Genomic DNA, 230686 nt, shown 5'->3' with positions numbered 1-230686 from the left:
CTGTTGCGAGAGGAGTCCTGCGATGAGCATTGTGGACAGCTTCGGTTCAAAAGGCAAACTTAATGTAGCCGGTACCGAATACGAAATTTTCCGGTTGAACTCCGTTGAAGGTGCAGAAAACCTTCCGTTCAGCCTCAAGGTATTGCTTGAAAACCTGTTGAGGACCGAGGACGGCGCCAACATCACGGCCGACCACGTCCGCGCACTGGCCGGTTGGAACCCCAACGCAGAGCCCGACACTGAAATCCAGTTCACGCCGGCGCGCGTGATCATGCAGGACTTCACTGGCGTGCCCTGCGTTGTGGACCTTGCCACCATGCGTGAAGCAGTCAAGGAGCTCGGTGGCGACCCGAAGAGGGTCAACCCGCTGGCACCCGCCGAAATGGTGATCGACCACTCCGTGCAGATCGACGCCTTCGGCAACTCCGGCGCACTGGAGCGCAACATGGAGATCGAATACCAGCGCAACGGGGAGCGTTACCAGTTCCTGCGCTGGGGCCAGACCGCGTTCGACGACTTCAAGGTCGTCCCGCCGGGAACCGGCATTGTCCACCAGGTCAACATCGAGTACCTGGCCCGCACTGTCATGACGCGGGAAGTTGACGGGACGCTCCGTGCCTACCCGGACACCTGTGTCGGCACCGACTCGCACACCACCATGGTCAACGGCCTGGGCGTGCTGGGCTGGGGCGTCGGCGGCATCGAAGCCGAGGCTGCCATGCTCGGCCAGCCCGTCTCCATGCTGATCCCGCGCGTGGTGGGCTTCAAGCTGACCGGATCCATTCCGGCCGGCGCGACCGCCACCGACGTCGTCCTGACCATCACCGAGCAGCTGCGCAAGCACGGTGTTGTCGGCAAATTCGTGGAGTTCTACGGCGAAGGCGTCGCGGCCGTGCCGCTGGCCAACCGCGCCACCATCGGCAACATGAGCCCGGAGTTCGGCTCCACGGCCGCCATGTTCCCGATCGACGACGTCACCCTCGACTACCTGCGCCTCACCGGCCGGTCCGAGCAGAACGTCGCCCTCGTCGAGGCCTATGCGAAGGAACAGGGCCTCTGGCACGATCCCTCGCACGAGATCAAGTTCTCCGAGTACCTCGAGCTGGACCTGTCCACGGTTGTTCCGTCGATCTCCGGCCCGAAGCGTCCCCAGGACCGCATCATCCTCACCGAATCGAAGGCCCAGTTCCGCGAGGACCTGCGCAACTACGTGAAGGAAGACCTGGCCGACGGAAGCCTGGACGAAGCGATCGACGAAAGCTTCCCGGCTTCCGACTCGCCGTCGTTCACCGCCTCGGCGACGCACCTGAGTGAGGTTGCCCCGCACGAGCACGGCCCGAAGTCCAACGGACGGCCGTCCAACAAGGTCAGCGTCAAGACCGCGGACGGCCGCGAGTTCGAGCTGGACCACGGTGCAGTCTCGATCGCCTCGATCACGTCCTGCACCAACACGTCCAACCCGTCCGTGATGCTGGCCGCCGCACTGCTGGCCCGCAACGCCGTCGACAAGGGCCTGACCTCGAAGCCGTGGGTCAAGACCTCCGTGGCTCCCGGTTCCAAGGTCGTCACCGACTACTACAACAAGTCGGGCCTGACCCCGTACTTGGAGAAGCTCGGTTTCTACATCGTCGGCTACGGCTGCGCGACCTGCATCGGCAACTCCGGACCGCTCGACGCCGAAATCTCCGAGGCCATCCAGGCCAACGACCTTTCCGTTACCGCGGTGCTCTCCGGCAACCGCAACTTCGAAGGCCGGATCAACCCGGACGTGAAGATGAACTACCTGGCCTCCCCGCCGCTGGTCATCGCCTACGCCCTGGCCGGTTCCATGGACTTCGACTTCGACAACGACGCCCTGGGCCAGGACGAGGCCGGCAACGACGTCTTCCTGAAGGACATCTGGCCGAACCCGGTCGAGGTCCAGCAGGTCATCGACTCCTCGATCGACAAGGAAATGTTCGCCCGCGGCTACGAGGGTGTCTTCGAAGGCGACGACCGCTGGAAGGCGCTGTCCACCCCGGCCGGCGACACCTTCGCCTGGGATCCCAAGTCCACCTACGTCCGGAAGCCCCCGTACTTCGAGGGCATGAAGGCCCAGCCGGATCCGGTCAAGGACATCACCGGCGCCCGCGTGCTGCTCAAGCTCGGCGATTCCGTCACAACGGACCACATCTCGCCGGCCGGCTCCTTCAAGTCGGACACCCCGGCCGGGCAGTACCTGCTGGCCAACGGTGTGGAGCGCAAGGACTTCAACTCCTACGGCTCACGCCGTGGCAACCACGAGGTCATGATCCGCGGCACCTTCGCCAACATCCGGATCAAGAACCAGCTCCTCGACGGCGTGGAGGGCGGCTTCACCCGCGACTTCACACAGGCGGACGGCCCGCAGGCCTACGTCTACGACGCCGCGCAGAACTACCAGGCCGCCGGCACTCCGCTCGTGGTCCTGGCAGGCAAGGAGTACGGCTCCGGCTCATCCCGTGACTGGGCTGCCAAGGGCACTGCGCTGCTGGGCGTCAAGGCTGTCGTGGCCGAGAGCTACGAGCGTATCCACCGCTCGAACCTGATCGGCATGGGCGTCCTGCCGCTGCAGTACCCGGCCGGCCAGAACGCCGCCAGCCTCGGGCTGACGGGCACGGAAACGTTCGCAGTTGAGGGCGTCACCGCCCTGAACGAGGGCACCACGCCGAAGACCCTCAAGGTCACCGCCACCGCCGAAGACGGTTCGGTCAAGTCCTTCGATGCGGTCTTGCGCATCGATACCCCGGGCGAAGCCGACTACTACCGCAACGGCGGCATCCTGCAGTACGTGCTGCGCCAGATCTCCGCGTAGGGACCCGAGGTAAAGGCGGCAACGCTTTTTCGCCGGGTTTACCGCGGGAGCGCGGAGATCGTTTCCGCCAACTAGCGGAGGTCCCTCCCGCGAGGGAGGTTGGTTACGCTTTGAAGGCCCCGGCCGGTCACTGACCGGCCGGGGCCTTTGCGTCCCCCGGATCAGCCCGGCACCCGGGCTTGTCCGGAGGCGTTAGAGTTAAAAGGCATGTCTACCACCCGAAGGAGGGGCCGTTGGGAATCTTGGAGACCATCCGGAGTCCGCAGGACCTGAGCAAGTTGTCCGGGGCACAGCTGGATCAGCTGGCAGCCGAAGTCAGGGATTTCCTGATCGGCAACGTCTCCCAGACGGGCGGCCATCTCGGACCGAACCTCGGCGTCGTCGAGCTGACGATGGCGGTGCACCGGATCTTCGATTCCCCCCGCGACAGTATCGTGTTCGACACCGGACACCAGTCGTACGTCCACAAGCTCCTGACCGGACGCCAGGACTTCAGCACCCTCCGCCAGCAGGGCGGCATGTCAGGCTACCCTGACCGCGCCGAATCCGAGCATGACATCGTCGAAAGCTCGCACGCCTCCTCCTCGCTGTCCTGGGCCGACGGGATCTCCCGTGCCCGGCAGCTGACCGGTGACGGGGACCGCTACGTCATCGCGGTCATCGGCGACGGCGCCCTGACCGGAGGAATGGCCTGGGAGGCCATCAACAACATTGCGGCGGACAAGAAGCGCCGCGTCGTGATTGTCGTCAACGACAACGGCCGCTCCTACGCCCCGACGGTGGGCGGCTTCGCCGACTACCTCGCGTCCCTGCGCCCCACGATCGATTCATTCCGCGCCGCCCCCGCCTACGAAGGCACGCTGGACTTGTGGAAGCGGAGGCTGCAGAACGGCGGTCCCGCCGGCCAGTTCACCTACAAGAGCCTGCATGCCATGAAGAAAGGCCTCAAGGACTGGTGGGCGCCGCAGGGCATGTTCGAGGACCTCGGCATGAAGTACATCGGCCCTGTGGACGGCCATAACCTCCAGGCCCTGGAGAATGCCCTTTCAGCCGCCAGGAACTACGCCGGACCCGTCATTGTCCATGCCATGACCGAGAAGGGCCATGGCTACGCGCCGGCCCGGGCCAACGAGGCGGACCAGTTCCACGCCGTCGGAATCATCGACCCGGAGACGGGCGAACCCACCGAGGCCGGCGGCGCGAAGTCCTGGACCTCCGTCTTTGCCGATGAGATCGCCGACATCGCGGATGAGCGCCAGGACATCGTCGGCATCACCGGCGCCATGCTGATCCCGGTGGGGCTGCACAAGTTCGCCGCCCGGCACCCGGAGCGGGTGTTCGACGTCGGGATCGCGGAACAGCACGCCCTCACCTCCGCGGCGGGCATGGCGTTCGGCGGGCTGCACCCCGTCGTCGCCGTCTACGCGACCTTCCTGAACCGCGCGTTCGACCAGTTGCTGATGGACGTGGCCCTGCACAAGGCCGGCGTGACCATCGTCCTGGACCGGGCCGGGGTCACCGGACCCGACGGTGCGAGCCACCACGGCATGTGGGACATGGCCATGGTCCAGATCGTCCCCGGGCTGCACCTTGCCGCGCCGCGCGATGCCACCAGGCTCCGCGAAGAACTGCGCGAAGCCGTGGCCATCGCGGACGCCCCCACCGTGATCCGCTACTCCAAGGGCAGCGTCGGGGCCGAAATGGAAGCCGTGGAGCGCCTGAGCGACGGCGTCGACGTGCTGGCCCGCCGCCCCGCAGGCTCGACCGAAAACGACGTGCTGATCGTCAGCGTCGGCGCGATGTCCGAACTCGCGCTTGACGTCTCCAACCGGCTCGGTGCCCAGGGCATCAGCTCCACCGTGGTGGACCCCCGCTGGGTCCTGCCCGTCCGGAAGTCCATCATCGCCCTCGCCTCGCACCACCGCCTCGTCATTTGTATCGAGGACGGCGTGCGCGCCGGCGGCGTCGGCTCCCGGATCCGCCAGGAAATGCGGGCCGCCGGTGTGGACACCGCGCTCAACGAGGTGGGCCTCCCGGTGGAATTCCTGGACCACGGAACGCGCAGCCAGGTGCTGGAGCGCGTCGGGCTGACCGCCCAGCAGGTCACCCACGACGTCGTCGCCCAGGTCCTGGGGACCAAGGTGCCTTTCGCGCGGCCCCTGCCCGGGCAGGAACACCCCAGCACCGGCAGCCTCCCGCTGCTCTGATGCCGCACTCTTGAAGCAACAAACACTGTAAGGAACTGGCACATGAGCGGAATTATCCGGGTCTACAAACGCAACGACGAAGGGGTCCTCGAATTCCGGGAGGCCTGGTATGACGAGGACTACACGCAGTTCGTGATGAACCACGGCGTCGTCGGGCACCAGAGCAGGACCGAGGAGACCGACGTCGCCGACGCCGCCGCCGCGGAGGGCCTGATGGACGCCTTCGCGGTACAGTGCGCCGAGGACGGCTACGCCGAAATCCCCGAGGAGGAACAGTTCTGGGTGGTCGCCCAGTACGCGCTGAAGACCAAGGACGGAACGGACCGCGACCGCTACCTCGAAGAAAAGGCCAAGGACGCCCTGATCAGCCACCTTGCCTGGCGGGGGCTGGGACTCGTGGACCGCTCCGAATTCTCCGACTCCAAGCTCAACATCTTCTGCCTCACCCCGGATGTCAACAAGGCCGTGAACGCGATCAAGGTCTGCATCCGCGGCGAAGACCTGGACTTCACCAAGCTCAGCATCGGCGCCGCACCGTACGGCGAGGCCACGTTCAGGCTCAAGCACTCGCCGAAGCCCGCCAACGGCTTCACCCTCTGACCACAGGCACCCCAAGCACCACCAGGCGTCACCCAGCGAAACAGTATCCATCGATCGGAAGGCATTCCTCATGGCGAAAAAAACTGTTGAACCCGGCCGCACCCCGCTTCCGGCCGGGATCGCGGCTCCGGCCCGGCGGGCCCTCGCCCACGCCGGGGTCGAGACCCTGGAGCAGGTGGTGGAGCTTGGACTGAGGCGGCTTTCCGCAATGCACGGAATGTGCACCCGGACGCTGGCCCAACTCCAGGACGCCCTGGACGATCACGGGCTGGTGCTGCCCGCGGGTTAGCACCATCCTGGCCGGCCGGCCCCGCGGGGTCCCGGCCTGCCCGGGGTGCCGTGCGGCCGTTATAGGCTGGCTTCATGACTGAATACCGCCGCGTAGGAAATTCCGGACTGTCCGTCTCTGCCGTAGGACTCGGCTGCAACAATCTTGGCCGGTCCGGCACTGCCACCGAGTCACAGGAGGGGACGGACGCCGTCGTGCATGCGGCCCTTGACGCCGGCATCACCTTCTTCGACGTCGCCGACAACTACGGCCGGGAGCCCGGCCTCAGCGAGACCATGCTCGGCAAAGCCCTCGCCGGACGCCGCGATGACGCCGTGATCGGCACCAAGTTCGGCATGGACATGCGCGGCGCCAACGGCAGCGACTTCGGCGCCCGCGGCTCCCGCCGCTATATCATCAAGGCCGCGGAAGCCTCGCTGCGGAGGCTCGGCACTGACTGGATCGACCTCTACCAGTTCCACACGCCCGATCCGCTGACCCCCATCGAGGAAACCCTCGCGGCGCTGGACGAACTCGTGACCAGCGGCAAGGTCCGCTATATCGGCCACTCCAACCGGGCCGGCTGGCAGATCGCCGAGGCCGAATTCGTGGCCCGGGCCCGCGGCGGAGCGCGTTTCATCTCCTCCCAGAACCACTACAACCTGCTGGACCGACGTGCCGAGCTGGAGGTCACTCCCGCCGCCGAGGCCTACGGGCTGGGCGTGCTGCCGTACTTCCCGCTCGCTAACGGCCTGCTGACCGGCAAATACGCGCCCGGCAAGGCGCCCGAAGGCTCGCGCCTGAGCCACACCCGCACCAGCCTCGTCAACGACGCGGACTGGGAACAGCTGGGTGCCTTCAGCGCCTTCGCTGAGGAACGTAACCTCAACGAGATCCAGGTGGCCTTCTCCTGGCTCGCCGCGCAGCCGTCCGTCAGCAGCGTCATCGCCGGCGCCACCCGGCCGGAACAGGTCCGGCAGAACGCCGCCGCCGTAGCGTGGAAGCCCGGCGCCGCGGACCTGGCCGAGCTGGATGACATCTTCCCCCGGACTCCGAAGGTCGCCCTGTTCTAAGGGGCCCGTACTGATGCAGCCCGTCCTGATGGACGTCGACACCGGAATCGACGATGCGCTGGCCCTGGTGTACCTGCTGTCCCGGCCCGAGGTGGAGGTGCGGGCCATCACCTGCACGGCCGGGAACGTCGGGGCGCGCCAGGTGGCACTGAACAACCTGGCCCTGCTGGAGCTGTGCGGCCGGCAGGGGATCGAAGTCGCCATCGGCGTCGGGAGGCCGCTGGCGATCCCGCTCGTCACAACGGAGGAGACCCACGGGCCGCAGGGGATCGGCTACGCCGAGCTGCCGCCGCCTGCCCAGCAGGTTTCGGCGCGGCACGCCGTCGACGTCTGGGTGCAGGAGGTGCGGGCGCACCCGGGGGAGCTCACCGGGCTGATCACCGGCCCGCTGACCAACTTCGCCCTCGCCCTGCGCCGCGAACCCGAACTGCCGCGGCTGCTCAAGGGCCTGGTCATCATGGGTGGCAGCTTCTACTACCAGGGCAACACCACGCCGACGGCGGAATGGAACGTCTCGGTGGATCCGCACGCCGCCAAGGAAGTCTTCGCGGCCTACCGTGGCCTGCCCGGGGACAAGCTTCCGGTCGTCTGCGCGCTGGAATCCACCGAGCGGATCGAGATGCGGCCCGGACACCTGCGCCGCCTGGGCGAAGCAGCCGGGGCCGGACCCGAACTCGTCCTGCCCGAACAGCCCGAGGGAAAGCGCAGCACCTCGGGCAACCCGCTGGTTGCCTGCCTGTCCGACGCCATCCGGTTCTACATGGAGTTCCACCGCCGCTACGGCCAGGGCTACGTGGCGCACATGCACGACGCCTTCGCTGCCTGCGCCGCGGTGCAGCGCACCCCGTTCAGCACCCGGCTGGCCACTGTCGACGTCGAGACGGACTCCCCGCTGCTGGCCGGTACCACGGTGGCCGACTTCCGCGGCCTCTGGGGACTGCCGCCGAACGCGCGCATTGTCTCCGCGAACGATCCGGAACAGTGCTTTGACGAGCTGATCTCTTCGGTCGGCGCCCTGGCCGGGCGGCTTGGCGGCGGGTAGCCGAAGCTGGGGGCCCGGTACCCGCCGGGCGGCACGTCAGGCCCGGGCCGGCTCCGATGCAACCCCGGCCGCCAGGAATTTCCGGCCGTTGACCCGCTCCGAGGCTCCCACCCGGTCAAGGTACGGGGTGATGCCGCCGAGGAACATCGGCCAGCCGGCACCCAGGATCATGCACAGGTCGATCTCCTCCGGCCCGGCCACCACGCCTTCGTTAAGCATCAGGCCGATTTCCTCCGCAAGGGCGTCCTGCGTGCGGCGCAGGACCTCCCCGGCGGTGGACGGGGTGGTGCCGAAGGACATCAGCGCCAGGGTCCCGGCCGGGATAACGGGCTTGCCTGCCTGCTGCGACGCGGGATCCCAGATGGACTTCACGCCGTTGTCGATCAGCTTCTGCAGGTTCTGCGAGATGGTGAAGCGGTCCCCGAAGGCGGTGTGCAGGGATTCCTGGACGTGCTGGGCCACGGGCAGCCCCACCATGGCGCCGAGGACAAACGGCGTCATCGGCAGGCCCATCGGCCGCAGCGCATTGTCCGCCACCTCGGCGGGGGTGCCCTCGTCGAAGGCGGCGGTGACTTCGCCCATGAGGCGCAGCAGGAGGCGGTTGACCACGAACGCCGGAGCATCCTTGACCAGAACGGCAGACTTCTTGAGCCCCTTGGCGAGCTCGAAGGCGGTGGCCAGCACGGCGTCGTCGGTCTTCGGGGCGCGGACGATCTCCAGCAGCGGCATCACGGCCACCGGGTTGAAGAAATGGAAGCCCACCAGGCGCTCCGGGTGTTCCAGGTCCTCAGCCATGGCCGTGACCGACAGCGAGGAGGTGTTGGTGGCGAGGATGCACTCTGGGGAAACGATGGCCTCCAGTTCCTTGAAGACCTGCTTCTTGACGCCGAGCTCTTCGAAGACGGCCTCGATTACGAAGTCGGCGTCGGCGAAGACCTCCTTGGAGACCGAGCCGGTGACCAGCGCCCGGGTCCGGTTGGCAGCGTCCGCGCTGATCCGCCCCTTCGCCAGCAGCTTGTCAACCTCGGCACGGACGTAGCCCACGCCTTTGTCCACCCGGGCCTGGTCGATGTCCGTCAGCACCACGGGCACCTTGAGCTGGCGGGCGAAGAGGAGAGCCAGCTGACCGGCCATCAGGCCGGCGCCGACGACGCCGACCTTGGTCACCGGGCGGGCGAGCTTGCGGTCCGGGGCGCCGGCCGGGCGCTTGGCGCGTCGCTGCACGAGGTCCAGGAAGGCGTAGACGGTGGAGCGGAACTCGTCGGTCTGCATGAGGTCTGCGAGGGTCTCGCATTCCAGCTCTGCGGACTCCGCCTGGCCCAGGGTGCGGTTTGCTTCCATCACGTCCAGGACCTTGGCGGGGGCCGGGGAGGCGTTGGAAGTCCTGGCCTCGACGAAGGCACGGCCCTTGGCGACGGCGGCCGTCCAGCGCACGGCGACCTCCGGCTCTGCGGGGTCGACGGCATTGGCACGCCCAGGCGTCACGGCGCCGGCGATGACCTTCGCGGCCCAGGCCACGGACTGTTCCACGAAGTCCGCCGGCTCTAAGATGGCGTCCGCCACGCCCAGCTCATACGCCTGCGGACCGGTGAGGGTTCGGTTGTTGCTCAGCGGGTTTTCGATCATGACCTTGACGGCGTTTTCCGGGCCGATCAGCCGGGGCAGGATGTAGACCCCGCCCCAGCCCGGAATCAGGCCGATGAAGGCTTCCGGCAGGGCCAGCGCCCCGGCTCCGGTGGACACGGTGCGGTAGGTGGATTGCAGTGCGATCTCCAGGCCGCCGCCCAGGGCCAGTCCGTTGATGAACGCGAAGCTCGGCACGCCCAGGTTGGCCAGGGTGGCGTAGACTTCGTGGCCGAGCTGGGCCATCCAGAGGCCCTGCTCGCGGCCGCTGACCGACTTGACCGTGGACAGGTCCGCGCCGGCCACCAGGAAGTACGGCTTGCCGGTGACGCCGACGCCGGCGATCTCGCCGCGGGCGGCGCGCTCTTTCAGCCCCTCCAGGACGGTCCCAAGTTCCACGAGCGTGTTGGGCCCGAGAGTGGTGGGCTTGGAGTGGTCCAGGCCGTTGTCGAGGGTGATCAGGGCGAAGGTGCCGGGGCTCTTGCCGTCCACGGCCGGTAGCTCAATGTCCTGGACGTAGGAATGGGTGACCGTCTCGTTCGGGAAAAGCTCGGCAAGCTTGCGGAAATCGGCGGCGCTCATGCGGTGGCTCCAGTCTCGGTGGTGGTGTATTCCGTGCCGTAATCAGTGTGGTGCGGGTTCTCCCAGATCACCGTGGCGCCCATGCCCAGACCGATGCACATGGTGGTCAGCCCGAAGCGGACACTGGGGTCCTCCTCGAACTGCCGGGCCAGCTGGTTCATCAGCCGCACCCCGGAGGAGGCGAGCGGGTGTCCGACGGCGATCGCTCCGCCGTAGCGGTTGACGCGGGGGTCGCCGTCGGCGATGCCGAAGTGGTCCAGGAAGCTCAGGACCTGGACGGCGAAAGCCTCGTTGATCTCGAACAGGCCGATGTCTTCGATGCCGAGCCCGGCGTTCTTCAGGGCCTTCTCGGTGGCAGGGACCGGCCCGATGCCCATGACCTCGGGTTCGACGCCGGCGAAGGCGTAGGCCACCAGGCGCATCCTGACCGGCAGACCAAGCTCCTCGGCGGCGTCGGCGGAGGCGAGCAGGGCCGCGGTGGCGCCGTCGTTCAGTCCGGCGGCGTTACCCGCGGTGACCCGGCCGTGGGCGCGGAACGGGGTCCGCAGTCCGGCCAGGTCCTCGACGGTGGTGCCCGGGCGCGGCGGCTCGTCCACGGTGTTGACCGTCCAGCCCTGGCCCGGCTTCATCGTGGCGACCGGGACCAGGTCGGGCTGGATCTGCCCCTTGGCGTAGGCCGCGGCCAGCTTTTCCTGCGAGGCGACGGCGTAGGCGTCGGCCCGGTCCCTGGTGATCGCGGGGAAGCGGTCGTGCAGGTTCTCGGCGGTGTTGCCCATATTCAGGGCGGCCGGATCCACGATCCGTTCGGACATAAAGCGCGGGTTGGGGTCCGCGCCGGCGCCCATCGGATGGTTGCCCATATGCTCGACGCCGCCGGCAATCACGACGTCGTAGGCGCCGAAGCCGATGCCGCTCGCCGTCGTGGTCACGGCGGTCATCGCGCCGGCGCACATGCGGTCTATCGCGAAGCCGGGCACGGTCCGGGGAAGTCCGGCGAGCAGGGCGGCGGTGCGGCCGATGGTCAGGCCTTGGTCACCGGTCTGTGTGGTGGCCGCGATGGCAACCTCGTCGATCCGCCCGGCGGGCAGCGAGGGGTTGCGGCGCATCAGTTCGCGGATGCATTTGACCACGAGGTCATCGGCACGGGTGCCGGCGTAAATGCCCTTTTCTCCCGCGCGGCCGAATGGGGTGCGGACACCATCGACAAAGACGATATCGCGGACGGCGCGGAGTCCCGCGGCGCGGGGACCTGCCGTACGGGAATTCGCGCTGCTGGGCTTTCCGCTGCTGTGTTCTCCGCTTGGGCGGGCTTGGCTCACGTGGTACTCCTCCTTGGGACAGGGGTGCCGGGACCGTGGCGGTGGTGGCCAATGGCAAGGGTGATCCGGGCAACATCAATCAACATGTTACTTGTGAGTAACATAGCTGGCAAGGAGGGGTGGGGCCGATTGTCAGGGGGTGGCGCCGGGGACTGCCTCGGCTGCCGCCTTGGGCTCTTTGGCCGGAAGCGGCTGCGGGTCGAGGAAGGCCCCGGTGATCAGCGGTGCGGTGATCTCGATCTGCCATTGGCGCGCCCCAAGGTTCTGGAGCTCCTCGGCCACGCCTTCCTCGCTGAGTTCCGCCGGCGGGCGCCAGGCCACGCGGCGAAGGTAGTCAGGCGTCAGCAGGTTCTCGACCGGCAGATTCAGTTCCTCGGCCTTGGCCTGCAGCATGGGACGGGCGGTGGCCAGCCGTGCGGCGGCTTCGGGGTCCCGGTCGGCCCAGACCCGCGGGGGCGGGGGAGCGTTGGTGGCCAGGTGCAGGGGAGGCAACTCCTCCAGGTTCCTGGCCGTGCTGATGCAGCGCAGCCACCGCGGTGCTTCGCGCTGTGCCGCGCGGCCGTGGAAACCCTTGGTACCGAGCAGCTGCGGCACGGTGGTGGGCATCGCCTTGGCAGCGGCCACGAGGGCCGAATCGGGGATGAGCCGGCCCGGGGCGACGTCGCGTTTCTGGGCCAGCGAGTCGCGCTCCAGCCAGAGTTCACGGACGGCGGCCAGCTGGCGGCGGTCGCGGATCTGGTGCAGTCCGGAGGTCTTCCGCCATGGGTCGACGCGGGGCGGCGCCTGGCCGGCCTCGAGGATGGCCGCGAATTCCTGCTCGGCGAATTCGAGTTTGCCGTCGGCCAGCAGGAGTTCAATGAGTTCCTCGCGCAGCTCGGTCAGGACCTCGACGTCGAGGGCCGCGTAGCGCAGCCACGGCTCCGGGAGCGGGCGGGTGGACCAATCGGCGGCGGAGTGCTCCTTTGCCAGTCCGAAGCCCAGGAGCTGCTCGATCACGGCCGCGAGTCCCACCCGCGGCAGCCCGGCAAGGCGGGCGGCGAGTTCGGTGTCAAAGAGTTTGTCAGGCCACATGCCGAGTTCGGAGAGGCAGGGGAGGTCCTGGCTCGCGGCGTGCAGGATCCATTCCACTCCCCGCAGGGCGTCGTTGACGATCCGCAGGTCCCCGAAGGGCTCTGGATCGATCAGCCAGGTACCGGAGCCTTCGCGGCGGATCTGGACCAGGAAGGCACGCTGGCCGTAGCGGAAGCCGGAGGCGCGTTCGGCATCAACTCCGGCCGGGCCGTGGCCTGCGGCGAGGGCAGCGGCGCAGCGTTCGAGGCCAGCCTGGGTTTCGATGACGAGCGGCACTCCGTCGCGGGGGGCATCGAGGTCGATGACCTCGGGCACCAGGCTGTCGAAGCCCTCCACCGTGATGTGGGCTGTGGTGTCAGCGGCCTCTGTCTTATTTGGTACGGCGCCGGCCGTGGTGATTTCCGGATTTTGAGGGGTCATGATGACAACAGTTTACCGACACCACGGGGTCAATGACCGCGCCGGCAGCGGAACAGGCCGCCTCATGCCTGGGCCGGGGCATGGCCGGGCCGCCGCCGGCGCAGGGCGGTGACGCCCTCGGGGAGCGGGGGGAGTCCGGCGAAAGTGCACACCATGTCCGACCATGCCTCCAGATGCGAGGTGATGTCCGGGCCGGCCGGGGTCCAGGAAGCCCGGAGTTCGATGTCGATCGAGTCGGGCCTGTCGGCGAGCGTGCCGAAGCTTTCGGAAAGCACCCGTGTGGCGGTGCCCCCGGCCGAACGGTAGGGCGCCTGATGGTTCTGCAGCGCCTCCACGAGCCAGTCCCAGGCAACGGAGCCGAGCATTTCGTCGTTGCCCATTTCGGGCTCGAGCTGGGCCCTGATGTAGGTGACGATCCTGAATTCGCCGTCCCAGACGGCCGAGCCCTCGGGATCGTGGAGCAGGATGAAACGGCCGGTGGCCAGCTCCACCTCGTCGCTGCCGGAAGCCGGTTCGAAGCCCGCACCCGCCGGCCCGTGGGCGGCGCCGGATCCGGCCGCATCCCCGGGCACAATGACTTCCGCCCCCAGTGCCACGGCAAAGGGTGCAAGCCGTGAGGGCGCCGGAATCTCGTCCAGGCGCAACTCAGGGCGGCATCTCGCGTGTCGAAGAGTTCCCAGGGCAAAAAGGAAATCTGCCGGAACCTGGTCGAGTGAGTTCACAATGGAAGGTTATGCAACGCTTGGCCCGGGGCCCGGCAGGCTCGCCGCCCGCCCGGGCCCGCACCTGCCGGAGCTAGGCTCCGAGTTCGCGCCTGATGGCGGCGATGAAGGAATCAACGTCTTCCTCGGTGGTGTCGAAGGAGCACATCCAGCGGACTTCCCGCGCGGCCTCGTTCCAGTCGTAGAAGCGGAAGGACTTGCGCAGCCGCTCCGCTGCCCCGGCCGGCAGGATGGCGAAGACGCCATTGGACTCCGTCTTCTGGGTCAGCTCGACGCCGGGAATCGACTCCACCCCGGCGCGCAGCCGGGCGGCCATCGCGTTCGCGTGCGAGGCCGAACGCAGCCACAGGTCACCGTCCAGCAGGGCGATGAACTGGGCGGACATAAACCGCATCTTGGAGGCCAGCTGCATGTTCATCTTGCGCAGGTAGACCAGCCCATGCGCGGCTTCCGGGTTCAGGGCCACAACGACTTCGCCGAAGAGCAGGCCGTTCTTGGTGCCGCCGAACGACAGGATGTCCACACCGGCGTCGCGCGTGAAGGCCCGCAGCGGCACGTCCAGGTGGGCGGCCGCGTTGGCCAGGCGGGCGCCGTCCATGTGCAGCTTCATGCCCTTGGAGTGGACATGCTCAGCGATCGCCCGGACCTCCTCCGGGGCGTAGCAGGTGCCCAGTTCCGTGGTCTGGGTGATGGAGACGGCAAGCGGCTGGGCGCGGTGCTCGTCGCCCCATCCCCAGGCTTCCTGGTCGATGAGTTCAGGGGTGAGCTTGCCGTCGCCGGTGTGGACCTGGAGCAGTTTGATCCCGCCGATCCGCTCCGGCGCGCCGTTCTCGTCCATGTTGATGTGGGCCGTGGAGGCGCAGATGACCGCGCCCCAGCGCGGCAGCAGGGACTGCAGCGACAGGACGTTGGCGCCGGTGCCGTTGAAGACCGGGAAGCACTCGATCCCTTCGCCGAAGTGCTCCTCCATGAGCTGCTGCAGCCGGGCCGTGTAGTCGTCCTCGCCGTAGGAGACCTGGTGGCCCTCGTTGGCGGCTGCCAGGGCCGCCAGCACCTCGGGGTGGACACCCGAGTAGTTGTCGGAGGCGAAGCCGCGGACAGCGGGATCGTGCAGCCGCACCGCAGCACCCGCAGGGCCAGTTTCAACGGTGCTTGTTTCAGCCGTGCTTGTTTGAACCGTGCTTGTCATCGATTTGCTCACGCTTTCAGTCTAGGGAGATCCGGGCTCAGCGGCTAAGCAGCAGCCGCCGGCCGTTCAGTTCCGCCGCGGGGCTGGCGAAGAGTCCAACGGCGGCGGCCGCGAGTTCCTCCACGTCGGTGAACCCGGGGAAGGTGCGTTCGGGGGACTTCGCGCGCATCCGCGCGTCGACGAGGGCCTTCACCACAAAGATCACCGCGGCGCTGTGCTGCACCGGGTTCTCGCGATTCGGGCCTTCCTGCTGGTGGCCGGACTGCCCGCGGTGGAAGCCGTCGGCGACGGCCAGGGTCCAGGCCTCGGCGGCGGCCTTGGCTGCCACGTAGCTGGCAACTGCCGCCGTCGGCTTGCCGACGGCGGTGGAGGAGACCATCGCGAAGCGCCCGGTGTCCGAGGCCTCGAGGTCGTCGTAGAAGACCCGCGTGACGTTCCGCAGCGTCGTGATGGCGCCGCGTTCCAGGAACTCCCAGTCCTCGTCGCTTTGGTCCGTGATGCCCTTGGCCCCGCGCCAGCCGCCCACCAGGTGGATGACGCCGTCGACGCTTCCGGCCATGCCGGCGACGCTCGCCCGCAAGGCGCGGACGTCGGCCAGGCTGGCGAGGTCGCAGACGAGCGGGGTGACGCCGCTGCCGGCCTCGGCGGCGGCGGCCTCGATGCGTGGCCCGTCCGAGCCGACGGTGAAGACCGTAAAGCCGGCCTGTTGCAGGGCCCGCGCGGCGGCGATCCCCGACGGCCCGCTGCCGCCGGTGACCAGCACGTTCAAAGTGCGTCCGGCGCTCATCCGGCGTTTATGGCTGTGCTTGCAGTGCCGGCTGCCGTGCCGGTATCAGACATGCCCGTGATGCCGGCCGTGGACTCGATGACCGGCCGCATCTTCTTCTCCAGGGCCTCGTAGAACATGGAGAGCGGGAACTCGTCGTCGAGCACCTGGTCGGTGAGGCCGCGCGGCGGACCGGCCAGCGGCAGGGCGCCGGGCCCCTTGGCCCAGGCGGAAGCCGGGTTGGGGGTGACGGTGCCGGAGATCAGCTCGTAGGCGGCCAGCCAGTGGGCGGTCTTCGGGCGGTCGATCGACCGCCAGTAGAGCTCCTCGATCCGGGCGCCAAGGTCAACCACGACGTCGGCAACCTCGTCCCAGTCGATGCTGAGCTTACTGTCGGTCCAGTGCAGGACATGGTGCTGGTGCATCCAGGCGAAGAGCAACTGGCCGCCAAGGCCGTCGTAGTTGCGGACGCGGCTACCGGTGATGGCGAAGCGGAAGATCCGGTCGAAGATGACGGCGTACTGGACCAGTTTGGCGTGCCGGCGTGCCTCCGGGTCCGCTTCTTCATCCTTCTCGATTTTCACGCATTCGCGGAAGGCGGTGAGGTCGCAGCGCAGTTCCTCGAGCGAGTACAGGAAGAACGGCATGCGTTGCTTGATCATGAAGGGGTCGAAGGGCAGGTCCCCGCGCATGTGGGTGCGGTCGTGGATGAGGTCCCACATGACAAATGTTTCCTGGGTCAGCTGCTGGTTCTCGAGCAGGGAAGCGGCGTCCTCGGGAAGCTGCAGGGAGGTGATGTCCGCGGCGGCGCGGACGACGCGCCGGAAGCGGGCGGCTTCGCGGTCGGCGAAGATGGCGCCCCAGGTGAAGCTGGGGGTTTCGCGGACGGCGACCGTCTCCGGGAACAGTACGGCGGAGTTGGTGTTGTAGCCGGGTGTGAAATCCAGGAAGCGGACCGGCACGAAGAGCTTGTTGGAGTACCCGCCCTCCTCGAGGCCGGCGACGAAATCGGGCCAGATCACCTCGATCAGCACAGCCTCGACGAGCCGGCTGGTGCTCCCGTTCTGGGTGTACATCGGGAAGACGACAAGGTGCTGCAGGCCATTGACCCGGTGCTGCTGCGGCTGGAAGGCCAGCAGCGAATCCAGGAAGTCCGGCACACCGAAGCCGCCGGCGGCCCACCGGGTGAAGTCGGTGGCGAGGAGTTCCAGGTAACGGGCGTCGTGCGGAAAGGCGGGCGCCAGGGCAGTGATCGCTGCCGTGATGGTCCCGACGTATCCGGCGGCAGACTCATGGAAGGCGGGCTCCGGCACGGATCCGTCCTTGACCTGGAGTGCCTGCAGGGCGGTGGCGGCAGCCTTGAGCTGCAGCCAGTCCGGTGAGCTGGCATTGATCGGGGCCGGTGCGGTGATAGCTGTCGTGGTCATCGTCGGCATGCGCCTTTCTGGTTGCTTGGAGCGTCTACGGCGAGCGTAGCAAGCAATCAGAATCTCTAATGCAAAATTGGGTTGAGCATAAGGAAGTCTGTGGCATGTGAGGCGGGAACCATGGTCCAGCTACAGCAAGCCGACGGCTGGCTGCCGGGTACCGCGGGTGCGGTACCCGGCAGCAGGCGTCACTTCCCGCCGTCGTCCGCCGTGACGAGCCGGAGCGAGACGGAGTTGATGCAATACCGCTGGTCCGTGGGCGTACCGTAGCCCTCACCTTCGAACACATGGCCAAGGTGGGAATCGCACGCGGCACAGCGGACCTCGACGCGTTCCATCCCCAGAGTGCGGTCGTGGATGTAGCGGACGGTTCCGTCGGCCAGCGGAGCCCAGAAGGAGGGCCAGCCGCAATGCGAGTCGAACTTTTCCTTGCTGGTGAAGAGTTCGGCGCCGCAGGCCCGGCACTGGTACACACCGGAGGTGTGGCTATCCCAGTACTCACCCGTGTACGGCCGCTCGGTGCCGGCCTGGCGCAACACCCGGTATTCCTCGGCAGTCAGTTCCTGGCGCCACTGCTCGTCCGTCTTCGCGGCGGCCTGGGACGCCGGGGGGACGGGGCCGCCGGCGGACGCCGCGGCTGCGGACGTGTTCTCTGACCTCTTGCTGAAAATGCTCATAGCCTGATAACGCTCAGGAGTCCCCGATAAATCCCGAACCGGCGTAAAGATGCAGCACTGGCAGGCCCAGCTGATCCTGGGCCTTGTTGGCCCAGTCGGTGTGGAAGGTGTCGGCGACGGCATGCGGGCGGGTGATAACGACTGCCTGTCCCGCGCCGATTTCCTTGACCTTGGCGACCAGGCCATCCACGGGCCGGCCCTCGACAACTTCACCGCTGACTCCTCCGCCCAGCCCGGCCAGCGCGGTGAGCGAGACGGCGAGGGTCTCGGCGGCTTCGGCCCGCTCGGCGGCGGGATCGGGGGACTCCGTCAGTTCACGGAAGGCCTTGGCGATTTCCAGCAGGGAGAGGTTCTCCAGGAAATCCACCAGCAGGTGGCGTTCGGTGTTGGCCGGGACGAGGACCACGAGCGGTGCATCACCGCCGGCGACCAGGGTTTCAATGTTGACGCGGTCATCCGCACCAAGGGGCTCTTCTGTCAAAATGACGATTGGATCACTCATGCCCCCAGCCTAGCCTCGCGCTCCGGCCCGGGCACGATTCGGTCCCCGTACGTCTGCTCCGTGTCCGGCCGGCGGCGTCCGTGGTTTCTTCCGGATGCCGTCATCGGCCCGGAGTTCAGTAAGAATGGTGCCATGGCATCCACTCTGCGCCTCCCGCCGGACCCGCACCGCTCACCGGCCCCCAGAACGGCCATGCGCGGAACGTCCGCTCAGCCCGGAGACGGGGCCGAGATTGAGGCAGTCCTGCCCGGCAGCGCCAAATGGGCCGTGGGCGGCATCATCGGCGGAAGCGCCGCCGCCGGGCTGCTCGCCGCCGGGTCTTCCGCGCTGGCCCTGTATTTTGCCCGCCGCGTGATCACTCCCGCCCGGGTCCGCGAGGAGGACCAGGAAGTCCTGGTAGTAATCCGCGAAGGGCGCGGCCTGCACGTCATTCTTGCCGCCACCCCCGAGGCCACGGTCGAGGGCGTCTATGGTTTGTTTTTCGACGGCGGCCGGGGCCATGCCCGGATCGGCAGGATCCTTTCCTATTCGCCGGCTGAACGCACCGTCATGCGGGAGGTCGAGGCCGTGTACAGTGGCGATCTTTCGGCGGCACGCCGGGCCTGGTGGAGCGGGGCGGCCTATCCGGATCCTGCCAGCATCGGTTTTCCGGCGGAGGAGGTCCTGGTCGAGGTCGACGGCGGCATGGCGCCGGCCTGGCTGGTGCGGGCCGCACCGGTGCCCGGCACGCCGGCGCCGGACGTCTGGGCGATCATGGTGCACGGCCGCGGGGCCACCCGGCAGGAGTGCGTCCGGGCCGTGCAGACCGCCCGGCAACTGGGCATGTCCAGCCTGCTGATCTCATACCGCAACGACGGGCTGGCGCCGTCGGCGCAGGACGGACGCTATGGCCTGGGCTCCACCGAATGGCGCGACGTGGAGGCCGCCATCAGTTTTGCGCTCGGACAGGGTGCCCGCGAAGTGGTGTTGTTCGGCTGGTCCATGGGCGGCGCAATCTGCCTCCAGACCGCGGACCTCTCCCGCTACCGCCACCTGATCCGGGCGATGGTGCTGGATGCGCCGGTGATCAACTGGGTCAACGTGCTGGCGCACCACGCGGAGCTGAACCGGATCCCGTCGGCCGTGGGGCGGTACGGGCAGCTGATGCTGAGCCACCGCCTTGGCCGCCGGCTGACGGGCCTGGCCGCCCCGGTGGACCTGAAGGCGATGGACTGGGTGTCGCGGGCCGTGGAACTCCGGACACCGACGTTGATCCTGCACAGCGTGGATGACGAATACGTGCCCTATGGGCCATCCGCGGCCCTCGCCGAGAAGAACCCGGAGATGGTCACCTTCGAACCCTTCAGCCGGGCCCGGCACACCAAGGAATGGAACGTGGATCCGGAGCGCTGGGAGCGGCTGGTCACAGCCTGGCTGCGGCAGCAACTGGCGCCCCGCGCGAATCCGGGCCAGACAGGTCATGTGCCGGCAGCAGAGCCGGATCCGGAACGGCCGCTTCCGTAGCAAGACCCAGGCGGGGAGTCCCCAATATTGGGGCAATGGCGCTAGGATTGTGCCGGAATAACAACCCTTGCAGCGGTGCTAAGCGGTTGTCGGGTGAGGTAGCCATGCATCTGTTTATCCACCGGTGGTGCCCGCCCCCTCTACACAGGAGGCTGTCTGCATGGCGGAATTATCACCGGATCTTTCCGGGGAATGGCGAATCGATCCGAACCATACGCGCATCGGGTTCTCCACCCGGCACGCTATGGTCACGAAGGTCCGCGGCGCATTTAACGACGTTGAGGGTGTAATCCACGCCGACGCCGGGAATCCCGCCAATTCTTCGGTGCGGGTGACCATCAAGGTCGCCAGCATCGATACCCGCAGTGCCCAGCGCGACGAACATCTTCGCACGAACGACTTCTTTGATGCCCCGACGTATCCCGAGATCACGTTCGTGAGTTCGCGGATCGACCAGATCGAAGACGTGAATTTCATCGTCATCGGCGATCTGACCATCCGCGGCGTCACCCAGGAAATCAGCCTGCCGATCGAGTTCCTCGGGGTCGAGCGGGACCCGACCGGGCTGCTGCGTGCGGGGTTCGAAGGATCCCGCCGCATTGACCGCCAGCAGTTCGGCGTCAAGTGGAACACCGCGCTTGATTCCGGTGGTGTGCTCGTCTCGGACAAGATCACGCTTGAGTTCGAGGTTTCAGCCGTCAAGGTCGAGAAGACCCCGGGCGCCTCCTGATTCGGTGAGCCGGCCCAGATGATGCCGCTATCCGGTGGAAACGCCGTCGGTCCGGCCGGTGCCGATCCGTGCAGTGCGCGCGCCGGTGAGCCGGATCAGCTCCTCGGGGCGCAGCTCGAGGTCCAGCCCGCGGCGGCCGCCCGAGACAAGCATCGTGTCCAGCGCCAGGGCGCTCTCATCCACGACGGTGGGGGAGGACTGCCGTTGCCCAAGCGGTGAGATGCCGCCGAGCACATAGCCGGTGCGGCGCTCCGCCGTGGCCGGATCCGCCATCGCGGCCTTCTTGCACCCCAGCGCCGCCGCCATCGCCTTCAGGTCCAGGTTTCCGCTCACCGGTACGACGCCGACGGCGAGCCGGCCGTCGACGTCGACCATCAGGGTCTTGAACACCCGGGCCGGATCGATGCCGAGCACCTGGGCGGCTTCCATGCCGTAGCCGGCCGCCGCCGGATCGTGGCTGTAGGGGTGCGCGACAAAGGGAACCCCGGCCGCCGCGAGTGCCGCGGTGGCCGGGGTTCCCACGGATGCCTGTTTACGGGCCATGACGTGGATGCCCGCGTCAGGAGTGCAGCGGAAGGGCGGCCACCTTGCGCTTGATCCGGCCCAGCATCGCCGTCATGCCGCGCATGCGCAGGGGAGTGATGGCACGGGTGAGGCCCAGCAGTTCGGGCATGTCATCCGGCACGGCCAGGATCTCCTGCGCGCTGAGACCGTCGAGTCCTTCGTGCAGGACGCTGGCGAAGCCTCGGGTGGTCGGGGCTTCCGGGGGTGCCTTGAAGAAGAGCCGCACCCGCCCGGTCGCATCGCCGCCCGGCTCCGTCTCGATGGTGAGGAACAGCGGTGACTGGCATTCCACCACCTGTTCCATCAGCTCGGGGTGGTCCTTGAGCCGGTCCGGGAGTTCCGGAAGTTCACGCGAGAACTCAAGGAGCAGCTGCAGCCGTTCGGGTTCGGTTACGGCCTGGAAGTCATCGACAATTTCCGCCAGGGCGGCGGGGAGGGCAGAAGTATTCATCAGTCCCAGCTTACGCATCCGGGGCGATTGTGTCCCGGTCCGCTCCCACGCCGCCTCGGGCGCCGGCCCTAAACCGCGGGCGCCGGCCCTAAACCTCGGGCGCCGGCCCTAAACCTCGGGCGCCGGCCCTAAACCTCGGGCGCCGGCCCTAAACCTCGGGCGCCGGCCCTAAACCGCGGGCGCCCCCTTATTTGGCGGCGGGGATCGTGCCGCGTTCGGTGCCCTTGGCGATGGGGACGCGGACGGCATTGCCCCACTCGGTCCAGGAGCCGTCGTAGTTGCGCACGGTCTCGAAGCCCAGGAGGTATTTGAGGGCAAACCAGGTGTGGCTGGAACGCTCGCCGATGCGGCAGTACGCCACGACGTCGTCGCCTTCCTTGAGCCCCGCCTCGCCCAGGTAGAGTGCCTCCAGTTCGGCACGGTTCCGGTAGGTTCCGTCCCCGGCCGCAGCGCGGGCCCACGGGATCGAGGCAGCCGTAGGGATGTGGCCGCCGCGCAGGGCGCCTTCCTCCGGGTAGGCCGGCATGTGGGTGCGCTGGCCGGTGTACTCCTCGGTGGAGCGGACGTCGATCAGCGGCTTGCCGAAGTGGGCGAGGACGTCGTCCTTGAAGGCGCGGATTGGGGCGTCATTGCGCTCCACGACCGGGTAGTTGCCGGGACTGGGCACGGGCTTGACCGTCGTGAGGGGACGGCCTTCGGCGATCCACTTGTCCCGGCCGCCGTCGAGCAGCCGGACGTCCTCGTGGCCGAAGAGCTCGAAGACCCAGAGGGCGTAGGCTGCCCACCAGTTTGATTTGTCGCCGTAGATGACCACGGTGCTGTCGCGGGAGATGCCCTTGGCTGCGGCGAGGGCGGCGAACGCTGCGCCGTCGATGTAGTCGCGGGTGACGTCATCATTGAGCTCCGTGTGCCAGTCGACCTTCACCGCACCGGGGATGTGGCCGGTCTCGTAGAGCAGCACGTCCTCGTCGGATTCGAGCACCACGAGCTTGCCGCCGTCGAGCGCGCCGGCCTCGATCGCTTCGGCGAGCCATTCGGTGGACACCAGCCGCTCCGGGTGGGCGTAGGCTGCATATTTTTCGTTCTGCTCAACGGGGTAGGGCATGGGACGGCCTTTCACGGAAACGGTCAGGGGGCCGGGCCAGGGAAGGATCGAACGCGGCGCCGGGCCTGCTACAACACTAGCCACGCGCCGTCGGGAATGTCCCGCGCGGTTAACACTGGGAAATGTGGCCTTGGTCACGGGAATTCGCGTGGCTCGCAAGCGGCATCGCTATTCCCGGTATCCTTTCTGGGGACAAGAGACCAGCAGAACGGACCACCTTGGTACAGATCGAACAGCTCGCCGCCCGCACCCCGGCAGTTTCAGTGGAGGAACTCCTCAACGGGTTTTATCCATCGGCCCGGTTCGGTGAGGTTTCGTTCGCCAGCTACCGGCCGGATCCGTCACAGCCCAGCCAGGCCGCCGCGGTCAAGGCCTTGGAAGGCTTCGCGGCCGGTGTCGGCGCACGCGACGGCGACGGCCTCTTCAAGCGCCTCTTCGGCAAGAAGGACACCTCGCGGGCCGGGATCTACCTCGACGGCGGCTTCGGTGTCGGCAAGACCCACCTGCTCGCCTCGCTCTGGCACGCCGCCCCGGGGCCCAAGGCCTTCGGTACGTTTGTGGAGTACACCAACCTGGTCGGGGCGTTGTCCTTCCGCAAGACGGTCGAGGCGCTGAGCCACTACAAGCTGGTCTGCATCGACGAATTCGAACTCGACGACCCGGGCGACACCGTGCTGATGTCCCGGCTGATGCGCGAACTCGCCGACGCCGGCGTCAAGCTGGCAGCCACCTCCAACACGCTGCCGGGTTCCCTCGGCGACGGCCGCTTTGCCGCCGTCGACTTCGCGCGCGAGATCCAGGTGCTGGCGGACCAGTTCGACGTCGTCCGGATCGATGGCGAGGACTTCCGCCACCGTGGCCTCCCCGCGGCCCCGCTGCCGCTGCGCAACGAGGAACTGACGCACCACATGCAGACCGAGTTCCGCGGCAAGACCGTGGCGCGCGATGAGTTCAGCACCCTCATCGACCACCTGGCCGGTGTCCACCCCAGCCGCTACCGCCAACTCCTGGACGGCATCGAAGCCGTCGTGTGGAAAAACGTCCACACCATCACCGAGCAGGCTGTCGCCCTGCGCTTCGTGGTGCTGGCGGACCGGCTGTATGACAAGGATGTGCCGATCCTCGCCAGCGGCGTGCCGTTCGATCAGCTCTTCACCCACGAGATGATGACCGGCGGCTACATGAAGAAGTACTTCCGGGCGGTTTCGCGACTGACAGCCCTGGCCCGCGAGGGCCAAAACCACGAACCTGCCTAGGCCTTAAAAGCAACGCGGGGTCACTCCGCGCCCATCCTGATGCCCGGGATGGGCCGGAAGTGACCCCGCGTTGCTTGTCCGGGCCGCGGTTAAACGCCGAAGGCGCCGGCGCCGCCTCTCGGCGGGACCGGCACCTCGCTGACGTACCTGGGTAAGAAGCCCTGCTACCGGGGTTCCCCGGTTACAGGAGGCTCACCGGCGACGGGAGTCCCGGCGTCAGGTGCCGTATCCGGCGCGCTGTCTGCCTTGTCCACGAGGTCGGAAGCGCCCTGCTGGAGGGCATCGATCTTGTCGGCGAACTTTCCGCCGGTCTTCGAGTCGACGAAATCACCGGCCTTCTCGATGCCGTCCTTGATGGCCTGTTCGTTGCCATCAATCAGATGCTGAGCCTTGCCCTTCAGATCGTCAAGAAGTCCCACGGACACCTCCCTTCAGTCGCGGAGCCAGATCGCTCCTAGCGCTTTCTACCCTAGTCACCGTCCCTGGGCCTGCCAAGGGCGCCGGCGCGTTCCTGTCAGGGGCCCTGCGGCCCGGGGCGGGAGAAACGGGGTGGCAGCCGGCCGGCAAAAGGGCAAGAAAAAAGCAGCTCCGGGGGAGCTGCTTAGGGTGGTGGGCGATACTGGGATCGAACCAGTGACCTCTTCCGTGTCAGGGAAGCGCGCTACCGCTGCGCCAATCGCCCGCAACCGGAAGGATCCGGAGTGGAACTGGGTGAATCTCTCTAAAGAACAAGAGAGCGGACGACGAGATTCGAACTCGCGACATCCACCTTGGCAAGGTGGTGCTCTACCAGCTGAGCTACGTCCGCATATGAAGTCCAACCGGTGGGCCGGTGGTACTGCATCAAGCAAGTTTCCTTGCTTTGGTGGGCGATACTGGGATCGAACCAGTGACCTCTTCCGTGTCAGGGAAGCGCGCTACCGCTGCGCCAATCGCCCCTTGCATCCGGCCGCAACCGGAAACCAGGGTTTTCACCGAGGTGGGTACGGGATTCGAACCCGTGTATACGGCTTTGCAGGCCGCTGCCTCGCCTCTCGGCCAACCCACCGTGTAGGCAGGATTCCGAAGAACCGTTGCCGTGACAGTGTCCTGCGAGCGGACGACGAGATTCGAACTCGCGACATCCACCTTGGCAAGGTGGTGCTCTACCAGCTGAGCTACGTCCGCAGATGAAGTGCAATTCCGTACCGCATGCGGCAATTCCTCGCGTTCCAACGAGTAAGAACTCTATAGGAGGTTCAGGGAATCCACAAATCGACAGCCCGGGGCCTGGGCCCGAGGGGTCTGCTTCCTTGCTTTCTAGGGGAATTTTCTAATTACATCGATGTAATTCGGTGGCCTGCTTCGGAGGGTTCCCGGAACATGCGCCGGGTGGCGCCGGAGCCGGCAGCAGGGATCAAATCGGCGCCTTGCCGGCGCATGACGGCCCGATTTCTAAAATCGGCGAGGGTGGGCTAGCATTCAATGGCATTGGGGCGATTGGCGCAGTGGTAGCGCGCTTCGTTCACACCGAAGAGGTCACTGGTTCGAACCCAGTATCGCCCACCAATGAAATCGCAGGTCAGAGGGACTTTCTTGAGTTTCTGACCTGCGGCGTGCAAGATGCGTGCGTTAGGCCCTGATGGCGGTAGTTCACTGAACAGCGAGCCAGGAGCTGATAATGAGCACCGAAACCACAGTGCACTCGATTACATTTCCAAGCCAGAAGCCAATCCCGCCGGCTGCCGGCTGCTGGCTGCAGACCAAAGACAGTCAGTTCCCGCGCCACGGGCCGAAGCCCATCAGCAGGTCGGCCTCGGAGGGCTCGGGCACGCCGAGACGCTGCGCTCCATCGAACTGCTGGCCACCGACGTGCTTCCGCCGGCCGGTGCAAACTCGGCTGGCGCAGCTTCACGTCCGGGCGCGCCCGCGGCGGGCGACCGCGTCGATCGTCACGGCCCCGACGAGAACCAGCGCGGTGACCACGTACTTCGCCGGCGCGCTGTAGCCCTGCAGGCCCATGCCGTTGTCAATCGCCGCGATCACGAGCCCGCCGAGGACCCCGTGCAGGACCTTGCCTCGCCCGCCGAACAGGCTGGTGCCGCCGATCACCGCCGCCGCCACGGCGTAGAGCACCAGCGTGCCCCCGTCGTACGACGGGGAGACCGAGCGGAGCCGGGACGCGTAGACGATTCCGGCGATGCCGGCGGTGAAGGAGGCGAGCATGAAGGCGATCGTGCGGATGCGTGCGAGGTTCACGCCGCCCCGTCGTGAGGCCTCGGCGTTGCCGCCAATAGCGTAGACGTAGCGGCCGAACCGGGTGCGGCCGAGCAGCAGCGTCCAGGTGGCGAGGACTCCGAGTACCACGAGCAGCACCCACGGCACGCCGCTGATTTCGACCAGGGTGCCGCGATTGGTGTTCCAGAGCCAGACGATGGCCACACCGGCGGCGAGCACCGCTGCAATCTGCAGGGCGCTCACGCTGGCCGGCGGCGCGACGAGTCCGCTCTTGCGCCGGCCGGCGTCTCGCAGCCTCTGGGTGCGGGGCCGGGGCGTATCCGGGCTTTCGTTTGTGACTTGACTTGCGGTTTCGGCTGCTGCGGAGGATCCGGACAGCGGAATCAGAGATCTTCTACGCTGCCCCGGCTGGCTGCTCAAGCCCAACGACAAGAAGCGGGCGCGGGTTTACGCCATGCGATTCTTCCTGGACTTACAACGACGTCGAGCGTGGTGGAGTCGTACTCCGCCACGCTCTGGCCCAGTTTTTGTTTTTCGGAAACGAATCAGGCAGGGCGAAGGATCGGTGCCTAACCTGTAGACGTCCTGGGCAAGCGTGTCAAAGCGCATCGGACCCATGACGCTAGCCAGCCGCGCGGCCCGGCAGGGATTTTCACTGAGCGGGGCGGACCATTTTGCTCCACTGTCAGTCCCCTGTGAAAGAGTCTTTCCATGACCGCTCCACTTCTTGCCCATGCCACCGACCACGGCCGGATGTACGCACGCTCCACCTCCGAGCAGTACACCGTGCCCTCCATCACCACCGTTATCGGGCAGCAGCCCCATGGCCTGGACGGCTGGTTCGGGTACATGGGAGCCAACAGCCTCGCCCAGGACCCTACGCTGCCCGGCATCCTGGGCAGCCCGGCCAAGGTGCGCCAGGCCGTCAGCCGGGCCGCCAAGGCCGCGGAAACCTATCGGGACAGCGCCGCCCAGCGCGGAGACCGCGTCCACAACTACTGCGAGCAGGTGGCCCTGCGTGCCCTCGGCCGGCCGCACCGGATGAAGGAAACCCGTGAGGCCCTCGCGGCCAACGGCGAGGAAGCCTTCGCCGCGCGCTTCGACGAGTGGTGGGAGCTGTTCCAGGTGGAGCCCATCGCGCCGGAAATCACGGTCTGGAACAGGACGGTCGGCTACGCCGGCACCCTGGACCTTGTCGCGAAGATCAACGGCCGGACCTGCCTGATCGACTACAAAACCAAGGGAACCAGCCGGGACGGCACCGTCAAGCCGCTCGATGACAAGGTGGTGATGCAGCTCGTGGCCGGCATGAAGGCCGAGGAGAGCCTGGTCGACCCGGTGGCGGGGGAGTGGGAGGCCTGGAAACATGGCGAATCCCCGATCCTGCTGGCCGTGGCGGTGGGCGAGACGGAGGTCCGTCCGCTGCGGGCCAACCCCGACGTCCTCAAACACCACTGGTGGAAGTTCTGCGCCCTGCGCCGCGTCTGGGAGATGTCGGCGGACACCGCCACCGCAGGGACGGCCCTGCTCCCGCTGGCGCCGCCCGTCAGCCGCTGAACCAGGGCTGCTGACCCCGAAGCGGGAAGGTGCAACTAAACTGGACTGGATCCCGTTACCGCCCACCGTGAGGACAGATTGCACATGGCCATTTTGAATATCCGCATCATCGGGGATCCTGTGCTGCGCACGGTGGCGGATCCCGTGACGGAATTCGGGCCGGAACTGGCGAAGCTCGTGGCCGACATGACGGAGACCATGGAGGATGTTGAGGGCGCCGGCCTGGCCGCCCCCCAGATCGGTGTCAGCAAACGTGTCTTCACCTACCGGATCGGCGGCGTGGAGGGACACGTTATCAACCCCGTGCTCGAAAACAGCGAGGACTTCCAGCCGGACCAGGCCGAAGGCTGCCTCTCCATCCCCGGGCTGGGGTTCCCGGTCCGGCGCCACCGCCACACCCGAGTCACGGGCGTTGACCTGCACGGCAACCCCGTCACGATCGAGGGAGAGGGCATGCTGGCCCGTTGCTTCCAGCACGAAACCGACCACCTGGACGGCATCCTGTTCACCGACCGGCTTGAGGGGGAGGACCGGAAGGCGGCCCTGCGCTCCATCCGGAACGCCAACTATGACGCCATCACGGAGCAGACGACGGCGAAGCGTGCCAAGAGGGTCGGCTCCAGTTTCGGCGGCGGCTCCCTCGGATCCACCCAGTGAGGGTTCTCTTCGCGGGGACGCCGGCCGTCGCCGTGCCGTCCCTGGACGCGCTCGTCGACGCCGGCTTCGACGTCGTCGCCGTCCTGACCCGCCCGGATGCGCCGCTGGGGCGCAAACGCGTCCTGACACCCTCCCCGGTCGCGGCCCGGGCCGCCGAGCTCGGCATCGACATCATCCACGCCGCCAAGGTCGACGCCGGCGTCACCGCGAAGCTCGCCGCCGCCGCCCCTGACGTCGCCGCGATCGTCGCCTACGGCGGTCTTATTCCCCGGGTCGCGCTGGATGTTCCCCGCCACGGCTGGATCAACCTGCACTTCTCCCTGCTGCCGGCCTGGCGCGGCGCCGCCCCCGTGCAGCGCGCCCTCATCGCCGGCGACGACGTCACCGGCGCCGCCACCTTCCGCCTGGAGGAAGGGCTGGATACCGGCCCGGTCTTCGGAAGGCTGACCGAGGCCGTGCACCCGGATGACACCGCGGGAGCGCTCCTGGAACGGCTGTCCCACAGCGGCGCGGTGCTGCTCACCCAGACGCTGTCCGCCGTCGCTGCCGGCAAGGCCGTGGCGGTGCCGCAGCACGGCGAGGTGAGCCTGGCACCGAAACTCAGCCTCGACGACGGCAGGCTCGACTGGCAGCAGCCGGCACTGGCGATCCGGCGGCGGGCGTCCGGCGTCACCCCCGAGCCCGGCGCCTGGACGACCCTGGACGGGCAGCGGATCAAACTGGAACCGGTGCTGCTGCGGCCCGAAGCGCCTGCCCTTCGGCCCGGGCAGCTGGCCCTGGATGGGAAAAGCGTGCTGGTGGGAACGGGGTCGCACCCGGTGGAGCTCTCCCGGGTCCAGCCTTCGGGCAAAAAAATGATGACCGCCGCTGATTGGGCGCGCGGACAGGCAACACTTGAAAGCGTGGTATTCGAATGAGCGAGTCCGGGACCAGCGGCCGCGGCAAAGGCCCCCAGCGCGGCGGAGCGGGAGCCGGCGGCCAGCGCGGCGCCGGCCAGGGCGGCCGGGGCCGGGACGGCAGCCAGCGGAACGCGCAGGGCCGCGAACGCAACCGCGGCCCGCAGCGCGGTTTCAGCGAAAATGCACCCTCGCAGCGAACCCGCCGGGCCGACCCGGCCCGGCTCGTGGCCTTTGAGGTGCTGCGCGCCGTCGCGGCCGAGGACGCCTACGCGAACCTCGTGCTGCCGGCCCGGATCCGGCACCACAGGCTGGACAAGCGCGACGCCGGGTTCGCCACCGAGCTGAGCTACGGCGCGCTTCGGGGCCAGGGCACCTACGATACGATCCTGGCCCGCTGCGTGGACCGGCCGCTGGACCAGCTGGATCCCGCCATCCTCGATGCGCTGCGGATCGGCGTCCACCAGCTCGTGGCCATGCGGGTCCCCGCCCACGCCGCCCTGGACCAGACCGTGGGCCTCGCCCGCGCCGTCATCGGCGCCGGACCCTCGGCCCTCATCAACGCCGTGCTCCGCAAGGTCTCCGCCCACACTCTCGAGGAGTGGCTGGAGCTGCTACTCAGCGACGAGACGGACGAAACCAGGATCGCTTCGATCCGCTACGCACACCCGGAATGGATTGTCCGTGCCCTCCGGCAGTCCCTCGTGGCCCATGGCCGTCCGGTCAGCGAAATCAACGATCTCCTCGAAGCGGATAACGCCGCCCCGGTGGTCAACCTCGTGGCACTTCCCGGGCTCGGAAGCCTGGACGAGGCCCTCGAAGGCGGCGCGACGCCCGGCGAACTCGTGGAAGGTTCCGCGCTCTCCAGCGGCGGCGACCTCGGCAGGCTCGCCTCCGTGCGCGAGGGCACCACCAGGGTCCAGGACGTCGGCTCACAACTGGTGGCCCGCGCCATGGCCGCCGTCGACCTCGGCACAGGAGGCTCGGGCAGCGCCGGCAACGCCGGGACCGGCGAACGCTGGCTTGACCTGTGCGCCGGCCCCGGCGGCAAGGCCGCACTGCTTGGCGCCCTTGCCCGACAGCAGGGCGCGACGCTGCTGGCCAACGAACCCGCGCCGCACCGGGCCCAGCTCGTCCGGCAGGCCCTCGCCGCGGTGCCCCACGAGGTCTGGCACGTGCGGACCGGCGACGGCCGCGAGGTCGGGACGGAAATGCCGGAAAGCTTCGACCGCGTCCTCGTCGATGCGCCCTGCACCGGACTGGGTGCCTTGCGCCGCCGTCCGGAGTCCCGCTGGCGCCGCACGCCCAAGGACCTGACAGACCTGGGCCCGCTGCAGCGCGAACTGCTCAAGTCGGCACTGGCTGCCGTGAAGCCAGGCGGCATAGTGGCCTATGTGACGTGTTCGCCGCATCCGGCCGAGACGACCGCCGTCGTGAGCGATGTGCTGCGCAAGCGGGACGATCTGGAACTGCTCGACGCCGGGGCCGTGCTGGACGGCGTCAGCCTCACCGGCCACCTCGAGGCCGGGCATGAGCTCACCGCCCAGCTCTGGCCGCATGTGCACCGCACGGACGCCATGTTCCTGGCGCTCATCCACAAAAAGGCCTGATCAACAGGCGATACTTGGGCACTAGAAGCCCACGCAGGACATTTCAGCAGAACGACAAGGAACCCCCACATGGCCCAGTGCTGCATCAATCCGAGTATTCTTTCGGCCGACTTCGCGAACCTCGAAGCCGAACTTCGCAGGATCAGCAACGCGGATGCGGTGCACGTGGATGTTATGGACAACCACTTCGTGCCCAACCTTTCGCTCGGGCTTCCCGTGGTGTCGCGCCTGCAGGAGATCAGCCCGGTGCCGTTGGATGCGCACCTCATGATCGAACATGCCGACCGCTGGGCGCCCGCCTACGCCGACGCCGGCGTGGCCTCGGTGACGTTCCACGCCGAGGCGTCGATTGCGCCGATCAAGCTGGCCCGCGAATTGCGGGCCCGCGGTGCCAAGGCGGGCCTGGCGCTCCGGCCGGGCAGTGCCGTGGAGCCGTTCCTGGACATGCTCGGCGAACTGGATCTGCTGCTGATCATGACGGTGGAGCCGGGATTCGGCGGCCAGGAGTTTCTGGACCTCACGTTGCCCAAAATCCGCCGGGCCCGCGCGGCGATCGACGCTTCCGGCCTTGACGTGGCGCTGCAGGTCGACGGCGGCATCACCGAGGACACGATCTGGCGTGCCGCGGAGGCCGGTGCCAACGTCTTCGTGGCAGGGTCCGCCGTCTACGGTGCCGATGATCCGGCGGCGGCCATTGAGCGGCTCCGGGCCGTCGGCCGCCGTTGAGGTTTTGGACCAACTTGCCTCCAACTGTGACGCGCGTCGTAATGTACGCCGCGGGAATAGTCTGGGCTGCCGCACAGTTGTGTCAGAATAGCAACACACATACGTGCTCCGGGGTCGGTGTAAGTCCGAACCGGCGGTTACAGTCCGCGACCCGCGAGCCGGTCCCTTCCCCGGAAGGATGCCGGCAGACGGTTGAACCGGTGGAATTCCGGTACCGACAGTTAAAGTCTGGATGAGAGAAGCACGTACGGCCGTTACTGCGGAGCCCTACCGGCGCCGCATGATTTTGCTGTCGTATACCCCCGGAGCCCCGCGGCTTTTTGAGGGAAGGAACGACACATCGTGGCATCAGGCGAAGCCTCCGCCGCAGTCTCCGGGTTTACCCCCGCCGAAGTGGCGGCGATGGACGCGGCACTGGCGGCAGCAGCCCAGGGCCCGCGGGGCGCGAACCCGCTGGTCGGCGCCGTCATCCTGGCTCCCGAGGGGGAGCAGCTCGTCACCGGCTACCACCGGGGAGCGGGCACGGCGCATGCGGAAGCCGACGCCATTGCCCAGGCGATAGCCGCCGGGCTTGAGCTCGGTGGCACCACGATGGTGGTCAGCCTGGAGCCCTGCAACCATTGCGGGCGCACCGGTCCCTGTGCGCAGGCGATCATCGACGCCGGTATCGCCGACGTCATCTACGCCATCGACGACCCCCACGATCCCGCGGCCGGCGGCGCCGCAACGCTGCGCGCCGCCGGCGTCCGCGTCCGTTCCGGCCTGGCTGCGGCCCCCGCACTGGAACTGAACCGCCGCTGGTTCGACGCCGTAGACGCCAGACGGCCCTTCGTAACCCTGCACATTGCGCAGACCCTCGACAGCCGGATCGCCGCCAGCGACGGCACCAGCCAGTGGATTTCCAGCCCGGAATCCCTCGCCGACAACCACGCCCTGCGCGGCCGCATCGACGCCATCCTGGTGGGGACCCAGACCGTGATCGTGGACAACCCGCGGCTCACCGCGCGGAACGCTGACGGCGAACCGGCCGGCAGGCAGCCGCTACGGGCGGTGATGGGGTACCGCGGAATCCCCCAGGGTGCCGCGATCAACGGCGACGACGGCAACGTCCTGCACCTCGCGACCCGGGACCCCCGCGAGGCGCTGGACCAACTGTTCGACGCCGGTGTCAGGCACCTCATGGTCGAGGGCGGCTCCCGGATCCTGAGCGCCTTCCTCTCCGCCGGCCTGGTGGACGAACTGATCATCTACCTGGCGCCGACGCTCCTCGGCGCCGGCACCCCGGCCCTGGACGACCTCGGCATCACTACCCTCGCGGACGCCCAGCTCTGGGACTGGGATCCGGCGTCGGGCGGAGCGGTCCAACTGTTCGGCCGCGACCTGCGGCTGCACCTTCGCCCGGCCACCACCGCCGGGGCGGCCACCGCCCCGGCGGCCCTCAGCACAACTTCATCCGATACGACCCCGCACCGCACTGGTGCGGCAACCGCAGCAGGAGGCAACTGATGTTCACCGGAATTATCGCCGAGCAGGGAAAGGTGTTGTCCGTTGAACGCAATGGCGACGTCAGCGCCACCGTCAGGCTTCACGCCCCCGGAACCACCGAGGGGCTGGCCCTGGGCGGTTCGATCGCCGTCAACGGCGTCTGCCTCACGGCCACGGAAATCGACGGCAAAGACTTCAGCGTCGACGTCATGGGCGAGACCCTCAGCCGCAGCACCATCGGAGAACTCGCCGCGGGTGACCCCGTCAACCTGGAGCGCTGCGTGCCGGCCGGCGGCCGGCTGGACGGCCACGTCGTCCAGGGCCACGTCGACGGTGTCGGCGGGCTGCTCGAGCGCGAGCCGCTGGGCAACTGGGACCGGCTCCGCTTCGGTGTGCCGGCCGGGCTGGCCCGGTACATCGCCGAAAAGGGATCCATCGCCGTCGACGGCGTCTCCCTGACCGTGACCGCGGTGAGCCCGGCCGCCGAGCAGGCACCGTGGTTCGAAGTGGGACTCATCCCCACCACCCTCGCGGACACCGGGCTGGGCGCGAAAGCCGTCGGCAGCCGGGTAAACATCGAAGTCGATGTACTCGCAAAGTACACGGAGCGGCTCCTCGCCTTTTCCAAGGGAACAACCGGGGCAGCAGCACACCGGGAGGGGGCGGCGCTGTGAACCACGTCAAGGACATTTCAGATCAGCAGCACGGCATGGCGCCCGCGGACAAGCCTGCCGCGCCCGCCGCGCCGGACACCGCCCGGGTGGGCCTGGATCCGATTGAGGACGCCATCCGCGCCATGGCCGCGGGCCGGCCGGTCCTTGTCGTCGACAACGAGGACCGTGAAAACGAAGGCGACATCATTTTCGCCGCCCAGCATGCCACCCCGGCCCTGATGGGCTGGACGGTGCGCTACAGCTCCGGCGTCATCTGCGTGCCGCTCTCCGCCGAGCGGGCAGACGCGCTGGCGCTGCCTCCGATGGTCGAAGTCAACGAGGATGCCAAGGGCACCGCCTATACCGTGTCCTGCGACGCGGCCGTGGGTGTCAGCACCGGAATTTCCGCCACGGACCGGGCCCTGACCGCCCGAGTCCTGGCCGATCCCGGGAGCCAGCCGGCGGCGCTTACCCGTCCCGGGCATGTTTTTCCCTTGCGCGCCGTTAAGGGGGGAGTGCGGGAACGTCCCGGCCACACCGAGGCCGCCGTGGAGCTGTGCCGGCTTGCCGGCCTGGAACCCGTGGGGGTGATCGCAGAATTGGTGTACGACAACGGAGAAATGATGCGGCTGGACGGACTTCGCGGCTTCGCCCTTGAACATGGCTGCCCCCTGATCTCGATTGCGGATCTGGTGGCCTACCTCGGGGCGGCACCGCAGGGCTGCCGCGTCGCGGATCCTGTCTGAATCACGTTTGATGGAGGAGAGACGATGACGACTACAGAAGCACGGGACGGGATGACCTCGGACCGCCGGCCGCACCCGGTCAGCGGGGGACCGGTCGTCCAGCTGCCCACGGCCTTCGGGGACTTTGTCGCGCAGGCCTGGACCGACCTGGCCACGGGGGCCGAGCACCTCGCGGTCAGCTCGCCCCTGCCGCCGGTCGACGGGCTTGCCCCGCTGGTCCGCCTGCACTCCGAGTGCCTCACGGGAGATGTGTTCGGTTCCTACCGCTGCGACTGCGGCGAACAGCTGGCCTATGCCCTTGAGATGATCAACGAATTCGGCGGCACGCTGCTCTACCTGCGCGGCCAGGAAGGCCGCGGCATCGGTCTGGCGAACAAGATCAAGGCCTATGCCCTGCAGGAAGCCGGCTTCGACACCGTCGAGGCCAATGAGCAGCTGGGCCTGCCCGTCGACGCCCGCTGCTACAAGGCCGCGGCCCAGATCCTCGCGGAAATGGGACTTCACGAGGTGCGCCTCTTGAGCAACAACCCGGACAAGCAGGACCGCCTGGCCCAGGCCGGCGTCCGGGTGGTGGAGATGGTTCCCACCGAGGTCCCCTCGCGGGAACAGAACATCCGCTACCTGCAGACCAAGAAGGACCGGATGGACCACCGGCTGGTCCTCGACGTCGAGCCGGCAGCGCCGGTCCCGGCCCAGGCCGGCTTCGAGCACAAACAAGACTGACTGCCCCTGCGCTACAGCACGCCTTGGCAGACCAAGACTTTTGCCGACCAGACTTTTTACCAACCAGACTTAGCAGAATAAGGATTTCCAGATGAGCGGACACGGCGCACCCGAGATTGACCTCAGCACCTTCAAGCCGGAAGAAACGTCCCGGCTGAAACTGGCCATCGTGGCCGCCAGCTGGCACACCCAGATCATGGACGGGCTGCTGGACGGTGCCCTTCGCGCGGCAAAGGACGCCGGCATCGGCGAACCGACGGTGCTGCGCGTTCCCGGCGCCTTCGAGCTCCCGGTCGCCGCTGCCCGACTGGCACCGCACTTCGACGCCGTCGTGGCACTGGGCGTCGTGATCCGTGGCGGGACCCCGCACTTCGAGTACGTCTGCGAGGCGGCCACCCTCGGCCTGACTGACGTCAGCGTCCGCACGGGCGTGCCCGTCGGCTTCGGCGTGCTGACCTGTGACACGGAACAGCAGGGCATCGACCGCGCCGGGCTGCCGGGCTCCGCCGAGGACAAGGGGCACGAGGCCGTCACCGCCGCCCTGGCCACCGCGGTGACGCTCCAGCAGTATCGCTAGCCGGCACCAGGACGGCGGCGAAAGTGCGGCCGGAAGCAGCGCGGCAAAACCGCGCCGCTTGTGTCTTCACTCACATCGTGCCCGTCATGCAAGGGCCCGGCAGGCGCGGTCCGGCCGCAAGCAAGTAGGCTGGAGGGTGTGAAGAATTTCGAGTCGCTGTTCGCAGAACTGAGTGAAAAGGCAGCCGCACGCCCCGAAGGCTCCCGCACCGTCGCTGAACTGGATTCCGGGGTCCACGGCATCGGTAAGAAAGTCGTGGAGGAAGCAGCCGAGGTCTGGATGGCTGCCGAGTATGAATCCGATGAGGCCGCCGCGGAGGAAATTTCGCAGCTGCTCTATCACCTGCAGGTTCTGATGCTGGCCAAAGGACTCAGCCTGGAAGACGTCTACAAGCATCTCTAGCCGCGTCCGCACCGGAACCAGCGTGGAATTTTTCCGCTGGGGCCGGTGCATTTGCGTGGCCCGCTTGCCTGTACAGAGACTTCCCAACCCAAGAGAGACCCCCAATGCTGAGAGTTGCCGTCCCGAACAAGGGATCCCTGTCCGAAGCCGCCTCCTCCATCCTTGCCGAGGCCGGTTACCGCCAGCGCCGCGACACCCGCGAGCTGGTCATGGTGGACCCGGATAACGACATCGAGTTCTTCTTCCTCCGTCCGCGCGACATCGCCGTCTACGTCGGCCAGGGCACGCTCGACGTCGGGATCACCGGCAGGGACCTGCTGCTGGACGCAGAGGTCGAGGCCGAGGAACTGCTGGCACTGGGGTTCGCGGCCTCCACCTTCCGCTTCGCGGGACCGGTCGGCGACTTCACCTCGATCGATCAGCTCGACGGCAAGCGCCTCGCCACCAGCTACGACGGGCTGCTCCGCGGCTACCTCGCCGCGCGCGGCATCCAGGCCAAGGTCGTCCGGCTCGACGGCGCCGTCGAATCCTCCGTGCGGCTCGGCGTCGCGGACGCGATCGCCGACGTCGTCGAAACCGGCACCACCCTCAAAGCCGCCGGAATGGAGATCTTCGGGGAACCGATCCTCAAGTCCGAAGCCGTGCTGATCCGCCGTACCGGCCAGGGCGGCGCCGCCAACGGCACCATCAAGGAGATCGAGGTGCTGATCCGCCGGCTCCAGGGTGTCCTCGTGGCACGGCAGTACGTGCTGATGGACTACGACATCCGCAAGGAGTTGGTGGAAGAGGCCGCCGCCCTGACGCCGGGCCTGGAATCGCCCACCGTCTCGCCGCTGCGCGACTCGGACTGGGTCGCCGTCCGGTCCATGGTCCCCAAGAAGGACACCAACCGGATCATGGACGAGCTCTACGACATGGGCGCCCGCGCCATCCTCGTCAGCAGCATCCACGCCTGCCGGATCTGATGCCGCGGTGAGTGATTACCCCATGAGCGAATACCAGGAGAAATCATGACTGTGGCCGTGCGCGTCATCCCGTGCCTGGACGTCGATGCCGGCCGCGTGGTCAAGGGCATCAACTTTGAAGGACTGCGCGACGCCGGAGACCCGGTGGAGCTGGCGCACCGTTACGACAACGGCGGCGCCGACGAGCTGACCTTCCTCGACGTCACGGCATCCTCGGGCAACCGGGAAACCACGTTCGACGTCGTCCGGCGCACTGCCGAGGAAGTCTTCATCCCGCTGACCGTGGGCGGCGGAGTCCGTGGCGTGGCAGAGGTGGACAAGCTCCTGCGCTACGGCGCGGACAAGGCGGCCATCAACACCGCGGCCGTGGCCCGTCCCGGCGTGATTGACGAAATCACCCGGCACTTCGGCTCCCAGGTCCTCGTGCTGTCCCTCGACGCACGGCGCACCCGCCCCGGATCCCAGCCCACCGCCTCCGGCTTTGAGGTGACCACTCACGGCGGACGCCAGGGCACGGGCATCGACGCCATCGCCTGGGCGCGCGAGGCGGCCGACCGTGGCGTGGGGGAGATCCTGCTCAACTCGATCGACGCGGACGGCACCAAGGACGGTTTCGACCTGGAGCTGATCCGGCTGGCGCGGGCAGCGGTCAAGGTCCCGCTTATCGCGTCCGGCGGCGCCGGCAGGCCCGAGCATTTCCCGCCTGCCGTGGCGGCGGGGGCGGACGCCGTTCTGGCGGCGTCGGTCTTCCACTTCGGGCCGCTGGACATGATTGCCCAGGTCAAGGCCGCGATCCGCGAAGCTGGCTTCGAAGTCCGCTAGTCCCCGACCGCCCCCTGCCAAAACCAATGCGGGGTCACGTACAGCCCATCCGGACCCGGATTATGGGCCGTAAGTGACCCCGCGTTGCTTGTTTAAGGGGGGTGGGTGTCAGAGACCGACTTCGGCGGACTGCAGGAGCGCGACGGCGTCCGGCTGGCCCTCGAAGGTCACGAGGGCATGGTGGGTCCGGCCGTGGGCGTGCATAAGCAGCTCGCCCGGCTCACCCACGATGGCCACCGAGACGGGGGCGCGCTTGGCCACGTGCCGCGGTCCGGACGGGCGCACCAGCACAATCCCCAGGTCGACCCCTCGGTAGAGAATCGCCGCACGCTTGATCAGATCGTCCCAGAGGGCGTCGGAGTATGCCTCGTCGAGGGCCCTGGGCGCCCAGCGGTCCACGGCACGGCGGACGTCCTCGGTGTGGACGAAGTACTCGATCAGGTTGGAGCTTTCATCCAGGGCCTTGATCTTCAACGGGGAGAGCGCCGGGGGGCCTGCCCGGAAAACATTGACCAGCCTGGTGTAGTCCTCCGGGGTCTTGAGCTTGGCGGCGAGCCTGGCCGTCGCCTCGTCGGAAGCCTTGGACAGCCGCTTGATCAGCAGCCCCAGTCCGACTCTGGCTTTCCGCTCGCGGAGGTAAAGATGGGCGGCAAGATCCCGGGTGCGCCACCCTTTGCAGAGCGTGGGGGAATCAGGGCCGGCTGCCAGCAGGGTCTCGGCCAGGACTTCTCGGGATGGATCGACGAAATGCATCACTTGTGAAACTAGCACGAGACGGGGGTGCGCGTGCACGGGAACCGCCGTCGTTTCTGATCCCCGTCGGCAAATCGCACGGATGTTAAGCGTGGGCCGTCAGGGGGCTGATGGCGGCCCCGCCGGGAGGCACTAGACTTGAGCTGATGTCTGAGCAGCCCGCCCCCGCCCCTGAGTTGAACCCCGAATCGACCCCTGAGCCGATCCCGGCGTCGCATTCGGCTGTCCCGCGTCCGGGTCCCCTTCCGTCCGGACTCGCGGCCGCGTTGAAGCGCGACAGTGCCGGCCTGGTGGCAGCGATCGTCCAGCAGTTCGATACCGAGGAGGTGCTGATGCTCGGCTGGATGGATGACGAGGCCCTGCACCGCACCATGACCACCGGACGCGTGACCTTTTACTCGCGTTCCCGCCAGGAATACTGGCGCAAGGGGGACACCTCCGGACACGTGCAGTGGGTGAAGTCCCTCGCGATGGACTGCGACGGCGACGCGCTGCTGGTCCGCGTCGACCAGGTCGGCGCCGCCTGCCACACCGGAACCAGGACCTGCTTCGACGGCCGCGGGCTCGACGTCGTCGTCGGCAAGGCGGACTAGCCGGCCGGGCGCAGCCCCCAGCATCCTCAAGCTCCACGTACCCACACTTCAGCAGACACTGAAGGACGCAGACAAGAACAGGCGGAAACAACAGCCATGCAGGACCTTGGAATCATCAGCCCGGGCCTGGAGGAGTTCCGTGAACTCGCAGGCCACAGCCGTGTTATCCCCGTCCGGCTGAAGGTGCTTGCTGACGCCGAAACTCCGATCGGTCTGTACCGCAAGCTGGCACAGGGCCAGCCGGGCACCTTCCTGATGGAATCCGCGGCCGTCGGCGGATCCTGGTCCCGCTACTCCTTCATCGGCGCACGGTCCCGGGCCACGCTCACCACGAAGGACGGCGAAGCGTACTGGCTCGGCGAGCCGCCGGCGGGTGTTCCCGTCTCCGGCAGCCCGGTGGACGCCATCCGCGACACCATCGAGGCCCTCAGCACCAAACGTTTCGAAGGCCTGCCGCCCTTTACCTCCGGGCTCGTCGGATTCCTCGGGTGGGAAAGCGTGCGGCACTGGGAGAAGCTCACCAGCCCGCCCGAAGACGATCTGGAACTCCCTGAGATGGCGCTGAACCTGGTCACGGACATGGCGGTGCACGACAACATGGACGGCACCGTGCTGCTGATCGCCAACGCCATCAACTTCGACAACAGCTCCGAGCGGGTCGACGAAGCGTGGCACGACGCCGTCGCCCGTGTGAAGACGCTGCTGGCCAAGGTCAGCACGCCCGTGGAACAGCCCGTCTCGGTGCTGGACACTGCCGCGCTGGATTTCGCCTCGAGCGTGCAGGAACGCTGGGACGAGTCGGACTACCTTGCCGCCTTGGACCGCGGCAAGGAAGCGATCGTTGACGGCGAAGTCTTCCAGGTGGTGATTTCCCGCCGCTTCGAAATGGAGTGCGGCGCCGACCCGCTGGACGTCTACCGGGTGCTCCGGAACATGAACCCCAGCCCCTACATGTATATCTTCAGCCTCGAGGACGCCGCCGGCCGGCAGTACTCGATCGTCGGATCCTCCCCGGAAGCGCTGGTGACGGTGACGGGCGAAGAGGTCATCACCCACCCGATCGCCGGGTCCAGGCCCCGCGGCAAGACCGTCGAGGCGGACAAGGCCCTGGCCGAGGAACTGCTGGCGGATGAGAAGGAACGCGCCGAGCACCTGATGCTCGTGGACCTCTCCCGCAACGACCTGTCCAAGGTCTGCGTGGCCGGGACGGTGGACGTCACCCAGTTCATGGAGGTGGAGCGCTTCAGCCACATCATGCACCTCGTCTCGACCGTCGTGGGAGAGTTGGCACCGGAGGCCAAAGCCTACGACGTGCTGAAGGCCACCTTCCCGGCCGGGACGCTCTCGGGAGCCCCGAAGCCGCGGGCACTGCGCCTCCTGGACGAACTCGAACCCCACCGCCGCGGCATCTACGGCGGCGTCGTGGGCTACCTGGACTTCGCCGGCGACATGGACATGGCGATCGCCATCCGTTCGGCCCTGCTCCGCGAGGGCCGCGCCTATGTGCAGGCCGGCGGCGGAATCGTGGCCGACTCGGTCAACGCCACCGAGGCCCAGGAAACAGTGAACAAGGCCGCCGCACCGATGCGCGCCGTGTACACGGCCGGGTCGCTGCGCAACATCACGGCCGATTCCATTCCCGGGGGCGCCCCGGAGACCGGAAGTACGGATACCGCGCGGCCCGCCGGGACGCAGCACTGATGGCTGCCCCGGAAACCAACCGGGACGAAGTCCCGGAGAGCACAGTCCCGGAGAACACAGTCCCGGAGAACACAGCACCGGGAAACACGGTGAAGTCCAGCAGCGGCGCCGCCGTTCCCCGCTGGGCCCGGAAGTCCACCCTGGTCCTGGTCATTGCGGCGCTGTCAATGGCCGTGTTTGGCACCACCACGCAGACCTGGCTCACGGTCCACCTGGATCCCGCCCAGTTGGGCCAGGCCGTCAGCAGCCAGGGCGGCCTGCCGGTCCAGGGCAGTAAGGCGGCCACCACAGTGACAGCCCTCGCCCTCGTCGCCCTTGCCGGCGGTCTCGCAGCCTCGATCGCCGGAAGGACCGCACGCTGGATCATTACGGCGATCATCCTGCTCGGGGCCGCCGGAATCGTCAGCGCAGCGGCGATCGTGCTCGCGGATCCGCTGGCCGCGGCGCAGGGATCCATCGCCGCGGCCACCGGAATCAGCGGAAGCAGCGTCCAGGTGGACGTCACCGTGTTCCCGGCCCTCGCCGTCGTCGCGGGTGCATTGCTGGGCCTCAGCGCATTGCTGATCGTGCCGGCGGGACGGTTCTGGAAGAGCCGCACCAAATATGACACCGCTGGAGCCGGCTCTGCCCGGGGCGGTGCCGCGGCTTCGGCGGGATCCCCTGATGAGCCGGCCGATGAGATCGACAGCTGGGACCGGTTGTCCCGTGGTGACGATCCCACGTGAGCCGATGCGGCGGCCGCGGCCAATAACGCCGCCAAAAAAATGGCAGAATGTAAGCAGTATTCATCCTGAGGAGATTTCAATGAGTAAAGCCACTGTTTCCGCATCGCAGTCCGCCGGGGCAGAAATCCACAACGGTGTCGACCACAGCGAACCGACCGGCCACGGCAACAGCCCGGCCGCGTGGACCTGCGTGATCATCATGCTGATCGGCGCCCTCATTGCGGCCATCGCCTTCGTCATCGCCAACACCTCGATCTTCATCGCGGGTTTGGTTGTCATGCTCGTGGGCCTGCTGGCCGGCCTGGTCATGCGCAAGGCCGGCTACGGCGTCGGCGGCAGCAAGCTGAAGAACTCCGGCCACTAAGGGTGACTGTTCTCGATGACATCAATGCCGGTGTCAGGGAGGATATGGAGGCGCGCCAGCGTCTCGTCACGCTGGCGGAGCTGAAGGAACGCGCCGCCGCGACCGCACCCGCGCGCGATGCCTGGGTGGCCCTCGGAGGCCCGTCTGCCCCCCGCGACCAGCTGAAGGTGATCGCGGAAATCAAGCGCCGCAGCCCCTCGAAGGGCCAGCTGGCGAGCATCGTGGATCCCGCTTCCCTGGCTGTGCAGTACGCCGACGGCGGAGCGTCCGTGATCAGCGTCCTGACCGAACAGCGCCGCTTCAACGGCTCGCTGGCCGACCTCGACGCCGTCCGGGCCGCCGTGGACATCCCGCTGCTGCGCAAGGACTTCATGCTCGACGAGTACCAGATCTGGGAAGCCCGGGCCCACGGGGCCGATCTGGTCCTGCTGATCGTTGCCTCGCTGTCCGACGCGCAGCTGCGCGAGTTCAGCGCCCTGAGCCGCGAACTCGGCATGAATGTGCTGGTGGAGACGCACACGGCCGGGGAAATCGAGCGCGCCGTCGCAGCGGAAGCGCGGATCATCGGCGTGAACGTGCGCAACCTCAAGACGCTCGACGTCGACCGCTCCGTGTTCGCGGGGCTCGCCGGCGGCATTCCGGCCGGTGCGCTCGTCGTCGCCGAATCCGGGGTGCGTGACGTCGGGGACGTCCGGCACTACGCGGCCAGCGGCGCCAACGCGGTCCTGGTCGGCGAGGCGCTGGTCAGCGACTCGACGCCGCGCGAGCGGATCGCCGAATTCACGGCCGCCGGAGCCGCAGCAATCGCCGCACGCGCCTGATCCGCACGCAGGCGTGGCAGGCCCGGCCCGGCTGCCGGCGCCCGGCCGCCAGTGCCAGGGCCCGGTGTGCCGTCAGGCCCGCGGAGACCTTAGATATTTTGCGGAGCAATTCCGCAGATCCTTATAGCTAGCAGTGGAACAGGATGGTGAGACTGATGGTCGATGCGCCAGCAGCCGGCTCAGACGACAGCGCCGTGGACGCGTTTCTGCACGGTGGACGGCCGGACGGTGAGCGTCCGGACGGCACGCCGTCCTTGCGGCATGCCCCTGGGCCCTACTTCGGCTCCTACGGCGGCCGATGGATGCCCGAGTCGCTGATCGCAGCCCTGGACGAACTCGAGGACACCTTCGAGAAGGCCAAGGCCGATCCTGAGTTCATCGCGCAGATCGCCGAGCTGAACAAGAACTACTCGGGCCGGCCCTCGCTGCTGACCGAGGCGAAGCGCTTCGCCCAGCACGCCGGGGGAGTGCGGATCTTCCTCAAGCGCGAGGATCTGAACCACACCGGATCGCACAAGATCAACAACGTGCTGGGCCAGGCCCTGCTCGCCAAGCGCATGGGCAAGACCCGCATCATCGCGGAAACCGGGGCCGGACAGCATGGTGTTGCCAGCGCGACCGCCGCCGCCCTGATGGGGCTGGAGTGCGTCGTCTACATGGGCGCCGAGGACTGCCGCCGGCAGGCACTGAACGTGGCCCGGATGGAGCTCCTCGGCGCCACCGTCATCCCGGTGACCAGCGGATCGCAGACGCTCAAGGACGCCATCAACGAGGCGCTCCGCGACTGGGTAGCCAACGTCGGCAACACCCACTACCTGCTCGGCACCGCCGCGGGGGCGCACCCCTTCCCGGCCATGGTCCGGTACTTCCACGAGGTGATCGGCGAGGAGGCCCGCACCCAGATCCTGGAGCAGACCGGCCGGCTGCCGGACGCCGTCTGCGCCTGCATCGGCGGCGGCTCGAATGCGATCGGCATCTTCCACGGCTTCCTCGACGATCCCTCGGTGAAGATCTACGGCTTCGAGGCCGGCGGCGACGGCGTCGAAACCGGACGCCACGCGGCCACCATCACCCTGGGCAAGCCCGGCGTGCTGCACGGCGCCCGCTCCTACCTCATGCAGGACGACGACGGCCAGACCATCGAATCGCACTCCATCTCGGCCGGCCTGGATTACCCCGGGGTCGGCCCCGAGCACTCCTACCTCGCCGACATCGGCCGCGTCAGCTATGAACCCATCACCGACAGCGAGGCCATGGAGGCGTTCCGCCTGCTCTGCCGGACCGAGGGCATCATCCCCGCCATCGAGTCCGCCCACGCCCTCGCCGGCGCCATCAAGGTCGGCCAGCGGCTGGCGGCCGCAGGCGACGCCGCAGGAAAAGCGTCAGAGAAGATCGTGATCGTGAACCTGTCCGGCCGCGGCGACAAGGACGTGGCCACGGCCGCGGAATGGTTCAACCTGCTGGAGAAGGATTCGCCCGAAGCCGAGATCGCCCAAGAGGGGGAACAGCTGTGAGCACCGTCCCGGACACCACCCGCCAGCCCGCCAGCAAGTCGGCAGCGGCCATTGACCGTGCCAAGGGACAGGGCCGGTCCGCGCTGATCGGCTACCTGCCCGCTGGCTACCCAAGCGTTGAAGACACCATCGCGGCAGGCATCGCCCTGGCCGAAAACGGCGCCGACCTGATCGAGATCGGCATCCCGTATTCCGATCCGGTGATGGACGGCCACGTCATCCAGGCGGCCACCACCGAGGCCCTTGCCAAGGGCTTCCACGTCCGCCAGGTCTTCGACGTCGTCGCCGGCATCACGAGCAAGACCGACGCAGCCGTGCTGGTCATGACGTACTGGAACCCCGTGGTCCGGATGGGCGTGGACGAGTTCTCCCGGCGCCTGGCCGAAGCCGGGGGAGCCGGGCTGATCACCCCGGACCTGATCCCGGACGAAGCCTCGGAGTGGATGGCGGCCTCGGACAAGTACGGACTGGACCGGGTGTTCCTCGTGGCGCCGTCGTCCTCGCCGGAACGGATGAAGCGCACGGTCGAGGCGAGCCGCGGCTTCGTCTATGCCGTGTCCATCATGGGTGTCACCGGCGCCCGCAGCTCGGTCAGCTCCGCGGCCAAGGACGTGGTGGCCGCCGCGCACGCGGCAGGCGCGGAGCGCGTCTGCGTGGGCCTCGGGGTTTCCAACGCGGACCAAGTCCGCGAAATCGCTGCCTACGCGGACGGGGTGATTGTGGGCACCGCCCTCGTCGCGGCCATCCGCGACGGCGGTGTGGATGCCGTAGCGTCCTTGACGAAAGACCTCAGCAGCGGCCTTCACAAGGAAGAAGCGTAAGCAATGCAGTCAGTCCTCCACGTGGCGGCGATGATTCCCGCGAGCATTCCGAGCCCGGTCTGGTCCGGATTCGACATCCCGCTTCCGTGGGGGTCCCTGCGTATCCATGCCTACGCGCTGTGCATCCTCGCCGGCATCATCGCCGGTCTTTGGCTCACGTCCGCCCGCTGGGCACGGCGCGGAGCCCCGGAGGGCAGCGTCTGGGACATCGCCATCTGGGCGGTCCCCTTCGGCATCGTCGGCGGACGTCTCTACCATGTGGTGTCCTCGCCGGACGCGTACTTCGGCCCCGGTTTTGACGGCACGGGCGACCTGTCGCTGATCCCGCAGATCCAACGTGGCGGACTGGGCATCTGGGGTGCCGTGCTGCTCGGGGCTGTGGGCGCCTGGATCGGCTGCCGCCGCGCGGGCGTCAAGCTGAGCGCCTTCATGGACGCCGCCGCGCCGGGACTGCTGCTGGCACAGGCGATCGGCCGCTGGGGGAACTACTTCAACCAGGAGCTCTTCGGCGGCCCCACCACGCTGCCGTGGGGGCTGCAGATTGACCCCAACAGCCCGAACTTCCCTGCCGGGATGCCGGCGGACACCCTCTTCCACCCGACGTTCCTCTACGAGTCCCTGTGGAACCTCGTGGGCGTGGTCATCCTGCTGGCGCTGGACCGGAAGTTCAATTTCCGCCGCAGCCGGCTGTTCTGGCTCTATGCCATCTACTACACGCTGGGCCGGGTCTGGATAGAGGCCATGCGGATCGACGACGCCGAGCAGATCACGCTCTTCGGCGTCACCACCAGGCTCAACGTCTGGACCAGCATCTTCGTCCTCGCGGCGGCACTCGTGTTCTTCGTCGTCCTCGGGCTGCGGAAGCGGACCGAACCGGATACCGTCTACCTGCCCGGCCGCGAACCCGCGGCTGCGGAGCCCGGATCAGAGGCTGCAGCGGAGTCGGACGCAGAGCCGGCGGGGCCAGCCGCGGGGCCGGCTGAGACCGGCGCCGCCACGGCCGACGTGGCGGATTCCGGCCTCGAAACCAGGGAGCCGGCAACGGTTCCGGCAGGGGCTGGAACTATCCGCGATGCGGACCCGGCTGTCTCAGATAGTGAATCCCGTGATAATCTCCGTGATAACAAGAGCGGTTCAGGGCACGCTTCCGCCCCAGCTGAAGCGTCCAGGGAATCCACTGGTGGCACTAAGCCCGCCGCCGGGTCCCCGGCAGCCGGACTCACCGGCCACCAGGCCACCGGAACCGCGCCGGACGCTGACCGCACCAAGTAATACAGCACCGGCACCCAGGCCCGCGGAGCTACCGCTCCCAGAGCCCGTTTCCACAACGTCGTGGCACCATGGCAAATCCCCTACTGCACACAGCTGCAAGCCGGGCAAGCCAAGGCCAGCGGCCCGCGTAACTGTTCGTGCAGCAGGCCGGGCTGGCCTACAATTCCAGTTAGAAACACTTTGTTGTGCCCGTCAAGCCGGCGCGCGGAGTGGGGCCAATGTTGTCCCTCCCATACGCACGATCAGGAGGAAGGACGTCTCCCATGACCCAAACCCTGCACAGCCCCAGTTGGTCCGAGCCTAACGAGCCAGCGGCCGCCATGTCACCCTTTAAGCGTTTCGCGGCGATGCCGGAAGCAGCGGGTCTCTACAACCCCGAGCAGGAGAAGGACGCCTGCGGCCTCGCCATCATCGCCACCCTCCGCGGCGAACCCGGCTATGACATTGTCGACGCCGCGCTGACGGCCCTACGCAACCTCGAACACCGTGGTGCCGTGGGCGCGGACGAAGGCACCGGCGATGGTGCCGGACTGCTGATGCAGGTGCCGGACGAGTTCTTCCGCGCGGTCACGGACTTCGAACTTCCCGCCCCCGGCCAGTACGTCGTCGGGACCGCCTTCCTGCCCGCCGAACAGCGGGAATCAGACGCGGCCAAGGCCGGAATCGAAAGCCTCGCAGCGAAAGAGGGCCTCACCGTCCTCGGCTGGCGCGAACTGCCCATCGTGGCCGACCTCGTCGGCGCCATGGCCCGGGCCTGCATGCCGCACTTCTCGCAGCCCTTCTTTGCCTCAAGCACCGGCGAGGTCCTCGAGCGCAACGAACTCGATTCCCGGGCCTGGCGGATCCGCAAGCGCGCCCAGAACAAGTTCGGCGTCTACTTCCCCTCGCTGTCCTCACGGACCATCGTCTACAAGGGCATGCTGACCACCGCCCAGCTGGAGCCGTTCTACCCGGATCTCTCGGACAAGCGCTTCAAGACCAAGCTCGCGATTGTCCACTCGCGCTTCTCCACCAACACCTTCCCGTCCTGGCCCCTGGCCCAGCCCTTCCGGACCATCGCGCACAACGGCGAGATCAACACGGTCAAGGGCAACCGCAACTGGATGCGCGCCCGCCAGTCACAGCTGGCCAACCCGCTGCTGGGGGAGTCACCGGAAGAGCTCTACCCGATCTGCACCCCGGGCGCGTCCGACTCGGCGTCGTTCGACGAGGTGGCGGAATTGCTCTGGCTCTCCGGCCGCCCCATCACGCACTCGATCATGATGATGATCCCCGAGGCCTGGGAAAACCACGCCACGATGGATCCGGCACGCCGCGCTTTCTACGAGTACCACTCCCTGCTGATGGAACCGTGGGACGGCCCTGCTGCCGTCTCCTTCACCGACGGCAACCTCGTCGGCGCCACCCTGGACCGCAACGGTCTGCGTCCCGGACGCTACTGGATCACCGAAGACGGACTGATCATCTTCGCCTCCGAGGTCGGTGTGATCGACGTCGAACCCTCCAAGGTGGTCAAGAAGGGCCGGGTTTCCCCGGGCAAGATGTTCCTCGTGGACACCGAGGCCGGCCGGATCATCGACGACGCCGAGGTCAAGGCCGAGATGGCCGCCGCCAACCCCTGGGCCGACTGGGTCAAGGACAACCTGATCGAGCTGGCGGACCTGCCGGAACGTGAGCACGTTGTGCACACCCCCGCGTCGGTCAACATCCGCCAGCGGACCTTCGGCTACACCACCGAGGAACTGAAGATCCTGCTCGGCCCGATGGCCCGGACCGGCGCCGAGCCGCTCGGCGCGATGGGCTCGGACACCCCCGTGGCTGTGCTCTCCAAGCGCCCGCGCCTGCTGTTCGACTACTTTGTGCAGTCCTTCGCGCAGGTCACCAACCCGCCGCTGGACGCCATCCGGGAGGAACTGGTCACGTCCCTGACGTGTGCCATCGGCCCCAACGGCAACCTGCTCGACACCAAGCAGGTCCGCCAGCCGCAGGTGTCGCTGCCGTTCCCCGTGATCAACAACGACCAGCTCGCCAAGATCGCGAACATCGAGAACGCCGACGGCGACAGGGTCGCGATGAAGGTCCGCGGCCTGTACCGCCCCGAAGGCGGCGAGAACGCCCTGCGTGCCCGGCTGACCGAAATCTGCGAACAGGTCTCCGGCGCCATCAACCGGGGCGTGCAGTACGTTGTGCTCTCGGACCGTGACTCGAACGCGCAGTGGGCGCCGATCCCGTCCCTGCTGCTCGTCAGCGCCGTGCACCACCACCTGCTCCGCAGCGCCAACCGCACCAAGACCGCGCTGGTGGTCGAGGCCGGCGACGTCCGCGAGACGCACCACGTGGCCGTGCTGATCGGCTACGGCGCGTCCGCCGTGAACCCGTACCTGGCCATGGAATCCGTGGAACAGCTCATCAGCACCGGCGACGTGGTCGGGGTGACTCCGCAGGACGGCGTCTACAACCTGATCAAGGGCCTCGGCAAGGGCGTCCTGAAGATCATGTCCAAGATGGGCATCTCCACCGTGGCCTCCTACACCGGAGCCCAGACCTTCGAAGCCCTGGGCCTTGGCCAGGAACTCGTGGACGAGTTCTTCGCCGGCACGCACTCCCAGCTCGGCGGCGTAGGCCTCGACGTGATCGCTGCCGAGGTGTCGGCACGCCACCAGATGGCCTACCCCGAAGGGGGCATCGAACAGCCGCACCGCCCCCTGCTGGGCGGCGGCGAGTACCAGTGGCGCCGCGACGGCGAGCCGCACCTGTTCAACCCGGAGACGATCTTCCGGCTGCAGCACGCCACGCGTGAGCGCCGCTATGACATCTTCAAGTCCTACACCCGGGGCGTGGACGACCAGTCCGAGAACCTCATGACCCTGCGCGGGCTGCTGAAGTTCAAGTCCGGGCTCCGCCCGGCGGTTCCGCTGGAGGAAGTGGAGCCGGTCTCCAGCATCGTCAAGCGGTTCTCCACCGGCGCCATGAGCTACGGCTCGATCTCCAAGGAGGCCCACGAGACCCTCGCGATCGCCATGAACCGGCTGGGCGGCAAGTCCAACACCGGCGAGGGCGGCGAGGACGTTGACCGGCTGCTGGATCCGGAGCGCCGCTCGGCGGTCAAGCAGATCGCCTCCGGACGCTTCGGCGTCACGAGCCTGTACCTGAGCAACGCCGACGACATCCAGATCAAGATGGCGCAGGGCGCCAAGCCCGGTGAAGGCGGCCAGTTGATGGCGCAGAAGGTCTACCCGTGGGTGGCCCGGACGCGGCACTCGACGCCCGGCGTCGGGCTGATCTCCCCGCCCCCGCACCACGACATCTACTCGATCGAGGACCTCGCGCAGCTGATTTACGATGCCAAGCGGGCCAACCCCTCGGCACGCGTGCACGTCAAGCTCGTCTCCGAGGTGGGGATCGGCACGGTCGCCGCCGGCGTCACGAAGGCCAAGGCCGACGTCGTCCTGGTGTCCGGGCACGACGGCGGCACCGGCGCCTCTCCGTTGAACTCGCTCAAGCACGCCGGCATCCCCTGGGAGCTGGGCCTCGCCGAGACGCAGCAGACCCTCATGCTCAACGGCCTGCGCGACCGCGTCGTGGTGCAGGTGGACGGCCAGCTCAAGACCGGCCGCGATGTCGTGATCGCCGCGCTGCTGGGCGGCGAGGAATTCGGTTTCGCCACGGCCCCGCTGGTGGTCTCGGGCTGCATCATGATGCGTGTCTGCCACCTGGACACCTGCCCGGTGGGCGTCGCGACGCAGAACCCGGAACTTCGGTCCCGCTTCAGCGGCAAGGCCGAGTACGTGGTCAACTTCTTCGAATTCCTCGCCGAGGAAGTCCGGGAGATCCTGGCCGAGCTGGGCTTCCGGACCATCGAGGAAGTGATCGGCCACGCCGAAATGCTCGATACCCGTGATGCGATCAACCACTGGAAGGCCGAAGGGCTGGACCTGGACCCGATCCTGCACGGACTCGAGTTCGACGACGACGCGCCGCTGCGCAACCTGACCACGCAGAACCACGAGCTGGACAAGCACTTCGACCAGCGCCTGATCGGGATGGCCGCCGAGGCCCTGAGCGACCGCACCCCGGTGAAGATCGCGGTGAACGTGATCAACACGGACCGCTCCGTCGGCACCATGCTGGGGCACGTGGTCACCAAGACCTTCAGCACGGACGTGCTGGCGGCGGACACGATCGACATCACCCTGACCGGCACCGCCGGGCAGTCGCTGGGTGCCTTCCTGCCGGCCGGCATCACGCTGCGCATGTTCGGCGACTCCAACGACTACGTGGGCAAGGGGCTCTCCGGCGGACGCATCATCGTCCGGCCGGACCGCACGAACGTCTTCCCTGCGGAGCGCAATGTGATCGCCGGAAACGTGATCGGCTACGGCGCCACGAGCGGCGAGATGTTCCTGCGCGGCCAGGTGGGCGAACGATTCCTGGTCCGCAACTCCGGCGCCACCGCGGTGGTCGAAGGAATCGGCGACCACGGCTGCGAGTACATGACCGGCGGCCAGACGCTCATCATCGGGCGCACCGGCCGTAACTTCGGCGCCGGCATGTCCGGAGGCACGGCCTATGTGCTGGACCTGCAGACCGCCCGCGTGAACAAGCAGGCCCTGGAGTCCGGTGAGCTGCAGTTGCGCGAACTGGACGCCGAGGACCGCGACATTGTCCACGGACTGCTCGTCAAGCACCTCGAAGAGACCGAGTCGCTGCTCGCGGCGCGGCTGCTCGAGAACTTCGACGACACCGCGGCCCGCATAACCAAGGTGCTGCCGCGCGACTACGCGGCCGTACTGCAAACCCGTCTTGACGCCATCGAAGAGGGCCTTGACCCCGACGGCGAAGAAGTTTGGTCTCGAATCCTGGAGGTGACCGGTGGCTGACCCACGCGGATTTCTGAAAGTACGCCAGCGTGAAACACAGCCACGCCGCCCCGTTCCGGTCCGCATCATGGACTGGAAGGAAGTCTATGAGGCCCAGGAAAAGGGCGTCCTGAAGAGCCAGGCCGGCCGCTGCATGGACTGCGGTGTGCCGTTCTGCCACCAGGGCTGCCCGCTGGGCAACCTCATTCCCGAATGGAATGACCTCATCTGGCGGGACAAGGGCGAGGAAGCCATGGAGCGGCTGCACGCCACCAACAACTTCCCCGAGTTCACCGGGCGGCTGTGCCCGGCCCCCTGCGAGGCGTCCTGCGTGCTGGGCATCAACCAGCCCGCCGTCACCATCAAGCAGGTCGAGGTCTCGATCGTCGACCAGGCCTTCGACAACGGCTGGGTCACCCCGCTGCCGCCGGCCCGCCTCACCGGCAAGACGGTCGCTGTCGTCGGATCCGGCCCGGCCGGGCTCGCCGTCGCACAGCAGCTGACCCGGGTGGGCCACACCGTCGCCGTGTACGAGCGCGACGACAAGATCGGCGGGCTCCTGCGCTACGGGATCCCCGACTTCAAGATGGAAAAAGAGCACGTGGACCGCCGGCTGGAGCAGATGAAGGCCGAAGGCACCCGCTTCCGGACCGGCGTCGCCGTCGGCACGGACGTGACTTGGGAGCAACTGCGCCGCCGTTACGACGCCGTCGTGGTCGCCACCGGCGCCACTGTCCCGCGTGACCTGGCCATCCCGGGACGCGAGCTCGAGGGCGTCGACTTCGCGATGGACTACCTCGTGCCGGCCAACCGTGCCGTGGCGGGGGAGACGGTGGAAAACCCGATCAATGCCGCCGGCAAGCACGTCGTGATCCTCGGCGGCGGCGATACCGGAGCAGACTGCCTCGGTACAGCCCACCGCCACGGTGCCGCCTCCGTGACCACGCTGGCTATCGGCAAGCAGCCGCCCGCGGAGCGCGCCGCCCACCAGCCGTGGCCGACGTTCCCCACCCTGTTCGAAGTTGCCAGCGCCCACGAGGAAGGCGGCGAACGCACCTACCTCGCCTCCACCGTGGAGTTCGTCGGCGAGAACGGCAAGCTCACCGGCGTGAAGGTTGCGGAAACCGAATTCGTTGACGGCAAACGCCTTCCGAAGGCCGGCACCGAGCGGATCATCCCGGCGGACCTGGTCCTCCTGTCCCTCGGCTTCACCGGGCCTGAGGCGGCCGGGATCACCGAGCAAGTCGGCGCCGACTTCGACGGCCGCGGGAACGTGGCACGCGACGGTTACTACATGACCAACACGGAAGGTGTCTTCGTCGCCGGAGACGCAGGCCGCGGCCAGTCACTCATTGTCTGGGCCATCGCCGAGGGACGCGCCTGCGCTGCTGCAGTCGACAAGTTCCTGATGGGCAGCACAATCCTTCCGGCTCCGGTCGCCCCGACCGATCGGGCGATGGCGGTCCTGTAGCCCGGGCCGAGACGGTCCTTCGGGGCCCCGGATGTTCACTCCTGCACCAACTTCAACAATGCACGAGACTACTAGGGTAGGTATATGAGACGCGCTAAGATAGTGGCCACCTTTGGACCGGCAATCGCGAGCTTCGAGAACACGCTCGCGGTGCTCGAAGCGGGTGTCGACGTGGCCCGCATGAACATGAGCCATGGCGATTACGCCGTGCATGACACCACGTACGAGAACGTCCGGAAGGCCGCGGGACAGCTCCGCAAGGCCGTCGCCATCATGGCCGATCTGCAAGGGCCCAAGATCCGTCTTGGCCGCTTCGTTGACGGTCCTCACCTGCTGGCTGTCGGCGACATCTTCACCATCACCACCGAAGACGTTCCGGGCACCAAGGACATCTGCTCCACGACGCTGAAGAGCCTCACCGACGACGTCAAGCCCGGCGATGCCCTGCTGATCGACGACGGAAAGGTCGCCCTGCGCGCCCTTGAAGTCGACGACATCAAGGTGGTCACCCAGGTGACGGTCGGGGGCATGGTCTCGAACAACAAGGGCATCAACCTGCCCGGCGTCGCCGTCAACGTTCCGGCGTTGAGCGAAAAAGATGAAGACGACCTGCGCTGGGCCATGCGCCGCGGCGTGGACATGGTTGCCCTCTCCTTCGTCCGCGATGCCTCGGACATCACGCGAGTCCACGAGATCATGGACGAAGAAGGCCGCCGCGTGCCGGTAATCGCCAAGATTGAAAAGCCGCAGGCCGTCGAGCAGCTGCACGAGATCATCGACGCCTTCGACGCGATCATGGTCGCCCGTGGCGACCTCGGCGTGGAACTTCCCCTGGAGGAAGTGCCGATCGTCCAGAAGCGCGCCATCGAACTGGCACGTCGCTGGGCCAAGCCCGTCATCGTGGCCACCCAGGTGCTTGAGTCCATGATCGAGAACCCGCGTCCGACGCGTGCCGAGGCGTCCGACTGCGCCAACGCCGTGCTCGACGGCGCCGACGCGGTGATGCTCTCCGGCGAGACCAGCGTGGGCAAGTACCCGATCGAGACGGTCAAGGTCATGGCCCGGATCATCGAATCCACCGAGGTCCACGGCCTTGAGCGCGTCCCTCCGCTGGGGACGAAGCCCAAGACCCGCGGCGGCGCCATCACCCGGGCCGCAGTCGAAATCGCCGACCAGCTGGACGCGAAGTACATCTGTACCTTCACCCAGTCCGGTGACTCCGCCCGCCGCCTCTCGCGGCTGCGTCCGATCAAGCCGGTGTTCGCCTTCACCCCGGTGGAGCACGTCTGGAACCAGCTCGCCCTGACCTGGGGCATCCAGCCGGTCCTGGTGCCCCAGGTCAACCACACCGATGAAATGACCGCCCAGGTTGACCGCAGCCTGCTGGAAATGGATCTGGTGGACGACGGCGACATGGTCGTCATCGCCGCCGGTTCCCCTCCCGGAAAGGCCGGTTCCACGAACATGCTCAAGGTCCACAAGGTCGGCGACCTGGCGGACGCCGGCAGTCACGGCGGGGCAGCCGTAACCAAGGACAAGCTCGGCCCGTGGCCGGAAAAGAAGAAGAAGAACGTGTCGGAGCTTCGGCTGCCCAGTGTCGAGGCCTGATTCAAGCCTGGCTTCACGCTGAAAAGGGAGGGTCCCCGCCGCTGGCGGGGACCCTCCCTTTTGCTGCTGGTGCCGGGTGCTAGTTGACCTGGTTGATGATGGTCTCCGCGACCTCGCGCATGCTCAGGCGGCGGTCCATCGAGGTTTTCTGGATCCAGCGGAAGGCTTCCGGCTCGGTCAGGCCCATCTTGGTGGTGAGCAGGCTCTTGGCGCGCTCCACGAGCTTCCGGGTGGCGAACTGCTCCTGCAGATCGGTGACTTCGCTTTCGAGGGCCTTGATTTCCTCGTGGCGGGACAACGCGATCTCGAGTGCCGGGATGAGGTCGGCGGGGGTGAACGGCTTGACGACGTAGGCCATGGCGCCGGCGTCGCGGGCACGCTCCACGAGTTCCTTCTGGCTGAAGGCGGTGAGCAGGACCACCGGGGCAATGCGGGCCTTGACGATCTTCTCGGCGGCCGAGATGCCGTCCATGACGGGCATCTTGACGTCCATCAGGACCAGGTCCGGCTTGAGTTCCTCGGCGAGCTGCACGGCCTTCTCGCCGTTGTCGGCCTCGCCGACGACGTCATAGCCCTCGCCCCGCAGGATTTCAATGATGTCCAGCCGGATGAGGGTTTCATCCTCGGCGACGACAACGCGGCGCGCCGGCTTGGACGTGGGGTTGGACTCCGTCTGATCTGACACGTGGAACTCCTTGTAAGGGTACGGCGGGACTAGACCATCATAGGTTTTGTCCGCTGGTGTACTTTGGCCGGTCTGGTTCGATGCGGCGTCACTGGCGCGATTCTGGAATTCAGCCTATCTGCATGTAGAGTAATTCCGCGCACTGGAAGCGATCGCGTTGCTCACAACACCGTGGCGCCGCGAATGTTACCGGTGTACTCCGCGCCCGAGTGGCGGAATTGGCAGACGCGCCGCACTCAAAATGCGGTATCGAAAGGTGTGTGGGTTCGAGTCCCACCTCGGGCACAGTGTTTCCGCAGGTCAACGCGGTTTTAGGCCTCAGCGTGTGCACAAAAACTCGAAATGTGTGCACACGAAGCCTGGAATCTTCGGTATGGCCAGCATTTGGGAACGAAAAAAATCAGATGGATCCACGTCCTATACGGTCCGCTGGCGGAACCCCGAGACGCGAAAGCAAGAGGGGATTACCCAAGCGACGTCGGCTGAGGCCCAGACGCTGAAGCGCCTCCTTGACGCCAACAACCAATCCTTTGAGATTGCCCAGCATGCGATGATCGCGAACCAGACCAAAGCACCCACCGTCGCGGCCGTGATCCAAGAGCACATCGACCTTCTGGTTCGGCCTTCAGTTGGCACAGTGCACTCATATCAGACCCTGCTGAAGCTGCACATCGCCGGTGTCATCGAGCACCCTCCCGTGGACAAGCTTGATTACCGGCACCTGACGTTTTGGATCAAGGCCATGCAGACCAAGGGCCGGTCCACTGACGCGAAAATTGTGGTGACGTGGGATGGGTGCGCCCGGGGCAGGTTGTTGACGGTGCGGGTATGGCCCTAACCGGTCCGTTGCAGAGGCTCGAGGATCACCTGATAGCCGAGGTTTTCGAGCTGTTGAACGGCTCTTTCTTTGCTGCGCAGCGGCTGGCGGCGGGTGTAATAGTCGGGGCCCGGGTCGACGTAGCACTCTCCGGTGGTGAGCATGTGCCAGATCGAGATGAGCATGGAATGCTCCACCGCGACGAGGGCTTTCATCAGCCCGCGGCGGGACTTGATGCGCCGGTACTTCGCCCCGAGATACGTGGTTTGGGAGCGGGAGACCGTCAGGGCCGCGGTGCCCAGCGCCCGTTTGAGGTAGCGGTTTCCGGGTCTTGTTTTGGTTGACTTGACCCGTCCTGCGGATTCGTTGGCCCCGGGCGCCGTCCCGCCCCAGGAGGCGAAGTGCCCGGCGGTGGGAAAGACGGTCATGTCGGCCCCGGTTTCGGCGATGATGACCTCGGCGGTGCGGGTGCTGATGCCCGGGACGGTCGCCAGCAGTTCCCGGGCGGCGCTAAAAGGCTTCATCTGTTCCTCGATGCGGGCATCGAGGCGTTGGAGGTCCTTGGTGTGGGCATCGACCCGGTCCAGGAACAGCCGGGCCATGAACGCGTGGTGTTCGTTGAACCGGCCGGTGAGGGCCTCCGTCAGTGCGGGGATCTTCCGGCGCATGCCCCTCTTCGCCAGATCGGCCAGCACGGCAGGGTCGTTCTGGCCCTCGATCAGGGCCTGGAGCATCGCCCTGCCGGAGACACCGGTGATGTCTGTTGCGATCGAGGAGAGCTTGATCCCGGAATCCTCCAGCATCTTCTCCAGCCGCTGGACTTCGCGGGAACGTTCATCGGTGATCGCGGTCCGGGCCCGGGTCAGATCACGCAGCCGGCGGATGTTCTCCGGCGGGACCAGGCAGGCGTGCAGTAGGCCGTGCGCGCCGAGCTGGGCGAGCCAGGCCGCGTCGGAAACGTCCGTCTTCCGGCCCGGGACGTTCCTTGCCTCTTTGGCATGAACCAGCTGAACGTTAAGCCCCTTGTCTTCGAGCAGAAAGTAGAACTGGCGCCAGTAATCCCCGGTCGCCTCAATCACCACCAGGCCCACATCCTGGGCCAGCAGGTAGTCGGCCAACCGGTTAACCTCGTTCGTCATCGCCCCCCATGTCGTGATCTCCTGGCTCGTTTTCCCGCGGTCGCCCGTGATCCGCACGCAGGCCTTCGCGTCCCGCTTGGACACATCCAGTCCCGCGCACCGTTGATACAGAACATCCATCGCTTCACCATCCGTTTCGCCGCCGTTGAGTAGGGAGCGTGTACCGGAAAGGAGAGCAAAAAACAGTAATCTGACGCTCGTGCTCATGGGCAACATTCCACGGTCCCCGCGGAAACAGGCTCTCCACCACCAGGCTGACATACAGGCTCACGGCACCACAGGGAGACCAGGGTCGTATCCGGAACACAGCAGCAGTATCAGCCCGCTTCGCATCCGGAACAAGACGGGCCGGCACGCACAACAGGACGACCGAGGAATTTTCCCGTTCCACGGCGGGACGAGCGAAGCCGGCCCTGAGCGGCTGATATGTAGATTCAGAGTCACAGACTCCCGGTTTCATGCTGCAACGGTCAGCTCTAGGGCTGATCAACGAACTCGACAGGTTTGATTACGAGGCCACCGAAGTGCCACTCGATGGCCTGGGGCCACGCCGTCAGCGATCCGGTGGAAGGATGCAGCGATGCTTGAGGGGAGACCGGACAAAGGGCTTTTCTGCCGCATGACGATGGTGGTGCCTCCAACGGGCCCATCGAAGCGATCAAGGGCGTCATTGAAACCACCAGACGGATCGCCAGAGGCTTCCGCAACTTCACCAACTATCGGCTCAGATGCCTACTCGCCGCCGGCGGACACCGTCCCTCCCGGGCAAGGCAAACCAACTATGCCTAAATGCGGAGGCCGACAAAACCGCAACGCAAGCCCTCCAGGCGCGAGCCAGAGTATCGAGCCAGGGCAGGTGCGCCTGTGAGCTCCATATTTTGGACGGTCATCCATCACCCGAGGCCTTCCTGGCTCGCTCTGTCACAACCATTGGTCTCCCCCAGATTCTTCTCAAGAGTGCATAAGTCGTCCCCTCATTAAGTATTGGACGGCTGGGGACCTGAATGGCACGCTGGTTCGACGGGGGACCTCGTCCTCAGAAATCCCCATGAGCCTCGCGCAATCCCTAGCGCGCCGCGTTCCGGCACAACCACTTTTCTGTGCCATCCGGGGACCTTACGAGACACTAGGAGTCGATCAGTGAGTTCTCTTTTTGAGCCATATCTCCTCAGGACTTTGGAGATACCCAATCGCGTGTGGATGTCGCCTATGTGCATGTACTCGGCGGAGAGCCGCGGGCCGGAAACAGGGTGCCCGACGGATTGGCATCTTGCCCATCTCGCCAGCAGAGCCGCGGGGGGAGCCGGTCTGATCATGGTGGAGGCCACGGCTGTTCGGCCCGATGGTCGCATTACGCCGTGGGATCTCGGGTTGTGGAACGCTGAGCAGGAAAAGGTGTTCGGCCGGATAGCCCGAGTGATCCGCGAACTTGGCTCCGTTCCGGCCATACAGCTTGCCCATGCTGGGCGCAAGGCTTCATCAGACCGGCCCTGGTTGACCGGGGCGCAGTTGCCCCCGGAAAACGGGGGGTGGGCGGTCAAGGGCCCCAGCGCGATACCGTATGGGCGCTGGCGCGCGCCGGCGGAATTGAGCCGGGAAGAGATCTTCGCCTTGGTGGAGGACTTTTCGGCGGCCGCCACCCGCGCCCGCAATGCCGGTTTCCAGGTTGCGGAGATCCATGGAGCACATGGCTACCTCATCGGCTCATTCCTCTCACCGCATACGAACGCTCGTATCGATGAATACGGCGGGTCGTTCGAGAACCGAACCCGCTTCGCACTGCAGGTAGTGGACGCCGTCAGGGCGGTTTGGCCTGCGGAATTCCCGCTCTTTTTCCGTCTTTCCGCCACGGATTGGTTGTCCGAAAACCCAAGCGATCCGCGGGAAGGATGGTCCGTAGCTGACAGCGTGCGCCTGGCGGTCATCCTCAGGGCGCATGGCGTCGACCTCCTCGATGTGTCGTCCGGCGGGCTGGTCCCCGATGCACGCATCACGGCAGGGCCGGGATACCAGGTGCCGTTTGCCGAGACGATCAGGGCTGGTGCGCGGATCCCTACAGCTGCCGTGGGGCTCATCAATGAGCCACGGCAGGCCCAGGACATCCTCGATGAGGGTAGGGCGGACGCCGTCTTTCTGGGGCGTGAAATGCTCCGCAACCCATATTGGCTCCGGCATGCCGCAGAGACACTTGGATACGAGCGCGAATGGCCGACCCAGTACGGTTATGCGATCAAGACCCGCCGCGGCGTCTTCCAGCGATCTGTTGATTGATTCCGCTATGTGAAACGTCCCCTCTAAGCGCGGTCGAGGATGTTCGCATGGATCCTTTGGACGCATTCCTTGACCAGCGCAGCTACCTCCGGCATCCCCTGGGGTGGCATGCGAAACGCCGGAGCGACCAGAGATACCGCGGCCACCCGATTGTTGTTCTGGTCTGTCACCAGCATCGCCAGTGCATTGACTCCGCGCTCGGCTCGACCAAGGGACACCGCGTAGGGCCGGTGGAGCTGAAGCGATGCATGAAATTCTTCGATGGTCTTCGCGCCGGAATCGCGCGGAGGACCATCGGAGTACATCGCGGCGAGTCTTTCTACGGGCATCCCGCTGAGGAAGAGCAGGCCCGCTGCAGCCGTATGGGCTGGAACCAGGACGCCAACACGGCTTCCCACGCGGAGCATTTGCGTCCCCTCAACGGTGTCAATGGCCCGAACCATCTGCCCTTCCGGCACTATAAGGTGCACACTTTCATTGGTCTTGCCCACTAGCCACTCAAGGTGTGGACGCGCAATCGGGACAAGTGATTCCGGTGTCAGCGCCCGGTGCCCATGCCGTTGGCGGGGGTCAAGGGAGTATGACCTGTCTCCGTCCTGGACAGCGAATCCATGCTCCTTCAGGCTCGCCAGCAGGCGATGCGCAGTCGAACGGGCCACCCCCAGTTCGCCGGCGGCGTCACTGACCCGGAGGACATCACGCTCCTGTAAGAGGCGAAGAAGTACCAGTGCATTACCCACAGACGATGAATTGTTCGACATAGAGGAATTCTATCCCAAAGGTGTTCCTGTGAAGCGAATTGCGGCATTACAGTCAGGGGAAGTCAAAAGCAACGCAGCAAAGGAGCTGAGCGTGTCTTTACAAGTTGAGCGACCCGCACCGTCCGTAACCGGCCGGCTTACGGGTGATGAGATCGTGGTGGATCGGGTGTCGCAGTCGTTCCAGTCGCCGGATGGTGGTTCGGTGTTGGCGTTGGATACGACGAGCCTGAGGGTTGCGCCGGGTGAGTTCGTGTGTCTGGTGGGTCCTTCGGGCTGTGGCAAGACGACGGTGCTGAATATGGTTGCCGGCCTGGTGCGTCCTACGGAGGGTGAGGTGTCCCTGGGCGGGGAGCCGATCCGGGAGGGGAACCATGATGTGGGGTATCTGCTGGCCCGGGATGGTTTGTTGCCGTGGCGTACTGCGGTGGCGAACGTGGCGTTGCCGTTGGAGTTGCGCGGAATCGCCAAGCGCGAGGCTCGGGACCGTGCTGCGGAGGTTCTCGATTCGGTCGGGCTCGGCAAATTCCTGAAGTCCTATCCCTCCCAGCTCTCACACGGGATGCGCCAGCGTACGGCGTTGGCGCGGACGCTGGTCAGCCATCCGGGCACGATCCTGATGGATGAGCCGTTCTCGGCGCTGGACGCGGAAACACGGATGCGGCTGCAGGGCGTGTTCCTGCAGCGGTGGGAAGAGCAGAAGAGTTCGGTCTTGTTCGTAACCCACGATCTCGCCGAGGCGATCGTGATGGCCGACCGGATCCTGGTTTTCTCGGCCCGTCCGGGCAAGATCATTGCCGAGTTCCGGATCGATCTGCCCCGGCCGCGCAACGTACTCGAGCTGCAGTCCAGCAGCACCTACCACAAGTACTACCAGGACATCTGGTCCGTGTTCCGCGAGGAGTTGGCATCATGACCGTCAAGAACGCACCCGGGCCCCAGACGATGACGCCGCTGAGCACTCGACCAGACCGGCCCCAGGCTGGACGGTCCGGGCAACGGCCCAAGTCCTCCGGGGCCTCGCTCCGGAAGATATTGGTTCCGCGCCGGCATTATGTGTGGGCCGTGCCGCTGGGGTGGATCGTCCTGGGCGTGCTGATGTTCGGCTCCTGGGAGCTGCTGGTGCTCAACGGCACCCTGAACCCGATCTATGTGGGCCAGCCCTCGGCCATCGTGAAAGCCTTGGGGGAGTCGCTGGGCACCGATCTGATCACGGTCCACGCCGTTTCGACGTTTACCGGGGCGATCGCCGGGTGGGCGCTGGCCTCCGTCGCCGGCGTGCTCGCGGCCCTGGCCCTGGCGGCCTCGCCGTTTATGCTCCGGGTGATCGAGCCTTACCTCACGGCGATCAACGCGCTGCCGCGTGTTGCCCTGGCTCCGATTTTCCTGCTCTGGTTCGGGATCGGCGTGGAATCCAAGATCGCCTTGGCCTTCAGCCTGGCGTTCTTCGTGGTGTTTTCCAACACCCTCGCCGGCGTGCAGAGCGCCGAGGAGGAACGGTTGCTGCTGGCCCGGGTACTGGGCGCGAAGAAGCACCAGACCTTCACCAAGTTCATCCTTCCCGGTGCCGTGCCGGGGATCTTCACAGGCCTGGAACTGGGCTTCATCTTCGGCATGCTCGCCACCGTGGCCGGGGAAATGATCGCAGGCCAGAGCGGCCTGGGTGTCCGGCTGCAATACTTCGCCGCGGCCTTCCGCATGGACCAGTACTTCGCGACCCTGATCATCCTCGTGGCCGGCACCATGCTCATCTCCTGGGGCCTGCGGACCATCCGCACCAAACTCCTCCGCTGGCAAAACAACTAAAACTTCCACCACATCCCCTCTACCCGGGCACCGCTGTGCCCGGAGAAGGAACGGCTATGACCATCCAAGCAAACTTCAAAGCCCTGTCTCACGAAGAGCTGCTGCGCAAGCTCTCACACACCGACCCAACTGCACTCCTTCTGGCACTCGTCGAGATGACTGGTGACCTCGGCCTGCTCCATGAATGCCGGGGCTACATCACCGGACCCACTTCGGCGGACGCGAAGTTTCCGGACCACGTCCTGAACCGTCTCCGCGAGCGTATGGCGGGTGTCCTCACCGAAACCGGTGGCGCGTACCCTGATGCCCCCGCTACTGGAGAAGTTTTTGATTCCCTCGCCAACACGGTTGCCGGACGGGAAATGGCAGACCACGAGAAACGGGTCATCCTGAAGGAGATGGGTCGGCTGGGCGACGCTTTCGTCGACTGGAGTTCGGTACGACCGGAGTCGGCCGCTGGCTTCTCGGTGGCCATCATCGGAGCCGGCATGTCCGGCATCGCGACGGCGATCCACCTCAAGCGCATGGGCATCCCCTTCCACATCTACGATTCCAACAACGAATCCGGCGGGACCTGGGCGGTCAATACCTACCCTGGTTGTGGCGTTGACATCGCAAGCCACTATTTTTCCTTTTCCTTTGCCCGCCGGCAGGACTGGAACCGGTACTACGCCAAGCAGCCCGAAATCCTCGCCTACATCCAGGAATGCGTCCGCATGTTCGGACTGGAGGAGCACATCAGCTTCGGTGTCCGGGTGGACTCCGCTTCCTTCGACGAGTCCACCGCGGAGTGGGTCCTCGATACCGTCACCGGGACCAGCCGACAGACCATCCGCACGAACGTTCTGGTCAGCGGAATCGGCCAGCTCAGCGTCCCGGCCGTTCCGGACCTCCCGGGCCGGGAAAACTTCCTCGGCAAAGCGTTCCATTCGGCAGAATGGGACCACTCCGCAGACCTGACCGGCAAAAAGGTGGTACTCGTAGGCAACGGTGCCAGCGCCAACCAGATCGGCCCCGCCATTGCCCCGATCGTAGACACACTCACCGTTCTGCAGCGGAGCCCGCAGTGGGTAGTCGGCGTGCCGGGCTACCTCGAAGACGTGCCGGAAGACGAGAAATGGGTCCTGGGCAATGTTCCCGCCTACGAACGCTGGTTCCGTGCGCGGACCATGCTCTCGATGAACGACGTGATGCGCCCGGCCGCCGTGGTGGACCCCACGTGGAACAACCCCGACGGCACGATCAGTCAAGCCAACCAGGCTCTTCGTGAACGCCTCCTGGGCTACATGTCAGATGAGCTGGGTGAACGCCAGGACCTCTTGGAGTCCCTGGTTCCCAGTTTCCCTCCGCTGATGAAGCGGATGCTGCGGGACAACGGCTGGGTCCGGATGTTCCAGCGCGAGAACGTCGAGCTCGTGAACTTCCGGGCACTGGAATTCACCGAGACAGGCGTGATTGACGGGGACGGGCGGGAACACGACGCCGACATCGTTGTCTTCGCTACCGGGTTCAAGGCGGCACGCATGCTCTCCTCCGTCGATTTCACCGGCAAGGGCGGCGTCACAATCCGCGACGTCTGGGGCGAGGAGGACCCCCGTGCCTACCTGGGTATTACCGTCCCGGATTTCCCGAACCTCTTCGTTCTGTACGGGCCCAATACAAACGTGGGAGTCGGCGGCAGCATCTTCTTCCAGGCCGAAGCCCAGAGTAGCTATATCGCGACCATTATTCGCGACATGATCGAACGCGGTATCGGCAGCGCAGAGGTGAAGCGCGACGTATTTGAGGACTACAACGCCCGGATGGATGCGGAGCTGGAGAAAATGATCTGGGCCGTGCCGACCGGGTCCACGTGGTACCGGAACTCGAAGGGACGCGTAACAGCGAACATGCCGTGGACGTCTGCAGACTACTGGCAGATGACGACGGAGGCCAGCCTCGAGACCTACGAAGTCCAGAAGTCGCTGATCGGACTGCCGTCCGTCCCGATCAGTGAGACGGCAGAGACAAATGCAGCCCATGTCTAACCCGGTGCTCAGCGGGAACTTCATCGAGACCAGCACGCCAAAACCGGGTGGTTGCCCTTCCACTGGCGTGGTCTTCATCCACGGGCTGGGCGGGAATTCCAACGTCTATTTTCCCCTGCGGAGCGCCATCCAGTCCGAATATCCCACAGTCTCGATCGACCTCACCGGCCTTGGCCGAAGCAACGGGACTGGGCCGCAGGGGTTCGGGGACTGGATTATCGACGTCGAAAACGCCATCGCGGAGCTTGGGGAATTCGAGAGTGTCATCCTCGTCGGGCACTCACTGGGAACGCTGGTGGCCCGACATGTGGCAGCCCAGGAGCCGCGGGTCAAGGGCATGGTGCTTTTCGCCCCGATCGCAGGTCCCGACGTCTCGCAGAGGCCAGCGTTCGCAGCCAGGGCAGCCACAGCACGTACCCACGGCATGGTGAGGGTCGCCCACGACTTTGGCCTTGCTGCCCTAAGTCAGCACACGCTCAATACCCGTCCACTGGCCGTGACACTCGTGCGCGAATTCCTCATGGGCCAGGACGCTGATCGCTACGCCGAGTGCTGCGTGGCGATCGGCGAAGCCGGCGAAGCCAATCCCCCGGAAGCCCCTGACTGTTCGGTGATCCTGGTCCGCGGAGCGGAGGACGCCATTTCTACGACCCAGGAAGTCGCTGCATGCGAGGCAGCACTGCGGCCGGCCCACACCGAGACAGTCGTTCTGAAGAACGTCGCCCACTGGCCGACGGTTGAGGATCCCGAATCCTCCATCGCGGTCTTACAGCGGTTCCTGGCAGAAACTGCAGCCAGAACCGCCACCTCCACTCATCACGTCACATCAGGATTGGAAAGACATTGAAACCTCTCGAGGGAAAAGTTGCCGTCGTCACCGGAGCAGCCCGTGGGCTGGGCCTCGACTACGCCAAGCGCCTGGCCCAGATGGGCGCCAACATCGCCATCAGTGACATCAACCTGGACTCTGCGTCGCAGTACGAGGCCGAAATGAGCCAGTTGGTGGACGGCAGCCTGGAAAAGACACTCTCCCAGTACGGTACGGAGGTCTTCATGAAGGAGGTCGACGCGACTGACGAAGAGGCGACGAAGGCATTCGCCGACGACGTCTACGCGAAGTGGGGGCGCATTGATGTCGCCGTCTGCAACGCCGGAGGAGGCGGCGATTTTTCAGCCTCTCAACCCACACAAATTGTGGACGAGTCGATGAAGGCAACGTTCGCCCGGAACTTCTACTCCACCGTTTACACAGCAGCCGCAGTGGCCCCCTACATGAAGAAGCAGCAGGCCGGGAAAATCATCACAATCTCCTCGTTCACCGGTGTGATGGCACTGGGCGAGGGCCACGGCGCCGACTACGCAGTGGCCAAGGGAGCGGTGGCACACTACACACGCTGTCTCGCCCAGGAACTTGGGCCCCACGGTGTCAATGCCAACGCCATTGCTCCCGGTTTCATCGCCACTGGCCAGTTCAAGGAGCGACTCGGCGCAGCTGACCCCGAACGCCTCAGGCAATGGACCCAGATGAGTGCTCTGCGCCGGCTGGGACGGCCCGAGGATTGCACCAACGTCGTCGAGTTCCTTGCTAGTCCACTGTCCGACTTCGTTTCCGGCCAGGTCATCTGCGTCGACGGCGGAATACTCCGCAGCGCGAGCTAGTCGCCCGTCCTAGTTATCTAACCATTTCCGAAAGGCACCATCATGTTCCGTGCAAAGAAGCACCATAGCCGCCGTATTGCCCTCATGACCGCTTCCGCCGCATCCGTAGTACTGGCCGTAACCGCCTGCGGCGGCGCCGCCACCTCGGCCAGCGCTCCGGCCAGCGACGTAGACCCTGGCTGTGAGAAGGCCTACCCGGCGAAGTACCAGTGGTACGACGGCAACATCATCAACATCCAGGCAGCCGTGGCTAAGGAGAAGGGGTTCTTCGCGAAAAACTGCATCGCCGGAACTCCGGTGAGTATCGCGTCCACGCCGGCGTCGATCACAGCCATGGTCGGCGGTCAGGTCGACTTCATCAACACCGGACCGGACAACGTCCCGCCCGCGCGCGCTCAAGGTATCGACCTGAAAGTGGTGACAAACATCCTCACCCGGCCCATTTACAGCCTGGTGGTCCTCAAGGACAAAGTTGGCGCCACGTATCAGGAAACGCTGAACAACATCAAGACGGTCGGAGTCGTGGCACTCGGGGGCAGCGCAGAATTCCACTCCCACACCAACTTTCAGGACGCGGGAATAGACCCCGGGACCAAGACCTTCGTCGCGCTCGGACAGACATCGACAATGCTGGCAGGGCTCGAAAACAAGAAAGTCGACGCCGTCTACTTCTACGGCACGGCCCAGGACGTCGCTGTCGCCAAGGGATTCGGCATCATGATCTCAGACTCGCGCAAACCAGCGACAAATGAGAACCCGGTCCCCAAGACGCTCCAGGGGGTCGGCAAAACCTCGCTGCTGTGGGCGGCACAGGGCAGCTTCCTTCAGAAGAACCCGGAAACCGGCAAGCGATTCCAGGCCGCCCTGGACGAGGCCAGCGTATGGATCAGGGATCCGAAGAACCGCGAGGAGCTCTACAAGATTCTGCGGAACCAGGTGTCAGTGCCCGCGGATCTGGCCAACGCCGACGAGGTGTACAAGGCCTCCGTCGACATTTACGCCCAGAACGTCGATACGAAAGTCGATCTGACCGCGCTCCAGGCTTATGTCGACTTCACGGTCAAGACCCGCGGCACCAAGATCACGGAGCAGGCCAAAGACATGGTCTGGTCCGAAACCGTCAAATGACCATGCCATTCACAGCCAGCACCGCCCAGAACGCCAGCCTTACGGGTGATGAGATCGTGGTGGATCGGGTGTCGCAGTCGTTCCAGTCGCCGGATGGTGGTTCGGTGTTGGCGTTGGATACGACGAGCCTGAGGGTTGCGCCGGGTGAGTTCGTGTGTCTGGTGGGTCCTTCGGGCTGTGGCAAGACGACGGTGCTGAATATGGTTGCCGGCCTGGTGCGTCCTACGGAGGGTGAGGTGTCCCTGGGCGGGGAGCCGATCCGGGAGGGGAACCATGATGTGGGGTATCTGCTGGCCCGGGATGGTTTGTTGCCGTGGCGTACTGCGGTGGCGAACGTGGCGTTGCCGTTGGAGTTGCGCGGAATCGCCAAGCGCGAGGCTCGGGACCGTGCTGCGGAGGTTCTCGATTCGGTCGGGCTCGGCAAATTCCTGAAGTCCTATCCCTCCCAGCTCTCACACGGGATGCGCCAGCGTACGGCGTTGGCGCGGACGCTGGTCAGCCATCCGGGCACGATCCTGATGGATGAGCCGTTCTCGGCGCTGGACGCGGAAACACGGATGCGGCTGCAGGGCGTGTTCCTGCAGCGGTGGGAAGAGCAGAAGAGTTCGGTCTTGTTCGTAACCCACGATCTCGCCGAGGCGATCGTGATGGCCGACCGGATCCTGGTTTTCTCGGCCCGTCCGGGCAAGATCATTGCCGAGTTCCGGATCGATCTGCCCCGGCCGCGCAACGTACTCGAGCTGCAGTCCAGCAGCACCTACCACAAGTACTACCAGGACATCTGGTCCGTGTTCCGCGAGGAGTTGGCATCATGACCGTCAAGAACGCACCCGGGCCCCAGACGATGACGCCGCTGAGCACTCGACCAGACCGGCCCCAGGCTGGACGGTCCGGGCAACGGCCCAAGTCCTCCGGGGCCTCGCTCCGGAAGATATTGGTTCCGCGCCGGCATTATGTGTGGGCCGTGCCGCTGGGGTGGATCGTCCTGGGCGTGCTGATGTTCGGCTCCTGGGAGCTGCTGGTGCTCAACGGCACCCTGAACCCGATCTATGTGGGCCAGCCCTCGGCCATCGTGAAAGCCTTGGGGGAGTCGCTGGGCACCGATCTGATCACGGTCCACGCCGTTTCGACGTTTACCGGGGCGATCGCCGGGTGGGCGCTGGCCTCCGTCGCCGGCGTGCTCGCGGCCCTGGCCCTGGCGGCCTCGCCGTTTATGCTCCGGGTGATCGAGCCTTACCTCACGGCGATCAACGCGCTGCCGCGTGTTGCCCTGGCTCCGATTTTCCTGCTCTGGTTCGGGATCGGCGTGGAATCCAAGATCGCCTTGGCCTTCAGCCTGGCGTTCTTCGTGGTGTTTTCCAACACCCTCGCCGGCGTGCAGAGCGCCGAGGAGGAACGGTTGCTGCTGGCCCGGGTACTGGGCGCGAAGAAGCACCAGACCTTCACCAAGTTCATCCTTCCCGGTGCCGTGCCGGGGATCTTCACAGGCCTGGAACTGGGCTTCATCTTCGGCATGCTCGCCACCGTGGCCGGGGAAATGATCGCAGGCCAGAGCGGCCTGGGTGTCCGGCTGCAATACTTCGCCGCGGCCTTCCGCATGGACCAGTACTTCGCGACCCTGATCATCCTCGTGGCCGGCACCATGCTCATCTCCTGGGGCCTGCGGACCATCCGCACCAAACTCCTCCGCTGGCAAGACAACTAAAACTGAATGGAGATTCTCATATGACCAAGCAACAGACCGTGACATTCATCGGCCTCGGGGCCATGGGCCAGCCCATTGCCCGCCACATCAGCGACGGCGGATACGCCGTGCGCGCGGTAGATGCTTTTCCGGCAGCACGGCTGAGGGCCGCCGAGGCGGGACTCGAGACTTTCGAGTCTGTCGAAGACGCCGTTCCGGGCGCTGACTTCATTCTCATGATGCTGCCCACCGTCGAGATCGCGCACAACGTGTTCGATTCCGTCGTGGCGTCTGCAGACCCCGCGTCGATGATCATCGAGATGGGCACCATCGGGCACGAATCGTCCGCCGCCCATGCCAGCGTCGCGCGGGAGCGGGGTTTCCGGTATCTGGATGCGCCAGTTATCGGCGGCGGCCGAGAGGCTGCCGAGGACAGCAGGCTCAAGATCCTCGCCGGTGGGGATGAGGAAACCGTGCAGTCCGCCGATCCGCTTCTCCGCTGTTTCAGCACCCTGACGTACCACGTCGGTGGCGATGGCGCCGGCCAGGTTATGAAAGTCATCCACAACCTCCTCTTGGCGGGGATCACTGCGGCGACGGCTGAAGCTCTGGTGTTGGCCGACCGGCTCGGCGTCGACCCGGACAAAGCCGTAGAGATCCTTGATTCATCATCGACCAGCACCTTCGCGCTCAATTGGCTTTTCCCGCCGGCGCTGCGTGATGACTACTCTGGCGGCGCGAAGGTCGACATCCTCCTCAAGGACCTCAGGCTCGCCATGGGAGATATCCGCTCGGTTGCGCCCGAGCAAAGCTGGACTGTCGCCGAACGCGTCCACACGCTCTACGAACGGTGCAAGGAAGCCGGCTACGGCGGGGACGACATGGCAGTCGTCTACCGGCTGCTGCAGAACGACGTCGTCTCCGTCCCGCCGGCTGTCTCTGGCACTGCTTCGGCGTAGATCTACGAAACGGGGCCCTCACTGTGCCAGGCAACGAACTACCGCCTACCGCGCCCATCCCGGTGTCGCGCGGGAAAATTACTGAACGTCTGCTTCCCGGCGGCAACGAACCGGATCCACGCTTCACCCTGGCCAACGAACGCACCTTCCTTGCCTGGATCCGCACCTCCCTGGCGCTCGTGGCCGGCGGAATCGCCATTGAGGCCTTCACCTCGGGACTCTTCGTGGAGCCAGCGCGCAAGGGACTCGCGGTCCTGCTCCTGCTCCTCGGAATGATGCTGAGCGCGGGCGCCGCGGTGCGCTGGATCCGGGTGGAGCGGAGCATGAGGAATAAGTCGCCGTTGCCGTTGCCGCTCATCGTGCCCCTTCTGGCAGCAACGGGGGCGCTGGCTGCCGTTGTCGTCGTCATTTTCATCCTCTGGCGCTGAGTGCCCGTGGTCCGAACTAGCCAGCCCCGCCGAAGCCTGCACGACGATCCGGGCCTTCAGCCCGAACGGACCACTCTGGCCTGGGGCCGGACCATGATGGCCCTCGTCACGGTCAGCGCCATCTTCCTTCGTTGGCTTCCTCATCACGGCCTGCCTATCCTGCTGCTCTGCGGCGTCTCAGTAACCGCTGCCGGCGCCATCTACCTCACTCAGCAGAGGCGGTACAGCGCCAGAGCCTGCGGGATCACTCGGGAATACATCGACGCCGACATCTCCGCGGTTCTGTGGACCTCTGTCGCGGGAATAGCACTGGGAGGACTGGGGGTTACCGTGGTCCTCGCCGGCTGAGGAGGCTCGGACGGATCCAGCACGAAGCCCGGATCAAACCTGCGGAATGGCCCGGAAATCCGGCATTCGCCGAGCACATTACGGAACGACACAAGGCAATGGGGGAGACCGCAGCGGACATCAATGACCTACGGCAAGGGGTCCGAAGCGGTTTGGATGACGGCGGGGTGCCGTATGGTTTTGTGAGACTCCTTGACAGGAACCATTCTTCGCATTGACCGACCGTAAGAGGTAGTACTAGGACGATGTCGCGGAGCTGGTGATTTCCTCGGGCCGTCCGATAGTCCAGTTCGCGCCGGAAATCGGCGTGAACGAGGGCACGCTGGGAGACGTGGGTGCGAAAATACCGCGAGGGTTATCCGGATCGGTTCCTGACCGAGGAGAGGCCCTCAGTGCCGTGGGACGAGCACCAGAAGGCGTTAGCGGAGAGCCACCAGGAGGGCGCGATTCTTGTTCAGATCCACTTCGGTGCTGCCGGAACCGCACCCTGGGCCGCGTCCGCGGCGGGTCCGGCGGCGGTTACGCCGCCGTTGCCCCGGCCGGCGGCCCATTCGACGACCGCGGGAAGCGGGCCGGAGACCACTGTCGGGGACTCGGCCGTCGTGTCGCCGAAGGTGAGTTCCTGATCCTGGCCGGTGACCTTGACCACGAGCCCGGTGTCGGTGCGGCGGGTTTTCCAGGCGCCGGTGATGTCTTTGAGCAGGCGTTCAAGGACCGGGGCGGGGATGTCGGCAAACCTCGCGCCGTTGTCCAGGTCCACGGCGTGCATCCAGACTTCCCGGCTGCGCATCCAGACGGTTTCGCTGGCGGGGACTTCGCGGCCCTGGATGGTGCGCACTTTGTGGTGCCAGGCGTCCTCGGGCAGGTCCCGCCATTCGACGTTCAGGTGCACGGCGGAGTGGTCGAAGAGGTGCCGGAGCGCGATCGGGGACAGGGTGGCGCCGAAGTTGATCTCGTGGTCCCGGACGTCCGTGGACGCGTACATCGGGGTTTCCACCCCGGTGGCTGCCCACTCGACCAGGCGCGCGATGGCCCGGGCGTTGTAGCCGATGTGCGCGGTGATGTGGCGGCGGGTCCAGCCCGGCAGCAGCGTATCGCCGTCGAGCTCCGCGTCGGTGAGTTCGTTGAGCTTGCGGGCGAAGAACGCGGTGCCCCGGCGTGCCTGCAGCAGGGCTGCGAGCAGTTCGGGGTCCGTCGTCTGGTCGTGGCGTGCAACCATCAGGCTTCCTTGACGACGCGGTTCTTCAGCTGGCCCAGTCCCTCGATGGTGGTGACCAGGAGCTGGCCTTCCTGGAGGTAGCGCTTGGGGTCCTGGGCGTGGCCCACGCCTCCGGGGGTGCCGGTGGCGATGACGTCGCCGGGGTTCAGGGTGATGATGGTGGAGATGTAGGAGACCAGGAATTCCGGGGTGAAGACGACGTCGTTGGTGGGGGTCTGCTGCTGGATCTCGCCGTCGACCGCGGTGGTCATCAGGCCGCCGCTGAATTCGTCCTTGGTGACCAGGGCGGGGCCGAACGGGGTGGACTTCTCCCAGGTCTTGCCCTGCAGCCACTGGATGGTGCGGAACTGGTAGTCGCGCATGGACACGTCGTTCAGGACGGCGTAGCCGGCGATGTGGTCCGCGGCGTCGGCTTCGGCGATCCGGCGGCCCTTCTTGCCGATCACGACGGCGAGTTCGGATTCCCAGTCGACCGTGGACGATTCCTGCGGCAGGGCCAGGTCATCGTTCGGGCCGATCAGGGATTCCTGGTACTTGGCGAACAGGGTGGGGTACTCCGGGACTTCCCGGCCCATTTCCTTGATGTGGTTGCGGTAGTTGTGCCCGACGCAGATGATCTTGCCCGGGAACGGGACGACGGCGTCCAGGTCCGCGCCCTCAAGCGGGTGCGTGGCACCGGCCGCGGCCTTCGCGGTGGCCTCCCAGCCGGCGGTGTTGAGCAGTTCCCCGACGTTGGCGAAGCCGTCGATCTCGGTCAGGGTGGTCCCGTCCTGGCGCACTGCCTTGGTTCCGTTCTTGGTGCGGAGGGTGAGGAGTCTCATTTGTTGTTGCGTCCTTCGATGTAGGTGCGGTTGAAGTTCAGGCGTTCGAAAATGGGGGCGTCGCTGAAGCGGAACAGGTCGAATTCCGTCCCGGCCTGAAGGTCCGCCTGAAGGGACCAGGCGGCCCAGGACGGGACGACGAACAGGTCACCCTTGGCCAGGTTCTTCGTTTCCCCGTTCAGGACCACCGTGCCGGTGCCTTCGAAGACCTGCCAGACACTGGAACCGACCTCACGGACGGTCTCGGTGCCGGCCCCGGCGCGGAGGCGGTGGAACTCGGCCCGGATGGTGGGCATCACGTCCCCGCCCGTGGTGGGGTTGGTGTAGCGGACCGCGGCGTGGCCCTGGGACACCGTGGCCGGGTGGCCCTCGTCCTCGAGCAGCAGCTGCTCGGCCAGGGCCCGGTCGGTGTATTCCCAGCGGTACGCCGCGATGGGGGAGCTCGTGGTGTCATCCAGGCCCGAGAGCGGGCGCAGGCCCGGGTGCGCCCAGAGCCGCTCGGAACGGGAGATGTCCGGGGTCGCCTCGTCGGTGACCCGCTCGGTGCCGAACTCGAAGAACCCGGCGTCGGCGTAGTGCACGAACGGGATGTCCAGGCCGTCGATCCACGCCATCGGCTCATCGGTGTCGTTGTGGTGGCCGTGGAAGTTCCAGCCCGGGGTCAGCAGGAAATCCCCGCGCGACATCCGCACCGGATCCCCGTTCACAACGGTCCAGACGCCCTCGCCCTCGACGACGAAGCGGAACGCGTTCTGGGAGTGGCGGTGCTCCGGGGCGGTCTCACGGGCACCGAGGTACTGGATCGCGGCCCACAGCGTGGGGGTCGCGTACGGGGTCTTGCCCAGGCCCGGATTCGCGAGGGCGATCGCACGGCGTTCCCCGCCGCGGCCCACGGGCACCAGGTCACCGGCGCGCGCGGCCAGCGGGTACAGATCGTTCCAGCGCCAGACGTGCGGAACGGCTTTGGGCGTGGGGACCATCGGCATCAGGTCCGCGATCTCGGTCCACAGCGGGATCAGGTTCTCGGACTCAAAGTCCTGGTACAGCTGCTCCAGCTGGGCAGCCTCCTCCGGCGTCGGCTCCGCAGCGATGTGCTGCGCGGCGACTGACTCATGCGTGGTGTTCTCGATCATGGCAATCCTTTACTGTGCGCGGGCGCTGGCGGCAGCCAGGCGTTCGGCGATGTCGGCGCGGAGGTCTTTTTTGTTGATCTTGCCGACCTTGGTGGTGGGCAGTTCGTCGACGACTACGAGGCGTTCCGGGATTTTGAAGGCGGCAACACCGGTCCGGCGCAGGAGCTCCTGGATTTGTTCAAGCGTCACTTCGCGTCCGGGTTTGACCGTGATGTAGAGGCACAGGCGTTCACCAAGCATCTGGTCCGGCATTGCGACCGCGGCTGCCATGGTCACGTCATCGATCCGGTAAACCAGGCTTTCGATTTCCTCGGCCGAGATTTTCTCTCCGCCGCGGTTGATCATGTCCTTGTCGCGGCCCTGGACGATCAGGTTTCCGTCGGGGCGCCGCTCGACAATGTCACCGCTGGCGTACCAGCCGTCGGCGGTGAAAGCCCGGGAGTTGGCTTCCGGGGCGCGGTAATAGCCCCTGGGTGTGTAGGGTCCGCGGGTCAGGATGGAGCCGGGGACTCCGTCCGGCAGGTCCTCGCCGGTCTCATCGACGATCCGGACCTCGTCGGCCTTGGATACGGGGCGGCCCTGCGTAGTACAGATGACCTCCTCGGGATCATCCAGCCGGGTGGTGTTGATGAGCCCCTCGGCCATGCCGAAGACCTGCTGCAGGGTCGCGCCCAGGACTGGCTTCACTTTCCGGGCAATCTCGTCCGGAAGGCGCGAGCCGCCGACCTGAAGCACCTCGAGGCTGGCCAGCTGCTTAGTACCGGTTTCCTGCTGGTACTCAATCCATCGCTGGGCCACTGCGGGGACGGCCGTTGACAGGGTGACTCTTTCGCGTTCAATGGTGGCGAATGCCTTGCGCGGTTCGGGGCTGGGGAGCATGACGGCCCGGCCGCCGGCGAACAGGATGCCGAGGATGCCGGGGCAGGCCAGCGGGAAGTTGTGGCTGGCCGGCAGGGTGCCGAGGTAAACAGTGTCCTCGGTGACTCCGGTGGGAATTGACGTGGCTTTGATGTTGTAGGCGTAGTCGTTGTGGGTCCTGGTAATCAGTTTGGGCAGCCCGGTGGTGCCGCCCGAGAGCAGAAAGAGGGCTGGCGAGTCAGGCGACGGTGCAGCGGCGTCCAGCCGGGCACGGGCGCCTGCCACGTCGGTTCCGGGGGCAAGGATGTCTTCGAGGCGTGTGTTGGCGGGTTTCGCGGCTCCCGAAACGAGGATATACTCCAGGGACGGAATGGTTGACGCCAGTCCTTCGGCGAGGGCCTGGTGATCAAAGTCCTTGATCACGTCCGGTACGGCGATGGCCCGTGATTCGGAGAGCTCTGTGAGGAACGATAGCTCGTATTGCCGGTGTGCCGGCAGAGCCATCACCGGGATGATGCCGGCACGGAAACACGCAAGGGTCAGCACCGTGAACTGCCAGCCGTTGGGCAACTGGACCATGATGCGGTCGTCCGCTTTCAGGCCCGACTGCAGGAGGCGTTCCGCGGCCGCATCCATTCTGTTGGCCAACTCGGCGTAGCTGAGCCGGACGTCACCGTCCACGATCGCGATTTTTTCCGGCAGCCGGTCGGCTGTTTCGAGGATGTAGGCGTCGAGGGGGCGGTCTTCCCAGTAGCCCTTGCTGCGGAATTCTGCCGCAAGGTCCGCGGGCCAGGGGACGGTGCCTTCACTGGTGTGGCTGGTCATTTCATGTCCTCCTCGACATTGATAACTACTGCATCAAGGGCCACGAGCCCGTCATGGGTCAGGCGCAGGGGGTTGATTTCGATTTCTGCGATTGCGTCATTGGAAACAAGTGCATCGCCGAGCCTGACCAGCAGGGCCGCCAGCTCCTCCGTCTTCAGCATCGGCCCGGAACGGAATCCGTACAAGAGTTCGCGCGCCTGGAGATCGCCGGGCATGCCCTCCGCCACACGGACGGAAAGGGGAGCGGAGCGGATGGAAATATCGGCGAAGACTTCTGCAGTGGTGCCACCCAGGCCCAGAACGGCGATCGGTCCGAAGACGGGATCACGGCGGACGCCGACCACGAGGTCGATACCGGATGGCGCCATTGCTTCGACCAGGAATTCGCGGGCACCGGCGGCTTCAAGTCCGTCCAGCGCCCGGTCCATGGCCCCGGGGGAGTTCACTCCCAGGTGCACGCCTCCGATCTCGGTTTTGTGCAGGATGGCGGCGTCGAGCAGCTTGACCGCGACAGGCCCGCCCAGTTCGGTCAGGGCCTCGTGGGCTGCGGCGCGGGTGCTGCAGCTTCGCCGGGCAGGGGTGGCGATGCCGAGTGCGCCAAGGAGTTCCTTGGCGCGGTTCTCGTCCCAGGGCCCTTCCAGTGCCGGCCAGGTGAAGGCTCCAGCGGGTGCTTCGGCGCGCTGGAATTGTCCGCGGGCGTCGTTGACCAGAGCCGTAATGCCGTGGGCCAGGGAGGTCGGTCCGCTGATCAGTGGCAGGTCGTGCTGGCGGGCTGACTTCCGGGCGCGTTCCAGGTCGCCGTCGGGGCCGTCCACGCCGATCAGGAACGGCATTGTGTCGGCTACACCGGAATTGGCGACGGCGAGAGGAAGGTCCGCGACGGGTTCGGTCAGCCCGTAGACGGCGACGACATCGATGGCCGGGTCGGAGGCCACTGCGGCCACGACTTTTTCGTACCCGGGGCCGGGCCGGCCGGTGTCCACGGGGTTGGCCTGGAAGGTCAGCGGCGGCAGCAGCGCACCGATTCTGTCCTGGCTCGCCTGGGCCAGGCGTGGCAGCGCCACCCCGGCGCCGTGGAGGGCATCGGCGATCAGCAGGCCGGGGCCGGCCTGCCCGGTGATGAGTCCGACGCCGGGGTTGGCCGCCGGTGCCAGGCGGCGTCCGGCCAGGGCGGTGACGGCGGCAACCAGCTGGTTCTCGTCGTCCACGAGCACCGCACCGGCCTGCTTGAGGACCGCGCGGGTGGTGCGCCAGGACGTGGCCAATGCCCCGGTGTGGGACTGGGCGAATTCGGATACGTCATTCCGGCCGACCACCAGGGCGACCACGGGCTTGACGGCACTCAGGCGTGAGACGGCGTCGACGAGGGCCGGGCCGTCGCTGACCGTTTCCAGGTGCAGGGCCACCGCCTTGGTTTGCCCGTCGGAGATCAGGTAGTCCAGGACATCGGGCGCGCTGATGTCCGTGCCCGCGCCGATGCCGACGGCGAGGCTGACGCCCACCCCGGCGCGCTGCAGGTGGAATGCCAGCACGTGGTTGACTCCGCCGCTGGCCGCCACGACGGCCACCGAGCCGGGCTCCAGCTCCGCCACCCCGGGGACGAAGCTGGCGCGCAGCTTGCGGTGGGGGACGAAGAAGCCGGAGGTATTCGGGCCGAGCAGCCGGATGCCGGTGTCCCGGACGGCTGCCTCGACCTGGCGCGCGAATTCGATGCCGGGACCGCCGGCTTCGGCGAAACCGCCGGCGCAGACCAGGGCGGCCCTGGCGCCGTTGGCCGCACTGTCGCGAAGCGCCTGGGCAGTGGCGGCAGCCGGCACGCAGAGCACGGCCAGATCAGGCCCTCCCGGAATTGCGGCGGCGGCCTCAGCGATGCCGGTGTGCATGCCGCTTTCGGTGCCGCGGCTGTTCACGAGTTCCACGGAGGCCGGGTAGGCGGACAGCGACTGTGCCATAACGGCGCCGAGCTTCTCCGGGCTGGAGGAGGCGCCGACGACGATGATGCCGCGGGGCGCGAACAGCGGGGCTAGGTTATGCATCGGTTGCCTCCGGGGTTGTTGCGGTGGCGACGGCGTCGGCCCGGCCGGAAAGGATCTGGGTGAGGGCTGAAATGGGGCCACGGTCATCGACGACGACGCTTCTCAGGCCGCGGCCGAGCCGGGCCTCCTCGGAGAGCAGGGTGCGGGTGAAGGGGTTGCCGCCCTGGATCACGATGGCTGCGGCCTGGGCGGGCAGCTGGCGGAAGGCCGCGGCGAGGCCCTCCTCGGTGTCCGGTGCGGTGAGCAGCAGGCCGGTCCCGGCGTCGGCGTCGGCCGGGTCGGTGACCAGGACAAGGCTGCCGCCGGGCCCGGTCAACTCAGGCTGACCGTCCTGGTGCGTGAGGGACAGCAGGCGCCCGCTGAACCGGGCGGATCCGGCGCTGAGCGGTGTTTCCAGCGGCGTGTGTCCGTGCCTGGCCAGCCAGTCCGCTTCAACGGACTCGACCAGGCCGGCGTCACGCTGGCGGATCTTGTCGATGTCGATGCTGCGGGAGAAGAAGTGGAAGGTGAACTGGGTCGGGTCGAAGGCGTCGTAGTACCGGGCGAAGTGTTCCCACCAGCTCAGGCCCCCGCGGGCCTGGTTCTGGATCTTGGCAACCTGTGGCTGGCGTTCAGCTTCGTAATTTGTGAAGGCCAGTTCGAGGTCGTCCTGGTGTGCCGCGATTTCGCGGACCAGGGCGATGGCGTCCTCCATAGCCATTTTGGTGCCCGAACCGACGGAGAAGTGCGCAGTGTGGACCGCGTCGCCGAGCAGGACGACGTTGCCCTTGTGCCAGGAGCGGGTGCGGCGGGTGCGGAAATTCGCCCACCGGGAGTTGTTGGCCACGAGCGGTTCACCGGCGATGTCCTCGGCGAAGAGCTTCTCGAGGAAGCGCTGGGTCTTGAGGTCGGAGGGTCCCGGAGGCTGGCTGGCATCAAATTCATCGAGGCCGGCCTTCCGCCAGGTGTCTTCGTCGGTTTCGACGATAAAGGTGCTCAGCTCATCGCTGATCGGGTAACCGTGGACCGCGAAGTTGCCGAATTCACTTTGCCGGTGGACGAAGGTGAGCCCATTGAACTTGTAGGTAGTGCCGAACCAGATGAACTTGGCAGTCGCGGTCTCGGCGGTGTGACCCAAGCTGTCGCCGAGCTGTTCGCGGGTGGAGGAGTTGGCGCCGTCAGCGCCGACAATCACATCGAAGTCATCGAGCTGCGACAGGTCGGGGACGTACTGGCCAAAGCGCATATCGACGCCGACTTCTGCCGCCCGGTCCTGCATGAGCTTCAGGAGGGTCTTGCGGTAGATGGCGGCCATGCCGTTGCCGGCAAAGGACTTCTGTTCGCCTTTGAGCCAGACCTCGATGTCGTCCCAGTGGGTGCCGAAGTCCCGGAGGCCGTTGCGGACAACGGGATCGGCGTCGTTGATCCGGTTCAGCGTTGCGTCGGAGAAGACCACGCCAAAGCCGAAGGCGTCAGTGGCCTGGTTGCGCTCAAAGAGCACGACGTCGGCGTCGGGAACGGTCTGCTTGAACAGGGTTGAGAAGAACAGTCCGCCGGGACCGCCGCCAATGCAGGCTACGCGAAGTGCCATCGATGCCACCTTTAGAGATTTGGGGGAGGACGTGTGCTACGTCTCCTCCCATTATGTAACGTTTCTCCGCTGATCGTCAAGTATCTGTTACATATAACCCTCGAGAACCGCTTTACGGACCTTGCGATGACTTCCTCAACGAACCACGACCAGCTTCCGCGCCCCGACCGGGTTACGCCACGACCTCCTGGCCCTGCCCGATGGGCTGGCCGATGATGCCGGAGACGAATTCCGTGGCGGCAGGCCCGAGCTGTCGGTGAATCGCACCAAACAGGTCGTACGCCTCGCTGCTCGGCCAGCCCTTGGGCTGCAACTCGAGCGGCAGGTGCGGGTCCCGGAAGGGGAAGCGACGAAAATCGCGGATAATACGCATCCGTTCGATGAGTGCCGTTCGCCCGTCCTTGCTGGCGTTGACTGCCTCGTCGTCCAAGGCGGCATAGGTGCGGATAAATTCCTGATAGTCCGCGCCGAGCTGCTCCAGGTCCCAGCATCGTGCGGCAAGATTCCTGTCCTCCTCGAGGTCGCCGGTCCCGCACCAGAGGGCATCAACTTTGGCCAGCGGATATTCGGCGGCAATTTCGCGGACCTCGGAGATGAGGTCGTGCGGGCTCAACCAGGTCGATGGTGACAGCTGGCCGAAACCATGCCACGCGAGCTGCTTGCGGAGCTGTTCACGGACGGCGCGTTCGGATTCGGGAACCTGGTAAATGGCCATGGTCCAGCGCCCCTCCCAGCTTTCGTCCCGCCGCCGGAAGATCCGTTCGCGCCCCTCGTTGAGGATCTCCAACAAATGGGGGGTGAGGGTGTAGACCGTTTCCCGCCCGACGCGCCGGGTGGTGAACCAGCCCTCCTTGCGCAGGCGTGAGAGGTTGACGCGAACCGTGGCCGCCTCAATGTCAAAGACCGCGAGGAGCTCCGTGATGTCGGCCAGCCTGACCTCGTTCCCGGCATACCGGAGGTAGTCCCCGAAAAGATCCAGGATCAGGGCTCTGGGTTTCCACTGCATAAGACTTCTCCAATACTCGCAAGCCCGGGCGGGCGTCATTCAGGAAACGTGCAACACACCTGTTGACGCACAACACATTTATGTTACATTTGGTTGTGGGTCAGATCACAGCCGAACGGCCCCTCATCTCTGGCACAGCCACAACGTCGTGTATATCACCTGGAGTCCCCAATGGCTTTTCAATCGCCTGCCTCACCTCCGGTTCGCCATCGCAAATCGGCAGCCGCTGTTATCTTCCTATGCTTCCTGGCCATCGTCTTCGACGGATACGATCTGGTCGTCTACGGAGCAATCGTCCCCAAACTCCTGGCCTACGAACCCTGGGGCCTGACCCCAGTGCAGACCGGCGCTATCGGCAGCTATGCGCTGGCCGGAATGTTCATGGGCGCCATCCTGATCGGATACCTGACGGACATCGTCGGGCGCCGGAAAGTCATGATGGTTTCCATCGCATCCTTCTCAGTGCTGATGCTCCTGACCGCCTGGGCCCCGACTCCCGAGCTCTTCGGTTTATTCCGTTTTCTCTCCGGACTCGGCCTGGGCGGCGTAATCCCGACGGCGATCGCTCTGACCGTGGAGTTCTCCAAGTCGAACCGCCGCAACTTTAACAACGCCCTAATGTTCTCCGGATACGCAGTCGGCGGGATCCTCGCCGCGCTTCTCGCCCTCGCCTTCCTGCCCGCGCTCGGGTTCCGCGGCATGCTGGCACTCGGTGGCGTTCCACTCATCGCCGTCGTGCCTCTGCTGTTCAAGTTCCTCCCGGAATCCCCGGCATTCCTCGCTGCCAAGGGGGACCGGTTACAGGCGGAACGCATCATCTCCGAATACGGGCTGGAACCGCTGCCCGAAGTACCGGCACAAGATGACGTACTCGTGCACGGCCGTTTCCGCACCCTGCTGACCGGGCGCCTGCTTACTGCAATGATCCTCTTCAGCCTGGCCGGCGTCTGTGGCCAGACCCTCGTGTACGGGCTTAACACCTGGCTGCCGCAACTCATGGTCATCGCCAAATACTCGCTGGCATCCTCCCTGACATTCCTCCTGACCGTCAACATCGGCGCCGTCGTCGGCGTGCTCGTTTCCTCCAGACTCGCGGACCGCTTCGGTCCCCGGCCGGTGACCGCAACGGCATTCGCAAGTTCCGGCCTGGCATTGGTTCTCATGGGTACCGGAGTCATGCCGCTTCCGGTTATGTACTTGCTCGTAGCAGTCGTCGGCTTCGGGTCAGTGGGCGCCCAGATCCTGGTCAACGGATTTGTCGCAACCTACTTCTCCGGCGCAACCCGGGCTACCGCCCTGGGCATCACGCTCGGCGTCGGACGGATCGGGGCTGTGCTGGCCATCTCGGGCGGCGGCGTGCTGGTGGCCGCCTCACTGGGCAACTTCATCAACTTCTCCATCTGGGCCATAGCAGCAGCAATCGGCGTAGTCGCCGTCCTGACCGTGCCGCGTTTCCCCGACAACGAATCGATGAGGACAGCTTCGGCAACGTCTCAGCTCCCCGTGTCCGTCAGCACCGTCAAACACTAAGAACGGCTTCGCACATTTAGCACCGCATCGCCCGCGTGAGCGTCGTCGTCCCCGGCAGCACCCCAACTAAGGAGTCCATTTTGGAAACGCAACTCATCATCAACAACCAGTCCCGAAGCGCCCGCGAAGGCAAGACGTTCGAGCGTCGAAACCCTGTGACGGGCGTACTCGTGACCGAAAGCGCGGCAGCCGGCGTCGACGACGCGCTCGACGCTGTTGAGTCGGCGTCACAGGCCTTTAGCACCTGGTCAACTACCGGCCCTACGGAACGACGGGCCGTCATGCTCAAAGCCGCAGACATCATGGAGCGGCGCGGACCGGAGTTCATCGAAACGATGATGTCAGAAGTGGGTGCAGCACAACTCTGGGCCGGATTCAACGTGTTCCTCACTGCGCAGCTCTTCCGCGAAGCTGCCGGGCTCGCCACTCAGATTCAGGGGGAGACTCTCCCGACGGACAAACCGGGCACACTCTCGATGACTGTCCGGCAGCCCGCCGGAGTTGTTCTCAGCATGGCCCCCTGGAATGGAGCGGGCGTGTTGGCGGCCCGGGCCATCGCCTACCCCATCGTTTGCGGCAACACGGTGGTCTTCCGGGCCTCGGAAACCAGCCCGAAGACCCACGCGATCATTGCAGAGGTCCTGCACGAGGCCGGACTTCCGGCCGGTGTGCTGAACTTCCTGACCAGCGCACCGGAGGACTCCGACCGGGTCGTGGAATCCATCATCGCCCACCCGGCGGTCCGCCGGATCAACTTCACCGGCTCAACGGCAGTCGGGCGCATCATCGCCGAAAAAGCCGCCCGCTACCTCAAGCCGGTGCTGCTCGAGCTCGGCGGCAAGGCACCGTTTGTCGTCCTCGACGACGCTGACATCGACGGCGCCGTCAATGCGGCCGTCTTCGGATCCTTCCTTTACCAGGGCCAGATCTGCATGTCGACTGAACGATTCGTGGTTGACGAGAGCGTGGCCGACCAGTTCGTCTCCAAGTTCGCAGCACGGGCAGCGCAGCTGGCCACCGGAGACCCACTGACTGACGAAGCCTGCATCGTCGGCCCCATGATCCGCGAAGAGTCGGGCCCCAGAATCAACGGCCTCATCGATGATGCCCTCGCCAAGGGAGCGGAACTCGTCGTCGGTGCCCATGCCGACGGTGCATCGATGCCAGCCACCATCATCGACAAAGTGCGGCCAGGGATGTTCATCTACGATCAGGAAACATTCGGGCCGATCACCACCGTTGTCCGCGTTTCCGGCGTCGAAGAGGCGGTTCAGGTGGCAAACGATACGGAGTACGGTCTCGCCGCGGCCGTATTCGGGGCCGACAGCACCCGGGCATTGCAGGTTGCGATGCGAATTCAGGCAGGACACGTGCACGTCAACGGCGCAACCGTTCAGAACGAAGCCCAGGCTCCCTATGGCGGCATGAAAAACAGTGGCTACGGCAGGTTTGACGGCAGGGCCGTCATCAACGAATTCACCGAGCTGAAGTGGATCACCGTGGAGCAGTCCGACCAGCAGTACCCGTTCTGAATCAAGAAGCCCGACCAATCCGAAAAGGGATGACACGACTATGCAGGTAACCGCAGCAGTGGCCCGCGAGCCACGGCAACCCCTCACAATTGAAGAACTTGAGCTGGATGATCTCCGCCCTAACGAGGTTCTCGTAAAGATGGTGGCCTCCGGTGTTTGCCACACGGACGCCATCGTGCGTGACCAAGTTTATCCCACACCGCTGCCGGCCGTCCTGGGACACGAGGGAGCCGGGATAGTGGAGCGGATCGGGGCTTCGGTCACCACGGTGCAGCCGGGCGACCATGTTCTGCTCGCGGCCGCCTATTGCGGTAAGTGCGACCACTGCCGGTCCGGCCAGATGGCGTATTGCGAGAACCTCTTCGCCGCTGACTTCGGGGGCCGGCGGCCTGACGGGACCACGGCATTGAGCAAGGACGGGGAAGTGATTTCGTCCCACTTCTTCGGCCAGTCGTCGTTCGCGACCTACGCCAACGTCGTCGAGGAAAGCGTGGTCCGGGTCGACTCCGACGTTCCCCTTGAGATCATGGCCCCGCTCGGCTGCGGCATCCAGACCGGAGCCGGCGCCGTCCTCAACGAACTTAAGCCCGCGCTGAACAACACGCTCGTGGTCATCGGTACCGGCGCCGTCGGATCGGGTGCCATCATGGCCGGCGGGATCGCGGGGTGCGCCCGGATCATCGCCGTCGACATCCATACTTCCCGGCTGGACCTCGCGAAAGAACTTGGAGCGACGGACGTGATCAACACGAAGGAAACCGACCTGACGGAGGAGATCCTCCGCCTGACCAACGGGCGCGGAGCTGACTACGTGGTGGATACGACCGCCCGGCCGGAGCTGCTCCGCAAAGCAGCCGACGCCCTGGCCCTCCGGGGCACGCTGGCGCTGGTCGGTGCCGCCGCACCCGGAACAGAGGTCTCGTTCGAGATCGGCCTGTCGCTGGTCAAAGGATGGACGTTCAAAACCGTGATCCAGGGAAGCTCCGTACCCCAGGTGTTCATTCCCAAGCTCATCCAGTTGTGGAAGGACGGCCGGTTCCCCATGGACAAGCTGATGCGCAACTACAGCCTGGGGGAGATCAACCAAGGCTTCGAAGACTCCGCCAACGGCACCGTCATCAAGCCCGTCATCGTGTACTAGCCAGCACCTGGTCTCGGTGGGAGGCCATGGCGCTCACTACTTCGTACGCAAGAGGACGACGGCGGGATGCTACCCGCCGCCGTCCTCTTGTGTTTGGTTTTTGATGCCTATCGGTGTCCGGGTTATTTGGTGATCTGAAGTCCGGTGTCCCAGTTGAAGTCGGCGAACTCCGGGTTGGCCTGCATGGTCATGAGGACGAACTGGAAGCCTTCGAGTTCCCGGGAGCGCTTGAGCGGCCCGACCACCAGCGGGCGCATGCCGCCGGCGCTGACCAGGCTGCTGACGGCTGCGGTGGCGTCGGCGTTGTCGCCGGCGATGAAGACGTCCAGGGGTTGTCCGCCGGACTCGCCGGCGACGAGGGTGCCGGCGAAGGTGGTGTTGAACGCCTTGACGACGTTGGCGCCGGCGGGGGCGAGCCGTGCGATTTCTTCGGCGGCGGAGGTGCCGGGGTCAACGACCAGGGAATCGAAGGTCTCGAAGTTCACCGGGTTGGTGATGTCCACGATGGTCTTGCCGGTCAGGGCCTCCCCGTAGGTGCTGACCACGGACTTGGCGGCGTCGAAGGGGACGGCCAGGACCACGATGGCGCCCTGGGGGGCATCGGCGGTGGTGCCGAAGGTGACGCCGGTGCCCAGTTCGGTGGCCAGTTCCTTGGCCTTGGTGGCATCCTGTCCGAGGATTTCGACGGTCAGGCCGCCGGCGAGGGCGCGGGTTGCGATGCCGCGGGCCATGTTGCCGTTGCCGATGATGGTGAGGTTCGTCATGGGAGTCTTCTTTCCGAATATGCGGGCCAGGAGGGTGTTCATCAGAGTCTGTTCTCTCGGGGGAGTGATGATTGAAGCTACAACTAAATATAGGCCGTTAAAGTTGAAGCGTCAAGTATTTTTCTGAGCGGAACGTGTACTTGCGTTTGATGGCCGCGGGGCGGGCGGGTGTGGCCGGCTGAGTTCCCCCGGGGTTTGGTGCGGGGGGTGGTAGCTGCGAAGGCCGGGTTGGCGCTTATGACGGCCGCTGGGCCACATCCACGGCATCTTGAGCGAGCAGTTCGCTGGTGCGCATGATGGATGCGCGTCTGCGTTCTTCGTCCGGCGTCCCGGTGATCACGAGGGGGACGTTCGGGCTCGATACCCAGGCGTGGCACAGCGTGACGATGGTCAGCAGGAGCTCCTCCGCCGCCGCCTCGCTCAATGCCGGAAGGGCATCCCGGATCTCGGTCACCTTGTTCGCCGAGCGGAGGGCGCGGGCCTCGGCTCCTACCGGATGTCCCTGCTCAAGCCCCTCCCAGAAGGTGAGGCGTGCGAGACTTGGGCGGCTCCTGGAAAAATCAAAGTACCGTCCCGCGAAATCTCCGATCGCAACCGGACCCGAACCGACGATCGGAAGGTCATCCAGGGCGGTGGCGAGTTCGCGGGTAAGCGCCGCTTCGAAGAGTCCGGCCTTGCCGCCAAAGTAGAAGTAAATCCGTTCGCGATTGCACCCTGAGATGCGCGAAATCTGATGGATGCGCGCACCGGAGAAGCCCCGTTCAGAGAACTCGGTGATTGCGGCATCCAGGATCTTCTTCTGCGTCGCGTCAGTGTCCCAGGCCATGGACCCCATCATATCTCCAACCGTTCGTTTGCTTTTGCGAAACGCAGCGCAGTAGCATCAATTCCAACCAGACGTTTGGAGATTGAGTGGAACACGAAGGCAAAGCGCTTGCAGCCGATGAAACGGATGCGCATCATCACCGAACCGTCGGTATGGCATCCGTCCATGTCAGGGCTGCTATCACTTGGGTGGCGATCTTTCCGCTTGCCGCAGTAGGGATGAGTATTTTGGCCGCATTGGCGCCGGGGTGGCCTCCGGTCCTGCGCGCTTTCACGCTCACTCTTGTGGTCGTTCCCATTGCTGTCTACTTCGCAGTTCCCCGCCTTCTCCTGCTCCAGACGCAGCTGGGCCAAGCTGCGACGCGCACCCAGGCGCGGCGCAGTGCGAAACGCAATACGCGGGTTCGCAAGCCACGCCGGGGTGCATGATCATCCCGGCCACGATGATGAGGAGTTTGCCATGCAGATAACTGCCGCTGTTGCGCGCGAGCACAACACGCCATTCACAATCGAACAGCTTGAACTGGATGCCCTGAGGCCCAATGAAGTCAGGGTCCGCATGGTTGCAACCGGGATCTGCCACACGGACGTGCTCGTCCGTGACGGGGTCTATCCGACGCCCCTGCCGGCCGTCCTGGGTCACGAGGGGGCCGGTGTTGTCGAAGCGGTCGGCGACTCGGTCGTCTCAGTGGTGCCTGGCGACCATGTTGTCCTCGCTGCCGCATACTGCGGTCACTGCAAGCGTTGCCGAAACGGCCAGATGGCGTACTGCGAGAACCTTATGGCGGCGGACTTCGGCGGCCGACGTCTGGACGGTCAAACCTCGCTAAGCAAGGAGGGAGAGGCCATCTCGTCCCACTTCTTCGGCCAGTCATCCTTCGCGACCTACGCAAACGTCGTCGAGGAGTCGGTCGTCCGTGTCGACAAGGACGTCCCGCTCGAGCACCTTGGCCCCCTGGGCTGCGGCATCAACACAGGGGCGGGAACCGTCCTCAATGAACTTAGGCCGGAAATCGGGTCCTCGCTGGTTGTCTTCGGCACCGGCGCCGTCGGGTGCGCCGCAGTCATGGCTGCGCGCATCGCAGACTGTGCCACCATCATCGCTGTTGACATCCACGACTCACGGTTGGAACTCGCCCGAGAGCTCGGCGCTACACACGTGATCAATTCAGAGACCGAAGACGTCGCGGGGCGGCTTCGTGAAATCACGGCTGATGCAGGCGTTGACTACGTCGTGGACACCACGGGCCTGCCCTCACTCCTTCGTCAGGCGGCCGATGCCTTGGGAGTGCGCGGTACACTCGCCCTCGTTGGTGCGGCCAAACCTGGCACGGAGGTCAGCTTCGAGATCGGCGCGTCCCTTGTGAAGGGCTGGACTTTCAAGACCGTGGTCCAAGGCAGCTCGGTGCCGCAGGTCTTCATCCCCCGGCTGATCCAGCTCTGGAAGGACGGCAGATTCCCCTTCGAAAAACTCGTCAGTGACTACGCTCTTGACGACATTAACCAGGGCTTTGAAGACTCCAAGAGCGGGAAGACGATCAAACCGGTCATCGTCTTCTGACGGATGCAAGGTCCGTGGGCCCAGGTCGCCATGGATTTCCCGTCTTGGGATCACCTGACCGCCGCTGCCGGGTGGTGGCTACTGTCCCCAGCGGTAGCGCACGGCTTCGAGCAAAGTCGCGAAGTCCGCCGCCATGACCGTGTAGACGGGGTCGGAGAGCCATTGGAGTTGCAGGCCATCCATGGCGGCCAGGAGACCGCGGGCAATAGACTCCGCCGGGGTGTCTCCCCTGAGGGCGTTGTCGTCGGCGGCCTCCGCCAGGGCCCGTCGTATGCGCTCGGCGGAGGCCTGGTGGTGGCCCCGCAACCATGCGTTGGCGGGATGCTCCGCATCCACTGATCCGCAGCGAGTGTGTTCGACGTCGACCCGCTGTCGGCACGCGGATCACCTGGCCGCCGCGCAGGCGCTGGCGACAGGCGTGGACATCGGCCGCAGCAATTGGCGGTGGCTCTGCAATATAGGCGGCGGCAGGCCCGCGACGGCGGTGGTTGAAGCGCCACGCGTCGCGGGCCTTAAGGGTTGCGGACCTGAGGCACCGCGGGCCAAAAGGGGTCAGCCCAACTGCCCCGTAACCCACTCGGCAAGGGCTGCGGCAGTGCCGGCATCAAGGCTGTGTCCGCCGACGGAGCGGACGGCCGTGGTCTCGGCGCCGGACTCCGCGCCGAGATAGCGCCACGTGGCATCCAGCAGTTTCGCCGGAATGACCGTGTCGGCGTCCCCCTGGGCGACGAACATCGGCACGCCCTGCAGCCGGTCCGGAGAGGTTGGAACTCCTGCGTCGAATGGCAGCGTTCCATAAAGGATTGCCGCACCCGCAAAGCGTCCCGGGTCGTCCAGGATGAGGCCTCCGGCGAAGGCGGCACCACCACTGAATCCGATGAGTATCACTTGCCGCCCGGCCGGGGCGACGCCTTCCAGCCACTCCCTGAACCAGGCCATGTTCTGAGCAAGGGAATCCGGCAACGGACGGCCGATGCCGCGGTTAGCGAACCAGGCGAACCCCCGGCCTTCGGCGATGGGGGCCCGGACGGCCGCGTAGCTTGCAACGGCGGGCAGGTAGTCTGCCAGTCCGATGATCTCAGTTTCGCGGGAGCCGCGGCCATGGAGCAGGACTACGAGCGGTTGCGTGGGATCGTCCGTGGAGTGCCACTGGACAAGGGGATCCGGGAGGTGGTTCACGCGTTTGCCCCGGTGAGTTCGTCCGTCGTCGTGAACTCGGCGATGTTGGTCAGGGCGTAAGTCAGCGCTGCGCCGTGCCAGTCGGCATTGATGCTCGATGTCGCATCCGTAACGATGATGGGCCGGTAGCCGTGGTCGGCTGCGTCCCGGAGTGTGTGTTCAACAGCCATGTTGGTCCAGACCCCTGCCACCACCATCGTGGTAACGCCCAGGTTCCGCAGCAGCAGATCGAGGCCGGTGCCGTTGAAGCCGCTCATTCGATTCCGGAGGAGAACCGGTTCTCCGTCGACAGCCTCCAGCCCTTCCAGTGCGTCGGCGCCCCATGAGCCGAGCTTGAGTGACTCGGGTCCTATCATCCGGAAGATGGGGGCGTTGCTGCCGCCGAAGTCACCCCCGGGGTAGAAAACAATGCGATTGTGAATGATAGGCATCGACTGGCTGCGCGCCCATTCGAGTAACTGCTTCACGTGCGGCACCAGTTCCTGCTGAACAGCATGGCCCGCGGAACCTGACGAGGCGAATGCGCCGTCAGAATGGACGTTGTCGTTCTGAAGGTCCACCAGCACTAGGGCAGTCTTGGTGAGGTCGAGTGGGGCGGTCTGCATGGAGTCTCCTGATTGGGGCCTTCGAATAATTACTTTAAGTTTCAACTAAGTCGGCTGTGTTTCTATTCCCCTCACCGTGGGGGAGTGCTCAGTGGGGAATGAGGACGAGGTTGGAGAAGTAGGCTTCGGTGCCGATATCCACGAAGAGACCGATATTGCCGGCGGCCTGCTTACCCTTAGTGTGGGCAGTTGCCAGGGCTTCAGTTCCTTTGATCGTCACCTTCACTTGAGTGTCGACGTCGATCTTCAGATGGATCCCTTCGTCGGGGCCGATGTCGGCGCCGGACTCGTTACGGCCGTCGGGATGCTTCTCGCGAAGCCGCTCATATTTCCACTCGGGGTAGGCGAAGTATTGAACGGCGCGCTGGTCGCGCGGGGGTGGCGGACTGGCCTTCGAACCGTTCAGCGGCACTAAGTACACGGCTTCCAAACGCTCATGATCGTCTGCGATGCGGTAGGCGATGCCGGCGAAGGCCCGGGCGTCGGGGGGCCTTTGCCGTTGAGGCGGCTGAGAATGTCCACCTCGGTGCCGTTTTCAAAAGGCGCGGGAAGCGCCACGAATGTTGGCATGTCGACGTAGTCGATGTGGGGCACCCCATGAAGCGTGACCGCATCGGTTAGTTCAGCACGCAGTGTCATTCTTCCGGACGCCTGTGCGGGTGTTGCGGTGACGGAGTGCAGCGTCGACCCTTCCGGGAGGAGTATTCCCCGCCGACGGAGAAGGCCATCAGGCATCGCAGGGCGAGGAAGGCAGCCCCGGCCGTGGGGCCCGCCTGTGCGTGCGTGGGGAGCAGGGTGGTGGCGAACATGGCCGCAGCCATGAGGGCCATGCTCGCCAGCAGTACGGGCCGTCGGCCGAAGCGGTCCCCGAAGCGACCGAACACCAGTGCGCCTGCAGGCCGCAAGAGGTAGGACACGGCGAACACCGCGAGCGTGGCCAGCAGGGATTCCGTGCCGCCGCCGAAAATGACCCGGGACAGGATGGTGGCCATCAAGAGGTACAGGGTGAAGTCGTACCATATCTACGATGGTGGAAAGGGCCGCGACGGCGATCGAGGTCCGCGGCAGGGAATCGCCGGCGGCGGTGCCACCTGCCGGGCGTTCTGCCTGGCGCGGTGGGCGGGGGAGGGCAGCGAAAAGGAGCATGGGTTCAACTCCTGGTTTGGAGGCAAGGCAGAGGCCGGCCCCATGAGGTTGAGCCGTGCCGGTTGGGGTTCTTTAGGTGATGACGCTTACGTGGTGACGACGAGTTTGCCGCTGGCGCGGCTTTCCTCCATGTCGGTGTGCGCCCGGACGATGTCATCCAGGGCATAGACCTTGCCGATGGGGACCACTGCGGTGCCGTCGCTGACGGCCTGCAGGAATTCCTGGAGCACGGTGCCGGGAAGGTCGGCAGCACCGCCGGTGTAGGAGGTGAGCCGGACGCCCCGCGGAATGAAGTCGATGGGATAGAAATCGGGGATTGTCCACTGGTTTGAGAGCATGCCGGTAAAGCAGGCAACGCCGTGGATCCGGGTGGCCCGCAACGTGTCACGAAGCGTCGGGGTGCCGACGAGCTCGAGGGCGGCGTCCACGCCGTCGGGAGCGATGCGGCGCACGGCGGCGGCGAGGTCGCCGGCGTCGATCAGGACATGGTCGACGCCGATCGCGAGGAGTGCTTCCCGTTTGGCCTCGTTGCGGGTTGAGGCCAGGACGGTGAGCCCGCGGCGTTTGGCAAGGATCGCGGCGGCCATGCCGACGGAGGAGGTTCCGCCGCGAATGAGCAGGCTTTGGCCGGGCCGGATGTCGAGGCCGATAGTGAGGGAGCCGTGTGCGGTCTGAAGCATCTCCGGGATGGCGCCGATGACGGACCAGGGCAGCTCTGATTCGAACGGTATGACCTGCCCGGCCGGCACGCATGTGTACTCGGCGTAGCCGCCGTCGAACACGCGGCCCATGCCGCCCATAAGGGTGGCGACCTTTTGTCCGGCGCGGAACTCGCCGCCGGGGGAGTCCGCCACTTCTCCTACGGCTTCGATCCCGGGCACGCGCGGGAACGTGACGCCCTCGGCCAGGCCCAGGCGTGTATGCAGTTCCGAGCGGTTGAGCCCGAAGGCCCGGACCCGGATGAGCACTTGGCCGGGCCGGGGCACCGGGATGGGCCGTTCTCGAATCACCAGTGCCTCGGCCGGCCCCGGACCGTCCAGCACAACGGCCCGCATGGTGCCGCCGCTCACTGCATGGCCTTCCGGGAGCTAGGCGCCGTGGAGTCCAGTGCCTTGGAGTCCAGCGAAAGCCGGGGTGTGCTGCGGACCCGAGCCAGAAGGTCCAGAAGCGTACCTGCCTCCTGCCTTGTCAGGGCCGGGGTGAACCAGCGCGCAAGTTCGTCCTCGACCACGTGGCGGCACTGCTCAACCACCGCGGTCCCCGCCGCCGAGAGTTCCAGGAGGGAGGAACGCCGGTCGCCCGGGTTCATCTTCCGCGAGCAGTACCCCGCCGCCTCCACGCGATCAATGAGCTTGCTGGCGCCGCCCACCGTAATGGACAGCGCCGCAGCAATATCGAACACCCTGCACGCGCCAAGGGATGCAAGCACGATCATCGCCTCGTACCTGCCGAGGGGGAGGCCGCATTCCTGGCGCAGGCGGGCGTCAACCGCGTCCCACATTTCCGTTTCCAGCCGGGTCAGCGCACTGAAAAGCGGATAGAAGTCAGCTTGGTGGTCTGTGGAGTTCATGGAACGAGACTAGCAGATAGATTCCATGGAAGATACTTCCCTGGATTCCACTCTTGTTGAGGCGATCAGCTCGAGGGGTCGACCAGCAGCTTCATCTTCTGGCCGGCCCGGAGCTTCTCGAACCCTTCCTGGACCACTCCGCTGAGGGGGATGTCCTCAACCCATCCCGTGGTCTTGTAGTGGCCTTTGGCCATGAGGTCGATCACCGCTGAATAGTCGGCGCCGGTGTAGCAGATGGTTCCTTGGATGCGCCGCTCCCGCAGCACGAGGTTGATGAGCGGCGTCGGGAGGGGCTTTTCATAAATCGCCACGCTGACCAGCGGCCGGCGCTCACCGAGGCATTCAAGGGCTGATTGGACGGCAGGTGCAACCCCGGCGGCGTCGAAAGCAGCGTCAACACCGTCGCCGTTGGTCCGGTCAGCGATGAGAGCAGTCACGTCCTGGCTCGTTGGATCCAGCGTCCGTGCGCCGAGTGTCTCGATTGACTTGCGGCGTGTCTCGGACGGTTCTACCACGTCGATTTCGGTCAGGCCCATGCCGCGGAGGGCGAACCACAGGCCGATTCCGATCGGCCCCGCGCCGTAGATCAGGGCGCGGCTCTGGTCATTGACTTCGCCCATAGTCGCGGCGTGATAGGCGACGGACATCGGCTCTACCAGCGCACCCATTTCGAGCGAGACATTGTCGGGGAGTTTGTGTACCTGGTTGCCCGGCACGACTGTGTATTCTGCCATTCCGCCGTCCGCCATCAGGCCGTGGAATCCGATCACGTTGCATAGGTTGTAGTGGCCGCTCCTGCATGGTCGGCACTCGCCGCACCGGTAAATGGGTTCCACCGTGACCCGGTCACCCTCACGGACATTGGTGACGTTCTTGCCGACTTCCGTCACCACGCCGGAGAATTCATGGCCCAGGGTCAGGGGCAGGCATCGGCCCGTGAGGGGGTGCGGATCGGTCGGCGGAATGAAGATCGGGCCATCGTAGTACTCATGAAGGTCGGTACCGCAGATCCCGTTGCGGCTGACTTTAATCTTCACTTGACCATCGCCGGGAGAAGGTTCCTGAACGTCCAGGATCTCAAGTTTGTTCTTGCCGTAGTAGACCGCTGCGCGCATGGCGCCTCCTAGTTGTATGGGGGCATCAGATGATGCGGATGAGAATCTCGTTTGCGAACTCGCAGGACAGCCCGGGACGGGCGGCGTGACCGCTGTCCGTCCCGGGCTGTCCCTGCGGTGCCGATTAAGCCGGCGTCAGTGCGTTGCTGTCGGTCATGAAATTGGGGTAATTGTTGGAGGCCTCCTCGGCGAGGATGGAACGGTACTGCTTGATGCCGCCGAGGTAGAACATCACAGTCCGCTTCTTGCCCGGAATGTTGGCCCCGAAGATCCACGAGGCGGCCTGGGGGAAGAGGGTCTGGTGGGCGATATCCGAGCAGGTCTCCGTCCAGTCGGCCTCAGTGTCGGCCTTGGCTTCGATCCAGCCGGTGCCGGAGGCCGACAGGTGGCCGATAGTTTCGCTGATCCACTCGACCTGGGCCTCGATCGACGGCGGAAGGTTGGTGAAGGGGCCGTTGGGGCCGAGAATCATGAACATGTTCGGGAAGCCGTTGGTTGCCATGCCGAGATAGCTGGTCGGACCGCCGGCCCAGTGCTCCTTCAGCGTTTCGCCACCCCTGCCGCGAATATTGACCCGGACGTAGTTGCCGTCCACAGCGTCGAAGCCGGTGGCGCAGATGAGTACGTCCAGTTCGTGCAGGGTTCCGTCGGCCGTAACGATGCCTTGCTCCGTCACCCGCTCGATCGGGTTCTCTTTGACGTTCACGAGGGAGACATTTGAACGGTTGAACGTTTCGTAAAAGCCCGAATCGCACAGCGGCCTGCGGGCGTACAGGTCCGTCGGCGTCAACTTTCGCCGGGTTTCCGGATCTTTCACGATTTCGGCGATCTTCCGGCGGATGAACTTCGCCGCCTCTTCGTTGGCGTCCGGGTCAGTGGCAATATCAGAGAAGGTCTCGAACATGAAGCGGAACCCTCCGCCTTCCTCCCAGGTCCGCTGGTAAATGCGCTCGCGTTCTTCCGGGGAGACGCTGAACGTCGGAACGGCGCTCTCCACAAAGCCCATGGCGACGGACGAGTTCCGGACCTGATCCCAGTTGGCCTCGAAGTTATCCCGGTGCCCCTGCTGTTCCTGCGAGGTAAGTACGCGGTTGCCGGCAGGCACGCTGTACTGCGGGGTGCGCTGGAACGAGGTCAGGTGAGCCGCGACGGGCGCGCTGGCCGTGATCACCTGGTTGCCGGTGGAACCATTGCCGATTACACCTACCCGCTTGCCAGACAGGTCCAGGTCTTCGGGCCAGGCGCCCGTGTGCACCAGCCGGCCCTTGAACGTTTCCATCCCGGGGAATTTGGGGAGGTTTGTTGCGGAGAGCAGGCCGAGACCGGTGACGAGGAACCGGGACTGGAACGTGACGCCCCGGTCGGTCCGCACTGTCCAGATGCCGGCGGTCTCGTCGAATTCAGCATCAGTCATGCCGGTTCCGAGTTGAATGTGTTCGCGGAGGCTGTAACGGTCCACAACGCCATTCAAGTAAGCCAGAATCTCGCGCTGGGGCACATATTTGGTGTTCCACGGAGTCTGCTGATAGAGATCGCGATCGAACGAGTACTGGTAGACGAAGCTCTCAGAGTCCGAGAGGGCACCGGGATACTTGTTCCAGTACCAGGTACCGCCGACTCCTCCTGCGCGGTCAATGGCGACGGCGTTGAGACCGAGTTCGTTGCGCAGCTTGTGCAGCATGTAGATGCCACCGAAGCCTGCTCCGACGACGAGTGCGTCGAGCTGGTAGATCTTCTCGGGGACGGCGTTGTCCATGATGTCTTTTCCTCCGACTAATAGGGCTCTGTGAGATAATTCACTTTGTAGTTACCAGTCTGTGGTGGCACAACAAGCACTCAGTGTCTCAATTTGGGACACTGCCGTAGAGCCCGAAAATCCGCGATTGATACCCTCTCAGCACTAATCGCGAGTGCTGATGAGTGTTGATTGGCCGACATCCGGGCTGGCGGACGAAATTGCAAAGGGGCAGATATGTCCGATCCGGTGCGGGAAGCGCGGGAGGAGCTGATTCGCGTTGGCCTCACTGGAGCCTATGGGGTCAACGATGCGGTGCCGGACCTGATTGTGCGGAGCTGGCGTCGATCGATCAGTAGCGCCGTCGAAAGCTCGGTCCCGTCCCAGCGTTTTCAGGACGTGGATACGGACTCACTGCTCTGCCGGGCCGCCGTTCCTGTGCTTGACCGTTGGCAACACCAGTTGGCTGATACCGGGACGACACTGTTCCTCAGCGACCGGGGCGGCAGCATCGTTGCCCGGCGCACGAGTGACAACAGTGAGCGACGGCGCCTCGACAGCATGCACGCGGCGGAGGGCTTCGACTACTCCGAGGAAGCTATCGGCACGAACGGCTTAGGCACGTCGATGGTCGAGAAGCGTCCGGTCTTCGTCAAGGGGAGCCAACACTACAATGACGCCCTGACCGCTCTGGCGTGTGCGGCTGCGCCCGTATATACGCCGGCCGGACTGGTCGTTGGCTCGGTCTCACTTGGCGGGCCCTTAGAGGCTGCCAGCCCGATCATGCTGTCGCTGACGCGCGAGATTAGCCAACAGATTGAGGAGAGGTTCCGGGCATCCTCCCGGCCCCAGGACCTCGCCCTTGCGATGTCCTTTATGCGTTTCAGCAGCTCACAGCGTCCTACGGTGGTGATGGATCAGGAGTCCATCCTGGCTAACACGCCGGGCCTGCCCTACGTCAGTGTTGCTTCGCATGTCATGCTCTGGGAAGTGCTCAAATCCCACGACTGGTCATCCACCAATACGCTGCGTCGTGAATTGGAGGCCACCTCCATCGAGGTCACGGCACGGAGGGTGGTGGATGGGCCGCGCGAGCACTACGTGGTGCACTTCTCCGATCTGAGCAAAGCTTCCGATATCCCGTCTGGGCTGGCCTTGCCATCTGGAGCACGGCTTGTGGGTACAGGCGCGCCGGCGCCAAGCATGACCGCTCCGGCCGTTGTCCTGGTTGATGGACCGCGTGGTTCCGGACGCGCGACAGTCGCCGGGAGGCGGCGCACAGAGCGTGGAAGTACGGCGCATTGTGAAGTATTTGTCCTATCCGCCGGGGCGGCTACACCGTGGAGGACCATTGAGGACCTCCTGGCAGGCGGTACCGATGTGCTGATCCGGCGGCTGGAGGACCTCGCCGAGAACGAAGTTGCGGATTTGGCCGCTGTCGTCGAGCGGCACCGGAAAGCCAGGTCCGATGGGCAGCGCGCCAGCAGCCTTCTACTGACGTCCTCTCGCGACCAGGCTGCGCCGGCCGTTCGGGCTTTTGTCGACACCACCGGAACCGAGGAGCGTACCGATGCACTGGCCCGGACCCCGGAAAGGATCCCCGGTCTGGTCAAGGCTATCCTCAACGTGGTTGACCCGGAATCGCGGCACACCATTTCGCCGGCTGCCCTGCAGTCCATGGTCCAGTGGAACTGGCCCGGCAATATCGCCGAACTTGCCGACACTGTAGCCGCCCTGATTGGGGATGCGAAAGGCTCGGTCATCGAACGTCGGCATTTGCCGAAACATCTGCAGCAGGCGCCCCCGCGACGTCACATGAGCATGATGGAGACGGCGGAGCGCGGGGCCATCATCAGGGCACTCGACGCGGCCGGGGGTAACAAATCGGAGGCCGCAGCCCTGCTGGGTATGGGGAGGTCCACGCTATATCGGCGGCTGCGCCAGCTTGGCCTCGACACTGGCGAGGGATCGATCTGATTCCGAAGGCGGCGGATATGTATCAGGCCGCGGTGGTGTTATCAAGGCTGATAACTTCTTCCAGCACAGCCTTTAGAGCCGGGCTTGTGTCGTCGCGGCGCCATACTGCCCTGAGATCGACATCGGCGGTGGAGTCCTCGAGCGGAACGAATACGACATGCGGATCTGTCGCATTCTGCGCAACAGACGTCAGTGTCAAATGGCACCCGACCTCGGCACTTACCAGTGCCAGGGCGGTCTGCGTGTCGGGCGCTACCTGAACGATGTCGGCGACGAAGCCATTGGCTTGGGCCAGCCGCCGGAGCCGGTCAGGCAAGACCGCGCCCTCGAAAGGCGTCAGCGAGATGAAGGCCTCAGCGGCAAGCTGCCCCATCGCCAGCCGACGTGCGCCAGCAAGCGGGTGAGTGTCGGGCATTGCCACAACAAGCGAGTCCCGCATGACCACAAGGGAGGACACCTCTGCCGGGATGATGTCCCATCGTCCGAGAGCGATGTCCGTCTCCCCTTGTACTAGTTTTTTCATCGCTGGCTGAGCGAAATTCTGGCTGGATAGCTCCAGCTGGATCCTCGGCCTGTTGGACTTCACCTGCCTGGCGAGTCGGGCCACCAATCGATGTGTAGACACGCCGGCGAAAGCAATTCTCACCAGCCCGGCCTCGCCGTTGTCGGCTGACCGGACGGCCTCTTCGGCTCGGCGAAGTGCCTCGAGCACTTCGGTAGCTGGGGCCACCAGCGCCTGCCCACTGGACGTGAGCTTCACGGAACGGGTATTGCGGTCCAGGAGACGCGTTCCGAGTTCAGTCTCGAGTTGTTTGATGATTCGGCTTAGGGGTGGCTGGGTCATGTGTAGGCGTTCGGCAGCACGCCCGAAATGGAGTTCCTGCGCCACTGCCAGGAATGCCCTCAGCTGGCCAACGTCCATGATCTCCTCGCCGTTTCATTATTGAGAAAAAAGGTATCACTGGAATCTGACCGGCACGTCGGACCTGCAACAATTACTGCCAGTTCAGATAGGGCTGGCGGACAGTTCCAGCCGCAGAAGCCCCACCGGGCGTGCACGAAATGACGCTGTGCAAGATTTGGACACTTCGTTCTTCAGCCAGCAAGCATCTTGCAGGATGAGGAAGTGCCGCAATCGCGGGACATCCACCAGCTCACTGACGAGCTGAGGGGTGATCACAGAAGAACGCCGGGAGGCAGGCGGTGCGTGGCTGACAAGGGGCGCCATGAAAGGGTCAAGGCTCCGGCCTTCGCCTTCCAAGCGCAGGGCCGCTCCGACGCGGCCCGGTCGGTCTCCGCACCTCTGCTCTAAGAACTCCCACTAGAGCCATAGGAGACAACATGTCACGTCGTGTAGAGGATCGCAGCATCCTCGTTACAGGTGCCGGCAGCGGCATGGGCCGCGTAATCGCCCTCGCGCTGGCAGATGAGGGAGCGAACGTCACGCTCCTCGATCTAAACCTCGACGCAGCTAACAGTGTCAAGGACGAGATCACCGCGGCCGGCGGTGCCGCCGTCGCGGGTTCCGGTAACGTCGTCAACCGAGCCGACGTCGCGATGGCCGTCAGGACCAGCGTGGAGTCGTTTGGCCGCCTGGACTGCATGTTCGCCATCGCGGGCATTATTAAGCCGACGCACTTCCTCGAGACCACTGAAGAGAACTTCCGCAGCACGCTCGACGTGAACGCCTTGGGAACCCTTATCTGCCAGCAGGAGGCTGCCAAGCAGATGATCAAGCAGGGCGACGGCGGCAAGCTCATCGTCACGTCGTCCATCGCAGGCCGTCAGGGCTACCCGAACTTCGCGTCTTACTGTGCGAGCAAGTTCGCGGTGACCGCTCTGAACCAGTCAGCCGCCCACGCACTCGCTAAGCACAAGATCACATCCAATGCCTTCGCCCCCGGTGTTGTGGACACCCCGCTGTGGAAGAAGCTGGACCTGGACCTCATGGACATGGGCGATTCATCCCGCCCTGGCGAGGCATTCGAATCGTTTTCCGGAGCGAACCTGATCGGTCGCAAAGGTGTGCCGGAGGACGTGGTGGGCACGGCGCTCTTCCTCGCTTCCTCGGACTCCGATTACATGACAGGCCAGACCATCATGATCGACGGCGGCATGGTCCTCGTGTAACCAACTGAGCGCATTGCCACCCGATGGTCCCGCGTTCGTGAGCCCCTCAGGCCAGGGCGCGTTAGGCCAGGGCACGGCGGGCCGCTCATCATTGGCCAACGGTGCCTGTGGCCCGGTCGCGGTTGCCCGCCACGACCGGGCCACAGGCCTGACGATCGGCGGACGGCACAGACTAGGAGGGTGCTGAACAATTTGCGTCGGTAATCTCGAAGGTTTAAGGCGTGCCTGCTGGACTTGCCGGCCCGGTGGTTAAGACTGGTCTTATGCAAGGACGTGAGCGGGAACAGCGGACGCTGTTGGACGTGGAGGCGCTGGCCGGGGAGCTGTTGGCCCCGGGCAGCGTTTTCGCGTTCCTGGCCGAACACCGGGGACGGTTGTTCCCTGATTCGATGATGGAGGACCTGTTCGGGTCGAAGCGGGGCAGGCCCTCGGTGCCGGCGCCGGTGATCGGCTCGGTGCTGGTGCTGCAGGCCCTGCAGGGGCTTTCGGACCGGGAGACCGCCGAGGCGTTGACGTATGACCTGCGGTGGAAGGCGGCCTGCGGGTACGCGCTGACGGATACCGCGTTCCACCCGACCACGCTCGTGTACTGGCGCAAGCGCCTGGCGGCAAGCGCGAACCCGCACCGGATCATGGACGCGGTCACCGAAGTCGTCACCGCCACCGGGATCCTCAAGGGCCGCAACCGCAGGGCACTTGACTCGACGGTCCTGGATGACGCGGTCGCACGGCAGGACACCGTCACGCAGCTGATCGCCGCCGTGCGCCGCTTCGGCCGCGATGTGCCCGGCGGCAAGGACCTGATCGCGGCCCACGCCACCGGGTACGACTACACCCGTGCCGGGAAACCGGACATCGCCTGGGACGACGCGCAGGCCAGGGACGAGCTGATCTCCGCCCTGGTCAACGACGCGCTGGCGCTGCTGGCGGCGGTGGACCCGCAGCAGTTCGACAAAAACCCCGGCGATCCTTCCGATGCAGGCGATCCGAAGGCCGCCGAAGCGTATGCGCTGCTGGCGCTGGTTGCCGGGCAGGACGTGGAACCGGCCGAGGACTCGGACGGCACGGACGGGCGGTGGAAGATCGCCCGGAAAACCGCCCCGGACCGGATGATCTCCATCGTGGACCCCGACGCGCGGCACGCCCACAAGACCCGCAAGGCGATGCGGGACGGATACAAGGCACACATCGTCAACGAGCCCGGGACCGGGATCGTGACTGCCGCCGCGGTAACGAAGGCCGCCGGCCCCGGTTCCTCGGATGCCGAGGCCGGGGCCGGGCTGCTGTCAGCGGACCCGACGGTGGAGGAAAACCAGCAGGTGGACGCCCTCGGTGATTCGGCCTACGGCACCGGGGACATGCTCAAGGCCCTCGCCGCGGCCGGACACCGGGCCCTGGTCAAACCCAAACCGCTGGCCGCCGCCATCGCCGGCGGATTCACGATCGATGACTTCGCCTACGACAAGGCCGCCGGGACGCTGACCTGCCCGAACGGGCTCAGCCGCAGGATCACGGCCAAGGGCCGCGTCACCTTCGGCGCCGCCTGCCGCGGGTGCCCGCTGAAAGACAGGTGCACGACCGCGGCAGGCGGCCGCAAGATCGAACTGCATCCCGACCACGAACTGATGCGCGCCCACCGCGCCGCAGCCCGGAACGAGGACTTCCAGTCCGACTACAAACAGCACCGGCCCATGGTCGAACGCTCCATCGCGTGGCTCACCGCCGGGAACAACCGGCGCCTGCGCTACCTCGGCGTGGCGAAAAACGATGCCTGGTTCCGGCTCCGGGCCGGCGCGGTGAACCTCAAACGCCTCCTCAGCCTCGGGCTGACCGTCCGGGAGGGCGCCTGGGCCATCGCATAGCCCCGGGGCGCCAGCCGCGCCCTCCGGGCACCGCCGGCGAAGGCACCCACGCCCCCGCCGCCGATACTCCAAACGGGCCGGCGACCGGAAAACGCCCGTCCCGCCCGAACCCCCGAAACGACGAAGGGGCCGCCCCGGACGCCCAGACACCGAACCGGCCCCTCAAACAGCCATTAGTTCAGCGCGCTCCTAGCCCCGCCGCCGGATTCAGTACTGCGGATCCCTAGATGCCCGCAACAACCGCGGTAGCCGTGGATGGCGGGATCCTGTTGATGTTTCGCGACGCAAGACTTGAGACTTCCTGACCGAAAAGACGCTGGACCCCTGGGACCCCTGCGGCCCTCTCCACCCGGGCCCAGCAAGCGCCGCGGTCCCTGGCATGTGTCGCGCGGCGGGGAACCACTCCATCTGCGTGCGCTTCGGCTAGCGAATGTACCTCTCCTCGAAGCCCTCAGGCAGCAGGTCCTGAGGCCGGGATGTGGCTCGCCTGGTTCAGGCTCGAAGCCCTCGGCCCCCAGCTTGCGGCCCCGGACCGACGACGGCGTCACCGGGGCGGTCTCAAAATCTTGAGCGCCGGCCTCGACGCGACATGCCGAAGATTTGAGCGGCGACAATACAGATCGCAGGGCGCCTTCCCCGACGTCACGGACACACAACCGGACTTCCATCCAAAGGTCTCTCGCCCAGGTCATTGCAATGACCCGGCGACGCCCCCTGCAGAATCGGAGGCGCCGCCGGAATCAACTGCCCATGGTCAGTTAAGTTCTCAGGCGACGGCCAGGTGAGGCAGGCGCCTCTGCATAGATACCCTATAGGCGACCGCCTTCGAGATGGCGAATTCCAAGAGGATCACGACCAGAAGCAGGACGCCCGTGAACAGTTCGGTCACGAAGGCCTTGACACCGAGGGAAGACATGCCCGCAGCGAGGACCGCGGTGATGGCGATGCCGAACGCGACGTTGATCATGCCGCCGCGCCCTCCAGTGAGGCTGATTCCGCCGATGAGGACTGCGGCCAAGGCCAGAAGGAGCATGTTTGCCAGACCATCCGGCGTCGCAGACCCGCCCCGGAAGGATGACAGCGCTCCGGCCAGGGCGCCGCATCCACCGGAAATGGCGAAGGCGAGCACAAGGCGCGACCTGAGTTTGACTCCCGAGGCGACGGCTTCCTGCCGGGCTCCGCCGATCGATGAGATCTCACGGCCCCACCGTGTCCGCGACAGGAAGATGCCAAGAACGGCGAGCACGGCGATCGTTGTGAGCGACAGAGGCGTGAAGACCCAGATGCGGACCATGAGCGCATCGCTCAGCTTGTAGTCGGTGAGGGTGACTGGGACGCCGCCGGTCGCCAACCAGGTGGCGCCGCGGAGCAGTATCAGCGTTCCAACCGTGAACACGAGCGAGCTGATACCCAGCCGTGCAATCACCCAGCCTTGGAGCGAACCGAGCAGCACTCCCACGACTGTGGCGATGAGGATGCTCGCTATCAGGCCGAGGCCTCCAAGTTGCACGGCGATCGCCCCCGCAAATGCGGCCATGGAGGCGACGGAGAGATCGAACTCGCCTGCGATCATCGTTACCGCCAGTCCGGCCGCGATGACACCGAGCGGGATGAGGCGTTCGAGGGACGAGAACAGGGCAGCTTCCCCGCGAAACCCGGGTGAGACCATCACCATGATGCCGATGACCAGCAGGAGGACGACTATTTGGAGCGAGTACTTAAGGAAGAATTCCTTGGCTGCATTCATCGTGTACTGACCTTTCTGAGAACGTGAAGGGCTACCACGAGCACCACGACGATGCCTCCAACGAGGAAGACGCGCCAGCCGTTGTCGAGGCCGTGCAGGAGCATAGTATTTCCCAGTGCCACGATAAGCAGCGCACCGAGCGCGGACCGGGTGGGGGATCCTTCGCCGCCGGAAACGGCGGTGCCGCCGACCAGAACCGCCGCGATAACGTCCATGGTGAGTCCGGCAAGGTCATTGGCCTGCATCTGATGCAGCTGGGAGGCGTTGAGGGCGCCGGCGACTCCGAGGCCAATCCCAAACGCGATGAAGGCCCAGATCGTGGTGGCTTGGGGAGAGATGCCACTGTTCCTGGCGGTGGCGCGGTTGGCGCCGAGGAGGTGGATGTTGCGCCCGATCAGCGTGTGTTCGGTGAGGAACCAGGCAACGGCCGTAAAGAGCACGAAGATGTAAACCGGCAGCGGGATTTCCAGGAAGTTCCACGTTGCCAGCCACGCCACGTCCACGCTGCCCGCGGTCACCACGGCGCCCTTGGTAGCGATCGCCACCAGGCCGTAGATGACCGAGCCCACGGCGAGGGTGGTGATGACGGGGTTGAGTCCGGCTCCGACGATGAGGCCCTGCATGATCCCCAACGTCACTGAGAGCACGATGGCGGCGCCGAGCCCAGCCAGCGCCGATCCGGTCAGGCCGGACACCGCCAGGAACACAATCCCGGCGAGAACGGTGGAGGACGCGATGCCGAGTGAGAAGAAATTGCCGGAGATCGTGATCGCGGTCATCGAGACAGCGATGATTCCGACGATGGAAGTATTGATGAGGATCGCGCGAATATTCGCGAAGGTGGCGAAATCGGGCGTGCTGATGGCGGACGCGATGAACACCGCCGCCAGGAGAAGCGGGAGCGTGTAGCTGTTGACGAAGCGGACGACGCTGCCTCTAGGTGGTCGGGCGGTGAAGTTGGCGGCAATGCTTGTTGTGCTAGTCATGATTCGCATCCTCACGGTGCATTACTTCGCGGACGAGGGCGGATTCTGTCCACTCGCCTGCGGGTCGGATAGATGTTTGTTCGCCGCGGAAGTAGGTAGCGATTGTGTCGGAGAGGCCCAGGATTTCGTTGGTGTCCGAGGAGCTGACGATCACGCCTACCCCCGAGTCGCTGAGTCGCCGAAGCTGGGCGTAGATATCGGCACGCGCGCCGATATCCACGCCGCGGGTGGGCTCCTCAACCAGCAGGACGCGCGGGTTGATTCCGAGCCATTTGCCAAGGGCCACCTTTTGTTGGTTTCCGCCCGAAAGCGTCCCCACGTTCGAGTTCATTCGTTTGACATCGATGGCGAAGTGCGAGGCGTAGCGGTTTGTCTCGTCGATTTCCCGCCGGGCGCTAACGAACCCTACGGCGGACAGCCGGTGCAGCCAGGGCGACGACAGGTTCCGGCGGATCGGGACTCTCGCGAAGATGCCGTCCTTTTTCCGGTCAGCGGAGCAGTACGCAACGCCGGCCGAGATTCCGTTTTGCCTGCCGCGGGTGTTAAGCGTCTGGCTGTCCACGAGAACCTCCCCGGAGACGATCTCTCCGACGCCGGCAAGTGCCTCCATCAGCTCCGCCGTTCCCGAGCCGAGCTGCCCGGTCAGGCCCAGGATCTCACCGCGCCGGAGGGTCAGGTTGATCTCGGAACGGAGCTCGGGAATCCGGAGCCCGCGCGTCTCCAGCACGACTTCACCGACCGCCGCGGATTTGCCCGGATAGAGGTGGCCCAGCTCCCGGCCGATCATCTTCGCGACGATCGTCCCGACGTCGAGCTCTTTGACCTCATATGGGGCCTCGCTCTTACCGTTGCGGAAAACGGTGACGCGGTCAGCAATCTCGAAAACCTCACCCAGCCTGTGGGTGACATAGACGACGCTCCGCCCCTCTGACGCGAGACGCTTGACGGCGTCGAGCACGCGGACGATCTCAGCGTCCGAGAGGGCTGCGGTCGGTTCGTCGAAGATGATGACCTTGGCGTCCCTGGCCAGCACGCGCGCGATCTCAAGAAGTTGCATCTCCGCAACGGAGAGTTCCTCGACCGGCATGGAAGGGTTCAGCCCGGCAAGCCCGACGCGCTCAAGGATCGCGACGGCGTTCTCGTTCAGTTTGCGGGGGCTCCACCACCAGGGCGTGCCCTGCTGGCCTAGCACGAGGTTCTGGGCCACGGTCATGGTTCCGACCGTGCTGAACTCCTGCTGGACGACGGCGATCCCGGCCGCCTGTGACAGCGATGCGCTGGAAATATTTGTCGGGGTTCCATCGATTTCGATGGAACCCTTGTCGGGTGAGACGAGGCCTGAGATGACCTTAACGATTGTGCTCTTGCCGGCGCCGTTTTCGCCCAAGAGGGCCATGACCTCGCCGGCCCGGAGTTCGAAATGTACGTCCGAGAGGGCGGTCACTGCCCCGTAAGACTTGAAGATGCCGCTCGCCTTAAGGCGAAGGGGAGTGCTTCCAGTCATTCGTTTCTCCTAGGTTTGCAATGTGCGGCGCAGCAGGGCGCGCACCAGATGGGTGCGGAGCCTCGGACAGCTCCGATGGTGGGAGGTATCCGAGGCTCCGCGGTTGGGGGCGGACTCCAGTTAGGGGGTCCTATTTGCCCATCAGCTTGTCGAACGAGAGGCCCCAGATGTCGAAGGAGGCATTGTTTTCGGCCGTCACCTGGGGATTCATCATGTACGTGGCCGTGTGCGGGGCCTCGACCTTGAGTTCAGGTTTGGTCGCCGACGATTCGATGGTGACGTCGCCGGACTGCACCTGGCCGGTGGCGATGTACTGCGCGGCGGTCCGGACCACGAGGGCTCCCTCGATCACCGGGGACTGCAGGGTGGCGGACCAGATCTTCCCGCTGCGCAGGTTGGTCATGTCGCCAGAGGAGGTTCCGGTGATCAGGATGACGTCCTTACCCGGCTTCAGCCCGTTCTGCTCCAGCGCCTGCACCACACCGTTTGCCACGTCGTTACTGTGTGCGTAGACGATGTCGATGCCCTGTCCGAGGAAGCGGGGGATGACCTGGCTGGCTGCCTTGAAGCCGCCCTGCGCGTCAACGGTCGGGGTGGGTTCGACGGCGAGCATGTTGAACGCACCCGGAGTGGCTTCCGCGAAGGCTTTCTCGCGGTCATCACCGGCTGCGTACCCGGCGGTGAACCGGATCTCGACGACGTTGGGCTTGCCGCCGGGGCCGTGGAACTTGACCCCTTCGGCCTTGAGCTTCTCGACGGCGGCGAGCGCGTTGGCTCCGGCTTCCTTGCCGATGCCTGTATCCGAGACCCCCGCGTAGGCGGTCACGTACTTGGACGCTTCCGGCGTGACCAGGTTGTTGAACTGGATCACAGGTGCCTGCGCCGAAAGCAGTCGAATCGAGTTCGTTGCAGCGGCGGCGCCTGCCGGCCACATCAGCACCGCGGCCGCACGCTCACCGGTGGCAAGCCATTCCTGGACCTGCTGGTCCTGCTCAGTCTGGTCCCAGTTGTTCTCGACGATGTTGACGGTGTAGTTCAGGGCTTTCGCCTCGTCCTTGATGGACTGCGAGGCAGCCGCCAGGTAGACGTTCGAGGTCGACGGCATAAAGACCTTGAGGAGAGCGCCGCCGCCATCCGTCGTGCCGGTCCCTTTGCCTTGGGACGCGGCCGGGGCGCCGGGGGCGGCGCTGCTGCTGGTGCTACATGCAGCGGTAGAGGTGAGAAGGCCGGTAGCGAGGACCGCAACGGCGATCTTTCGCCATGCGCGGGCATACGAAAAATGCATGTATCTATGCTCCTTTGAATAGAGTGAGTGAGCGGGCTTGAACGCCAGGAATAACGCAGAGCGTCAGGATTTTCCTCATCGGCGGTTCGTGGAGATGCTCCACGGAATCAGGTGCGGCCGAGCCGGACCCGTTGCTGACCTAGTCGCAGGACAAACCCGAGTTCTAGGATTCTTGCGCGGATTAGTACCTGAATCCGTGCCCTGTACAGAACTTGAACATGGGTCCGAGAGCCAGACTTCGCCGATTCCATCAGTCCTTTCGGCCCGTTCGTTCGGGCACCAAGGAGGGCTACCGACCGTGGGGTCTGTGCCTCTCAACTCCGCTACCTACCCGCCGGGGTGGGGCTTCAGCAAAGTGTCGGTGGGTCAAAGTGTCCAATGTTTGAACAATTTGCCCGTGGAGCTGAACCCGATTGTGGGTTATGTCACACTTGAAGGATGCCGCTCATGACGTCGACAGGGGACAGCCAAATTGAGCGGCACCAGTTCAGCTTGTGAAGCGCAGTTGCTCGCGCCCGGCTGGACGATTCCATCACACGCAATGACGCGGAGGAACAACAAGATGTCGAATTCGGCCGAGGAGCAGTTGTCTCTCCTGAAGGTAGCGCGAAGAGCCATCTCCTCGACGCAGGAGGCACTTGAAGGGACTACGACCTGGCTGGCCCTTACTGACGCCGATGGAAGGGTGACCTACGAATGGGCAGCTGCTCCGAGCCTGCGTCGGCATCTTGCGCGCGCAGATGTAACGGAGGGCGCCGACCTCGCCCAGGGTTCCGCGGGCACGAATGGAGTGGGTGTCGCGCTTGCGACCCGCGCCTCCACCATTGTTCAAGGCACCGATCACCTGGATGAGCGCATGCACAACCTCGTCTGCGCAGCGAGTCCGGTCCTGCACCCAATTACGCGAAAACTGCTCGGCGCCGTTAACATTACGTGCCTTGCCGGCGAGCCGAACCCGCATCTGAAGATTGCGCTCAACATGCTGCTGACCGGCATTCAGGATTCGCTGACCCGCCTGTCCCGCGCCCGCCATCAGCGGCTTCTTGATGCCCATTTGCGGGTGAAGGCGGGAACAGGCGCGGCCGTCATTACACTGGACCGGTACACCATGATCGCCGAGGATGGTCTCGGCGGCCTATCGTTTGACCGAGAACAGCTGTGGCACTATGTCGAAGAGGCAGGACCCTTCACCAGGGAGTTTGTCCTGCCGACCGGCGTTCGTGCGCAGATCGTGCCTGTGATGCCGCCCAGGACTGCGGAGGGCTGTTCCTTGGTGCTCAGCCGTCTGAGTGTCGCAAGCCTTGCTCGCTCGCACGTGAAAGGTTCCGACGCCCGGCCTCGGATGGTAGTCCTGCCCGAGCTGAGCCAGCTCGAGCTGGCCGAGCGGGAGATCATCGCATCGGTGCTAAGGGAGTGCCGCGGAAACAAATCGGACGCTGCAGAGCAACTGCGCATCGCACGCGGGACGCTCTACGAGAGAATCCGTCGATACGGACTGTAGGGTCCGACCGCCAGCTGCACGCCCTGATCGCAGGGCGTGCAGCCCGCGCCTAACGCCGTGTCAGGAATGTACTCGATTTCCGCCGCCCAGTCCCCATGCGAAAGCACGGCCACCCTGTCGGACGGCCGTGCTTCTTAGTGCAGCAGTTCCCTATGGAGGGCGGTGCCGGAACTGGTAACGAAACCCTGTCGGCGTCGGATTCGTCAGGAGAAGGCAGAAATGCCTGTAATCTCACGGCCCAGGATCAGGGATTGGATGGAATCCGTCCCTTCATAGGTGTGGACCACTTCCATGTCGGTCAGGTGGCGTGCCACGTGGTGTTCCAGCAGGATCCCGTTTCCGCCAAACATGTCACGCGCATCCCGGCACAGCGTCCGGGCCTTGTCCCCGGTGAACATCTTGGCCAGGGAAGCCTGTTCGTTGCTGAGCCGGCCCTCGTCCTGAAGCGCCGCGGTACGGAAGCAGATCAGCTGCATGGCGGTGAGGTCCGCAAGCATGTTGGCAAGCTTGTTCTGCACCAGCTGGTAGCTGGCAATCCGCTTTCCGAACTGCACACGTTCCCGGGCGTACTGGACCGCCATCTCATAGGCGGCGGTGGCATGGCCCAGCGATTCCCAGGCCACAGTGCTGCGGGTGGTGTTCAGCACCGCTCCGACGTCGCGGAAGGACTTCGACTTGGCCAGCAGGTTTCCGGCGGGGATCCGCAGGCCGTCGATCTCGATCTGTGCCTGCTGGATCGCTCGCTTGGCCATCTTTCCCGTGATGGCCTCGGCACTGTATCCGGCGGGGTAGCTGCCGTCATCGGTCTTTTCCAGGACGAAGGCCTTCACCTTTTGGTCGGTTGTGTCGCGGGCCCAGATGATGACGAGGTCCGCCACATGGCCCAGCCCGATCCAGCGCTTGGATCCGTTGAGGACGTAGTGCTCGCCGTCGACCCGCGCGGAGGTTTCCAGGGCCACGGAGTCAGAGCCATGATCCGGTTCGGTCAGTGCGAATGCGCCCAGCTTTTCCAGCCTGGCCATCGCCGGCAGCCAGCGCTGCTTCTGCTCGTCGCTGCCGAGCAGGTTGATTGTGCCCATCGCCAGCCCGGAGTGGACCGCGTTGAAGGTGTTGATGCTGCCGTCACCTCGCGAGAGTTCCATCGCGACGAGGCCGGTCTGCAGCCGGGTCAGCCCGGGGCAACCATAGCCCTGGATTGCCGTGCCGATGATTCCCAGCCCTGCGAACTTTGGCACCAACTGATAGGGGAAATCCGCTTTCTCCCAGTATTCGTTGATGATGGGCTTGACGTCCTGTTCGACGAAGGACCGGACACGGGCGATCAGCGCACGGTCGGTGTCATTGAGGTAGTCATCCAGTGCGTAGAAGTCGGAATTGACGGAAAGGTCCGTTGCGGTGGTCATCAGTGCTCCTCGGGGGATCGGGTAGGAGTGCCGGCAAAGACGCCGGCCAATTGGTTGTCGCCGTCGCCGAGCCAGGCGCGCACCAGCTCCGCGCCGCTGTCCAGATCGGGCGGCGTGAGGTCGTAGCTCACCGGGGTCTTGGACAGCCGGATGGGGTTGCGCACCCCGGGCTGAGCACTCTCTCCGTGCCCCACGGTCACCACAGGCTCCAGCCCGATCCGTTCGGCGAATTCGATCCCGGCACGCAGATCCTGGATCGGTGCGCAGGGGAGCTTCGCTTCGGTAAATATGTCGAACCACTCCGAAGCGGTCCGGGCCGAGAGGCACTCCACCAGGAGCGGCCGCAGTTCGGTGCGGTTGGCGCTGCGCAGCGGCGCCTTTTCGAAACGCGGATCTGTGGCAAGCGCTGGCCGGCCAATCGCGGCGCAAAGGGTGCGGAACTGGGAGTCGTTACCAATCGCGATCACCAGCTTCCCGTCGCCGGTGTCGAAAGGCTCATAAGGGTAAATGCTCGGATGTTCGTTCCCCAGCCGGACGGGAACGGTCCCGCCCAGCACCACGGCCGCCGTCTGGTTCACCATGCCGGAGAGGGCAGAGGACATCAGGTTCATTTCCACCAGCTGGCCTTCTCCGATGCGATCCCGGTGCCGGAGTGCGGCGAGGATACCGATGCAGGCGTGAAGGCCGGTGATGACGTCGAACACCGCAACTCCGGAACGGAACGGCCCTGTGTCCGGCGCCCCGGTGAGGTCCATCAGCCCGGACAGCGCCTGGATCAGCAGGTCGTAGCCTGGGAGCTGGGCACCCCCGGCCGTCCCGAAGCCCGTGATCGAGGCGTAGACAACGTCCTTGTTGGTGGCCGCGACGGTGTCATAGTCCAGGCCGTAGCGCACCAAGTCTCCCGGCTTGAAGTTTTCGACCAAGACGTCGGCCCGTTCCGCGATGCGCTGCGCCGTCCGGCGGTCGTCCGGATCGCGAAGATCGAGCTTGATGGAGGTCTTGTTGCGGTTGATCGACAGGAAATACGTTGAATCATCGCCGCGGGTGGGCGGTTTCCAGGCCCGGGTCTCGTCCCCGGCCGGGCTCTCAATCTTGATCACGGTCGCCCCGAGATCTGCCAGCAGCATGGTGCAGTACGGTCCGGCCAGCACCCTGCCGAAATCGGCGATCACGATGCCGCTGAGCGGGCCGCCTGCACTGCGGCCGAATGCCGACGTCTCAGGGGTGGCGGAGTGTTGGCTGTCCATCAAAAGGCTCCTCGCATAGTGTTCTCTCCCTCAACCATGACGGACTCCATTGCTATCCGTCCAATACTTATTGATGGCCTTTTTGTTGCGCCAGGTGCAATAATCACTTGCATGGAGATCCAACAGATCCGCGCCTTCCTGGCAGTGGCCGAAGAACTGCACTTTGGCCGCGCAGCGGAGAAGCTGCATATGGCACAGCCTCCGGTCAGCCGCAGCATCCAGCAGCTGGAACGGGAGCTGGGAACGCGTCTGTTCGACCGAAGTACCCGCAGCGTCAAGCTGACCGGTGCCGGAGAGGCGTTCATCGGGCCGGCAACTGACATCATCGATGCCACCCGCCGGGCGAGCATCGCGGTTCACGCGGCGGACAAGGGAGAAGTCGGGCGGGTTCGGGTTGCCTATGCCGGCGCCTCCACTCATACCTTGGTGGGCCGGCTCGCCAGGGAGGTCCGCCGCGACCACCCGGGCATCCAGATCGAGCTCTTCAGCCAGAACTTTGCCCAACCTGCCATGGACCGTGTGGTCAGTGGCGACGTGGACATCGCCCTTGGTCGTTGGGACTACATTGCTGCCGGGATTGAAACGCGCCTGCTTGCAGCGGAGGACCTCGTCATCGCCGTGCCCGCGAGCCACCGCCTGGCCGGAGCCGGTGAGGCCCGGATGGCCGACTTCCGCGGCGACACCTTCGTCTCACTGCCGCCTCATGCAGGGGCGGTGCTGAATGACAGGCTCCGGCGGCTGACGCACGCTGCCGGGTTCGAGCTGGACATCGTTCAGGTCGTCCCGGATTCCTGGACCGCTCTCTCCCTGGTCGGGGCGGAAGTGGGCTGCACGCTCACGCTGTCCTCGGTGGCCGAGGCGGTCACGGACCCCCACGTGCGTTTCGTGAAGGTTATGGACAAAACGATTCCGGTGGAGCTGCGGATGGCCTGGCGCCGGGACCATTCCAGCCCTGCCCTGCGGGCGGTACTGGAGCTGGCCGAGCGGATCCTGCCCGGCGCCGGCTGACACGAACCCGGACGCCGGGCGCCGGATCACGGCGGCGTCATGACGGGTATTTGACCGGTCAGGGTGCCATGAACTCCGGCGTCTCGATCGCCAGGGCGCGGAGTTTCCGGTAAAGGGTGGTTCGGCCCATCCCCAGGGCTTCCGCAGCGACGGAGCGGTTCCCCCCGCTCTGTTCCAAGGCGGCAACGATCGCGTCGCGCTCGAGGGATTCCAGTTTGGACAGCGTGCGCCTGCCGGTGTTCCTGAGATGTTCCGGGAGATCATTGGCCTGCAGCACGCGGCCGGGATGGGAGCGCCCCAGCGACTCGAGCGTGGCGCGCAGTTCAGCGACGTTGCCCGGCCACCGCCAGCGCATGAGCCCCTGCAGCGCGACCGCGGAGAGCGTGGATCTGTCGGCAGGCGCGGCCGCATCCAGGAAATGCGCAGCCAGCACGGGGATGCGTTCCTTGGTCTCGGACAGCGTCGGAACCGTCACACGCGCAGCGATTTGGGAAACGACGTCCGAGACGAAGTCCGGGCACCCCTCGGGATTCATGGTCAGAACCAGTCGGGCCGGAGAAGGAACAGCCGGGTCGCGGCCCGCCGGGGGGTGCGCCGGCTGCTGGCGCACCGCCGTATCCAGGGCTTTGAGCCTGTTCAGCTCGCTCCGGGGAAGATCCTCCAGATGCCGCAGGACAACGCTTCGGCCGTCTGCGATGGCTTCGCGGGCCGCAGAGAACCAGCGGGCATCCTTTTCTTCGGGAAGGAGGCATGCGTCGAGGATCAACGGACCCGGACCGGAGTCCCGTCCGTTGAGCCAGGCGAGCGTGTGGTGGAGCTTGCCTGAGCCGCCCTGCCCGCACACAGCGATCGCCCCGGGTCCCTGGCCGGCCCGGTCGAAGGTGCTGCGCATTACGTGCGGAAACGCTGCCCCTACGCCCGAAGAGTCGGTGCCGGGCAAACCGGCGTCGACCTTCCGCGGAGTACCCGCAGCATCAGGTATGCGGGAGAGCTCCAATGCGAAGGCAGAACTGCCGCCGGAATCATCGATCCGCTGGACGGTGGCGTCCACGTTCAGGGACGGTATCTCGATGGTTTGTTTGGCGCCGGTCCATTCAAGACCGCGCAGCTGCTCCCACAGTGTGGTGTGCAGTTCACTGCTTATGACCGCCAGGCCCGAAATGTTGGTCATCACAGCCTGGGCATCGAGCATGATGACCGGGGCTCTGGAGGAGCTCAGCCGCAGCTGCGACATCCCCAAAGCGAGTCCCGAGATCGAGCAAGCGCCGTTCGATCTGGCTGCTCGCTTCCCGTGACATGGCCAGCATGAGCGGGTTGTCCAAACCGGTGTCGCAGGCGAAGGAAATGGAACCGATCACACGGCGGGTAACGGGGTGCATGATCGGCGCCCCTGCGCAGGCCAGCGGGGACAGTGCCTCGTTGAAATGTTCCGCGCCGCGGACAAACACGGCCTGGCGTCCTTCGATGGGCGTGCCGAGCCCGTTGGTCCCGACCGTGCGCTCGGAAAAATTGAACCCTTCGGCGGCATAGGCCTCGTCGAAACGGTTGCCGTGCGTCCTGTCCCCAAGCCTGCGGGCAATAATCTGGCCGGACTGGTCACTGAGGAACAAAGAGATGCCCATACCGCTGAGGCTTTCCAGCCAGTGGTCCATCACACTCTTGGCCGCACGGATCAGGATCCCGTCCGGATCGAAATCGTTGACGAACAGAAACGCCTCCGGCCTTGCCGAAGCCTCGACGCCGATCGAGCGGCGCCAGCTGTGTTCGATGTCCGGTGGGACAACGTCCGTCAGCCGTGTCCCGTCCCGTAGGCCACGCCGGATGAGGTGTTCCCGGGCAGCGCGGAGGGCATCATCGGGAACGTTCCGGTGGTTGAGCATGGCAGGTCAGCCCTGGGCACCGACTGACGCACGCAGCACCACGCGTCCGGGAACGCCGCCGTGCGTCAACTTATCCAGGCTCTCTCCGACAGACTGGGCGGAGAGCTCCGCATCGATGATGGGGATATGGGGAATGGCATCCTGCTTGGCCAGGGCGACAAGCTGGTTCAGCTCCTCAGGATTGCCCACAAAACTGCCCCTGATGGTGAGCATCTTGAGGGCCATGAGTGCGGTGGGTACCGTGAGTTCCCCGCCGAAGAGCCCCACCTGGACCAGTTGGCCGCCCTTGCGCAGGGAGTCGAAGGCTACGGGAGCCGTCTGGCTGTTGTTGACGAAGTCGATGACGGCTGCCACCGGGCCTCCGTTTGCCGCGATGATCTTGGCGCTGAGGCCTTGATCCGTGGACTGGACGGTGGTGGTTGCGCCGACGTCCCGTGCAAGCTGCAGATTCCGCTCGGAAATGTCGACGGCGCAAATGGCCTGATGCCCCAGGGCACTCAGGGTCGCGATCGCAGTGAGTCCCACTCCGCCGGCGCCGATCACCACAACGGGTTCGTCCGGTCCCAGCGGCAGGACCTTGTTCACCGCGCTGAAGGCCGTCAGCCCTGAGCAGGCCAGGGTGGCGGCCCAGCTGAGGTCCAGCCCCTCGATGTCCACCAGGTATTTTTCGTCGCGGACCAGGATCTGCTCCGCGTAGCCGCCGTGCTCCGAGACACCGAGGTTGCATCCGTTGGCGCAGACGTTGTCGCGGCCGGCGAGGCAATCCCGGCACTTGCCGCAGCCGATCCACGGGTAGACGAGCCTGACGTCGCCGGGTTTGGTCCCGTGCACCTGGTCGCCGACCTTCTCGACGATACCGACGACTTCGTGACCCATGACCAGCGGGTATGTGACGCCCCGGTCCACCAGCTTCAACGCCCCCCGGCTGCCCAGGTCGTAAGAACCTTCACGAAGGTGGGTGTCCGTGTGGCACACACCGGACCGGATGACCTTCAGAAGGACTTGGGTTCCTGTCGGCACCGGGTCCGGCAGCTCGATGGCCTGGATCTCGGGGCTGTCTTGGAAAACGGCAAAAGCGTGCATGGTGACCTCGCATCGTTGCGCAGACTGTATTGATTCAAGAATGACACCAGTTCTGATAGGTATCCAATACTAAATCGAAGCACCTTTGATGCGCGGAAAGCAACAATGACCGGCCTCCGAGCGGTTGCCTTCCGTCGGGCTAAGGCGGCTGTTTCGTGTTCCAAAGTGGAACACCGAGCCGGCACAAATGTGACCCACGCTATATACAGCGGCAACGCAGCCACGATGCCGATCCATCCGCACCCCCGGGCAACGCTCGGGACGCTCTCCATACGAAGGAGTATGAGATGACAATCTCGACCGAAGCAGCAGTGACAGAAACTTCCCAGGCGACCGATCCCCTCCGCGACCTCTACGCGGACTGGTCCAACATCATCGCAACCACCCCGGATCTGACGATGCGCCTGTTCCGCAGCATCTTCGACGAGTGGCACCAGCCCACCCGGGAACCCGAAGCAGTCACCTACAAGGAGGACGTTATCGGCGGAGTCCCGGGCATCTGGGCCTTCCCGGAAGGTGCCGACCGGACGAAAGTGCTGCTCTACACCCACGGCGGCGGCTTTGCCGTCGGCTCGGCATCAAGCCACCGCAAGCTTGCCGGCCACGTGGCCAAGGCAGTCGGCGTCGTCACCTTTGTCCTGGACTACCGCCGCGCACCCGAGCACCCGCACCCCGCCCAGGTTGAAGACGGCGTGGCTGCCTTCAAGGCCCTCGTCGAGAGCGGCATCCACCCGCACGACATCACCACCATTGGCGACTCCGCCGGCGGCAACCTTGCGGTCGCCATTTCCCTGGCGCTCAAGGAGCAGGGAGAGGCGCTCCCCGGCCAGGTCATCGCGTTCTCGCCGTGGCTGGACATGGAAAACAAGGGCGAAACCCTGATCACCAACGACGCCACGGACGCGCTCATCTCCGTGCCGCTGCTCGAGGGCATGATCGCCGGCGTGCTGGGCGATTCCGTCAGCCCGCAGAACCCGCTGGCCAACCCCCTCTACGCCGACTTCACCGGGTTCCCCCGCCTGTACATCACCGCAGGCTCGGTCGAATCCCTCCTGGACAACGCCACCCGCCTGGCCGCACTGGCCGAGGCCGCCGGCGTCGACGTGGCCCTCTCCATCGCCGAGGACCAGCAGCACGTGTTCCCGTTCCTCGCCGGCAACTCCGAGGTCGCCGACGCCGAACTCGCCCGCATCGCCGGCTGGTACAAGTACTGAGCCCCGGCCACCCCACAACACAAGACCTGAAATACAAAGGAGTATCCATCATGGCTGAAAACCACGGGCAAACTGCCCGCTCCGCCTCTCCCGCCGAACTCGACGCCGTCGTCGTCGGCGCCGGATTTGGCGGCATCTACATGCTGCACAAGCTGCGCAACGAACTCGGACTCAACGTCCGCGCCTTCGACCGCGCCGGCGGCGTCGGCGGCACCTGGTACTGGAACCGGTACCCGGGCGCCCTGTCGGACACCGAAAGCTATGTCTACCGCTACTCATTCGACGACGAACTGCTGAATGAGTGGGACTGGACCCACAAGTATGTGACCCAGCCGGAAATCCTTAAGTACCTCGAACATGTTGTGGACCGCTATGACCTGCGTAAGGACATTCAGCTCAACACGGGTATCACCTCCGCGCACTACGACGAGTCGGCCAACCGCTGGGTCATCGGTACGGACACCGGCGAAACCATCACGGCGAAGTACATTATCAACGGCCTCGGCCTGCTCTCGGCCACCAATATCCCCACCATTCCGGGCATCGATTCGTTCGAGGGCAAAATCTACCACTCCGGCGCCTGGCCCGAAGGCGTGGACCTGACGGGCAAGCGTGTCGGCGTGATGGGCACCGGCTCGACCGGCCTGCAGATCATCACCGCCATTGCCCCCAATGTCGGACACCTCACCGTCTTCCAGCGCTCACCGCAGTACAGCGTCCCGGTCGGCAACACCACTGTCACGCCGGAATACGTGGCATCCGTCAAGAAGGACTACAGCAGGATCTGGGAACAGGTCCGGGGTTCCGGCGTAGCTTTCGGGTTCGAGGAAAGCACCGTTCCTGCCATGAGCGTCTCCGCAACGGAGCGGCAGGCTGTCTTCCAGAAGGCCTGGGAGACCGGCGGCGGATTCCGCTTCATGTTCAACACCTTCGGCGACATTGCCACGGACCGGGACGCTAACGAGGCCGCCGCAGCGTTTGTCCGCGGCAAGATCGCCGAGATCGTCGAGGACCCGGAGACGGCCCGCAAGCTCACCCCGACCGACCTTTACGCCAAGCGCCCCCTGTGCGACAGCGGCTACTACGCCACCTTCAACCGGGACAACGTCGAGCTGGTGTCGGTCAAGGAGACACCGATCGTCGAGCTGACGCCCACGGGCATCAGGACCTCGGACGGCGTGGAGCACGAGCTCGATGTCCTGATCTTCGCCAACGGCTTCGACGCCGTGGACGGAAACTACACACGGATCGACATCCGTGGCCGCGGCGGCGAGACGATCCAGCAGCACTGGGAGCATGGGCCCACCAGCTACCTCGGCGTCACCACCGCCGGATTCCCGAACATGTTCATGATCCTTGGCCCCAACGGCCCCTTCACCAATCTGCCGCCGAGCATCGAGGCCCAGGTCGAGTGGATCTCACAGCTGATCAACGACGCCGAGACCGGACAGGTTGCCTCCGTGGAGCCGACGGCCGAGGCCGAGGAAGCCTGGACCCGGACCTGCCAGGAGATCGCCGACATGACGCTCTTCCCGAAGGCCGACTCCTGGATCTTCGGCGCCAACATCCCGGGAAAGACGAAGACCGTCATGTTCTACCTCGGAGGCCTCGGCAACTACCGGAACAAGCTCGCCGAAGTCCGCGAAGCCGGTTACGAAGGGTTCGAGCTGAAGGTGCTCGCTCCGGCGGAGTAGCAAGCGTCAAACGCCAGAACGGCGGCTGCCACCCCTTGGGGATGTGGCAGCCGCCGTTCCGCGTTGGCGGCAATCCGTACTTGGGCGCCCTCGCAGTGTCCCGTTGCACCGAAAAAGGGAGGCAAGCCATCGAACGCTTGCCTCCCACGCTCGGGCCCCGTAACTAGGAGTAGTCGTAGAAGCCTTTGCCCGACTTGCGTCCCAGTTCGCCGCGCGCCACCATGTCGCGGAGGATCTGGGGCGGGGCGAAGCGTTCGCCGAGCGTTTCATGCAGGTATTCGGCGATTCCGAGGCGGACGTCCAGTCCGACGATGTCCGTGGTGCGCAGGGGTCCGGATGCGTGCCGGTAGCCAAGTTCCATGGCGGCGTCGATGTCCTGCGCACTGGCCACGCCTTCTTCCAGCATCCGCATGGCCTCCAGTGCCAGTGCAACTCCCAGCCGCGAACTCGCGAAGCCAGGAGCGTCGTTCACCACGATGGGCGTCTTGCCGAGCCCGCGGACCCAGCCGGTGGCGGCGTTGGCTAGTTCCGGGGCGGACTGGGGGCCAAGGACGACTTCCACCAGCGTTGACGCCGGGACCGGATTGAAGAAGTGCAGCCCGCACAGCCGCTCCGGCCTGCCGAGGGTGGCGGCCAGCTTGGTGACCGACAGTGAGGACGTGTTGGTGGCGATCCAGGCATCCACGCCAAGGTGGCGCTCAACGTTGAGCAAAGCGGACTGCTTCAGATTGAAGTCCTCCGGGACGGCTTCGACAACAAGGCCCGCGCTGCCGAAGTCGACGGCGTCCGTCGAGACTGCGAACCGGGCGAGCAGCGAGTCCAGATCTTCGGTAACGGCAGCCTTCTCAATGGCCTTGGCCAGCGTCCCGGTGAGGCGTTCGCGGGCCGCTGCGGCGGCCGCCGCGTCCCGTTCGACGACGGTCACCTCCGCTCCGGAGACAAGGAAGGCGTGCGCGATGCCGGCGCCCATCCGGCCTCCGCCGAGAACACCTACCTTCTTCGGGATGCTCGGGGTTTCTGTTAGGGAGGTGGGGATGGTCATTTGCTGGTTCCTTTGTGGTTTTTCCGGTCAAGAAACGCCTGCATCCGCTCAAACTTTGCTTCCGATTCAAAGAGGATGCCTTGGGCGAGTTCGTCGATGGCCGGGTGTGCGGATCTCGGTGCCTGCAGGACACTCTTGGTGAGGCGGACCGCGAGGGGATCCTGGGTTTGGATCCGCGCTGCGAGGGCGAAGGCTGCGGGGATCAGCTGGTCTGGATCATGTAATTCGGTGACGAGCCGAAGAGCCATCGCTTCTGCACCGTCGAGCACTTTTCCGGTGAGCAGTATTTCCTTCGCCAGGGGCTCGCCCACGAGTTCCACGAGTCGCCAGCCTGCGCCGGCGGCAGCGAGAATACCGAGGCGTGTTTCGGGATTGCCGATTCTTGCCCGGGGTGTGGCGATCCGGAAGTCCGCTGCGTAGGCCAGTTCAGCCCCGCCGCCGAGCGCAAAGCCGTCGATCGCTGCGATCACAGGCATCGGCAGCCTGGCGAGTCGCTGGAAGAGGCCGGAATTGATGCCGGCCAGTGCGTCGTCACGGCGCCGTTCGCGGAGCTGGGCGATGTCAGCCCCGGAGGCAAAGATGCCGCCGGAGGGAAGCTGCGCCCCGGAGAGGATGAGGATTCTGGGATTCCGCTCCAAATCCGCGCATACGGAATGCAACTCATCGACCATGTGCTGGTCGATGGCGTTGCGGACTTCAGGTCTATTGAGCTCGACGTGGACGGTCGCGCCCGCATCGTGGATCTTGATGGTCTTCACCAGCCCACCTTCGCATCGTCAATTACCCAGAGTCCAATACCTAATGGATGCTGAATTATTGCAGAATCATAATAACCGGGACCGCGGCCACGCCATTGGTCATTGATTCAGAAGCAACATTGATCATGCTGCAAATAAGTATTGGACTGCATAGGCGGAAGCTGGGATCGTGATTGCTAAGACCCAAGGACGTACCAGCAGAAAGAGATTCGGCCATGAGCAACTACGCAACCATCAACCCGGCAACCGGAGAACGCGTTGCCGAGTTCCCGACCCTCACTAACGAGGAAGTCCAGGATGTGCTCAAGCGCTCCTTCACTGAATACCGTTCCTGGCGCTCCACTCCGCTGGCCGAACGCGCGGCGGTCCTGACCCGCATCGCCGAACTTCACCGCGAACGATCCGAGGAACTCGCAGCCCTGCTGACCCTTGAGGTGGGCAAGCCCATCGCCGAGGCCCGTGGCGAAGTTGCCCTCGTGGCCTCGATCTACGCCTACTACGCGGATAACGCCGAGCGCTTCCTCAGGGATGAACCCCTGGAGATCAGCGGCCCAGGTTCAGCCGTCGTCCGCACCGAACCCATCGGGCCGCTTGTCGGCATCATGCCCTGGAACTTCCCCTACTACCAGGTCGCCCGTTTCGCCGCCCCCAACATCGCGCTGGGCAACACCGTGATCCTCAAGCACTCACGCAACTGCCCGCAGTCGGCGCTGGCCATCGAAGCGGTGTTCCGCGATGCCGGGCTGCCCGCGGACGTCTACATCAATGCGTTCGTCACCAGCGGCCAGATCGCGACCATGATCGCAGACCCGCGGGTACAGGGCGTCTCCCTGACCGGCTCCGAAAAGGCCGGATCCGCCGTGGCGGAAGTCGCCGGACGCCATATGAAGAAGTATGTGCTGGAACTGGGCGGCTCCGACCCGTTCATCGTGCTGCCGGATGCCGACCTGGACAAGGCCGTCGCCGGCGCCGTGGCGGGCCGGATGTACAACGGCGGCCAGGCCTGCACGGCCTCCAAGCGCTTCATCATCGTCGGCGACATCTACGACGAATTCCTTCGCCGCTACACCGAGGCCATGGCCAAGATTGCGCCGGGCGATCCGACCGATGAGAAGACAACCTTCGGGCCGCTGTCTTCCCGGGCCTCCGTGGACGACATCGCGGAACTGGTCCAGGACGCCGTCTCCAAAGGCGCGACAGCTGTCACGGGTGGCGGCGCCCCCAACGAATCAGGCGCATACTACCCCGCAACGGTCCTGACCGGTGTGACGCCCGAAATGCGGGCATACTCGGAAGAGATCTTCGGCCCGGCAGCTGTGGTTTACCGGGTGGACTCTCCCCAAGCTGCCATTGACCTGGCCAACGACTCACCCTTCGGCCTCTCAAGCTCCATCTACACCGCCGACGTCGAGGCCGCACAGGAGCTTGCCGAACAGCTGGAAACCGGCGCCGTCTGGATCAACAGCATCAGCCGCAGCGCCCCGGACCTGCCGTTTGGCGGGGTGAAGCGTTCCGGCGTCGGACGTGAACTGGCGCAATACGGAATCAACGAATTCGCCAACAAGAAGCTCATCCGGATCCCGAAAGCGTAAAGCCGCTCAAGCGCGGCCGTCTCATCCAACTAGCTGGCAGCAGGTGTCGTTTTGAGCCCTCATAACGACATCGACTGCCAGCTAGATGGGTGCACAGAGAATTAGAGGAGCAAAATGAATCAGGCTTTTATTTACGATGCCGTGCGGACGCCGTTCGGTAAGTTCGGTTCCGGGCTGGCCGGGGTCCGCCCGGATGACCTCGCCGCGCACGTGATCAAAGAATCCGTGAAGCGCGCCCCGAAGCTCGACGTCGAACGCATCGACGAGGTCGTGTTCGGCAACGCCAACGGCGCCGGCGAGGAAAACCGCAACGTCGCCCGGATGGGCACCCTGCTGGCCGGCCTGCCGGTCTCCATCCCCGGCACCACGGTCAACCGGCTCTGCGGCTCCTCGCTGGACGCCGCGATCATCGCCTCCCGCCAGATCAACACCGGCGACGCGGACCTGATGCTGATCGGCGGCGTCGAATCGATGTCCCGGGCACCCTGGGTGCTGCCCAAGACCGAGAAGCCCTACCCGGCCGGGGACCTGAACCTGGCCTCCACCACACTGGGCTGGCGCCTGGTCAACCAGGCCATGGACCCGGACTGGACGATCTCCCTGGGCGAGGCCACCGAACGGCTGGCCGAGAAATACGGTGTCACCCGGCAGGCGCAGGACGAATTCGCCGCCGCCTCGCACAACCTCGCCGCCAAGGCGTGGGACGAGGGCTTCTACGACCACCTCGTCGCCCCGGTCCCGGGCACGGACCTGGTCCGCGACGAGACGATCCGGGCCGGGTCCTCCGCGGCGAAACTCGCCGGACTCAAGACCGTGTTCCGCACCGGCAACGGCACCGTCACCGCCGGGAACGCCTCCCCGCTCTCGGACGGCGCCTCCGCGGCCTGGCTCGGCTCCGAAAACGCCGCGGGGATCCTCGGGATGGACCCGCTGGCCAGGATCGCCGGACGCGGCGCGCACGCCAACGACCCCCAGTACTTCGGCTACGCCCCCGTTGAGGCCGCCAACAAGGCCCTCGCCAAGGCCGGCATCAGCTGGGATCAGGTCGGCGCCGTCGAACTCAACGAAGCCTTCGCCGCGCAGTCCCTGGCCTGCATCACCGCCTGGGACATCGACCCGGGAATCGTGAACCGGCACGGCGGCGCGATCGCCATGGGCCACCCCCTCGGCGCCTCCGGCGGCCGCCTCCTGGGCACCCTGGCCCGCACCCTGCAGGCCACCGGCCAACGCTGGGGCGTCGCCGCGATCTGCATCGGCGTCGGCCAGGGCCTCGCCATCGTCCTCGAAAACGTCACGGCTGGTGCGAAGAACTGAGCACTCGTATGTCGTGTTCAAGTTGCCGGCGGACGTTTGCTGGGGTCGTGCCACGGCGGCCGAATTCCCAGGGACCCTACTGCGAGGAAGCCCAGAGGATGCTCAGCGAAGCCATGAATGGCCGCACAGATCAATACGGGGGCTCGTTCGGGAACCGCAGCCGTTTCGCAACGCAATGGGGTGCCCAAATTGGGCTGCCGCAAGCCACTGGTTGTGTCAGGCCAACCCTGGATCCACCGTTATTCAGACACTCTCCAATCAGTGGGGGAGCGGTGGATTTTGTTGCGGTGGGGGACCGTTATACGAGCTACTTATCGAGGAGAAGCCGGAGCGCGCTCAAGGCAACGAGCCCCGTCATATCTCACGGGACAAAGGCGATGGAAGATCAATTCGTCAGTGCGCGGCCGGACTCAGCCCGTCCTGCCTGAGTCCGATACCTGCGTCCTCCGTGGCTGAAGCTGCAACGGTTGGTGGAAGCTGGGCGAAGATTTGGGTGACCATTGCCTCGATGCCTTCCGGCACCGACACCACAAGTCCTGCTTCATCTGCCTGCAGGGGTTCGAGTGCCTCCAGCTGTGATTTGAGGAGGGAGGGCGGCATGAAGTGTCCGGGGCGTTGGGCTACGCGGCCCTGCAGCACGGGTAGCTCGACGTTAAGTTGAACGAATGCAGTCCTTGGTGCTTTGGCCCTAATGGCGTCCCGGTAAACGCGCTTCAGCGCGGAACACGCCACGATGATCCCATCCGGGTGCGGTGACGCCAGCTCGGCACCCACGAGCCCGAGCCACGGCCACCGGTCCCCGTCAGTCAGCGGGTTGCCGGCAGCCATTTTCGCCACGTTTGCCTGCGGATGCAGTGAGTCAGAGTCGACAAAAGCGGCACCCAGGCGTTGTGCTAGGGCGGCCCCTACGGTTGACTTTCCTGCCCCGCACACGCCCATTACAACAATGACGGGTTTCATCAGAGGGTGCCCTGGTGCGCTGTTCCGGCGGGGAGGGGTGAGAGCCGCATGACTTCGACGGGTCCCTGCAGGAGCCCGTCGAGCGAGGCGTTCAGTCGTTTTACTGCCTCGCCGGCGCCATGGGCGTCGAGCAGTTCTGCAGTGTCCCACTTCTCGATCATGATGATTTGGCCGTTGGGTGCTTCGTGGATGGCGTAGAGCTGGCATCCGGGCTCGTCGTGCACAGCGGCGATGGCGGGAGAGAGGGCGGCGGCAACTTGGTTGAACGCGCCGTCTTTGGGGGTGAACACGGCGGTAACAATGACTGTCATGGATTTCCTTATCGGGCGGGGGCGGGGGCGGGTACGAGGGGTGCGCAGCTGCTGCGTGGGACAAAGTCCGCTTGGACTTCAATCGTGCGGGGGGTAGCGGGAAGTCTGCCCTGCATCCGTCCCAATACCAGCTCCAGGGAGTGAACGGCGAGCATGTCGATGGGCTGGCGGATCACGCTCAGCGGCGGGCTTGTCAGCTCCGTCCAGGGATTATCGTCAAAGACTATGACCGATAGATCGTCAGGTATCCGCGTTCCGATCTGGACGAGGCGTCGAACCGAGCTCTGGACCTGGGCTGTATTTGCAACAATCAGGGCCGTTGGTCGGTCGGGCAGGGCGAGGAGAGACCCGACGGCGTCGCCGCCGCCGTCTCCCCGGAACGGTACGTCCCGGATCAGTTGCGGGTCGATACTGGCGGAGTAGTTGCCGTGCGCGGCCTGGTAGCCCTGGATTCTTGATCGACCTGTTGAGGTGCTTAGTGGACCGGATATGAGGCCGATCCGCCTGTGCCCGAGACCAAGCAGATACTCAGTAGCCCGCCGGGCTGAATCCACGTTTTCGATGCTAACGACGTCGACATCTGCCAGTTCCGGGATGGTGCGGTCGACGAAGACGACGTTTACACCAAGGGACTGCAGGCGTGCCCACTTTTCTATGTTCGCTCCGGTGGGAGTGGCAATGACTCCTCCGACGGAGCGGTCAAGGAGTGTGTCCAGGGAATCGGCTTCGAGGTGCGGGTCTTCCTGGGTGGTCATGACCACCACCTGCACGCCGTGGCTGCGGGCTTCCCAGACGACGCGGTCAGCAAGCTGGGCGAAGAAAGGGTTGGCAAGATCTGCTACCACCAGTCCAACCGTGGGGGCGTGGCCGACGCTTAGCTCACGGGCGGCGGCGCGTGGCCGGTAACCGAGTTCCTCTATGACCCTCAACACCGTTTCGCGCTTGGATGACGCCACGGGGCCCGAGTCCGGGTTCAAAACGCGGGATACCACGGAGACGGAAACCTCCGCAGCAGCCGCGACATCGCGGATCGTTGGCACCTTGTTCACTGTTCCTCCTCTTTGAGGTCCTCTGTCGGCGGTCGGTCACCGCGGCTGTTATCTGCCCCATGATCCGTGTCCGAGAAACCTTCGGTGGTCTTCCGTTGTGACTGTTGACACAGCCTAACATCGACTGGTACAAAAGTGGAACCGGTTCCACTCCGGTCCTTGAATTTCAGATCGCGACGAAGAAGTTGCTCCACCTGTGCGGTGGGGACTCTTCCGGCCGCGGAACGCCAATCAGAGAGATCCCCATGAACCTCCATAAGCTCCTTAGCGACCGCGAGCAAGAAGGCCGCCCCGTTCGAGTCGGACTCATCGGAGCCGGCCGCTACGGCACCATGTACCTGGCCCAAGCGAACAACATTCCCGGGATCCATGTGGTTGCCATCGCGGATATTAACGTCAAGCGCGCCGAAGGCGCCTTCGAGCTCGTGGGCTGGCCCAAAGGCCAGATCGCCCCGGACATCGCCACCGCCCTGAAGAACCGTTCCACGACCATCGTGGCAAACGCGGACGAACTCTTCGATGTCGACATCGACGTCATCGTGGAAGCAACAGGCAACCCCATCGTGGGTGTGAAGCACGCGCTGCGCGCCATCGAGACAAAGAAACACATCATCATGGTCACCGTCGAGGCCGACGCCCTGGCAGGGCCCGCCCTCGCCAAGCGTGCGGAAGCCGCCGGTGTTGTCTACTCGATGGCCTACGGCGACCAGCCGGCCCTCATCATGGAACTCGTCGACTGGGCCCGCACCAGCGGCTTCGACGTCGTCTGCGCCGGCAAGGGCGCCAAGTACCTTGAGCACTATCACGAGATGAACCCGGACAATGTCTGGGAGAACTGGGAGTTCTCCAAGGAGCTCACCGACTCCGGGCAGCTGAACCCGAACATGCACACCTCGTTCCGTGACGGCACGAAGGCTTCCATCGAGATGGCCGCCGTTGCCAACGGCGCCGGACTGGTACCTTCTGACACCGGGCTGAGCTTCACGCCGGGCGACGTCGAGGAAATCGCCACGATCTGCCGCCCCGCCGACGTCGGGGGAGCCCTCGCCCACGAAGGCAGCGTCGATGTGATGTCCAGCGTCAACCGCGACGGCACCTGGATCCCTCACAACACCCAGGAAGGCGTCTTCGTCGTCGTCAAGGCCACGAACGACTACGTCTCCGGCTGCTTCACCGAATACCCGTGGCACCCGGACCCCACCGGCCAGTACGCCGCCCTGTACCGCCCGTACCACTACGTGGGCCTGGAACTGAACATGTCCATCGCCAACGCCGCCCTCCGCGGGATCGCCACGGGTTCGCCCATCGGGTTCTTCGGCGACGTCGTCGCAACAGCCAAGAAAGACCTCAAAGCCGGCGAATTCCTTGACGGCGAAGGCGGCTTCACGGTCTGGGGCAAGCTGGTTTCGGCCAGGCACTCGGTCGCAACCGGCGCCCTCCCGGTAGCGCTGGCCCACCACGTGGAACTGCGTAACGACATTGCCAAGGGCGAGATTGTTGGCTGGGACGATGTCATCATTGACGACTCCCTGTCCCAGGCCATCGAGCTCCGCCGCGAAACCGAAGCCCTCGTTGCGGCAGCTCCCGTGAACACCTGATCACGCTTCCTCTCATCATCAACCGGGGCCGCGCGGATTCCTTCGATACCGATTCCCGCCTCCGGAACCAGACTCCTTCCAAAGAAGAAAGGCTTCACATGAAATCCAAGACTCGCGCCCTCACCGGAGTGCTGGCCTGCACGCTGGCCGCCTCGGTCCTCGCCGGCTGCGCCTCCGGAGCGCCCGGCGCCTCCGGCGGCGCACCGGCGAAAATCCAGCTGTCCATCCCGGATCCCATCGATTCCTCCGTAGGCGTTTCCGCCCAGCACTTCGCCGACCAGGTCAAGAAGACCTCCAACGGATCAGTCCAGGTCACCGTAGTTCCGAACGGAACGAGCTTCAGCGGGGACCAGAACGCCGCCGTCACACGCCTGCAGGGCGGCTCGCTCGACGCCCTCATCCTCTCGACTTCCGTCTACGCCTCGGTGGTGCCGGAAATGAACGGCATCAGCATCCCCTACCTCTTCAAGGACACAACGGAGGAAGCCGCGTTCCTGGCAGGAAAGCCGGGCCAGATGCTGAAGGACAAGCTCGCGGCCAAAGACACCGTCGCGTTGTCCTTCCTCACCCGGACCGGCCGCGAGATCACCAACTCCGTGCGCCCCATCGCACAGCCCTCGGACCTGAAGGGCCTGAAAATCCGCGTTCCCGGCAACCCGCTCTGGACCGACTTCTTCAGCAAGCTGGGTGCAAGCCCCACCACCATGGCCTTCTCCGAGGTCTTCACGGGCCTACAGACGGGAACGATCAACGGCCAGGAAAACCCGATCGAAGTGCCGTGGACCAATAAGTTCTCCGAAGTCCAGAAGTACGTGTCGCTGACCAACCACATCAACGACGCCTGGGTGCTCGCCCTGTCATCCAAAAAGTGGGGCACTCTCTCCGATGACCAAAAGAAATCCCTCACGGACGCCTCGACCGAGACAGCGACGTTCAAGACCGGTTACGACGCCGAACAGTCCAGGAAGCAGCTGGACGAACTCACGGCCAAGGGAATGACGGTCAACGAGCTCAGCGCCTCGGGCCTTGAAGAATTCAAGGCCACCTCCAAGAGCCTGTACCCGCAGTTCTCCGAGCTGATCGGCAAGGACTTCTTCGACCAGGCAATCGCTTTCACAGCCTCCAAGTAAACCCGCAAGGGGCCGGGGCGCCCACGGCGCCCCGGCCCTCCCGCCAACATCCCGCTCTCAATGTCGACAGTCTGGAAGAACATGAAACGCACGCTCGCTCCCGAGGAACTCGAGGAGGCCATTCCCTCTGACGCGGAAGAGATTCTGCATCACGATCACGTCCGGCCAGGCTGGAGCGGCGCCGTCTGGCTCGACAAGGTCCTTGAATGGATCGTGGGAGCGGCGATCCTCGCCGAACTTGTCGTCATCCTGCTGAACATCATGGTCAGGCTCATCACCGGTGATTCGGTGCTGTGGACCCAGGAAGTGTCAGAAATCGCGCTCCTGACCATTGCCTTCCTCGGCGGAGCCATCGCGTACCCCAAGGGCGCGCACATGTCGGTGCAGGCCCTGATCATGCGGCTGCCCCCGGCGTGGAAGCCCTATCTGGCCGCCCTGGTCGACTGGCTCGTCTTTGTCATGAGCGCGGGGGCATTCGCGCTCTTCGTGCCCACCCTGGCCCAGCAGATCGACGAGAGGACGCCCATCCTGCAGCTGCCCGTGTTCTGGGTTTCCCTGCCGTTCTCCGCCGGCATGGTGCTCATCGCGTGGTTTGCCCTCATCAAACTCTGGCGCCAGGAACGCCGGGCCGTCCTGACCGCCGCCGTGATCGCCGCGGCAATGGTCGCCGTCGTCGTGCTGGCTCCGCCGCTGTTCTACTACGCATCGCCGAATGTCCTCCTGGGCGTGGTGCTCGCGGTCCTGTTCCTGCTGCTCTTCCTTGGCCTGCCGATCGCGTTCGTCCTGGCACTGGCCTCGGGGATCTACCTGTACCTCGGCGGCATTTCCGATGTCAGCGCCATTCCGATCGGCATGGCTTCCGGGGCAAAGGGCTTCGTGCTTCTGGCGATCCCGTTCTTCATCCTCGCCGGAACGATCATGAACTCCGCCGGCCTGACCCTGCCGCTGGCCAAGCTCGTCGATGCCCTCATCGGGCACCTGCGCGGCGGCCTGCTGCAGGTGGTCGTGGTCACCATGTATATCTTCTCCGGCATCTCCGGATCCAAAGTCGCCGACGTCGCCGCCGTCGGCACCACCATGCGCGGCATGCTGGAGGAGCGCAAATATCCGCGCGGCGAGGTGGTCGCGGTCCTGTCCGCTTCGGCCATCATGGGCGAAACCATCCCGCCCAGCATCGTGCTGCTCGTCCTCGGCTCCATCACCACCATCTCGACCACAACCCTGTTCCTTGCAGGATTCCTTCCCGCGGCCTTCCTCGCCCTCGTCGTCATGGCCCTCGTTTTCCTGCGGGCCCGCAAGCAGGGCGGCGTCGCCAGCCCCAAGGCCACCTGGCGGGCGCGCGGTTCAGCAACCTTTTTCGCCCTGCCCACCCTCCTTCTGCCGGTCGGCATGGTGGGGGGAATCCTCAGCGGCTTCGCGACCCCTACGGAGGTCTCCTCCGTAGCCGTGGCTTACGCATTCGTCCTGGTCGCCGCATACCGGCGTGGCAGCAAGAAACTCCTCGGGGACACCCTGCGCGAAACGACGACGACAGCGGGCATGGTGCTCTTCATCATCGCCGCCGCGTCGCCCCTCGCCCAGACCCTCGCCCTCGCCGGCGTCTCCCAGCAGATCCACGACCTCATGTCCGGACTAGGGGATTCCCCGGTCCTGTTCATGCTCTTCACCGTAATCCTGCTCACCATCATGGGCCAGCTGCTCGAGGGCCTGCCGGCGGTCCTCATCTTTGCCCCGCTCCTGCTGCCGATTGCGACCGAGTTCGGCGTCAGCCCGGTGCAGTATGCCATGGTGCTCATCATCTCCATGGGCATAGGCTCCTTCGCGCCCCCGGCGGGCGTCGGCTTCTACGTCGCCTGCGCCACCGCCCGCGAAACCGTGGAAAACAGCCTCAAACATTTCTGGCCATACCTGATCGCCCTGTTCATCGGGCTCCTCGTACTTGCCGCCGTTCCCTGGTTCAGCACCTTCCTCCCCGCCCTCGCCGGGCTCATCCCCTTCTAACCCAGGAGCCAGACAGCAATGGACGTTTCTTCCTCCGGACTGCCCGCCTCCGTGGCCCTGTTGGGAACAGGCCCCATGGGCGCCCCCATCGCCCGGAACATCATCGCCGCGGGGGTGCCACTGGCGCTCTGGAACCGCACACCAGAAAAAGCCCAGGCGATTGGCGGGGGCACCGTTGTGGCCCGTCCGGCAGATGCGGCCAGCGAGATCGTGCTGACCGTATTACCAGACCTGCCACAGGTTGCAGCCCTCCTTTACGGTGAAGAAGGACTGCTGGCAGGGTGGAAGACTGCCGGCATAGAGCATCCAATCCTCGTGATCCACGGGACGGTATCCCCGGTGGCGGTTGCGGAGTTCGCCGACGACTGCCGGCGCAACTGGGGCCTAACCGTCGTGGACGCACCCCTCAGCGGCGGCACCATCGGCGCGGCGGAGGGCCGGCTGAGCATCATGGTTGGCGGCCCCCACGACGCAGTGGAAAGTGTTGGACCGCTGTTCGCGCTGTACGGCTCGACGGTTTTGTGGTTCGGCGAGACGGGTGCCGGGTCAACCGTGAAGGCCTGCAACCAGATCGTCGTTGCCGCCACCGTCACGGCCCTGGCGGAGGCGATGGCCTTGGCAAGCTCTGCCGGGCTGGACCTTGAAAATGTGCACTCCGTGCTCTCCGGCGGCCTCGCCAACTCGGAAGTGCTGGCGCAAAAGGGACGTCGGTGGATCGACCAGGACTTCGGGGGAGGCGGATCAGCCAAGAACCAGCTCAAAGACCTCAGGTTCATCACCGAGATTGCCGGGCACAAAGGACTGAAACTTCCCTTAGCCGCGTGCCTCGAAAGCTCGTTCGAGGACATGATCGCAGCCGGCGACGGTGACCTGGACCATACAGGGATCTACCGGACCATCCTCACCTAGTCTGGAACCGGAAGACCAGGCTGCTGATGTTGATAGGCCTCTTCTTCGAGGGCAAACGACGCACTGGGTTGAGCTGGCACTCTTGATTTAGTCCATGTCGCCCCCTTCTGAGCGACAGCCCTACGTAATATCCGCTATCGAGGTTCGTTGATGCACCATCGCGCAGCGCCGGGACCCAGGCCTCAGCTTGTGGATGCGGGTGATGTCAGCATTCCGCGCTCTCGGCAGCAAACTCGCCGCTCCCTGGAGATGTCCGACGTGGACCTTTCCCAGGAGTCCCAACCTTATCGTCGCCCGGTGCGGCTTCCAGGCCAACGCCCGCATCCTCACCACCTCCGACCAGGTGCTGCAGGAACTCGGGGATCTCAAGCACTGACCTTGGGTGTTTACCCTTAGTTGTCACCATGAAAAGAAGGTCCCGGAACGGCTGCGTTCCGGGACCCCTTTGCAACCCGGCGCCAGACCTTGCCTCGGCGTACGTCGGCGGGCGAAACCCGGTTTCGTACTTAGACGCGGGACCTGCCACGGATGAAGTGGAAGACCAGCACGACTACGGCAATGACCAAAAGCAAGTGAATCAGCCCGCCGCCAATGCCGGTGAGCAAGCCGAGAAGCCAGAGAACAGCGATAATGATGGCTATCCAAAGCAACATGAGAATCTCCTTTGTTTGTCTGTGGATTAAAATGCTCATCCAGCAGGAATTGATCCCCGCCCAACGGACGGCTCTTCAAGAAATACTAAGCGTGCTGTCAAATTTCATCATCAGATCTAGTTGTACTGCCCTGGAAATTTCTTGCGTGCTCACCAACGCCCGAGGTTTGGAGGTAGACGCGCCCCGCTGGAGGCCCTCTTCGGCCACTTCCCCTGGCGTTTCGAATCGCCGATAATAGACCTTCCGTCGTTCTGGGGACTCGATGGGTTCGGCCGTGCTCCCGTGCAGAGGGGGGAGTGTCCGTTCAACGGTGGATCTACGGTTGGCATTTAGTTGATTCTTCCGTCGAAGCTGATGGCGATGGCGTTGGTGCTGCAGATGACCCGCCGGATCTCCACGTCGTAGTCCAGGAACGGCACGAACTCGCTCCAGCAAGTGGGGAGGCCGCGTTTGCGGCCCCCGCTAGCTGTTTTCCGGGAATGCCGTTTCAGGCCTTAGCCACTGCCGGTAGTGTGGCTGCCTCAGCTCCGGTTGCAGGACCGGGCTCCTCGAGTGAGAAGGCGGCGGCTTCGTCGAGTCCGAGCCGGCGGCGGTCGCGCTGCTGGTTGACGAATACCAGGGCCAGGACGCCGAATGTCAGCATGAGCCCTCCGGCCAGGGCGAACGCAGCCGTCCAGGCTGCGGTCCTTGAAGCGCCCCATGGGCGACGGCGTGATCGCGTTCTTCCACTCGGCGGAGACACTCCGCCGGAGCCTGGTGACAATGGGGATCTGAACGGCCGCGGGTTAGGCCGGCTGTGAGGCCGTTGGCGCCGATTCCTGCCCGTATTGAACGCAAGAACCACCAAGGACCGCCTGGGCGATGGCGGCCAGCTGGGCGACCTGATCCCGGTCAAGCCGATCGAATACGACTGAACGGACCGCCTCCACATGCCCGGGCGCCGCTGCAACGATCTTTGCCATCCCTGCGTCGGTGAGGTGTGCCAGTACCGCGCGGCGGTCTTCCGCCGCCATCGCGCGCGTCACCAGCCCCTGTTGTTCGAGACGGGACACAATGCGGGAGAGGCGTGACTGGGAGGTGCTGGCCGCCGCCGCCAGCTCCGTCATCCGCATCTGCTTCTCCGCGGATTCAGACAACATGGCGAGCACCATATAGCCGGCCAAGGTCAGATCCTCATCCCGCTGCAGCTGGGAGTCCAGGGCCGCTGGAAGCGTGAACATCATCGCTGCCAGCGCCATCCATGCCTCGCGCTCTTGCCTATCGAGCCACCTGGGTTCCGTCATAAACGAAGTCTACCCGCGATTACTTGACGCCGCATTTCTTTCGGGCGCATTATTTGCAGTGTCAAATAAATATTTGTTCGTGCGACGACAGCACGCACCCGAACCGAAGGAACCAACATCATGAACATCGCTCTGTGGATCGTCACTGGACTTCTAGCCCTGGCCTTCCTGGCAGCCGGCCTCATGAAGATGGCCCAGCCGCAGCAGAAGCTGGCGGCCTCAGGAATGGCCTGGGCTGGCGACTTCACCGCGGGCTCGGTCAAGGCAATTGGCGCCGTGGAAGTGCTGGGAGCCCTCGGGCTGATCCTCCCGGCCATCACGGGCATCTCCACCGCCCTCGTACCGCTCGCGGCGACCGGCCTCGCCGTCGTCATGATCGGCGCGGCCGTCACGCATGCCAAACGCGGCGAGAAACAGGCGATCGGCATCAACCTCGTGCTAGCCGTCCTGGCGCTCTTCGTCGCCGTCGGACGCTTCGGAGCCTGGCCCCTCTAGTACTACAGCCGCGTTTATGGGGTGTATCCGCGGTTTTGTAGTGACAATATCGGGCGCGGTGCTGGTGCGTTCGTCGCCGGGTTGAGAGTTCCAAGGCTAGTTCCGGATCGGTGGTCCGGTGCCGGACGGCAGGACGGGGGTCTAGGGTCCCAGTCTGACACTCGTCGGTGGGAAGGCTTCGCCAACCACCGATACGTCGAATTAACGGGGACCTGCTCTATCCACCAGGCTCCAACCTCAGAGAAGTGCGGCCGATCGCACATTACTGTAAATGAAAGGCACCCCGCCATGAAAGCTGTCCAGTTCGCCGCCCCCGGCGCATCCCTCCAGACCGTCGATCGCGATGTTCCGCAGCTCCCTCGCGGGCACGTCCTGGTCAAGGTCGCTGCCAGCGGCATCTGTCACAGCGACTCGTTGGCCGCCGCAGGCATGGCCTCTTCCTACCCCCGCATTCCAGGCCACGAGATCGCCGGAACCATTGAGACCCTGGGGGAGGGTGTCACACGGTGGACCCCGGGCAAGCGCGTGGGGGTCGGATGGTTCGGCGGAGCATGCTTTGAGTGTGAGCCGTGCCGGCGCGGGGACTTCGTCTCATGCCAGGTCGGGAAGATCACCGGACTGACCTCGGACGGGGGCTACGCCGAGTACCTCGTAGCCCCGGCCGATGCCCTCGCTTCGATCCCCGACGCACTCAGCTTCGCCGAGGCCGCCCCGCTGATGTGCGCGGGCGTCACGACATTCAACGGACTGCGCCACAGTGGCGCCCGCCCCGGAGAGCTCGTTGCTGTCCTTGGACTGGGGGGACTGGGCCACCTCGGGGTGCAGTTCGCCGCCAGGATGGGCTTCGAAACCGTTGCCATCGCACGCGGTGCCGAAAAGGAATCGTTCGCCCGAGAGCTCGGCGCGCATCACTACATCGACAGCACCGCCACTGATGTCGCCGCGGAGCTGAAGCGGCTTGGGGGTGCCAGCGTCGTACTGGCGACCGTCACGGACGCCAAGGCCATGTCGGTCACTATTGCCGGACTGGCATCGCGCGGGCGGCTCGTAGTCCTGGGCGTCCCGCATGAGCCCCTCGCCGTGAGCGCGGCCGACCTCGTCATGCGCAGCAGTTCCGTCGCCGGGCACTCTTCGGGCACCGCGAAAGATTCGGAGGACGCCCTCCGCTTCGCGGCCCTGACCGGCGTGCGCCCCATGATCGAGACCTACCCGCTGGAGGAGGCCAGGGAAGGCTTCGGCCGCATGATGTCAGGGAGTGCACGCTTCCGCGTCGTCCTCATCAACGACTGACGGTAGCCCCCGGTCGTTGCCGCCTGTGCCTCCACGAGGCCCCCGCGCCTCCGCCGGCGGCGGGCTCATCGCGCTCGGCCCGTACCCGAGCTCGGATCCGGGAGCCGGGTTGATAGGGATCTCCACCTCGTGCAGGGATGCCGAGCGCTTCATCGCCGGCGATCCGTTCACCACTGAAGGACTCGCCGGCCCGCGAATCCTCGAGTGGAAGGCCGTGCATTCCACTAAAAACCAGCCTGAGGGACGCATGCGCTGTCACCGGCGTCCCGGCTTCCGGGTGGATCAAGCCAATGGGGCGCTATGCCATCATTTTAGTGCTGGGAAGCTCGTGATACGCCCGCTAAGGTATCGGGGTCCCGGATGGCTTCTGTGTCTTAACCTTGCTGTCGGGTCGACGTCGCGGCGACGCTGATGCCGCCGCGGTCACCGCGGTTTGCGAAACCGGCCTCGGCAATCGCCACGGTCGCACCCGGCCTGCAGGCGAGTGATCACGGTGCGTCAGTGAATACCTTCCGCTACCTGGTGCAGCCCGTGCGCGACGTCTGTCAGCGCCTGATCGAGGTCTGTTTCGTCGCTCGATTGCAGAGATACGAAGAGACCGTCGAAGAAAGCCAGCGCCAGCGGGGCCACGCGCTCCGCGATCCGATCAGCACGTTCCTGCCCATAGGTGGCGTAGCTGGCGGCCAAGTGAGCCCGGATCGTTTCCATGGCCTGCCGGCGCACCCCCGCCACCTGGGCCTGAATCGTCGGCTCCTCCTCAAGGTGCAGCAGGAAATTCATGTAAAGAGCCAGGAAGCTTGGGTTGTCCGCGACAGCGACGGCGCTCTGGCGCAGCATGTGCTCCAGTGCCGCGCGGGGGTCCTGCTGGTTGGGGCCGGGATTCGCCGCAGCGATGCTGGCGAAGAACGCTGAAGCCCCCCGCTCCATCACCGCAGCGAGCACGCCCGACTTTGATGTGAAGTGCCAGTAGATGCTGCTCGAGGGAACACCGGACTCGCGAATCAGGTCCACCATGCTCGTGGACCAGTAGCCCCGGGTGGCCATCAGGGCCTCAGCAACGCGGAGCACCTCTTCGCGAGTGTGTTCCCCACGGGGGGTGGCTGCGGGGCGTCGTGCGGGCATGGGTTTGAGTATACGGTCCCTCCGGAGGGAAAGCTTTTCGAGCTGGGCCCTTGTCAAATATGCAGTCGACTGGAATGATCAATCTAGTTAGATTGGATTGATCAATCCAGAATGCCAGAATTTTTCTATCACAATGAGGTGGCTGCATGACCCGCACGGAATCCAGTCCGGACAAGTACGACGCCGATGTCGCGATAATCGGCTACGGCCCGAGCGGCGTCGTCGCAGCGAGTTACCTGGGCATGGCTGGTATATCCACCGTCGTGCTGGAGAAGGACAAGGATCTGTATGTCCGGGCTCGGGCGGTCACGGTCAACGACTGGACGCTGCGGATCTTCCAGGACTTCGGTATCGACAAGCGGGTCAAGGCTGACATGGATCCGTGTCGGAGCATCACCTGGAAGACCTACGCGAACAAGTTGGTGTTCCGAATCCACCCCAAGCCAGATGTGCTCGGCCAGCCCTCGGCGATGATGATTTACCAGCCGGAGCTGGAAGCCGAAATCCGGCGAAATGCGGAGCAGTACGATTCACTCGATGTGCGCTTCGGCCACCGCTTCACAGGATTAGCCCCGACCGCCGAGGGCGTGACGGTGAGCGCCACGGACGCGGACGGCGGCGAATACACCCTTCGGGCGCGCTACGTGCTGGGTGCCGATGGCGGCAGCAGTCTCGTTCGCCAGGAAACCGGCCTCGAGCTGGTCGGCGAGACCCGACCCCGGCGCTGGTTGGTCATCGATGGCGAGGTCCTGAACTGGTGGCCGGAGTGCAATGAGCTCGTCTTCTGGGCCGACCCGGAACGTCCGGTGGTCGATATCCCGTTAGCGAAGGGCAATCACCGGTGGGAGATTCCCCTGAGCGCGGAGGAGACCGACAAGGACTATGACACCGAGGAAAGCATCTGGCCACTGTTGAAGATGCTCGGCATTGACGAGCGCAATGCACGCATCACAGGCTGGGCGTTCTACAGCCACCATCTGCGTCATCTCGAGGAGTGGCGCAACGGTCGCACCGTCCTGATCGGAGATGCGTCGCACCTCATGCCGCCGTGGGCAGGCCAGGGTATGCAATCGGGAATCCGTGACGCGCAGAACGCTGCATGGAAGCTCGAGGCGCTGAGTAAAGGCCTCATCGGGGACGGTCTGTTGGATACCGTCCAGGCCGAGCGTTGGCCCCACGTGAAGATGCTGACCGAGATGTCCGCGCGGCTCGGCCAGCTCGTTGAGGCCGACAAGCCCGCCGTCGTCAAGCTGCGCAATGCCGTGGGTCCGTTGGTCATGCGCCTTCCTGGTGTGAACCGCGTGCTCCAGCCGAACAGCGAGCAGAACCGCTTCGAACGTGGGTGGGTCACGGGGACACCCAGCCGGAAGAACGCGCTGGGCCGGATGATTCCGCAACCGGAAGTGTACGACTCGCGTGGGAGGGTGATGCCACTCGACAACCTCATTGGACAAGGATTCGTCGTGCTCGGCCTGGACAAGGACCCACGCGCGGCGATGACGCAGAGGCAGCGCGAGGACTGGACGCGGCTGGGTGCACGATTTATGACGGTGCAGCGGTCCTCGGCGACGTCCGACGAGGGGGACATCGTCGTCGACCACACCGGATCCCTCCGCGCCTGGTTGTCCCGATTCCGCACCAGTGTGGTGGTACTCAGGCCCGACCGGTTCGTGGCCGCGGCCGACCCGTCCGGCCTGGATGTGCCGCCACCGCGCGGAAACCTCGACCCGCCGACCCGCCCCGCTGTCACTGCGGTGCCGACCCGCATCCACGCCTAAAAGGGAGAGACATGACCGACATCACCACAACTGACATTCAGGTTGGCGACTGGCACCTTCACACCCACCAGGCCGGGAATCCAGAGGATCCGACGGTGCTGTGGCTGCACGGCTCCGGTCCGGGTGTGAGTGCGCGATCCAACTGGGAAGCCTTGATTACCAGCATGCCGGGTTATCGGCACATCGCCCCGGATCTCTTGGGCTTCGGTGACTCCTCGCACCCCGAGGACCTACCGGAGGGCGTGGGCGCCTCGGCGCGCCTGCGTGCCCAGGCCATCCTGCAATTGCTTGACGTGCTTGGTGTCGACCGCACCCACGTGGTGGGGAATTCGATGGGTGGCATGGTCACGCTTCTCATGCTTAAGGATCGCCCGGAACTCTTCGATCGAGTGATCCTGATGGGGAGCGGTGGTGCACCCATCCCGCCGACACCGGACCTCATTCGTATGGTCCGGTATTACGAGGAGCCCACAGCCGATGCCATGCTCGAGCTGCTGGGACGCTTCGTGTATGACACGAGCGGCTTCGGAGACTCCATTCGCCAGATTGCAGAGGACCGCGCGGTTTTCGCCGGCAGGGCAGACATTCAACGGTCGCACGAGCGCACGTTCACGCCCGAGGCCGAACCTCTTTGGTTCCCCGGCGAGGCTCTTGCCGGCATTAAGCACGAAGTTCTGGTGGTGCACGGCCGCGAAGACCGGATCATTCCGGTCGAGGCCTCCTACCATCTGGCGCGTCACCTGCCCAATGCGCAGCTGCACGTTCTGCCGCACGCCGGACACTGGGTGCAGATTGAGCAGGTTAGTCGGTTCCGGGACCTGGCCCGGTTGTTCCTCAATGAAGAGTCACGAACGAAGGGAATCTAATAATGAGCGACGTATTCGGGTCGGTGCACCTGGGCTACATCGTCATCGAGACCAACAAGCTGGCCGACTGGAAGCGCTTCGGACTCGATGCCATCGGAATGCACGTCGACGAGCTCACTCCCGATGTGACCAGGTTCCGGATCGATGATCGGGAGTGTCGGTTCCTCCTGCAGCGCGGACCAAAAGAGGACGTCACCGCGTTCGGATGGCACGTCGACGATCATGAGACGTTCGACATCATTCTGGGCCGGGTCGCGGCGAGCGGGCTGCCTGTCATCGAGGGCACCCCGGAGGAGTGCGCGCTGCGCGGCGTGGAGCGACTGTGGCGCATCGCGGGGCCGAAGGGAGTGGCCACGGAAATTTTCACCACGGCGCTCATCACGCCCGCTCCTCTGCACATGAAGAACCGGGAATTCGTGACCGGGGACAGCGGAATGGGGCACGTCGCGATCGCCGCCAAGGACGCACTGAGCCTGCACGGCTACTACAACACGCTCTTCGACGCGCGGCTCTCCGACTACATCCTGGAAAAGGTCGGCCCGCTTGACCTCATGATCCGGTTTCTGCGCGTCAACGAGCGCCACCACTCGGTGGCACTGGCAAACGTTCAGCAATTCCCCGTCAACCCGATCCAGTCGGCCGTGCAGCACATCAACATCCAGGTCGCCGACCTGGATGACATGGTGGCAGCGTTCGAGCGGGTCAAGGCGTTGGGATTCAAGATGGTCTGGTCCGTCGGCCAGCACACCAACGATCGCGAGCTCTCGTTCTATTGCCAGACGCCGTCCGGCTTCGAGCTGGAAGTCGGCTGGAACCCGGTCCTGGTCACGCCGGAACTGGAGGCCACCTGGGAGCCGACCACTTACCAGGGCATCTCCATCTGGGGACACACCCATGTGGGAGAAACCATCATCGACAAAATGAATGCGTTCCGCAATATGGTCGGATCGCTCCGCGAAAAAGAGCAACTGGTTCCGGAGCTGAGCTCCACGGAGAAGATCAAAGCCTTGCTCTAAGGCAGCCAAAATGACCACGGAGGGCTCCACGAGCGAACGCGGGGACCGCTTGGGGCTCCCCACGGTTTGCCTCTATACGGATGCCGGGATGGCACCCGCGACGAAAACCCCTGTGCAGCCAGCTGTTCTGTCGAAAATTTGCCACATCAATACTGCCGAGAATGACGGCAGAGAATGGAGCCGGCGTGAACCCCACCCGTCCAAGAGTCTTCCTCCTGCAGTTTGCCGATGAGCTGCTGACCGCTACGGAGGCCCGGGAGCCGGTGGCACCGCTGCGGGACAGGCTGGAAGCTATGACGCTGCAGGATGCCTATGACATTCAGGATCTGCAGTTCCAGCATCACATCGCCGGTGGGCGGGTGCTGGCCGGCCGCAAGGTGGGCTTGACCTCGCTGGCGATGCAGCGGCAGTTGGGCGTTGATTCGCCTGACTTCGGCTTCTTCTTCGAGGACATGGTGCACCATGACGGCGCCCGGATCCGGGTGAATCAGTTCGTTCAGCCCAAGGTGGAACCCGAGTTCGGCTTCGTCCTCAAGCACTCGCTGCACGGTCCCGGCGTCACGCTGGATCAGGCAGCGGCCGCGATCGGTGCGGTTTACCCGGCGATCGAGATCATCGATTCGCGGATCAGTGACTGGGATATCAGACTCGTGGACACTGTGGCAGACAACGCCTCCTGCGGTGCCGTCGCCGTCGGGTCGACGGCGCTCGACGTCGATCCGGCTGACCTGCTCGATGTCATCTGCTCACTGGTCATTGACGGCGAAGTCACCGGTTCCGGTACCGGGCGGGACGTGATGGGGAACCCGGTAGCGCCGCTGGCCTGGCTCGCGAACGTCCTGGGCGAACAGGGCGTCGCGCTGGAGGCCGGCCAGTTGATTCTTCCCGGATCCTTCACGGTAGCCATGCCAGTCGTCGCTGACAGTACGGCGACGGCGGACTTTGGCCCGCTGGGCTCACTGACCATTCACTTCACAGACTAAGGACACCCACCATGGCCAAGAAAACCGCCGCGATCGTCGGCTCGGGCAATATCGGCACCGACCTGATGTTCAAACTGATGCGCCGCAGCAAGAACATCGAGGTCAAGTACATGATCGGTGTTGATCCGGCCTCGGACGGGCTCGCCCGCGCCGCCCGCCTCGGCATCACCACCTCCGCCGAGGGCGTGGACTGGCTCCTGGCCCAGGACGAACTCCCGGACTTCGTGTTCGAATGCACCTCGGCGAAGGCCCACCAGGTCAACGCCCCGAAGTACAAGGCCGCCGGGATCCACGCGATCGACCTGACCCCGGCCGCCGTCGGGCCGTACCTGTGCCCGGTCGTGAACCTGGACTCCCTACAGGATGTCCTGAACGTCAACATGATCACCTGCGCAGGCCAAGCGACCACCCCGGTCGTCGCCGCGGTGTCCTCCGTGGTCCCGGTGGAGTACGCCGAGATCGTTGCCTCCATTGCCTCGAAGTCCGCCGGCCCGGGCACCCGTGCCAACGTCGATGAGTTCACCGAGACCACGGCCAAGGCCCTGGAAGTCGTCGGTGGGGCCCGGCGCGGCAAGGCCATCATCATCATCAACCCGGTGGAACCGCCGATGATCATGCGCAACACCGTCTACTGCTCCATCCCCGCCGCCGCCGCCGAACCCGGGGAACTCCAGGACAGGATCCGCGCCGCCATCGACGCCGCCGTCGTGAAGATCCAGGACTACGTGCCCGGGTATTCGCTGCGCGTGGAGCCCCAGTTCGACGCCGCCCGGGAGGACTGGAACGGCAACGGCCGGGTCGGGATCTGGATCCAGGTCAAGGGCGCCGCGGACTACCTGCCCGAATACGCCGGCAACCTGGACATCATCACCGCCGCCGCCACCCGGACAGCTGACCTGCTCGCCGAACGTATGGACGCCGTCCTTCCTTCCACTCCCGTAGGAGCCTGACCATGACCGCCACCCCCGACACCACAGCACAGAACCTCAGCGTCCGCCTCACGGACACCACGCTGCGCGACGGCTCCCACGCCATGAGCCACCGGTTCACCGAAGACCACGTCCGCTCCATCGTCCGGGCCCTCGACGACGCCAAGGTCGAGATCATCGAAGTCACCCACGGCGACGGCCTCGGCGGCTCCTCCTTCAACTACGGCTTCTCCCTCACCCCCGAACTGGACCTGATCCGCGCCGCCGTCGACGAAGCCCGCAACGCGAAAATAGCGGTGCTCTTGCTGCCGGGCCTGGGCACCATCCACGACCTGAACCAGGCCCACGAGGCCGGCGCCTCCGTGGCCCGCATCGCGACCCACTGCACCGAGGCCGACGTCTCCATCCAGCACTTCGGCCACGCCCGCAAGCTCGGCATGGAAACCGTGGGCTTCCTGATGCTCTCGCACCGGGCCACCCCGGAAAAGCTCGCCGAACAGGCCCGCATCATGGCCGACGCCGGCTGCCAGTGCGTCTACGTCGTGGACTCCGCCGGAGCCCTCATCCTCGAGGACGTCTCCGACCGGGTCTCCGCCCTCGTCGCCGAGCTCGGCACCGACGCGCAGGTCGGGTTCCACGGCCACCAGAACCTGTCCTTCGGCGTCGCGAACTCCGTCTTCGCCGCCCGGGCCGGGGCCAAGCAGATCGACGGGACCCTTCTGGCGCTGGGCGCCGGGGCGGGGAACTCGCCCACCGAGGTCCTCGCAGCCGCCTTCGAACGCCTCGGCATCCACACCGGCGTCGACGTTCACGGCGTCATGGCTGCGGCGGATGACATCGTCAAGCCCATCATCACCCGGATGCCCGTCATGGACCGCGCCTCCATCATGCAGGGCTACGCCGGGGTCTACTCCTCGTTCCTGATCCACGCCGAACGCGCGGCCGAACGCTACGGTGTCCCGGCCTGGCAGATCCTCGAGGAAATCGGCCGGGCAGGCTACGTCGGCGGACAGGAAGACATGATCGTCGACGTCGCCGTCCAGCTCGCCTCCGGAGTACGCGTCGCCTGAGTACCAGATTCGAAAGCAGGGGGCGTCGGGCGCAGTGAGTCCGACGCCCCCTGCTTCCCGACACACGTGAGGCACCCATGAAATTCATCAGATTCGACGACTGGCCAAGACTCCGCGGAGCCGAGGTGGAGATCTGGCTCAACGGCACTCTGCAACGAACCGGCGTCATCGACGAAGCGACAGAAGACTGCGCAATCGCATGGGTGGCAGCCGAGGCGAATGAACCCCGCCGTCTCCTTGAGCGTGCCAGCGGATTCGAGCTAAGGATCTGCCCCGAACAACTAGTATTCAGGGCGGCGCCACCGACGCCCGGAAGACAGTTCGGACCTTAGAAATACTGTCAATGCAAGCAAAGACTGCATTACAGCCGACGTCGTGCCGCCTTCCAGCCCTGAGCATGTTGGGAATGCCGAGCATTCTCAACTGCTGGGTTTCAGTCTGGGGGAGGGCCCCGACAAGGAGTTTTCTGCGCCGGACTGCATCAGATGCATGATCGGCCGCGCACGGGTTGTACCCGATGGTGGACTGGGCCTCCACTCTTTCTGCCTTATCGCCAAGCCGGCAGCGGCCTGAAACCGAAAACAAGGACTCCGGAGAGCAAGGTCTCCGGAGTCCTTGTCGTATTCAGCTAGCAGCGGGTGGATCGTCCACCGGTGGCCGCCCAGACGAACCAGGGCATCCCCGCATCCGGTGTTGATAGCCGAGCTGGAGATACCGCGGCCGCACGCAGACGAGGGAGCACATAGAGGCCCCAGCAACTCTGCGGCGAGGAATCATCGGGAGACGGACCAGTGCCATCGACACCGGGCCTGAGCAAGCCACCCCCGACCTGGATGCCTGGGCCGAGTACACGTGCAACGCCACCGCACTGGTCGAGCCTGATGCCCTCCCTCGCGGGAACCGCGATGCTGTTCCTGGCCGCAGCGAGTAAGGACAAAACCGCGGCGCAGGCCGCGCTCATGGTGCAGCTGATCAACACCGCCTTCGCCGTGTAGGAGATGCATGCCCAGTCCGGCCGCACCTAGGGGATCCCGGTTTGATCATTGCTCAAGTCGGAAGGCCCCAACCCGGTGAGGGTCGGGGCCTTCCGACTGTTTCAGGCCGGCTACCGCACGGAGAAGTAGAGGTCGGAGTACTGGCTCTCCGTACCCGAGACCGGCTCGGAGACTCCGTGGCGCAGTGCCCACATGCGGCTACACACGCTGCCGAGGGCACGGACGTTCTGGTCGACTAGCAGGATCCCGATCCTTCGGTGAATGGCCTCTTCCATCAGCGAGCTCAGCAGTTGCGTTACGATCTTCGGGGCGAGGCCGAGGCTCAGCTCGTCGATCATGAGGATGCTCGGGCGTGCGGCAAGACCGCGCGCGATCGCAACCATCTGCTGCTCGCCGCCGCTCAACGTGCCGGTGCGACGCTTAGCGAGCTCTGGGAGCCGCGGAAAGAGGGTGTAAAGACCCTCAAGCTCCCCCTCTGAGAGCGGCTTGCCGTTTGCTATGGCGCCGACCTGGATGTTCTCGAGCGTCGTGAGACCCGCCATCATCCCGCGCCCTTCGGGCACGTGCGCGATACCGAGAGCGACCGCGGCCTCGGGACGCGCCGGAACGTCGTGGCCACCGATGGTGAGAGCGGTCGCCTGCCGGCGTACCAAGCCGGAGATCGCGCGCAGTGTGGTCGACTTGCCGGCGCCGTTCGGGCCGACCAGACCGACGACCTCGCCCGGTGCAACGCTCAAATTGACGTCGCGGAGCACCGGGGTGATGCCGTAGGCGACCTTTAGTCCGGTGACGATTAGGGTTGCTTCGGTCATGAGACACTCACTCCCAGGAAGGCGTCGACCACGACCGGATCGGAGAAGACGGAGTCGAATGAGCCGGACGCGATCGACTTGCCAAAATCGAGCACTGTGACATCGTCGGCGAGTCGCTGGAGGAACCCCACGTGGTGGGAGATGACAAGGACGGTCGTGCCGCGGGTGACTGCGGCCTCTAAAATCCCCGCCATCACAGCCATCTCGTCGCTCTCCAGGCCGGCGGTGGGCTCGTCGAGCAGGAGCAGACGCGGCTTTGAGGCCAAGGCCCGTGCGACGTCAACGACCTTGAGCTCGGCGAGGCTCAGCTGGCTCGCCGGGACATCCCAGAGTGATTCCGGGATTCGGGCGAGCGTGAGCAGTTCTGCTACGAGATCAGCCGATCGCTCAACGTCCACGGCGTACATGCCAAGCTCGACATTTTCTTTCGCGGTGAGCGATTTGGCCAGTGCGGGGTGCTGGAAGGTGCGCGCGATCCCAAGGCGGCGCAAGCGGGAAGGATGCAGCCGGGAGAGTTCGTGGGTGCCGTCGAACGTGATAGTTCCGTCGTAGCGGATGTAACCGCAGATGGAGTTGAGCAGCGTGGTCTTGCCGGCACCGTTCGGGCCGACGATGCCGTGGATTGTTCCTTCCCGGATGGCGATGTCGACGTCCTGGAGCGCGTGGACGCCACCGAAGGACACCCGAAGCGCCTCCACTGTGAGGATCTCCTTCGACCCGCCGCGGCGGGGAAGCACGGTGGTGAGGGTCTCCTTCGACCCGCCGCGGTGGGGAAGCACGGTGAGGTTCGCGTCTGCGCTCCCGGTCGCTGCGAGCGTCCCCGCTGGAATCGGGGGCTTACTGGAGGCCGCCTTGCGGACGGTGCGTATCGCGGCCAATAGTAAGCCGCGTAGACCAGTCGGCATCAGCACCAGGACCAGAAGGATGACGAGGGCGAGCACGATGCCGCTCGTCGAGCCAGCCCCGAACGATAGCTCGGTGACGATGGCGTAGAAGAGAGCGCCGAGGATCGGACCGTACACCGATCCGAGACCGCCGAGAACCACAATCATCGCCAGGTAGATCGATTGGTACGGGGAGAATGCGTCCGGAATCAGGGTGCCGAGCGACTGCCCGAAGAGGAATCCGGAGACGGCGCACCACGCAGCGGAGTAGACGAAGGCGACAAGCTTGGCGCGGTCAACCCGAGTCCCCAACGATGTGGCGACCGTAGGGTTGTGCCGGATAAGGCGCAGCATTTTTCCGAAACGGGAGCTGACGTAGATCGACGTCGTCAGCGTGGCGAGCCCCAGGGCCGCCAGCGCGGTGTAGTAAAGGCCTTCGCCCTGGTTCAGATCGATGCCGCCGAGTGTTGCAGGGGTGACCATGATCCCGGTCGACCCGTGGGTGATGTCGATGAGCAGGTTGCCGGTGAGCAGCACGACGACGATGAAGGCGAAGAAGAAGCTGACGAGCGAGGAGCCGATCTCGGGCAGGCGCACCATGGGGATGCCGATGAGCGTGGCAATGAGCATGGTGCCAAGGACCGCGAGGACGAGAGCGAGCCACGGGTTCAGCGACCACTGGTCCCCGGCGATCGCGGAGATGTAGGCGCCGCAGGCCACGAAGCCGAAGTGCCCGAAGCTCAACTGCCCGGCGTATCCCATAAATACGTCCAGGCCAACGGCAGCGATGGCGTAGATGAGGCCGAGCGAGAGAGCCGTCTCGATGTTGAAGGTGATGCCGGAGTAGGGGAGTCCGACGAGGAGCGCCGCGGCGACAGCCCACGGGCCGTATTTCGCCAGCATCGGGCGGTTTATGGTCATGTTTACCTCACACGCGTTGCAGGTTGGGCCGGCCGAGGATTCCCCGCGGGCGGTAGAGCAGGGTGAGCAGGAATACGAAGAAGACGAGCAGGGTCGCTACGTCCTTGCCGAAGTAGACGGTTCCGATGCTGTCGATCACGCCCACGAGCATCCCACCGAGCATCGCTCCCTCCATGCTGTCCAATCCGCCGAGAACCGCTGCGGCGAGGGCGAAGAGCAGGTACGGATCGGTGAGACTAACCGAGAGCAAGGTGCTTGACGCCACGAGCACGCCGACGAGCACAGCGACGAGGCCCGAGACCCCCCACGCCATCGCGCTGAGCTTGCGCACCGGAACACCGACGACGGTTGCGGCATCGGCATTGTCGGCGAGTGCGAGGAAGAGCAGCCCCCAGCGGGTCTTCTTGAAGAAGACCCAGGCGACCACTGCGCAGAGAAGGCCGAGCAGGATCGTGGTGACCGACAACCAGGTGATCGTCGCCCCGCCGACCTGGAACGCGGATCCGCTGGGCAATAGCTTCGGGAAGGTGTACGGGCTGTTGGCTCCCCACTCGTGGTCGAGCGCTGCGGAGATGAGCAGGAACAGCGCGAGAGTCCGCATGAGCATGTTCTCGCTGGGGGCGCCGTCGTTGATCCTGATCACTAGCAGGTAGCAGAGGATGCCGGTGACCGCCCCGGCGGCCAGCGCGCAGAGCACCGCTAGCCAGCCGGGGAGGCCGTGCTCCGAAACGAGGTTCCAGACGAGGAAGGCCGAGAGGGTGGCCATCGCGCCTTGCGCGAAGTTCACCACGCCCGTGCACTTGTAGAGCCAGACGACGGCGAACGCGATCATGCCGTAGAGCACACCGCCACTGAGCCCGAGAGCCAGAGCACCGATTAGGAGCGACATAGCGAACCTGCTCCTCAGTTGCCGGAGTTAAGCGGGAAGGTGTCAAGCGTCTTCAGGGCGCCGCCCTGGTTGGTGACGACGTACATCTTCTGCAGGCCGGTGTGCTGCGTCGACGAGAACGTCACGGGCGCGAGTAACTGGGAGAACTGCTTGTCCTTGTATCCCTCGAGCGTCTTGATCACGCCCTCGCGGGTGAGATCCTTGCCGGTGTCCTTGAGGGTTTGGACCAGCAGTTGCGCCGACGCGCAGGCGAAGAGACTGAAGCCGGTGGACTGGACCTTCGGGGAGGCCGCGTTGAAGGCGTCCTCGCACTCCTTGGCTGCGGGGTCACCCCACGGCACCGTCGGGAGGCTGATGACGAGCCGTTCGTCGGCGTTTGTAGTCTTTGAGATGAAGTCGGCGTAGGCCAGCGGAGCCGTCATGAGGATTTTCTTCGCGGGAAAGGCGTCCTGCGCAGAGATCGTGGTGAAGAGCTTGGTGCCGTCGTCCGGCGTGCCGTTGAAGACGAGGTAGTCGGGGCGTTGCTGCTTGAGCTTGAGCACCAGCGGCCCGAAGTCGGGCTCGCCGACCGAAACCGTCTCGGTGCCGAGGAAGGTGCCGCCCGAGTCCTTCACGGCGTTCTCGACGGCGGTCGCCGTTGCGGCAGAGTCGGGCAGCTTGGTGTTGACCAGCAATACCGAGCCGGTGCCGCCGTTCTTGAGTGCCCACGGTACGAGGCCCGAGAGCTGGGCGGCATAGGACGGCATCATGGTGAAGAAGTTCGGCCCCTCGTTCGACGCCGTCCTACCGACGGCAGGCAGAAGGAAGGGGATGTTGTCCGGCTTGGCGACCTGCTGGATGGACGTTGGCGCGATGCTGCCGCAGCCGTTGAAGAACGCAAAGGCCGGCTTCTGCGCCAGCTCCCGTGCGTTGCTGAGTGCCTTCGGTGCCTGGTAGGCGTCGTCGAGGGCCTCGATCTTGATCTGGCGACCGTTCACGCCGCCCTCGGCGTTGACCTTGTCGATCCACGCCTGCGCACCGCGCACGATCGGAACGCACGAGGCCGACACGACACCCGTCAGCGGGTAGGACGCACCCAGGGTGATCGCGTCGTCGGTGACTCCGGCGCTGGAAGATCCGGTGGAGCCGGAGGGGCCGGCGGAGCCCGAGGAGGAGGCTGCGCCGCAGCCGGTTAGGGTGGCCACTGCCAAGGCTGCAGCGGTGAGGGATGCAGCGTACGTGTGCTTCATTGCTCACGCCTTTCTGGGATGGGGGGTGGGACCGCTGGAGCGATGCCGGTCGTTGGTGTCGTGACGGGGGGCCCGTTTCGGCCGGTGGCTCTGTGAGCCAGGACACCATCCCTGAAGTGTGACACTGGTAGCATTCAGTGGAAAAGGACAGGAATCTTTTGAATAACATAAGCAAATCTAATATTTGGTTTTGCGGCGTCTTGGAGTTTTATAGGCGCAGGGGATGTTCCACAGGAGGAACACTGTCGTTTTCTACTGAACCCGAGGTTGAGACAATGGCCGCATGACCGGACGCACTGACATTGGCCCCAGGCGCACCCGCACTTGGACGAACCCGCCAGGCCACCTGAGGCGGATCGAGCCTCGTGGTCGAAGGGCTGCCTCGGTCGCCCCGAGGCGACGGCATGGCGAGGAGGTCAAGGCGTTTGTGATCCTCAAGGAAGGCTCGACTCTCACGGCCGAAGAGTTGCGCTCATGGAGCGAGATCCAGATGGCGGCGTACAAGTATCCACGCGTCATCGAGATCGTGACCTCGCTGCCCATGACAGCAACCGGCAAGATCCTCAAGCGACAGCTGACGGCTGAATCCGGCGCTTCAGATCGCCCGGTATTCGAGGAAAGGACGAATCAATGAAGACAGGCAAATCAATGAAGATTATCGTACTCGTCAAGCAGGTCCCCGACACGTGGGGCGAGCGTTATGTCGGTTAGACGCCGGGCCGCCCGGTTGGCGGCCAGGCACCGAACCTGGCTCCATGACTACAATCACCGAGGCCACACCTCAAGGGGCAGCCACCAGTAATCCGCGTCATTAATTCCCGTGGGTAATACAGCTAGCCTTCTTTAGGTAAATGCGGCCTTGGATTTGATCATCCATCAAATCCAAGGCCGCATTTGAAGAGCCAGCCTTAGACCACAGGAAAAGTCGAATCATCGTCGCTATGCACGACAGCTTCGACGACCTCAGTATTCACGTACACCGGGCGCTTGGCTAGAACCACGACCCCTGCCGCCCCCACCAATCCCCAGAATGCCACCCAGGAACTGATCAGAATGGTAGAGCCAGTCCATCCAAACAGAAGAGTAGCAAGGAATGGCGTCGAGCCGCTGAGGACACTCACGGACAGAGTCTGGCTCACCGCGACCCCAGTGAACCTGACGCGGGGATCAAAGCGGCTTGCGAGCAACGCGGGCTGAGGGGCGATCAGGGCGGCGTGAGCTCCTGCGAGGGCCACAGTCATGACTATGAAAGTCAATGTGGAGGATTTGGAGTCCACGGCGGTGAAGAGCAAGAAGCAGGAGGGGACAGTAATTGCGCACCCAACGAGAATGATCGCCTTCAGGGAGAACACATCGCTGAGCCACCCGAACAGCGGGATGGCGAAAAGGTAAATGGTCGCGGCCAGTAGCAGAGAGTTGAGCAAGGAGCTGCTCGAGATCGATGCGACTGTCGTTCCGTACGATATCGCGTACGTGCTCACTACGTAGAAGAGCACTGATGCAGGCGCAACCACGCCGATGGCGAGCAGGATGTCGCGCCATTGCGTCTTGAACAGTCTGCCAATCGGAGCGCGTTCCCTACTGTCGCCCTTGGCCAGGGCGGCGAAGACTGGGCTCTCTTCAAGACTTAGACGTATGAACACAGTGACGATAAAAAGTACCGAACTCGCGAGGAACGGAAGTCTCCAGCCCCAGGCGGTGAAGGCGTCTCCCGAGATGGCGGTGCTGATGTTCACGGCCGCCGTTGCCAGCAGAAGCCCACCCGGTGCGCCGATGTAGACAAGGCTTCCATAAAAACCCCGTCTGTTGTCCGGAGCATGCTCGACGAGCATAAGGGCGGCTCCGCCATACTCCCCGCCGAGGGCGATACCTTGGGCAAACCGGAGAAATACCAGCAGGGCGGGAGCGAGCCATCCTATTTGCGCCTCGGTTGGAAGGCAACCGATCAACACGGTTGCACCTCCCATCAGGGCCAAGGACCAAATGAGAGTAGTCCGTCGGCCGAGTCGGTCTCCCAGATGGCCGAAAATGACGGCGCCGACGGGTCTGGCGAAAAAGCCCACTGCAAATGTAGCAAAAGCAGCCAAGGTCCCAGCGAGGGGGCTATAACTGGGGAAGAAGAGCTTGCCGAACACGAGTGCGGCGGACGTCCCGTAGATGAAGAAGTCATAGTACTCGAGCGTGGTGCCAGCGACTGTGGCGGCTCCCAGCTTGAAATGATTATTGCGCTTTATGGTTTGTGAAGACATCGGATACTTCCTTTCGAAGCTGACGAGGAGTTGGTAAGCAGGCCATATCTGCCAGGTCGCCTCGTTCTAATGAGCCCTGCTTGCGTTGAACTTCGAGTGTGATGGGCTGCGAAGGGCATGCCGGCGTCCTCATCACGACGTTTTATTTGCCCTTTTGAACTCAGGAGCTCGGTGTGAACGCCTCTGTCAAATCCGAAGGGACCCACGCACGGTTGGCGTCTGGCCGGCGATTCTTCCCCGGACCACAGCCTGGTACACCGATTCCGTTAATTCCTGACGGAGATGCGTCCTCGCACTCCTTAGCGGCGGGTTCACCCCACAGCACGAGCGAATCCGGTCCTTGCTGTTGTGACGGTGGGGCAGTCTAGGTCGGGAACCATGTAAGTCAGACGCCATTCCTGAAGTGTGGCCCGGCCACATTCAAATGGAAAAGGACAAGAATCTTCTAAAGAAAATAAGCGTGACTAATGTTTGGTTTCGCGGCGTCTTGCAGTTTTATAGGAGCAGAGGTTGTTCTATAGAGGAAATCTGTCGTTTTCTACTGAACGCCGAGGTTGAGGGAAGGGCCGCATGACCGGACACACTGATCGCCCGTACGGCGCTTCTGTCGGCCGGTTGGCCTGAGCATGTCCCGGGGATCGCTGTCGACAGGCAGTGCGTGTCGTCGCAAACAGGCGGTGAACTTTGCAGCGGCGAGCGTCCCTGCCGGGCATTGTGACATCGCCGTCGCCGGTGGTGTCGAATCCAAGTCGCGGATCCCGATCTCGTCGGCGGCTTCGACCCTCGGTATTGAGCGGGTCGCGATTCCCCAGATGGTCAGATCTGACAAAGAAGGAACCCGGATGCCGGGGTAGGCAGGGTTCTCCTGCAGCACGGCGCCGGCCCCCGTGACCCTGAACCGTCTAGACTCCTTGCCAACAGCGCGAGAGTCCGCATGAGCATGTTCTCGCTGGGGGCGCCGTCGTTGATCCTGATCACTAGCAGGTAGCAGAGGATGCCGGTGACCGCCCCGGCGGCCAGCGCGCAGAGCACCGCTAGCCAGCCGGGGAGGCCGTGCTCCGAAACGAGGTTCCAGACGAGGAAGGCCGAGAGGGTGGCCATCGCGCCTTGCGCGAAGTTCACCACGCCCGTGCACTTGTAGAGCCAGACGACGGCGAACGCGATCATGCCGTAGAGCACGCCGCCACTGAGCCCGAGAGCCAGAGCACCGATTAGGAGCGACATAGCGAACCTGCTCCTCAGTTGCCGGAGTTAAGCGGGAAGGTGTCAAGCGTCTTCAGGGCGCCGCCCTGGTTGTAGACACCATCAAAATTCTAATCTAATCTAAATTAAACTTGGCGAACGTTTGGGTGCAATGGTGCACCGGAAGGGATCTGCGACGGACCGGTGCCCTTGAAGCCTGAAACGCCTTGCAGATTCTGGATACGGGACAGCAGTCCCTTATCCATGCTGAATCGATTGATAGAGAGAAGAACCGTATGACCGGACGCAACGACATCGACTCGCAAGCGCGCCCTGCGGGGCCGAACCTCCCGGACCTTCCGACGCGGATCGAGCCTCGGTTTTCCAACGCCAGCGACCTTTTTGAGCACGCCTACCGGCAGGCTCCGGACAGCCCAGGCGTCTACTATTTCGACACCATGCTGACCTTTGGGGAGTTGGGCCGGCGGGCGCATGCTTTCGCAGCTGCCCTCCGCAGCCGGTACGGCATTCAGCCGGGCGACCGCTTGGCAATCATGTTGCAGAATGTGCCCGCCGTGCCGGTTGTCATGCATGGCGCCTTCCTCGCCGGCGCCATCGTCGTACCCGTGAGCGCGATGCTGAAAGGCGCCGAGCTCGCCTCCCACCTTGCCGACACCGGTGCACGACTGGTGATCTGCCTCGAGTCGTTGCACGCGACTGTCGCCGAAGTCCTGCCCGGCACCGCCGTTGAGCATCTTGTCGTCACCAGCGAGCTCGAGGATCTTGCCGTGATACCGCAGTCGCTCCGGGGCAGCTCACGCGTCGAGTGCGCAGGGGCCGTCCAGCTGGCGGACCTCGTCGCGGCCCACCGGGGCACCGATACCGTGCCGCATCGCGCCGCCGGTTCCGACCCGGCACTCCTCGCCTACACATCGGGCACGACGGGCTTCGCGAAGGCCGCTGTCGTCGATCACTCCTCGTTCGTCTACGCCGCCGAGTCATTGGGATCGTGGGCCGGCATCGATGAGCGCGATACCACTGTCGCCGTGGCGCCCATGTTCCATATCACCGGGCTCACGGGTCACCTGGCAACCAGCCGGTCCGCCAAGTCACCGCTGCTCTTGATGTATCGCTTTGAGCCAGGGGAGATGCTGCGCCTCATCGAGCGGTGGCGGGGCAGCTGGATGCTTGGTCCTGCGACCGCATTCATCTCTCTGATGCGCCACCCTGACTTCGCTTCCCGCGACCTCGCGTCATTGACCAAGTTGCACAGCGGCGGAGCTCCACTCCCACACGCTGTACTCGAGAATTTCGAGCGAGCGACGGGACAGTATTTGCACAACGTCTACGGCCTGACCGAGACAGCAACCCCCTCCCATGGAATCCCCTACGGCAGTCGGTCCCCAGTCGACGCCGAGAGTGGGGCCGTCTCGATTGGCGTCCCGCTACCGGGCGTCCACGCGAGGATCCTGTCCCTGGACTGGCAGGGTGACGCGCCCGTCGGAGAGGTCGGTGAGCTCGCTTTGGCCTCTCCCACGTTGGCGGCCGGCTACTGGAACCGTCCAGAAGAAACCGCACACGCCTTCCAGGACGGCTGGTTCCACACCGGAGATCTCGCCAAGCGAGACGCGGAGGGCTACTACTACATCGTCGACCGCATCAAGGACATGATCATCGTGTCCGGCTTCAAAGTCTCGCCGCGGGACGTCGAGGAAGTCCTTGGCGATCATCCCGGAATATTGGAAGCGGCGGTCGTCGGCATGCTTGACGACTATCGAGGTGAGGCCGTCCGGGCCTTCGTCGTTCCTCGCGCCGGTCATGTTCTCGATGCGGCCGAGATCGGCGCATTCTGCAGGACGCGCCTTGCTTCCTATAAGGTGCCGACGCGCGTCGAGTTCGTTACTGAAATTCCACGTAACCCCGCTGGCAAGATCATCAAGCGCATCCTGCGCGACCAGCCAGTCAGTCCAATCGAAGCCAGGAGCACCACGTGACCAGCGCCAGTCTGCCCGTCATAGTCATCGGGAACGGCCCAGTAGGCCAAACCACCGCCCTTCTGCTGGCTCGGTGGCACATCCCCGTCGTGCGGTTGGACTCGCGCCCTGCCCGCGACAATGTCGGATCGAAGGCCATCGCCCAACAACGCGACGTGCTCGATATCTGGGAAACCGTCGGCGTGGGTACACGGCTCGCCGAGGAGGGCGTTACCTTTCGTATCGGACGGACGTATTTCAAGGACAAGGAGCTCTTCAGCGTCGAACTGCAGGACGGTCCAGGCGCCTCACCGTTCCCCCCGTTTGTGAACATTTCCCAGCAACGGACCGAAGAACTCATGGACGGGCAGATCGCCGAGCAGCCGCTCATCGATGTCCGATGGGGTCACCGCGTCACCGCGATCAACCAGGACGACAGCGGAGTGACCGTCACGTGCGAAACGGCCGACGGTTCCGTCGATTTGGCGGGCGCCTACGCTGTCGCCTGTCCGGGAGCCCGCGGCGAGGAACTGCGCCAGATGCTCGGCGTCACGCTCGATGGCCACACCTTCGGCGATCGGTTCCTCATCACGGACCTTCGCGTCAACATGCCTGACTGGGCCAACGAACGCCGCTTCTACTTCGACCCCCCGTGGAACCCCGGCCGTCAAGTCCTCATCCACGAGTGCCCCGACTCAACGTACCGTGTCGACTGGCAGGTGCCGGAGGGCTACGACATCGAAGAACAGGAGCGCACCGGAGGCCTCGACGCGCTCATCCGTCAGGTCGTCGATGACCGCGACTACGAAATAGCCTGGAAGTCGGTCTACCGCTTTCATGCCCGTGTCGTCGACCGGATGCGTGTAGGCAAGGTGCTCATCGCCGGGGATGGCGCGCACCTCGTCGCACCGTTTGGCGGTCGAGGTCTGAATTCAGGGGTGCCGGACGCAGAGAACGCGGCCTGGAAGCTTGCCTACGTGTTGCATGGCTGGGCTCCCGAGGCGCTGCTTGAGACCTACCACGAGGAGCGCCGTGCTGCCGCGTTGGAGAACTTGGCGGTCGTCGGCGAGACGATGAAATTCCTGGTGCCGCAGACCGCCGACGATCGTGACTTCCGCACAGCGACCCTTGAGCGCGCTATGACGGACACCTCAGTGGTCCGCGACATCAACTCGGGCCGCATGTCCGAGCCGTTCTGGTACGTCGACTCGCCGCTTACCACTCAGGATGGGCAGCGTCCGTTCCCCGGGCGGCCGGAGATGGGCAAGACGCCGGCGCCGGCACCGGGGATCCTTGTGCCTGACTGCGCGATCACCTTCAACAAGCCCGGTGTCACCCGACTCCGCCAGATCGTCCGCGACGGGTTCACCGTGCTCACCGGCGCAGCTGTCGATGCGGTTGCGCTTGCTGCCGATGTCACGTCTGCGGCGGGACCTGTCCGGGTGCTCCAGATCGAGGCACTCTCGCCGGACCTGGCACACCTGCTGGCTGCAAGGCCGGACGAGGTCTGGGTGGTCCGGCCCGACGGGTACGTCGCGGCAGTGCTCGTCGCTCCAGCGGCATCGGACGTTAATGCCGCCATCGACCGCGCTGTTGCGCGCCCGACGGCAAGTCTTGTCCTGACCCACCTGGGGGGAGGAGACCAGCGTGCCTGATTCATTCGCCTCTTCTCCCGAGATGGAGCTGGTTCACTTCATCCGGGGCGCGAACCTCTCGCAGGTTCCCGAACCCACCCTGACCGTCGTCAAGCAGGTGCTGCTCACCGTGTGCGGCACGGCGCTTGCCGGCGCCGACCAAGACGGTATCGCCGAACTGCGCGATGTACTCGTTGAGCGGGCAGGCCGCCCGGAGGCGCATCTGATCGTATTCGGCGACGCGCTGCCGGCGCTCAGCGTCGCGCTGCTCAACGGCGCGATGGCGCGCGCGCTCGACTACTGCGATGCCATGGTCCCCGGGCTACACCTGGGCTCAGGTGTTGTGCCGGCGGCTCTCGCGGCAGCGGAGCTCAACGGCGGCTGCAGTGGCGAAGAGTTCCTCGCGGCCCTCGTTGTGGGTATGGAAACCGGCTCGCGCCTGAACCTCACCGAGGAACTCTACGACGGCTTCGATCCGACCGGCGTGGCCGGGGTGATGGGTGCGACAGCCGCGGCGGCACGCGTCTGCGGTCTCGACGAGACGCAGACGGTGCATGCTCTGGCGCTTGCCTTCAACCGGTGCGGCGGAAGCTTTCAAAGCAACATCGACGGCTCCCTCGCCGTCCGCCTCATTAACGGCTGGATCGCCTCGGTGGCCATCGAATGCGTGCAGTATGCCGCGGCAGGTCTCACCGGGCCGATGCATTTCCTCAGCGGCACCTACGGCTATGCCCACTTGTTCGCCCGCGGCCAGATCCAGGCCGCGGAGTTCGTCCGGGGCCTCACCGAGGAGTGGCACCTGCTCAAGATGGTATTCAAGAAATATCCGAGCTGCGGCCTCACCCAGGGCGCCACGGAGCTTGCCCTGCAAGCCGTGCGGGATGAGGGCATCGGAGCGGATGAGGTGGATCATGTGGATGTCTTCGTGCCACCGTACTCCTGGCGCCTCGTCGGTCAGCCCTTCAAACTCGGGCCAAATCCCCGAGTGGACGCGCAGTTCAGCGCACAGTCCTGCGTTGCAAGCGCGTTCGAGCGGAAATCCGCGGTGCTGGGCCACTTCGAGCCCGACGCCATTGGTGACCTCATGGGCCTTGGCATCCTCGACAAGGTAGCAAGCTACGAAGACGAGACGCTCGACGAGATCGGTCATACGGCGTGCCGGCTGGTCGTACACACCATCGACGGCCGGGAGTGGACGGGGGAGTTGGCGGTCGCGCCCGGGTTCCCCGGCAACGAACTGGAGCCGCAAGCCCATGTCGACCGTTTCCTGGACTGCTGGGACTATGCAAAGACCGGGCTGCCGGGGATCGCGGCCACCGAACTTCAATCGGTGGTGGCGGACATTGAAACGCTGGACGACGCGCGCAGCCTCCTGAATCACCTTCTGGTGCGAGACAGGCCTCAGGCCTGAGAGGACGCACGCGGGTGAAGATACGGCGCCTGCCCTCGTTCCAGGCAAAAGTCGACGAAGGCCTGGGCGCGCCTGTTGAGGCGGACATGTTTGAGCCACGAGACGTGGACGTTGAGGTCACCAACCGGTTCTTCGATATCCATATTAACGACCGGGTTGCCCTCGTAGGTGCGGTCGTTGGCCGTGTGCTGAACGAAGAGTGCGTACCCCATGCCTCGGCCCACAAGGGATCGGGCCAGCTCCATCGTTCTTGGCCGGTAGCGCACATCGGGGCTCACCCCGAATTGCTCGAACATCCGCAAAGTGTTGTTCTCCCCTGGCGGCACAGACGGCAGGACCATGGGCTCGTCCTCGAGGTCGTGGAGCGAGATGGTGTGCCGTCCGGCGAGTCGATGGTCGGCGGGCAGCAGGATGTAGGGCCGCATGGAGTCGATGACCTCGTGTGCCATATCGGGTCGGACCGCCAAGTCATAGACGATCGCGAGGTCAATCTCGCCCCGGTGCAGTTTGTGCTCGAGCTCGTCCTGGTCGCCTTCGACGAAGTTGATGTTGACGTGCGGGTGCAACGCTGCGAATCCCTGGAGCAGGCCGGGCAAGATTGTGGGCGCCAGCGTCACATAACAGCCCAGGGACAGCACTCCGGTGAGCTCTTTCCGGCCCGAGGCGAGCTGCGACATCTCCTCGGTAATGCGCAGAATCTCCCGGGCCTGCCGCAACAGCTCCGCCCCGGCGGGGGTGAGCGTGACGCCTCGAGCCTTACGGCGGACTGTCAGTCGGGCGTCGAGTGCGTGTTCAAGGTCCGTCAGCGACTGGGACAGCCCGGGTTGTGACACGTGCAACTGGAGGGCTGCTTCGGTCAGCGTGCCGGCCTGCGCGATGGCGACAAAGTATTCCAGCTGGCGGAGAGTGAAATTGGGCCTATTCATAAGCTCATCTTATGTCATTCAAAATTTACTTGTCCTTTTCTTTGGAATGGACGGACAGGATGATTGTCCTATGCAAGATTCCCCCTATGAGGATGCCGTCGCAGTCGTTCTGGCGCTCATCCTGGCCAACGACGCGATGGATGCCGACGTCGTTTCCGCCGCTTTCGAATCCGACGGCATTCTGCGCTTCGGCAATGGCCGAGAGGCTCGTGGAGCTGCACGGGTGCGTCGTAGCCTCGAATCGTTCTTTGGCTCGCTCTCAGGCGTCTGTCACGAGGTACTCGGCGTGACGACCGGCACGTGGAGCGAGGGGACGGTCGTCAGCGTCCAAGCTGAGGTCACGTACACCCGCCTGGACGGCTCAACTGTCGGGCCACTGCCTGTCACCTCAACGGTGCACCTCACGGGGCAGCGCACCGTTGCTCGCTACCAGATCTATATCGATCCGTCGCCCCTGAGCGCGACTGCAGAACCCGCCGCTTCCACCGTCGAGGAGACCCGATGACTGCCCCACCTGTTGCCGAGACCGCCCCCCTTGTGGGGGCGGGTGCCCGAGGTGGACGCTACCTCGACCCAGTCCTGGAAACGATGTCGCGCGACCAGCTCGACGCCTACCGCACGTCCCGACTGCTCAACAGCCTCCAGGGCACCTACGAGCGCTCGCCACTGATCCGCTGGGCATGGGGGAAATCGGGCGTCAGGCCAGAAGACATCAAAACGCTCGCCGACTTCGAAACGTCGGTGCCCTTCATTAACAAGGACTCGCTGCGGGAGTACCGCGACGAGCGCGGCGACGCATACTCCGGCCTGGGCGCCGGACCTTCACCGTCCGTCTGGGGCGCCCAGTCGACCTCGGGGACGACGAGCGATCCGACGCTCCTGCCGTTCTTCGATCGTCACTCCGTTGAGACCCCCGGCTCCTACACGGAGAGCTTCGCCCGTGCGTACTGGGAGCTCGGCGTAAGGCCCGGCGACTTCGTCGCCATGACGCTCTTCACCTTCCGTGGCCCTGTCTGGGCCAATCCGCAGCGCATCGGTGCCACGCCGGTGTTCTTCAATCACGGTTCCGAACTGGGCCGCCTCCTCGACATCGGCCAGCGGCTGCGTCCGTCATGCCTGTTCCTGTTGAGTCAGGCCATGATCTTCGAACTCGCTGAGATGGCCGAGGCGAAGGATGCCGGGGTCCGTGAATGGCTCGCGAGCACTCCGTTCATCTACGGTGGTGAGCCGCTGGGTGCCCGGGCCGCCTTCATCGCCGGCGAGCTGGGCATGAAGCTCTACCAGCACACTGCTGTCGGCGATATTGCGGTCGCGACCGAGTGCCTCGAGCAGAACGGCTGCCACATTCCGGAGGACCAGGTCTTCCTCGAGCACCTGGCTCCGGAATCGTCCGCCAGGGTCGCTGGCGGTGAGGTCGGCGAGATGGTGGTCACCTCGATCGGGGACGGCATCCCGCTCGTGCGTTACCGCTCCGACGACCTGGTCCGTGTCGGTTGGGATTCCTGTGGCTGCGGTCGCTCCCACGCGCGCATCTGGCCGGTCGGCCGTGTAACTGACGGCGTTGTCGTCAAGGCTGTCCGGGTCATGCCGGCCGACGTCTGGCGCTGCGTGGAATCGGTACCTGAGACGCGCAACGGCCTCTTCCAGATCATCGCTTCAGGCAAATCGATGGAGTCATTGCGCCTTCGGGTCGGCAAGGGCGACGCGTCGACGCGTTCCAGCGATGACATCGTCTCCGCGCTCACGGGCTCGCTGGAGGCTGCTATTGGTGTCCCGGTCGAGATCGACCTCGTCAGCGAGGAGTCGCTACTGAGACTCGGTCCGCCACACAAGATCCCGCGAATCGTGAAGGCCTGAGGGGTAGCAGATGAAAACTTGGACGACTTCTCTAGGCGCCGCAGCCCTGTGGGGCGTGGGGTTCCTTGACAATGGACGAGAGGTGCCGGTGTCGTACCACGACATCGACAGTGATGCAGTCGCCGCTGGAGCCGCACTCAACGCGCTCGATGTGCCGGCCGACGCGAACATCCTGCTCATCTCGACGCTCCCTGGCATCGCGACGGTATGGCCATTCGCCGTTGCCAGCGCCCGGGGTTCGCGCGCCGTATATTTCGCCGACGCGACCGCCTTCGACGCGAACCGGACCGAGATGTTCACTCGCCGGATCGACATCGACACGATCGTCGGGGTCAACGCCGAAGTCATGAAGGGCCTCAGCGAGATGGGCGACGCGTACGGGGTGCTCAAACGCGCCCGGGTCGTGGCCGCCGAAGCTGATCTCGTGGACGATCTGCGCGAACACGGAGTCGCCGCGGTGCGCTGGCTGCCGCTTGGCCCGGCGATCGCTATCGACTGCAGCCAGGGAGCGTTGCACTACGACGACGCCCAGTGGTCGCTCGGCACAGATACACAGGGCCTCGTCGTCTTCGCCAGCCCGCAGCGTGCTGTTGCCGGAGCCGTATTCGAGACCGGCGTCGTCGGCGGGGTTAGTGACGCCGCGTGCGTTTGTGGGCGCCGTGCCCAGGTCGTGCTCGGCGGCGCGGGATGACGACATACGACCCGGCGATGCTCCCTGCGCCGACAGAACTCACGGCCCCATGGTGGTCTGCGTGTGACGGGCAGCGTCTCCTTGTCCAGGAGTGCGGTGCCTGCGGGCAGCGGTGGTTCACGCCTGAGGCGATCTGCATTCACTGCACCTCGCCGGTGTGGGCGTGGGTCGAGAGCCCGGGCGCCGGACACGTCTACAGCCTTACGGTCGTCCAGCGCGCACCGCGCCCGGAGTTCGAGGCGCCGTACGTCATTGCCGTGGTTGAACTCGATGACGGCTGGTCGATGCTCACCAACCTCGTCGGTAGGGACCCCGGGAAGTGGCAGAACGGAGATCGTGTGCAGGTCACGTTCCGACCGGTGGGCGCACGCCGCGTCCCGGCTTTTGAGTCGGCGGTGGCGGCATGAGCCTCAGGGACGTCGCCATCGTCGGCGTATACGCCACTAAGCAGGCAAAGCAGCTTCCCGATCGCACCTCGCTTGACCTCGCGCTCGAGGCGATCCACGGAGCCGTCGGCGACGCGGGGCTTGCCATCGACGACGTCGATGGCATCGCTGTCGAGTGGCCCGGCCCGGGCGGCCTCCAGCGTCACGACGGCGCTTCCTGGGCGCGCGTGCTCGGTCACCCGATGGCGTGGACCTCGGATGGACTTTTCGACAACAGTGGGCCGCGGGGCGTGCTGAAGGCGGCGGCAGCGATCTCCGCCGGGCTGTGCTCGGTCGCCGTAGTAGGTGGCGGACAGGTCGCCCGTCGAGTCGGGTCCGAACCCATCGGCTCCGGCGACGTGCTCGAGTTCACCGACTACGTCGGCGCCTACGTTATGACCCAGTTCGCTCTGGCCGCGCAGCGTCACATGCACGAGTTCGGGACCACCCCGGAACAGCTCGCGACGGTCTCGGCGACAATCCGGAACCACGGAAGCATTAATCCGGAGGCCGTGATGTACGGTCGCGGGCCATATACCGCGGACGATGTCCTCGCGTCCCGCGTGATCTCGACACCGCTCCACCTGCTCGACTGTTGTCTGGTGGCCGAAGGCGGCGCGGCCATCGTGCTCACCTCCGCCGAGCGTGCGACGGACCTGGACTGTAAGCCGGTCTACCTCCTCGGAGGCGGCATGGACGTCACCGACCCGCACTACACACAACCGCCGCGGCTCGACCGCACCGGGTGGCTAGGCCAGCCCGCGATCGATCGCGCCTTCAGGCTGGCCGGCTGCACAGCCGCCGAGATCGACGCCTTTATGCTCTACGACGCAACCTCGTTCGAGGTGATCCGCCAGGTCGAGATGCTCGGCCTGTGTGGCAAGGGTGAGGGCGGTGCATACTGCACGCCGGCGAACATCGGCCTCGGCGGCGCCACGCCGGTAAACCCCGACGGAGGCCTGCTCAGCTACACCTGGCTTGGTGCGCAGCAGATGACCCTCAAGGTCATCGAGGCAGTTCGACAACTCCGCGGCACGGCAGTTAACCAGATCCCGGACGTGAACCTGGCGTTGGCAACGTCGAGTGCGTCGGCAACCCATCACTATGAATGCGTGGTACTCGGCAATGACCGTTGATATCTCCCGTCTCCCCACACTCGCGGGTGTCCTTCATGGCATCGCGCAGAATCGCCCCGACGCACCGGCGCTCGTCTGCGCTGACGTCCGGCTGACATACGCCGAGCTCGCCGAGCGGACCGGCCAGCTCGCTGCCGTCTTCGAGAGCATGGGGGTGGGTCCGGGCGACCGCGTCGTCTGGCTGGGACAGAACTGCCACCTCCTCTTCGAAGCGCTGCTGGCGGCGTCGCAACTCGGTGCGCTGCTGGCCCCGCTCAACTGGCGCCAGTCGACGCAGGAGTTGGAATTCCTGCTCGCCGACCTCGCCCCGAAGGTCGTGCTCTGGCAGCCGCTCGACGGCGTTGATGTCGACTTCCTCATGGAGACCACGCCTGCGGACACTCACTGGGTGTTAGCGCACGACACCGAGCGCTACAAGGCGCAGCTGGAAATGCCGCTCGATCCTCCGAACGGGGTGGCGGAAGACGCGCACGCTCCAGCGCTCATCCTCTACACCGGCGCCTTCACCGGCCGTCCGAGTGGTGCCATGCTCACGAGTTCGAACCTGCTTACGCAGGGGATGCACCTTGGTCACCTGATGCAGATCGACCGCAGTTTCGTCTACCTGAACTCCGGGCCGCTCTGCCACATCGCCACGATGATGGTGGCCATCGCCACGTTGGAGTACGGCGGCCTCAACGTCGTGATCCCGCGGGCGGACCCCGACCTGATTTGCCGGGCCATCGAGACTGAGCACTGCACATCAGCCTTCCTGCTTCCCCAAGTCGCCGAGCAGGTGGCGGCCCGGGCGGGGGAGACCGGCGCGGACCTCTCGTCGTTCCGATCACCCCTGGACCTCCCGGGGTGGAGCGAACTGGTTCAGCGTGACGCGACGCCGTGGGGTCAGTCGCCGAACGGTTACGGCCAGACCGAGCTGTCCGGCAACGTAGCGCACGGTGCGCTGCTCGGCGAGGGCCCACTCCCGCTCGGCATGGGCCTGGCGGCTCCGCTGATGCAGCTCGCGATGCGGAGCGAAGACGGCATTAGTGGAGCTCCCGGTTCGGTCGGGGAGATACTCATCCGGGGCCCATTGGTCCACGCCGGATACTGGAATCGTGTTGAGGTAAACCGCGAGCGGTTCCGCGACGGCTGGTGGCACACCGGCGACCTCGGCCGAATCGGAGCCGACGGCCGGCTCATCTTTATCGGCCCGATGGCACGTCTCATCAAGTCCGGCCTCGAGAACATCTACCCGGTTGAGGTCGAGGCGGCGATTCGCGATCTTGACGCGGTCGCCGAGGTCGGCGTGATCGGTGTTCCCGACGAGAAATGGGGACAATCGGTGCGGGCGGTCGTCGTACGCACGCCAGGTTCCGCGGTGGCCGAGCACGACGTCATCGCGCACGTCGCCTCGAAGATCGCGTCGTATAAGAAGCCGCGCAGTGTCATCTTCGTGGATGGACCGCTGCCCCGGTCAGGCGGGTCGGTCGACTACGACCAGCTCGACCGCAATCATGGGGGCGGCGGCTACCCGGGCTCGATAGGAACAAGGAACTGACGAATGGAAGACTCAAGGATGGGTACGTCAACCGTTCCCTTGATCGACGGACTGCTTACGCCGTTCACGGTCGCAGGCATGACCCTGCGCAACCGCTTCGCGATGGCTCCGATGTCGCGGCGCAAGACGCCCGGTGGGGTGCCGACCCAGGAAAGCGCTGACTATTACTCTGCCCGGGCCCGGGGCGGTGCGGCGCTGATTATCACCGAAGGCACCTTCATCGACGACCCTGCGGCGGGATTTAGCGACCACATCCCTACGATCTACGGCGACGACGCTGAAGCGGGCTGGCGTCGCGTCGTCGACAGTGTTCACGCGGCCGGGAGCTCCATCATGGTGCAGCTTTGGCACGGCGGTGTCCTGCGCGGCACCGACCAGATCCCGAACCCGGGTGTCCCGGCGCGCAGCCCTTCGGGCATCGACCTCGATGGCAACCGGTTCGGTGAGGAGCTCACCACCAAGCAGATCGAGGCGATCATCGGGTCCTATGCCCGTGCAGCGGCGACCGCCCGGCGCATCGGATTCGATGGCGTCGAACTGCATGGCGCCCACGGCTATCTGCCAGACCAGTTTGTCTGGCGTCGCACCAACCACCGCACCGACAGGTACGGACTGAACGACGACCACGGCACAACATTCCCCGTCGAGGTGGTGCGTGCGGTGCGCGATGCCGTCGGCCCCGACATGGCGGTCGGCTACCGGTTCTCGCAGTGGAAGGTCAATCGCTATGACTCCCGCATCGCCGAGGACCCGAACGAACTCGAGGCGATCCTCCGCCCCATTACCGAGGCAGGCGTGGACATTGTGCATGCGTCCGGCCGGCGCCATTGGCGGCCGGAGTTCCCCGACCACGGTGAGTTGAGCCTCGCCGGATGGACGAAGAAGGTCACAGGCCTCCCCGTGATTACGGTCGGCTCGGTCGGCATTGACACACCGTTCGGCGCCGAGGCCCCTGCCGACGACTCGGACCAGGAACGACTGCGCATCCTGGTGCAGCAATTTGAGGACGGCGAATACGACGTGGTCGCGCTCGGCCGGGCACTGCTCGGGGATCCCGCCTGGGTCAACAAGAACGCCGGAATCGACCCCGATCCTGTCATCGCCTACGAGACGCCAGCCCGGCGCCCGAAGCCTGACGCACGCACATACTGAACTGGAGCACAAGAGATGACAGCCTACACAGACGAGCTCTCCACCGTTGCTGAGAGCGTCAGCCGGATCCTCACAGACGCGCCTAACGCGGACGTCGCTTGGGAAGCCCTCGCCGACAACGGATTCGCCTCCATCGGGACGGACGACTCCTTCGACATCCCCGCGGGACACCTCCTCACCGCGATCGCCCAAGAGACAGGTCGAGCACTGAGCCCGGCTCCCTACCTCTCGGGTGCCGTGGTGGGGGCGACCGTCATCTCGGGTCTCGACGACGAGGTTCGTTCCGAGCTCGGCGAACGCCTTGCTTCCGGCGAGGTCGGAGTGCTCGCCGTGCCCCTGAGCACGTCCGCGTGGGATCCGCTCGCTGGCTGCCCGGTGGCCACCCGGCGTGGAGAGCACTGGACGGTTTCGGGGTCGATCATCGGCGTCCTGAACGGCGCACAGGCGGCCTACTTCCTGGTGCCGGCAACAAATGGCCTGCTGCTCGTGGAAGCGAACGCCACGGGCGTCGCGGTGGCAGCAGTCGAGGGCGCCGACCCGTCACGGCCGATCGCGGACGTCGTTTTCGCCGACGCGGACGCACGCGTCCTGGCATCGGGCGAGATCGCGCTGTCTGCCGTTCGGCGGGGACTGACGGTCGGGCTGGTCAGTCTCTCGGCCGAACTGGTCGGCGCGGCTGACGAGTTTCTCGACCAGACCATCGCCTATCTCAAGCAGCGCTGGGCATTCGGCCGCCCGATCGGTCAGTTCCAAGCTGTTAAGCACACTGCCGCCGACCTTTACACCGAGATTGCGCATGCGAGGGCGCTGTTGCGGGATGCCGTCGAGGAGATCACCGCGAAGGACGCCGCATCGCCGGAGGTCCTGCTCAGTGCCTCGCTCGCCAAGATCCAGGCCAGCAAAGCGCTTGCGCTCGTCGCCATACGCGGCATCCAACTCCACGGTGCGATCGGCTTCACTTGGGAGCTCGGGGCTCACCGTTTCATGAGGCGCTCGATGACTGATCGGTTCCTCTTCGGCGATGACGATCTCCTCGTTCGTTCCGTGGCGAACGCGCTCTCGACCTCCGCGGCGGAAACAACGCAGCCCACGGCGCAGGACGCTGGCGCTGTGTGGCTCGCTGCCAACGCACCGGTGTTCGTCGGCCGTCGCGACCATGTCGGACACTTCGCTGTGCTCGCAGAGGATGAGGCTGCCGACCAACTGCGCCGGGCCCGCGAGTGGGAGCGATTGAAGTCAGAGTCCGGCTTTGCTGGCATCGCTGTGCCGAAGGAGCTTGGTGGACAGGGCAAGTTCCAGTTCGAGGCGCTCACCTTTCAAGCGCATGAGCACGTGTACGACTTGCCGCACTGGATCTTCGGAATCACATTCGGCATGATCATGCCGACGATCATCAGCTGGGGCACCGAGGAGCAGAAGAGCCGTTACGTCCCCCCGATGCTGAACGGCACCGGGTTGTGGTGCCAGCTCTTCTCCGAGCCCGGCGCCGGGTCCGACCTCGCGATGGCCTCGACGAAGGCCACCAAGGTCGATGGCGGCTGGCGCGTCCAGGGCCAGAAGGTATGGAACTCCGGTGCGGACAACGCTGACTTCGGCCTTTTGGTCGCCCGCACCGACCCGGACGCCCCGAAGCACAAGGGGCTGACGGTCTTTATCGTTCCGATGGACGCGCCGGGTGTGACCGTGCGCCCGATCGTGCAGGCCTCTGGCTCGACACTCTTCTCCGAGACCTTCTTGGACGACGTCTTCCTGCCCGACGAGGCGGTTGTCGGCGGGGTAGCAAACGGCTGGCGTGTCGCGATCACGACGCTGATGAACGAGCGGCTTGCCCTCACCGGTGACGGGGTTCCCTTCCAGCGCGCATTCCAGGCCGCCCGCCAGTACGACGGTCACCTGCCGGCCGACCTGGGCGTTCAGCTCGTCGATCTCTATTCGCTCTACCGAGCACTTCACTCGCTGTCCGAGCAGATCCTCGAAGGCGTCCGTGCGGGCGTGGAGCCCGGCCCCGAGGGCTCGATCAACAAGCTCCTCACGGGCCGCGCCGCCCTGGGAGTGGCAGACTTCGTGAGTCGATTGCTGGGTCCAGAGGTGCTCCGGGAGCCCGACTGGAACGAATACGTCATCGGCGCTGTCGGACTTCTCATCGGTGGTGGCACCGAAGAGATCCAGAAGAACGTGCTGTCCGAGCGGGTCTTGGGCCTCCCGCCGGAGCCACGCGGCAGATCCGGGCTGTCATGGGCCGAGGAAAAGGCCGCTTACGGTAGCGAGGCCACCGATGCGCGCTGACAGCCGCACCACCCCTGACATCGAGTTCCAGGCCGCGCTCACCGCCGGCCTGGTCGACGACGCCGCAGTGTTTCCGCCCGGTTCGGCGACGCTGCCCGATGCTGTCATGTGGCACGGCGAATATCGGAGCTCCTGGTATGCCGACATGGTCGGCCCGCTGGTGCTGCCCGGAACGGCAGCGGAGTCACTCAGGGCGCTGGTCAGTCCGGCCGGGAGGCCGCTCCCGGTCTGCTTCACGTTTCCGGCAGGGCCCGGCACGATCGCCGAGACTCTGGCGGTGACCCCTGCCCTCGTTGAAGTCGGCGCGGTCGAAGTGGCTGTGCCGCCAGGTGAGACCGTAGAGGGTCTTGTCTCGCGCATCACCTCGGCGCTCGGCGGGCGTGCGATCGAGACCGCGGTCGAGATCCCCCGCGACGAGCGTCGGGACGCAGTGCTCGCCGAGGTCGCTGCGGCGGGCGCACGCGCCAAGCTCCGCACCGGCGGTGATCGCCGGGAGCTCTATCCGACGGAGGTTGAGCTCGCTACCACCCTGCGCGCTGTTCTCGCCGCGGGCGTCAGTTTCAAGGCCACCGCCGGCCTGCATCGGGCCCTGCGCAACACCGACCCCGAGACCGGTTTCGAGCAGCACGGCTTTCTCAACCTTCTGCTCGCCGCCGAGGCAGGCGCCGGTGGGGCGAGCCGCGACGACCTTGTATCGCTCCTGGCCGAACGAAGCGCCGAGCGAATTGCTGCCCTCGTCCAGCAACTCGGCACCGCCGGTGTGGAACGCGCCAGACGACACTTCACGTCCTTCGGCAGCTGCAGCGTCATCGACCCGCTGAGCGACCTGATGGGGTTGGGCTTACTCGTGCCGATCGAAAGTGAGGACTCATGACACCCACAACAAGTGCCGGCCACCTATTCGGTCCGGACAACCTCCCGTACGGTGTCTTCTCGCCTCCGGGTGGATCGCCCCGGATCGGCGTACGGCTGGGCGATGATGTGCTTGATGTGGCCGCCCTACTTGGCGACGCGTCGCTCGCGACCAGCACCCTCAACCCCTTCATGGCCCAGGGGCCAGAGCGGTGGGCCGAGGTTCGTGCGGGTGTGATGGAGGCGGTCCGGGACGAGATCGATCCGGCTGTTTCCCATTCCCTCGCGGACGTGCGGCTCCACCTGCCATTCGATGTCGCCGACTACGTCGTCTTCTATGCCTCCGAGCATCACGCAACAAACCTCGGCCGACTTTTCCGACCAGACTCGGCGCCATTGCTGCCGAACTGGAAGCACCTCCCGGTGGGGTACCACGGGCGCGCCGGCACGGTCGTCGTCTCGGGCACCGACATCGCGCGCCCCAGCGGACAGCGCAAGCCTCCGGCCGACGCGACGCCGACCTTCGGTCCGTCCCGCCGACTGGACATCGAGGTCGAGCTCGGATTCGTCGTCGGCGTCGGAACACCCGCAGATGACCCCATTGCCCCCGACGAGTTCGACAAGCACGTCTTCGGCGTCGTCGTCGTCAACGACTGGTCGGCACGCGACATCCAGGCCTGGGAGTACGTGCCGCTGGGCCCCAACCTCGGCAAGAGCTTCGCTACGTCGATCAGTGCGTGGGTTGTGCCGTTCGCGGCGCTCCAGGCCGCCCGGATCCCCACAACGCTCCAGCAACCCCAGGTGCTGCCGCACCTCCGGGCGTCGCAGGACTGGGGCCTCGACATCGGCTTCACCGTCGAGTGGAACGGCGTCGCTGTCAGCTCGCCGAACTACCGGGACATGTACTGGTCGCCGGCCCAGATGCTCGCTCACATGACCAGCAACGGCGCCAGTGCCCGAACCGGCGACCTGTTCGCATCCGGCACCATCTCCGGGCCCGAACCCGACCAGCGTGGCTCCTTCATCGAGCTGTCGTGGAACGGTGCCCAGCCCGTGACGTTGAACGGTGAGAACAGGACGTTCCTTGAGGACGGCGACAACGTCACCATTACCGCTACGGCCCTCGGTGCTTCAGGTCGCCGGATTGGCCTCGGCGACGTCACAGGAACCGTGCGCCCCGCAAGGAGGCCCACCCATGAGTAGTCCACTGCAGAAAAGGAACATCATCGTGCCCACAACTTCCCGACTCGCTGGCCGAGTCGTCATCGTCACTGGTGCCGGATCAGGCCTCGGCCGGGAGTACGCGCTGCTCGCGGCGGCCCACGGTGCCCAGGTCGTCGTGAACGACCTCGGCACGGCCCTGGACGGCGAGGGCCGCAACGCAGGCGCCGCCCAACTGGTCGTCAATGAGATCGAGGAGGCTGGCGGCACGGCCGTCGCCAACACCGACGACATCTCCACGACCGACGGCGGGAAAGGCGTGGTCAGGAGCGCTGTCGATGCGTTCGGCGACGTGCACGTGCTCATCAACAATGCCGGTATCCTGCGCGACAAGATGCTCGTCACGATGGAGCCGGAACAATGGGACGCCGTCATCAACGTCCACCTGCGCGGCCACTTCTCGACGACACGCGCCGTGGCCGGTTTCTGGCGGGAGCGATCCAAGGCGGGCGACCTCCAAGACCGGGTTCTCATCTCCACGACCAGCATGTCGGGGATGCTGGGCATCCCGGGCCAGGCGAATTACGGCGCGGCAAAGGGCGGCCTCGCGACTTTCGCGCTGGTCGCGCACCGCGAACTCAATGAGCGCCTCAAGGTGCGCAGCTACGCGATCGCGCCGAGTGCGCGAACGCGTCTCACGATGGGCACGCCGGATGCCGCCGAAAACGTAGGCAAGCCGGTGGCAGAGGGCACCTTCGACTACTGGGATGCCGGTAACGTGGCGCCGTTCGTAACGTGGCTCGGCATCGAGAATTGCCCGGCCCCGTCCGGTTCGGTGTACGGCGTCGAGGGCGATCGAATCCAGTTCTTCGAGGTCTGGCCCCAAGTGGCCGAGCTCCGCGCCGGTCACCGGTGGAGCTTTGAGGAGCTCGATGACGCCGCGGAAAAGATCGTGGAACTGACCCCAGCACTGCGCGAGTTCGCCCCTTCGGAGCAGGCATGAGTGCGACGCAGACCGAACGACCCACGTTCGGCGGCCCGATCACTATTGAGCGCCTGGTCCGCTACGCCGGCTCGAGCGGCGATTTCAACCCACTGCACTACGAGCAGCAGGCCGCCCGGGCCGCCGGCTTCGACCGACCCGTCGTGGTGGGGTCAATGATGACGGCCTTGCTCCTGACGGAGCTGCACAGCGCCCATGACCTCACAGACCTGCGCCGCGTCGCGGTCCGGTTCAAGGCACCGGCCTTGGCTGGTGCGCAGCTCGCCGTCAGCTTCGACGATCCGATCGCCGACGCCGACGGCACCTCAACGATCGGGACCCGAGTGACCGAGGGGGATTCCGTGGTCATGGACGGTGCGGTGGTCCTCGGCGGACCTTTCCTGGAACTGGCGACCCTGCCGCCGGACTTCACCGCTCTGGGGAACCCGTTCCGCTGGCCGGTCGAAGAAGGAGCGGCCCGCCTGTTCGCCGTCGCGGTCGGGGACACCCGACGCGTCGCGGATGAAACGGAAATCCACCCGGCATTCCTGCCAACGGCGATGCGCTGGACGCCTTCGTCGCGTGACTTCGTGCAGCGGCTCGACTTCGATTTCACCAGGGTCGTCCATGGCAGCACCGAGCTCGAGTTCGGTGACCAGCCGATCCGGGTCGGGGAACGGCTCTGGGTGACCGAGGGCCACTCGGGACGTCGTGCCGTCGAGGGCCGGCAAGGATTGATGAACTTAGCGGATGCTCACCTGATCATCCGTGACGACGCCGGAGCCGTGCGGGCCCGGTTGACGTATCGAATCATAGAACGGCCAAAGCCATGACAGACGCGAGCACGTTCGCATTGACCGGGTCCAGGGACAAGCTCACGGGGGAAGTGTTCTTTCCGCCCCGGGCGTTCAGCGTCGACGGCGCCTTGCGCGCCCTGGAAGAAGTGCAGCTATCGACGACCGGCGTCCTCTACTCCTTCGCCGTGGTCGGCGACACCACATACGGGCTGATTGACCTGCCCGACGGCGTTCGCCTGCAGGCTGAGCTGGCGCCGGGTGATCCGGTGATCGGAAACGCCTACCGGCTCATTGGTGACGAGAATGGATGGAGCTTTCAAGGTGCGTGATGTCTTTGTGTCAGGAACGGGCCTGACTCCGTTCAAAAAATATGAGGCAGGCAGCGGTCGTATGCTCGGCCGGCACGCCGGCCGGGCGGCCCTCCTCGACGCGGGCATCGATTTCGCCGCCGTTGAGGCGGTATATGGCGGCTCGGCACTCCCCAACAGCCCGCGTGCGATCTACCTCGCCCGTGAGTTGGGCATGACCGGGGTGCCGGTGCACCATGTCACGAACGCCTCGGCCAGTGGCCTGGCCGCCATGCACGATGCCTGGTTGGCAATCGCATCGGGGCTCCACGAGGTCGTGTTGGTGATTGGCTACGACGCGCCGGAAGCGACCGGATCAGCAGAAATGGCCATTGCCGCCCAGGGCTTCGCACCGCCGGTGAGCCTGTTCTCCATGTGGGCGAACCGCCGCGCGCAGGAGGTCGGCACGACCGAGCGCCACCTGGCCCTCGTGGCTGCCAAGAACTGGAACTACGCGGCTGGCAATCCGAACGCGCTGCGGCAGCCGACCGAAACGGTAACGGTCGAGAAGGTGCTCGGCTCGCGCCTGATCGCCGCACCCATCACATCGATGATGTGCACCCCATGGGGCGATGGTGCCGGCGCTGCGGTGCTGATGTCGGCCGAGATGCTGGCACGTACCCGGGGCGCGAGCCCGTACGTCGCGAAGATCTCCGCGTCGGTTTCGAACACGGAGGTCTACGAAGATGGCCTCATCCTCGAAGGTGCGATCATCGGTTCGGCGACGATCACGGGCGCCGGTGCCCAGGCGGCCCTCACGATCGCCGGCGTCGGCCCGAAGGACCTTGACGTGGTGCAGGTCCACGACGCGTTCGCCGTCGAGGAAATCGTCTACTGCGAGCAGATTGGCCTGAGTGTTCCCGGCGAGACCGAGGAACTCCTCGAGCGGGGAGCATTCGGGCCCGGATCCCGTGAGAAGTTCGGCCTCGCCGAAGTTTCCACGGACGGCGGCTTGATTGCCCGCGGGCACGCGAGCGGCGGCACCGGGCTGGCCCAGGTCCACGAGACCCTGCGACGCTTCCGCAACCACGGAGACCAGGTCGGCCTGGTGCAGCTCGTGGGCGTCGGCGGAGTGTGCTACACGCAAATATTCACCAGAGGCAAGAGGAAGTAACGTGGTCCATTACCGCAGCATCGGCGAAGTGCCCCGCACACGCCATACCCAACACCGTGATTCTGATGGCAACCTCTACCGCGAGGAGCTGGTGGGTGAGGAAGGGTTCTCATCGAACTCCTCGTTGCTCTACCACCGGGGTATCCCGTCCGCGATCGTAGCAAGCGACGTGTGGGAGCTGCCGGATCAGACGCTCACACCAAACCACCCGCTCCGACCGTTGCACTTTCCGTTGCATACGCTCTTCGAGGGTGAGACCGCGGACGCCGTGACCGGCCGACGGTTGGTCCTCGGCAACAACGACGTGCGCATGGCCTATGTCGTCACGGGCACCGAGCCTTCGTCGATCTACCGCAACGCGATCGGCGACGAGTGTGTGTATGTGGAGTCGGGGGAGGGGATCGTGCGTACGGTGTTCGGGGTTGTGCCCTACCGCGCCGGCGATTACGTGATGATCCCTCGGGGCACCGATCACCAGTGGGTACCCAGCGTCAGTTCTCGACTCTTTCCGGTCGAAGCCAATTCCCACATTCATCCGCCGAAGAACTACCTGTCGAGGTTCGGGCAGCTCCTGGAGCACGCACCCTACTGCGAGCGGGATCTGCACGGACCCGTGGCACCCTTGCTGGTGGAGGGTGAGAACGTCGAAGTCCTCGTCAAACACCGGACCAGCGCTGGAGTCGTGGGGACGAGGCTGGTATACGCGACCCACGCCTTCGACGTCGTCGGATGGGACGGGTGCATCTACCCCTACACCTTTAACATCGAGGACTACATGCCGATCACGGGCAAAGTTCATCAGCCGCCGCCCGTGCATCAGGTCTTCGAGGGACACAACTTTGTGATCTGCAACTTCCTGCCCCGCAAGGTCGACTACCACCCGCTGGCGATCCCGGTTCCCTACTATCACTCCAACGTTGACTCGGACGAGGTGATGTTCTACGTCGCGGGCGACTACGAAGCCCGGAAGGGCTCCGGCATCAGTGCCGGTTCCATCAGCCTCCACCCGGGCGGGCACTCGCACGGGCCGCAGCCGGGCGCGGCCGAGGGGTCACTGGGCGCAGAGTTCTTCGACGAGACGGCGGTGATGGTTGACACGTTCGCCCCTCTCGAACTCGGTGAGGCCGGCCGGGCCAGCGATGATGGCGCCTATGCCTGGAGTTGGGCGAAGGCAGCGCAGGGCGGCCGCGCTCTCTGAGATTGTTGACGGCGGCGTAAAGCAGGTTCACGGCGAAGGCCCCACCCCAATGCGGGGTGGGGCCTTCTGGCGGTTCTGCCGGGTCAGTCGGGTCAGCCGGCGCGAATTGTCAGAGTCGTTCGAGGATCGTCACATTGGCGATGCCGCCGCCCTCGCACATCGTCTGCAATCCGTAGCGGGCACCTGTCCGCTCCATCTCGTTGAGCAGGGTGGTCATGATCCTTCCGCCCGAGGCGCCGGTGGGATGGCCCAGCGCGATCGCGCCACCGTTGACGTTGACCTTTTCGTGACTGACACCCAGCTCCTTCATCCAGGCGAGCACGACGGGGGCGAACGCCTCATTGCACTCGAAGAGATCGATGTCGTCCGCGGTCAACCCGGTGCGTTCGAAAGCCCGACGGGTGGCCGGAATTGGTGCGGTGAGGAGCATCAGTGCATCGGCGCCGAGCACCGTCATATGGTGGACCCGCGCACGTGGCTTGAGGTTGTGCGTCTTGAGAGCATCCCCGGAGGCGATGAGCAGCGCTGAGGCCGCATCCGAGATCTGGCTGGACGCGCCGGCGGTCGTAAGGCCACCTTCGAGGATCGGGTTGAGCCCGGCCAGCAGCTCCAGCGAGGTGTTGCGGCGAATTCCCTCGTCGTCCCTCATGTCACCGAAGGGCAGGATCTCGTTCGCGAAACGGTGTTCATCCGCCGCGACAGCGGCCCGGCGGTGACTCTCGAGCGCGAAGGTATCCAGCTCCTCCCGGGTCAGTCCCCACTGCGCGGCGACGCGATCGGCGGCGAGGAACTGTGAGACTTCGGCGTCACCAAAGCGGTTTGCCCAGCCCAGCGACCCGGTGAACGGATCGGAGGGGCCATAAGCGGCGCCAGCGGGGTAACTGCTCAAGATCGGGTACTGCGTCATCTTCTGCACTCCGCCGGCAATGACGAGATCCTGGCTGCCGCTCATGACGGCCTGCGCCGCGAAATGCACGGCCTGCTGGCTGGACCCGCACTGCCGATCGATCGTGACGCCCGGGACACTCTCGGGGAACCCCGCAGCCAGCGAGGCCGTGCGCGCAATGTTGCCAGCCTGGGAGCCAATCTGATCGAGGCAACCGAGGATGACGTCATCGATGGCCGCAGGATCGATGCCGGTGCGTCCGACCAGGCCCGACAGGACGTGGGCGGCTATGTCGGCGGGATGTGCGCCGGACAACCCGCCCTTGCGCTTGCCGACGGGGGTGCGCACCGCGTCAACGATGTAGGCGTCTGCCATGGGAACTTCCTTCCGATTGATGTCGCTGCCCCAATGCCAATGACGAGGCAGCGTGTGGCGGGGCGCGGAACTGTTTGACCCACCCCATCAGTTTAATCTAATCTAAATTAAATCACTAAAGAAGGGTTTTCCATGGTTCAGGACGAACGCGCAGAGCTGCGCACGGTGGTACGTGATTTCTTCGAGTCGGCATGGTCGAGGGACCAGTTGCGCGAGAGCCTCGACGGCAAAAGCCTGGATACCGGCGTCCTGTGGGACCGCTTCGCCGGGGAGCTGGGCCTCGCCGGATTGCTGATTCCGGAAGAGTTCGGCGGGGCGGGGGGATCGGTTGCCGACGCCGCCGTCGTTCTCGAGGAGCTGGGCCGCTCGCTTGCCCCGGTGCCGTTCCTCTCGAGCTCGGTCGTCGCCGCAGGCGCCCTCATCGCCGCGGGCGCGGAGGGGAGCCTGCTGGCCGGGATCGCGGACGGTACGAAAATTGCCGTCATGGCCGGTGTCTGGGCTGGCCCTGAGGCTCTGCTCTCTGCGACTGTCACCGGTGACGGCGTGCGCTTGTCGGGAGAGCTGCCGGTGGTGCCCGACGCTGAGGGGGCAGATCTCATTCTTGTCCCCGCAACGGTCAACGGTGCCATGGCGCTCATCAGCGTGGACGCCCACGGGGCCGGTGTCTCCGTCGAGTCGGTGAACAGCCTCGACGCGTCCGTTCCCCTCGGCACGGTTCGCTTCGACAACGCCGCCGGCACCGTGGTTGGCGGCGAGGCAGAAAACGTCGTGCGCCGTGGCCTCGCGCTCGCCCGGCTGGGCGTCGCGGCGACCCTGCTGGGTGTCGCACGCTTCTCGCTGGAGCAGACGGTGCAACACGCCAAGGAGCGTACCCAGTTCGGACGCACCATCGGCAGCTACCAGGCGATCAAGCACCGCCTCGCGGACATGATGGTCGATGTCGAGACCTTGGCCTCGGCCGTCTCGAGCGCGGTCGTTGCGGATGACGGCGACGACTTCGACACCGCCGCCGACCTTGCCTTGGCGTGGGCGGCCGATAAGGCCCGCAACCTTGTCGACGAGATGATCCAGCTGCACGGCGGCATGGGATACACCTGGGAGCACGACGCCCACCTCTACTACCGCCGTGTCTTTGCGGTCTCTGGCCTTCTCGACGCCGGGAACGCTGCGCTGGACCGGGCCTGGGGGACCATCGAGTCCGGCGGCGGGCTCGCCACGTCCGTCGACAAGGACTCGGCCGACGAGACCTCGGACGACGTCGTCCGGATCGTCAAGGAGTTCGTCTCGGAGCAGTGGCAGCCGGACCTTACCGTGCGCGAGTGGTGGCGGCGTATGTCGGCGGCCCGGCTCAACCTTCCCTCGCTTCCGGCGGAGCTGGGCGGCCGCGGGTGGACCTCAGCGGACGAGGGCGTTATTACCGACACCATGAACGCCGCCGGGGTAACGCTGGGAGCAGGCGGAATAGGTCGCGCCCTCGCTGCGCCAACCATCGCGGCCGCCGGCACGGACGCACAGAAGGCGCGCTTCCTGCCGGGTATCCTCGAGGGCACAGAAGCCTGGTGCCAGCTCTTCTCGGAGCCCGACGCAGGCTCCGACCTCGCCGGCTTGCGCACCCGCGCCGAGCGTGATGGCGACGGCTGGCGCATCACTGGCCAGAAGACCTGGACCTCCAACGCCCACGTCGCGGACTACGCAATCCTCCTGGCCCGCACCGACCCGGGTGTGCCCAAGCACCAAGGCATCACCTATTTCCTCTTCCCCATGCGCCAGGAAGGCGTTGATGTGCGCCCCATCAGGGAGATGAACGGCCACATGATGTTCAATGACGTCTTCCTGGATGGCGCCTACGTCTCTGACGACTGCCGGCTCGGCGAGCTTGGTCAGGGCTGGGCACTTGCCAATGTCACCTTGTCGGTGGAGCGCTCCAGCATCGCGGCCTCACCGACGATGACCCCGGCCATGCCAGGCATCCTCGCCGGCCACCTCGACCGTCCTGCCACAGAGTTCGTCGAGGCCTTCGACCCGCACTCGCTCGGCGTCGTGACCGACGAGACGGTGGCCCGCCTGGTGCGCCTCGTCACCGACCGCGGTGTGAGCGACGTGGCGATCCGGCGTGACCTCGTCCGGCTCGCCCACATGTCGAGTCTGCGCGTCGAGGGTATGCGGCGGCTCAAGAGCGGCCTGGACGTCACAGGCGCCGAGCCAAACATCGGCAAGATCCACTCCAACACCGCGCTTCGTCTGGCCCGGGATCTGATCGCACGGATCCTGGGCGTCGCGACGGGTACGACGCCGGTGACGGCCGACGAAGCGTGGGCCCGCGAGATTCTCCTGTACGAGCCGGCACCCTTCATCTACGGCGGCACCGACGAGATCCAGCGCAACATCATTGCGGAGCGTGCGCTCGGCCTGCCCCGCGAGCTCGACCCGTCGCGCTCCGTGGCTTTCCGTGACATCGCGTCGGCCGTTCGACCATGACCCCAATAACGAAGGAGAATCAATCATGTCTGAGGTAGGACTGAAGGGCCGCGTCGCCCTCGTCACCGGAGCTGGTGGCGGTCTGGGCGCTTCGCACGCCAAGCTGCTGGCCAGCTATGGAGTCAAAGTGGTCGTCAACGACCTGCGCAGCGCACAGGAAGTTGTCGACGCCATCACGGCGGCCGGCGGTGAGGCTGTTGCTGACGAGAACAGTGTCACCACGGCCGAGGGCGGCCTGGCGATGGTCGAGCGGGCCGTGGCCGAATTCGGTTCGATCGACATCGTGGTCAACAACGCCGGCGTTATCCGCGACAAATCTTTCGCGGGCATGACCGAGGAGATGATCGATCTGGTCCTGGCCGTGCACCTTAAGGGGGCCTTCAACGTCACGCAGCCGGCTTACCTGCGCATGAGGGAGCAGGGCTACGGACGCATCATCAACACCAGCTCGGGCGCCGGACTCTTCGGCAACTTCGGGCAAGCGAACTACGCCGCTGCCAAGGCCGGCCTCCTGGGGTTCACCCGCACGCTCGCCGTCGAGGGTGCGGGCAAGGGCATCAAGGCCAACGCGATCGCACCCATGGCCTACACTCCCATGACCGACGGCCTGCTGGACGAATCTGCCGCGACGTCCTCACGCCCTGAGCTGGTATCTCCCCTCGTGGCACTCCTGGCCAGCGAATCCTGCCCTGTCACGGGAGAAATCATCACCGCTGGAGCGGGTCGGGTGATGCGCACCTTCATCGCCACCACGCGTGGCTATACCAACCCCGAGCTCACTCTTGAGGACTTACGGGCACACTGGGACGAAGTCATGGCCTCCGACGAGTATGTGGTGCCCGCAAGTGCGCTTGAGGAGCAGCAGCTCCTGTACGCAACTAAGCTCACAGCACGCTGAGCCTCATCTGGCGGCGATGGCCGAACGCACCATTTCCTGGGTCATCGCCACCAGTTCGCTCACGGTCCCGTGGCGGGGGGTCCACCATTCCGAGGTGATATTAAGCGAACTGACGACACTCAGACGCATCATCGTCAGGTCGAGATCCTTGCGGATATAGCCACCAGCGGCCGCGGCCTGGAAGAGCTCGCGCCACAGCACGGCGAGCTTTGTCGCCTCCTGGGCCTGGCGTTCGCGGATGTCGGGTGGGAGTTGGGCATGATTGCGAAGGTAGGCCACTGCGTAGTCGCTGGTGGAGAACATGTAGGTCAAGTGAATTTCCACCGCCGACAGGAGCCGCTGAAACGGATCTGCATCCTCGGGCAGGGCGGCGAGTCTCTCCCGCATGACGACGTTCATCTGGGCGAGACCTGTCCACATGGTCTCCTCGATGAGCACTTCGCGCGAAGCAAAGTAGTGATAGATCGCGGGTGCCTGGAGCTGCGCGTGCTCCGCAATCGCCGAAAGCTTGGTGCCGGCGTACCCGTTCTCACTGAGCACCCGCGCCGTAGCGTCCAGGATGCGTTGCCGCGTATCGGGACCGGTTCGCCCCGTCTGCTTCGTTTTTTTGGCGACGCTTGTTGGCATGAAACGTATCTTACGGTACGTCAACACCTGGGAGTGGGACATAGCCATGAAGCCTGACACACCTTGACCGACAATTTATTTTAATTTAGATTAGATTTATCAAAAGGACTGCGAAAGGGAGTGTTACGGGTGGTAGACCAACAGCTGGTCGAGCAACGTTGGGGCGCGGCGCGGCGCTTCTTGGCCAAGGATCCGGCTTCATGTTCCCGCGGTGTCGAGATCGCCGCCGTAACCGAGGACGCCGTCGAGGTTGTCTTCGTGATCGGCGAGGACGACGCCAACGGTGTCGGGATCGCTCATGGTGGCCTTAGCTATTTCCTCGCCGACACTGCGGTCGGCATTGCCGCGAACCTTGGGAACGTTACCAACGTGACATCGTCGGCGACCATTACCTATCTCGCGGCCGGTCCGTTGGGTGATAAGTTGCGCGCCGTCTGCACGGGACCGATTGCCTCCGCCGGTCGTACCAGCGTCTACAGCACAACGGTGTCGCGCTCCGACGGTCAGCTGATCGTCGTCGTGCAGTCGACGATGATGGCACTGGGACGTCCCAGGCATGAAAGTGAGAGCTGATGCTAAACCTGTCGATGCTGCTCGAGGACAGTGCGCGCAGTTTCCCGGATCGCGATGCCGTCGCCTTCGGGGACCAGCGGCTGACGTACGCCGAGCTTGAGTCGCTCGCCAACCAGGTTGCGCACCTCCTTCTCGCGCGCGGGATCCAGCCGGGGGACAGGGTTGCTCTCACATGTCCGAACGTGCCGTGGTTCCCAGTGATATACAACGGAATCCTCAAGGCCGGGGGTGTGGTCGTGCCGCTCAACGTCTTGTTGCGCACACGCGAGGTGCGCTACCACTTGGAGGACAGTGGTGCCCGCGTGTACTTCTGCTTCGACGGTTCCGACCAACTGCCGACCGGGGAAACGGGGCGGGAGGCGTTTGGGGCCACCAGTACGTGCGAGAGCTTCTTTGCGATTCCGTCCGGGCCGGAGGGGGCAACATCGCTCGGCGGCGTGGAGACCGTGGCGCAGGCCATTGCCGGCCGGTCGAACACCTTTGAACCGGTAGCCACCAAGCCGGACGACACCGCGGTCATCCTCTACTCCTCGGGCACCACGGGGCAACCGAAGGGCGCTGAGGTCACCCACAGCAACATGGTCCTCAACGCGCTGGCAGCCAACCGGCTTTGCGGCTCCTCGCCGGATCGCCCCGACCGCTTTCTGGTCACGCTGCCGCTCTTCCACTCGTTCGGGCAGACGATGACGCAGAATGCCGGGTTCGCCACCGGCTCCACCCTCGTTATGCTCCCCAGGTTCGAGCCCAAGCGGGTGCTCGCCCTGATGGAGCGCGAGGAGATCACTTTCTTCTCCGGCGTCCCGACCATGTACTGGAGCCTGCTCAATTCCGTCACCGACGACGTCGACGTCGAGCGGATCGCAAAGAACCTCCGCCTGGCGCTGTCCGGAGGTTCGCCCCTGCCGGTCGACGTCCTGCACCGGTTCGAGAAGCGCTTCGGAATTCACGTGCTCGAGGGATACGGGCTTTCAGAAACTTCGCCGTCGGTGCTCTCCGAGCCGCCGGGCTCCGAGCCCAGGCCCGGCTCGGTGGGTCTCCCGATCTGGGGCATCGAGGTCCGGCTTATCGACTATGACTGGAACACCCTTGATGGTGCGGACGTCGTCGGCGAGATCGCGGTGCGCGGGCACAACGTCATGAAAGGCTACTTCGGCCGCCCCGAGGCGACGGCCGAGGTCATGAAGGATGGCTGGCTGCGAACCGGGGACCTGGCCAAACGCGACCAGGACGGCTGGTACTACATCGTCGACCGCGCCAAGGACATGGTCATCCGAGGCGGCTACAACGTCTATCCGCGTGAGATCGAAGAAGTACTCCTCACCAACCCCGAGGTATCCCTGGCTGCCGTTATCGGCGTGCCCCACGAGGTGCACGGCGAGGAGGTCAAGGCGTTTGTGATCCTCAAGGAGGGCTCGACTCTCACGGCCGAAGAGTTGCGCTCATGGAGCGAGATCCAGATGGCGGCGTACAAGTATCCACGCGTCATCGAGATCGTGACCTCGCTGCCCATGACAGCAACCGGCAAGATCCTCAAGCGACAGCTGACGGCTGAATCCGGCGCTTCAGATCGCCCGGTATTCGAGGAAAGGACGAATCAATGAAGACAGGCAAATCAATGAAGATTATCGTACTCGTCAAGCAGGTCCCCGATACGTGGGGCGAGCGTAAGCTCACCAAAGCAACGGGTCAGCTGGACCGCTCGGCGAGCGACGCCGTGATCGATGAGATCGACGAACGGGCTCTCGAAGTCGCCCTCCAATACAAGGATGCGCAGGACGCCGAGGTGATCGCTCTGTCGATGGGCCCATCGTCCGTGACCGAGATGCTGCGCAAGTCGCTCGCCATGGGCGCCGACTCCGCCCTGCACGTGCAGGATGATGCGCTTTCCGGCTCGGATCTCTCACGCACGGCCGCCGTGCTCGCCGCCGCGATCGCCAAGAGCGGCTTCGACATTGTGATAGCCGGGAACGAAGCGACGGACGGTCGCGGTGGCGTCATCCCGGCGATGATCGCCGAGCACCTCGGAACGCCGAGCATGACCTACCTCGACTCGGTGGCGATCACCAGCGACGGAGTCAGCGGCGTTCGGGCCGACGAGCACGGCACTGTTGCAGTGCACGCCGCCCTTCCCGCTGTCATCTCAATCACCGAAGCGTCCGCCGAACCACGTTTCCCCAATTTCCGGGGAATCATGAAGGCGAAGAAGAAGCCGCTGGATGTATGGTCCCTGGCTGATCTCGGGCTCGACGATTCCGGATTCGCCCCAAGCACAGTGGTCGTCAACACGACCGAGCGGCCGGCCCGCACCGCCGGCACAAAGAACATCGATGAGGGGAACGCGGGCAATGAGATCGCGGAGTTCCTGGCCGCCGGCCGCCTAATCTGAGCAGAGGAATCACCATGTCACTTGCACTAGCCTTTATCGAAACCTCCGCGAACGGCGAGGTCCGAAACACCGCGGCGATGCTCATCGCCGCCGCCGCGCAACTCGGCACTCCCGTCGCCGTCGTGGTTGCGGCCCCCGGCGCGGGCGATACGTTGTCTGCGCAACTCGGCGCGCTCGGAGCCGCCCAGGTCTTCGTGGCCGAGAGCGATCAGGTCGGGACACTTCTCGTCGCTCCCCAGCTCGAGGCGCTCGTGGCGGCTTCCGCGGCACTGCAGCCTTCCGCCATCGTGGTCGCCCATTCGATTGACGGACGGGAGATCGCGGGCCGGCTCGCGGTCCGGCTGAAGACCGGCTTGCTCGTGGATGTCGTCGACGTGCGGGCGGACGGCGATGCCGTCACGGGCATCCACTCCGTCTTCGGGGGCGCGTACACCGTCGAGGCGACAGTTCCCGGCGGCGGTCCCGCGATCGTGACGGTGCGACAGGGCGCGATCGACGCCAGGGCTGATGCCGCGTCGCCGACCCTCACGACCCAGCCGATCACGGTCGGCGCCGCCCCGGCTGCGGTCATCGACGCGGTTCATGAGGCCGCCGTTGCGTCCGACCGGCCCGAACTGCGGGGAGCCGCCCGCGTCGTCTCCGGAGGACGGGGACTCGGCTCACAAGAAAACTTCGCGCTTGTCGAAAAACTCGCAGACGCCCTGGGCGCCGCCGTCGGTGCCTCGCGCGCTGCCGTCGATGCGGGATACGTGCCCCAGACCAGCCAGGTCGGTCAGACCGGCATCACGGTCTCCCCGCAGCTCTACATCGCGCTCGGAATCTCCGGCGCGATCCAGCATCGAGCGGGCATGCAGACTGCCAAGACCATCGTCGCGATCAACAAGGACCCCGATGCGCCGATCTTCGGCATCGCAGACTTCGGGGTCGTCGGGGACGTCTTCACCGTGGTTCCTCAGCTCATCGACGCCCTCGGCAAACGAGCACAATGATGGCGTTCTCGGACACGATGACAGGCCTGCGCACGAGCCGGTGGTTCAAGCTGGTCTGGACCGCGCCCGCTGTGCTCGTGGTGCTCTTGCTTCTGGTTCTCGCCGCGAAGGGAATCCGTGCCAGTGACGGGGGCCAGTCCTTCCTGGAAACGTACCCGGGAGCCTCGGAACTGCCGTCGTTCACGCCGGTCGGATTTCCGGCCTGGCTCGCGTGGCAGCACGGCCTCAACGCATTCTTCCTGCTGTTCATCATCCGCAGTGGTTGGCTCGTTCGCACGATCCAACGCCCTGACGCCTTCTGGACACGCAACAACTCGGGCCCAATCAGGACAGCCGGTAAACCTGTGCGGATCAGCCTGAATCTGTGGATGCACATCTGCCTTGACACCCTATGGGTGGTCAACGGGGTGCTGTTCTATGTGCTCCTCTTTTCGACGGGGCAGTGGGCGCGCATCATCCCTACCCGTTGGGACATCTTCCCCAACGCCTTGTCCGCGGGGCTCCAGTACGCCTCGCTCAACTGGCCGGTCGAGAACGGCTGGGTCAACTACAACGCGCTGCAGGTGCTGAGCTATTTCCTCGTTGTGTTCGTCGCTGCCCCGCTCGCGCTTGTCACCGGAATCCGGATGTCGCCGGGGCTCGCCGTGCGCTTTACCCCGCTGGACAGAGTTTTTCCCCTCCCGGTGGCCCGCAAGGTCCACTTCCCGGTGATGGTGTTCTTCGTCGCCTTCATCGTCGTGCACGTAACCCTCGTGCTGGCGACCGGGGCGCTCAACAACCTCAACCACATGTATGCGGCGCGCAACGACAACGGCTGGGTCGGATTCTGGATCTTCGCCGCATCTGTCGTCGTTATGGTCGCCGCCTGGATCGCAGCCAAGCCCATCGTGCTGCGCTCGATCGCCGGCACGTTCGGACGTGTGGGGCGCTGAGATACCCCCTTCCCACCAACTTCAAACCGAAAGGCAGACATGCAGCGTGAAGCAGTCATCGTCGAAGCAGTCCGCACTCCCATCGGCAAGCGCAACGGGTCGCTTTCCGGCATCCACCCCGCGGACCTGTCCGCCACCGTCCTGCGGGCATTAGCGTCGCGCAGCGGGATCGACCCAGGCCTGGTCGAGGACGTTGTATGGGGCTGCGTGAGTCAGGTGGGGGAGCAAAGCTTCAATATCGCTCGCACGGCGGTCCTGTCGGCCGACTGGCCTGAGCATGTCCCGGGGACCACGGTCGACAGGCAGTGCGGATCGTCGCAGCAAGCGGTGAACTTTGCAGCGGCGAGCGTCACCGCCGGGCATTGTGACATCGCCGTGGCCGGCGGCGTCGAATCCATGTCGCGGATCCCGATGTGGTCGGCGGTACCCGAAGGCCAGTCGCCCTTTGGCCGGGGCTACATCGAACGCTACGGCGACGAATTCCCGAACCAGGGCATCGGAGCCGAACAGATCGCCCGGAAGTGGGGGCTGACCCGGCAGGAGTTGGATCAATTCGCGCTGACCTCCCATGCGAAAGCCGCGGCTGCCATCGACCGCGGTGCCTTCAAGACCCAGATTGTCCCGGTGAAGACTGACGCCGGTGTCTTTGACACCGATGAAGGCATCCGGCGCGGCGGCAGCCTGGACAGCCTGGCAGAAGTACGATCGGCCTTCACCGAAGGCGGTATGATCACGGCGGCGAACGCCTCACAGATCAGTGACGGTGCGGCCGCCTTGTTGATCATGACCGCCGAGCGGGCACACGAACTCGGGCTGACGCCCATCGCTGCCATCGACACGGTCGCGGTGGTGGGGTCGGAGCCGATGCCGATGCTCACCGGTCCCATCCCGGCTACTGAAAAGCTGCTGGCCCGGAAGGGGATCAAGATCGGAGACGTTGGGACCTTTGAAGTCAATGAGGCCTTCGCCTCGGTGGTCCTGGCGTGGCTTCGGGAGACAGGAGCCGACGAATCGCGGCTGAATCCGAACGGAGGCGCCATCGCCCTGGGCCATCCCCTCGGCGGGAGCGGCGCGCGTCTGATGACCACCATGCTCTACCACATGCGGGACAACGGAATTGAATACGGACTGCAGACGATGTGCGAGGGCGGCGGCCAGGCCAACGCCACGCTTCTGAGGCTGCTCTAGCGATTGTTAGTCTGAATTGACGGTCGAGGCCGGCCTCTATGCGTCGGTTTCGGCCCTTTACCCCGGGCACGGCCTCCTGCCCGTGGCATGGAGCGTCAAAGAGGGCAGCCACTCAGCACCAGCGTGATACCACTGCAGGACAAGGCCACTGAAGCGAGCCGGACACCCGGAACCGGATGCCGCCACCTAGCCAACCACACCACCGCCAATCTCCGAAACGACACAGCCATGAACTCATCTGCCCCATTTACCCTCGACGTCGCCGTTCATTCCGCCGAAAGCAGAGACGACCGACTCGGCGAGGCGGTGAATCACCTGATACCGGCTGCCCTGGAACACAGGCACGGCATCCTGATCACCAGACACGATGCGACCAGCTACACCGTGCAGGTAGACGCCAGCGTGCCCTGCGGAACTATCCACGAAAAGAGTCGCTAACAGCCTGGCCGTTTTCCGTGCGCCGTCGTCCACACTCATCAGCGGGAAACAAGGCCGCAGCCGCGCTGCATCGGCGACGGCCATGCCCTCGCTTCACTCTTCCGCCGTACCTCGTAAGAATATTGTCGCCGTTCGGCAACGAGGTGCTCGGGACCGTTCCGGAGCTGAGGTGGCACATAAGCGTTGCGGTGAGGTCTCCAGAGAGAACTGAACAGAGGCCGACCGGGCCCGGAGCGGAACCCCTTCCGGGCTAACCAGATGGATGAGAGAGAGCGCAAGTGACACGTATCGGGATCGTGGCCGAACTGGGCCGCGAGACAAGGGTGGCGGCGACGCCCACCACGGTCAGGCAACTGTTGGAGTTAGGCTACGACGTCGTGGTCGAGAAAGGTGCGGGGGAGTCAGCGTCCTTCCCTGACCCTGCTTATGCCGAAGCGGGTGCCCTGATTGTGGGCGCTGATGAGGCATGGGGCAGCGAGGTGGTGCTGCGGATTAACCCGCCGAGCGAGGATGAGATCGGACGTCTGGCTGACGGGGCGACGTTGATCGGGTCGCTGAGCCCGGGCCTGCGCCCTGAGCTGGTGGAGGCATTGGCTGCACGTCCCATCACGGCGCTTGCCCTGGATGCCGTGCCGCGGATCTCGCGGGCACAGTCGATGGACGTCCTAAGCTCGATGGCGAACATCGCCGGCTACCGGGCCGTGATCGAGGCAGCCCACGAATTCGGCAGGTTTTTCACCGGTCAGGTGACTGCTGCGGGCAAGGTTCCGCCGGCGAAGGTCCTGATCGCCGGTGCGGGTGTGGCGGGTCTGGCGGCGATCGGGGCGGCGAGCAGCCTGGGTGCGATCGTGCGCGCGACGGACCCGAGGCCCGAGGTCGCTGACCAGGTGAAGTCCATCGGTGGGACCTACCTCAAGGTTGAGGTCGCCGAAGAGATGCAGTCCTCGGACGGGTATGCGAATGTTACGTCCGAGGCGTACAACGCCCGCGCGGCGGAGATTTACTCGGAGCAGGCACGGGATGTGGACATCATCATCACCACGGCCCTGATCCCGGGGCGCCCGGCGCCGAAGCTGCTCACCGCCTCCGATGTGGCGGGCATGAAGGCCGGCAGCATCATCGTTGACATGGCTGCTGGGCAGGGCGGGAACGTCGAAGGCTCCGTGGCCGGGGAACGGGTGGTGACGGAGAACGGTGTGGTGATCCTGGGTTACACGGATCTCCCGGCCCGGTTGCCGGCCCAGGCCTCCCAGCTGTTCGGGACGAACATGCTGAACCTGATCAAGCTCCTGACCAAGGACAAGGATGGGGTCCTGCGGATCGACTTTGATGATGTGGTGCAGCGCTCGGTGACCGTGGTCCGGGACGGGGAGAAGACCTGGCCGCCACCCCCGGTCCAGGTCTCCGCCGCGCCGGCAGCCAAGACCCAGGCCCCGGCAGCGGAAAGCACGACACCGAAGAAGAAAGCGGGCCTGAGCGCCGCGGGCAAAGCGGGCTTGTTTGCTGCGGGCATTGCTGTGCTGTTCCTGGTGAATGCGGTGGCCCCGGCGCCGTTGCCGCAGCACTTCACGGTGCTGATGCTCTCCATCGTGGTCGGCTTCTACGTCATCGGCAAAGTCCACCACGCCCTGCATACCCCGCTGATGTCTGTGACGAACGCGATCTCGGGGATCATCGTGGTCGGTGCACTGCTGCAGGTCACCTCGGAGAACCCGGTCATGCAGGTCCTCGCCGCCGTCGCGGTCCTGCTGGCCAGTATAAACATCTTCGGCGGCTTCGCCGTCACCCGGCGGATGCTCGCAATGTTCTCCCGCGGTGAGAAGGCACGTTCATGAGCGCCGTACCCGAAGCAGCAGCAGCAACACTTATGAGGAGCCTTACCGTGTCTGACACCGTCTCCGGTCCGTTGACCGCCGACTCGATCGCGGGGGCGGCCTACATCGTCGCAGCCCTGCTGTTCATCCTCAGCCTCGCCGGTTTGAGCAAGCACGAGAAAGCCCGCACCGGGGTCATCTACGGCATCACCGGGATGGTCATCGCCCTGGCCGCGACCATCTGGCTGACCGTCCAGGGCGCCTGGGGCACCGGCCACGGCCTGACCGGGCTGGTGCTGCTGGTGGCCGCGGTGCTCATCGGCGGGGCCATCGGGCTCTGGCGTGCCCGCGTGGTGGAAATGACCGGGATGCCCGAACTGATCGCGCTGCTGCACAGCTTCGTTGGTCTCGCCGCGGTACTGGTCGGCTGGAACGGGCACCTCGAAGCCCCGGCCCTGTCCGCGGACCTGATGGCTGTCCACCACGCCGAGGTCTTCGTCGGCGTGTTCATCGGCGCGGTGACATTCACCGGCTCGATCGTGGCGTTCCTGAAACTCTCGGCCCGGATGAAGTCCTCACCGCTGATGCTGCCGGGCAAGAACGCGATCAACCTCGGCGCCCTCGCCGCCTTCATCACCCTCACGGTCTGGTACGTCAATGACTCCCAGCTGTGGCTGCTCGTTGTGGTCACCGTGCTGGCGCTGGGGTTGGGCTGGCACCTGGTGGCGTCCATCGGCGGTGGCGACATGCCCGTCGTCGTGTCCATGCTCAACAGCTACTCCGGCTGGGCCGCCGCCGCCGCGGGATTCCTCCTGAACAATGACCTGCTCATCATCACCGGCGCCCTGGTCGGCTCCTCCGGCGCGTACCTGTCCTACATCATGTGCAAGGCCATGAACCGGTCTTTCATCTCCGTGATCGCCGGCGGCTTCGGCATCGCCGCCCCCGCCGCAGCGGACAAAGAGTACGGCGAGCACCGCGAAATCACCGCCCAGGCCACCGCCGAACTGCTCACCAACGCCTCCAGCGTCGTCATCACCCCTGGCTACGGCATGGCAGTCGCCCAGGCCCAGTACCCCGTCGCCGAACTCGCCCACCAGCTCCGCGAACGCGGCGTCAACGTCAGGTTCGGCATCCACCCCGTCGCCGGACGCCTGCCCGGACACATGAACGTGCTACTCGCCGAAGCCAAAGTCCCCTACGACATCGTCTTGGAAATGGACGAAATCAACGAAGACCTGGACGGGACCTCGGTCGTCCTCGTCATCGGGGCCAACGACACCGTCAACCCCGCCGCGGCCGAGGACCCGTCCAGCCCCATCGCCGGCATGCCAGTCCTCAGGGTCTGGGAAGCCGACAACGTCGTCGTGTTCAAACGCTCGATGGCCGCCGGCTACGCCGGCGTCCAAAACCCACTGTTCTACCGAGACAACTCCCAGATGCTCTTCGGCGACGCCAAACAACGCGTCGAAGACATCCTCCGCGCCTTCTAACACGACAGACGAGAGAAGCGACCATGCACGGACGTCGGGTTCCTCCAAATGGCCCTGTTCAGAAGGCTTTCCGGTCACGTGTGCCGGATCGGACTCCTTCCGCAGAAGAAGCACCAGCACCTCGACAGGCTGTCAATATTGACGAACTGACTGCATCCCCCTGGATTGGACTTCACTACCGGCACGAGTTCTTGCTCCACTACAGGCACGAGCTGCTGGAGCAGCTTCTCAAGGACTGAAGCCGAGGCTGGACCCGGGAACCCTGGAAGTGAATCGGCCCAAAGCCGGAGCCGCGTGGCAATGCGATCTATCCCGACTTCTTGGATTGACTCACCTTTCCAGTGCCCGCCTAAAACCCGTTCAGGCACGCAATGCGAATGTTTGGCCGAGCATCCGGGGTCCAAAGGCCGGACTCAGCGGCCCACCGACGCTTCGGAGAACATTCGTCCAGAGCGGAGGGGAGTGTCGGAATAGCGGTAGATCCGGGGTTGGCCTGAGCCGCCGTGCGCTGGCTGTCGGTAGAAAGGAGCATGCGCGCCAACGTGCCGTTGCCGCCGCCTTTGATCGTGCCGCTGCTCGCCTTCGGGGTAACCCTCGTCGCAGCCTTATCATTTTTTCTGATACTGCAAAACTGACTGTGGCCCTGCACAGCGCTCCCGGGCTCCAGCCAGAACGAACCGAACTGGCTTGGGGCCGCACATTGGTGGCGCTTCTCGCCGCCAATGCCATCTCTTTGCGCTGGTTGCCAACTCACGGGCTGTTCTCCGGGGGCTGAAATAGGGAGAGGCTGCGGCCGCGGTGCGGCCGCAGCCTCGTGGTTTCGTTGGTTGCCCGGCGGGGTTAGTGCGTCACGGCTTCTTTGATTTGGGATCGGATCTGTCGTTCGATGTCTTCCTCGCCGGGCAGTGCCTGAACGGTTTCGTTGAGTTCGGACTGGGGGACGACGACGATTCCGTCTGCACCGCGGATGACGACGTCGCCGGGGTTGCAGACGACGTTGCCGCAGGCGACGGGCTTGCCGACGTAACCGGGGCCGTTCTTGGAGGGACCAGCCGGTACGGTGCCGCGGGCGAACACGGCCACGCCCATTTCGTTCATTTCTTCGATGTCGCGGACGGCGCCGTCGATGATGACTCCGGTGACGCCTTTGCTGAGGCAGATTTCGGCCAGTATGCCGCCGAAGACGGACCGGTTGGTGACGGCGTTGACAAGGACGTCGCCGGGTTTGGGCTCATCGAGGCCGCGGTGGATGGCGAGGTTGTCGCCTTCCCAGACCTGGATGGGCAGGACGCTGCCGGTAAGGCGGGCGCCGGGGTGAGGCAGCGGGTGTCGGCGGACATCATGTCCATGCGTTTGCGCACGTCACCGAGGGGGGCTGCGAGCAACCGTCGAAGGATGGCTCGCGACTATGACCTCGTAATACTCGTTCCGTTGGAAGGCAGGGACGGATATTTCGTAACGGCCGTCCCCGAAAGCTCACTTTCGCCTGGAGTGGATTATTCGGAGACCGGGGTTTCCGGCATGATGCGGGGCAGGAGCGCCTCGTGTGCCTTTTGCAGCGCGTCTGCCCGCGCCGCGGCCGCCTCGCTGCGGCCTTGTTCGGCTGTCCGCGCCTGTTCCAGCTGGGTCTCCGTTGCTGCGGTCCGCGGGGCCGCCGCAGGGCGGTTGGCCCCGGCCGATTCTTTGGCCCTGGTTACATGCAGTACTGGGGGAGTCGGCTACACACGGCCCGGACGCCCCTGCCGCCGCCGGAAGTAGTCTCCCACGAGGGCGCTGCCGGTGGCCCGTACGGGCGTTGTCCGGCCTTCAGGCAATGCTTCCTGCCTGGGTAGTACGGAGTGGACGGGTGGTCGATGACGGGGAGCGCCCCGGTTTGTAGGCGGAGACCGATGGTGCCTCGTCTACCCAGTATCTCCAGGGAAATACTGCTCCGTCGCCCCCGGGCCCGCTGAGACCGACCCGCGGACCCGTGATGTGGGGGACCATGGTGTGGTCGTCCGGGACGAGGAACTGCCACTGGCCGTCGAAGAGGTCGTCACCGTCATTGGTCAGGTCCGCGGCAAAACACTGGGCTACGCAGCCCGGACCGGACGCCAGCCGGCGCTCGGGAAGCGGTGCTTTGCGTGGTTTCGCTTCTCGGCGGGCGCGGGCCAGCTCCGCGCCCTCGATGACGTCGCCGGCACGGATGAGGCAACCGTAGGGCTGATCCGGCTGCGCGGTGACGAGATTGATAGCGTGGTGCATCCCGTAGGTGAAGTAGCAGTAGATGTGGCCCGCAGGGCCGAACATGGTTTTGTTCCGATTGGTCTTGCCACGGTAGGCATGCGCCCCTGGGTCCCGCTCGCCGGCATATGCTTCGACCTCGGTAATCCGGATGGAGACGGTTCCGTGACCATCCGTGCGTTGAAGGACGCAGCCAAGAAGCTCCGGTGCAACGTCGAGCACGTCGCGGGCGAAGAACGTCCGGTCCGCCGCATGGAAGCCGGGGAGAATACTCACGGAACGACTTTACCTGTCGGCCGCCCTGCCGAGGAATGGGGGAACTCGCCAGGTGGGCCGCGCGCCCAGGCCTGCTGAGCCGTCCGGTGCATCCTCATGGTGATGTGGCTCCTACACGGATTGGGAGAGCATAATGTCACCGAGGACGAAGACCCACAGGGGCTGTCGCCGCTTCGGGCGTCACTTTTCCCCGGGAGGTATCAGTGCCGTGCCGCAAGTCAGTGAGGAGGCTGGGGAATGTCGACTACAACGGATGTTCAGGTGCGCCGGGTCTATGATGCGACCAAGGACGACGACGGCATACGGGTTCTGGTAGACCACATCTGGCCCCGCGGGATGACCAAGGCCAAGGCAGCACTTGACGAGTGGTGCAAAGACGTCTCCCCGTCAACGGAGCTGCGCAAATGGTACGGCCACGACCCTGCCAAGTTCGACGAGTTTGCCAAGCGCTACAAGGCCGAGCTTAAAGACCCGGCCCGGGCGCAGGCGCTTGACCATCTGCGCGAACTCGCTAAGGGCCAACGGCTCACGTTGCTGACAGCAACCAAAGCCGCCTACATCAGTGAGGCCCATGTCCTGGCCGACCTGATAGGACGGTAGCCAGCTTACGTCCGGCGCGCCCAAGAGAAGGACTTCGGGAAGGACCCGATTAGTGACTGGGAACGGGATCCACTGACGCGGCCGGAACTGATCCCGACCATGCGGTGAGCAATGCGCATGGTGCGAGGATCGTGTAGGGGTGGACGGATCGTACGAATCCCTGGCCGCAATGCATTGGGCCGTCACAGAAGCGGGTTCCACGGCGTCGGCCTCTCCGCCGACCAGGAAACACGGGGGACGGTAGTTCTGGGAATCTTCGCGGATGCCACCGGATTTTTTGCTAGCGGATGAATCCAGCACATCGATGGCCCGGTACCTGTGGCGTGGTTTTGCGCCGAAACCCGGGGCGGGTCTTCCTGACCTTAGACCCCCAACAGGACGTGGTGCCGCGCAGCGCCTTACCAGGGTGGCGACAAGGCGCGGATCAGTGGGTTTTGTCACCGCGACACCAATCTGCGCGTCGACCCGCTGCATGCCGGCTCGGGCCCAGTCCGCTGGACCCCGGCGGCAGCTGCGCCGCCGCGTTGTTCTACCTCGCCCGCTCCTCTTGGCGGGTTTCGGGATTTCGTCGGGTATGCCGGGTGTGGGGCGTGTTGCTAGATGGATTGGCGGTAGCCGAAGAATTCGTGGTCGTTGTTGTATCCGCCTTCGCCGCCGCCGATGTGGGAGAAGTCTTTGACGAATTCGATGCCTTTGATCCATTTGACGAGTTTGAAGCCGAGCTGGACTTCGTTGCGCAGTCGCAGCGGTGCGCCGTGTCCGTAGGTCAGCGGCGCGTTGTTCATGTCGTAGGCGAGCATGGTGAGGTGGTAGCTCATCTGTTCGATCGGCTGCGCGTCGTAGTAGATGCCGCCGTCGGATCCTTCGGCGAAGGAGTAGAAGATCACCCACTTCGCCTCGGGGTCCGGCTGCACCAGGTCGATGATGGTTTGCATGGGGACGCCGCCCCATTTGGCCACGCTGGACCAGCCCTGGATGCAGAAGTGCTGGGTGATCTGCTCGTGGTGCGTCAGGTCGTGTAGCTGGGCAAGGTCGAGTTCCACCGGGTTCTTTACGAGGCCTGAGATACGGAGGCGGTAGTCGGCGAAGCCTGTGGCGAGGAGCGTTTTGTAGTCGGTGGATTCGGGGTACTTGCCGTTGTGCCACATATAGGGGGAAATGTCTTTTTCGGTGTACCGGCCGGGTTTTGAATCGAGGTGCTCGAACAGCCGTTGCGCCGGGCCGATGAGTGCAAACCCGATCCGCTGGACCATCCTCGGATGCCGGTAGGTGAGCGGGGTGACGCCCACCCAGATCACGATCATGATGGCCAGGGATGCGGCGAAGATCCAGAACCCGTACCAGTCGCCGGAGTTGCGGTCCGCGTACATGTAGTTGAAGTTCCGCAAGGCCTCTGTCGCGACGACGAGGCAGACGTGCATCACGATGAACAGCAGGAACCAGACCAGGACCAGGAAATGCAGCGACCGGGCGGCCTGGATGCTGAAGACCCTGCTGATCCACCTGAATTTTGTGGACAGTGCCGGGGACATGCCCAGGCCGGTGATGAACGCCAGCGGTGCGGCGATAAAGACCGTGATGAAGTAGGCCATGACCTGGAGACTGTTGTAGGCGACCCAGCTGTCGTCGGCTGGCCAGTTCAGGGAGGCGTACTGGATGGACATCGAGAGGGCATTGGGGATGACGTCCCAATTGGTGGGCACCAGGCGGAGCCACTGACCCGTGGTGAAGATGAGAAGGTAAAAGATCAGGCCGTTGAGCAGCCAGAGCGTGTCCATACCCAGGTGCCACCAGCGTGCCAGCCCGATCGAGTGCCGCCGGCCCGGCAAGCCCACGCCGTCGGGGAGGGTGATGGAGTCCTGCTTTGCCGTATACAGCGGGTCCGCGGGTACCGGCGTCTGCATCCGGAACCATTCCTTGCCCGGGGTTGAGTGCCGGGTCCAGTACAGCCGGGGATGATCGGCAAGGATGGCTAACCCTGCCCGGATGATGGGGATCAGGAGCAGCATGTTGAAGAAATGCTGCCAGCCGATCCAGGCAGGGAACCCGGCCCGGGCTTCGGCCCCGGGCGGAACAACCCGGCCCGGATATTCCCTGATGAACTCCGCCACGGCGGGGACACTGCGCAGTCCCTTGGCGACGGCCACGGCAGTGATCAGCAGCACGAAGCCGATCGGCAGCAACCACAGCAGGTTAAACCATTTGCTGTTCCCTATGCGCACCCGCGGCGCCACCCCGTATTGCGCAGGGGCAGACCCGGCCCAGGAGTCATCGACGACGGTGTTCGCTTCCGTTGAGAGTTCCTCCCGGAAGCTGGCCGGCGTTCTCGGACCCGTGGCGGGGACAGCAGACCGGGAACCGTCCGGGTTGTCCTGATTATCCTCACGTGCCACGATGTGCTTTCGATCATTGATGCCCGTGCGGCTTCCGGGATGCATGATGCCTGATCCCAGATTACGCTTCCGCCGCGGACTGGCAACGGAAGATCCGGGATGACGGACGCATGGTCCGCCGGTAGGAGTCGACGGGCTGCCGGGCTATACGCAACGCAGGGGCAGCCGGCCGTCAGTGGCCGGCTTCGTCGTCTCCATTAATATCCGGCTGTCGTGGATACCGGGTCGCGGTATCCAGCCCGGGATCCATGGCCCGCTGTGTCACTCAACGGCTTCCCGTCCATGCGGGCGTGCCGGCCCCGATTATCACCTTTGTCTGCCGCATCATTAGCCGCCGGCACCTGCAATCCCATGGCGGGATGAACCCGGCGGGTTGACCTTTGCCTACGCGGTCGTAGACTCACAGGTGAGGCCGCCGTCAGACCATGTACGTCCTTTGGTCGCCGGCTCACGGAGCGAGGAGGGGCCAGTGTCAAAGACCGCATCTTGGACTCTTTACCGCGGGCAACAGGGACAGTGGGCGTGGGTTGCCCACCGGATTACCGGCGTTGCTATTTTCTTTTTTCTCCTCGTGCATGTTCTGGATACTTCCATGGTCCGGGTATCGCCGGAGGCCTATAACGCCGTCATAGGCACCTATAAGAACCCGGTCATGGGCATAGGGGAGGCCGGCCTGGTCGCGGCCGTTGTCTTCCATGCGTTCGGCGGAGTGCGGATAATCCTCATCGATTTCTGGAAGAAAGGCCCCAAGTATCATGTCCAAATGCTTTGGGGTGTCCTCGGACTATGGGCGGTGGTGATGATCCCCTTCCTTTTCATCCACCTTTCCCATGTTTTTGGCGGCCACTGATGTCCGCCAGCCCGGGAAACCGGAACAGCGCCAACAGGGAGTGTACGAGTCCATGAGCAGCCCGCAGGCCACCGAACCCCCCTCAAAAATAGATCTGCCGCACTCTGTTGGGAGCGGCGAGATCCCCACCTTCGAAGTCACGTTGCGGATCCGCCGCTACAACCCGGAAGTCTCCGAGGAGGCCCGCTGGGAAGACTACCCGCTGACCATGTACGGCACGGACCGGGTCCTGGATGCGCTGCACAAGATCAAATGGGAAATTGACGGCTCGCTGTCCTTCCGGCGTTCCTGCGCCCACGGGGTGTGCGGTTCTGATGCCATGCGGATCAACGGCCGCAACCGCCTGGCCTGCAAGGTTTTGCTCAAGGACCTGAACCTGGACAAGCCGGTGACCGTTGAGGCCATCAAGGGCCTGCCGGTGGAGAAGGACCTGATTGTGGACATGGAACCGTTCTTCCAGTCCTACCGTGAGATCATGCCGTACTTTATCGGTGCCGGCCACGAGCCGACGAAGGAGCGCCTGCAGTCTCCCGAAGAGCGTGCACGTTTCGATGACACCACCAAGTGCATTCTGTGTGCCGCGTGTACGGGCGCGTGCCCGGTCTTCTGGACCGACGGACAATACTTCGGTCCGGCGGCAATCGTGAACGCCCACCGCTTCATCTTCGACTCCCGCGACGACGCCGGCGACTTGCGCCTTCAGATCCTTAACGACAAGGAAGGTGTCTGGCGGTGCCGCACCGTGTTCAATTGCACGGAGGCTTGCCCGCGTGGCATAAAGGTCACGCAGGCCATCGCAGAGGTCAAACAGGCCATCCTCTCCCGCAGGATATGACGCTCCGGCGCCGGCGGGCACCGGGCGTGGCACCGCCGGCCGGCGGACCGCGTCAGCCGGCCAGGAGCTGGCGCAGGACGTAGGGCAGGATCCCGCCGTGGACGTAGTACGCTTCCTCGGCGGGCGTATCGATCCGTATGGCGGCGGTGAAGTACTGTTCACGGCCGTGGTCCTCGACCCGGACCGTGACCTCCCGCGGCAGCGGGGTATGACCCTCGATGCCGATGACCGAGTAGAGCTCTTCCCCGGTCAGGCCCAGGCTTTCGGCCGTGTCACCGTCCCGGAATTGCAGGGGGAGGACCCCCATCCCGATGAGGTTGGAGCGGTGGATCCGTTCAAACGATCCCGCCAGGACGGCTTTGACGCCCAGCAGCAACGTGCCCTTGGCCGCCCAGTCCCGGGAGGACCCGGACCCGTAATCCGTCCCGGCGATAACAATCAAGGGTACGGCTTCGGCGGCATAGGAGGTGGCGGCGTCGAAAATGCTTCTTTGCCCGCCATCGGGGAAATGCCGGGTGAAGCCGCCCTCCACGCCGGGGACGAGCCGGTTGCGCAGCCGGACGTTGGCGAAGGTCCCGCGGATCATGACGTGGTGGTTGCCTCGGCGGGAGCCGTAGGAGTTGAAGTCGGCCGCGTCCACGCCGTGTTCGGTGAGGTAGCGGCCGGCGGGAGAGTCGTTCCGGATGGCGCCGGCCGGGGATATGTGGTCGGTGGTGACGGAGTCTCCCAGGAAGGCCAGTACCCTGGCCCCGGTGATGTCCCGGACAGGTGCTGGCCGGGCGGTCATACCGTCAAAGTAGGGTGGCCGCTGCACGTACGTGGAGTGGTCATCCCAGGCGAACATGTCACCCCCGGGCACCTGCATGCCCCGCCAGCGCCCGTCGCCGGAGTAGACGTCGGAGTAGCCCTGCGTGAACATTTTGGTTTCGAGGTTTTGGTCCACGACGGCCTTGATTTCCGCCGTCGTCGGCCAGATATCGTGTAGATAGACCGGGTTGCCTTCCGGGTCCACGCCGAGCGGATCGTGAAGCAGATCGGTATGCATGGTCCCGGTGAGGGCGTAGGCGATGACCAGGGGCGGGGAGGCGAGGAAGTTCATCTTCACTTCGGAGTGGATGCGGCCCTCGAAGTTCCGGTTGCCCGAGAGCACCGCTGCAACGGTCAGATTGTTGCCCGCGACGGCAGCGCTGACTTCAAGGATGAGGGGCCCGGAATTACCGATGCAGGTGGTGCACCCATAACCGACCAGATCGAAGCCGAGTCTCTCCAGATACGGGGTGAGCCCTGATCTGTTGAAGTAATCGGTCACCACCCGGGATCCCGGAGCGAGGGAAGTTTTCACCCACGGTTTACTGCGCAGCCCCCGTTCGACGGCTTTCTTGGCCAGCAGGCCGGCGCCAATCATGACTGTCGGGTTAGAAGTATTGGTGCACGAGGTAATCGCCGCAATGACCACGTCTCCGTGGTCGAGGCTGGCCGCGGTTCCGGCCAGCTCAACGCGGACGGGTTCGGATGGCCAGGTGAAGTCCGTGGCGTCCTGATACTGGCGGGGCGGAGCGTCCCGGTGAATGCCGGGGCTGACGGCAATGGGGTCGCTCGCGGGGAAAGAGTGCTCCTCGGCATCGTCGAGGCCCCCCTGCACGGCTTCCTCCTGCGCTTCCCCGGACAGCAGTCCGCGCACGGCACGGGGCACGGCGCCCAGCGGGATACGGTCCTGCGGCCGCTTGGGTCCGGCGATGGAGGGGACGATCGTGGACAGGTCCAGCTCGATAATCTCGCTGTAGTCCGGGACATGGTCGGGACGGTGCCACAGGCCCTGTTCTTTGGCATAGGCTTCCACCAGTTTGATCTGGTGCTCGGAGCGTCCGGTGAGACGCAGGTAGTCCAGCGTTTCACCGTCGATCGGGAAGATGGCGCAGGTCGACCCGTATTCCGGGCTCATGTTGCCCAGCGTCGCCCGGGTTGCCAGTGGCACGCTGGCCACTCCGGGGCCGAAGAAGTCCACGAATTTTCCCACGACCCTGGTGCGGCGCAGAAGTTCGGCGACGGTGAGCACCAGATCCGTGGCGGTGGTGCCCTCGGGCAGTTCGCCGGTAAGTTTAAGCCCGACTACCTGCGGGATGAGCATGCTCATCGGCTGGCCGAGCATGGCCGCCTCGGCCTCGATACCGCCCACGCCCCAGCCGAGCACACCGAGTCCGTTGACCATCGGGGTGTGCGAGTCCGTCCCTACGAGCGTGTCCGGGTAGGCGACCGGCCCGCTGGCACCGTCCCGGGTGAAGACGACCCGGGCGAGGTATTCGAGGTTGACCTGGTGGCAGATGCCAGTGTCCGGGGGCACCACGAGGAAGTCATCGAACGCCCGCTGAGCCCAGCGCAGGAGCTGGTACCGTTCCTGGTTCCGCGTGAATTCCAGCTCCGCGTTGATTCCGAATGCCTCCGGGCTGGCGAAGGCGTCGGCGATGACCGAATGGTCGATGACCAGTTCCACGGGAATCAGCGGATTGATTTTCTTCGGGTCCCCGCCCAGACCGGTCATGGCATCACGCATGGCCACCAGGTCCACCACGCACGGCACACCGGTGAAGTCCTGCATCAGCACCCGGGCGGGAGTGTATTGGATTTCCGGGTTGGACGCCGATCGGGGGTCCCAGCCGCCAAGGGCCGTTATCTGTCCGGCGGTGACCAGCAGGCCGTCCTCATTGCGCAGCAGGTTCTCCAACAGGATCTTCAGGCTGTAGGGAAGGCGGTCCGAGCCCTTGACCCGGTCCAGCCGGTAGATCTCATACGTCCTGTTGTCCACGTTCAGTTGCTCACGCGCACCAAAACTATTTGTCGTCATCACTGTCGCCTCCGTTAGCTTGGGTCGGAAAATGTGCGCCCGCGGAGCGCGGGCGGTTTGCAGCACCCGGGAATTCCTACTCGATGAGCTTGCCGGTCACGGAATCGTCGCCATCTGTGGATCAGTCCGTGGATCCCATGATGCTGCCCCCTCCCGGGGTGACCGCATCGGAACACCTGGACGCGACGGCCGCTCCTGCGCCGATGACGCAGCCGGTGCCCGCCCCGATGTCGGGCAGCCCTGCCAGCATCGCTCCTTTCATCCCCTGTTCCGACCGTACGCCGGGGCCAGCGGACATGCTATGGCCTCCGGAAACAAGGTCATCGGCTCGGGGAACAGTGTCGGCAGCCTTGCCGGTGCCCGCGATACTGGGGGACCTGGCACGGAGGCACGCCGTATGGTGCTGTACTCGCTTGGTTCACCGCCGCAGATGACGCCATGTATCGATCCGCCGATGCGTGCAGCCTGGGCCTTCGCGAGTTCCGCTTTCTCGCCGATGAACAGCTCGTCCACGGTGCTCTCCCACAGTTCAAGCCAGCGGGCGAATAGCTCCCAGCGCAGCGGGAATTGTCATTGAGGGCCGAGTGTACTTGCAGCGCATTCCGCTTGGATAGCCCGGCGCGAAAGAGCACTGTCTCCCAGAAGTCGCACTTGATCGGAAGGTGCGCGGGAAGATCCATGCGCGCGACCTCGGTGAACACCGGCCCGAGCAGTTCGTCTTCAAAAACCCGACGGTAGAACGTGGTGACGAGCACCTCCACATCTGCGCGGTTGGCTAGGTCGTTTCGGGACGCGCGGGCACCTGCGGTGGCGCTCACGCGAGTGCCTGCAGCGCGTAGGCCGTGCCGAGGACCGGCAGCGCAACGACTTTCAGGCCTTCGAGCCCGAAGTACACCAGATGGGCGGCGGCGCGCCGCCGACCTGCCGGATGGGTGTGCGCCTCGGGCGTGCCGGGGGCCCGGCGATCCATGCGCGGGCGGAGCCGAGCGCTTGCACAAGGGTCAGCAGCACCACACCGGCCAGCCACGCCGTGGCCCAGGGAGGCCCTGCCGCCACCGCCGCAAGTACAGCCAGCGCCCTGGCCAGCACAAGTTCCGCCCAGTTCAGTGCGCGGAAGACGAGACGGCCGATGCCAACGGCCAGCGGCACTGTCATGCCGGGCGCCCTGAATTTGAGCGGCGTTTCGATGAACGAAATGGCCGCGACCAGCCCGAGCCAAAGGAACGAGATGGCCAACTGAAGAATCCGGGCCAGAATCACTGTCCGCCCTTTCCGGTCGGGTAAGTGCTGTCCTTGGTCAGTTCGATGGAAGCGGTGCAGTAGCCCTCGCCGGCGAGAGGCTGGAGCGTGGCGGCGGAAGAACCTTCGGGGGAACCGCCTACCAGACCTTTCATTAGGCCCAGATGCACGCTGCAGACCACCTCCGGGTGCTCCCGTGCCACATCCATGAAAGGACACGCGTACAGCCGCAGCTCCGTTCGCACCCCGTTGCCCACGGTCTCAGGTTCGAAACCGAACTTGGTAAAGACCGCAATGACGGCTTCAACGACAGCATTCCCGGATCCCGGCGGCGCAGAGCGAGCGTTTACCCTCGCCCAGCGGAGGCCGGCAGGTTCGGCCCGAACGGCCGGCGCCTGTTCGGGGGCCTCCGCCCGCGCTCCTGTCCTGCGGGGTGCAGGTGCCGGACTAATCCTGATTATCGGTCCCGGTCCCGGTCCCGGTGTCGGTGTCGATATGCGGTTTGCGGGCCGGGTCCACGGAACCGCTCGCTCCGTAGTTGCCCTCTGAATACTGACCAATTTCAGATTTAGCGGTGCGGCCAGGGGTCGACCCGGCGTCGCCGAAGTTGGCTTTCACGTAGCGCCCCGATTCCTTGGCCTTGTCCCCGAGGGGTTCGGGCAGTCCGCCTTCGCTGCCGGCCGCCCCGTAGTCCCCTTCGATGTATTGGCCTTCCTCGTCGCCCGCATGGCGGCCGGCCTGCGCTCCGGCCTTGCCGTAGTTGCCTTCGACATACCGGCCGCGCAGGTCTGGTTCCTCCGGCTTCTTCTCTGGGCCTACCTCATCCGGGGTGTCTTCAATGCTGCTGTTGTCGGACATGTTGGTGCCTTTCCCAAACGAAATCCGCGTCTTTGCGGCGCAATTCAAGTCTGGCGAGGGACCGCGCTCCTCGACAGAATCCGCCTCCGCGCCTGCTGGGGGTTTGCCGGGACGGGGCGGCAGGGGCGGCCCAAGGTGCTGCCCACGGCGGATAGATCTTAGACCGTTGCCCACGAACACTATCGGCGTAGCATAAATGTACTGGGGTTGTCAATTTCGATAGGTAGATCAGATGACTCGAGGAGGCACTCGCGATGAGCGATATCAGTCCACTTAGGAATGCGGTCCGTAACGGCAGTGGCCTTAAGCAGTTGGGCGGCACTTGGGGTGAACTTCTTGCAGAGTTTCTCGGCACGTTTGTGCTGATCTCTTTCGGTGATGGTGTTGTGGCCATGGCAGTCGCCGCTTTGCCGGGATCCGGCCGGGCCGCGACATCGACGACGATCTTCATGGCCGCCGGAGACTGGCTGTTGATTACCTGGGGATGGGCCTTGGCGGTGACGCTGGCAATCTACGTCGCCGGTGGCGTCAGTGGCGCGCACATCAATCCGGCGGTGACCCTGGCGTTCGCGGCCCGGCGTAAATTTCCCTGGGGCAAGGTGGGGCCGTATATCGTCGCGCAGGTTCTGGGCGCCTTCGCCGGTGCCGCGATGGTGTACCTGCTGTATCACGACGCCATCGACGCCTACAACAAAGCCGTCGGGACTGGGCGTGCGGATCCGAAGGGGCTTGCCAGCTACTCCATATTCGCCACCTTCCCGGCACCCTACTTCAGCGGCAGCCCCGTGGGACCGCTGGTCGACCAGATTGTCGGCACGGCCTTCCTCCTCATGTTCGTGGTGGCCATTATCGACATGCGCAACACCGCGGTTCAGGCGAACCTGGGTCCGTTCATGATCGGGCTGGCCGTTGCAGCCATCGGCATGTCGATCGGCGCGAACGCCGGCTACGCCATCAACCCGGCCCGTGACTTCGGGCCACGGCTGTTTGCCTGGCTGGCCGGATGGGGGCAGACGGCGCTGCCGGGCACCGTGGACGGGGCCTTCAGCTGGTACTTCTGGGTGCCGATCGTCGGCCCCCTGGTCGGTGGTGTGATCGGTGTCCTGATCTACGACTGGTTTATCGGCGACGTCCTGCATGCGCGGGTCAGGCTGCAGGAATCCACACCTCCGGGCCGGGCAGGCGGAGAGACACCTCCGGCGACCGAAACGAAAAAGACGGCCGAAACATAGGCGTTTAAGGATCCTCAGAAACGCCGGCACAAGGAGACTTGCTCTTCCGGAGGAGAAACGCTGGCTCGGGGCGGGCGTTCAACCACAATGGCAGGCCATGTTATAAGGTTCGACTACCCCGGACCGGCGTGCACCCACTTCTCGGTCTGCGCAGCGTTTCCGTCAGCTTCTTGAGTATCTGTCCGTGCCAGCCGCCGCCCGGGTTGGCTGCCGCCTCACCTCATCACCGATGGCATCAATCCAGTTCGACCACGCGTGCGTGTCTGATGCTCGGCGCGTTGACAGGCCGCGAGGTGGCGCGTGTTCCTGGGTGCAGAGCAAGGAGGTCTCCTGATGGCCACGGTAAGCGTGCGCTACATCGTCGATGCCGCCATCAATTTTTACCGCGAACATCTGGCATTCACGCTCGTCATGCATCCCGCCCCGCCTTTTGCATACGCCGGGCATGCCGGACACGGGGTCTCAAACGTCCACAACCGTTGCTGCCAGCAGGTGTACTACTGATGTGAGACACAGCTTGAAAGGATTGTGCTCATGTCAGCTCGACCAACGTATTCCGATGAATTTAAGGCCGATGCCGTGGATCTTGTGATTTCTTCCGGCCGGTCACCGATGTCCGTCGCCCCGGAAGTCGGCGTCTCCGTCACGGCGCTGAAGCGGTGGGTGCAGCTGCACCGCGACGCTGGGGCCGGGGCGGGCGGCAGGCCCGATGACCCGGTGGATGCCGCGAAGTACAAGGCTTTGGAGGCCCGGCTGCGTGAGGTCGAACGGGAGAACGATTTCCTAAATTATTCTGATGTCCGGATTATGCCGATGTCTGCCTGAACCCGCAGCTCAGGGCCGGGTGGGTGCCGGAATGTTCGGCATAATCCGGCTACCGTCTGATACTTGTCCTCCCGTCTTCTCTCGGAAGGACAAGGATCATGAGCGATCCTGCCAAGGTACGTGTCCGGGGCCCGCTGGCCTCACTGTTTCCAGAGTTCCGCGTCAGGCTGGCTGCGCTGGGCTATTCGCCGGGGACCGCGGCCCAGCAGCTGCAGATGCTCGCCCACTTGTCCGGGTGGATGCACGCTCGGGGCCTTACGATTCACGATTTATCTCCGGAAGCGGTCGAGGAGTTCTTCCGGCATCGCCGCCAGAGCCACAGAAACCTGATCACGGTCCGCTCGCTGGACAGGTTCATCGAATTCCTCTCCGATTCAGACATTGAGCGGGCGGCAGCAGCGCCGTCCGTCCTGCCTGGCTGGGAGCAGGTCCTGGTTCGGTTCGGGCGGTATCTCTCCCGCGAACGGGCGCTGGCGCCGACGACCGTCGAGAATTACCTGAACCAGGTCCGGCCTTTCCTACGCTGGCGTGCCGGTCGGACGAATTCGGATCTGGGGAACTTGTCCGTCAACGAGGTCATGGGTTTCCTGGTCGTCCGCGGCAGTGCGGAATCCGCCGGGTCCGTCCGGGTCGCGGTGACAGCGTTGCGAGCACTGCTGAAATGGCTGTATCTCTCCGGGACCATCGACGAGGCGTTGGCGGAGGGAATCGTCCCGGTCTCGTATTCCGCGTTCGGCGCCCTGCCCAAAGCCTTGCCGCCGGCTCAGGTCAGCGACCTGATCAGCCACACCGCGGATTCACGCCTGAGCCCGTGCCGGGACCGGGCCATCGTCGTGCTGCTCTCACGGCTTGGGTTGCGCGCACGGGAGACGGCCGGTCTGCGCCTCGATGACCTTAACTGGCGTGCCGGGACCGTCCTCGTGCACGGGAAAGGCGGGTTCGCGGAGCCCATGCCCTTACCGGCCGATGCCGGCGCGGCGATCGCCGGATACCTCGAACATGAACGCCCGGCCATGCCTGACCGCCACCTGTTCTTGCAGGCGAAGGCCCCGCATGCCCCGCTGGGCCGTTCCGGCATCAGCGCCGTAGTCAGCCGGCTGGGACAGCGTGCAGGTATGGCTTCGCCGGTCGGGGCTCACCGACTGCGCCACAGTGCCGCGACCGGTGTCCTGGCCGCCGGCGGCACGCTGACCGAAGCGTCCCAGCTGCTGCGCCATGCCAGTCCCGCGTCCACCGTCATTTATGCCAGAGTCGATCTGGCCGCCCTGAGGACCATGGCCAGACCATGGCCGGGTGCTGAACGAGGCACCCCCGGATCAGTCACCGTTCCTGGGCGAGTCCGATGACCACGGTTCTGAACGACTATGAGCAGGAGTATCTGCGGTTACGCCGGCTCATGGGTGCCACCCTGCACGCGCACGAGGGGCTAATCAGCGGTTTCCTGCTCAGCCTCGAAACCGCCGGCCAGGGAGCAATCACGGTTGAAGCGGCGGTGGCCTGGGCGGTCCTGCCGACGGGTGCCTCGCCCCGCTGGCGGGCCTACCGGCTGGCCGTGGTCCGCGGCTTTGCCGCCTATGTTCACGCACGGAATCCGGCACTGGCCCCGATAATCCCTGCCGGGCTGATACCTTCGAAAGTCGTTCATGCGATTCCGTACATCTATACGCCACGGCAAACCGTTGAGCTGATGGACGCCGCCCTCAGTCTGGGCCCGCCAGCCCGAGGGCTGACGGTGTCCACGGTGATCGGGCTGATGGCCGCCACCGGCATGCGGATCGGGGAAGCCCTGGCCCTGGACCTGGAGGATGTCGATCTGGGCGCCGGTGTGATCATGGTGACCGGCAAATACGGGAAGGAACGTTTGGTCCCGCTGCACCCGAGCACGGCCGGTGCACTGGCCGGCTATCTGAGCGCGAGCCGGGATCTGGTCACGGCCCGCGATCCGGACGCGTTCTTCCTCACCTACATCGGTACCCGCCCTCACCCCGGAAACCTGCAGACAGCATTCCGGTCCCTGACCACGGACCTTGGCCTGACACCCCGGCCCGGGGCCGGACCGCCGCGCCTGCACGATTTCCGTCACACCTTCGCCACCGAGTCTCTGACTGAGGCCTACCGCGGCGGCGCTGATGCCGACGCCCGGATCGCTGTCCTGGCAACCTATCTCGGGCATGTCAGCCCGGCCAGCACTTACTGGTATCTGAGCTCTACACCCGAACTGCTCGCCCTGGTCACCGAAAGAGTCCAGACCGCACAAACCCACGGAAAGCTTCTGTCATGAGCCTGCTCGCCCCCACCCTGCAATCCTTTTTCACCGGTTACCTGAGCGGCCAGCGGGGCGCCAGCGCCCATACTGTCGCGGCCTACCGGGACACCTGGCGGCTGCTACTGACCTACCTCGGCGATCACCGGCACCGCCGCCCGGCCGCCGCCGATTTCACCGACCTCGATGCTGAGACGGTCAGCGGGTTCCTGGCCTATCTGGAAACAGACCGAGGCAACAGTGCCGCGACCAGAAACGCCCGGCTCTCGGCCATCCATGCGTTCTTCGGCTACGCCGCGTACCTGCATCCCGAGCATGCCGACCTGATCAGGAGGGTTCTGGCTATCCGGGCCAAGAACGCACCCAAAGCACAGATCAGCTACCTCACGGACGCCGAGGTCGATGCCCTGCTCGCGGCCCCGCCCGCAGCCCGCTTGGTCGGCAGTCGCGACCGGCTGATCATCCTGACCTTGGTCACCACGGGCCTGCGGATCTCAGAACTCACACACCTGACATGGGCCGATCTGCGGCTTGCCCGTCCGGCGCACCTTGCCTCCCACGGCAAGGGCCGCAAGGAGCGGGTCACGCCGCTGGACACCGCCACGGCCATGGCCCTGCAGGCCTGGTATGAGGAAAACCTGTCACCGGCTCCCGCGTCCGCGGTCTTCACCGCCCAAGGCTGCGGCCGGCCGATGACAACCGACGCGGTCGCGCAGCGGCTCCGCGTCCATACGACCGCTGCCGCCACCACCTGCCCGACGCTGGCGGCAAAAACCGTTACCCCACACGTCCTCAGGCACACCACCGCCATGCGGATGCTCGCCGCGGGCATCGACACCGCGACCATTTCCCTCTGGCTGGGCCACGAGTCCATTGAATCGACTCAGGCATACCTGCACGCCGACCTGGGCATCAAGCAACGGGCGCTGGACCGGACCGCGCCGCCGGACACCATGCCCGGACGCTACACACCGGCAGACACCCTGCTGGAATTCCTGGAAAAGCTGTGAGGGATTATGCCGAACATTCCGGCACCCACCCGGCCCTGAGCTGCGGGTTCAGGCAGACATCGGAATAATCCGGACATCAGAATAATTTAGGTTATGCCGACATCGGCATAACCTAAAAAAGGTTTCCGCGTTCTTCGCCAAAGAACAACGGTAGAGGATCTCTACCGTCTCGTTCAGGCGAAGGACGCGCAGTTTCCCATCCAGTGGATGTGCCGCCGGCCGGACATTTCCAGGGCCTCGTATTACCGGTGGCTGGACGCGGAGGAATCCCCGACGGCCCTCAGGCATCTGGAGCCGACAGAACAGGTGAAGACGATGTTCGATTCCTCGGACGGGATCTTCGGACACCGGATGGTCCACAAGGAACTGGCCGCCGACGGCATCCGGGACTCCGTGGGTACCGTCGCTGCCATCATGGCGGAGAACGGGTGGGCCGCGAAGCGGATGCGCGCGTTCAAACGCACCACGATCCCCTCGGATCCGGACAAGGTCTTCGCCGATCTCATCGGCCGGGACTTCACCTCAGAGGCTCCCGGGACCCGGCTGGTCGGCGACATCACCTATCTGCGCACCGATGAGGGCTGGCTGTATCTGGCCACCGTCATCGACCTGTGCATGCGCTTGGTCGTCGGCTGGGCGATGGCGGACCATATGCGTGCCTCCCTCGTCACGGGCGCGCTGAAGATGGCCAGGGACCGCGGGCACCTGCAGCCCGACGCGATTTTCCATTCGGGCCGCGGAACCCAGTACACATCCCGGGAAATGGGTGCCTGGTGCCGGGGAAACCGGGTGTCCGTCAGTCCATGGGAGAAACCGGCGTGTGCTGGGACATTGCCGTGGCCGAACCGCTGTTCTCGTCGTTGAAGAACGAGTTATACCATCACCACAACTTCACCACGAGGCACTCAGCCCGGCGCGGCGTCATGCGCTACATCGAGGTGTTCTACAACCGCTGGCGGCCCCACAGCAACAACGCCGGGCTGCCGCCGGCCACCGCGATGGCCGGCTTCAAGACCGGCAGCAGCCGAGTTCCGGCCGCTGCCTAAACCCTGAAAAAACCAACCGACGTCTCACATCCTTGACACACCTCGGACTGGAGCTTCGCCAATTGAGTGGAGTATCGCGCGGCGTCGCATGAATCCCGACAATCGCCGATGACGTGTGTCGATCGTTGCTGTTTACCGGTTCCAGGGCGTAACTGCGACGCATGGAGATGCACCGTGAAGTTGTCCAGGGACCGGTGACTGACGTCTACACGACAACTGCGTTGCGTCACCAACCCGTGTGCGGGTTGAATGCGCAATTTCTGGCATAAGCGCTTGTTGGTGCCCGGCTGGGGTCCTGCTGGTGCGATGGCGGCGAACGTGAATAGTTCCCTAAAAAGGCTAGTACGGTTCTGCCGCGAGGGGCAGCGTGGGCGTAGTCTCGTTGATGACCGATCAAACGTCCGGGAGATCCGGCCGAGGCAACGGGGATGTCATGGCGGACAACAGAAATAAACGCGTTGTGGTGTTGGTCCAGGAGAACCACGCGACCGATAATAACTTTCGGGGCTTGGCCCGGTTCGTGGCCAGCGTTGCATCGGACCGGCCGATCCGGGCGACCCGTCGACGTCGGATCAGCCCCGGGATCGGCACGCTCGCTACAAGTGGCTCAGCGCAGAGCAAGAAGCGACCCGCGCCCAGTTCGACACGAAGCCGGCGATCCCGTTCGACGCATACCTGGCGCTGACCGGTGAGTTCTTCGAAAACCATGGCAGCGGCTTCGGCACGAACTCGCCACCGAAAAGATGTTCCCCCGACAACAACAAAGCCCTGAACGATGACCGGCCCACGAACGGAGCACTTTCATGTCTGACCAGAACACCACACCGAAGCCCGCCGGAGACAGCGTCCCGCTTGCCGGCTCGGAACGCCCGGCGGCTGCAAGGATCCAGGCCACGCACGGTCCCGTCGATCCTTCTCGCAGGATTGAGATAACCGTGATCCTGCGCCGTCAGGTACCGCTGACACAAATGCCCGCCGAACCGATCTCCCGCACCGATCTCGCGGCCCGCCACGGGGCCTCCTCCGGGGACCTGCGCCTTGCCACCGATACGTTCACGCGGCTCGGGGCGGACATCCTCGAAGCGGACCCGGCCTCCCGCCGGTTGCGGCTGGCGGGAACCGTCGAAGAGCTAAGCCGGATCTTCGGCACCAGCCTGGAAGAAGTAACCAGCAGCGGACCCCACGGTCACGACGTCACCCACCGGCACCGGACCGGGGGCCTGCAAATACCGGCGGAGCTTGACGGAATCGTCACGGCCGTCCTTGGCCTTGACGACCGCCCCCAGGCCCGGGCGCAATTCCATGCGATCCCGCTGGCCGCCGCCGGGATTAGCTACACCCCGCCAGAACTAGCCAGAATCTACAATTTCCCTCCCGGGGCGGACGGCAGCGGTCAGAGCGTGGCGATCATCGAACTCGGCGGCGGCTTCGGTCAGGGTGACCTGGACGCCTATTTCCAAGGCTTGGGGATCGCCGGGCCAAAGGTGACTGCAGTAGGAGTCGACGGCGCCGTCAGCCAGCCCGGGCAGGACCCGGCGGGGGCCGACGGGGAAGTGCTGCTCGACATCGAAGTGGTCGGCGCCTTGGCACCGAAGGCGGACGTCCTCGTCTACTTCGCCCCGAACACTGACGCCGGGTTCCTCGACGCGATCATCAACGCCTCCCACGCCGCACCGGCACCGGCCTCGATCAGCATTAGCTGGGGTCAGAACGAAGACGCCTGGACCGCTCAGGCCCGGACAGCGTTTGACCAGGCCATCGCCGACGCCGCGGCGATGGGCGTGACCGTCACCGCAGCGGCAGGGGACAACGGCAGCGCCGACGCGGCCACGGACGGCAAAGACCACGCAGACTTTCCGGCCTCCAGCCCACACGTACTGGCCTGCGGCGGTACCCGCCTCGACGCCGACCCGGCCACCGGCAGTATCAGATCAGAAACCGTCTGGAATGACGGACCGAACTCGGCCACGGGCGGCGGCTACAGCGACACGTTCCCCGTACCGGCCTGGCAGAGCAGTCTGCCCGCCCATGCCCGCCACCACAAACCGGCACCAAAGCCCACCCCCGGGGTACACGGCCGCGGCGTCCCCGACGTCAGCGGCGTCGCCGATCCGCAGACCGGGTACAGGGTCAGGGTTGACGGCAAAGACATGGTCATCGGCGGCACGAGCGCCGTCGCACCCCTCTGGGCGGCACTGATCGCCTTATTCGCCCAGTCAACAGGCCGGCGGTTCGGCCAAATCCAGCCTCTGCTCTACAGCCGGAACGCCGGATTCCACGACGTCACCACGGGAAACAACGGCACGTACCAGGCCGCGACCGGTTGGGATCCCTGCACCGGGCTCGGCAGCCCTGACGGGACAGCCCTGCTCGCGGCGATCAACTCCGGACTCTAAGCAGGCAGGCGGGCACCGGCATGCGGTGATCTCCACCCTCAAGGCACGCTGACCGCGCTTTCCCGCCCGTGGACGAGCACATGGCGGGGAAGGAACCCGTGAACACCGGAGATCCCGGTTCCCTCGGACGCGCGCACCGCCAGGGCGGCTTTCCGGCTGTCCTGGATACCGCATCAGGTCCGCCCAAAGCCTCTTGAGGTCGCCTGAGGCGCGGCATCCCTGGGCCGGCAAAAAGCAGACCGCCCAGACCAACAGCCAGGAACCAGCCAGATACGGACAGCCCGCAGTGGCTGGGGGCGAACTGCTTCGTTGCGTCGGGCGTTGTTGTCGGGGCGGGTACAGGGGAGGGGCTCGTGCCTGCGGTTGCTGCGCCTGTTGTCTCCTCGACGGGAACGGTGCCGGCAGCCCGGCGGGCCCTTGTCTGCGGGCTGCCGGCCGGAACGGACACCGCTGTCCGGGAGGCACCCGGGGCAACGGGAATGACCGGGGGTGCAACCGCCGGAAACGTCCCAGGGCGGGCGATGCGTGATGCGTGGGCCCCGGCACCGGCCGGACGACAAACTCCGACAGGTGCCCACCGCGACGACCACGGCAACCCGCAGCCATCCGCCATGGCGTCCTGGTCACCGGTCCACAGGGGAAAGTGCGTCGGCTCCGGGAGGGCTGGTGCTGTGCCGGTCGCCGGGGGGCACCGAACGAAGCCGGCGCGCCCTTGATTCGGCGATCAACCCGGCGATGAGGACAACAGCTGCGCTGCCGAGAAGGATGCCTATCCAGGCCATCATCTGACCCTCGTACGTGACGCACGGCGCGCTGGTCGGCTGGTCCGCGACAGGTTGCAGCGGGATGACAGCGCCGGTCAGATGACCACGTACCGACGGGCACACGGCGTCGAACCCGGCAACGCTTCGGGGCAGCAGGCCCACGATGACCCCGGCGGCCAGAAGCCCCGGGACAACGTAAGTTCAGTGCTGGTCCACATTTTGTGGCTTGATCTTCCCTTGGCCGCACTCTAGGGGGATGATCGGTTTCAGGTGCGGCGGGTGGCCGGAGCGGAGGTGTTAGATGTCCCGGAATCTGGTGGTGTGTCTGGACGGGACCGGTGCGCAGCTGCGGGCCAAGGGCAACACCAACGTCGTGCTTCTATACGAGTTACTCGATCATTCCGATCCCATCAAGCAGATCGCTTACTACGACCCTGGGGTGGGCACGTTCTCGTCGGCCGGCGCGTGGACTCCGCTCGCGAGAGCGATTTCGCGACTAGGCGGCCTCGCATTCGGGTGGGGCCTGCGGCAGAACTTAGGGGAGGCCTACACATGGCTGATGCAGAACTGGGCGCCCGGTGATCAGGTCTTCGTTTTCGGGTTCAGCCGCGGCGCCTACACGGCTCGTTCCCTCGTGGGGATTCTTCGCGCCATCGGTGTGTTGAGACCAGGGTCTGAGAACCTCGTTCCGTATGTGGTCGCGGCCTATGCCCGCCGGGCCGGCGAGACGACGATCGACTGGGACGAAGTCCACCTCACCTCAGAAGTGTTCGCGCAGCATGTCGACGGCAAATCAACGATACCGGTGAAGTATTTGGGCTTGTGGGACACCGTCAAGGCCGCCGGGTTCCTCCGATGGGAGGTCACTTGGCCGTTCACCCGGGAACTCCCCAACGCCGCGCGCATCCGCCACGCTGTGTCGATCAATGAGCAACGGGCACCCTTCAAGGAGTACCTGGTCGACGCCCGCACGGACGGTACGCTGGAGGAGGTTTGGTTCGCCGGGGTGCACAGTGATGTCGGAGGAACCTTTGTCGACGACCCACCCCCCGGCCAGATAACCCGCCCGGGGAAGAATACTCATGCCCCTCGGCTGTCGAGAATCACCTTGAAGTGGATCATCGAGGGGGCTATTGCGGAGGGGTTGCTGGTTCGATCCCGTGCCCCGATCGCCGCCTGCACGGTCACGCCTGCTGACGCGACTTCGAAGCTGCACCGCCGCGGCCGGGCATGGGCTCTCCTGGGAACGCGCGACAGGAAGATCCCCGCCGGTGCCTCTGTCCACGCAAGCGTGAACACCCGGGCTTTGACCGATCCAACGTTCAAGGCGCCGACCAATGTCCTCTGGGCCGATCCGGACTGGGTCGGGCAACCACGGCTACCTGCGCCGGCTGGAACTGACCAATGACTGCCACGAAAAGAGACCGGCCCGAGCCTGTGCTGCCGGCCCGGCGGCTGCTTCGTGCGCATGCGTTCGATCCCATGTCGACCCGCCTGTCGGGCAGGTTCCTCACCATCGACATCGCATTCGAGACAGACCTTAGGCCCGGGCCGTCCGGCCGGCTCTTAAAGGTCGTCGATTATGATGTGGCTCGAGACCTCTGGTATCTGCCAGTTGACCTCAACGACGCCGCCATCCTCGCTCAACGGGGTATGCGGCCAGTGGAAAGCGACCCCAGAACCCACCAGCAAGTTGTCTATGCCGTGGCCATGAGCGTGATCGAACGCTTCGAACGGTTCGGCGGCTTCCGCTTCCGCTGGCGAGGCGACGATAAACTCCGCATCGTCCCGCATGCGTTCGAGGGACGAAACGCTTACTTCGACAAAGATCGGCGGGCCGTCCTTTTCGGCTACTTCCGTGCCGACTCGAGGGACCCTGGTCCCAACCTGCCGGGGCAGATGATGTTTACCTGCCTGTCCGTTGACGTAATTGCACATGAAGTCACCCACGCAATCGTGCACCGTATGCGCCCGTACTTTTCCGAACCTACTCACCCTGACGTGCTCGCATGGCATGAAGCAATCGCGGACCTCGTTGCGCTGTTTAACCACTTCAGCTTCCCCGAAGTCGTCTCCGACGCCGTAGCGACATCGCAAGGGACACTCGAGGAGGGGTCGGCACTCCTGGATCTCGCAATCGAGTTCGGTCAGTCCACCGGTCGTGGCGCAGCGCTGAGGTCCGCGGTCGGATCCCCCCGCACCCCGGACGCGTTCCTGAAAGCGGTTGAACCACACGACCGCGGTTCATGCTTCGTCGCCGCCGTCTTCGACGCGTTTATTGACAGCTACAAATCGCAGATCGCAGATCTCCGACGTATCGCCAGCGCCGGCACCGGCGTCCTCCCGCCAGGGGCCCTCCCAACGGACCTGGTCAAACGCGTCACCGCTGCGGCGGCGACGAATGCCGACCGGTTCCTGGAAATGGTGGTCCGGGCGTTCGAGTACCTCCCCGTCGTCGACGTGACCTTCGGTGATGTCGTCCGGGCGATCGTCACCGCCGACCACGGACTCTACCCCGATGACGCCGGACAACTCCGGGCCATTCTTGTCGAGGCATTCCGTCGACGCGGTATCTATCCACCAGGAGTGACCTCCCTCGCCGACGAGGCACTACTCTGGCCTAAACCGCCACACGCCCTGAGCTTGAGCGGTGGAACGGATGGCATCGATTTAGCATCGCTGTTCCTGGCGGCAACCCTCGAACTCGACCCCGGCAGCACGGTTCCCTTCGCCGACGACCCGGCTACCATCCCTCCCTCGCGGGATGCAACGCCTGCACTGGCGGTCCCTGGACGGACCGCGCGTGCTCACTTGAACTCGCACCCCAATGGCAGACGTCTTCGGGAACTCATTCATGGCTGGGGCGAGGAGCATGCCTACGAACTTGGCTTGGACAAAGCCGCAGGGATGATTGAGGTGGTCAGCTCCCAAGCTGCCTACCTCCGGGGCTCCGACGGGCAACCCCGGCCGATCGTCGTCATCCAGTTCGCCCAACGTCGGGACGACCTGGAAGATCAGCGGACCGACGAGACAGGGGCGCAGATCCCACGGAGCCAGCGGGCAGCGATTCGCGCTGGCACAACCGTCATTGCCCGCGTGGATGGCCCGGTCGAATTCCTCGTCACCAAACCGTTGCCGCTTTCGGACCGCACTAAACTCGAGGACCTGTCCGGGGACCTCAAGGAGTGCGCCCTCGAGTTCGACAAGGCCGGCACCGAACGGTTGCGCTCGATCCGCGACTGGATGGGCGACGTCGAAGACATGGACGCCCTCTCGGCATGGACCGTTGAACCCGCAACACTCCGACTCTCCTTCGCGCGCCTGCACGCCAGCCAGGACGGACCCTGACCATGCCCGCATCCTCCGTCACGATCCGCATGTATGACGTCGGCTTCGGGGACGCTTTCCTGATCACCGTTAAACAGGACGATCAGGCCTGGCGGATGCTGGTGGACTGCGGCGTCCATAGCCTGGGCAAGGCCCGGCCCCTCCTCGACGTCGTCAATGCGATCATCTCCGACCTCACGGAGGCGGCCGAACCAGGAACACCACCGACCCTCGACGTCGTCGTGGCAACTCACCACCACGCCGACCACATCACCGGATTCGCCTTCGACGACTGGGCAGAGGTCCACGTCGGCGAAGTCTGGGTCTCGTTCGTCGAAGACGATTCCGACGAGGACGCCAAGACGCTGAAGAACGGGCTCGCCCGAGCAGCAACAAACTTGAACACCCTGATCGGTCGTGCGCCCGCTGCGCTGAACGATGAAGCACGAGCCCTGGCTCTCGGGATTGCCGGCACTCTGGCCTTGAACTCTCTCGGCAACGAGGACGCCATGGACCGTCTGCTCGGACGCAACGGCAAACACTTCCTCAATGTCCCGGCGATCCGCTACCTCCCGGACAGGGTCGGCGAACTGAACATCATCCGAACGTCACTACCGAACGCCACGGTGCATGTCCTCGGACCCTCACGTGATCCTGATCAGCTCAAACTAATGAACCCTCCCGCGTCCGCCCGATGGCTCGCTATGCAACAGGCTTTGGACGCCGAATCCGAAAGCGACTTCGCCGTCGGTCAGGCGCCGGCGAAGCCCCTCTTCGACGAGATCTACAGTGTCACTCCCGACGAAATCGCGGGTAACATCGGAATCGAACTCGTCAGCACCCTAGCAACCTTGAACCTCCCGGCACTGCTCGACGACGCGAGCGAACTTCTGGCAGCGGCATCCATCCTTGAGCGCTCCGTGAACAACACCAGCATCTACTTCGTTCTCGACGTCGATGGCACCAGACTCGTCTTCGTCGGTGACTCACAACAAGGCGCCTGGGACCACGTCCTTCAAGACCCCGCAGCCCGCGCCCTTGTATCAGCCCCCGCCTTCTACAAGATCGGCCACCACGGCTCCCACAACGCCACACCACGCGAATACGCCACCAACGCCATCGGCAACCAAGGCACCTACGCAATGCTCCCGTACGGAAAAGTCGAGCAGTGGGGAGACATCCCGAACGAGAATCTGCTGACCGCCTTAACCACCATGAACGCCCACATCGTCAGGGCGGATGCCCCAGTCGCCGACACCCGCGTTCACATCGGACCCGGAAACCTTTGGAGCGAGATCACTTTCCCGGCACCGTAAACAGACCGCACAACGGCCTCGTCGAACCGCGAGGGGCCGCTCCGGCGGCACTCGACACTGATGAGCTCGTCCTTACAGTGACGGCGACGCGGGGCTGGTCGGTGGTCACTATCCGTCGCACGAGCGATCACTTCGCGCTGAGCACCGTTTCGTCGACCGGTCACGGGGCGTGGATGGTTTGATTAGTCCGTGCTTCGTCTAAAACGCCTTGTGGTTTTCAGCCTGTTCGCGGTTTGCGTTATCACCGCATTCTCGTTCTGGGCAACCCGGCAGCCCGGCGCAGACGCCCGCGGGGCCCTTTCTGCACCTCCGCGGGCGGGGGCGGAACTTGACATGCTCTCCACCGGCATCACCACCGCCGTGAACGTGACCCCGAGTCCGGATGCTCAGTGGCTGACCCGGGCTGCCGCGCAGACCGGGATCCCTGCCCGCGCGCTCCGGGCCTACGTTGCTGCGGTAGCCACGGCCAACGATTCCGCTCCGACGTGCGGGATCGGCTGGAACACCGTGGCAGCTGTCGGCTTCGTCGAATCCGCGCACGGAACATACGGCGGCGGCAGCCTCAACACCGCAGGGCAGGCGAGCGGCACAATTGTGGGCCCGAGCCTCAACGGCGCCGGATTCGCCGCCATCGCCGACACGGACGCGGGTGCCCTGGACGGCGACGCCCGCTGGGACCACGCCGTCGGACCCATGCAGTTCATTCCCTCCACCTGGCAGCTTGTAGGGCGGGACGGGAACGGGGACGGCAAAGCCGACCCGTTCAATATCGACGACGCAGCCCTCAGCGCGGCGACCTATCTGTGCGCCCACGGCCGCGACCTCTCAACCGCGCAAGGATGGACCGATGCCATCTACTCCTACAACCAGTCCGATCCCTACATTCGCCAGGTGCGGGCCCAAGCCATCGCCTACGCCGCGAAGACAGGCACCGCCGAATAAGTCCACGGGCTGACGGCCAGGGGCCCGGTGAAGCCGCGGGGTGCCTCAAGCCGCCGGCGAGGATTCAGGCGGCAACACCGTTCTCTGACGTGGCCGGCACTTCCCTGAAGCGGTGCCGGTTGCCGCAGACTACGTCTGCTTGCGGTGCTAGCCACCGGGCTTTTTGCGTGCGGACTCAGGCCAACATTTCGCCGGCACAACTGGCTGGCGCGAGCCTTCTCAGGGCTTGTTGCGGTCTCGGAATATTGTCAATGCCTCCACGATCAGGTCGTGGTCGGCTTTTTGCGGCAGTCCGGAAACAATTACGGTGGCGACGCGCCCTGTATCTTTCACCTGCATCAGAAAGTACCCGCCGTGCATGTGGGACCTCCGGGAGGACGAAGTACATGAAGATTCCGGCGACCAGCGCCAGGCCGCCCGCGCCCCAGAACAGCACGCGCCAGTTGGCGAACTCCGCAACTCAACGTCGGTGACACTGTTGTGCTGGCGGGCGTCACTCCGGCCGCCGGGCCATTGTGTCCATCCCGTCCGCCGCAACGTTCGGCAATTACGTGGGCACTGCGCTGGGCGCAGGCGCCGCGTTCGGCACCGCCACCGGCCAGTCCATTCCGATCGCTTCGGGCATGAGGATCGGCACGCAGGCAAGCTCAACAGCAGCGGTGAAGTCAGGCACAGGCGCGGCGCTGTAAACGTAACTGTCCAACTCCCACCAGGCGTTTGACGCGACATTTCCGTCTACCTCCGGCACGTCCGGCGGGCAAGTGGTCACCTACAAGGTAACCTACCCAGCAGGCAAGGCCACCACGGCCTCCGCCAAAACGGAGGCTGTCATCGTCCTTGACTTCCTTGCTGACGCAACAAGCACGGCGGCGAACACAATCGCGCGCATCCTGTTCGGCGGCATTGGGTCAAAGGGTGCATCAGACACGCTGACGATTACCTGGACCCAGACGCTGCTCGGCGCTTAGCAGCGAGAGGAAGTCATGCACACACACGCAAGGGCGTTGTCCACGAAACGGCTTGCAGCGATTATTGCTGCGGTCCTGCTGGGCCTGGCGGCACTCGTCGGGATCGGGACGGTTCACGCGCAGCCCGCGAGCGCCGCAACGGCCTACCATGGCATTTTCTCGGATCCCGGCTGGGCCGGCCCGAACAACGGCTATTCCGGCGCACAGGTGGAACTTGGGCTTCGGTTCAAAACCGACGCGCCCGGGACGATTGGCGGAATCGCGTTCTACAAAGCTGTTGGTGCAACTGACAATTCCCATGTTGCCCACCTTTGGGACACGGCCACCGGCTACAGTATCCGTGATCTGGTCATCACCGATCAGTCTGCGTCCGGGTGGCAGTTCGGCTATTTTTCGACGCCGTTCTTAGCAACGCCGGGCCATGACTACACGGTTAGCTATGGCGCGGGCGACGGCCACTTTGCGTTCACCGCCGGTTATTTCCCGATGGGCCGGAACATTTCGAACAACCTTATGGAAACGGTCACGCGCACCACGACCGACGCGAACGGCGTTTACATGTACGAGACGGCCGGGTTGCACGGGACGATTCCCCGGGACGACGGATCGGGCGCAAACTACTTCGTAGACGCTCTGTTTGCACCGGCACCGGCACCCGCCGAGACGCCGACGCCGGTTCCCCCTGCGCCGACACCCACGCCGACGCCGGTTCCCCCTGCGCCGACACCCACGCCGACGCCGGTTCCCCCTGCGCCGACACCCACGCCGACGCCGGTTCCCCCTGCGCCGACACCCACGCCGACGCCGGTTCCCCCTGCGCCGACACCCACGCCGACGCCGGTTCCCCCTGCGCCGACACCCACGCCGACGCCGGTTCCCCCTGCGCAGAGTTCCTATCCGCTCCATACCAACATCGTGTCCACGAGTTTCTGGGTGGGCGAGATTTTCAATACCAACCTGGCGGACGGCTCGCAGGTGTGCTCCACCTACGACAGCCAGTGGGCCATGCACTGGGGCGGTAAGAACACTGGCACCACGCCCGCCTTGGCATCCGGTTGTGCAGGTTCGGTGTACGGCTCATGTGACGGCACGGGGTCTGGTACGGGCACGGCATTCAAGTGCGCTACCGAAGCACGGACAGCGACGAACGACTTCGAACCGTCCGCCGGAATGCCGAAGGAAAACGCGTTCTACCTGGATCTCCCCTATGACGACGTGAACGACGCCACCGCCTTTGCGGAACGTTGCTCAGTGATCACCTGGGCGGCGGCCGACAACGCAGCTACCGGAAAGAACAACTGCGCGAACTCGAACTACTCGTACATGAAGAATCGCTGGGTGGCGATCACCGGCCCGAACGGGCACACCTGCTACGGCCAGATCGAAGACGCAGGGCCTTCCTCGGGAAGTCTCTACCACGACAAGGGCTACGTGTTCGGTCAGAACAACGCCCGGCCCGTCAACAAACAGTTCTCAGGTGACCCCACCCAGGGCGCAGGCATGGACGTCTCGCCCTCGCTGAACGGGTGCCTGGGTTTCGCTGACCTGGACGGCGACAGCGACCATGTCTCCTGGAGCTGGATCGACCGGGCGAACGTACCCGCCGGCCCCTGGCTGAACGTAGTGACCACTTCGCAAGTGACGCCGTAAAGGGACGGGGGTAGTTCACCTTGGCTGCCCCCACCCGCGTCACCGGCGTCTCGGTTGCGCTGACCACCGCTACTACACCCAAGACCACCGCTACTACACCCAAGATCACCGCGGCGCTGAACATTGCCGTGGGGGACATTTTCGTTGTATGCGGTGGGGCCTGTGGCCCGTCCTCCGGGATGGGCACCAACCCCAGCGTGTCGGCGGGAGCGGTGACCTGGATTCTTCAGAAGTCCGTCTCCGCTACCGGCTACGGCGACCTCAAACTTTGGAGCGGCACCGTCACGACGGCGTCCGCGTCCGCCACCGTTTCACTCACCGGCACCGGCGGCCTCTCCTGGGGCTTTGTCGTTGAACAGTACCGCAACGGCACCGTGGGCGCCTCGGTGGTCAATCACGCATCCACCGGCGTCCCGACGATTGCTCTTACGATCGGCGCGGCCAATTCGGCCATTGTGTCCGGGTCTACCGACTTCAACGCTTCGACCGGCATATTACCTGGTCCACCGTCAACGGTCCGCTGAAACTGCGCGGGCCACGAATGAGTCTCGTCCGCTCCTGTCCAAGCGCCGCCGCGCGAATTCGCCGGCGGGGACAAAGAAGCGCCGCGAGGTGTGGGTCACCGCCGGGGAAGAGCAGGCGCTGGTTGCCCGTGCCGCGAGGGAGCGGGTGACGGTCAGGAACCTGATGGTGTCCTCGGCATTGTCCGAGACGTCGGAGACGCCGACGGAGCGCTAAAGCAGCCATGGCGGAACTGATGGCCCTGCAGACGCTGTTGGCGCGGGTGTCGAACAACGTGAACCAGATGGCCCGGCACGCGAACGCCGACGATGAGTTCCCCGTTACCTTTCTTATAGCCCCTGAACGAGCAAGAATCGGGGTTGCTGGCCTGTCGGTCCCGGCATGGTTCTTACCCCCAGTCGACCGTATGATCCGGGGGGTGTTGTCACCGGGGTGCGATAGGCGCCAGGGGATCGCTGATGGGGACAAGACCAGTCGCAGACTCGACCGTGGCAGGCCGGACCGTAACGTGGATGCCGAGCTCTGGGGCCGCAGGACAGACCGGCGTTCTCTTATTGGGTTTCATGACTGGAGGTAGCGGTGATCAAGGACCACCATCTCGTCGATGTCTTCATCGGCGTCGACGTCGGCAAGACCAACCACCACGCGGTGGCGCTGAACCGGGAGGGCAAGAAGCTCCTCGATAAGGCGCTGCCCCAGGACGAGGCGAAACTGCGCTCCATCATCGGTTCCCTGACCAAACACGGGACGCTGTTGCTGGTTGTGGATCAGCCCGCGACCATCGGCGCCCTTCCTGTCGCCGTCGCGCAGGCCGCCGGGATCATGGTCGGCTACCTGCCCGGGCTGGCGATGCGCCGGATCGCCGACCTGCACCCCGGCGAGGCGAAGACCGATGCCCGCGACTCGTTCATCATTGCCGAGGCCGCCCGCACCATGCCGCACACCCTGCGCTCGATCGCGGTTGCCGACGAACAGACCGCGGAACTGTCCATGCTCTGCGGCTTCGACGACGACCTGGCCCAACAGGCCACCGCAACCTCGAACCGGATCCGCGGGCTCCTGACCCAGATCCACCCCGCCTTGGAGCGGGTCATCGGCCCGCACCTGGACCACCCGGCGATGGCCGAGCTGCTGATCAAGTACCCGACCCCGGCGGCCCTGCGTAAGGCCGGCCAGACCAGGGTCGGCGAGTACCTGCGCAAATGGGCGCCGCGGGCCGGCACGGGCTGGGCTGCAGAAATATTCACCGCCCTGTCCGAACAGACCGTAGTGGTCGCCGGCACCGGTGCCGCCGGCATCGTCCTGCCGCGCCTGGCCGCACAGCTGGCCCAACTGCGCGCTGCCCGCGCCGAGGTCCTGACCCGGGTCGAGGCCATCGTGGAGGCCCACCCTCTTCACACCGTCCTGACATCCATGCCGGCGGTCGGCGCCAGGACAGAGGCAAGGATCATCACCGAGGTCATCGGTAAGGACTTCAACACCGCCGGACACCTGGCCTCCTACTCCGGATTAGCCCCGGTGACGTGGAGATCCGGGACGTCCATCCGCGGCGACCACCCCTCCAGGAAAGGCAACAAAATCCTCAAACGCGCCTTCTTCCTCTCCGCGTTCGCCGCGCTGAAGGACCCCGCCTCACGGGCGTATTACGACCGCAAACGAGCCGAGGGTAAACGCCACAACCAGGCCCTCATCGCCCTCGCCCGGCGCCGCTGCGACGTCCTGTTCGCCATGCTCCGCGACATGACCCTCTACGAAGCACCCAAGCCCAAAGCCGCCTGACCCTCCCGCTCCCTGCAGCTGGCAGGCATCCTCGCCAGCCAACACCCCCTGGCCCCAAACCCGCTGCCACACAGACCAGAAAAATCCACCCCGAACGCTTGACAAAGAACATAGGGACACCCCCCAGGATGCGAAGGCCGCGCTGGCCCATGTTCGCGAGGTCGCGAAACCGGATTGACCGGACCATTGAGGGGCTGATGTAGCCGATGATCCCGGGGACCGCGTCCAGGATCTGCCGGCCGTGGCCTCAGAGTGGTGTCCGTGCGGCTCACAATCGCTCCAGAGTCGCGCACTGACAAGAACCCCTCCTGGCGAGAATTCTGCTTGGTCAATCGGTCACCGGTTTGGTCCCATGCGTCGGTTGGGTCCTTCTCGACACTCGGAGGGAAGCGGCGGACTCAGGGACAGCGCTACGGGCCTGCAAATGAGTTCTCTGTGGTGGCAGACCGGCCCGCGGAACGTCTTCCAATTCGAGTGGAGGCCCCATGGGCACCCGCCGGAAGAGACCTGCGATGCGGCTGAATCCAGTCGCGAGGCCGGTCAGCGCCGTGGAGTGGCTTATTCGCAGCGGAGGGCGTCGATGGGGTTTTGCTGCCCGCCAGGCCGGGAGCGTTCCGGCGATGAAGGCGATGGCCATGACCAGGAGGATGACGCCGGCCACGGAGCCGGGAGCGAAAGTCAGGATGTGCAGGCCCTCCAGATCGCGGAGGTGTCCGCGGGCCAGAGCGCCGCTGACGGCGGTGCCGAGCCCGATGGCGGCGGCGGAGCCGACCGCGCTGCCGAGGAAGCCGATGAACGCCGCTTCGGTGCTGAAGAGTACGAATACGGATCCGCTGCCCATGCCCATGGCTTTAATACCTCCGGGAAAAGCGGCCTGTTGACGAGGCTTCCTGCCCGGACCTAGCATGGCGTTGCTGGCCGATAAAGCTTGCGGTCATAAGGCTGGGGAAGCTGAAGATGGCGGCTCCGGTGATCACCGATCTCGGCGGGTCCCCGTTGCGGCGATTCCCCGAATCCGGCCAACGGAAGGGCCTGGTCCCCGGAAACGGGTGCGCGGCATAAGATGCGGTTGCCAGAACTGGCGCATGCTTTCGGGTCACGGGTCACGGGTCACAGGTCACGGAGGAGGACAGGGGGAGGTCCGAGGCCTCGCCGGTGAGGAACCCGGTCCGGTCTCGGGGAAGGCTTGGTATGCCGTCACGGCCGGAGGTCGTTTACATGGATGTCCAAAGCCCGGGTACTGTGCCGTGACGTGCGGGGAGTCCCAAAAGGGGCAGCGCGTCCTCGGGCACGGGATGACGCGGACGGCATGCTCCCGATCGCGCTGCTGACTGCATGGTCCTCGGTCTTCTTGGGAAGAATGCCGGAGCGGGTGTGCTATTGAAAGAGCCCGCATCCGGAAAAGGGATGGAGCACCCCGATGAACGCTGAACAGGCTTCAGGACAGAAACGTCCGGGTTTGGTGACGCGTGCGCTGGTCCGCGGTCTGGCCTGGGACGTAGGGGTACCGCTGGCTGCCTACTACGTCCTGCACCTGGCCGGTGCCACGGACTGGGCAGCACTGCTGGCGGCGACGGGAGCCGCTGCCTGCCGGCTGTTGTGGACCGCGTTCAACGGACATTCCCTGAACCCGTTTGCGATGCTGATGGTCGTCGTCTTCGGACTCGGCCTGGGCCTGTCTTTCCTCACCGGTGACCCGCGGTTTCTGCTGCTCAAAGACTCGGCCATCACCGGTGGCATGGGTGTTTCGTTCCTGGTTTTGGCCGCTCTGGGACATCCGCTGACTTTGGACGCAGCCAAGACCTGGAGTCCGGAGCACGCCGGGGAAATGGACCGGGAATCCCACCGCAACCAGGCCGTGCACCGCTGGCACCTGAAGATTTCCGCCGTTTGGGGTGCGGGACTGATTGCTGAAGCCAGCACGCGGGCCGTCCTGGTCTATCTGCTGCCTATTGACGTCATGGTGGGGGTTTCTGCCGCCCTGGCAGTGGCCGTTTTCGCCGCCCTCATCGCCTGGACTGTCGGGGACCGGAAACGACGGCAAGCAGGGTGGTCTTCCTGACGGCTCTGTGTCAGCTCATCGGAAGCCCGTTGCCTGGGTAGGGCCGTTATGGCCTGGGTGGGTCAGGACGGCGGAGTACCGGTCACCCCCGCGATACTCAGGCCGAACATGTCGCAGATGCGACGGAGGTCGCCTCCGCTGGAGTGCAGTTCGTTGAGGATCCGGTCTTCGCGGGTTTTCTGGGCGGTCATGCCCATCGATGTGGTGATCCATTGGACGCTGACCGGTGAGGTATGAATGGCGCCCTCCTGAGTAGCCAGGTTCGGGAAGACATGGTGCCCTAAGCAGCGTAGGTGACGTCAGGACAGGCGGCGGAATTCACCGACCCTGATCTGTTACAGGATGGGCAATGGCCATCTGCGCCGGTCCGGTTGTGGGAGCGGACGGCTGATAGGTCGTGAAATGCTTTCCTATTTGCTGGGAGCCGTCGTGCTGCCGCGGCGATCAATCTCGCTCGGCGCCAGGCCCGACGCCGACCGGCCGGCCCGGGTTTCGGATTTCTAGCAGGGGCCTTCGTCGGGGCCGTCGTACCTATCGGTGTAATCTCGGCGACTCAGGCGATGCCGAAAGTTCCGATGAGGGGTGCGAGTTCAACTGCAGGGTCCCTAATGCAGGTGCTGTCGAAGTCGATAACTCCAGACTATTCTGGAGCCCTTCTCTTCATATCGGAACGAAATCGCGCGCAATACACAACTGCGCCGCCCAGATGGCCGCTTATGCAGCCTGTTGGGTAATGTTGGCGGACTGGGCCGGATTGCGGATTTTTGCAGGGGATTGCGGAAATTCAGGGGCTGGAACCCGGTTCGAGTTCCACCTCGGGCACAGCATGACCCCTCGTCAGAGGGATTTTTTGCTTTAGAGTGTGGACATCGACCCATGTCGGGTCACCCTGACTGTGGTCCGTGATCGGCGCTTGGCACTGGAGGATCGAGGCTAGACGTACGTTAGTGCTGCGTCAGCGATATGGATGTCGCTGACCGGGCGCTGGACTTACAGCCGGGGTTCGGCTCCCCACCTCATTTAGAGGCCGCGATGCCCTATCCACAGGCCATGCAACAGCGGAACCACCGATGCGATCATCAGAACATTGCCGAGCACCGTGTCGTCCCCTCGGACCACGGAACCGGCGATGAGCAGGGCGCCGAATATCAGTGCCGATGCCGATCGCTGTGCCGTGCGGTCAAGCCGTGCCACCTGCCGTTCGAGGCGCGGGTTGGCCACCGATAGGGAACCGTCCTCGACTCGGGTGACAAGCCCATCCAGTCGTTTCGGCAGCCGCAGGGCGACGCCGGCGGCGTCGAACGCTTGCTGTGCCACGTCCTGCACGATGTTTCCGCGCTCGTCGCGCAGCAGCTGTGCTGCATAAGGTTCGACCGAGTCCCATAGATTGAATCGTGCGTCCAACGAACTGCACACACCCGACGTCAGTGACATCGCGCGGATGATGAGCAGGAAATTCTCCGGCACCTGGAACGGCAACGAGCGAACTAGGTCGCCGAACTCCACCGCGAAATCAAGGAACTCCCGCGGGTCCACCTCGCGAAGCTCTGCGAAGCCCATCCCGCCGAACCGGGCGAAGAGATGCGTCATCGCCCGCTCAAGCTCGGCCGTGTCGGCCGAGGGCACCAGCACACCTACCTCGCTGATCGCGGTCACCAAGCCCTTGCCGTCACGCGAGGCGGCCGCGATCAGCAGCTTCCGCAGGCCGCTGCGAGTACGGGACGGAACCTCGCCCATCATGCCGAAGTCGATGAACGTCAGCTTCCATGGGCGCTCTGCGGCTGAATCGGTATTCGGAGTGACAAAGATATTGCCGGGGTGCGGATCGGCGTGAAAGAAGCCGTTCGTGAACAGCTGGTCGAACATGACCGACGCGAAAACCGGGGCAACCTGGGCCGGATCGATGCCCGCCGCGGCAAGCGCGCCCGCGTCCGTGATCTTGATCGCCGAAACATCTTCGAGGGTGAGCACGCGGCGGGTGGTCCACTCCCATGCCACGCCGGGCACACCCACCCGGTCGTCGTCGGCGAAATCAGTCGCGAAGCGCTCTGCATTCGCTGCCTCATTCAGGTAGTCGATCTCCTCAAGACTGGTTTGCGCAAACTCCTCGACCAGTGCGGGCATGTCGGCGCGATCGGACACCAGCCGCACGTGGCGGAGCCAGCCGCCCACTTTGCGCAGTGCCGCCAGGTCGACGTCGACGATCGCGTCGATGCCCGGGCGCTGCACCTTCAACACCACGCTGGCGAGTCCGGCCTCGGCGGCATTGGCGGGAAGGAGTTGCGCACGGTGCGCCTGCCCGAGGGAGGCGGCAGCGATTGGCGTCTCCTCGACCGAGGAGAAAACCCGGTCCAGCGCGCCCAGCTCCGCCTCGGCGAGCGCACGGATTGCGGGGAAAGGGACCGGGGGCACCTCGTCCTGCAGTCCCTCAAGCTCTCTAGTAATCTCGGGCGGAAGCACGTCGAGCCTGGACGACAGGAACTGACCAACCTTGATCATCAGGCCGCCCAGGTCCACCGCGAGCACGTGGAAGTGCTGCGCGAAGCGCCGCATCCTCCTCGCCCGAGTGCGCTCGGCAATTCTGCCTAGCCCGACGCGGGGGAGGAGCAACTCAAACCACCAGGTCACCGCGAGATGCCACGCGGCGAAGCGCAAAATGCGACGGTACCGTGCACGGGTGTCCCCGGCGCCGGGTACCGGATCTGCCCGGTCCCGACGAACCGACGCCACCCTCGTCAGTCCTGGGCGAGGATTGAGTACAGCCGACGGCGTGCCTCGTCGAGCACCATTACGGCCTCCTGTACCTGCTTCGGCGAGCCTGTGCGGCCCACCTGGGACGCGGCCTGCGCGAGCTCGATGCCGGCCTTGGGCAGCGCCGCGAACCCTGTGCCTGATGACGGAGCCGTCGACTCCCAGAGCGCTGACGCATCGGCACCAGCTGCATCTTCCCGTCCGGCTTCAGTCAGCGAGTAGATCTTGCGGCCGTTGGATTCCTCGGCACTGATGAACCCCTCATCGGCCAGCAGCTGCAGCGTTGGGTAGACGGAGCCGGCACTCGGCTTCCAGCTGCCACCGCTGCGCTCCTCGATTTCATGGATGATCTGGTAGCCGTGCATCGGCCGCTCCGCGAGCAGGGCCAGTATGGCCGACCGCACTTCGCCTCGGCCTGCGCGAGTGCCCGAGCGCTTCTCAAACCTTGAACGCAACTCCTCGACGGCCTGCCACATGCCGTCGATGTTGGGGCCGCCAAATCCGCCCGCCGGGTACGAATTACGCATCATGCTCTCCTCTGCGAGTCGCGAACGATAGTCAACGATACATCCGATATGCACAAGTCCAACAGGGGCAAGCCCACGGAGCGGGGGAGCCACGCACGAGGTTCCCGGCCGGCCAGCGCTGAAGCTGCGTCTGACTTCCCCCGTTACCTAATGGGATGAGAGGGGGCCAGCAAGGTCTTCCCGTTACCCGGACTCCGAGTTCTAGAAAAAGATCGTCCTCGGGCTCCCTCGACGCACAGACCATAATCTAGGTGTCAGAGCCGTACTGCCAGGATCAGATCCCCACCGAGAACACGGACCTCAGAGTTCTGTCGATAAGACCCGATCCCCGGCCAGTATCCACGGGGGAAGAACTGCTAATCAGATGCCGAGCCCTCGAGCACTTCCATTAGGTCGCTGACTCCCTGTGTCCGGCTCGATCAACACAACCCGGGTACTGGACAGAAGGGACGCAATGATGGACGTTTTTTGCGGTATTGACTGGGCTGAAAACCACCACGGCATAGCCATTGTCGACGCTGAAGGAGAGGTCCGGGCATCATGCAGAATTACTGATGACGCCCACGGATTCCAACAGCTGCTCGAACTGCTGGCCAGCCACGGTGACGGGGACAAGGCCAGGACTCCGGTCGCGATTGAGACCACCCGCGGACTGCTCGTTGCCTCGCTGCGGGCTACCGGCCGCGAAGTGTATGCGATCAACCCCATGGCCGCGGCACGGTACCGGGACCGGCATGCCGTTTCCCGGAAGAAATCAGATGCCCAGGATGCCCTGGTGCTGGCCAATATCCTGCGAACGGACAGGTGGCAACCAGCAACTAAAGTTCGTGGACGTCGCGTCCCAGACGTGGTCTGCAAGTGCAGCGATGGGGCCCGTCTGCACTTCGTTGCCGCGCCCGATGGTGAAGACAAATCCGTGCCCTCTCGGTCCCAGATTCGCGCCGTGCCCAATCAGACGGGCTAGCCCCTCGGGTCGCTTCGATCGATGGCATGGAACCGCACCCCTTATCCAGCGTGGTGGGAGGGAATACGAGCGGGATCGCGACCGGTTGATCAACAGCCCAACCCATCCGCTGAAAGAGCTCTGCAATGTCGACACCCGTTGCCACTGTTCCACCGAGGATCACTGCGCGAGCGCCGATTGTGCCATTTGTCGATGCTACTAGTTGCTCTGGCTGTACCGCCCGTACGCCGAACCATCTACGGAGCCACCAGACGCAAAGTCAGGGGCAAGTCTTGCCGGCGCTGGAGCGATGTGCTCACCACCCGGCCGTGCCCGGGCCACCCTTGAACGGACCAACGATTTGCGTGGTGATCCAGCCGCCGTAGAAGTCACCATCCTGGAAGGTCACTTGCTCGCCGTTGACCTCACAGGAGTCCATGTGATCCGGGTATAGGGCCACTCGGGTACTGAGCGCCTCGAAACCCCGGGTGGGTTCCGGGTAGGTCCACCCGGCACGGGCAGCTACGACTCCGCCGGCAACGACGTCGAAGTAGTGCGCTTCTCCCTTGAACTCGCAGAAGCTGGTGCCCTCGACCGGGACGAGCACACCGGCAGGGAATGCGTCCAATGGCAAGTAGTAGACAGGGGGGATGACTCGTCTCCAGGACGCGCACTGCATCGGTGGTGTCGGCAATCAGCTGCCCGCCAAGCCGGACGGTGACCCGGTCGGATCGAGGCTCGACCCTTGGTGGCCGCGGGTAGTCCCACACCGATTCTTGACCGGCCTGGGGTTTGATGGGCTGGGGACGCCGGAAGAAGCCGGAAAAAACGTGAGCAGGAGTCATGCCTCCATGCTGCCATCTACCGCTGGGATGCCACCGTGAACGCCGGGGGAGGTCGCGGTTGGCACATAGGGCGGCAGGTTCAAGCGGTCATTGCAACAGAAGGTTGTTCGGTCACTTCAACTAGAGGTTCGATGGAGGCATAGCCGAATCACCATAGGATTCGTGGGCCAACCCGGAGTCCCCTACTCACAAGGCGGCAGCACTCTGGGCGCTGTGCGCAGAACGCGCCCTGCCCGTGTTCGAAGATCGACGGCCGAATGACGATCGGCCGCGCGTGCTGCCGGTCAGGCTGCTCTACAACCACTTCCGCGGCGACATGGAACACAAACCGAACCCCAACCTTGCCCCGGTCGGCAAGGGCCCCTACTATGCCGCCAAGATCCAGATGGGCGATCTGGGCACCTTCGCAGGCATCGGCGTTAACGAACGCTGCGAAGTCACCACCGAAGAGGGAACCGCCATTCCCGGCCCCGCCCTGGTATTCGGCTACCGGCCGGAAGGGACATCACCAAGCTCGCAGCCGGCCGCGGCGTACCGCGAGTGGCCGGCGTCTGAGACCCCTACCGGTCCTGACAGGACGCCCAGCCGAAGATTCGAAGGAGTAAGGAAACAGGATGCTCAATGGTAGATCCGCGGTCGTGACGGGTGGGGCTTCCGGAATCGGCGAAGCCATAGCCCGCAAACTTGCCGATGCCGGTGCTGCGGTCACCATCGGCGATATCGGAAGCAGCGTTCCGAGGATTGTCGATGACATAACAGCCCGTGGGGGCAGAGCCGAATTCATTCGCACGGATGTCACCGATGAACCTTCGGTGCGCGGTCTGATGGAAGGCGCTGCGCGCGCCTTTGGAGGCCTGGACATCCTGGTAGCCAACGCCGGCATTCCCGAGGTGAAAACACCGCTTCACGAACTCGACATGTCCAATTGGCAACGTGTCATCGACGTCGACCTCACGGGTGTTGCCATCTGCAACAAGTGGGCTGTCGCAACGATCCTGGGGCTCCGCAGGGAAGCCGCAGAACCCCGGACCGCGTCGGTGATCAACATGGCCTCGATTCTTGCCCACGTGGGCCAGGCGAACAGCAATGCCTACTCTGCAGCGAAAGCCGCCGTAGCGAACTTCACCCGGTCCGCTGACCTATGCCCGGGAGGGGATCCGCTTCAATGCGGTGTCACCGGGTTACGTGGACACGCCGCTGCTGGCGCAACTCCCCGAAGAGACCCGCTCGCAGATGATTTCCAGGCAACCTATCGGACGACTGCTCCGACCGGACGAGATCGCGAACGTTGTTCTGTTCCTGTCGAGTGATGCCTCCTCCGCACTGACGGGATCCATTATCAACGCCGACGGAGGATACACCGCCATCTGAAATCCAATCGGTCGGTTGCTGCGCCCGGACCTAGGCTTACGCAACGCGCCTACTTTTGTTTGCGGGTGTGGGTCGCAGAATGACTGGGCTGTTCAGCCGGGCATAAGGGGGATTCTTGGTGCCGGGTGTGCGGAAGCCCCCACCAGGGCCTTCCGCACATGAAACAGCCTCAGATCGGCCCCTGAGCAGCATTTCCTGCCTGCCCTGTGGTGGCGCGGTTGCCCGTCCTCTACCGGAAAGCATCTTCCGCAATCATGGAGCCGGCCGAATCCTGCTGCCGGAACGTGCGGATCTGTGAGTGGACTGTTAGGAGGGCCGGATCATGATGGCGATCCTGCAGTCCTGGTGCCAGGGCGTCGAGCTGTGGGGTGAGGCGAACATGCGGAAAATCTGGCCGGCCGCGAACGTCAAGGTCTACGGCGGCGGTGTCGCCGAAGACGGGTTCCTCCGCGTCTGCAGGACCCGTATCAGTCAATCCGTCACGGCAGGGGCCTCAGGGCGCGCGAAAACTGTGCGCCGACTTGATCGATGCCGAGAGGTCCGATCGGAAGAAGGCCAACACCTCCGCAGCACGAGCCGCGTTGTTGGAGGATGCCGCGACAGCACCCGCGAAGACCGTGATAATCGCGCAGTCGGCCGGGAGAACGCCGAGGACGCACACGCCGGGTTGCCCGACCAGTTCGCTGAGCTGCTGCAGGCCGAGATCTACCTCTCCCTCGGCGAGCAGGCGCGCCACGGGTACGCCTGGACGGGCCTGCACAAGCCGGTCGCTGACCTCATCGGTCATGCCCCACTGGTCGATCATTCGCAATAGCTCGGTGCCGCTCGGTCCGGTGGAATATCCGATGCGGAATGCCGCGCGCAGGGCGCCGCGAAGCTCGTCGGCATTCGCAAAGGCCGTGCCTTCGGAACATGTGGCTGCATCGGCGCTGCGTGCGGCCACGCCTACGGCGACCTCCGACAGTACGATCGGGGTGATGGATGCCGGATCGACGTGCCCCTCGGCAGCGAGGCGTTGGAGAGCGTCCTCGGCGAGGAACACAAGGTCGAACGGCTCACCGGCGGTCACCCGCTGGGCGGCGGTCACTCCGCCTACGGATTCGAGCTGCAGAAGCGGTAGCCCGGCCCCGGCGGCAGCTTCAGCGAGGTCGGCGAGAACGTGGCGGGTGGCCATCGACGAGATCGCCCTCATGCGGCATCCTCGAAAGTCTCGGCGTCTACTTCGGCAGCAGATGCTGGCGCATATCGCGCGCCAGAGATGGTGGCCGTGCCAATCAGCTCGCCGGCCCGCGTCAGCAGCGCGTCGTCGACAGAGATGTCGGCCGCCGCCATGTTCTCACGCAGGTGCGCGACGCTCGTTGTTCCCGGGATCGGCAGAACGTGATCGCCGCGGGAGAGCAGCCAGACCAGCGCGAGCTGTGCTGGGGTGCAACCGGCCTCCGCAGCCAGCTCACGCCAAGGGGCCAGCAGCGTCGCATTCGCACCCCAGTGCTCGGGCTGGAAGCGCGGCATGCTGCGGCGGATGTCGTTTGGGGCCAGCTTACCTGGGTCCTTGATCGCATCGGCGAGGAAACCCCTTGCGACCGGCGAAAACGCAACCAGGGTCACGCCGTCCTCGCGAGTGGCGTCGAGCATGCCAAGCTCGGCATTGCGACTCCACAGCGAGTACTCGTTCTGCACGGCCGCGATAGGGGTGATTGACTGCGCCTCGCGCAGTCGTGCGACCGACACCTCGGACAGGCCGATTGCGCCGATCTTGCCCGCGGCGACCATCTCGGCCAGTGCGCCGACGCTATCGCCGATCGGCACCTTCTTGTCCCACCGGTGAAGGTAGTACAGGTCGATGTAATCGACGCCAAGGCGGCTCAGCGAAGCATCGACCTGTGCGCGCAGCGTATCGGGGCGTCCATCGATGACTTTTACGCCGTCGACGGACGCCATCCCGCACTTACTCGCCAGGAAGACCTCGTCGCGGCGCCCCGCGATCGCAGCACCTACAAGCTCTTCGTTGCGGCCGCCGCCGTACAGTGTTGCCGTGTCGAGCATCCCGATGCCTTCATCGAGAGCTGCGCGCAGCATCGCCAGGCCCTCGTCACGCGTCGGGGGGACGCCGTACGCGTGGCTCAGCGACATACAGCCCAGACCGGTGGGGGGTAGCCTCACGCCAGCTGCTTCTCAAGCGCGCCGAGCACGCGGTAGCAGTCGATGACCTGGCGGATCGACGAGTTCGGCTCGCGCCCCTCGCGGATCGCGCTGACGAACTCGCGGTCCTGCAGCTCGATGCCGTTCATGCTCACCGCCACCTTCGAGACGTCGATCTGCTCGTCGCGGCCGTTGAAGAGGTCGTCGTAGCGCGCGATGTACGTCTCGGTGTCGCCGATGTAGCGGAAGAACGTGCCGAACGGGCCGTTGTTGTTGAACGAGAGGGACAGGGTGCAGATCGCCCCGGTCTCGCTCTTGAGCTGGATCGACATGTCCATCGCGATGCCCAGATCCGGGTTGATGGGGCCCTGGATCGCGTTCGCCTGCACGATCTTGCCCGCCTGGTAGGCGAACAGGTCGACAGTGTGCGCGGCGTGGTGCCACAGTAGGTGGTCGGTCCAGGAGCGCGGCTCGCCCTTGGCATTCGTGTTCGTGCGGCGGAAGAAGTACGTCTGCACGTCCATCTGCTGCACGTTGAACGAGCCCTCGGCGATCCGGTTGTGCACGAGCTGGTGCGAGGGGTTGAACCGCCGCGTGTGGCCCACCATGGCGACGCGGTCGGACGCCTCGGCCGCGGCGAGCGTCGCCTCGGCGTCGGCTAGCGAGTCGGCGAGCGGGATCTCGACCTGCACGTGCTTGCCGGCCTTGAGGACCTTCTGCGTCTGCGAGGCGTGCAGACCCGTGGGCGTGGCGAGGATGACGGCATCGACGTCGTCGCGCTCGAGCACGGCGTCGAGCCCGACGACGGCGTTGGCGACGCCGTACTTGGCGGCGACTTCCTGGGTGGGTTCGAGCCGCGTGCCGCTGACGACGGTCACCTCGGCATCGGAGATGTTCATCAGGCCGTCGAGATGTTTCATGCCGAAGGCGCCTGCGGCGCCGACGACGGCCACACGGATCTTGTCAGTCATGGGGGCTCCTTTGTTGCGGATGCGGTCAGTCGGTCGGGTTCGTGAGAACAAGGTGGCCGACGGCGGTGTTCGACGCCGGCACGTGGTAGAACCGGTGGTCAACAGAAGGCGCCTCGCCGCCGAACTGGTCGTCCATCGCGCCGCGCGCGATCAGCCAGTCGACGAGCTCGATGCCCTCGGACC

207 protein-coding genes, 7 tRNA genes, 8 pseudogenes and 1 riboswitch (1 of these 223 cut by a window edge) are annotated in these 230686 nt (G+C 65.1%); of the genes and pseudogenes, 134 read left to right on the top strand and 88 right to left on the bottom strand.

What is annotated here, in order from left to right; translation table 11 throughout:
• Nucleotides 1-22: 22 nt before the first annotated feature.
• The 6 genes from E5206_RS15240 to E5206_RS15215 all read left to right on the top strand — a co-directional run bounded on the left by E5206_RS15240 (nt 23) and on the right by E5206_RS15215 (nt 8023).
• Nucleotides 23-2833 (top strand): aconitate hydratase, encoded by a 2811-nt coding sequence (locus E5206_RS15240; protein ID WP_136323216.1) that lies wholly within the window; start codon nt 23-25, stop codon nt 2831-2833.
• 233 nt (nt 2834-3066) lie between these two features.
• Complete coding sequence (gene dxs, locus E5206_RS15235; RefSeq protein WP_136323215.1) at nt 3067-5040, top strand: 1-deoxy-D-xylulose-5-phosphate synthase; 1974 nt, start codon at nt 3067-3069, stop codon at nt 5038-5040.
• A gap of 42 nt (nt 5041-5082) precedes the next feature.
• On the top strand, nt 5083-5640 hold the full coding sequence (locus tag E5206_RS15230; protein WP_136323214.1) for a hypothetical protein: 558 nt from the start codon (nt 5083-5085) through the stop codon (nt 5638-5640).
• A gap of 70 nt (nt 5641-5710) precedes the next feature.
• Nucleotides 5711-5929: a hypothetical protein gene (locus tag E5206_RS15225; RefSeq protein WP_136323213.1), complete on the top strand. Its 219-nt coding sequence runs from the start codon at nt 5711-5713 to the stop codon at nt 5927-5929.
• Nucleotides 5930-6003: 74 nt separating this feature from the next.
• A complete protein-coding gene (locus E5206_RS15220; protein ID WP_136323212.1) occupies nt 6004-6981 on the top strand; it encodes an aldo/keto reductase in 978 nt (325 codons plus the stop codon).
• A gap of 13 nt (nt 6982-6994) precedes the next feature.
• Complete coding sequence (locus tag E5206_RS15215) at nt 6995-8023, top strand: nucleoside hydrolase (protein WP_136323211.1); 1029 nt, start codon at nt 6995-6997, stop codon at nt 8021-8023.
• A 36-nt stretch (nt 8024-8059) separates the two neighbouring features.
• Here E5206_RS15215 and E5206_RS15210 read toward each other — a convergent pair whose 3' ends face one another.
• The 9 genes from E5206_RS15210 to E5206_RS15170 form a co-directional block, all read right to left on the bottom strand.
• Complete coding sequence (locus tag E5206_RS15210) at nt 8060-10228, bottom strand: 3-hydroxyacyl-CoA dehydrogenase NAD-binding domain-containing protein (protein ID WP_136323210.1); 2169 nt, start codon at nt 10226-10228, stop codon at nt 8060-8062.
• The gene (locus tag E5206_RS15205) at nt 10225-11442 is read right to left on the bottom strand and encodes a thiolase family protein (RefSeq protein WP_136324167.1); all 1218 of its coding nucleotides are present in this window, start codon (nt 11440-11442) and stop codon (nt 10225-10227) included. The genes E5206_RS15210 and E5206_RS15205 overlap by 4 nt, the downstream gene beginning before the upstream one ends.
• A gap of 237 nt (nt 11443-11679) precedes the next feature.
• Nucleotides 11680-13038 carry an HRDC domain-containing protein gene (locus tag E5206_RS15200; protein WP_136323209.1) on the bottom strand — a complete coding sequence of 453 codons (1359 nt, stop codon included), beginning with the start codon at nt 13036-13038 and terminating at the stop codon, nt 11680-11682.
• A gap of 62 nt (nt 13039-13100) precedes the next feature.
• Nucleotides 13101-13763: a DUF3000 domain-containing protein gene (locus E5206_RS15195; protein ID WP_136323208.1), complete on the bottom strand. Its 663-nt coding sequence runs from the start codon at nt 13761-13763 to the stop codon at nt 13101-13103.
• Nucleotides 13764-13833: 70 nt separating this feature from the next.
• Entirely contained in the window at nt 13834-14949 is a 1116-nt protein-coding gene (locus E5206_RS15190) for a low specificity L-threonine aldolase (RefSeq protein ID WP_240690197.1), read from the bottom strand.
• Nucleotides 14950-14986: 37 nt separating this feature from the next.
• On the bottom strand, nt 14987-15736 hold the full coding sequence (locus tag E5206_RS15185) for an SDR family NAD(P)-dependent oxidoreductase (RefSeq protein ID WP_136323207.1): 750 nt from the start codon (nt 15734-15736) through the stop codon (nt 14987-14989).
• Complete coding sequence (locus tag E5206_RS15180; protein ID WP_136323206.1) at nt 15733-17142, bottom strand: DUF6421 family protein; 1410 nt, start codon at nt 17140-17142, stop codon at nt 15733-15735. The genes E5206_RS15185 and E5206_RS15180 overlap by 4 nt, the downstream gene beginning before the upstream one ends.
• 188 nt (nt 17143-17330) lie before the next feature.
• On the bottom strand, nt 17331-17819 hold the full coding sequence (gene msrB / locus E5206_RS15175; RefSeq protein ID WP_136323205.1) for a peptide-methionine (R)-S-oxide reductase MsrB: 489 nt from the start codon (nt 17817-17819) through the stop codon (nt 17331-17333).
• 13 nt (nt 17820-17832) lie between these two features.
• Nucleotides 17833-18321 (bottom strand): hypothetical protein, encoded by a 489-nt coding sequence (locus E5206_RS15170; protein WP_136323204.1) that lies wholly within the window; start codon nt 18319-18321, stop codon nt 17833-17835.
• Between the two features lie 192 nt (nt 18322-18513).
• Between E5206_RS15170 and E5206_RS15165 the strand changes: the two genes are divergently transcribed.
• Both E5206_RS15165 and E5206_RS15160 read left to right on the top strand, forming a co-directional pair.
• Nucleotides 18514-19824, top strand: coding sequence for an alpha/beta fold hydrolase (locus tag E5206_RS15165; RefSeq protein WP_136324165.1), 1311 nt, complete (start codon nt 18514-18516; stop codon nt 19822-19824).
• Nucleotides 19825-19984: 160 nt separating this feature from the next.
• The gene (locus E5206_RS15160; protein WP_136323203.1) at nt 19985-20554 is read left to right on the top strand and encodes a YceI family protein; all 570 of its coding nucleotides are present in this window, start codon (nt 19985-19987) and stop codon (nt 20552-20554) included.
• Between the two features lie 27 nt (nt 20555-20581).
• On the opposite strand, the gene ybaK is transcribed toward E5206_RS15160, so the two are convergent.
• From ybaK to E5206_RS15145, 3 genes are all read right to left on the bottom strand, one after another.
• The gene (gene ybaK, locus E5206_RS15155; RefSeq protein WP_136323202.1) at nt 20582-21097 is read right to left on the bottom strand and encodes a Cys-tRNA(Pro) deacylase; all 516 of its coding nucleotides are present in this window, start codon (nt 21095-21097) and stop codon (nt 20582-20584) included.
• Nucleotides 21098-21113: 16 nt separating this feature from the next.
• Nucleotides 21114-21569, bottom strand: coding sequence for a SufE family protein (locus E5206_RS15150; RefSeq protein ID WP_205759946.1), 456 nt, complete (start codon nt 21567-21569; stop codon nt 21114-21116).
• A 187-nt stretch (nt 21570-21756) separates the two neighbouring features.
• A complete protein-coding gene (locus E5206_RS15145) occupies nt 21757-22674 on the bottom strand; it encodes a sulfurtransferase (protein WP_136323200.1) in 918 nt (305 codons plus the stop codon).
• A 218-nt stretch (nt 22675-22892) separates the two neighbouring features.
• On the opposite strand from E5206_RS15145, the gene zapE reads away from it, so the two are divergent.
• Nucleotides 22893-23930 (top strand): cell division protein ZapE, encoded by a 1038-nt coding sequence (gene zapE, locus E5206_RS15140; protein WP_136323199.1) that lies wholly within the window; start codon nt 22893-22895, stop codon nt 23928-23930.
• 164 nt (nt 23931-24094) lie between these two features.
• Here the strand turns inward: zapE and E5206_RS15135 are convergent, their stop codons facing one another.
• From E5206_RS15135 to E5206_RS15110, 6 genes are all read right to left on the bottom strand, one after another.
• Entirely contained in the window at nt 24095-24349 is a 255-nt protein-coding gene (locus tag E5206_RS15135) for an antitoxin (RefSeq protein ID WP_136323198.1), read from the bottom strand.
• Nucleotides 24350-24537: 188 nt separating this feature from the next.
• Nucleotides 24538-24612 (bottom strand) — tRNA-Val (locus tag E5206_RS15130).
• A gap of 53 nt (nt 24613-24665) precedes the next feature.
• Nucleotides 24666-24738 (bottom strand) — tRNA-Gly (locus E5206_RS15125).
• A 55-nt stretch (nt 24739-24793) separates the two neighbouring features.
• Nucleotides 24794-24868 (bottom strand) — tRNA-Val (locus E5206_RS15120).
• A 39-nt stretch (nt 24869-24907) separates the two neighbouring features.
• Nucleotides 24908-24978 (bottom strand) — tRNA-Cys (locus tag E5206_RS15115).
• 46 nt (nt 24979-25024) lie between these two features.
• A tRNA-Gly gene (locus E5206_RS15110) sits at nt 25025-25097 on the bottom strand.
• Nucleotides 25098-25403: 306 nt separating this feature from the next.
• Here E5206_RS15110 and E5206_RS15105 point away from each other — a divergent pair.
• Nucleotides 25404-25478 (top strand) — tRNA-Val (locus E5206_RS15105).
• A 342-nt stretch (nt 25479-25820) separates the two neighbouring features.
• On the opposite strand, the gene E5206_RS15100 is transcribed toward E5206_RS15105, so the two are convergent.
• Nucleotides 25821-26390, bottom strand: a complete 570-nt coding sequence (locus tag E5206_RS15100) for an ABC transporter permease (RefSeq protein ID WP_168709367.1) — start codon at nt 26388-26390, stop codon at nt 25821-25823.
• 468 nt (nt 26391-26858) lie between these two features.
• Between E5206_RS15100 and E5206_RS15095 the strand changes: the two genes are divergently transcribed.
• The 13 genes from E5206_RS15095 to hisF all read left to right on the top strand — a co-directional run bounded on the left by E5206_RS15095 (nt 26859) and on the right by hisF (nt 37966).
• Nucleotides 26859-27704, top strand: coding sequence for a cytochrome (locus E5206_RS15095; RefSeq protein ID WP_136323196.1), 846 nt, complete (start codon nt 26859-26861; stop codon nt 27702-27704).
• A gap of 84 nt (nt 27705-27788) precedes the next feature.
• On the top strand, nt 27789-28361 hold the full coding sequence (gene def / locus E5206_RS15090) for a peptide deformylase (RefSeq protein ID WP_136323195.1): 573 nt from the start codon (nt 27789-27791) through the stop codon (nt 28359-28361).
• Complete coding sequence (fmt, locus tag E5206_RS15085) at nt 28358-29278, top strand: methionyl-tRNA formyltransferase (RefSeq protein WP_136323194.1); 921 nt, start codon at nt 28358-28360, stop codon at nt 29276-29278. Before def ends, fmt begins: the two co-directional genes overlap by 4 nt.
• Nucleotides 29275-30867: a transcription antitermination factor NusB gene (locus E5206_RS15080; protein WP_136323193.1), complete on the top strand. Its 1593-nt coding sequence runs from the start codon at nt 29275-29277 to the stop codon at nt 30865-30867. Before fmt ends, E5206_RS15080 begins: the two co-directional genes overlap by 4 nt.
• A 69-nt stretch (nt 30868-30936) precedes the next feature.
• Nucleotides 30937-31593 (top strand): ribulose-phosphate 3-epimerase, encoded by a 657-nt coding sequence (gene rpe, locus E5206_RS15075; RefSeq protein WP_136323192.1) that lies wholly within the window; start codon nt 30937-30939, stop codon nt 31591-31593.
• Nucleotides 31594-31692: 99 nt separating this feature from the next.
• A riboswitch (FMN riboswitch) is annotated at nt 31693-31842 on the top strand.
• Nucleotides 31843-31995: 153 nt separating this feature from the next.
• A complete protein-coding gene (gene ribD, locus E5206_RS15070) occupies nt 31996-33099 on the top strand; it encodes a bifunctional diaminohydroxyphosphoribosylaminopyrimidine deaminase/5-amino-6-(5-phosphoribosylamino)uracil reductase RibD (protein ID WP_136324164.1) in 1104 nt (367 codons plus the stop codon).
• On the top strand, nt 33099-33752 hold the full coding sequence (locus E5206_RS15065) for a riboflavin synthase (protein WP_136323191.1): 654 nt from the start codon (nt 33099-33101) through the stop codon (nt 33750-33752). Before ribD ends, E5206_RS15065 begins: the two co-directional genes overlap by 1 nt.
• Before the next feature lie 35 nt (nt 33753-33787).
• Nucleotides 33788-34477 carry a 3,4-dihydroxy-2-butanone-4-phosphate synthase gene (gene ribB / locus E5206_RS15060; protein WP_136324163.1) on the top strand — a complete coding sequence of 230 codons (690 nt, stop codon included), beginning with the start codon at nt 33788-33790 and terminating at the stop codon, nt 34475-34477.
• A 24-nt stretch (nt 34478-34501) separates the two neighbouring features.
• Complete coding sequence (gene ribA / locus E5206_RS15055) at nt 34502-35200, top strand: GTP cyclohydrolase II (protein ID WP_136323190.1); 699 nt, start codon at nt 34502-34504, stop codon at nt 35198-35200.
• Between the two features lie 91 nt (nt 35201-35291).
• Nucleotides 35292-35777 carry a 6,7-dimethyl-8-ribityllumazine synthase gene (ribH, locus tag E5206_RS15050; RefSeq protein ID WP_136323189.1) on the top strand — a complete coding sequence of 162 codons (486 nt, stop codon included), beginning with the start codon at nt 35292-35294 and terminating at the stop codon, nt 35775-35777.
• A gap of 138 nt (nt 35778-35915) precedes the next feature.
• Nucleotides 35916-36179 (top strand): phosphoribosyl-ATP diphosphatase, encoded by a 264-nt coding sequence (locus E5206_RS15045; protein WP_123254457.1) that lies wholly within the window; start codon nt 35916-35918, stop codon nt 36177-36179.
• 104 nt (nt 36180-36283) lie between these two features.
• On the top strand, nt 36284-37144 hold the full coding sequence (gene hisG, locus E5206_RS15040) for an ATP phosphoribosyltransferase (protein WP_136323188.1): 861 nt from the start codon (nt 36284-36286) through the stop codon (nt 37142-37144).
• 45 nt (nt 37145-37189) lie between these two features.
• Nucleotides 37190-37966 carry an imidazole glycerol phosphate synthase subunit HisF gene (gene hisF, locus E5206_RS15035; RefSeq protein WP_136323187.1) on the top strand — a complete coding sequence of 259 codons (777 nt, stop codon included), beginning with the start codon at nt 37190-37192 and terminating at the stop codon, nt 37964-37966.
• A gap of 108 nt (nt 37967-38074) precedes the next feature.
• On the opposite strand, the gene E5206_RS15030 is transcribed toward hisF, so the two are convergent.
• Nucleotides 38075-38719 (bottom strand): TIGR03085 family metal-binding protein, encoded by a 645-nt coding sequence (locus E5206_RS15030; protein WP_136323186.1) that lies wholly within the window; start codon nt 38717-38719, stop codon nt 38075-38077.
• A 146-nt stretch (nt 38720-38865) separates the two neighbouring features.
• Between E5206_RS15030 and hisI the strand changes: the two genes are divergently transcribed.
• The 11 genes from hisI to pyk all read left to right on the top strand — a co-directional run bounded on the left by hisI (nt 38866) and on the right by pyk (nt 54468).
• Nucleotides 38866-39312 (top strand): phosphoribosyl-AMP cyclohydrolase, encoded by a 447-nt coding sequence (hisI, locus tag E5206_RS15025; protein ID WP_136323185.1) that lies wholly within the window; start codon nt 38866-38868, stop codon nt 39310-39312.
• A gap of 96 nt (nt 39313-39408) precedes the next feature.
• Nucleotides 39409-41013, top strand: a complete 1605-nt coding sequence (locus tag E5206_RS15020; protein WP_136323184.1) for an anthranilate synthase component I — start codon at nt 39409-39411, stop codon at nt 41011-41013.
• Nucleotides 41013-41738: a Trp biosynthesis-associated membrane protein gene (locus E5206_RS15015; RefSeq protein ID WP_136323183.1), complete on the top strand. Its 726-nt coding sequence runs from the start codon at nt 41013-41015 to the stop codon at nt 41736-41738. Before E5206_RS15020 ends, E5206_RS15015 begins: the two co-directional genes overlap by 1 nt.
• Nucleotides 41739-41817: 79 nt before the next feature.
• Nucleotides 41818-42102, top strand: coding sequence for an HGxxPAAW family protein (locus E5206_RS15010; RefSeq protein ID WP_136323182.1), 285 nt, complete (start codon nt 41818-41820; stop codon nt 42100-42102).
• 2 nt (nt 42103-42104) lie between these two features.
• A complete protein-coding gene (trpC, locus tag E5206_RS15005) occupies nt 42105-42923 on the top strand; it encodes an indole-3-glycerol phosphate synthase TrpC (RefSeq protein WP_136323181.1) in 819 nt (272 codons plus the stop codon).
• Between the two features lie 155 nt (nt 42924-43078).
• Complete coding sequence (gene trpB, locus E5206_RS15000) at nt 43079-44437, top strand: tryptophan synthase subunit beta (protein ID WP_136323180.1); 1359 nt, start codon at nt 43079-43081, stop codon at nt 44435-44437.
• Nucleotides 44434-45258 carry a tryptophan synthase subunit alpha gene (gene trpA, locus E5206_RS14995; protein WP_136323179.1) on the top strand — a complete coding sequence of 275 codons (825 nt, stop codon included), beginning with the start codon at nt 44434-44436 and terminating at the stop codon, nt 45256-45258. The genes trpB and trpA overlap by 4 nt, the downstream gene beginning before the upstream one ends.
• Nucleotides 45259-45261: 3 nt before the next feature.
• Nucleotides 45262-46530, top strand: a complete 1269-nt coding sequence (gene lgt, locus E5206_RS14990) for a prolipoprotein diacylglyceryl transferase (protein WP_136323178.1) — start codon at nt 45262-45264, stop codon at nt 46528-46530.
• A 263-nt stretch (nt 46531-46793) separates the two neighbouring features.
• The gene (gene gltB / locus E5206_RS14985) at nt 46794-51410 is read left to right on the top strand and encodes a glutamate synthase large subunit (RefSeq protein ID WP_136323177.1); all 4617 of its coding nucleotides are present in this window, start codon (nt 46794-46796) and stop codon (nt 51408-51410) included.
• Entirely contained in the window at nt 51403-52860 is a 1458-nt protein-coding gene (locus E5206_RS14980; RefSeq protein WP_136323176.1) for a glutamate synthase subunit beta, read from the top strand. The genes gltB and E5206_RS14980 overlap by 8 nt, the downstream gene beginning before the upstream one ends.
• 84 nt (nt 52861-52944) lie before the next feature.
• Nucleotides 52945-54468, top strand: coding sequence for a pyruvate kinase (gene pyk / locus E5206_RS14975; protein ID WP_136323175.1), 1524 nt, complete (start codon nt 52945-52947; stop codon nt 54466-54468).
• Between the two features lie 79 nt (nt 54469-54547).
• On the opposite strand, the gene E5206_RS14970 is transcribed toward pyk, so the two are convergent.
• The gene (locus tag E5206_RS14970; RefSeq protein ID WP_136323174.1) at nt 54548-55153 is read right to left on the bottom strand and encodes a response regulator; all 606 of its coding nucleotides are present in this window, start codon (nt 55151-55153) and stop codon (nt 54548-54550) included.
• A 203-nt stretch (nt 55154-55356) separates the two neighbouring features.
• On the opposite strand from E5206_RS14970, the gene E5206_RS14965 reads away from it, so the two are divergent.
• Together E5206_RS14965 and E5206_RS14960 are read left to right on the top strand one after the other, a co-directional pair.
• Nucleotides 55357-55438 (top strand) — tRNA-Leu (locus E5206_RS14965).
• Nucleotides 55439-55526: 88 nt separating this feature from the next.
• Nucleotides 55527-55991 carry a hypothetical protein gene (locus E5206_RS14960; RefSeq protein WP_136323173.1) on the top strand — a complete coding sequence of 155 codons (465 nt, stop codon included), beginning with the start codon at nt 55527-55529 and terminating at the stop codon, nt 55989-55991.
• Here E5206_RS14960 and E5206_RS14955 read toward each other — a convergent pair.
• Nucleotides 55988-57229, bottom strand: coding sequence for an IS110 family transposase (locus E5206_RS14955; RefSeq protein WP_136323172.1), 1242 nt, complete (start codon nt 57227-57229; stop codon nt 55988-55990). The genes E5206_RS14960 and E5206_RS14955 overlap by 4 nt on opposite strands.
• A 510-nt stretch (nt 57230-57739) precedes the next feature.
• On the opposite strand from E5206_RS14955, the pseudogene E5206_RS14950 reads away from it, so the two are divergent.
• Both E5206_RS14950 and E5206_RS14945 read left to right on the top strand, forming a co-directional pair.
• Nucleotides 57740-57898, top strand: a pseudogene (locus E5206_RS14950) (transposase); the annotation flags it as partial.
• A gap of 411 nt (nt 57899-58309) precedes the next feature.
• Nucleotides 58310-59380: an NADH:flavin oxidoreductase/NADH oxidase gene (locus E5206_RS14945; RefSeq protein ID WP_240690196.1), complete on the top strand. Its 1071-nt coding sequence runs from the start codon at nt 58310-58312 to the stop codon at nt 59378-59380.
• Between the two features lie 23 nt (nt 59381-59403).
• On the opposite strand, the gene E5206_RS14940 is transcribed toward E5206_RS14945, so the two are convergent.
• A complete protein-coding gene (locus E5206_RS14940; protein ID WP_136323170.1) occupies nt 59404-60141 on the bottom strand; it encodes an IclR family transcriptional regulator in 738 nt (245 codons plus the stop codon).
• Between the two features lie 28 nt (nt 60142-60169).
• Between E5206_RS14940 and E5206_RS14935 the strand changes: the two genes are divergently transcribed.
• The 11 genes from E5206_RS14935 to E5206_RS14885 all read left to right on the top strand — a co-directional run bounded on the left by E5206_RS14935 (nt 60170) and on the right by E5206_RS14885 (nt 70177).
• On the top strand, nt 60170-61054 hold the full coding sequence (locus tag E5206_RS14935; RefSeq protein WP_205759945.1) for an ABC transporter ATP-binding protein: 885 nt from the start codon (nt 60170-60172) through the stop codon (nt 61052-61054).
• Nucleotides 61051-61944, top strand: coding sequence for an ABC transporter permease (locus tag E5206_RS14930; RefSeq protein WP_136323169.1), 894 nt, complete (start codon nt 61051-61053; stop codon nt 61942-61944). The genes E5206_RS14935 and E5206_RS14930 overlap by 4 nt, the downstream gene beginning before the upstream one ends.
• Before the next feature lie 56 nt (nt 61945-62000).
• Complete coding sequence (locus E5206_RS14925; protein WP_136323168.1) at nt 62001-63971, top strand: NAD(P)/FAD-dependent oxidoreductase; 1971 nt, start codon at nt 62001-62003, stop codon at nt 63969-63971.
• The gene (locus E5206_RS14920; RefSeq protein WP_168709366.1) at nt 63964-64818 is read left to right on the top strand and encodes an alpha/beta hydrolase; all 855 of its coding nucleotides are present in this window, start codon (nt 63964-63966) and stop codon (nt 64816-64818) included. The genes E5206_RS14925 and E5206_RS14920 overlap by 8 nt, the downstream gene beginning before the upstream one ends.
• The gene (locus E5206_RS14915) at nt 64815-65630 is read left to right on the top strand and encodes an SDR family oxidoreductase (protein ID WP_168709365.1); all 816 of its coding nucleotides are present in this window, start codon (nt 64815-64817) and stop codon (nt 65628-65630) included. The genes E5206_RS14920 and E5206_RS14915 overlap by 4 nt, the downstream gene beginning before the upstream one ends.
• A gap of 84 nt (nt 65631-65714) precedes the next feature.
• Nucleotides 65715-66758, top strand: coding sequence for an ABC transporter substrate-binding protein (locus E5206_RS14910; RefSeq protein WP_168709364.1), 1044 nt, complete (start codon nt 65715-65717; stop codon nt 66756-66758).
• Nucleotides 66755-67573 carry an ABC transporter ATP-binding protein gene (locus E5206_RS14905; RefSeq protein WP_205759944.1) on the top strand — a complete coding sequence of 273 codons (819 nt, stop codon included), beginning with the start codon at nt 66755-66757 and terminating at the stop codon, nt 67571-67573. The genes E5206_RS14910 and E5206_RS14905 overlap by 4 nt, the downstream gene beginning before the upstream one ends.
• Nucleotides 67570-68463 (top strand): ABC transporter permease, encoded by an 894-nt coding sequence (locus E5206_RS14900; protein ID WP_136323164.1) that lies wholly within the window; start codon nt 67570-67572, stop codon nt 68461-68463. The genes E5206_RS14905 and E5206_RS14900 overlap by 4 nt, the downstream gene beginning before the upstream one ends.
• 20 nt (nt 68464-68483) lie before the next feature.
• On the top strand, nt 68484-69401 hold the full coding sequence (locus tag E5206_RS14895) for an NAD(P)-dependent oxidoreductase (RefSeq protein ID WP_136323163.1): 918 nt from the start codon (nt 68484-68486) through the stop codon (nt 69399-69401).
• Between the two features lie 62 nt (nt 69402-69463).
• Nucleotides 69464-69829 carry a DUF202 domain-containing protein gene (locus E5206_RS14890; protein WP_240689769.1) on the top strand — a complete coding sequence of 122 codons (366 nt, stop codon included), beginning with the start codon at nt 69464-69466 and terminating at the stop codon, nt 69827-69829.
• A gap of 93 nt (nt 69830-69922) precedes the next feature.
• Nucleotides 69923-70177 (top strand): hypothetical protein, encoded by a 255-nt coding sequence (locus E5206_RS14885; protein WP_240690195.1) that lies wholly within the window; start codon nt 69923-69925, stop codon nt 70175-70177.
• A 454-nt stretch (nt 70178-70631) separates the two neighbouring features.
• Here E5206_RS14885 and E5206_RS14880 read toward each other — a convergent pair whose 3' ends face one another.
• From E5206_RS14880 to E5206_RS14850, 7 genes are all read right to left on the bottom strand, one after another.
• Nucleotides 70632-71396: a maleylpyruvate isomerase family mycothiol-dependent enzyme gene (locus tag E5206_RS14880; RefSeq protein WP_136323161.1), complete on the bottom strand. Its 765-nt coding sequence runs from the start codon at nt 71394-71396 to the stop codon at nt 70632-70634.
• Nucleotides 71396-72217 carry a fumarylacetoacetate hydrolase family protein gene (locus tag E5206_RS14875; RefSeq protein WP_136322904.1) on the bottom strand — a complete coding sequence of 274 codons (822 nt, stop codon included), beginning with the start codon at nt 72215-72217 and terminating at the stop codon, nt 71396-71398. The genes E5206_RS14880 and E5206_RS14875 overlap by 1 nt, the downstream gene beginning before the upstream one ends.
• Nucleotides 72214-73350 carry a cupin domain-containing protein gene (locus E5206_RS14870; protein ID WP_136323160.1) on the bottom strand — a complete coding sequence of 379 codons (1137 nt, stop codon included), beginning with the start codon at nt 73348-73350 and terminating at the stop codon, nt 72214-72216. Before E5206_RS14870 ends, E5206_RS14875 begins: the two co-directional genes overlap by 4 nt.
• Before the next feature lie 9 nt (nt 73351-73359).
• Complete coding sequence (locus tag E5206_RS14865; protein ID WP_136323159.1) at nt 73360-75033, bottom strand: AMP-binding protein; 1674 nt, start codon at nt 75031-75033, stop codon at nt 73360-73362.
• Nucleotides 75030-77069, bottom strand: a complete 2040-nt coding sequence (locus E5206_RS14860; RefSeq protein ID WP_136323158.1) for an acetate--CoA ligase family protein — start codon at nt 77067-77069, stop codon at nt 75030-75032. Before E5206_RS14860 ends, E5206_RS14865 begins: the two co-directional genes overlap by 4 nt.
• Nucleotides 77062-78639: an FAD-dependent monooxygenase gene (locus tag E5206_RS14855; protein ID WP_136323157.1), complete on the bottom strand. Its 1578-nt coding sequence runs from the start codon at nt 78637-78639 to the stop codon at nt 77062-77064. Before E5206_RS14855 ends, E5206_RS14860 begins: the two co-directional genes overlap by 8 nt.
• 172 nt (nt 78640-78811) lie before the next feature.
• A complete protein-coding gene (locus E5206_RS14850) occupies nt 78812-79645 on the bottom strand; it encodes a PaaX family transcriptional regulator C-terminal domain-containing protein (RefSeq protein WP_136323156.1) in 834 nt (277 codons plus the stop codon).
• Nucleotides 79646-79816: 171 nt separating this feature from the next.
• On the opposite strand from E5206_RS14850, the gene E5206_RS14845 reads away from it, so the two are divergent.
• The 3 genes from E5206_RS14845 (at nt 79817) to E5206_RS14835 (ending at nt 83848) form a co-directional block, all read left to right on the top strand.
• Nucleotides 79817-81175 carry an aromatic acid/H+ symport family MFS transporter gene (locus E5206_RS14845; protein WP_136323155.1) on the top strand — a complete coding sequence of 453 codons (1359 nt, stop codon included), beginning with the start codon at nt 79817-79819 and terminating at the stop codon, nt 81173-81175.
• An 80-nt stretch (nt 81176-81255) separates the two neighbouring features.
• Entirely contained in the window at nt 81256-82707 is a 1452-nt protein-coding gene (locus tag E5206_RS14840; RefSeq protein ID WP_136323154.1) for an aldehyde dehydrogenase, read from the top strand.
• 175 nt (nt 82708-82882) lie between these two features.
• Nucleotides 82883-83848: an NAD(P)-dependent alcohol dehydrogenase gene (locus tag E5206_RS14835; RefSeq protein WP_240689767.1), complete on the top strand. Its 966-nt coding sequence runs from the start codon at nt 82883-82885 to the stop codon at nt 83846-83848.
• Nucleotides 83849-83970: 122 nt separating this feature from the next.
• Here the strand turns inward: E5206_RS14835 and E5206_RS14830 are convergent, their stop codons facing one another.
• The 3 genes from E5206_RS14830 to E5206_RS19355 all read right to left on the bottom strand — a co-directional run bounded on the left by E5206_RS14830 (nt 83971) and on the right by E5206_RS19355 (nt 85791).
• Nucleotides 83971-84612 carry an NADPH-dependent F420 reductase gene (locus tag E5206_RS14830; RefSeq protein WP_136323152.1) on the bottom strand — a complete coding sequence of 214 codons (642 nt, stop codon included), beginning with the start codon at nt 84610-84612 and terminating at the stop codon, nt 83971-83973.
• A 235-nt stretch (nt 84613-84847) separates the two neighbouring features.
• Complete coding sequence (locus E5206_RS14825) at nt 84848-85438, bottom strand: TetR family transcriptional regulator (RefSeq protein ID WP_168709363.1); 591 nt, start codon at nt 85436-85438, stop codon at nt 84848-84850.
• Nucleotides 85439-85446: 8 nt separating this feature from the next.
• On the bottom strand, nt 85447-85791 hold the full coding sequence (locus E5206_RS19355; RefSeq protein WP_168709362.1) for a hypothetical protein: 345 nt from the start codon (nt 85789-85791) through the stop codon (nt 85447-85449).
• 106 nt (nt 85792-85897) lie between these two features.
• Between E5206_RS19355 and E5206_RS14815 the strand changes: the two genes are divergently transcribed.
• The gene (locus tag E5206_RS14815; protein WP_136323150.1) at nt 85898-86998 is read left to right on the top strand and encodes an NAD(P)-dependent alcohol dehydrogenase; all 1101 of its coding nucleotides are present in this window, start codon (nt 85898-85900) and stop codon (nt 86996-86998) included.
• 78 nt (nt 86999-87076) lie between these two features.
• Here E5206_RS14815 and E5206_RS14810 read toward each other — a convergent pair whose 3' ends face one another.
• From E5206_RS14810 to E5206_RS14770, 9 genes are all read right to left on the bottom strand, one after another.
• Nucleotides 87077-87334 carry a TetR family transcriptional regulator C-terminal domain-containing protein gene (locus E5206_RS14810; protein ID WP_136323149.1) on the bottom strand — a complete coding sequence of 86 codons (258 nt, stop codon included), beginning with the start codon at nt 87332-87334 and terminating at the stop codon, nt 87077-87079.
• A gap of 216 nt (nt 87335-87550) precedes the next feature.
• On the bottom strand, nt 87551-88177 hold the full coding sequence (locus E5206_RS14805; protein ID WP_136323148.1) for a serine esterase: 627 nt from the start codon (nt 88175-88177) through the stop codon (nt 87551-87553).
• Nucleotides 88174-88782 carry a cysteine hydrolase gene (locus E5206_RS14800; RefSeq protein ID WP_136323147.1) on the bottom strand — a complete coding sequence of 203 codons (609 nt, stop codon included), beginning with the start codon at nt 88780-88782 and terminating at the stop codon, nt 88174-88176. Before E5206_RS14800 ends, E5206_RS14805 begins: the two co-directional genes overlap by 4 nt.
• Nucleotides 88783-88870: 88 nt before the next feature.
• On the bottom strand, nt 88871-89212 hold the full coding sequence (locus tag E5206_RS14795; protein WP_136323146.1) for a hypothetical protein: 342 nt from the start codon (nt 89210-89212) through the stop codon (nt 88871-88873).
• A 205-nt stretch (nt 89213-89417) separates the two neighbouring features.
• Entirely contained in the window at nt 89418-89774 is a 357-nt protein-coding gene (locus E5206_RS14790) for an MFS transporter (RefSeq protein WP_205759943.1), read from the bottom strand.
• Nucleotides 89775-90014: 240 nt separating this feature from the next.
• Nucleotides 90015-90998: a zinc-binding alcohol dehydrogenase family protein gene (locus E5206_RS14785; RefSeq protein ID WP_240689765.1), complete on the bottom strand. Its 984-nt coding sequence runs from the start codon at nt 90996-90998 to the stop codon at nt 90015-90017.
• A complete protein-coding gene (locus tag E5206_RS14780) occupies nt 90995-91498 on the bottom strand; it encodes a MarR family winged helix-turn-helix transcriptional regulator (RefSeq protein ID WP_136323145.1) in 504 nt (167 codons plus the stop codon). Before E5206_RS14780 ends, E5206_RS14785 begins: the two co-directional genes overlap by 4 nt.
• Before the next feature lie 65 nt (nt 91499-91563).
• Nucleotides 91564-92613 (bottom strand): 2,3-butanediol dehydrogenase, encoded by a 1050-nt coding sequence (locus E5206_RS14775; RefSeq protein ID WP_136323144.1) that lies wholly within the window; start codon nt 92611-92613, stop codon nt 91564-91566.
• 124 nt (nt 92614-92737) lie between these two features.
• A complete protein-coding gene (locus tag E5206_RS14770) occupies nt 92738-94369 on the bottom strand; it encodes an NAD(P)/FAD-dependent oxidoreductase (RefSeq protein WP_136323143.1) in 1632 nt (543 codons plus the stop codon).
• Nucleotides 94370-94585: 216 nt separating this feature from the next.
• Here E5206_RS14770 and E5206_RS14765 point away from each other — a divergent pair, with 216 nt between their 5' ends.
• Nucleotides 94586-96325, top strand: coding sequence for a helix-turn-helix domain-containing protein (locus E5206_RS14765; RefSeq protein WP_136323142.1), 1740 nt, complete (start codon nt 94586-94588; stop codon nt 96323-96325).
• Between the two features lie 22 nt (nt 96326-96347).
• Here E5206_RS14765 and E5206_RS14760 read toward each other — a convergent pair whose 3' ends face one another.
• Nucleotides 96348-97247 carry a LysR substrate-binding domain-containing protein gene (locus tag E5206_RS14760; RefSeq protein ID WP_136323141.1) on the bottom strand — a complete coding sequence of 300 codons (900 nt, stop codon included), beginning with the start codon at nt 97245-97247 and terminating at the stop codon, nt 96348-96350.
• A gap of 419 nt (nt 97248-97666) precedes the next feature.
• Here E5206_RS14760 and E5206_RS14755 point away from each other — a divergent pair, with 419 nt between their 5' ends.
• The gene (locus E5206_RS14755; protein ID WP_136323140.1) at nt 97667-98455 is read left to right on the top strand and encodes an SDR family oxidoreductase; all 789 of its coding nucleotides are present in this window, start codon (nt 97667-97669) and stop codon (nt 98453-98455) included.
• 263 nt (nt 98456-98718) lie between these two features.
• Entirely contained in the window at nt 98719-100317 is a 1599-nt protein-coding gene (locus E5206_RS14750) for an IS1182 family transposase (RefSeq protein WP_136320799.1), read from the top strand.
• A 766-nt stretch (nt 100318-101083) separates the two neighbouring features.
• Here E5206_RS14750 and E5206_RS14745 read toward each other — a convergent pair.
• The 4 genes from E5206_RS14745 to E5206_RS14730 form a co-directional block, all read right to left on the bottom strand.
• Entirely contained in the window at nt 101084-102064 is a 981-nt protein-coding gene (locus tag E5206_RS14745; RefSeq protein WP_136323139.1) for an ABC transporter permease, read from the bottom strand.
• Nucleotides 102061-103050: an ABC transporter permease gene (locus tag E5206_RS14740; protein WP_168709361.1), complete on the bottom strand. Its 990-nt coding sequence runs from the start codon at nt 103048-103050 to the stop codon at nt 102061-102063. Before E5206_RS14740 ends, E5206_RS14745 begins: the two co-directional genes overlap by 4 nt.
• A complete protein-coding gene (locus tag E5206_RS14735) occupies nt 103043-104554 on the bottom strand; it encodes a sugar ABC transporter ATP-binding protein (RefSeq protein ID WP_136323137.1) in 1512 nt (503 codons plus the stop codon). Before E5206_RS14735 ends, E5206_RS14740 begins: the two co-directional genes overlap by 8 nt.
• Before the next feature lie 130 nt (nt 104555-104684).
• Nucleotides 104685-105839, bottom strand: coding sequence for a sugar ABC transporter substrate-binding protein (locus E5206_RS14730; RefSeq protein WP_136323136.1), 1155 nt, complete (start codon nt 105837-105839; stop codon nt 104685-104687).
• A gap of 472 nt (nt 105840-106311) precedes the next feature.
• Between E5206_RS14730 and E5206_RS14725 the strand changes: the two genes are divergently transcribed.
• On the top strand, nt 106312-107340 hold the full coding sequence (locus tag E5206_RS14725; RefSeq protein WP_136323135.1) for a helix-turn-helix domain-containing protein: 1029 nt from the start codon (nt 106312-106314) through the stop codon (nt 107338-107340).
• 203 nt (nt 107341-107543) lie between these two features.
• Here the strand turns inward: E5206_RS14725 and E5206_RS14720 are convergent, their stop codons facing one another.
• A complete protein-coding gene (locus tag E5206_RS14720) occupies nt 107544-108743 on the bottom strand; it encodes an acyl-CoA dehydrogenase family protein (RefSeq protein WP_136323134.1) in 1200 nt (399 codons plus the stop codon).
• A complete protein-coding gene (locus E5206_RS14715) occupies nt 108743-109990 on the bottom strand; it encodes a CoA transferase (protein WP_136323133.1) in 1248 nt (415 codons plus the stop codon). The genes E5206_RS14720 and E5206_RS14715 overlap by 1 nt, the downstream gene beginning before the upstream one ends.
• A gap of 111 nt (nt 109991-110101) precedes the next feature.
• Between E5206_RS14715 and E5206_RS14710 the strand changes: the two genes are divergently transcribed.
• Nucleotides 110102-110998 carry a LysR family transcriptional regulator gene (locus E5206_RS14710; protein WP_136323132.1) on the top strand — a complete coding sequence of 299 codons (897 nt, stop codon included), beginning with the start codon at nt 110102-110104 and terminating at the stop codon, nt 110996-110998.
• Between the two features lie 58 nt (nt 110999-111056).
• Here the strand turns inward: E5206_RS14710 and E5206_RS14705 are convergent, their stop codons facing one another.
• Genes E5206_RS14705 through E5206_RS14695 form a run of 3 tightly spaced genes read right to left on the bottom strand, consistent with a single transcriptional unit; the run spans nt 111057 to nt 113961 of the window.
• Nucleotides 111057-112169, bottom strand: coding sequence for a helix-turn-helix domain-containing protein (locus tag E5206_RS14705; RefSeq protein ID WP_168709360.1), 1113 nt, complete (start codon nt 112167-112169; stop codon nt 111057-111059).
• Nucleotides 112132-112878 (bottom strand): hypothetical protein, encoded by a 747-nt coding sequence (locus E5206_RS14700; protein WP_136323130.1) that lies wholly within the window; start codon nt 112876-112878, stop codon nt 112132-112134. Before E5206_RS14700 ends, E5206_RS14705 begins: the two co-directional genes overlap by 38 nt.
• 6 nt (nt 112879-112884) lie before the next feature.
• Complete coding sequence (locus tag E5206_RS14695) at nt 112885-113961, bottom strand: alcohol dehydrogenase (protein ID WP_136323129.1); 1077 nt, start codon at nt 113959-113961, stop codon at nt 112885-112887.
• A 287-nt stretch (nt 113962-114248) separates the two neighbouring features.
• On the opposite strand from E5206_RS14695, the gene E5206_RS14690 reads away from it, so the two are divergent.
• Nucleotides 114249-115175 (top strand): alpha/beta hydrolase, encoded by a 927-nt coding sequence (locus E5206_RS14690; protein WP_136323128.1) that lies wholly within the window; start codon nt 114249-114251, stop codon nt 115173-115175.
• Nucleotides 115176-115225: 50 nt separating this feature from the next.
• A complete protein-coding gene (locus tag E5206_RS14685; RefSeq protein ID WP_136323127.1) occupies nt 115226-116869 on the top strand; it encodes an NAD(P)/FAD-dependent oxidoreductase in 1644 nt (547 codons plus the stop codon).
• 163 nt (nt 116870-117032) lie between these two features.
• Here the strand turns inward: E5206_RS14685 and E5206_RS14680 are convergent, their stop codons facing one another.
• Complete coding sequence (locus E5206_RS14680; protein ID WP_136323126.1) at nt 117033-117911, bottom strand: 3-hydroxyacyl-CoA dehydrogenase family protein; 879 nt, start codon at nt 117909-117911, stop codon at nt 117033-117035.
• Nucleotides 117908-118669, bottom strand: a complete 762-nt coding sequence (locus E5206_RS14675) for an enoyl-CoA hydratase/isomerase family protein (protein WP_240689763.1) — start codon at nt 118667-118669, stop codon at nt 117908-117910. The genes E5206_RS14680 and E5206_RS14675 overlap by 4 nt, the downstream gene beginning before the upstream one ends.
• A 215-nt stretch (nt 118670-118884) precedes the next feature.
• On the opposite strand from E5206_RS14675, the gene E5206_RS14670 reads away from it, so the two are divergent.
• Together E5206_RS14670 and E5206_RS14665 are read left to right on the top strand one after the other, a co-directional pair.
• Nucleotides 118885-120261, top strand: a complete 1377-nt coding sequence (locus tag E5206_RS14670) for an NAD-dependent succinate-semialdehyde dehydrogenase (RefSeq protein ID WP_136323124.1) — start codon at nt 118885-118887, stop codon at nt 120259-120261.
• 114 nt (nt 120262-120375) lie between these two features.
• Entirely contained in the window at nt 120376-121575 is a 1200-nt protein-coding gene (locus E5206_RS14665) for a thiolase family protein (protein WP_136323123.1), read from the top strand.
• A gap of 393 nt (nt 121576-121968) precedes the next feature.
• Here E5206_RS14665 and E5206_RS14660 read toward each other — a convergent pair whose 3' ends face one another.
• From E5206_RS14660 to E5206_RS14650, 3 genes are read right to left on the bottom strand one after another with little or no spacing between them, the layout of a single operon-like run.
• A complete protein-coding gene (locus tag E5206_RS14660; RefSeq protein ID WP_240690194.1) occupies nt 121969-122514 on the bottom strand; it encodes a gluconokinase in 546 nt (181 codons plus the stop codon).
• Nucleotides 122515-122534: 20 nt separating this feature from the next.
• Nucleotides 122535-122846 carry an antibiotic biosynthesis monooxygenase gene (locus tag E5206_RS14655; protein ID WP_136323121.1) on the bottom strand — a complete coding sequence of 104 codons (312 nt, stop codon included), beginning with the start codon at nt 122844-122846 and terminating at the stop codon, nt 122535-122537.
• A gap of 8 nt (nt 122847-122854) precedes the next feature.
• The gene (locus E5206_RS14650; protein ID WP_136323120.1) at nt 122855-123895 is read right to left on the bottom strand and encodes a LacI family DNA-binding transcriptional regulator; all 1041 of its coding nucleotides are present in this window, start codon (nt 123893-123895) and stop codon (nt 122855-122857) included.
• Nucleotides 123896-124140: 245 nt separating this feature from the next.
• Here E5206_RS14650 and E5206_RS14645 point away from each other — a divergent pair, with 245 nt between their 5' ends.
• The 5 genes and pseudogenes from E5206_RS14645 to E5206_RS14625 form a co-directional block, all read left to right on the top strand.
• Nucleotides 124141-125493, top strand: a complete 1353-nt coding sequence (locus E5206_RS14645) for a Gfo/Idh/MocA family oxidoreductase (RefSeq protein ID WP_136323119.1) — start codon at nt 124141-124143, stop codon at nt 125491-125493.
• 98 nt (nt 125494-125591) lie between these two features.
• A complete protein-coding gene (locus tag E5206_RS14640) occupies nt 125592-126623 on the top strand; it encodes a DctP family TRAP transporter solute-binding subunit (RefSeq protein WP_136323118.1) in 1032 nt (343 codons plus the stop codon).
• Between the two features lie 60 nt (nt 126624-126683).
• Nucleotides 126684-128624: a TRAP transporter large permease subunit gene (locus E5206_RS14635; RefSeq protein WP_240689761.1), complete on the top strand. Its 1941-nt coding sequence runs from the start codon at nt 126684-126686 to the stop codon at nt 128622-128624.
• 18 nt (nt 128625-128642) lie between these two features.
• On the top strand, nt 128643-129533 hold the full coding sequence (locus tag E5206_RS14630; protein ID WP_136323117.1) for an NAD(P)-dependent oxidoreductase: 891 nt from the start codon (nt 128643-128645) through the stop codon (nt 129531-129533).
• 240 nt (nt 129534-129773) lie between these two features.
• Nucleotides 129774-129909 (top strand): annotated as a pseudogene (locus tag E5206_RS14625) (flagellar basal body rod C-terminal domain-containing protein); the annotation flags it as partial.
• Between the two features lie 130 nt (nt 129910-130039).
• On the opposite strand, the gene E5206_RS14620 reads toward E5206_RS14625, so the two are convergent.
• The 3 genes from E5206_RS14620 to E5206_RS14615 all read right to left on the bottom strand — a co-directional run bounded on the left by E5206_RS14620 (nt 130040) and on the right by E5206_RS14615 (nt 131424).
• Complete coding sequence (locus E5206_RS14620; protein WP_136323116.1) at nt 130040-130186, bottom strand: lmo0937 family membrane protein; 147 nt, start codon at nt 130184-130186, stop codon at nt 130040-130042.
• Between the two features lie 487 nt (nt 130187-130673).
• On the bottom strand, nt 130674-130829 hold the full coding sequence (locus E5206_RS19350; protein WP_168709359.1) for a hypothetical protein: 156 nt from the start codon (nt 130827-130829) through the stop codon (nt 130674-130676).
• A gap of 142 nt (nt 130830-130971) precedes the next feature.
• Nucleotides 130972-131424, bottom strand: coding sequence for a MarR family transcriptional regulator (locus E5206_RS14615; protein WP_346763452.1), 453 nt, complete (start codon nt 131422-131424; stop codon nt 130972-130974).
• Nucleotides 131425-131589: 165 nt separating this feature from the next.
• Between E5206_RS14615 and E5206_RS14610 the strand changes: the two genes are divergently transcribed.
• The gene (locus E5206_RS14610; RefSeq protein WP_136323114.1) at nt 131590-131964 is read left to right on the top strand and encodes a DoxX family protein; all 375 of its coding nucleotides are present in this window, start codon (nt 131590-131592) and stop codon (nt 131962-131964) included.
• A gap of 288 nt (nt 131965-132252) precedes the next feature.
• Nucleotides 132253-133254 carry an alcohol dehydrogenase gene (locus E5206_RS14605; protein ID WP_136323113.1) on the top strand — a complete coding sequence of 334 codons (1002 nt, stop codon included), beginning with the start codon at nt 132253-132255 and terminating at the stop codon, nt 133252-133254.
• Between the two features lie 498 nt (nt 133255-133752).
• Here the strand turns inward: E5206_RS14605 and E5206_RS14595 are convergent, their stop codons facing one another.
• Entirely contained in the window at nt 133753-134376 is a 624-nt protein-coding gene (locus E5206_RS14595) for a TetR/AcrR family transcriptional regulator (RefSeq protein ID WP_136323112.1), read from the bottom strand.
• Between the two features lie 146 nt (nt 134377-134522).
• Here E5206_RS14595 and E5206_RS14590 point away from each other — a divergent pair, with 146 nt between their 5' ends.
• The 6 genes from E5206_RS14590 to dmpG all read left to right on the top strand — a co-directional run bounded on the left by E5206_RS14590 (nt 134523) and on the right by dmpG (nt 141018).
• Nucleotides 134523-136154 carry a bifunctional 3-(3-hydroxy-phenyl)propionate/3-hydroxycinnamic acid hydroxylase gene (locus E5206_RS14590; RefSeq protein WP_136323111.1) on the top strand — a complete coding sequence of 544 codons (1632 nt, stop codon included), beginning with the start codon at nt 134523-134525 and terminating at the stop codon, nt 136152-136154.
• Between the two features lie 11 nt (nt 136155-136165).
• The gene (locus tag E5206_RS14585; protein WP_136323110.1) at nt 136166-137020 is read left to right on the top strand and encodes an alpha/beta hydrolase; all 855 of its coding nucleotides are present in this window, start codon (nt 136166-136168) and stop codon (nt 137018-137020) included.
• 2 nt (nt 137021-137022) lie between these two features.
• Nucleotides 137023-138036: a VOC family protein gene (locus E5206_RS14580; protein WP_136323109.1), complete on the top strand. Its 1014-nt coding sequence runs from the start codon at nt 137023-137025 to the stop codon at nt 138034-138036.
• Nucleotides 138037-138197: 161 nt separating this feature from the next.
• Nucleotides 138198-139019 (top strand): fumarylacetoacetate hydrolase family protein, encoded by an 822-nt coding sequence (locus E5206_RS14575; RefSeq protein WP_136323108.1) that lies wholly within the window; start codon nt 138198-138200, stop codon nt 139017-139019.
• Between the two features lie 11 nt (nt 139020-139030).
• Entirely contained in the window at nt 139031-139969 is a 939-nt protein-coding gene (locus E5206_RS14570; protein ID WP_136323107.1) for an acetaldehyde dehydrogenase (acetylating), read from the top strand.
• 2 nt (nt 139970-139971) lie between these two features.
• Nucleotides 139972-141018, top strand: a complete 1047-nt coding sequence (dmpG, locus tag E5206_RS14565; RefSeq protein ID WP_136323106.1) for a 4-hydroxy-2-oxovalerate aldolase — start codon at nt 139972-139974, stop codon at nt 141016-141018.
• A 1105-nt stretch (nt 141019-142123) separates the two neighbouring features.
• Here the strand turns inward: dmpG and E5206_RS14560 are convergent.
• The 4 genes from E5206_RS14560 to E5206_RS14545 are packed head-to-tail and all read right to left on the bottom strand — an operon-like array spanning nt 142124 to nt 146748.
• A complete protein-coding gene (locus E5206_RS14560; RefSeq protein ID WP_136323105.1) occupies nt 142124-142825 on the bottom strand; it encodes an ATP-binding cassette domain-containing protein in 702 nt (233 codons plus the stop codon).
• Nucleotides 142822-144630: an ATP-binding cassette domain-containing protein gene (locus E5206_RS14555; protein WP_136323104.1), complete on the bottom strand. Its 1809-nt coding sequence runs from the start codon at nt 144628-144630 to the stop codon at nt 142822-142824. The genes E5206_RS14560 and E5206_RS14555 overlap by 4 nt, the downstream gene beginning before the upstream one ends.
• Before the next feature lie 7 nt (nt 144631-144637).
• Nucleotides 144638-145519 carry a branched-chain amino acid ABC transporter permease gene (locus tag E5206_RS14550; RefSeq protein ID WP_136323103.1) on the bottom strand — a complete coding sequence of 294 codons (882 nt, stop codon included), beginning with the start codon at nt 145517-145519 and terminating at the stop codon, nt 144638-144640.
• 14 nt (nt 145520-145533) lie between these two features.
• A complete protein-coding gene (locus tag E5206_RS14545) occupies nt 145534-146748 on the bottom strand; it encodes an ABC transporter substrate-binding protein (RefSeq protein WP_136323102.1) in 1215 nt (404 codons plus the stop codon).
• Between the two features lie 427 nt (nt 146749-147175).
• Between E5206_RS14545 and E5206_RS19655 the strand changes: the two genes are divergently transcribed.
• Nucleotides 147176-147382: a hypothetical protein gene (locus tag E5206_RS19655; RefSeq protein WP_240689759.1), complete on the top strand. Its 207-nt coding sequence runs from the start codon at nt 147176-147178 to the stop codon at nt 147380-147382.
• A gap of 274 nt (nt 147383-147656) precedes the next feature.
• Here the strand turns inward: E5206_RS19655 and E5206_RS14535 are convergent, their stop codons facing one another.
• Complete coding sequence (locus tag E5206_RS14535; RefSeq protein ID WP_136323100.1) at nt 147657-148997, bottom strand: MFS transporter; 1341 nt, start codon at nt 148995-148997, stop codon at nt 147657-147659.
• Nucleotides 148998-149583: 586 nt separating this feature from the next.
• On the opposite strand from E5206_RS14535, the pseudogene E5206_RS19850 reads away from it, so the two are divergent.
• Nucleotides 149584-149776 (top strand): annotated as a pseudogene (locus E5206_RS19850) (beta-ketoacyl synthase N-terminal-like domain-containing protein); the annotation flags it as partial.
• A gap of 37 nt (nt 149777-149813) precedes the next feature.
• Here the strand turns inward: E5206_RS19850 and E5206_RS19485 are convergent.
• Nucleotides 149814-150221: a hypothetical protein gene (locus E5206_RS19485; protein WP_136323099.1), complete on the bottom strand. Its 408-nt coding sequence runs from the start codon at nt 150219-150221 to the stop codon at nt 149814-149816.
• Between the two features lie 254 nt (nt 150222-150475).
• Between E5206_RS19485 and E5206_RS14515 the strand changes: the two genes are divergently transcribed.
• From E5206_RS14515 to E5206_RS14505, 3 genes are read left to right on the top strand one after another with little or no spacing between them, the layout of a single operon-like run.
• Complete coding sequence (locus E5206_RS14515) at nt 150476-152173, top strand: AMP-binding protein (RefSeq protein ID WP_136323098.1); 1698 nt, start codon at nt 150476-150478, stop codon at nt 152171-152173.
• Nucleotides 152170-153807 carry an FAD-dependent monooxygenase gene (locus E5206_RS14510; RefSeq protein ID WP_136323097.1) on the top strand — a complete coding sequence of 546 codons (1638 nt, stop codon included), beginning with the start codon at nt 152170-152172 and terminating at the stop codon, nt 153805-153807. The genes E5206_RS14515 and E5206_RS14510 overlap by 4 nt, the downstream gene beginning before the upstream one ends.
• Nucleotides 153800-155197 carry an MmgE/PrpD family protein gene (locus E5206_RS14505; protein ID WP_205759942.1) on the top strand — a complete coding sequence of 466 codons (1398 nt, stop codon included), beginning with the start codon at nt 153800-153802 and terminating at the stop codon, nt 155195-155197. The genes E5206_RS14510 and E5206_RS14505 overlap by 8 nt, the downstream gene beginning before the upstream one ends.
• Here the strand turns inward: E5206_RS14505 and E5206_RS14500 are convergent.
• Entirely contained in the window at nt 155188-156123 is a 936-nt protein-coding gene (locus E5206_RS14500; RefSeq protein ID WP_136323096.1) for a LysR substrate-binding domain-containing protein, read from the bottom strand. The two genes, E5206_RS14505 and E5206_RS14500, sit on opposite strands and share 10 nt — an antisense overlap.
• Before the next feature lie 70 nt (nt 156124-156193).
• Here E5206_RS14500 and E5206_RS14495 point away from each other — a divergent pair, with 70 nt between their 5' ends.
• From E5206_RS14495 to E5206_RS14425, 15 genes are read left to right on the top strand one after another with little or no spacing between them, the layout of a single operon-like run.
• Nucleotides 156194-156628, top strand: a complete 435-nt coding sequence (locus tag E5206_RS14495) for a hypothetical protein (protein WP_136323095.1) — start codon at nt 156194-156196, stop codon at nt 156626-156628.
• A complete protein-coding gene (locus E5206_RS14490; protein ID WP_136323094.1) occupies nt 156625-157980 on the top strand; it encodes a phenylacetate--CoA ligase family protein in 1356 nt (451 codons plus the stop codon). Before E5206_RS14495 ends, E5206_RS14490 begins: the two co-directional genes overlap by 4 nt.
• A gap of 10 nt (nt 157981-157990) precedes the next feature.
• Nucleotides 157991-158671, top strand: a complete 681-nt coding sequence (locus tag E5206_RS14485; protein WP_136323093.1) for a hypothetical protein — start codon at nt 157991-157993, stop codon at nt 158669-158671.
• Complete coding sequence (locus E5206_RS14480; RefSeq protein ID WP_136323092.1) at nt 158668-159078, top strand: OB-fold domain-containing protein; 411 nt, start codon at nt 158668-158670, stop codon at nt 159076-159078. Before E5206_RS14485 ends, E5206_RS14480 begins: the two co-directional genes overlap by 4 nt.
• Entirely contained in the window at nt 159075-160232 is a 1158-nt protein-coding gene (locus tag E5206_RS14475) for a thiolase family protein (protein WP_136323091.1), read from the top strand. Before E5206_RS14480 ends, E5206_RS14475 begins: the two co-directional genes overlap by 4 nt.
• Nucleotides 160222-161769, top strand: a complete 1548-nt coding sequence (locus E5206_RS14470; RefSeq protein ID WP_168709358.1) for an AMP-binding protein — start codon at nt 160222-160224, stop codon at nt 161767-161769. Before E5206_RS14475 ends, E5206_RS14470 begins: the two co-directional genes overlap by 11 nt.
• Nucleotides 161770-161772: 3 nt before the next feature.
• On the top strand, nt 161773-162921 hold the full coding sequence (locus tag E5206_RS14465) for a 12-oxophytodienoate reductase (protein ID WP_205759941.1): 1149 nt from the start codon (nt 161773-161775) through the stop codon (nt 162919-162921).
• Between the two features lie 15 nt (nt 162922-162936).
• Complete coding sequence (locus tag E5206_RS14460; RefSeq protein ID WP_136323089.1) at nt 162937-165207, top strand: acyl-CoA dehydrogenase family protein; 2271 nt, start codon at nt 162937-162939, stop codon at nt 165205-165207.
• Complete coding sequence (locus tag E5206_RS14455; RefSeq protein WP_136323088.1) at nt 165197-166081, top strand: hypothetical protein; 885 nt, start codon at nt 165197-165199, stop codon at nt 166079-166081. Before E5206_RS14460 ends, E5206_RS14455 begins: the two co-directional genes overlap by 11 nt.
• Nucleotides 166078-167262, top strand: a complete 1185-nt coding sequence (fahA, locus tag E5206_RS14450; RefSeq protein WP_136323087.1) for a fumarylacetoacetase — start codon at nt 166078-166080, stop codon at nt 167260-167262. The genes E5206_RS14455 and fahA overlap by 4 nt, the downstream gene beginning before the upstream one ends.
• The gene (locus tag E5206_RS14445; protein ID WP_136323086.1) at nt 167255-168223 is read left to right on the top strand and encodes an SDR family NAD(P)-dependent oxidoreductase; all 969 of its coding nucleotides are present in this window, start codon (nt 167255-167257) and stop codon (nt 168221-168223) included. Before fahA ends, E5206_RS14445 begins: the two co-directional genes overlap by 8 nt.
• Nucleotides 168220-169035, top strand: coding sequence for a MaoC family dehydratase N-terminal domain-containing protein (locus E5206_RS14440; RefSeq protein ID WP_136323085.1), 816 nt, complete (start codon nt 168220-168222; stop codon nt 169033-169035). Before E5206_RS14445 ends, E5206_RS14440 begins: the two co-directional genes overlap by 4 nt.
• A complete protein-coding gene (locus tag E5206_RS14435; RefSeq protein WP_136323084.1) occupies nt 169032-169328 on the top strand; it encodes a hypothetical protein in 297 nt (98 codons plus the stop codon). The genes E5206_RS14440 and E5206_RS14435 overlap by 4 nt, the downstream gene beginning before the upstream one ends.
• Nucleotides 169321-170460, top strand: coding sequence for a thiolase family protein (locus E5206_RS14430; RefSeq protein ID WP_168709357.1), 1140 nt, complete (start codon nt 169321-169323; stop codon nt 170458-170460). The genes E5206_RS14435 and E5206_RS14430 overlap by 8 nt, the downstream gene beginning before the upstream one ends.
• Nucleotide 170461: 1 nt before the next feature.
• Nucleotides 170462-171658, top strand: coding sequence for a homogentisate 1,2-dioxygenase domain-containing protein (locus E5206_RS14425; protein ID WP_136323082.1), 1197 nt, complete (start codon nt 170462-170464; stop codon nt 171656-171658).
• Between the two features lie 109 nt (nt 171659-171767).
• Here E5206_RS14425 and E5206_RS14420 read toward each other — a convergent pair whose 3' ends face one another.
• Entirely contained in the window at nt 171768-172919 is a 1152-nt protein-coding gene (locus tag E5206_RS14420; protein ID WP_136323081.1) for an acetyl-CoA C-acetyltransferase, read from the bottom strand.
• A gap of 132 nt (nt 172920-173051) precedes the next feature.
• Here E5206_RS14420 and E5206_RS14415 point away from each other — a divergent pair, with 132 nt between their 5' ends.
• A complete protein-coding gene (locus E5206_RS14415) occupies nt 173052-175397 on the top strand; it encodes an acyl-CoA dehydrogenase (RefSeq protein ID WP_136323080.1) in 2346 nt (781 codons plus the stop codon).
• A gap of 25 nt (nt 175398-175422) precedes the next feature.
• Entirely contained in the window at nt 175423-176295 is an 873-nt protein-coding gene (locus E5206_RS14410; protein ID WP_136323079.1) for an SDR family NAD(P)-dependent oxidoreductase, read from the top strand.
• Nucleotides 176296-176298: 3 nt separating this feature from the next.
• Here the strand turns inward: E5206_RS14410 and E5206_RS14405 are convergent, their stop codons facing one another.
• Nucleotides 176299-176922 (bottom strand): TetR/AcrR family transcriptional regulator, encoded by a 624-nt coding sequence (locus E5206_RS14405; protein ID WP_168709356.1) that lies wholly within the window; start codon nt 176920-176922, stop codon nt 176299-176301.
• A 129-nt stretch (nt 176923-177051) separates the two neighbouring features.
• Between E5206_RS14405 and E5206_RS14400 the strand changes: the two genes are divergently transcribed.
• The 6 genes from E5206_RS14400 to E5206_RS14375 are packed head-to-tail and all read left to right on the top strand — an operon-like array spanning nt 177052 to nt 182990.
• A complete protein-coding gene (locus E5206_RS14400; protein ID WP_168709355.1) occupies nt 177052-177495 on the top strand; it encodes a PaaI family thioesterase in 444 nt (147 codons plus the stop codon).
• Nucleotides 177495-179096: a long-chain fatty acid--CoA ligase gene (locus E5206_RS14395; protein ID WP_136323076.1), complete on the top strand. Its 1602-nt coding sequence runs from the start codon at nt 177495-177497 to the stop codon at nt 179094-179096. The genes E5206_RS14400 and E5206_RS14395 overlap by 1 nt, the downstream gene beginning before the upstream one ends.
• Nucleotides 179097-179110: 14 nt before the next feature.
• A complete protein-coding gene (locus E5206_RS14390; RefSeq protein WP_136323075.1) occupies nt 179111-179881 on the top strand; it encodes an electron transfer flavoprotein subunit beta/FixA family protein in 771 nt (256 codons plus the stop codon).
• A gap of 14 nt (nt 179882-179895) precedes the next feature.
• On the top strand, nt 179896-180870 hold the full coding sequence (locus E5206_RS14385) for an electron transfer flavoprotein subunit alpha/FixB family protein (protein WP_136323074.1): 975 nt from the start codon (nt 179896-179898) through the stop codon (nt 180868-180870).
• Nucleotides 180870-181802: a cytochrome b/b6 domain-containing protein gene (locus E5206_RS14380; protein WP_136324155.1), complete on the top strand. Its 933-nt coding sequence runs from the start codon at nt 180870-180872 to the stop codon at nt 181800-181802. The genes E5206_RS14385 and E5206_RS14380 overlap by 1 nt, the downstream gene beginning before the upstream one ends.
• Before the next feature lie 39 nt (nt 181803-181841).
• Nucleotides 181842-182990 (top strand): thiolase family protein, encoded by a 1149-nt coding sequence (locus E5206_RS14375; RefSeq protein ID WP_136323073.1) that lies wholly within the window; start codon nt 181842-181844, stop codon nt 182988-182990.
• A gap of 234 nt (nt 182991-183224) precedes the next feature.
• On the opposite strand, the gene E5206_RS14370 is transcribed toward E5206_RS14375, so the two are convergent.
• A complete protein-coding gene (locus tag E5206_RS14370; RefSeq protein WP_136323072.1) occupies nt 183225-183512 on the bottom strand; it encodes a hypothetical protein in 288 nt (95 codons plus the stop codon).
• Nucleotides 183513-183706: 194 nt separating this feature from the next.
• On the opposite strand from E5206_RS14370, the gene E5206_RS14365 reads away from it, so the two are divergent.
• The 3 genes and pseudogenes from E5206_RS14365 to E5206_RS14355 form a co-directional block, all read left to right on the top strand.
• Nucleotides 183707-185263, top strand: coding sequence for a Re/Si-specific NAD(P)(+) transhydrogenase subunit alpha (locus E5206_RS14365; RefSeq protein ID WP_136323071.1), 1557 nt, complete (start codon nt 183707-183709; stop codon nt 185261-185263).
• 32 nt (nt 185264-185295) lie between these two features.
• Entirely contained in the window at nt 185296-186735 is a 1440-nt protein-coding gene (gene pntB / locus E5206_RS14360; protein WP_136324154.1) for a Re/Si-specific NAD(P)(+) transhydrogenase subunit beta, read from the top strand.
• Nucleotides 186736-187378: 643 nt separating this feature from the next.
• Nucleotides 187379-187495: pseudogene (locus E5206_RS14355) on the top strand (DUF202 domain-containing protein); the annotation flags it as partial.
• Nucleotides 187496-187575: 80 nt separating this feature from the next.
• On the opposite strand, the gene E5206_RS14350 reads toward E5206_RS14355, so the two are convergent.
• The gene (locus E5206_RS14350; RefSeq protein WP_240690193.1) at nt 187576-188016 is read right to left on the bottom strand and encodes a hypothetical protein; all 441 of its coding nucleotides are present in this window, start codon (nt 188014-188016) and stop codon (nt 187576-187578) included.
• A gap of 525 nt (nt 188017-188541) precedes the next feature.
• Complete coding sequence (locus E5206_RS14345; RefSeq protein ID WP_205759940.1) at nt 188542-189234, bottom strand: DNA-3-methyladenine glycosylase; 693 nt, start codon at nt 189232-189234, stop codon at nt 188542-188544.
• A gap of 237 nt (nt 189235-189471) precedes the next feature.
• On the opposite strand from E5206_RS14345, the gene E5206_RS14340 reads away from it, so the two are divergent.
• A complete protein-coding gene (locus E5206_RS14340; protein ID WP_136323070.1) occupies nt 189472-189834 on the top strand; it encodes a DUF488 family protein in 363 nt (120 codons plus the stop codon).
• A gap of 596 nt (nt 189835-190430) precedes the next feature.
• Here E5206_RS14340 and E5206_RS14335 read toward each other — a convergent pair.
• Complete coding sequence (locus tag E5206_RS14335; RefSeq protein WP_136323069.1) at nt 190431-192272, bottom strand: molybdopterin-dependent oxidoreductase; 1842 nt, start codon at nt 192270-192272, stop codon at nt 190431-190433.
• Between the two features lie 424 nt (nt 192273-192696).
• Here E5206_RS14335 and sdhC point away from each other — a divergent pair, with 424 nt between their 5' ends.
• On the top strand, nt 192697-193077 hold the full coding sequence (gene sdhC / locus E5206_RS14330; protein WP_136323068.1) for a succinate dehydrogenase, cytochrome b556 subunit: 381 nt from the start codon (nt 192697-192699) through the stop codon (nt 193075-193077).
• A 52-nt stretch (nt 193078-193129) separates the two neighbouring features.
• Entirely contained in the window at nt 193130-193912 is a 783-nt protein-coding gene (locus E5206_RS14325; RefSeq protein ID WP_136323067.1) for a succinate dehydrogenase iron-sulfur subunit, read from the top strand.
• Between the two features lie 52 nt (nt 193913-193964).
• Here the strand turns inward: E5206_RS14325 and E5206_RS14320 are convergent, their stop codons facing one another.
• The 5 genes from E5206_RS14320 to E5206_RS14305 form a co-directional block, all read right to left on the bottom strand.
• On the bottom strand, nt 193965-196757 hold the full coding sequence (locus tag E5206_RS14320) for an aconitate hydratase (protein ID WP_276605946.1): 2793 nt from the start codon (nt 196755-196757) through the stop codon (nt 193965-193967).
• Nucleotides 196758-196875: 118 nt separating this feature from the next.
• Complete coding sequence (locus E5206_RS19345; RefSeq protein WP_168709354.1) at nt 196876-197016, bottom strand: hypothetical protein; 141 nt, start codon at nt 197014-197016, stop codon at nt 196876-196878.
• A gap of 608 nt (nt 197017-197624) precedes the next feature.
• A complete protein-coding gene (locus E5206_RS14310) occupies nt 197625-198014 on the bottom strand; it encodes a hypothetical protein (RefSeq protein ID WP_205759939.1) in 390 nt (129 codons plus the stop codon).
• Entirely contained in the window at nt 198011-198148 is a 138-nt protein-coding gene (locus E5206_RS19340; protein WP_168709353.1) for a hypothetical protein, read from the bottom strand. The genes E5206_RS14310 and E5206_RS19340 overlap by 4 nt, the downstream gene beginning before the upstream one ends.
• 292 nt (nt 198149-198440) lie before the next feature.
• Nucleotides 198441-198851, bottom strand: coding sequence for a hypothetical protein (locus tag E5206_RS14305; RefSeq protein ID WP_136323065.1), 411 nt, complete (start codon nt 198849-198851; stop codon nt 198441-198443).
• A 254-nt stretch (nt 198852-199105) separates the two neighbouring features.
• Between E5206_RS14305 and E5206_RS14300 the strand changes: the two genes are divergently transcribed.
• The 20 genes and pseudogenes from E5206_RS14300 to E5206_RS14200 all read left to right on the top strand — a co-directional run bounded on the left by E5206_RS14300 (nt 199106) and on the right by E5206_RS14200 (nt 218891).
• On the top strand, nt 199106-200083 hold the full coding sequence (locus E5206_RS14300) for an MIP family channel protein (protein ID WP_136323064.1): 978 nt from the start codon (nt 199106-199108) through the stop codon (nt 200081-200083).
• Nucleotides 200084-200416: 333 nt separating this feature from the next.
• On the top strand, nt 200417-200587 hold the full coding sequence (locus tag E5206_RS19480) for a hypothetical protein (RefSeq protein WP_205759938.1): 171 nt from the start codon (nt 200417-200419) through the stop codon (nt 200585-200587).
• Between the two features lie 30 nt (nt 200588-200617).
• Nucleotides 200618-200908, top strand: a complete 291-nt coding sequence (locus E5206_RS14290; protein WP_136323063.1) for a transposase — start codon at nt 200618-200620, stop codon at nt 200906-200908.
• 98 nt (nt 200909-201006) lie between these two features.
• A complete protein-coding gene (locus E5206_RS14285; RefSeq protein WP_136323062.1) occupies nt 201007-202254 on the top strand; it encodes a tyrosine-type recombinase/integrase in 1248 nt (415 codons plus the stop codon).
• Nucleotides 202251-203189 carry a tyrosine-type recombinase/integrase gene (locus E5206_RS14280; RefSeq protein WP_136323061.1) on the top strand — a complete coding sequence of 313 codons (939 nt, stop codon included), beginning with the start codon at nt 202251-202253 and terminating at the stop codon, nt 203187-203189. Before E5206_RS14285 ends, E5206_RS14280 begins: the two co-directional genes overlap by 4 nt.
• Complete coding sequence (locus E5206_RS14275; RefSeq protein WP_136323060.1) at nt 203186-204181, top strand: tyrosine-type recombinase/integrase; 996 nt, start codon at nt 203186-203188, stop codon at nt 204179-204181. The genes E5206_RS14280 and E5206_RS14275 overlap by 4 nt, the downstream gene beginning before the upstream one ends.
• A 177-nt stretch (nt 204182-204358) precedes the next feature.
• A pseudogene (locus tag E5206_RS14270) lies at nt 204359-205045 on the top strand (IS3 family transposase); the annotation flags it as partial.
• Nucleotides 205018-205227, top strand: coding sequence for an IS3 family transposase (locus tag E5206_RS14265; RefSeq protein ID WP_240689757.1), 210 nt, complete (start codon nt 205018-205020; stop codon nt 205225-205227). The pseudogene E5206_RS14270 and the gene E5206_RS14265, both read left to right, overlap by 28 nt.
• Nucleotides 205228-206030: 803 nt before the next feature.
• Nucleotides 206031-207623: a S53 family peptidase gene (locus E5206_RS14260; protein ID WP_136323057.1), complete on the top strand. Its 1593-nt coding sequence runs from the start codon at nt 206031-206033 to the stop codon at nt 207621-207623.
• Between the two features lie 863 nt (nt 207624-208486).
• The gene (locus tag E5206_RS19335; protein ID WP_168709351.1) at nt 208487-208639 is read left to right on the top strand and encodes a hypothetical protein; all 153 of its coding nucleotides are present in this window, start codon (nt 208487-208489) and stop codon (nt 208637-208639) included.
• 49 nt (nt 208640-208688) lie between these two features.
• A complete protein-coding gene (locus E5206_RS14255) occupies nt 208689-209795 on the top strand; it encodes a DUF2235 domain-containing protein (protein WP_136323056.1) in 1107 nt (368 codons plus the stop codon).
• Complete coding sequence (locus E5206_RS14250; RefSeq protein WP_136323055.1) at nt 209792-211735, top strand: hypothetical protein; 1944 nt, start codon at nt 209792-209794, stop codon at nt 211733-211735. Before E5206_RS14255 ends, E5206_RS14250 begins: the two co-directional genes overlap by 4 nt.
• A 2-nt stretch (nt 211736-211737) precedes the next feature.
• Nucleotides 211738-213030: an MBL fold metallo-hydrolase gene (locus E5206_RS14245; protein WP_136323054.1), complete on the top strand. Its 1293-nt coding sequence runs from the start codon at nt 211738-211740 to the stop codon at nt 213028-213030.
• Nucleotides 213031-213363: 333 nt separating this feature from the next.
• Complete coding sequence (locus tag E5206_RS14240) at nt 213364-213972, top strand: lytic transglycosylase domain-containing protein (protein ID WP_346763451.1); 609 nt, start codon at nt 213364-213366, stop codon at nt 213970-213972.
• Nucleotides 213973-214523: 551 nt separating this feature from the next.
• A complete protein-coding gene (locus E5206_RS19645; RefSeq protein ID WP_240689755.1) occupies nt 214524-214661 on the top strand; it encodes a hypothetical protein in 138 nt (45 codons plus the stop codon).
• A 72-nt stretch (nt 214662-214733) separates the two neighbouring features.
• Nucleotides 214734-214940, top strand: a complete 207-nt coding sequence (locus E5206_RS14230; protein ID WP_136323051.1) for a hypothetical protein — start codon at nt 214734-214736, stop codon at nt 214938-214940.
• A gap of 15 nt (nt 214941-214955) precedes the next feature.
• A complete protein-coding gene (locus E5206_RS19475; RefSeq protein WP_205759937.1) occupies nt 214956-216590 on the top strand; it encodes a DUF4082 domain-containing protein in 1635 nt (544 codons plus the stop codon).
• A gap of 20 nt (nt 216591-216610) precedes the next feature.
• Nucleotides 216611-217114, top strand: a complete 504-nt coding sequence (locus tag E5206_RS14210) for a hypothetical protein (RefSeq protein ID WP_136323050.1) — start codon at nt 216611-216613, stop codon at nt 217112-217114.
• An 88-nt stretch (nt 217115-217202) separates the two neighbouring features.
• Nucleotides 217203-217328 carry a hypothetical protein gene (locus tag E5206_RS19770; RefSeq protein ID WP_276605945.1) on the top strand — a complete coding sequence of 42 codons (126 nt, stop codon included), beginning with the start codon at nt 217203-217205 and terminating at the stop codon, nt 217326-217328.
• A 351-nt stretch (nt 217329-217679) separates the two neighbouring features.
• Entirely contained in the window at nt 217680-218891 is a 1212-nt protein-coding gene (locus tag E5206_RS14200) for an IS110 family transposase (protein WP_136322487.1), read from the top strand.
• Nucleotides 218892-219219: 328 nt separating this feature from the next.
• Here E5206_RS14200 and E5206_RS14195 read toward each other — a convergent pair whose 3' ends face one another.
• The gene (locus E5206_RS14195; protein ID WP_240689753.1) at nt 219220-219732 is read right to left on the bottom strand and encodes an ABC transporter permease; all 513 of its coding nucleotides are present in this window, start codon (nt 219730-219732) and stop codon (nt 219220-219222) included.
• 579 nt (nt 219733-220311) lie between these two features.
• Here E5206_RS14195 and E5206_RS14190 point away from each other — a divergent pair.
• A complete protein-coding gene (locus E5206_RS14190) occupies nt 220312-220953 on the top strand; it encodes a VC0807 family protein (RefSeq protein ID WP_136323048.1) in 642 nt (213 codons plus the stop codon).
• Between the two features lie 62 nt (nt 220954-221015).
• On the opposite strand, the gene E5206_RS19765 is transcribed toward E5206_RS14190, so the two are convergent.
• From E5206_RS19765 to E5206_RS14180, 3 genes are all read right to left on the bottom strand, one after another.
• Entirely contained in the window at nt 221016-221144 is a 129-nt protein-coding gene (locus E5206_RS19765) for a hypothetical protein (protein ID WP_276605944.1), read from the bottom strand.
• Nucleotides 221145-221973: 829 nt separating this feature from the next.
• Complete coding sequence (locus E5206_RS14185; protein ID WP_136323047.1) at nt 221974-223683, bottom strand: AarF/UbiB family protein; 1710 nt, start codon at nt 223681-223683, stop codon at nt 221974-221976.
• Nucleotides 223684-223688: 5 nt separating this feature from the next.
• On the bottom strand, nt 223689-224231 hold the full coding sequence (locus E5206_RS14180) for a PadR family transcriptional regulator (protein WP_136324151.1): 543 nt from the start codon (nt 224229-224231) through the stop codon (nt 223689-223691).
• A gap of 457 nt (nt 224232-224688) precedes the next feature.
• On the opposite strand from E5206_RS14180, the pseudogene E5206_RS14175 reads away from it, so the two are divergent.
• Nucleotides 224689-225033, top strand: a pseudogene (locus E5206_RS14175) (transposase); the annotation flags it as partial.
• Between the two features lie 457 nt (nt 225034-225490).
• Here E5206_RS14175 and E5206_RS14170 read toward each other — a convergent pair.
• Nucleotides 225491-226019, bottom strand: a pseudogene (locus E5206_RS14170) (DUF427 domain-containing protein).
• Nucleotides 226020-226293: 274 nt separating this feature from the next.
• Between E5206_RS14170 and E5206_RS14165 the strand changes: the two are divergent.
• From E5206_RS14165 to E5206_RS19845, 3 genes and pseudogenes are all read left to right on the top strand, one after another.
• A complete protein-coding gene (locus tag E5206_RS14165; RefSeq protein WP_205759936.1) occupies nt 226294-226647 on the top strand; it encodes an FAD-binding protein in 354 nt (117 codons plus the stop codon).
• A complete protein-coding gene (locus tag E5206_RS14160) occupies nt 226634-227329 on the top strand; it encodes an SDR family NAD(P)-dependent oxidoreductase (protein ID WP_205759935.1) in 696 nt (231 codons plus the stop codon). Before E5206_RS14165 ends, E5206_RS14160 begins: the two co-directional genes overlap by 14 nt.
• A 371-nt stretch (nt 227330-227700) precedes the next feature.
• A pseudogene (locus E5206_RS19845) lies at nt 227701-227841 on the top strand (TraM recognition domain-containing protein); the annotation flags it as partial.
• Between the two features lie 42 nt (nt 227842-227883).
• Here the strand turns inward: E5206_RS19845 and E5206_RS14150 are convergent.
• The 4 genes in view from E5206_RS14150 to E5206_RS14135 are tightly spaced (at most 26 nt apart) and all read right to left on the bottom strand, a layout consistent with a single transcriptional unit that may run on beyond the window.
• Nucleotides 227884-228582, bottom strand: coding sequence for a substrate-binding domain-containing protein (locus E5206_RS14150; RefSeq protein ID WP_136323045.1), 699 nt, complete (start codon nt 228580-228582; stop codon nt 227884-227886).
• Nucleotides 228579-229523, bottom strand: a complete 945-nt coding sequence (locus E5206_RS14145; protein ID WP_136323044.1) for an aldo/keto reductase — start codon at nt 229521-229523, stop codon at nt 228579-228581. Before E5206_RS14145 ends, E5206_RS14150 begins: the two co-directional genes overlap by 4 nt.
• A 26-nt stretch (nt 229524-229549) precedes the next feature.
• On the bottom strand, nt 229550-230503 hold the full coding sequence (locus tag E5206_RS14140; protein WP_205759934.1) for a Gfo/Idh/MocA family oxidoreductase: 954 nt from the start codon (nt 230501-230503) through the stop codon (nt 229550-229552).
• 25 nt (nt 230504-230528) lie between these two features.
• On the bottom strand, nt 230529-230686 hold the end of the coding sequence (locus tag E5206_RS14135; protein ID WP_136323043.1) for a protocatechuate 4,5-dioxygenase subunit alpha/beta. Its footprint extends 1144 nt past the window's final position; only the last 158 of its 1302 coding nucleotides appear in the window; the start codon falls outside the window, past its right edge; it ends in the stop codon at nt 230529-230531.

The organism is Arthrobacter sp. PAMC25564, assembly GCF_004798705.1.
Classification (GTDB): domain Bacteria; phylum Actinomycetota; class Actinomycetes; order Actinomycetales; family Micrococcaceae; genus Arthrobacter.
Note: the sequence above shows the minus strand (reverse complement) of the source record. Positions and strands in the feature narration are given on the sequence as shown.

Excerpts from the sequence above, each read along its gene's own strand:
- E5206_RS15240 (WP_136323216.1), top strand. The coding sequence starts at position 23 with ATGAGCATTGTGGACAGCTTCGGTTCAAAAGGCAAACTTAATGTAGCC.
- E5206_RS15230 (WP_136323214.1), top strand. The coding sequence starts at position 5,083 with ATGAGCGGAATTATCCGGGTCTACAAACGCAACGACGAAGGGGTCCTC.
- E5206_RS15225 (WP_136323213.1), top strand. The coding sequence starts at position 5,711 with ATGGCGAAAAAAACTGTTGAACCCGGCCGCACCCCGCTTCCGGCCGGG.
- E5206_RS15220 (WP_136323212.1), top strand. The coding sequence starts at position 6,004 with ATGACTGAATACCGCCGCGTAGGAAATTCCGGACTGTCCGTCTCTGCC.
- E5206_RS15215 (WP_136323211.1), top strand. The coding sequence starts at position 6,995 with ATGCAGCCCGTCCTGATGGACGTCGACACCGGAATCGACGATGCGCTG.
- E5206_RS15210 (WP_136323210.1), bottom strand. The coding sequence starts at position 10,228 with ATGAGCGCCGCCGATTTCCGCAAGCTTGCCGAGCTTTTCCCGAACGAG.
- E5206_RS15200 (WP_136323209.1), bottom strand. The coding sequence starts at position 13,038 with ATGACCCCTCAAAATCCGGAAATCACCACGGCCGGCGCCGTACCAAAT.
- E5206_RS15190 (WP_240690197.1), bottom strand. The coding sequence starts at position 14,949 with ATGACAAGCACGGTTCAAACAAGCACGGCTGAAACAAGCACCGTTGAA.
- E5206_RS15185 (WP_136323207.1), bottom strand. The coding sequence starts at position 15,736 with ATGAGCGCCGGACGCACTTTGAACGTGCTGGTCACCGGCGGCAGCGGG.
- E5206_RS15180 (WP_136323206.1), bottom strand. The coding sequence starts at position 17,142 with ATGACCACGACAGCTATCACCGCACCGGCCCCGATCAATGCCAGCTCA.
- msrB (WP_136323205.1), bottom strand. The coding sequence starts at position 17,819 with ATGAGCATTTTCAGCAAGAGGTCAGAGAACACGTCCGCAGCCGCGGCG.
- E5206_RS15170 (WP_136323204.1), bottom strand. The coding sequence starts at position 18,321 with ATGAGTGATCCAATCGTCATTTTGACAGAAGAGCCCCTTGGTGCGGAT.
- E5206_RS15165 (WP_136324165.1), top strand. The coding sequence starts at position 18,514 with ATGCGCGGAACGTCCGCTCAGCCCGGAGACGGGGCCGAGATTGAGGCA.
- E5206_RS15160 (WP_136323203.1), top strand. The coding sequence starts at position 19,985 with ATGGCGGAATTATCACCGGATCTTTCCGGGGAATGGCGAATCGATCCG.
- ybaK (WP_136323202.1), bottom strand. The coding sequence starts at position 21,097 with ATGGCCCGTAAACAGGCATCCGTGGGAACCCCGGCCACCGCGGCACTC.
- E5206_RS15150 (WP_205759946.1), bottom strand. The coding sequence starts at position 21,569 with ATGAATACTTCTGCCCTCCCCGCCGCCCTGGCGGAAATTGTCGATGAC.
- E5206_RS15145 (WP_136323200.1), bottom strand. The coding sequence starts at position 22,674 with ATGCCCTACCCCGTTGAGCAGAACGAAAAATATGCAGCCTACGCCCAC.
- E5206_RS15095 (WP_136323196.1), top strand. The coding sequence starts at position 26,859 with ATGACCGCTCCACTTCTTGCCCATGCCACCGACCACGGCCGGATGTAC.
- def (WP_136323195.1), top strand. The coding sequence starts at position 27,789 with ATGGCCATTTTGAATATCCGCATCATCGGGGATCCTGTGCTGCGCACG.
- E5206_RS15080 (WP_136323193.1), top strand. The coding sequence starts at position 29,275 with ATGAGCGAGTCCGGGACCAGCGGCCGCGGCAAAGGCCCCCAGCGCGGC.
- rpe (WP_136323192.1), top strand. The coding sequence starts at position 30,937 with ATGGCCCAGTGCTGCATCAATCCGAGTATTCTTTCGGCCGACTTCGCG.
- ribD (WP_136324164.1), top strand. The coding sequence starts at position 31,996 with ATGGACGCGGCACTGGCGGCAGCAGCCCAGGGCCCGCGGGGCGCGAAC.
- E5206_RS15065 (WP_136323191.1), top strand. The coding sequence starts at position 33,099 with ATGTTCACCGGAATTATCGCCGAGCAGGGAAAGGTGTTGTCCGTTGAA.
- ribB (WP_136324163.1), top strand. The coding sequence starts at position 33,788 with ATGGCGCCCGCGGACAAGCCTGCCGCGCCCGCCGCGCCGGACACCGCC.
- ribA (WP_136323190.1), top strand. The coding sequence starts at position 34,502 with ATGACGACTACAGAAGCACGGGACGGGATGACCTCGGACCGCCGGCCG.
- ribH (WP_136323189.1), top strand. The coding sequence starts at position 35,292 with ATGAGCGGACACGGCGCACCCGAGATTGACCTCAGCACCTTCAAGCCG.
- hisG (WP_136323188.1), top strand. The coding sequence starts at position 36,284 with ATGCTGAGAGTTGCCGTCCCGAACAAGGGATCCCTGTCCGAAGCCGCC.
- hisF (WP_136323187.1), top strand. The coding sequence starts at position 37,190 with ATGACTGTGGCCGTGCGCGTCATCCCGTGCCTGGACGTCGATGCCGGC.
- E5206_RS15030 (WP_136323186.1), bottom strand. The coding sequence starts at position 38,719 with ATGCATTTCGTCGATCCATCCCGAGAAGTCCTGGCCGAGACCCTGCTG.
- hisI (WP_136323185.1), top strand. The coding sequence starts at position 38,866 with ATGTCTGAGCAGCCCGCCCCCGCCCCTGAGTTGAACCCCGAATCGACC.
- E5206_RS15020 (WP_136323184.1), top strand. The coding sequence starts at position 39,409 with ATGCAGGACCTTGGAATCATCAGCCCGGGCCTGGAGGAGTTCCGTGAA.
- E5206_RS15015 (WP_136323183.1), top strand. The coding sequence starts at position 41,013 with ATGGCTGCCCCGGAAACCAACCGGGACGAAGTCCCGGAGAGCACAGTC.
- E5206_RS15010 (WP_136323182.1), top strand. The coding sequence starts at position 41,818 with ATGAGTAAAGCCACTGTTTCCGCATCGCAGTCCGCCGGGGCAGAAATC.
- trpB (WP_136323180.1), top strand. The coding sequence starts at position 43,079 with ATGGTCGATGCGCCAGCAGCCGGCTCAGACGACAGCGCCGTGGACGCG.
- lgt (WP_136323178.1), top strand. The coding sequence starts at position 45,262 with ATGCAGTCAGTCCTCCACGTGGCGGCGATGATTCCCGCGAGCATTCCG.
- gltB (WP_136323177.1), top strand. The coding sequence starts at position 46,794 with ATGACCCAAACCCTGCACAGCCCCAGTTGGTCCGAGCCTAACGAGCCA.
- pyk (WP_136323175.1), top strand. The coding sequence starts at position 52,945 with ATGAGACGCGCTAAGATAGTGGCCACCTTTGGACCGGCAATCGCGAGC.
- E5206_RS14960 (WP_136323173.1), top strand. The coding sequence starts at position 55,527 with ATGGCCAGCATTTGGGAACGAAAAAAATCAGATGGATCCACGTCCTAT.
- E5206_RS14955 (WP_136323172.1), bottom strand. The coding sequence starts at position 57,229 with ATGGATGTTCTGTATCAACGGTGCGCGGGACTGGATGTGTCCAAGCGG.
- E5206_RS14945 (WP_240690196.1), top strand. The coding sequence starts at position 58,310 with ATGTCGCCTATGTGCATGTACTCGGCGGAGAGCCGCGGGCCGGAAACA.
- E5206_RS14940 (WP_136323170.1), bottom strand. The coding sequence starts at position 60,141 with ATGTCGAACAATTCATCGTCTGTGGGTAATGCACTGGTACTTCTTCGC.
- E5206_RS14930 (WP_136323169.1), top strand. The coding sequence starts at position 61,051 with ATGACCGTCAAGAACGCACCCGGGCCCCAGACGATGACGCCGCTGAGC.
- E5206_RS14925 (WP_136323168.1), top strand. The coding sequence starts at position 62,001 with ATGACCATCCAAGCAAACTTCAAAGCCCTGTCTCACGAAGAGCTGCTG.
- E5206_RS14920 (WP_168709366.1), top strand. The coding sequence starts at position 63,964 with ATGTCTAACCCGGTGCTCAGCGGGAACTTCATCGAGACCAGCACGCCA.
- E5206_RS14910 (WP_168709364.1), top strand. The coding sequence starts at position 65,715 with ATGACCGCTTCCGCCGCATCCGTAGTACTGGCCGTAACCGCCTGCGGC.
- E5206_RS14905 (WP_205759944.1), top strand. The coding sequence starts at position 66,755 with ATGACCATGCCATTCACAGCCAGCACCGCCCAGAACGCCAGCCTTACG.
- E5206_RS14900 (WP_136323164.1), top strand. The coding sequence starts at position 67,570 with ATGACCGTCAAGAACGCACCCGGGCCCCAGACGATGACGCCGCTGAGC.
- E5206_RS14895 (WP_136323163.1), top strand. The coding sequence starts at position 68,484 with ATGACCAAGCAACAGACCGTGACATTCATCGGCCTCGGGGCCATGGGC.
- E5206_RS14885 (WP_240690195.1), top strand. The coding sequence starts at position 69,923 with ATGATGGCCCTCGTCACGGTCAGCGCCATCTTCCTTCGTTGGCTTCCT.
- E5206_RS14880 (WP_136323161.1), bottom strand. The coding sequence starts at position 71,396 with ATGGTTGCACGCCACGACCAGACGACGGACCCCGAACTGCTCGCAGCC.
- E5206_RS14875 (WP_136322904.1), bottom strand. The coding sequence starts at position 72,217 with ATGAGACTCCTCACCCTCCGCACCAAGAACGGAACCAAGGCAGTGCGC.
- E5206_RS14870 (WP_136323160.1), bottom strand. The coding sequence starts at position 73,350 with ATGATCGAGAACACCACGCATGAGTCAGTCGCCGCGCAGCACATCGCT.
- E5206_RS14865 (WP_136323159.1), bottom strand. The coding sequence starts at position 75,033 with ATGACCAGCCACACCAGTGAAGGCACCGTCCCCTGGCCCGCGGACCTT.
- E5206_RS14860 (WP_136323158.1), bottom strand. The coding sequence starts at position 77,069 with ATGCATAACCTAGCCCCGCTGTTCGCGCCCCGCGGCATCATCGTCGTC.
- E5206_RS14855 (WP_136323157.1), bottom strand. The coding sequence starts at position 78,639 with ATGGCACTTCGCGTAGCCTGCATTGGCGGCGGTCCCGGCGGACTGTTC.
- E5206_RS14850 (WP_136323156.1), bottom strand. The coding sequence starts at position 79,645 with ATGCAGTGGAAACCCAGAGCCCTGATCCTGGATCTTTTCGGGGACTAC.
- E5206_RS14845 (WP_136323155.1), top strand. The coding sequence starts at position 79,817 with ATGGCTTTTCAATCGCCTGCCTCACCTCCGGTTCGCCATCGCAAATCG.
- E5206_RS14830 (WP_136323152.1), bottom strand. The coding sequence starts at position 84,612 with ATGACGAACCTCACCATCATCGGCAACGGCAACATGGCCCGCGGCATC.
- E5206_RS14825 (WP_168709363.1), bottom strand. The coding sequence starts at position 85,438 with ATGGCCTGGGACACTGACGCGACGCAGAAGAAGATCCTGGATGCCGCA.
- E5206_RS14815 (WP_136323150.1), top strand. The coding sequence starts at position 85,898 with ATGCAGATAACTGCCGCTGTTGCGCGCGAGCACAACACGCCATTCACA.
- E5206_RS14800 (WP_136323147.1), bottom strand. The coding sequence starts at position 88,782 with ATGCAGACCGCCCCACTCGACCTCACCAAGACTGCCCTAGTGCTGGTG.
- E5206_RS14790 (WP_205759943.1), bottom strand. The coding sequence starts at position 89,774 with ATGGCCACCATCCTGTCCCGGGTCATTTTCGGCGGCGGCACGGAATCC.
- E5206_RS14780 (WP_136323145.1), bottom strand. The coding sequence starts at position 91,498 with ATGAACTCCACAGACCACCAAGCTGACTTCTATCCGCTTTTCAGTGCG.
- E5206_RS14775 (WP_136323144.1), bottom strand. The coding sequence starts at position 92,613 with ATGCGCGCAGCGGTCTACTACGGCAAGAACAAACTTGAGATCCTGGAC.
- E5206_RS14770 (WP_136323143.1), bottom strand. The coding sequence starts at position 94,369 with ATGGACAACGCCGTCCCCGAGAAGATCTACCAGCTCGACGCACTCGTC.
- E5206_RS14765 (WP_136323142.1), top strand. The coding sequence starts at position 94,586 with ATGTCCGATCCGGTGCGGGAAGCGCGGGAGGAGCTGATTCGCGTTGGC.
- E5206_RS14760 (WP_136323141.1), bottom strand. The coding sequence starts at position 97,247 with ATGGACGTTGGCCAGCTGAGGGCATTCCTGGCAGTGGCGCAGGAACTC.
- E5206_RS14755 (WP_136323140.1), top strand. The coding sequence starts at position 97,667 with ATGTCACGTCGTGTAGAGGATCGCAGCATCCTCGTTACAGGTGCCGGC.
- E5206_RS14750 (WP_136320799.1), top strand. The coding sequence starts at position 98,719 with ATGCAAGGACGTGAGCGGGAACAGCGGACGCTGTTGGACGTGGAGGCG.
- E5206_RS14745 (WP_136323139.1), bottom strand. The coding sequence starts at position 102,064 with ATGAATGCAGCCAAGGAATTCTTCCTTAAGTACTCGCTCCAAATAGTC.
- E5206_RS14740 (WP_168709361.1), bottom strand. The coding sequence starts at position 103,050 with ATGACTAGCACAACAAGCATTGCCGCCAACTTCACCGCCCGACCACCT.
- E5206_RS14735 (WP_136323137.1), bottom strand. The coding sequence starts at position 104,554 with ATGACTGGAAGCACTCCCCTTCGCCTTAAGGCGAGCGGCATCTTCAAG.
- E5206_RS14730 (WP_136323136.1), bottom strand. The coding sequence starts at position 105,839 with ATGCATTTTTCGTATGCCCGCGCATGGCGAAAGATCGCCGTTGCGGTC.
- E5206_RS14720 (WP_136323134.1), bottom strand. The coding sequence starts at position 108,743 with ATGACCACCGCAACGGACCTTTCCGTCAATTCCGACTTCTACGCACTG.
- E5206_RS14715 (WP_136323133.1), bottom strand. The coding sequence starts at position 109,990 with ATGGACAGCCAACACTCCGCCACCCCTGAGACGTCGGCATTCGGCCGC.
- E5206_RS14710 (WP_136323132.1), top strand. The coding sequence starts at position 110,102 with ATGGAGATCCAACAGATCCGCGCCTTCCTGGCAGTGGCCGAAGAACTG.
- E5206_RS14705 (WP_168709360.1), bottom strand. The coding sequence starts at position 112,169 with ATGACCAACATTTCGGGCCTGGCGGTCATAAGCAGTGAACTGCACACC.
- E5206_RS14700 (WP_136323130.1), bottom strand. The coding sequence starts at position 112,878 with ATGCTCAACCACCGGAACGTTCCCGATGATGCCCTCCGCGCTGCCCGG.
- E5206_RS14695 (WP_136323129.1), bottom strand. The coding sequence starts at position 113,961 with ATGCACGCTTTTGCCGTTTTCCAAGACAGCCCCGAGATCCAGGCCATC.
- E5206_RS14690 (WP_136323128.1), top strand. The coding sequence starts at position 114,249 with ATGACAATCTCGACCGAAGCAGCAGTGACAGAAACTTCCCAGGCGACC.
- E5206_RS14685 (WP_136323127.1), top strand. The coding sequence starts at position 115,226 with ATGGCTGAAAACCACGGGCAAACTGCCCGCTCCGCCTCTCCCGCCGAA.
- E5206_RS14680 (WP_136323126.1), bottom strand. The coding sequence starts at position 117,911 with ATGACCATCCCCACCTCCCTAACAGAAACCCCGAGCATCCCGAAGAAG.
- E5206_RS14670 (WP_136323124.1), top strand. The coding sequence starts at position 118,885 with ATGAGCAACTACGCAACCATCAACCCGGCAACCGGAGAACGCGTTGCC.
- E5206_RS14665 (WP_136323123.1), top strand. The coding sequence starts at position 120,376 with ATGAATCAGGCTTTTATTTACGATGCCGTGCGGACGCCGTTCGGTAAG.
- E5206_RS14660 (WP_240690194.1), bottom strand. The coding sequence starts at position 122,514 with ATGGGCGTGTGCGGGGCAGGAAAGTCAACCGTAGGGGCCGCCCTAGCA.
- E5206_RS14655 (WP_136323121.1), bottom strand. The coding sequence starts at position 122,846 with ATGACAGTCATTGTTACCGCCGTGTTCACCCCCAAAGACGGCGCGTTC.
- E5206_RS14645 (WP_136323119.1), top strand. The coding sequence starts at position 124,141 with ATGAACCTCCATAAGCTCCTTAGCGACCGCGAGCAAGAAGGCCGCCCC.
- E5206_RS14640 (WP_136323118.1), top strand. The coding sequence starts at position 125,592 with ATGAAATCCAAGACTCGCGCCCTCACCGGAGTGCTGGCCTGCACGCTG.
- E5206_RS14635 (WP_240689761.1), top strand. The coding sequence starts at position 126,684 with ATGTCGACAGTCTGGAAGAACATGAAACGCACGCTCGCTCCCGAGGAA.
- E5206_RS14630 (WP_136323117.1), top strand. The coding sequence starts at position 128,643 with ATGGACGTTTCTTCCTCCGGACTGCCCGCCTCCGTGGCCCTGTTGGGA.
- E5206_RS14620 (WP_136323116.1), bottom strand. The coding sequence starts at position 130,186 with ATGTTGCTTTGGATAGCCATCATTATCGCTGTTCTCTGGCTTCTCGGC.
- E5206_RS19350 (WP_168709359.1), bottom strand. The coding sequence starts at position 130,829 with ATGCTGACATTCGGCGTCCTGGCCCTGGTATTCGTCAACCAGCAGCGC.
- E5206_RS14615 (WP_346763452.1), bottom strand. The coding sequence starts at position 131,424 with ATGGCGCTGGCAGCGATGATGTTCACGCTTCCAGCGGCCCTGGACTCC.
- E5206_RS14610 (WP_136323114.1), top strand. The coding sequence starts at position 131,590 with ATGAACATCGCTCTGTGGATCGTCACTGGACTTCTAGCCCTGGCCTTC.
- E5206_RS14605 (WP_136323113.1), top strand. The coding sequence starts at position 132,253 with ATGAAAGCTGTCCAGTTCGCCGCCCCCGGCGCATCCCTCCAGACCGTC.
- E5206_RS14595 (WP_136323112.1), bottom strand. The coding sequence starts at position 134,376 with ATGCCCGCACGACGCCCCGCAGCCACCCCCCGTGGGGAACACACTCGC.
- E5206_RS14590 (WP_136323111.1), top strand. The coding sequence starts at position 134,523 with ATGACCCGCACGGAATCCAGTCCGGACAAGTACGACGCCGATGTCGCG.
- E5206_RS14585 (WP_136323110.1), top strand. The coding sequence starts at position 136,166 with ATGACCGACATCACCACAACTGACATTCAGGTTGGCGACTGGCACCTT.
- E5206_RS14580 (WP_136323109.1), top strand. The coding sequence starts at position 137,023 with ATGAGCGACGTATTCGGGTCGGTGCACCTGGGCTACATCGTCATCGAG.
- E5206_RS14575 (WP_136323108.1), top strand. The coding sequence starts at position 138,198 with ATGACGGCAGAGAATGGAGCCGGCGTGAACCCCACCCGTCCAAGAGTC.
- E5206_RS14570 (WP_136323107.1), top strand. The coding sequence starts at position 139,031 with ATGGCCAAGAAAACCGCCGCGATCGTCGGCTCGGGCAATATCGGCACC.
- dmpG (WP_136323106.1), top strand. The coding sequence starts at position 139,972 with ATGACCGCCACCCCCGACACCACAGCACAGAACCTCAGCGTCCGCCTC.
- E5206_RS14560 (WP_136323105.1), bottom strand. The coding sequence starts at position 142,825 with ATGACCGAAGCAACCCTAATCGTCACCGGACTAAAGGTCGCCTACGGC.
- E5206_RS14555 (WP_136323104.1), bottom strand. The coding sequence starts at position 144,630 with ATGACCATAAACCGCCCGATGCTGGCGAAATACGGCCCGTGGGCTGTC.
- E5206_RS14550 (WP_136323103.1), bottom strand. The coding sequence starts at position 145,519 with ATGTCGCTCCTAATCGGTGCTCTGGCTCTCGGGCTCAGTGGCGGTGTG.
- E5206_RS14545 (WP_136323102.1), bottom strand. The coding sequence starts at position 146,748 with ATGAAGCACACGTACGCTGCATCCCTCACCGCTGCAGCCTTGGCAGTG.
- E5206_RS14535 (WP_136323100.1), bottom strand. The coding sequence starts at position 148,997 with ATGTCTTCACAAACCATAAAGCGCAATAATCATTTCAAGCTGGGAGCC.
- E5206_RS19485 (WP_136323099.1), bottom strand. The coding sequence starts at position 150,221 with ATGTCGCTCCTAATCGGTGCTCTGGCTCTCGGGCTCAGTGGCGGCGTG.
- E5206_RS14515 (WP_136323098.1), top strand. The coding sequence starts at position 150,476 with ATGACCGGACGCAACGACATCGACTCGCAAGCGCGCCCTGCGGGGCCG.
- E5206_RS14500 (WP_136323096.1), bottom strand. The coding sequence starts at position 156,123 with ATGAATAGGCCCAATTTCACTCTCCGCCAGCTGGAATACTTTGTCGCC.
- E5206_RS14495 (WP_136323095.1), top strand. The coding sequence starts at position 156,194 with ATGCAAGATTCCCCCTATGAGGATGCCGTCGCAGTCGTTCTGGCGCTC.
- E5206_RS14490 (WP_136323094.1), top strand. The coding sequence starts at position 156,625 with ATGACTGCCCCACCTGTTGCCGAGACCGCCCCCCTTGTGGGGGCGGGT.
- E5206_RS14485 (WP_136323093.1), top strand. The coding sequence starts at position 157,991 with ATGAAAACTTGGACGACTTCTCTAGGCGCCGCAGCCCTGTGGGGCGTG.
- E5206_RS14480 (WP_136323092.1), top strand. The coding sequence starts at position 158,668 with ATGACGACATACGACCCGGCGATGCTCCCTGCGCCGACAGAACTCACG.
- E5206_RS14475 (WP_136323091.1), top strand. The coding sequence starts at position 159,075 with ATGAGCCTCAGGGACGTCGCCATCGTCGGCGTATACGCCACTAAGCAG.
- E5206_RS14470 (WP_168709358.1), top strand. The coding sequence starts at position 160,222 with ATGACCGTTGATATCTCCCGTCTCCCCACACTCGCGGGTGTCCTTCAT.
- E5206_RS14465 (WP_205759941.1), top strand. The coding sequence starts at position 161,773 with ATGGAAGACTCAAGGATGGGTACGTCAACCGTTCCCTTGATCGACGGA.
- E5206_RS14460 (WP_136323089.1), top strand. The coding sequence starts at position 162,937 with ATGACAGCCTACACAGACGAGCTCTCCACCGTTGCTGAGAGCGTCAGC.
- E5206_RS14455 (WP_136323088.1), top strand. The coding sequence starts at position 165,197 with ATGCGCGCTGACAGCCGCACCACCCCTGACATCGAGTTCCAGGCCGCG.
- fahA (WP_136323087.1), top strand. The coding sequence starts at position 166,078 with ATGACACCCACAACAAGTGCCGGCCACCTATTCGGTCCGGACAACCTC.
- E5206_RS14445 (WP_136323086.1), top strand. The coding sequence starts at position 167,255 with ATGAGTAGTCCACTGCAGAAAAGGAACATCATCGTGCCCACAACTTCC.
- E5206_RS14440 (WP_136323085.1), top strand. The coding sequence starts at position 168,220 with ATGAGTGCGACGCAGACCGAACGACCCACGTTCGGCGGCCCGATCACT.
- E5206_RS14435 (WP_136323084.1), top strand. The coding sequence starts at position 169,032 with ATGACAGACGCGAGCACGTTCGCATTGACCGGGTCCAGGGACAAGCTC.
- E5206_RS14420 (WP_136323081.1), bottom strand. The coding sequence starts at position 172,919 with ATGGCAGACGCCTACATCGTTGACGCGGTGCGCACCCCCGTCGGCAAG.
- E5206_RS14415 (WP_136323080.1), top strand. The coding sequence starts at position 173,052 with ATGGTTCAGGACGAACGCGCAGAGCTGCGCACGGTGGTACGTGATTTC.
- E5206_RS14410 (WP_136323079.1), top strand. The coding sequence starts at position 175,423 with ATGTCTGAGGTAGGACTGAAGGGCCGCGTCGCCCTCGTCACCGGAGCT.
- E5206_RS14405 (WP_168709356.1), bottom strand. The coding sequence starts at position 176,922 with ATGCCAACAAGCGTCGCCAAAAAAACGAAGCAGACGGGGCGAACCGGT.
- E5206_RS14395 (WP_136323076.1), top strand. The coding sequence starts at position 177,495 with ATGCTAAACCTGTCGATGCTGCTCGAGGACAGTGCGCGCAGTTTCCCG.
- E5206_RS14390 (WP_136323075.1), top strand. The coding sequence starts at position 179,111 with ATGAAGATTATCGTACTCGTCAAGCAGGTCCCCGATACGTGGGGCGAG.
- E5206_RS14385 (WP_136323074.1), top strand. The coding sequence starts at position 179,896 with ATGTCACTTGCACTAGCCTTTATCGAAACCTCCGCGAACGGCGAGGTC.
- E5206_RS14380 (WP_136324155.1), top strand. The coding sequence starts at position 180,870 with ATGGCGTTCTCGGACACGATGACAGGCCTGCGCACGAGCCGGTGGTTC.
- E5206_RS14375 (WP_136323073.1), top strand. The coding sequence starts at position 181,842 with ATGCAGCGTGAAGCAGTCATCGTCGAAGCAGTCCGCACTCCCATCGGC.
- E5206_RS14370 (WP_136323072.1), bottom strand. The coding sequence starts at position 183,512 with ATGGCCGTCGCCGATGCAGCGCGGCTGCGGCCTTGTTTCCCGCTGATG.
- pntB (WP_136324154.1), top strand. The coding sequence starts at position 185,296 with ATGAGGAGCCTTACCGTGTCTGACACCGTCTCCGGTCCGTTGACCGCC.
- E5206_RS14340 (WP_136323070.1), top strand. The coding sequence starts at position 189,472 with ATGTCGACTACAACGGATGTTCAGGTGCGCCGGGTCTATGATGCGACC.
- E5206_RS14335 (WP_136323069.1), bottom strand. The coding sequence starts at position 192,272 with ATGCATCCCGGAAGCCGCACGGGCATCAATGATCGAAAGCACATCGTG.
- E5206_RS14325 (WP_136323067.1), top strand. The coding sequence starts at position 193,130 with ATGAGCAGCCCGCAGGCCACCGAACCCCCCTCAAAAATAGATCTGCCG.
- E5206_RS19345 (WP_168709354.1), bottom strand. The coding sequence starts at position 197,016 with ATGAAAGGAGCGATGCTGGCAGGGCTGCCCGACATCGGGGCGGGCACC.
- E5206_RS19340 (WP_168709353.1), bottom strand. The coding sequence starts at position 198,148 with ATGAAAGGTCTGGTAGGCGGTTCCCCCGAAGGTTCTTCCGCCGCCACG.
- E5206_RS14305 (WP_136323065.1), bottom strand. The coding sequence starts at position 198,851 with ATGTCCGACAACAGCAGCATTGAAGACACCCCGGATGAGGTAGGCCCA.
- E5206_RS14300 (WP_136323064.1), top strand. The coding sequence starts at position 199,106 with ATGAGCGATATCAGTCCACTTAGGAATGCGGTCCGTAACGGCAGTGGC.
- E5206_RS19480 (WP_205759938.1), top strand. The coding sequence starts at position 200,417 with ATGGCCACGGTAAGCGTGCGCTACATCGTCGATGCCGCCATCAATTTT.
- E5206_RS14290 (WP_136323063.1), top strand. The coding sequence starts at position 200,618 with ATGTCAGCTCGACCAACGTATTCCGATGAATTTAAGGCCGATGCCGTG.
- E5206_RS14285 (WP_136323062.1), top strand. The coding sequence starts at position 201,007 with ATGAGCGATCCTGCCAAGGTACGTGTCCGGGGCCCGCTGGCCTCACTG.
- E5206_RS14280 (WP_136323061.1), top strand. The coding sequence starts at position 202,251 with ATGACCACGGTTCTGAACGACTATGAGCAGGAGTATCTGCGGTTACGC.
- E5206_RS14275 (WP_136323060.1), top strand. The coding sequence starts at position 203,186 with ATGAGCCTGCTCGCCCCCACCCTGCAATCCTTTTTCACCGGTTACCTG.
- E5206_RS14260 (WP_136323057.1), top strand. The coding sequence starts at position 206,031 with ATGTCTGACCAGAACACCACACCGAAGCCCGCCGGAGACAGCGTCCCG.
- E5206_RS19335 (WP_168709351.1), top strand. The coding sequence starts at position 208,487 with ATGACCACGTACCGACGGGCACACGGCGTCGAACCCGGCAACGCTTCG.
- E5206_RS14255 (WP_136323056.1), top strand. The coding sequence starts at position 208,689 with ATGTCCCGGAATCTGGTGGTGTGTCTGGACGGGACCGGTGCGCAGCTG.
- E5206_RS14250 (WP_136323055.1), top strand. The coding sequence starts at position 209,792 with ATGACTGCCACGAAAAGAGACCGGCCCGAGCCTGTGCTGCCGGCCCGG.
- E5206_RS14245 (WP_136323054.1), top strand. The coding sequence starts at position 211,738 with ATGCCCGCATCCTCCGTCACGATCCGCATGTATGACGTCGGCTTCGGG.
- E5206_RS14240 (WP_346763451.1), top strand. The coding sequence starts at position 213,364 with ATGCTCTCCACCGGCATCACCACCGCCGTGAACGTGACCCCGAGTCCG.
- E5206_RS19475 (WP_205759937.1), top strand. The coding sequence starts at position 214,956 with ATGCACACACACGCAAGGGCGTTGTCCACGAAACGGCTTGCAGCGATT.
- E5206_RS14195 (WP_240689753.1), bottom strand. The coding sequence starts at position 219,732 with ATGGGCAGCGGATCCGTATTCGTACTCTTCAGCACCGAAGCGGCGTTC.
- E5206_RS14190 (WP_136323048.1), top strand. The coding sequence starts at position 220,312 with ATGAACGCTGAACAGGCTTCAGGACAGAAACGTCCGGGTTTGGTGACG.
- E5206_RS19765 (WP_276605944.1), bottom strand. The coding sequence starts at position 221,144 with ATGACCGCCCAGAAAACCCGCGAAGACCGGATCCTCAACGAACTGCAC.
- E5206_RS14180 (WP_136324151.1), bottom strand. The coding sequence starts at position 224,231 with ATGCGTAATTCGTACCCGGCGGGCGGATTTGGCGGCCCCAACATCGAC.
- E5206_RS14160 (WP_205759935.1), top strand. The coding sequence starts at position 226,634 with ATGCTCAATGGTAGATCCGCGGTCGTGACGGGTGGGGCTTCCGGAATC.
- E5206_RS14150 (WP_136323045.1), bottom strand. The coding sequence starts at position 228,582 with ATGAGGGCGATCTCGTCGATGGCCACCCGCCACGTTCTCGCCGACCTC.
- E5206_RS14145 (WP_136323044.1), bottom strand. The coding sequence starts at position 229,523 with ATGTCGCTGAGCCACGCGTACGGCGTCCCCCCGACGCGTGACGAGGGC.
- E5206_RS14140 (WP_205759934.1), bottom strand. The coding sequence starts at position 230,503 with ATGACTGACAAGATCCGTGTGGCCGTCGTCGGCGCCGCAGGCGCCTTC.